Here is a 229,643-nt window from a genome sequence, read left to right on the forward strand (position 1 = left end):
CGGCAGTCCCGGCGCGATCCGCCCGAACACCTCCCGGTCCACGTCCAAGGTGTGCAGGTTGCGCGCGTTGATCCCGATGACCTTCGCCCCCGCCTCCAGCGCACGGTCCGCCTCCTCGGCGGTGTGCACCTCGATGAGGGCCGTCATGCCCAGCGACTCGACCCGGTCCAGCAGGGCCTCCAGCGCGTTCTGCTCCAGCGCTGCCACGATCAGCAGCACCATGTCCGCGCCGTGCGCGCGAGCCTCGTGCACCTGGTACGGGCTGACGATGAAGTCCTTGCGCAGCAGCGGCGTGCCCCCGACCTTGGCGCGCACGTCGTCGAAGTCCGCCAGCGAACCGCCGAAGCGGCGCTGCTCGGTCAGCACGCTGATCACCCGCGCGCCCGCCGCCGCGTAGTCCGCGGCCAGGTCGGCGGGCTCGCCGATCTCAGCGAGCTCGCCCTTGGAAGGGCTGCGCCGCTTGACCTCGGCGATGACGCCGACACCGGGCGCGCGCAGCGCCGCCAGCGCGTCGTGCGGCGGTGGTGCCGCGGCCGACCGCTGCTTGATCTCGTCGAACGGAACGGCGGACTCGCGGACAGCCATGTCCTCGCGAACGCCCTCGATGATGGATTCCAGAACGCTCACTCGAACACCTCGTCACGCGTGCCCCGAACACTCGCCCGCAGGTCTCGAAAACCGTCTTCCGCGCAGAACAACTCAAAGCGCTCGATCACGACACTCCCCTTCCCGCCGTGCCGTTCGCATGGCCGATGCTAACCCCGTGCGGTGCGGCCTCTCGCCAAGGGGTCGGTACAACGTCCCTGCACAGCAAGGACCTTCGTCCCTTGCCAGGTCCGATCGCGGGACCCCCCGCCACCACCCGGATGTACCCGGCCTGGTGCCGGGACCACGGTAGGTGCGGCGCTATCGCTCATCCGTCGGGTCCGCTCCCTCGTCCAGGGCATCCCAGAGCCTTTTGTCCGGATCCGCCGACTTCGGCCGTTCCGCGCCCGGAGCGGAGTACTTCGCGCCCATCGCGGGCAACCGGCTCGCCCGCCACGCCACCAGCAGCCCCGCGCCGAACAGCGCCAGCGCCGCCAGCAGCATCAGCAGCGGCCCGTACGGCGCCCGCGACAACTCCCCGACGGGCTCGCTGCCACCGGGCACGTCCGTCGCGACGTACTCCGACGAGGCACCGAACTGCCAGGTCACCGCCCGCCACGCCAGCAGCACCCCGCCCAGCAGGGTCAGCGCGCCGATGATCCGGCGCAGCCAGCCACCCGTCGCCAGCACCGCCGCCACCGCCGTCAGCGCCGCCAACGCCAGCGGCACCAGCTCCGGGCGCACCGCCGCCCCCGTCGCCGCGGACTCGACGTCCCCGGAGAACGGGGTGCGGTACGGCCGGGACACCCAGTTCAGGGCGCTCGCCCACCACAGCAGCCCCGCGCTCCCCACCAGCAGCAGGATCACCGACCACAGCAGCCGCGGTGACGTCGTGCGCGGCTCGGCCGCCTCCGGGGCGGTCAAACCCGCTCCTGCACGCCCGGCCGCGCCACCGGCTCCTCCGCCGCCGCCGGCGGGCGCAACGTCTGCGCCGTCGCGATCGCGTTGAGCACGGCCTTCGCCTTGTTCAGCGTCTCCTGGTCCTCCGCCACCGGATCCGAATCGGCGACGATGCCGCCGCCCGCCTGCACGTACGCCACCCCGTCGCGCACCAGCGCGGTGCGGATCGCGATGGCCGTGTCGGCGTCCCCGGCGAAGTCCAGGTACCCCACCACCCCGCCGTACTGGGCGCGGCGCGTCGGCTCCAGCTCCTCGATCAGCTCCAGCGCCCGCGGCTTCGGCGCCCCCGACAAGGTGCCCGCCGGGAAGCACGCCGTGACCGCGTCGAACGCGGTGCGGTCCTCCCCGAGGGTGCCGGTGACCGTGGAGACCAGGTGCATCACGTGGCTGTAGCGCTCGATGCGGAAGAACTCCACCACGTGCACCGAACCGGGACGGCACACCCGGCCCAGGTCGTTGCGGCCCAGGTCGACGAGCATCAAGTGCTCGGCCCGCTCCTTCTCATCGTTGCTGAGCTCCTTCTCCAGCCGCGCGTCCTCGTCCTCGTCCGCGCCGCGCCAGCGGGTGCCCGCGATGGGATGCGTCGTCGCCTGCCCGTCGCGGACCGTCACCAGCGACTCCGGGCTGGACCCGACGATGTCGAACGGCGGGCCGCCCTCCGGGTCCGCCATCCGCAGCAGGTACATGTACGGACTGGGGTTGGTGGTGCGCAGCACGCGGTAGACGTCCAGCGCGTCGGCGCTGGTCTCCATCTCGAAGCGCTGCGAGACGACCACCTGGAACGCCTCGCCGGAACGGATGGCCTCCTTCGCCGACTCCACCGCCGCGTAGTGCTCCTGCGGGGTCCGACGGCGCGTGAAGTCCGGCGCCGGCCGGGAGAACGCGGCGACCGTCGGCTCCGACGGCGTGCACAGCCGCTCGGTCATCTCGTCGAGCCTGCGCACCGCGTCGTCGTAGGCGGCGTCCACCCGCTCCGGGCTGTCGTCCCAGTTCACCGCGTTCGCGATGAGCGTGATCGTGCCCTCGTGGTGGTCCAGCGCGGCCAAGTCGGTGGCCAGCAGCATCACCAGCTCGGGGATCTTCAAGTCGTCCTCGGTGAGCTCCGGCAACCGCTCCAGACGGCGCACCGCGTCATAACCGAGGTAGCCGACCATGCCCCCCGTCAACGGCGGCAGGCCCGGCAACGGATCGGTGCGCAGCAACCGCACCGTCTCCCGCAGCGCCTCCAGCGGATCGCCGCCCTCCGGCAGCCCCACCGGCGGCGTGCCCGTCCAGCACGCCTCGCCGTCGCGCACCGTCAGCGCCGCCGCGCTGCGCACCCCCACGAAGGACCAGCGCGACCAGGAACGCCCGTTCTCCGCGGACTCGAACAGGAACGTGCCCGTGCGATCACCCGCGAGCTTCCGGTACACCCCCAGCGGGGTCTCGTCGTCGGCCAACAGCCGCCGCACCACGGGGATGACCCGCCGCCCGGCGGCGAGCTCGCGGAATTCCGTGCGGTCCGGGGTGATGCAGCCGATGTCGCCGTCGCCAACCATGCCCATCATTGTGCCGACACCGCCTCCGCGCCGTCGCAGCGGTCAGGACGCCCCGCCCACGACGGGCCTTTTTTGCGACGGGCACCGGGCAGCGGCAAGGATGGCGGGGTGAGCAGCGGCACCTCCGACGACAGCGGCCCGAAGCGGCGCGGGCGCAGGCCCGGCGGGCAGGACACCCGCGCGGCCCTGATCGACGCTGCCCGCGAGGTGTTCGCCGAGTACGGCTACAACGACGCCACGGTGCGGGTCATCGCCACCCGCGCAGGCGTGGACCCGGCGATGGTCAACCACTGGTTCGGCGGCAAGGAATCCCTGTTCACCGCCGCCGTGCGCATCCCGGTGGACCCGGCTGTCCTCCTCCCGGAGCTGCTCGCCGGGGATCGGGAGAAGCTCGCCGAACGCATCCTGCACCGCTTCCTGTCGGCCTGGGACGAAGCGGGCGGCGGCGCGTTCGCCGCCTTGGTGCGCAGCGTCGCCTCCCACCGCACGGCGGTGCGGCTGCTGCGCGAGTTCGTCGCAATCGTGATCATCGACAAGCTCGCCAGGGCGCTGGACATGGACAACCCCGACCTGCGGGCCTCGCTGGCCGCCTCCCAGATCATCGGGCTGGGCATGGCCCGCTACGTGGTGGAGCTCGAACCCCTCGCCTCCGCCGACCACCGGACCATCGTCGCCACCGTCGGACCCAACCTCCAGCGCTACCTCACGGGAGACCTCGACATCTGACGGGCGCCGGAACTCGGTCCAGAACCGACGAGCCAGGCGAGTAGCGCCGCAGGGCGGCGACGGAGGCGCGGCGGCTCCACCGCGCGAAGCTACTCCGACGACGCGGCGGGCAGCAGGACGTCGGCGTCGAAGCAGGTGTGGTCGCCGGTGTGGCAGGCGGCGCCCTCCTGGTCCACCACCAGCAGCACGGTGTCGCCGTCGCAGTCCAACCGCACCTCGTGCACGTGCTGCACGTGCCCCGACGTCTCGCCCTTCACCCAGTACGCGTTCCTGCTGCGGGAGAAGTAGGTGCCGCGGCGCGTCGTGAGGGTGCGGTGCAGCGCCTCGTCGTCCATCCACGCCATCATCAGCACCTCACCGGTGCCGCGCTGCTGCGCGATAGCCGCGACCAGCCCCTCGGCGTTGCGCTTGAGCCTGCCCGCGATCGCCGGGTCGAGTTCGCTCATCGGACGGTGATCCCTTCCGCGCGCATCGCCGCCTTGACCTCGCTGATCCGCAACTGCCCGAAGTGGAACACGCTGGCCGCCAGCACCGCGTCCGCACCGGCGTGCACCGCGGGCGCGAAGTGCTCCACCGCACCGGCGCCACCGCTGGCGATCAGCGGCACGTCGACGCGGGCGCGCACCGCGCGGATCAGCTCCAAGTCGAAACCGGCCTTGGTGCCGTCGGCGTCCATCGAGTTCAGCAGGATCTCGCCCACGCCGAGCTCCTGCGCCCGCTGCGCCCACTCCACCGCGCAGATGCCCGTGCCGCGCCTGCCGCCGTGCGTGGTGACCTCGAAACCGGACGCCGTCGGCCGCTCCCCCTCCGGCACCCGGCGGGCGTCGGCGGACAGCACCACGCACTGCGCGCCGAACCGGTGCGAGGACTCCCGCAGCAGCTCCGGGCGGGCGATGGCGGCCGTGTTCAAGCTGACCTTGTCCGCGCCCGCGCGCAGCAAGCGGTTGATGTCATCGGGGCTGCGCACACCGCCACCGACGGTCAACGGGATGAACACCTGCTCCGCGGTCCGGCGCACTACGTCGAACGTCGTCTCGCGGTCCGACGACGACGCCGTCACGTCCAAGAAGGTGAGCTCGTCGGCGCTCTCCGCGTCGTAGGTCTTCGCCAGCTCGACGGGATCGCCCGCGTCGACCAGGTTCGTGAAGTTGACACCCTTGACGACCCGCCCGGCATCCACGTCCAGGCAGGGGATCACTCGCACCGCGACGCCCATGCCCCCAGGGTAGGCCGCCCGCGCGAAGCCGGGCGCACCCGGTGCGCCCGGCGGCGGAGTCGGCCACCGCCGGGCACCGGTCCGATCAGGACACGGCCGCGAGGGCCTCTTCCAACGTGAAGTTCCCCGCGTACAACGCCTTGCCGACGATGGAACCCTCCACGCCCAGCGGCGCCAATTCCGCCAACGCCCGCAGATCGTCCACACTGGACACACCGCCGGAGGCAACGACCGGCGCGTCCGTGCGGGCGCACACCTCGCGCAACAGCTCCGAATTCGGGCCCTGCAACGTGCCGTCCTTGCTCACATCCGTGACCACGTAACGACGGCACCCCGCCGCGTCCAACCGGGCCAGCACCTCCCACAGATCACCACCGTCGCGAGTCCAGCCGCGCGCGGCCAACCGGTGGCCCTGCTCCGTGATCCGCACGTCCAAACCCACCGCGACCTGATCCCCGTGCTCGGCCACGACACGATCCGCCCACTCCGGGTCCTCCAGAGCAGCCGTGCCCAAGTTCACCCGGTCGCAGCCCGTCGCCAACGCCGCCTTCAACGACTCGTCATCGCGGATGCCGCCCGAAAGCTCCACCCGCACGTCCAGCCGCCGCACCACGTCCGCCAACAACTCCCGGTTCGAACCACGGCCGAACGCGGCGTCGAGATCCACCAAGTGGATCCACTCAGCGCCCGCGCGCTGCCAGGCCAACGCGGCCTCCCACGGATCCCCGTAGGAAGTCTCGGTACCGGCCGCACCCTGGACCAGGCGGACAGCCTGACCATCGGCCACGTCAACAGCAGGAAGAAGCGTGAAAGTCACGGCGCTTAGTCTATCGGGCCTAGTTGGGTGCGGGGTTTGGAGTCTCCCCGGCTTGACGTGGGGGTTGGTTGAAGCCTCGCCGGCTTGACGTGGGGGTTGGGTTGTGGAGTCTCGCTCGGCTTGGCGTGGGGCGTCGGGTTTTAGAGCCTTCCCGGGTTGGGCGTGTGGTTGCTGTGGTGCGCGGAAGGTCGGCTTTAGGGATTGCTTCCACGGCTCGTGTTGCTTGGGTGTCCGGGTAGCGGAACCTCAGCGGCTTCCTCGCTGCGGGATCTTTTTTCCAAGTGGCTCCGCCACGAGGAAAAAAGCCGTCCTCGCGAGGAAGCCGCTGAGAACCCGCCGGTGAGGGCTTATCGACGTGGGCTATTCGCTGCGCGAATACAGGCACGGCCTTCGGCCGCAAGGCAAGCTGGCTTCGCCGCCCACTGCACGGCTACGCCGCAAGGCACGGCGCTCGGTTTGGCGGGCGCCGTGGTCGTTGCTGCTGGTCAGTCGCCTTTTTTGGAGGACTTGGTGGCGGCGATGATCGGGATCAGGAGGGCGAGGACTGTGAGCAGGAGGATCAGCCAGCCCGGCATTCCTGCTTGGACCAGGTAGGTGGAGCTGAAGCCCGCGATCACGCCGATCGCGAGGATCAGGGCCACTACGCGTGCTGCGCCCTTGGGGTGCATCAGGCCGTGACGGCGCATGTCAGAGGGTTCCCAACCAGTTGCGCAGGAGCTTGGCGCCGGCCTCGCCGGACTTCTCGGGGTGGAACTGGGTCGCCGAGAGCGGGCCGTTCTCCACCGCCGCGATGAACGGTTCGCCGTGCTCGGCCCAGGTCACGCGGGCCGGGGCGATCGTCTCCGACGGGGGCAGCTCCCAGCGGCGGGCGGCGAACGAGTGCACGAAGTAGAAGCGGGTGCCGGGGTCGATGCCGGCGAACAGGACCGAATCGGCGGGCGCCGAGACCTCGTTCCAGCCCATGTGCGGCAGCACGTCGGCCTGCAAGCGCTCCACGTCGCCCGGCCACTGCCCGCACCCGTCGGCCTGCACTCCGTGCTCGACGCCGCGGTCGAACAGGACCTGCATGCCCACGCAGATGCCGAGCACCGGGCGGCCACCCGCCAACCGACGGTCGATGATCTTGTCACCACCGGCGGCGAGCAGCCCCTCCATGCAGGCCGCGAACGCGCCGACGCCGGGCACGACGAGCCCGTCGGCCTCGACGGCGGCGTCCGCGTCCGAAGTCACCCGCACGTCCGCGCCCGCGTGCTCCAAGGCGCGTTCGGCGGAGCGGAGGTTGCCGGAGCCATAGTCCAGTACGACGACGCGTGCCACGCGGCCAGGCTACCGGCCGCCGATGGCGAGGAACGCCCGGATCGACCGGGCGAGCTCCGCGGGCGCCAGCCCGTGCGCCGCGTCGTGCTCGTCGGCCGTGCCGTAGGCGCGGAGTTCGGCGTCGCGAGCCACCCCCAAGCCGAGCACGCGGTGCGGCAGATCGGCCAGCGCGGCGTTCGCCGACGCCGTCGAGGTGTCCCGCAGGTACGGCTCCACCAGCACCACGTCCGGAGCCGCCGCCAGCGCCGCGGACCGCAGCGCGGCGGCGTCGAACGGCCGCACCGTCGAGGCGTAGAGCACCGCCACGTCCAGCTCCGCCGTCGCCGCGAGCACCGGATCCAGCATCGGCCCCACCGCCAGCACCACGCCCGCCCGCCCCTCGCGCACCACCTGGAAACCGCGCCCGGTCGGTAGCGGACGCGCGTTGGTGCGCTCCGTCATCCGCAGGTAGACGAGGTCGTCGCCGGGCAGCGCGGCCCGCAGCAGCTCTGCGAACTCCCGCGGATGACCGGGCACGTGCACCGTCCAGTCCGGCAACGTGTCCAGCAAGGCCACATCGCCCGGCGCCATGTGGGTGCGGCCCGCCGCCGGGTAGTCGTAGGAGGCACCGGTGCTGACCAGTACCGCGCCCGCCCGCTGGTGGTTGAGGTCGAGCTTGATCTGCTCGAAGGGCCGCTCCACCAGGAACGGGGCGATCGAGTGCACCACCGGCCGCAGCCCGGTCAGCGCGAGCCCGCCCGCGACGCCGATCAGGGCCTGCTCGCGGATGCCGACGTTGAGCACCCGATCCGGGTGGCGCGCGGCGGCGCCGGTGAAGCGGTCCGCCGAGATCTCCGCGAGCACCACGGCCAGCCGCGGATCGTGGTCGAGGGCGGCGCCGACGATGTCGGTGAACTCCTCCCGCATCGGGCGCACCGCCGCGGGCTCGCGCCGGGCCTCACCGGGTTCGGTCCGGTCGATGAGGGTCATGCGAACTCCTTCGGTTCGACGCGCGCGATCACCGCGAGCGGCTGGTCCAGGCGGGTGTCGGTCAGGGCGTGGTGCAGGGCGTCGTGGTCCCGGCCGTCGACGGTGTGCGCGGCCCAGCCCTCGCGGCTGAAGCGCTCCCCGATGCCGCCGGGCCACCCGTAGGAATCCGAGGCGTTGTCGACGACGACCGTCGTGAGCGTGCCGACGCCGCGGCGGCCCGCGACGGCGATGGCCTCGTGGTTGCTGCCCTCGCCGAGTTCGGCGTCGCCGACGAGCACCACGACCCTCGACCCGGTGCGGCCCTGCGCGCGCAAGCCCAGCGCGGTGCCCAGCGCCAGCGGCAGGCCGTGGCCGAGGGAACCGCTGCCGATCTCCACCCCCGGCACCAGCACCCGGTCCGGGTGCTGGCCGAGCCGGGAGTCGAAGGCGTTCCACCCGCCGAGCTCGGCGGGGTCGAGGAACCCCTTCGCCGCGAGCACGGCGTAGTAGGCCATCGGGCCGTGCCCCTTCGACAGCAGGAAACGGTCGCGGTCGGGGTCGTCCGGACGGGCGGGGTCGACGTGGAGGATCCGGTCGTAGAGCACCCACAGCACGTCCAGCGTGGAGACGGCGGCGGGCGAGTGCTTCTCGTCGCCGGACATCCGGCTCAGCAGCGCGGGCAGATCCGAGTACCCCGACCCGGTCCGCCCGGAAGTGGAAGTCGCCATGGTGACCACCCTGAAACTTTCAGTTAGCTGGAAGTCAAGCTCGGCGGGCGATGACGCCCCGGATCGACGATTCCCCTTGGCATCAGCCGAACAACCGGGTCGCTTGTCACCGGAATGACAAAAAATCCACTTCGGACAAGGCCGAAAAGACATCCGCGGCAGCGAGATCCGAATGGAGTATTGCCCGTTGACCTACCGTCAGTAGCTTAGGGATCCCACCGGCCGCGCCACGGCCGCGTTCGCCCGGCGACGAAAGGGTTCCCCATGCTCCGCCGCACCACGCCGCTCGCCGCGCTGCTCACCGCGGCGGCCGTGCTGGCCGCCACCGCGCCCGCCGCGGCGAGCCCGGGGTCCGCCGAGACCCGGCTCGTCGACATCACCGCCGCCGACGGCACCGCGCTGCGCGCCGCGGTGTGCGAACCCGCCGACCCCGGCCCGCACCCGGTGGCGGTGTTCGTGGCCGCGTGGGGCGGCGGCAGCACGCAGAACATCATGCCCTGCCGGGCGCTCGCCTCCCGCGGCTACGTGACGGTGTCCTACGGCGCGCGGGGCTTCGGCGAATCCGGCGGCGAAGTGGAAGTGGCCGGCCCGGACGACATCAGCGACGTCTCCAACGTGATCGACTGGACGCTGGCCAACACCGAGTCCGACCCGGCGCGGATCGGCGTCGGCGGCATCTCCTACGGCGCCGGGATCAGCGTGCTCGCGTCCGCGTTCGACCCGCGGATCCGCGCCGTCGCCTCGATGAGCGGCTGGGCGGACCTGGTGGAATCGCTGTTCGGCAACCGCACCCGGCGCGCCGCGGTCGCCATGGTGCTGCGGATCTCCGGGGAGCAGAACGGGAACCTCTCCGACGAGAGCCGGGAGATGCTGGACAAGTACATCACCGGCGAGGACCGCGACGCGGTGACCGAATGGTCCCGGCAGCGCTCACCTTCGTCCTACGTGGACCGGATCAACCGGAACCGGCCCGCGGTCCTGATGCTCAACACGTGGAGCGAGACGGTGTTCCCGCCCGGCCAGCTCGCCGACTTCCAGCAGCGGCTGAGCACACCGAGCAAGCTGGAACTGATCCCCGGCGAGCACGCGGCGGCCGAGACCAGCGGACTGCTCGGGCTCCCGAACGACGCCTGGAACGACACCTACCGCTGGTTCGACACCCACCTGCGCGGCGCCGAACCCGACGGCGCCCCCGTCGTGCTGCAACCGCGCGGCGCCACCGACCGGCCGCGCGAGCAGTACCCGGACTGGCGGCACATCGCGACCCGCACGGACCGGTACTTCCTGTCCGCCGAGGAAGAACTCACCACCGACGCGCCCGCCGAGTGGAGCAGCACGCTCCACAGTGGACGTGACACGATCGCGAACGGCGGGGTGCCGCTGGTGACCTACACGCTGGAGGCGCTCACCGGGAACCCGCCGACGGCGTTCCTGCCCGCGCTCGACCCGACCGCTGCCGCGCGGTGGACCGGCCCCGAACTCGCGGAACCCGAAGTGCTGCGCGGAAGTCCGCGGTTGCGGCTCACCGCAGTGCCGCCCACCCCGGAAGGCATGCTCGTCGCCTACCTCTACGACGTGGACGCCACCGGCACCGGGCGGCTCATCTCCTACATCCCCTACTCCTGGGAGGGCGCGACGCCCGGCGCGCCGCTGCGGATCGACACCGCACTGCCGCCCACCGCCTACGACGTGCCCGCCGGGCACCGGCTGTCGCTGGTCGTCGACACCGAGGACCCGCTGTTCTTCCTCGACCACAACACCGACGGAGCCCCGCTCGAACTGCGCGGGGACGCCGCGAACCCGGCGACGCTGGAACTGGCGTCGCGCGACGGAAAGGAGCTGCCGTGACCACCACCCGACACGACCGCAGACCCTCCCGCCCCGACCGGGCCCGGATCAACCCGGACGCCCTGCCGTTCCGGTTGTGGGAGAAGGGGAATCGGAAGTTCTGGGACCCCGCCGCGATCGACTTCTCGCAGGACGCCGCGGACTGGCGCGGGCTCACCGACGAGCAGCGGTTCGCCGCGACCATGCTCTGCGCCCAGTTCATCGGCGGCGAAGAGGCCGTCACCGAGGACATCCGGCCGTTCCAGGCCGCGATGGCCGCCGAAGGCCGGCCCGCCGACGAGCTCTACCTGAGCCAGTTCATGTTCGAGGAGGCCAAGCACACCCAGGGCTTCCGGCGCTGGCTCGACGCCGTCGGCGTGCGCGACGACCTGCACCCGCACGTCGCCGACAACCCCGGCTACCGGGCGATCTTCTACGAGGCGCTGCCGGAGGCGCTGCACGAGCTCAGCGACGATCCGAGCCCCGCCAACCAGGTCCGCGCCTCGGTCACCTACAACCACCTCGTCGAAGGCGTGCTCGCGCTGACCGGCTACTTCCTGTGGAACACCACCTGCAAGCGCAACGGGATCCTGCCGGGCATGCAGGAGCTGATCCGCCGGATCAGCGAGGACGAGCGGCGGCACATGGCGTGGGGCACCTTCACCTGCCGCAGGCACGTGGCCGCCGACGACGCGAACTGGGAGATCGTGACGACGCGGATGGAGGCGCTGCTGCCGCACGCGATCGCGCAGATCGAGCACTCGCTGGGCAACTGGGACGACGATCCGTTCGAGATGCGGATCGAGGGGCTGTTCGAGTACGCGGCGGACCGGGCCGCGCGGCGGATCAAGGCCATCGAGTCGGCGCGCGGCACGCCGGTGGAGCGCGTCGACGTGGACCACGCGCCGGAGCGGCTGGAGGAGGAGTTCGGCGCGGAGGACGAATCGGCGCTGCGCGACAGCGCGGCCACCGGCTAGCCGGTCACTACATCGATGCGGACCACGCGCCGGGCGAACGGCGGCCGAATTCGCGCCGAAAGGACGTACCCATTGCGCGAAAGCAGCTTGCCGGGAAATAATTAGGCGAATTTCTTTCACATTGACTGGGCGTAACTGGACCCACTTTCGTATTCACTCAAATTGACGGTTGGGACGAGCGCGCCGCGATCACTAAAGTCCCTACTCGCGAGTAGGTACTTGAGGGCGGCGCAGCCCACCGGCTCTTCCTGCCGGTTCGGGCGCCCGCCTCCGGCAGGAAAAGAGGATCATGCTGACGAAGGCGATCCATCCCCAGGCCCCGGATCTGTGGGCGGCCCTGCCCAGCGAACTGGCTCCGATCCTGCGTCCCGAGATGAACAGCCTGGCCACGCAGATCCTCAGCGAGATCCAGCGACGCATCCCCGAATACGCCAGGCCGATGGACGACAAATACGTGCACGCCATCCGCCGCGGCGTCGAAGAGGCGCTGAGCCAATTCGTCGACCAGATCGCCGACCCCACCGCGCCACCGGAACGCTGCGCCGAAGTGCACCGCGCGCTCGGCAAAGCCGAAATGCACGAAGGCCGCAGCCTCGACAGCCTGCAAGCCGCCTACCGGCTCGGCGCCCGCCTCGCCTGGCGGCGCACCGCCCGCATCGGCGAACGCGCCCGCGTCGCGCCCCGCACGATGCTGCTGCTCGGCGAAGCGATCTACGCCCACATCGACGAACTCGCCGCGCTGTCGGTCGAAGGCTTCGCCGAAGCGCAGGCCCGCGCCGCCGGAACCCAGGCGCGGCGCAGGCGGCGGCTGCTGGAGCTGCTGCTGACCGACCCCCAGCCACCGCACCGAATCCTGGAAGAAGCCGCCGCCGCGGCCCGCTGGAAATGGCCCCGCACCGTCATCGTCGCCGCGTTGCAACGCGCCGACCGGCACGAACCGCACAGCAACCCGCTGGCGCGGCGGGAAGCCCTCGTCGACCTCGAATGCGCCCAGCCGCACCTGCTGCTGCCGTGCACCGACGACCCGCCCGGCGAAATCCCCTGGGAACAGCAGCTCACCGGTTGGCGGATGGTCATCGGGCCACCCGTGGAGATCTCGCAGGCACCGCACGCGCTGCGCTGGGCGCGGCGGCTGCTGGAACTGTCCAACGCGGGCGTCGTGCCGCACGAGCCGGTGCTGCACTGCAAGGACCACCTCTCCAGCCTGCTGCTGCTCAGCGACGAGAACCTCACCCGGCAGATCGTGCACACCCGGCTGGCGCCGCTGGAGCAGCTCAAGCCGAAGCAGCAGGTCCGGCTGGCCGAGACGCTGCTGGCGTGGTTGCAGACCCGCGGCGGCGCACCGGAAGTGGCCCAGCGGTTGCGCGTGCACCCGCAGACGGTGCGCTACCGCCTGCACCAGCTCGAAGACCTCTTCGGCGCGGACCTCAACGATCCGCAGGCGCGGTTCGAGCTGGAGATGGCGCTGCGGGCCGCCGGGCGGCTGCTGCCCTACGGCGCGCTCACCGAGGAGCACGCCGCCGGACCGGACCGGCGGGCCACCGCACCGATGCCGGCGCCCCCGGTGGCGCCGAACGGCGCCCGGAGCGCCGAAGGCGGCCCGACGTGAGCGCGGAGACGGCGAGCGCACCGGTGCGGCAGGCACCGGTGCTGCTGGCCCTCGCCGTGGCCGGGTTCGTCACGGCGCTGGACAACAACGTCGTCAACGTCGCGCTGCCCACCGTGCAGACCGAGCTCGGCGCGACCGTCCCGCAGCTGGAGTGGATCGTCAGCGGCTACGTGCTGGCCTTCGCGAGCCTGCTCATCGTCGGCGGCAGGCTCGCCGACCTGGCCGGGCGCAGGAGGATCCTGCTGATCGGGCTCGCCGCGCTGATCGTCACCTCCGTCGCGGCCGGGTTCGCGGAGTCCGCCGAAGTGCTGATCGCGGTGCGGTTCGCCCAGGGCGCCTCCGCCGCGCTGGTGATGCCCGCGTCGCTGGCGGTGCTCGCCGCCGACATCGACCGGGAGCACCGGGACCTCGCCGCGGGCATCTGGACGGCGTCGCTGGCGGTGGCGCTCGCGCTGGGGCCGGTGGTCGGCGGCGTGCTCACCGAACACCTGCACTGGAGCTGGATCTTCTTCCTGCACCTGCCCACCGGCCTGGTCACGATGGCGCTGGTGTGGTGGGGACTGCCCGACACCCGGCCGCGCACCGGGCGGATGCCGTTGCGGCACTTGGACCCCGCCGGGCTCGCACTGTCCACAGTGGTGCTCGCGGCGGGCAGTTTCGCGCTCGTGGAAGGGCAGAGCCTCGGGTTCGGCGCCCCGCTGATCATCGGCGCGGCGGCGGTGGCGGTGGCGGGCGTGCCGGTGCTGATCGCCGTGGAACGGCGGGTGGCGGAACCGATGCTGCGGTTGTCGCTGGTGCGCAACAGGGTCTTCGGCGGCGGCACCATCGCCCAAGTGCTGTGGGGCGTCGGGGTGAACGGCACGCTGCTCTACACCTCGCTGTTCCTGCAGGACGTGCTGGAGCTGTCGCCCAGCGCCGCCGGGCTGGTGTTCGTGCCGCTGGCGGGACTGCTGGTGCTGTGCGTGCCGCTGGTGCCGCCGCTGAGCGCCCGGTTCGGCGCGCGCTGGATCGTGACGACCGGGATGGCGCTGGTGGCGCTCGGGCTGTGGCTCCTGGCGCAGTCGGACGCGCAGAGCTCGGTGTGGGGGCTGATGCCGGGGCTGCTGTCCATCGGCGTCGGCTCGGCGCTGATCACGCCGTTGACTTCGGCGGTCCTGTCGGCGGCGCCGCCCGGCACGGCGGGCGTGGCCTCGGCCATGATCAGCGCCGCGCGGGAGGCGTCCGGGGTGCTCGGGGTCGCGATCGTCGGCGTCGTGCTCTCCGCGTGGAGCGGCGCCGCGCTCGCCGGCGGCGCCACCGCGGACGCCGCCTACACCAGCGGCTACTCGGCGGGCATGCGGATGGCGGCGGGGCTGGTGCTCGTCGGCGCGGTGGCCACCGCGTTCGCGCTCGCGCCCGAGCGCTCCACGCCCAAGCGCTCGGCGAACATCGGCCAGGCGCGGTGGAGCTCCCGCTCCCAGTAGGGCCAATCGTGCAAGCCGGGGCCGTAGAAGTCCTCGGTGACGGGAATGCCCAAGTCCTTGAGCCGCGAGGTCATCACCTGCGAGGTCGACAACGCGGCGGGCTCCAGCGGGTCGGGCAGCGAGCCGGGCTCGTCGAGCGGGCCGGGCAGCCCGTTGCCGCCGGACACCCAGAGCGCGGTGCCGCGCAACTCCTCGGCGTGGTCGAACGGGTTGCGCTGCGACCAGGTCCGGTGGTCCAGCACCTCGTCGCCCCACATCGCGAACGGGTTCTCGCCCTCCCGCACCAGAATCCCCTTGATCACACCGGGCACGGCGGGTTGCAGGGTGTTGAGCAGGCCGCTGAAGGAGGCCGCCGCCTGGAACAGTCCCGGATTCCGGAAAGCGTAGGCGAACGCCCCGTAGCCGCCGACCGACAGGCCCGCCACCGCGCGCCGCTGCCCCGCGCCGTAGTGGCGCTCCAGGATGCCGCGCAGCTCCCGCAGGTGGAACGCCTCCCAATCCGGCCCGCCCGCGCCGAAATCGCTCCAGCGGGTGTAGAAACCCGCGGGGCCGCCGCTGGGCAGGACGGTCAGCACGTCCTTGTCCGCCATGAACTCCCGCACGTCGGTGAACTCCGTCCACGCCCGGTAATCCGCGTCCTCGCAGCAACCGTGCAGCAGGTACAGCACCGGCCACGTCCGGTCCGGGTTCCGCGACCACCCCTCGGGCAGCAGCAACCGCACCGGCGCGCTGGTGCCCAACGCGGGTGAGTAGATCAGCAGGTCGACGGTGCGGTCGTCGAGCCGGTTCTCCTGCAGCACCCGCGCCCCGTCGGCCACCGCCGGCGCAGGCGGGCCGCCCCGCTCCGCCGCGAGCGGCGGCGCCGCCACCGACCCGCCGAGCAGCGCGGTGCTCACCACCACCGACCACGCCACCGGCCGCCGCAACCACCGTGCACTGCGCATGCGCTGCCCTTCGCCGAACCTCACGTCGGCGCCGCCCCGGCCGAAGCCGAGGCGGCGCCCTTTCCTTGCCGTACCGGGGTTTTCCGCCGCGCCCTGCGCACGACCGGGCCCTCCGGCCCGTCGCGCGCGACCTACAACGGCATGGTGCTGTGCTTCTTCGGAGGGACCTCCTGGCGCTTGTTCGCCAACAGCCGCAACGCCCGGCTCAGCTGCGCGCGCGTCGCCGACGGGCGGATCACGGCGTCGACGTAGCCGCGTTCGGCCGCGACGTAGGGCGTGGCCAGCGTCGACCGGTACTCCTCGACGAGCTTCGCGCGCACCGCCTCCTCGGTGCCGTTCGCCGCGGCCTCCGCGAGCTCCCGGCGGTGCAGCAGGCTCACCGCGCCGGACGCGCCCATCACCGCGATCTCCGCCGTCGGCCACGCCAGGTTCACGTCCGCGCCCAAGTGCTTGGACCCCATCACCGCGTAGCCGCCGCCGTAGGCCTTGCGCACCACGACCGTCACCTTCGGCACCGTCGCCTCGGAGTACGCGTAGATCAGCTTCGCGCCGCGGCGGATGATGCCCCGGCGCTCCTGCTCCAGCCCCGGCAGGTAGCCCGGCACGTCGGCGAACGTGAGCAGCGGCAGGTTGAACGCGTCGCAGAACCGCACGAACCGCGCCGCCTTCTCCGAGGCGTCGATGTCGATGGTGCCGGCGTTGTGCAACGGCTGGTTCGCGACCACCCCGACGCTGCGCCCGTCGATCCGGCCGAACGCGCAGAGCATGCTGCGCCCGAACAACGGCTGCACTTCCAGGAAATCGCCCTCGTCGAGGACGAGTTCCAGCACCCGGCGCATGTCGTAGGCCTCGTGCGGCTCGTCCGGCACCAGCGCGTCCAGTTCGGCCGCGCGGCCCGGATCGCCGGCCGGCTCGTAGTCCGGCAGCGAATCCTGGTTGTTCGACGGCAGGAAACCCAGCAGCGTGCGGGCCCAGTCGATCGCGTCCGCCTCGTCCTCCGCCAAGTGGTGGGCGTTGCCGGAGAGCTCGCTGTTGATCTGCGCGCCGCCGAGCTCCTCCGCGCCGGTGCGCTGGCCCGTCACCGACCGCACCACCTCCGGCCCGGTGACGAACATGTGCGCGGTGCCGCGCACCATCACCGTGAAATCGGTGATCGCGGGCGAGTACACCGCGCCGCCCGCGCACGGCCCCATGATCAACGACAGTTGCGGGATCACACCCGAGGCCAGCGAATTGCGCCTGCCCAGTTCCGCGTAGTACGCCAGCGACACCACGCCCTCCTGGATGCGGGCGCCCCCGGAATCGTTGATGCCCACGACGGGACAGCCGATGCGCATCGCCAGGTCCATGACCTTGAGCACCTTCTCCCCGCACACCTCGCCCATGCTGCCGCCGAACACGGTGAAGTCCTGCGCGAACACGCACACCGGCCGCCCGTCCACGGTGCCGTGGCCGGTGACCACACCGTCGCCGTAGGGCCGCGGCTCCCCCGGTGCGTACGACGTCCCCCGGTGCGCGGCGAACTCGTCGAGCTCCACGAAGGAGTCCTCGTCGAGCAGCAGCGCGATGCGTTCGCGGGCGGTGAGCTTGCCCTTCGCGTGCTGCTTGATCCGCGCCCGCTGATCGGCCTCGTGCACCGCCTCACCGTGCCGCCGCCGCAGGTCCTCGATGCGTTCCGCCGTGCCGGTCATGCGCCCTCCCTGGTCAACCGCGGTGCTTCCAGGTCCAGGACCCGCGCGAGGTGCGCCGTGATGACGTCCACGTTCGGCGGGTCGATCATCGAGAGGTGGTTGCCGGGAACCCGGACCACGTCGAGCCCGGGGACGATCTCGTCCCAGCCCAGCGCCTCATCGGTGCGCAGGTAGCGGGGATCCAGCGTGGTCGTGGTGGTCTCCGCCTCCTGCGCGCGGTAGAGCAGCACCCGGCCGTCGAACGGCTTCGGCCGGTACCGCTCCGCGATCCGGGCGTCCACATAGGACGTATATTGGTGGTGCAGCACGCCCGCGCCGATGCCGATGTCCGATGAGGACAGTGCCGTCATCACCCGCCGCATCTGCTCGTCCTCGTCGAGTTCCACCATCTCCTGCCACGGCAGGTCCAGCGCCACCCCGTAGGTGCGCTCGACGTGCTCGGCGAACCGCTCGTAGCGTCGCAGCACCAGTTCCGCCTGCGTGGCGCCCGGATCGGGCAGCGGCAGGATGGTGTCGATCAGGGCGACGAACTCGACCCGCTCGCCCAGCGCCGCGAACCGGCGCGCCGTCTCGTAGGCGAGGCAACCGCCGAACGACCAGCCGCCCAACCGGTACGGGCCCTCCGGTTGCCGCTCGCGGATCAGCTCCACGTAGCGCTCGGCCTTGAGCTCCACCGTGCCCAGGTCGTCCAGCCGCTCCAAGCCGAAGCACGGCTGGTCCGCGCCGAGCCCCGCCACCAGCGGCTGGTACACGCTGGTCGGCCCGCCCGCCGGGTGGAACAGGAACAGCGGGCGCCGCGCACCGGACTCGCGCAACGCGCGCACCGACCCGTCCGCGCCCTCGAAGCGGTGCCGCAGCCGGTCGGCCATCGCCGCCACCGTCGGTGCCGCGAACAGCTCCGCCACCTCGTCGCGCGAGCCCAAGCGCTCCCCGATCCGCTCCGCGACCCGCTCGGCCTGCTCCGGCGTGCCGCCCAGCGCGGCGAACTCGTCGGTCACGCCGAACTCGACCGCGCCCAGCACCTGCGCCCACAGGTGCGCGAGCCAGCGCTCCGTCGCGTCCCGCGGGCCGATCGTCGTCGGCCCCGCGGTCTCCGGCGCGGCGCCGAGGTCCAACTCCGCCGCCAAGTGCCGGGCGAGCTCGTCCAGGTTCGCGCCGCGCAGCAGCAGCGCCGCCGGCAGCTGCACTCCGAAGTCGCGCTCCACCGCGTTGCGGGCCCGGGTCGCCATCAGCGAGTCCAACCCGAGCATCGTCAACGGCGTCCGCGGATCCAGCTCTTCCGCCGCACCGCCCAGGATTCCGGCGATCTCACCCATCAGGTGCTCGGTGACGGCCCGCACCGCGGCGGCCGGATCGTCCGGCAAGGCGGCCACGTCGAACCTGCTCTCCGCGCCGCGCGCCGCGGTCGTCAGCAGCGGCCCGAACACGGGCCTGGAGCGCAGCGCCGGGAAGTGCTCCACCGCCCGGGCCGCGTCGAACCGCACCACCGCGGTCTGCGCCCGGCCCGACTTGAGCACCGCCTCCCACGCCTCCAGGCCCTCCGCCGGGCGCAGCGGGTCCAGCACCGCCGCCAGCGGGGACGTGGTCGCGCCGCCGACCTCGCTCCACGGGCCCCACTGGATCGTCTCCGCCGCCAGCCCCTGCTCGCGACGCGCCCGCACCAGCTCGTCCACCCAGCCGTTCGCGGCGGCGTAGGCGGCCTGACCGGGCGAGCCGAGCAGCGCCGCCGCCGAGGAGAACACCACCCACCAGTCCAGCTCCAGGTGCGCGGTGGCCTCGTGCAACCGCCACGCGCCGCGCGCCTTCGGCCGCCACACCTCGGCCATCGCGTCCTCGTCCAGCTGCGCGATCGGCCCGTCCCGCAGCACCCCGGCGGCGTGCACCGCGCCGTGCAGCGGCATCCCGCCCTCGGTTGCGGCGGCGACCAGCCGCTCGGCGACTCCCTTCGCCGCGACGTCACCGCCGACGACGCGGACCTCGACGCCCGCGTCCTCCCAGCGCGCGATCTCGGCCGCGGCCGCCGCCGACGGGGCGCTGCGACCGCCCAGCACGACCCGGCGCGCACCGCGTTCCACGAGCCGGCCCGCGACCGCGCGGCCCAGACCGCCGAGCCCGCCGGTGATCACGTAGGCGCCGGGGCGCACCACACGACCGGGACGCGGGCGGACCGGTTCGGCCCGGTGCAGCCGCGCCACCGTCCGCTCGGTGCCGCGCCAGCGGACCTCGTCCTCCGGGGAGTCGGCGAGCAGTTCCGCCGCCAGCGACGCGGGCACCGCGCCGTCCGAATCCACCAGCGACGCCCGCAACTCCGGGTGTTCCAGCGCCAGCACCCGGATCAGCGAGCGCAGCCCCCAACCCGAACCCGCGGGGTCCGATGTGGACAGCCACAGTCGGACTCCCGCGTCCCGCGCGACCAGTTCGCGCACCACCCCGGCCACCACGAGCACGTGCTGCCTGCGGCGCCCCACCGGCCCGCTCTCCCCGTCGACCGCCAGCACCACGCCGCGCGGCGGGTGCTCGGCGTCCCCGGCGAGCAGGTCGAGCCCGGTTCCGGGCCTGCGGGCGTTGCCGTGCACCACGCGCTGCCCGGCGTCGCGCAACGCCCCGGCGACCTGGTCTCCGTCGCCGAGCACCAGCCAGCTGCCCGCACGCGCACCGGCGCTCGGCGGCAGCTGCGCCGACTCCCAGCGCAACTCCAGGAAGGCCTCCTCGAGCGGTCGCGGCGGGGCTTGCAGGGCACGGGCGCGGACCTCGGCGATCTCCAGCACCGGATCGCCCGCCACGTCGGTGACCAGCACCGATCCGACCGGTTCCGCTCCACCCGCGAGCAGCCGCGCGTGGCAGCGCACCTCGTCGGGCACCGCGCGCAGCACCCGCACGCCCCGCAGTTCGACCGGAACACCGATGCCGGTGCCGTCCGGCTCGACACCGCCGCCGGGGCCGATGCCCGCGGCGATCAGGGCTTGCAGGCAGGCGTCGACCAGCGCCGGGTGCGCGGTGAACCGCTCCGCGTCGTCGGCCTCTGCGGGCAGTGCGACCTCGGCGACCGCGACTCCCCCGGCCGCCCGCGCCGCGCGCACGCCCCGGAACGCCGGGCCGTAGTGCTGACCGGCCGCGCGCAGGAACCCGTAGAGCTCGACCGGATCACCGTCCACATCGGACTCCACTGCGGGCCGGTCCTGCCCGGCCCGGCTCAGCACGGCCGCCGCGTGGCAGGTCCAGCTCCCGGCCAGCGACCGGGTGTGCACCTCCACGCGCGCCGACCAGGCGTCGTCCGGCCGGAACGTGGTCGTGACCGGCACCGACGCCGCCAGCGGCAGCACCCGGTGCAGCTCCAGCGACTCCACGCTCAGCTGGACCGGTTCGACGTCGAGCACCTCGGCCGCCGCCGCCAACACCATCTCCAGGTACCCGGTGGCGGGCAGCACCGGTGTGTCGTGCACCCGGTGGTCCGCCAGCCACGGCAGCCGCTCGACACCGACGTCCCCGCGCCACGCGCAGCCGCCGTCGGGCAGGTCCACCCGCGCCCCGAGCAGCGGATGCCCCGGCAACGCGGGCGTCGAATCCCGCGCCACCCAATGGGATTCGTGCTGCCAGGACGGCAACGGCAGATCCACCAGCCTGCCGCGCCGGTACGCGGTCGGCGGGACCCGTCCCGCGGCGTGCAGCTCGGCGAGCGCCGAGCGGAAGGTCACGGTGTCGTCGGTGCCGCGGCGGCCGGTGAACACCACCACCGGATCCACCACTCCCGCCGCGGTCAGCGTCTCCTCGATCGCCGACGCCGCCACCGGATGCGGCGCCAACTCCACCACCGCGTCGAAACCGGCCTCCGCGGCGGCGCGCACCGCCTGCTCGAACAGCACCGGGCTGCGCAGGTTGCGCACCCAGTACCCGGCGTCGAACGCGGGCGCCGCGGCGGGATCCACCGTGCTGAACACCGCCGTGGCCGGTTCGCGCGGAGCGAGCCCGGACAGCTCCTCCCTCAGCCGGGCCAGCACGCCGTCCACCGCCGAGGTGTGGCCCGCGCCCGCGACACCGAGCGCGCGGGCCATCCGGCCGTCCCGCTCGACGTGCGACACCGCGCGCGCCACCTCATCGGCGGGGCCCGCGATCGTGCAGCGGCGCGGCGCCGCGCGCACGGCGACGGTCACGCCGGAGAACAGCCGCGACAGCTCCGCGGCCTCCGCCTCCGTCGCCTCCACGGCCGCCATCGCCCCGGCACCGGAAGAGTCCACTTCGGACAGCAAGCCGGACCGGGCGATCATCACCCGCAGCCCGTCGGAAACGTCCAACGCACCGGACACGGCCGCCGCCGCCACCTCACCGAGCGAATGCCCGATCACCGCGGCCGGTTCCACGCCGTGCGCGCGCCACATCGCGGCGTAGGCGACCTGCAGGCCGAACAGCACCAGCTGCGTGCGCCGCACATCCCCCGCTCCGTCGTCGTCGAGCAGCGCCGCGCGCAGCGAAAACCCGCAGCGCGCCCGGTAATCCGGGTCGAGCCGGTCGACCTCGGCGGCGAACACCGGCTCGTCCGCCAGCAACTCGCGGGCCATGCCCGTCCACTGCGACCCGTAACCCGAGAAGACCCACACGACGCCCTTCGCCCGGGGCGCCCCGCGGCCACGCACGCCACCGGTGCCCGCCGCGAGGCCGCGCAGACCCGCCACCAGCTCGTCCCGGCCGCGGCCCACGACCACTCCGCGCTCCGCGTGCCGGGCGCGCCGCCAGGTCAAGGTGTGGCCGACGTCGTTGAGCGACGCCGCACGCCCCACCGGTGTGTCCAGCCAGTCCGCCAGATCCGCCGCCGCACGGCGCAACCGGTCGTCGGTGGCGCCGGACACGAGCAGGGAATGCACCCCCGGGCCGTCCGGTTCGCGGCGCCGCGACGGCATCCGCCGCCACCCCTCCAGCACCACGTGGGCGTTGGTGCCGCCGAACCCGAACCCGGACACCCCGGCACGGGCCGCGCCGGAGTACTTCGGCCAATTCCGCGGCTCCGCCACCACTTCCAGCTTCGCCTGCTCGAACGGGATGTGCGGATTCGGATTCGCGTAGTGCAGGCTCGCGGGCAACCGGCCGTGGTGCATCGACAGCACCACCTTGATCAACCCGGCGATGCCCGCCGCCGCCTCCAGGTGCCCCAGGTTCGTCTTCGCCGACCCGAGCAGCAGCGGACGCTCCTGCCCGCGACCGCCCGCGAACACCGCGCGCAACCCCTCGGCCTCGATCGGATCCCCGAGCAACGTGCCCGTCCCGTGCGCCTCGACGTAATCCACCACCGACGGATCAAGATCGGCGTGCGCGTACGCCCGGCGCAGCAACTCGGCCTGCGCCGCCGGATTCGGCGCCATCAGACCGTTGGACCGCCCATCGGAGTTCACCGCCGAACCCCGCACCACCGCCAGAATCCGGTCGCCGTCCCGGTTCGCGTCCGCCAAGCGCTTGAGCACGACCACGCCGCACCCCTCACCGCGCACGATGCCGTCGGCCGCGCCGTCGAACGCCTTGCACCGGCCGTCGCCCGCCAGCGCGCCCGCCCGGTGGAAGTTCGCCGTGATCGCCGGGGACAGCAGCAGGTTCACGCCCCCGGCCAGCGCCACCCGGCTCTCCCCCGAACGCAGGCTCGCGCACGCCTGGTGCACCGCGACCAGCGACGACGAGCAGGCCGTGTCCACCGCCATGCTCGGCCCGCGCAGGTCCAAGAAGTACGACAACCGGTTCGCCACGATGGACATCGCCGCCCCGGTGCCCGTCCAGGCGTCCACCGCCCGCAGCTCGCGCGTCGTCAACGCGCCGTACTCCGTCGACGACACCCCGACGAACACGCCCGTCGCGCTACCGCGCAGCGCCGACGGAACGACCCCGGCGTGCTCCAACGCCTCCCACGCGACCTCCAGCAGCAGTCGCTGCTGCGGATCCATCACCGCCGCCTCCGTCGGGGAGACCTCGAAGAACTCGGCGTCGAACTCGTCCACGCCGTCGAGGAAACCGCCCGCCCGCGGCAACTTCGCCAACGCCGGGTCGGCCCCGGCGAACCGCTCCCAGCGCCCCTCCGGCACCTCGCCGATGCCGTGCGCGCCGGACGACAGCAGATCCCAATAGCCTTCCGGCCCCCGAGCGCCGGGGAACCGGCACCCCACGCCGACCACCGCGATCGGCGCATCCGGCTCCGGATCGCGCGGACGGGGCAGCACATCCGGCTCCTCGTCGCCCGCGCCCGCCGACAACGCGTCCACGAGCCGATCGATCGTCGGGTGCTCCCACAGCAGCGTCGGCGGCAACCGGCGCCCCACCAGGTCCTGCACCTGGCCCGCCAGCGACACCGCCTGCCGCGACGACAACCCGAACTCGTGGAACGGGCGATCGGTCACGACCTCGCCCGCCCCGATCCCCAGCAACTCGGCGATCCAGCCCACCAGCCGATCGCGGATCTCGGCGCGATCAGGCATGCGCGGCCTCCAAGTAGCGCTCCCGGCACAGCCTGCGCGCGACCTTGCCGCTGGACGTGCGCGGCACCACGTCCGGCTCCACCAGCATCAGGTCCGACACCACCACGCCGTGCTCGGCCGACACCGCCGCGCACACCATGCGCGTGATCTCGTGCTGATCGCGGTCGGCCTCCGAGACGCGGCGGGAGAACTCGGCGACGACCACCAGCCGCTCGCCGTCCTCACCGGTGGTGGAGAACGCGGCGCTGTGGTGCTTGCGCAGCGCGGGATGCGCCTGCTCCACGGTGAGCTCCACGTCCTGCGGGTAGTGGTTGCGGCCGTCGATGATGATCACGTCCTTCATCCGGCCGGTGATGAACAGCTCCCCGTCGTGGATCGCGCCGAGATCACCGGTGCGCAGCCAGTCCGCCGCGGGAAGTTCCGCGGGAGCGCCGACGAGCTCGGCGTGGAAGGTCTCCTGGTCGTCGCGGCCCCAATAGCCCTGGCCGGTGTTCGGGCCGCGCACCCAGATCTCGCCCACCGCCCCGTCCGGCAGCACCGACCTCGAAGCCGGGTCCACCACCACGATCCGCTGCCCCACCGGACGACCGCAGGACACCAGTTCGTTGACCACGTCCACCGGGTCCTGCGGTGGTTCCGCCCGGCCCAGCGCCAGCTGCTCCCGGCCGAATCGGACGACCTTCGGCTCCGCGCCGGACCCGGTCACCGAGACGAACACGGTCGCCTCCGCCAGCCCGTAGGAGCAGCGGTGCGTCTCCGGGCGAAGCCCGCAGTCGGCGAACGCGGCGTTGAACCGCTGCAACGTCGCCGGCCGCACCGGCTCGCTGCCGTTGATCAACGAGATCACGTCGTCCAGGCGCAGCCACGCCTTCTCGTCCTCGCCGACGCGCGCCGCGCAGAAGTCGTAGGCGAAGTTCGGCGCCGCGCTGATCGCGCCCGGATGGTCCGAGAGCAACCGCAGCCAGCGACCGGGCCGCTGCAGGAACGCCACCGGATCCATCAGCACCGACGGGATCGACCCGACCAGCGGAGCCGCCACCGACAGCACCAGCCCCATGTCGTGGAACAGCGGCAACCAGCTCACCGACACCGCGTCCGGTTCCGTCCCGCCGTAGGCCTCCAGCGCCTGCCGCGCGTTGGCCAGCACGTTCGCGTGCGTCAGCTCGACACCGGCGGGGACCCGGGTCGACCCCGAGGTGTACTGGAGGTACGCCAAGTCGTCCGGGCCGATCTCCGGGCGCCGGTAGTCGTCGGCGAGCGCCGCGGGCAGCGTCTCCACCGCCGCGCAGTGGCGCGCCGCACCACCGCGGATCATCTCCCGCACCTGGTCGAACGAGCCCTTCGAGGTCAGCGCGCAACTCGGGGAGCAGCTGTCCAGCACGCGCTCCAGGCGGTCGGTGTGGCCCGGCAGGTCGGGGGTGAACAGCGGGACCGCGATCAACCCGGCGTGCACCGCGCCGAGGAAACCGACCACGTACTCCAAGCCCTGCGGCGCCATGATCGCCACCCGGTCACCCGGCTCGCAGCGGGCCTGCAGCCACGCCGCCACCGCCCGCACCCGCTGGTGCAGCTCGAACCAGGACAACGACCACGCCACGCCGTCCCGGCTGGTGTCGAAGTCGACGAAGGTGAGGGCGATCTCGTCGCCCGACTCCTGCGCCGCCGCCACCAGCGGATCCGTCAGCAGCCGGGCCGCGTGGTCGGTGAACGGATCATCGGCCCTCGTCAGCATGAGAACTCCCTTCGCAAGATGTCCGGGATTCGACGCCGGCGGGAGGCGGACACCACCGCCCGACTTCACCGGCGAGCAAGTGAACAGAAATTGTCACGCGAGTTCCGCAGTGTCAAGGAACGACCATTCACCACCCGCACGGAGTCATTCATAGCGAACCCGCGTGACCATTTACGGGAGGATCATTATCACGACCGTGACAATCATCGATGACATCCGAAGCGGAGCCACTCAGCGCGAAATCCTCGTCACGACGACACCATGACCAGGTCATACAAAAGTTCATACCAGATCAAGCAGCCGGGTCGATTACTCCCATCAGAGTATTGCCAAATCGTACCGGGTATTTCACATTCACATCGCAGAACAGCGCGCTTCGAAGCGTTTCCGGCACCATTCCCCGAGTTTCCCGAATCCGGCGGAAGGCCGGAAAACCGGCGGTGCCTCGTTTCACCACGACGCCCGATCCGGACGCTTCGAGGAGCATCAACGGAGATCGCTCGAATGAGCTGGAGGAACGCACGTTGACTTCGAACCGCCGCACCCGCCGAATGCGGGCCGCCACCGGAGCCGCGCTCGCCGCGGCCGTGCTGGCGGTCCTGGCCGCCCAGCCGGTGCAGGCCGCAGCCCCCGGCAACCCCGACACCGGCAGCCCCGCGGCAGGACCGCTCGGCGCCGACCTGCCGCCCGGCCCGTTCGACGACTCCTTCTACCTCCCCCCGCCCGCACCACCGCAAGGACGGCCCGGCGACATCATCCGGTGGCGGCCCGCGTTCCCCGGCAGCAACGCCGCCAACGCCGACGCCTGGCAGGTGATGTACCTGTCCACCAACGCCCGGGGCGAGCGCAACACCGTCGTCGGCACGATCCTCGTCCCCAAGGGGGTCGACGCCGCCCAAGCGCACATCGTCGGATTCGGGCCGGGCACCCAAGGCCCCGCGTTCAAGTGCGCCCCGTCCAAAGCGATGGAACGCGGCACCCTCTACGACCAGCCCGCCATCAACGACGCGCTCTCCGCCGGCTACGCCGTCGCCCTCACCGACTACGAGGGATACGCGCCCGGCGAAGCCAACAAGCCCACCTACATCGTCGGCCGCTCCGAAGGACCCGCGCTGCTCGACGCGGTCCGCGCGGCGCAGCGCCTCCCGCAGGCCGGACTGTCGCCCGACGCCCAGGTCGCCCTCCAGGGCTACTCGCAAGGCGGCGGAGCCGTCATGTGGGCCGGGGAGATGCAGCCGGACTACGCGCCCGAACTCGACCTCGTCGGAGTCGCGGGCGGCGGCGTTCCCGCCGACCTCAACGAAGTGGCCGCGGGCCTCGACGGCTACGTCGGCTTCGGCTTCCTCGCGTTCGCCGCCACCGGCCTGGACTTCAGCTACCCCGACCTGGCGCTGGACTCCTACCTCAACGAGACCGGCCGGGCCGACCTCGCCGACGCCCGCGAGAACGACTGCGTGGTGGAGCTGCTCGCCAAGTACCCGTTCAAGAAGATCAGCGACTACACCCACACCGACCCGCTGCCCACCGCGGAATGGCAGCAGCGCCTCGCGGAGAACAAGCTCGGCCAGGGCCGCATCAACGCACCCGTGTTCCAGTACCACGCCACCACCGACGAGATCGTCAACACGCCGCAAGCCGAGGCGCTGCGCTCCACCTACTGCGCCAAAGGCATGGACGTGACCTGGAAGACCTACCCCAGCGACCACCTCACCGGCATCTTCGCCGGCAACGCCGACGCCGGGCGGTTCCTCGCCGACCGCTTCGCCGGAAAACCCACCACCCCCAACTGCTGACCGCGCACGTGGCGGGGATCCGGCCGCACCGGACCCCGCCACCCGCGTCCTTACCGCTGAGGTTCCGCCACCCGACCCCGACTCAGGCCAAGACCGATCCGCGAATTCTTAGACTTAAGGTTAACTCCAGGGCTACCGTGGAAGGCATGTCGAAACTCCCGCAGCTGCTCACCATCGGCGAAGTCGCCCACCGCAGCGGAGTCGCCCAGACCGCTCTGCGGTTCTACGAGCAACGCGGCCTCATCACCTCCACCCGGACCAGCGGCAACCAACGCCGCTACGAACGCGCCGTGCTGCGCAGGCTCGCGTTCATCCGCGCCGCGCAACGCGTCGGGCTCAGCCTCGAACAGGTCGCCGACGCGCTCTCCACGCTGCCCACCGACCACGCGCCCACCAAAGCCGACTGGACCCGGCTGTCCCGGTCCTGGCGCGACGAACTCGACGCCCGCATCGACGGGCTGCAACGACTCCGGGACCGGCTCAGCGGCTGCATCGGCTGCGGCTGCCTGTCCCTGCGCACCTGCTCGCTGAACAACGCCGACGACCAGATGGCCGACTACGGACCGGGCTCCCCGCTGCTCACACCGTCCGGAGAACGCGGATGAGCACCGGTGTGACCGGCTCCTACCCGTGCTGCTCGGCCCAGCTGTAGAACATCTCCGGACGACCGACTCCGCCGTAGCGCGGATCGCGGCGCGCCATGCCGTTGTCGACGAGGTACTCCAGGTAACGGCGCGCAGTCACCCTCGACACACCGGCCAGCTCCCCCACCGCGCCCGCGGCAGCGCCCTCCCGGTGCGCGCGCAACGCCGACACCACGGCGGCCAGCGTCTCCTCCCCCATGCCCTTCGGCAGCGACGCGCGATCCACCCCGCGCAACGTGGAGAACGCCCGGTCGATCTCGCTCTGCCCGCTGGCCTCCCGATCATGGCCGAGGCTCTGGCGGAACCGCGCGTAGTGCTCCAGCTTCTCCCGCATCGCCGCGAACGTGAACGGTTTCAGCAAGTACTGCACCACACCGCTGGCGACCGACGCGCGCACCACCTTCAAGTCCCGCGCGGAGGTCACCGCGATCACGTCGGCGTTGCTGCCCGCGTTGCGCAACGCCCGCGCCACCGCCAACCCGTCCATGTCCGGCAACCGCAGATCCAGCAGCACCAGATCCACGTGGGTGTGGTCCAGGAACCGCAACGCGTCCTGCCCGGTGCGCGCACGGCCCGCGACCTCGAAACCGTCCACCCGGTTCACGTACATCTCATGGGCCTCACCGGCCACCGGGTCGTCCTCCACGACCAGCACCGAGATCACGAGGTCACCTCGGGCAGCGGGATCCGCACCGTGAACACCGCCCCCGGCCCACCGGTGACGCGCACCGAGCCGCCGTAGCGGCGCGCGCTGCGCCCCACCAGCGCCAGCCCCAGACCGCGCCCCGACCGCTTCGTGGACCAGCCGCGTTCGAACACCGCCCCGGTCGCCGCCGCAGGCACCCCCGGCCCGTTGTCGGACACCACGACCAGCAGCTGGTCCGCCTCGGAGCGCACGCTGACCTCGACCCGCGGCGACGGGACCTCCTGCGTCGCCTCCACCGCGTTGTCGATCAAGTTGCCCAGGATCGTCACCAGGTCCCGCGAACTGACCCGCTCCACCACGCGATCATCGACCTCACTGTCCTCGGACAGCACTACCTCCACACCCCGCTCCCGCGCCTCCGCGCTCTTGCCCAGCAGGACCGCCGCCAGCACCGGCTCACCCACGGCACCCACGACCCGATCGGTGAGCTGCTGCGCCAGCTCCAGCTCCGAGGTGGCGAACGCGACGGCCTCCTCGACGCGGCCCAGTTCGATCAGCGACACGACCGCGTGCAACCGGTTCGCCGACTCGTGCGCCTGCGAGCGCAACGACTCCGAGAACCCGCGCATCGAATCCAGCTCGCCCGTCAACGCCTGCAGCTCGGTGTGGTCCCGCAACGTCACGACGCTGCCCAAGTCCCGGCCACCGCTGCGCACGGCGGAAACGTTGACCAGCAGCACCCGATCATCGGTCACGTGCACCTCGTCGCGCACCGGACTCCGCGAGGCGAGCGTGTCCACCAACGACTCCGGAAAACCCAGGTCCGCGGGACGTGCGCCCTCCGCCTCGGCCGGATCCAACCCCATCAGCTCGGCCGCCCCATCGTTGCACAGCGTCACCGCACCCGACGGCGCCACCAGCAGCAACCCCTCGCGGACCGCGTGCAGGATGGCCTCGTGGTACTCGTACATGCGGCTCAGCTCCGCCGGGGCCAGCCCGTGCGTGTGCCTGCGCAACCGCCCCGCCACCAGGTAGCTCGCCAGCCCGCCGAACAGCAGCGCGACAGCACCGACCCCGGCCAACACGAGGATCTGCCCGTTCAGCTCGGCCGTCAGCACCCGCACTGTGATGCCCACCGACACCAACGCCCGCACCCGGCCCGACTCGTCGAACACCGGCGCGACGACGCGCACCGACGGGCCGAGCGTGCCCGCGTAGGTCTCGGTGAGCAGCCGTCCCTGCTGCGCCTGCCCGATGTTGCCCAGGAACCGCTTGCCGATCAGCGCCGGATTCGGATGGGTGTAGCGGATGCCCGACGGGTCCATGATCGTGATGAAGCCGACGCCGGTGGCCGACCGGACCCGCTCCGCCAACGGCTGCAAGGTCCGCGACGGATCACGCTGAGCCAGCGAGCCACTCACTTCGGGTGATACTGCGAGCGTGTTCGCCACCCCGGCGACCTCCTCGGCCGCCGCGTGCTCGGTGCGCCGCTGCGCATCCAGGTACCCGAGCACCACACCCGCCAGCACCACCACGGCCACGACCACCACTTGCAGGACGAACAGCCGCGCCGCGAGGCTCGGTCGCCCGATTCGACGGAAATACGACATGGCGTTGTTGTTGCCCCCGCATGAACTCAATGAACACAACCGTGACGGTCACCACCTGTGAGTCCGATAGTCTCCCCGACGTACTCGTGACCCAAGACACGACCGAATGAGTGATCGCCGACCCCCGTGATCGGTACATCGCAGTAGGAGTTGACCGTGCCAAGCAAAGACGCTGCACCCGAGGCCGCCGGTGCACCGCCGAAGAAGCGGGACCGCACCCACTTCCTCTACATCTTCGTCATCGTGGCGGTCCTGGCCGGCATCGCGGTCGGATTCGCCTTCCCCGACTTCGCCACCGCGCTGAAACCCCTGGGCACCGGCTTCGTCAACCTCATCAAGATGATGATCTCGCCGGTCATCTTCTGCACCATCGTGCTCGGCGTCGGCAGCGTTCGGCAGGCCGCGAAGGTCGGCAAGGTCGGTGGACTCGCGCTCGGCTACTTCATGGTGATGTCGCTGGTGGCGCTCGTCGTGGGCCTCCTGGTCGGCAACGTGCTGCACCCCGGCGAAGGCCTGCAGCTGACCGAAGAGCTGCGCAACAGCGGAACCGAACAGGCTCCCGCCGAAGCCGAAGGGCTCAGCGGATTCCTGATCGGGATCATCCCGAACACCCTGGTCTCCGCCCTCACCGAAGGCGAAGTGCTGCAGACCCTCCTGGTGGCGCTGCTGGCCGGATTCGCCCTGCAGTCCCTCGGCGACAAGGGCGCCCCGATCCTGCGCGGCATCGAGCACATCCAGCGGCTCGTGTTCAAGATCCTCGCCATGGTCATGTGGGTGGCCCCGATCGGCGCGTTCGGCGCCATCGCGGCCGTGGTCGGCGCGACCGGCGTGGACGCCCTCAAGGGCCTCGGCGTCATCATGGGCGGCTTCTACATCACCTGCGTGCTGTTCATCTTCCTCGTGCTGGGGCCGCTGCTGTGGGCCTTCGCGCGGGTCAACGTGTTCAAGCTCCTCGGCTACCTCGGCCGGGAGTTCCTGCTGATCCTGTCCACCTCCTCGTCGGAGGCGGCGCTGCCGCGGCTGATCGCGAAGATGGAGCACCTCGGCGTCAGCAAGCCGGTCGTGGGCATCACGGTGCCGACCGGGTACTCGTTCAACCTCGACGGCACCGCGATCTACCTGACGATGGCATCGCTGTTCATCGCTTCGGCGATGGGCCAGCCGCTGTCGATCGGCGAGCAGATCTCGCTGCTGGTGTTCATGATCATCGCGTCGAAGGGCGCGGCGGGCGTGAGCGGTGCAGGCTTGGCGACGCTGGCCGGTGGCCTGCAATCGCACCGCCCGGAACTCGTGGACGGCGTCGGCCTCATCGTCGGCATCGACCGCTTCATGTCCGAAGCCCGCGCGCTGACGAACTTCGCGGGCAACGCGATCGCCACCGTCATCATCGGCTCCTGGACCAAGGAGATCGACCGCGAGCAGATGCAACGGGTGTTCAACAAGGAAGACCCGTTCAACGAGCAGAGCTTCCTCGACGAGGAGGACACCTCGGCGGCCGAGAAGCCCGGCAAGGAACCCGCCGCGGCGACCCAGTAACGAGGAGCACGGACAACAGCAGCGGGCGCGCCGCGACGGCCCGCGCCGAGACAGGAGTCGAAGATGCACCGAGCAGTGCTGAGCCTGCTGATCACCCTCGGCGCGGTAGCCGCCACCGGCGCGCCCGCCCACGCCACCACCGCACCGGACCGGCCGCTGCCGCGCACCGGCTGCGGCGACACCCCCGGCATCGAACCCGGCACCACCGCCCGCCAGGAGATCACCTCCGGCGACCGGACGCGGGAATACCTCGTGCACGTGCCGCAGAACTACGACCCCGAACGGCCCACGCCGGTGGCGCTGTCCTTCCACGGACACACCCGCAGCGCCGAATACCAGGAAGAGCTGTCCGGGTTCTCCGAACTGGACGCCATCGCCGTCTACCCGCAAGGCCTCGTCGGCACCGACGGCGGCACGGCGTGGGAAGGCGCGCCCTACTCCGCGGACGCCGACGACGTCCGGTTCACCAGCGACCTGCTCGACCAGGTGGAGGACGACCTCTGCGTGGACCCGGACCGCATCTACGCGGCGGGCAAGTCCAACGGCGGCGGCTTCACCGAAGTGCTCGCCTGCCGCCTCGGCGACCGCATCGCCGCGTTCGCACCCGTCGCCGGCGCCTACTACCCGCAGAGCGGTGCATGCCGGCCGTCCGAACCGGTGCCGATGATCTCCTTCCACGGCACCGCCGACGACACCATCCCCTACGACGGCGACCCGGACAAAGGCCTGCCCGCGATCCCCGACTGGCTCGGCGAATGGGCCGAACACGACGAGTGCGACGCGGACCCGATCACCGAACACCCGCAGCCGCAGGTCACCCGCCAGCACTGGACCGACTGCGCGGACCGGGGCGCGCTGGTGCACTACCGGATCGACGAACTCGGCCACGACTGGCCGAGCCGCTCGTCCAACCCCGACTCCGACAAGCCCACCGTGATCGAAGCGACCCCGCTGATCTGGGAGTTCTTCCAAGACCACCCGCTGAACGCCTGACGGGTGCCCACGACGTCGCCTGGCTGCTGTTCACATCCCCGTCACAGCAGCCAGGCGATTCCTCCCGCGGCGGCCAACGCCGCCAGCACGCCCAGCACCACCGCCATCACCCGCGTCGTCCGCCACATCGCGACGACACCGCCGACGAGGAAACCGGCCACGGCCAGCAGCACGATCGGCCCCAGGTTCTGCATCTAGAGCGCGCCCTTCGTCGACGGAACCACGCCCGCGAACCGCGGATCCGGCTCGGTCGCCGCGCGCAACGCTCGTGCGATCGCCTTGAACTGGGCCTCGGCGATGTGGTGCGGGTCGCGGCCGTGGATCACCCGCACGTGCAAGTTGATCTGCGAGTGGAACGCCAGCGACTCGAACACGTGCCGGTTCAGCACGAACGGGTAGTTCCCGCCGATGGTGAACGAGTTGTACTGCTCCGGTTCCCCGGTGAGCACGCAGTAGGAACGACCGGACACGTCGACCGCGGCGTGCGCCAAGGTCTCGTCCATCGGGATCCACGCGTCGCCGAACCGGCGGATGCCCTTCTTGTCGCCCAGCGCCTGCCGCAGCGCCTGGCCCAGCACGATCGCCGTGTCCTCCACCGTGTGGTGCGCGTCGATGTCGATGTCACCGGACGCCTTGACGTTCAGGTCGAACGCGGCGTGCGTGCCCAGCGCGGTGAGCATGTGGTCGTAGAACGGCACCGTCGTATCGACGTCGACCTTCCCGGTGCCGTCGAGGTCGAGCTCCACCAGCACGGAGGACTCCTTCGTGCTGCGTTCCACCCGCCCGACCCGGGTGCCCGGCGCGAACGCCGCCTCGGTCGTTGTCATCGCACGCTCTCCTCACTTGCCGCGTCCACCAGCGCCTTGCCCGCCGCCAGGAACGCGTCGTTCTCCTCCGGGGTACCGATGGTGACCCGCAGATGTCCGGCGATGCCGACGTCGCGGATCAACACCCCCGCGTCCAGGTAGCGCCGCCACGCGGCGTGCGCGTCCTCGAAACGCCCGAACAGCACGAAGTTGGCGTCGCTGCGCACCGGGGAGAACCCCATGCCGCGCAACGCCTCCACCACTCGGTTCCGCTCGTCGACCAAGGCCTGCACCGAGCCCAGCGTCGCCTTCGCGTGCCGCAGCGCGGCCCGCGCCGCGGCCTGGGTCAACGCCGAGAGGTGGTACGGCAGGCGCACCAGCAGCAGCGCGTCGATCATCGCGGGCGCCGCCGCCAGATATCCGAGCCTGCCGCCTGCGAAGGCGAACGCCTTGCTCATGGTGCGGCTCACGATCAGCTTCGCCGGGTACTCGTCGATCAGGCCGACCGCGCTCGGCTCGTCGCAGAACTCCACGTAGGCCTCGTCGACGACCACGATCCCCGGCGCCGCGTCCAGCACCGAGCGCAGGTCCTGCAGCGACACCGCCTGGCCCGTCGGATTGTTGGGACTCGTCACGAAAACCACGTCCGGACGGCGCTCCGCGACGATCGACGCCGCCTGCGGACCGTCCAAGCTGAAGTCCGCGCGCCGCGGCGCCGGCAACCACTCCGTGCGCGTTCCCGCCGACAGGATCGGGTGCATCGAGTACGACGGCTCGAAGCCCAACGCGCTGCGGCCCGGCCCGCCGAACGCCTGCAACACCTGCTGCAGCACCTCGTTCGAACCGTTCGCGGCCCACACGTTGCGATGCGAGACGGTCACCCCGGTGGCGCCGCTCAAGTAGGCGGCCAAGTCCTCCCGCAGCGCCACCGCGTCCCGGTCCGGGTAGCGGTGCAAGGACTCCGCGACGGCCCGAACCGACTCGGCCACCTCGGCCACCAGCTCCGGCGGTGGCGGGTACGGGTTCTCGTTGGTGTTCAACCGCACCGGCACGTCCAGCTGCGGGGCGCCGTACGGGCTGCGGCCGCGCAGGTCGTCGCGCAGCGGCAGGTCGGTCAGCGCCACGTCGGCGCCGAGCACGTCATTCATGGTTCTCTCTTCGCGGTGTGGATCAGCGGTCGAGGCCGGACGGGAAGCGGGCCGTGACGGCCTGCCCGTGCGCCGGGAGGTCTTCGGCGTCGGCCAGCGCGACGACCTCGCCCGCGACGTCCCGCAACGCCTGCTCGTCGTAGGAGATGACGTGGATGCCGCGCAGGAAGCTCTGCACGCTCAGCCCCGAGGAGTGCCGTGCGCAGCCGCCGGTGGGCAGCACGTGGTTCGAACCGGCGCAGTAGTCGCCGAGCGAGACCGGCGCGTGCGGGCCGACGAAGATCGCGCCCGCGTTGCGCACCCGCGCGGCCACCGACTCGGCGTCGGCGGTCTGGACCTCCAAGTGCTCGGCGGCGTAGGCGTCGACCACGGTGAGACCGTCGTCGACCGTTTCGACCAGCACGCAACCGGACTGCACGCCGGTGAGCGCGGTGCGGATCCGCTCGGCGTGCTTCGTCAACGGCACCTGGCGGGCCAACTCGGCGTCCACCGCGTCGGCCAGCTCCGGGGACGTCGTCACCAGCACGCTCGCGGCCAGCGTGTCGTGCTCGGCCTGGCTGATCAGGTCGGCGGCCACGTGCACCGGGTCGGCCGTGCCGTCGGCGAGCACCGCGATCTCCGTCGGCCCCGCCTCCGCATCGATGCCGATGACGCTGCGCAGGTGCCGCTTCGCCGCGGTGACGAACACGTTGCCGGGCCCCGTCACCAGGTCCGCGGGCAGCAGCCCGGCCCCGTCGGTGTCCTCGCCGCCGTAAGCGAGCAGCGCCACCGCTTGGGCACCGCCCACCGCCCACACCTCGTCCACCTCGAGCAGCGCGGCCGCCGCCAGGATCGTCGGGTGGGGCAGTCCGCCGAACTCGGCCTGCGGCGGCGAGCACACGACCAGCGACTCCACACCCGCGGCCTGAGCCGGCACCACGTTCATCACCACGCTCGACGGGTACACGGCGAGCCCACCGGGGGCGTAGAGCCCCACGCGGGCGACCGGCACCCACCGCTCCGTGACCGTGCCACCGGGCACGACTTGCGTGGTGACGTCGGTGCGCCGCTGCTCCCCGTGCACGCGCCGCGCGCGGTCGATGGACTCCTGCAGCGCCACTCGCACCGTCGGGTCGAGCCGTTCCAAGGCCCCGGCGAGCTCCGCGGCGGGCACTCGAACGCGCTCGGGACGCACCGAGTCGAACTTCTCGGTGTACTCCAGCACGGCGTCGACGCCACGCTCGCGAACGTCCTCGATCACCGGCCGCACCTGATGCAGCACGTGCTCCACGTCCATCTCGGCGCGCGGCAGCGTGGCGCGCAGCTCGGCGGTGGACGGAACACGACCGCGCAGATCGGTGCGGGAGAGCATGGGCGTCCTTTCAGGGCGGACGGAGGGCGGCTACTAGCTCAATCACCAGGGTAATCGCCCTGTTCGACGCTGTCCGACGCGCGTCCGCCGATGAACGGGAAAACGGTGATCGGCCGCTTCCGACGTTAGTGGGTTGCCAACGGATCGTGACTCGGGGAGTCTCGCTTGATCACCATCCGTGATCGATCGGAGGCCCGATGTCCAGCGCACGGCGCAGAGCAACGGCGGTGGCGGCCGCCGCATCCTTGGCCCTGCTACTCCCGGTCCAGGCGAGCGTGGCCGCACCTCAAGCCGGGCCCGCTCCCGCGGCCGAGGTCACCGGCGTCTACACGGTGCCCGACACCGACAGCCGCATCCGCACCGACATCAACGCCTCCGGCGCCCAGGTGCTCGGAGCGAAGGACGGCGTGGCGACGGTGGAAGCCACGACCGCACAGGCCGAGGAGCTGCGCTCGAACGGCCTCACCCTGCAGGCCCAGGCGTCGCCGCGGGACTTCCCGCCCGGTGACGAGGCCTACCACAACTACGACGAGATGGTCGCCGAGCTCGACAAGATCACGGCCGACCACCCGGACCTGGCCGCGAAGTCCAGCCTGGGGAAGAGCTTCGAGGGCCGCGACATCCCGCTGCTCAAGATCAGCGACAACGTGGCGCAGGACGAGGACGAGCCCGAAGTCCTGTTCGACTGCAACCAGCACGCCCGGGAACACCTGACCACCGAGATGTGCCTGCAGATCGCGAACCGGCTCACCGACGAGTACGCCGACCCCGCGGTGAAGGAGAGCGTCGACAACCGCGAGGTGTGGATCGTCCCGTCGGTCAACGTCGACGGCTCCACCTACGACGTCGAGTCCGGCGAGTACCAGGGCTGGCGGAAGAACCGGCAGGACACCGGCACGGACCTCAACCGCAACTGGGACTACCTGTGGGGCTGCTGCGGCGGCGCGAGCGACGACCCGCAGGACGAGACCTACCGCGGACCGCAGGCCTTCTCCGCACCGGAGACCGCGGCGCTGGCCGAGTTCATCGACTCCCGCGTCATCGACGGCACCCAGCAGATCAAGTCGGCGATCGACTTCCACACTTTCTCGGAACTCGTGCTGTGGCCCTTCGGGCACACCCAGGACGACGTGACCGAAGGCATGACCCAGCAGGAGTACGACCGGTTCGAGAAGGTCGGCACCGAGATGGCGGACTCCAACGGCTACACCCCGCAGCAGTCCAGCGACCTGTACACCACCGACGGCGACAGCCTCGACTGGATGTGGGGCAAGCACAAGATCCTCGCCTTCACCTTGGAGATGTACCCGTCCGGCGGAGGCCTCGACGGCTTCTACCCGCCGGGTGACGTGATCGAGCGGGAGACCGCCCGCAACAACGCGGCCGTGGACATCGTGCTGCGCGAAGCCGGCGCCTGACCCGATCGGCCCCGAGGGAAAGCCCGGACGCCCGGTGGGGCTCCGGGCTTTCCCCTTGCGCGGGCCTAGGAAGCGATACGGTCGCGAACACCGGATCACGCGGGAAGGGGTTCGCGATCACCAGCGATGACGAGCTACTAGAGGAGCTGGCCGGCATTCACGGTGAACTCGACCTCCACCGCCCCAACGCCGCGCGCATGTACGACTACTTCCTCGGCGGGACGCAGAACTTCCCCGCCGACCGGAAGGCCGCCGAGCAGCAGCTGACCCTGCTTCCGGCCACGCGGGTGGGGGTCCGCGAGAACCGGGCGTTCCTGCGCCGCGTCGTGCGGTACTGCGCGGAACGCGGCATCCGCCAATTCCTCGACCTCGGCTCGGGAATCCCCACCGCGGGCAACGTGCACGAGGTCGCGCACCAGGGCCGACCGGACGCCGTGATCGCTTACGTCGACCACGAACCGGTCGCAGTCGCGCACGCCCGGCGGTTGCTGCACGGCGAGGAGCGGGTGACGGTCACCCAAGCCGACCTGTCGCATCCCGCCGACGTGCTCGACGCTCCGGGCGTGACCCGGTTGCTGGACTTCGACCAGCCGATCGCCGTGCTCGCGTTGTCGGTGCTGCACTTCGTGTCCGACGAAGCGGACCCGGCGGGCGTCCTCGCCGCTTACCAGCGGGCGTGCGCGCCGGGCAGCGTGCTGGCGGTGAGCCACGCATCGGGCGCGGGCCTGTCCGCCACGCAGGTGGTGGAAGGGCTGCGCATCTACGACCAGACTCCGACGCCGCTGAGCCTTCGGCCCGCGGAGCAGGCGCGGGAGCTGCTCACCGGCTGGTCGCTGATCCCGCCGGGCGTGGTGCCCGTGGTGGAGTGGCGGCCGGATTTCGACGTCAGCGAAGAGGTTCGCTCCGCCGTCGGGAACGGCTGGGCGGCCGTCGGGGTGAAACCGTCCGCGAGCGGATGAGCCAGGACCGCTACAGGGACTTCAGCACGCGGCACGGGTTGCCCGCGGCGAAGACGCGTTCGGGGACGTCCCGGGTGACTACGCTGCCCGCCCCGATCACGCTGTTCGAACCGATGGTCACGCCAGGGCAGACGATGACGCCGCCGCCGAACCACACGTTGTCGCCGACGGTGATGGGAGCGGCGGTCTCCCACCTCTGCCTGCGCGCTTCGTGGTCCTCCATCGGGTGCAGCGCGGTGAGCAGTTGGCACCGCGGACCGATCGACACGTCATCGCCGATCGTGATCGGGGCGCAGTCCAGCAGGATCGCGTCGTAGTTCAGGAAGCTGTTGCGCCCCAACCGGATGAGGTACCCGTAGTCGCACTGGAACCGGGGCATGATCCACGATCCGGCCCCGATTTCGCCCAGCAGTTCCGCGAGCAGGCTCCGCCGTTCGTCCTCCTGCCCGGAGCGGGTCGCGTTGAACTCGTCGAGCAGTGCCTGGCAGCGGCGTCGTTCGTCGACGAGTTCCGGATCGCCGTCCTGGTACGGCTCCCCGCGCAGCATCCGATCCTTGTGCTCACCCATGGCGCCAGGATGCCGGAGTCGCACCGCCTCGTCGATCTTGGGCGAGCACGCCGGGGTGCCTGACCGCCCTCATCGGGCGGCCAGGTCGGGTGGTTCGTGGTGCGCCCGGTTGCCGGGCCTGGGTGTTCGATCGGCATCGATCCACGCCGGCGGTGTGAACACCGGCCGTCCGGCGTCCAGCTCGATCGTCCAGCCGTGCGCGTGGGCAACCGCGTGGTGGTGGGCGCAGAGCATGACCAGGTTGTCGAGCGCGGTAGCCCCGCCGTCCGCCCAGTGGCGGAGGTGGTGCGCCTCGGACGTACCGGGCGGGTGATCGCACGAGGGGAAGGCACACGTCCCGTCCCGCGCGAGCAGGGCCGCACGCAGGTGCGGCGGCGCCGTCCTGCGAGCCCTCCCCACGTCGAGCGGGCGGCTTTCGCCGTCCAGCAGAACCGGCAACAGCTCCGCATCGCAGGCGATGCGGCGCGCCGTTTCCGCGGTGATCGGTTGACCGGTGGTCTCGATCGTCCCGCCGAACCGCTCGTCGTCCAAGGACTCCCGGAGCTGGTCGTGCGCGATGGTGATCGTCAGGTGCGGGCGCTGTCCGCCGCTGCGCGGCAGCTCGTCCGAGGCCAGCACGATCTCCACGAGACCGGCCAGCGCATCGGCGTACCGCTTGCCGGCCGTCCGCTGATCCCGACGGCCGGAGTCCTGCGGTCGAGGGGCGGCGAGCGGTTCCAACGCCGCGTGCAGTTTCGCCCCGGTCTCGCGGTCCAGCCTGCCCTTCAGCAGGGTCATCCCGTCCCGATCGGTGGTCAGGTGCAGTTCGCGGCGTTCGACCTGCCTGCGCTCGTCGCGCAGCGCGCCGTCCTGGTCGAGCAGGTACCGCACCCGCTCGGCGGCGATCTCCAGCTCGCGCGGTGAGAGCACCTTCGCCTGCTCGGCGAGGGTTTCCTCCACCTCGGCGCGCTGCACCGGCCCGACCAGCGGCGGGAGCTTCTCCATGCCGTTGACGATCACTTGGGCGTGGGCGAGGCTCGTCTCGCGTTCCCGCAGGACCCTGGCGGTCGCGGGCAACGCGGGCGGCAGCGGTTCACCACCGGGTTCGGCTCGTTCGGCCACCGCTCGCCCGACCACCACGCGGGACCGCGCGTCGCCGCGGGCGATGTTCAACAGCTCCCGCACCCACACCGGCATCGATCGCACGCCCGCTTCGCTGTGCAGGCCTCGCCGCTCGGACTCGGCGATGAGCTCCGCCTGCCACGACATCGCGGCGCGGACGACGGATTCGGAGTCGCGGATCCCCGCGACCAGTTCATCGTCGGAGCGGGAAGCGGCGGGACGTGCCAGCCGGTCGAACAGGTTCTCCATCACCGGCCCGAGTTCGGGCACGGGAGCGGAACCGTCGATGCTGCCGTCGCCAGCGCGACGCGTCTCTTCGCGCGGCTCCGGCACGCGCGGGGCGTCGCCCACCGGGGGCTGCGGCACGACCAAGGGCTCCATGACTCCCAGTGTTCCCAGTCGAACACAGATTCGTCATCACTTGATCGTGCTGTATCCAGCCGGAATCCGACGTCGTTCCGGCCGTCGTGGAACGGAGCACTTCGCGGGTGCGCACCTGCCGGTGCGACGTCCGCTGCTCCGGCGGCGGATGGGCGCGTTCCGGGAACGGCGCCCACGCCGTCTCAGTTCATCCGAACCGCCCTCGGGGCGGACCGTCCGGATGGTGTTGCCGCTCGGCGTCCTGAGCGGATCAGGACAGCAGGAGAACGACGACTCCCACGATGATGCCGACCAGGACCACGACCGCGGCCGTGATCATGACGGCTCGCAGCTGCGGCCGTTCTTCCTGGACCTCCGACTGCGCCCGCTCGCGCCACTGCATGAAAGTGGTGCCCTCGCCGCTGTCGCTCACGTCTGTCTCCCACTCGTCGTGTGCTGCTCCTGGCACCGTTCACGGCCGGGCGCCGTGAACTTGCAGGGAGTCACGATGCCACATCGTCCGGATCACATTCGGACCACGTGCCGGGTTGATCGCCGAGGTGCAGATGTGCCGCGTGCACCGGCGGCCGATCTCGTCGCCACCGCGGGACCACGCCGTCGCACGACACCGCGCCTGCCCGGCCGAGCATGGCGGCGAGCGGGCCCGCAGGGCAAGCGCCACGGGCCGACCGGCACCCGGCCGCGCCCGTCGAATCGAGTCGATGCGGGGCCGTCCTCCTCCGTCGAAGGCGGCTGCGCTCGACGACGGACACGATCGTGCGGCACCGGCCGGGCGTGGCGGGCCGAGCGGTCCCGCCGTCTCGCTACGCGATCGGCGCCGGCATCTGACGGACGGCGTATTCGCAGCTCACGACGTCGCCGGTCGCCGGGTCCCCCAGGTCGACCCGCCACGAATCCGCGAACTGGTCGACGGAGGTGTCCATCGGGATCGTGCCGGACAGCAGCACGGTTCCGGGCTCGGCGAGTTCGAGCTTCCGCAGCTCCTCGAGCCAGTACACCGGTGTGAGCAGCTCCCCGAGCGTGCCGTGCTGGATGCGGCGGCCACCGACGTCAGCGGTGAGGGTCAGCGAGTCGATCCGGTCGGCGACCTCGACCAGCCGCCAGGCACGCGAGCCGAGCACGTCCGGCCCGGCTTGCTTGCTCCAGGCGACGCCGTGCACCTCCAGCTCCCGGTCGGTGTGGTCGCAGGCGGCGGTGAGCAGCACGTCCTCCTCGCGCGGCCCCGCGATGATCAGCGCCCATTCCGCTTCCCCTGAGGTGCGCGCGTGCTGCACGGGGACGTCCGCGGTCTGCATCGCGAGGTACGGCGCCACGGGGTACAGGCAGGGAGTGCGCGTGGGCGCGGGCACTCCGAGTTCGGCGAGTTCGGCGACGTGCGCGGCCACGTCGTCCTGGCTGCGCCCGGCGTAGCCGGCGTTGAGCAGCGTCCGCACGGGCACCTCGACGGACGTGCCTGCCACATCGAAACGAAGCGGAAACATCAGACCCTCCCGATCAGCATACTTCTTGTATACAGTTCGTATCACTTCTTCGCCCGAACACCCGGCCGATGTGACGAACTCCCCGACAAGGAACCGCCGATGAGTCAAGCGCTCGCCGATACACCCACACGCCCGCCGCGCAAGGACCTGGTCAAGGCGTTCGTCGCCGCCCTGTCCGGCACCTCGCTGGAGTGGTACGACTTCGCCGCCTACTCGGTGGCCTCCGCCCTCGTCTTCGGCGACCTGTTCTTCCCCAGCCACGACCCCCTCTCCGGCACGCTGCTGGCCTTCTCCACCTACGCCGTGGGATACCTGTCCCGGCCGCTGGGCGGTTTCGTGTTCGGCCGGCTCGGCGACGTGCTCGGCCGCAAGCAGGTGCTGGTCACGACCCTGCTGCTCACCGGTGTCGCCACGGTGCTCATCGGCCTGCTGCCCACGCACGGCCAGGTGGGAGCGCTGGGCGCCGTGCTGCTGGTGGCGCTGCGGTTCGCGCAGGGCGTCGGCATCGGCGGCGAGTGGGGCGGCGCCGTGCTGCTCTCCAGCGAGTTCGGCGACGAACGGCACCGCGGGTTCTGGGCGTCGGCCGCCCAGATCGGCCCGCCCGCCGGCAACCTGCTGGCCAACGGCGTCCTCGCGGCGCTGGCCGCGAGCCTCACCCCCGAGCAGTTCCTGTCCTGGGGCTGGCGGGTCGCGTTCCTGCTCTCCGCGGTCCTGGTCATCTTCGGCCTGTGGATCCGGGTGAAGCTGGAGGAGACACCGGTGTTCCGCGAGCTGCAGCAGCAGGGCGACCAGGCCGCCGCGCCGTTGCGCGAGGTGTTCACCGAGGAACCGCGCGCGCTGATCTCCGCGATCCTGTCCCGCGTCGGACCGGACGTGCTCTACGCGCTGTTCACCGTCTTCGTGCTCACCTACGTCACGAAGGAGCTCGGGCTGCCGCAGAGCTGGGCCGTGGCCGGGGTCATGATCGGCTCCACCTGCCAGCTGGCGTTGATCCCCGCGGCGGGATGGCTCTCGGACCGGTGGGGAAGGCGCAGGGTGTACGCGATCGGTGCGCTCGGCGGCGCGGTGTGGCCGTTCGCCTTCTTCCCGCTGATCGGCGGGGGTTCGGCACCGATGCTGGTGGTCGGGGTGATCGTGGGCCTGCTGTGGCACTCGTTGATGTACGGCCCGCAGGCGGCGTTCGTGTCCGAGCAGTTCAGCACCCGGTTGCGCTACACGGGTTGCTCGCTGGCTTACACGTTGGCGGGTGTGATCGGCGGTGCGCTGGCCCCGCTGCTGTTCACGTCCCTGTTCGCCTACTTCGACAGCTGGATCGCGCCCGCCTGCTACCTGCTGGCGACCTGCGTGGTCACCCTCGTCGGGTTGGCGATCAGCCCGCGAGCAGCACGTGCCGCGTAGCGTCCAGGTGGGCGGTGATCGCCGCTTGAGCGGCAGCGGCGTCACCGCCGGCCAGCGCGTCGAGGATCGCGTCGTGCTCGTCGAGGACCGCTTTGCGCCTGTTCTCCGCGGAGAACAGCGCGACGATGCCCGCGCGGACCTGCCGGGCGCGCAGGCCGTCGTAGCTCTTGGTCAGCATGTCGTTGCCCACGGCCCGCACGAGGGCCGAGTGGAAGCGGTGGTCGAGGTCGATGAACGACCTCGCGTCGTCGTCGGCGCGCAGGGCGCGCTGGCGGTCGAGTTCACCGCGCATCTCCGGCACCGGGACGGTGTCGAGTTCGAGGGTGCGCCGGGCCGAGTAGCACTCCATCATTCCGCGCAGTTCGAACAGCTCGCGGATCTGCCGTCCCGCGACGGGTGCGATGTAGGCGCCGCGCTTCGGGACGAGCTGCACCAGTTCTTCGGCCGCGAGCAGCAGCAGGGCTTCCCGGATCGGTGTGCGGGAGACGCCGATGTCGTCGGCGAGCGACTGCTCGTTGACGAACTGGCCCTGCATCGCGGGATCGCTCAGCACGGTGTCCTTGAGGTGGTCGTAGGCGAGCTGGCGGCCCGAGGTCAACGGTGGCTCCTTGCGGTGCGTTCAGGTTCGATCCGGAACCCTTGCATATTTTTGGTATACAACAGTGTAGAGCCGAGGAGAGGCGGAACCCATGCGCATCGCGCTGTGCCAGATCGTGTCGACCCCGGAGCCGAAGGCGAACCTGGACCTGGTCGCCGACGGTATCCGCCGCGCGGCGGCGGCGGGGGCGGAACTCGCGGTCTTCCCCGAGGCCACCATGGCCTGCTTCGGCGTCCCGCTGGCGCCGATCGCCGAGCCGCTCGACGGCCCGTGGGCCGCCGAGGTCCGCAAGCTCGCCGATGAGGCGGGGATCGTGGTGGTCGCGGGCATGTTCACCCCCGCGGCCGACGGGAGGGTCACGAACACGCTGCTGGTCACCGGGCCGGGGGTGGACGCGCACTACGACAAGATCCACCTCTACGACGCCTTCGGCTTCGCCGAGTCCCGCACCGTCGCTCCCGGCGCGGCCCCGCTGGTCGTCGACGTCGGCGGCACGCGCGTCGGGGTCACGACCTGCTACGACGTGCGCTTCCCCGGTCTGTACACGACGTTGGCCGACCAGGGCGCATCGGTGATCGTCACCGCCGCCTCCTGGGGCTCGGGCGAGGGCAAGCGCGAGCAGTGGGAGCTGCTGGTGCGCGCCCGCGCGCTGGACAGCACGTCGTGGGTCGTGGCGTGCGGGCAGGCGGACCCGCGCACCGCGGGCGTCGAGCCGAGCGGCAAGGCGCCCACCGGCATCGGCTACAGCACCGTCGCCACGCCGGTCGGCACCGTGCACGCGCAGCTCACCGACTCCCCCGACGTGCTGGTCACCGATCTGGACCCGGCCGCGGTGGAGCAGGCGCGCGCGAACATCCCCGTGCTGTCCAACCGGCGGTTCTGAGTCCTCCGCGCGACCTCACATGTCCAGGCCGATGTCCAACGCCGGGGACGAGTGGGTGAGCGCGCCAACGGCGAGGTAGTGCACGCCGGTCTCGGCGTAGGCGCGGGCGGCTTCGAAGGTGATCCCGCCGGAGGCTTCCAGTTCGGTTCCCGGCGAGATCTCCTTGGTGCGCCGCACCGCGTCGGCGCAGTCCTGCGGCGTGAAGTTGTCCAGCAGCACCAGCTCGGCGCCTTCCGCCAGCACCTCGTCCAGCTCCTCCGCCGTGGTCACTTCGACTTCGAGGGGCAGTTCCGGCGCGTGGTCGCGGCAGGCGCGCAGCGCGGCGACCACGGACCCGGCGGCCACGACGTGGTTGTCCTTGATGAGCATCGCGTCGCCGAGCCCCATGCGGTGGTTCACGCCGCCGCCGCAGCGCACCGCGTACTTCTGCAGCACGCGCAGTCCCGGCAGGGTCTTGCGGCTGTCCCGGATGCGGCAGCCGGTGCCCTCCACCGCCCGCACCCATTCGGAGGTCGCGGTCGCGATGCCGGAGAGGTGGCAGAGCAGGTTCAGCGCGGTGCGTTCCGCGGTGAGCAGTCCGCGAACCGGGGCGTGCACGCTCAGCGCGCTCTCCCCCGGCATGATCATGTCGCCGTCCTCGCGGCTGTGCAGCACCTTGTAGCCGTCCGGGCCGAGCACCTCGTCGAGGACCGCCCGTGCGATCGGGATCCCGGCGACGACTCCGGCCGGGCGGGCTTGGAAGGCGGCTTCGGCGATGGCGTCGACGAGGACGGTCGCCTCGGTGGTGACGTCGAGGCCGTAGCGCAGGTCCTCGGCCAGGGCGGCGCGCACCAGCGTGCGGATCTCCTGGGGTTCCAGGCCGGCGGAGCGCAGGTGTCCGGCGGTCACCTCGGACAGGGTCATGCGACGCTCCTCACGGGTTCGCGGTCGGTGCGGAACAGCCAGCCGGACACGTCCAGTCGCAGCGCGACGCTGCGCCGCCAGCGTACGTCGTCGGGTTCCGGGTGGTCCCGTCGCCGGTGGCTGCCGCGGGATTCGACGCGGGCCGCGGCGGCGGCGAGCAGCGCCTGCGCCGTGAGCGCCAGGGAGGCGTCTTCCACCGCCTCGCGAGTCCGAAGTGGACGGACGACGCCCGCGCGGTCCAGCGTCGCGGCGGCCTCCGCGAGCCCGTCGGCGCTGCGGCCGATCCCGGCGTGGCGGGTCATGGTGCGCTGCAGCAGGTCGCGGTCCACCACGGCCGCCGCCGGAACCGCCGGCAGCACCGGTTTGCGCGCGGTCAGGCCGCCGCGCAGGTCCCGGGCCACGGCATCGGCGGCGCGCGCCCCGACGACCAGGCCTTCGAGCAGGCTGTTCGAGGCCAGTCGGTTCGCGCCGTGCAGTCCGGTGCGCGCGACCTCGCCCGCCGCGTAGAGCCCGGCCACTCCGGTTCGACCATCCACATCGGACACGACTCCGCCGCACGAGTAGTGCGCGGCGCTGGTCACCGGGATCGGTTCCCGCAGCGGGTCGATGCCCGCTTCCCGGCACGACGCGAAGACGGTGGGGAACCGGGTGGCGAATCCGGGGATGCCCGTGGCGTCCAGCAGCACGCATTCCGCGCCCGTCTCGGCCATCCTGCGGTTGATCGCCGCCGACACCACGTCGCGCGGCGCCAGGTCCTCCAGGGGATGTTCGCCTGCCATGACCCGACGGCCGCGGGTGTCCAGCAGCACCGCACCTTCCCCGCGCACCGCTTCGGTGACCAGCGGACGGCGTCCGCGCGCGGCGTCAGGCGTGTAGAGCACGGTGGGGTGGAACTGCACGAACTCCAGGTCCGCCACGGTCGCTCCTGCCCGCAGCGCGAGCGCGATCCCGTCGGCGGTGGCCACGTCGGGGTTGGTCGTCGCCGCGTAGAGCTGCCCCAATCCGCCGGTGGCGAGCAGGACCGCCGGTGCGCGCAGCACGCCGGGGTTGCCGTGCGGGTCGAGCGCGAGCGCTCCGGCGAGCGCGCCGCCGTCGCTGCGCACGAGTTCGACGACGCAGTGCTGCTCCAGCACCGGGATCCCGCCGGAACCGACCGCGCTCGACAACGCGCGCTGCACTTCGGCACCGGTGGCGTCCCCGCCCGCGTGGATCACCCGGAACGCGGTGTGCCCGCCTTCGCGGGTCCGCGAGAGCGCGTCGCCCGCGGTGTCGAACCGGGCGCCCGCCGCCCGGAGCCCGTCGACCGCCGCGGCGCCGTCCGCGAGGATCGACCGCACCGCCTGCTCGTCGCACAGGCCCGCACCGGCGGTGAGGGTGTCCGCGACGTGGCGCTGCACGCTGTCGCCGTCGTCGTGCTCGTCGGGTCGCACCACCGCGACGCCGCCTTGCGCCCAGCCGGTGTTGCCCGCGGCGGCCGAATCCTTCGTCACCACGAGGGTCCGCAGTCCGAGCTCGCGGGCGCGCAGCGCGGCGGTGAGTCCGGCGACCCCGGTGCCGACGACGACCAGGTCCGCTCGTGCTTCCCAGGTCACTCGCCACCCCCGGGCTTGCCGATGCTGATCATCCGCTCCACCGAGCCGCGGGCGCGTTCGGCGATGTCGGCGGGCACGTGCACCTCGTCGGCTTCCTCCCGCAGGCCGCGCAGCAGGGCCGCCGGAGTGATCATCTTCATGTAGCGGCAGGAGGCCCGGTCGTTCACCGCCCGGAAGTCGATCTCGGGTGCGGCCCTGCGCAGCTGGTGCAGCATGCCGACCTCGGTGGCCACCAGCACCGATGCGGCGCCGGTCTCGCGGGCGGCGTCGAGCATCCCGCCGGTGGAGAGGATCTTGACCCGTTCCGGGGGCAGCGTCCCTTCCCCGGCCAGGTACAGCGCGGAGGTGGCGCAGCCGCATTCGGGGTGGATGAACAGGTCGGCGTCCGGGTTCGAGGCCGCGCGGTCGGCGAGTTCCGGCCCGTTGATGCCGGCGTGCACGTGGCATTCCCCCGCCCAGACGTGGACGTTGTCCCGCCCCGTCTCGCGGCGCACGTGCGCGCCGAGGAACTGGTCGGGGCAGAACAGCACTTCCCGTTCCGCCGGGATGGAGCGCACCACGTCGACCGCGTTCGAGGAGGTGCAGCAGATGTCGGTCTCGGCTTTGACCTCGGCGGTCGTGTTCACGTAGGAGACGACGACGGCGCCGGGGTGTTCGGCCTTCCACGCGCGCAGCTGCTCCGCGGTGATGGAGTCGGCGAGCGAGCAGCCGGCGCGGGCGTCCGGGATGAGGACCTTCTTGCCGGGGCTGAGGATCTTCGCGGTCTCGGCCATGAAGTGCACGCCGCAGAAGACGATGGTCGAGGCGGCGCTCTCGGCGGCGATCCGGCTCAGCGCCAGGGAGTCCCCGGTGTGGTGGGCGATGTCCTGGATCTCGGGCAGCTGGTAGTTGTGCGCCAGCACGACGGCGTCGCGTTCTTCGGCGAGTTCGCGGACTTCCCGGGCCCACGCCTCGTCCGGTTCCACGCCCGTGTACGGAACGAGCTGTTCGGCTAACACCATCTGTTCCTCCTCAGCACCGGCACGCGCGTCGGCGCGCATGTCGGTGTTTGCCCACCGAGCAGTTTTCGCCTTACAATCGAAAACGTGCCTCATAGTAACACCGCCGATCGCGCGGACAAGGGAGATGCAGCTCACGAGGTACTGGCGGGAGTGCTGCGCGCGCACGAAGGACGGCTCCACGTGCTGCTCTGGCAGCGCGCCCAGCCGCCGCACGAGCACCGCTGGGCGCTGCCCGGCGGCAGGCTCCGCGCGGACGAGGACGTGGAGACCTCGATCCGGCGCCAGCTCGCGGAGAAGGTCGACGTGCACAAGCTGAGCCACGTCGAACAGCTCTCGGTGTTCAGCGCCCCCGACCGGGTTCCCGGGCACCGGGCGGTGGCGACCGCGTTCCTCGGGCTGGTGCCCTCCGACGTGGACCCGGAGGTGCCCGCCGACACCGCGTGGCACCCGGTCGACGAGCCCCCTGCGACCGCGTTCGACCACGAGCGCATCACGCACGCCGCCCGCGCGCGCCTCAGCGCGAAGCTGTCCTACACCAACATCGGCTTCGCGCTCGCCCCCGCCGAGTTCACCATCTCGGAGCTGCGCGGCATCTATTCCGCCGCACTGGGCTACGAGGTCGCCGCGACCAACCTGCAACGAGTTCTCACCCGCCGCGGCGCCCTGTCCCCCACCGGCCGCACCATGCCCGCCGGCCCGTCCGGTGGCCGTCCGCCCGCGCTGTTCCGGTTCACCAACCCCGGCTTGGAGGTCACCGATCCGTTCGCCGTGTTCCGCCCTCCCACCGGACGCGGGTAGCGGCGGAACCCGCGGGCCCGGTGTGCTGGCCGATGGGCGGGGAGGGGACGTAGGTTGGCGGCTGTGACCGAGACGCTCCCGCTGTTCCCGTTGAGCACGGTGCTGCTGCCCGGTGCCGACCTCCCGCTGCACATCTTCGAGGCGCGCTACCGGCAGCTGGTGCTCGACCTGGTCGAGGAAGTCGTGCCGGACCGCCGCTTCGGCGTGGTCGGCATCCGGCAGGGCTGGGAGGTCGGCGACGACAACGTCGACTCGATGTACGACGTGGGCTGTTCGGCGCGGCTGCGCCAGGTCCAGCAGCTGCCGCAGGGCCGCTACGACATCACCGCCGACGGCGGGCACCGGTTCCGGCTGCTGCAGATCGACCGGGAGGCTGCGCCGTACCTGATGGCACGCGTCGAGTGGCTCCCGGACAGCGAGCCCGCCGAGGATCCCCGCCTCACCGGTCGGCTGGACGCCGCCGCCCGGGCCGCGCACGAGCGCTACCACGGCACCGGGCTGCGCGGAGATCGCTACGACGCCCCCGCGACGGATCTGGACCCGGCCGACCTGTCCTACGCCTTGGCGGAGGACTGCGTGCTCAGCACCGACGACCGCCAGGAGCTGCTCGCGGAGACGGATCCGCTGGCCCGGTTGCGGCTGGTGCGCCGGCTGCTCGTGCGCGAGGCGGAATTCCTGCGCGAACTGCGGGCGGTGCCGGCGCCGCTGGCGGAGTTCGCGGAGCAGACCAGCGTGAACTGATCCGCGAAGGCCGCCCGGGCGCTTCGGATCACTCGCTAGGATCACCCCATGTCATCACCTGGTGGGCCGGGGAACTGGGGTTTTCCGGAAAATGGGGCTTCGCCGGAGCACGGCGGGCACGGGGGCTGGGGTCCGGCGCAGCAACCGCAGCACGTCGGGCAGCAGCCGTACCAAGGCGGCATGCGGTACCAGGGTTTCGGCACGTTCCAGCAGCCCCAGCAGGGCCAGCAACCCCCGCAGGGCCAGCAACCCCAACACCCCCAGCAGGGCCAGTGGGCGCAGCAGGGCTTCGGCCCGCCGCCCCCGCCGAAGCGCAACCGCGGCCCCTTGATCGCGGCGGTCGCCGCGGGTGCCGTGGTGGTCGTCGCACTGGTGACCGCGGTGGTCGTCGTGAGCTCGCGGAGCGAGGAGCGCGCCGGGCCCGAACCGGTGCCCGCCCCCACTTCGGCCCCCGCGCCCCCGACTTCGCAGCCGACCTCGGCCGCCACCGCGGCCCCGCCGGAAGCGGTGGTCCCGGGCTGGCAGGCGGTGCCCGTGCCGAATCGGCACGCCGTGTACGACGCCCCGCTGGAGTGGGCGCTGGAGACTCCGGACAACGTCGTCGGCTTCGGCGAGCCGGACGACGCGGTGACCATGACCGGCGTCGCGGTGTACCAGGAGGACTTCTGCGCGGAGGTGCGCGGCAGCTACCGCGCGATCGCCGGGGCCACCGCGCGGCGCGGGCCCGATGACGCCGCGGTCGCCACCGAGACGGCCCGCAAGTTCGCCGAGCTCGCCTACGGCCCGGACGCGCGGATCGAGCTCTCCCCCGCCCAGCCGGTGCAGCTGGCGGGCGGCATCCCGGCGAGCAAGGTCGTCGCCACGGTCTTCCCCGCGCCCGGCCCGTGCGGTTCGCCCAGCGTGCTGATCAACACCCTCGCCACCAACGGCGACGGGGAGAGCTCGGTGGTGCACATCGCAGGCGCCGACCAGGGCGTTCCCGGCGCCATCACCCCGGACGTCCTGGACCGCCTGACGGCGTCCCTGCGCCCCGCGGGCTGAGCACGGCAGCCCGCTGTCAGCTGCGTCGTCCGAGGTCGTCGAAGCCGTTCCAGGAGGCGGCCAGGCCGTAGCCGAGCGCCATCGCCATGGGCTGGACGACGACGGCCCACGCGGTGGGTGCTTCCGGGGGCACGGTGAGTGAGTCGCCGACGGTGAGCCCGGTGGGCCACGGGTAGAGCTCGGCGGCGAAGGTCGTGCCCATCCGGATCGCCAGCCAGGACGACACGAGCGAGCCGAGCACGGCGGCCACCAGCAGCACCGGCCCGCGACGGCGGCGGAAGGTCCACAGCACGGCGGCCGTGACGAGTCCGGTCCCGAAGGCGACGAGCAGGAACATCGCGAGGGCGTCGAAGCCGTGGTAGCTCTCGACGATCTGCGCGGGCACCGGAGTGCCCGCGCGGCCGAGCACGCTGCCCTGCGGTGGGGCGATCCGCGACCACACCCAGCCCAGCGGCAACCCGAGCAACGCCACGAGCGACAGGGTGCTCAGCGCGGGCAGCAGGTCCGTGCGCACCGCGACGCGCGTCGCCCGGTGGGCTCGTTCGGACGGCCGCACCGGCTCAGCGGGTTCGGGTGTTTCGCTGGTCTCGACCGTTCCTGATGGCAACAGCCGCCCCTCCTATCGTGGTGTGGCAAGCGCTGAGCACCCTAGCGGGTGATCGTCGGCACCCGGCCAGGCGCGGCGCGGGCGCCCGGCGGGCATCCTCTATTCTGCGCGGGCGCCCTGTCCCCCACCGCCGAAGGACCGAAATCACGTGGCGGGAACCTTGCCGAGTCCGGTGTTGACCGGACCCCGACCGATCGATGCACCGCGCCAGGATTCGGCTGTGCGACTTCCACTGCGCAGCGCGGTTTCCGAGTTGCTCGCGGGTTCGGCGGTCGCCGCGGTGATCAGCCTCGCCCTGCAGTTCGCGGTGGCACGACTGGGCATCAGCGAACCGAGCTTCGCGCCGGAGGCGTTGGCCTCGCTCGGCGCGGGCCTGGTGCTGTTGATCACGTTCGGCCTGCTGGCGTTCGGCCGCCACCGCTTCCCGCGGCCGGTGCGACTCGCCGGGACGTGGGCGGCGTTGTCGGCGTTCACGACGCTGGCGCTGGCGATCCCGCTGCAGGCGACGCGGTACTACTTCGGCGGTTCGTCCACCGACAACGGCTTCCGCTTGCAGTACATGACGCGGATGGCGTCGACGTGGGGCTTGTCGGACATGAACTACGCGGACACCGCCCCGTACTACCCCGGTGGCTGGTTCTGGCTCGGTGGCAGGTTCGCGAACCTGCTGGGCTGGGAGGGCTGGGCGGCCTACAAGCCCTACGCGTTGATCTGGGTGGCGGTGACGAGCGTCGTCGCGTTCACGTTGTGGAGCGTCGTGGTGCGGCGGCGCTTGGCCTTGCTGGCCGCGGTGGTGACGTCGCTCGCGGGGATGCTGCACGGCATCGAGGAGCCCTACGCGTGGCCGTCGGCGGCGTGGCTGGCTCCGATCGCGGTGCTGACCTGGCACGCGATGCGGCGCGAGCAGCGGGCACCGCGCTGGACGTTGATCTGCGTCGGCGGGTACGTCGGTTTCGCGGCGGTCACCTACACGCTGCACTTCGGCTTCGCGGTGCTGCTGATCGTGGCGATGGCCGTGGTGGCGGGCGTGTCCCGGGTGCGCCGCGGCGAGGCCGGGTGGGCCACGACGAAGCGGATGTTCCTGCGGTTGCTGCCGATCGGCATCGTCAGCGCCGTCATCTCGCTGCTGGTGTGGGCGCCGTACGTGCTGGCGACGCACGTCTTCACCGACAATCCGCGCAGCGCGGCGCTGCACTACCTGCCGGAGGACGGTTCGTTCCTGCCGGTGCCGATGACGGACGCGAGCGCGTTCGGCGCGTTGTGCCTGGCCGGGTTCGCCTGGTTGATCGTGCGCGCCCGCAGCAGCGAGGTCGCCGGCGCGATGCTGACCTTGGTCATCGCGATCTACGCGTGGTTCGGCTTGTCCACGCTGGCGCTGGTGGCGAAGACGACGTTGCTGGCGTTCCGGCTGAACGTGATCTTGGGCGTGGTGCTGGCGGTGGCCGGGGTCTTCGCCCTGCTGGAGTTCATCGGGTGGGTCCGGGACCGCGTGGACGTCGGCTACGCGGCGCGGATCACGACGCTGTCGTGCGCGCTGGGGCTGTTGGGCGCGATCACGTTGACCCAGGGCGCCATCGGGACCGCGCTGGCCACCTCCACGGAGCAGGCCTACGAGGACTACTACCCGACCGGCGACAACGCGAAGGGCGCGCGCGATCCGGAGAAGACCGGTTCGTGGGCCGACGACGTCTACCGCGAGATCTCGCGGCTCACCGGCCGCCCGCCGCAGCGGGATCTGCTGCTGAGCACGGACTACAAGCTGATGTCGTTCCGCCCGTACTGGGGTTTCCAGCAGGAGACCCCGCACTACGCGAACCCGCTCGCCGATTACGACGAGCGCGCCGCGGAGATCGAGCGGTGGACGAAGGCCCGCACCGCTCCGGAACTGGTGGAGTTGTTGCGGCGCAGCGAGTTCACCGCGCCGAACGTGTTCGTGCTGCGCAACCCGGCGAGCCCGGTGGCGTCCGAGGCGGACCGGGAGCGCGCCGCGGATCCGTCGGACGAGAACGCGGGGAAGCTGGCGCTGAACTTGAAGGGCGACGCGTTCCCGCAGTTGCCGAACGTCCGGGACTACGACGTGCACTTCGACCCGGCTGTGTTCGACGGCCCGCAGTTCGAACGCCGCGACGTCGGCCCGTACACGATCATCGCGGTACGCGAGAACGTGCGCTGAGCAGCGTCACCGAGCAAGACCACCGGCGGCTTCCTCGTGCGGGCGGCGTTTCCCCGTGGCTGTGCCATGAGGGGAACGATCCCGTGACGAGGAAGCCGCCGAAGTTCCGCTAGCCGGGGATGCCGCCGCGGTTCCCTTCGCGGGGACTCCTGTCACCGAAGCCGGATCGGCAGCTCTTCCAGGCCGTGCACGAGGGTGCTGGGCCGCCAGCGGAGTTCGGCGGGGTCCACGCCGAGGCTCAGGTCGGGGTACCGCTCCAGCAGTCGCCGCACCGCGACGCGCGCTTCGAGCCGGGCCAGCGACGCGCCCAGGCAGAAGTGGATGCCGTGGCCGAATCCGAGGTGCCCGGTCGCGGAGCGCGCCGGGTCGAATTCCGCCGCGCGTTCGAAGCGCCGCTCGTCCCGGTTGGCCGAGCCGAGGGCCACGAGCACCAGTTCATCGGCGGGGATCTCCACGTCGCCGAGCCGCACGGGCTCGGCGGTGTAGCGCATCGTCGCCAGGTTGACGGGGCTCTCGTGCCGCAGGGTCTCTTCGATCGCGTCGTCCACGAGCGCCGGGTCGGCCCGGACTTCGGCGAGCCGTTGCGGATTGCGCAGCAGGTCGTAGACGCAGTTCCCGATCAGGTTCACGGTGGTCTCGTGCCCGGCGACCAGCAGCAGGAACACCATCGAGATCAGTTCGGGTTCGGTGAGCCGGTCCTCGCCGTCGGCGACTTCGATCAGCGCGCTGATCAGGTCGTCGCCCGGTGCCACGCGCTTGCGGGCGACCAGTTCCGCGATGTACTCGCCGATGCTGCGTCCGGCCGAGTTCACCGAGTCGGCGTCCACGCCGTTGATCAGCGCGGTGGTCCACTTCTTGAAGTCGTCGTGGCGGTCCTCTTCCACGCCGAGCATCTCGGAGATCACCGTGATGGGCAGCGGGAAGGCGAACTGGTCCAGCAGTTCGACTTCGGCGGTGCCGGCGAGGTCGTCGAGGAGCCGCGCGGTGATCTCTTCGATGCGCGGCCGGAGGTCGTCGACGCGGCGCGGCGTGAAGCCCTTGAGGACCAGTTTCCGCAGCCGGGTGTGGTCCGGCGGGTCGGTGTTGAGCAGGTGCGATTGGAGGTCGTCGACGTATTCGACGCGGTGCGCGCCGGGTTCCACCTGGGCGTCGATGGCCTTCTTGATGCCGTCGACGCCCTTGCTGAGCCCGGGGTGGGACAGCGCCTGCCGGGCTTCGGCGTAGCGGGTGACCACCCACACGGGAATGCCTGCGCGGCTGAGGACGCGCCGGGCCGGTGCTTCGGCCCGCAGTCTGGCGTACTTCACGTACGGGTCCTGCATGAACGCGTCGTCGAGGACGGGCAGGGCGGAGTTGTCCGTGGTGGCGGGCATCGCTTCCCCTCGGGTCTGAGGCTGTCGCGGGCAAGTCAACTCGTTCCGCGCTGAGAGATCCCTCAGATTCGGCAGCGGGCGCTTGCGGACCGTCCGCACGCATTTGCCCCGAACCGCCCGAACGGGACGGAGGAGGGGCCGCCCGGCACGCGGACGGCCCCTCGGTTCACCGGCTCAGAACGCTTCGAAGCAGCCCGCGCCGAGCAGTCCCTTGAGCTCGCCCTGCAGCCCGTTCTCCGTGGACACGAAGTAGTCGCTGGACAGCGCCAGCCGCGTCACCCCGCGCGGTCCGCTGAGCTTCACGTGCACGGGGACGTCGCCGGTGTGCGCCCGCAGGGTGCGCTTGAGCTCCCCGACCAGGGACTTGTCCACTCGGCTGGCCGGAACCTTGATCACGAACGCGGGGCTGGTGCCGGGGTCGGTCTCGGCCGCGGAGATGTCGACCGGCAGCGCGTCGGAGGCGAAGACGCTGATCGCGCCCTCCCGCTCGTTGATGCGCCCCTTGACGGCGATGGCGGTGTCCTCCACCAGGCAGTCCGCGAACATCTCGTAGGACTTGGGGAAGAACAGCACTTCGACGCTGGCGTCGAGGTCTTCGAGGGTGACGATCGCCCAGGGGCTGCCGTTCTTGTTGATGCGCCGCTGGATTCCCGAGATCATCCCGGCGATCTTGCACTGGTCCTTGCCGTCCCCGGAGCTCTGCCGCTCACCGCCGACGAGGTGGGCGATGCCGGTGTCCTGGTACGGCGCGAGCAACCGCTCGGCCCCGTCCAGCGGGTGCGCGGAGACGTAGAGGCCGAGCATTTCCCGTTCGTAGGCGAGCAGTTGCTTGCGCGGCCACTCCTCGGGGGTGAACTGCAGGTGCGCCAGCGGCGAGGAGTCCTCGGAGGCCTCGTCGTCGGAACCGCCGCCGAACAGGTCGAACTGCCCGAGCGCCTCCTGCCGCTTGAGCCCGATCACCGCGTCGACGGCGGCTTCGTGGTGCTGCGACAGCGACATCCGGGTGTGCCCGAGCGAGTCGAACGCGCCTGCCTTGATCAGCGATTCGATGACCCGCTTGTTGCACGCCACCGTCTCGGACTTGTCGAGGAAGTCGGTGAACGAGGTGTAGCGGCTCTTCTCCTCGCGGACCTTGCAGATGGAGGCGACGACGTTGGAGCCGACGTTGCGGATCGCGGTGAGCCCGAAGCGGATGTCGGAGCCGACGGCGGTGAAGTTGTTGCGGGAGTCGTTGACGTCCGGTGAGAGCACCTTCACGCCCATGCGGCGGCATTCGGCGAGGTACACGGCCATCTTGTCCTTGTTGTCACCGTTGGAGGTGAGCAGCCCCGCCATGTACTCGGCCGGGTAGTTCGCCTTCAGGTACGCCGTCCAGTAGGCCACGAGGGCGTAGCCGGCCGCGTGCGACTTGTTGAACGCGTACCCGGCGAACGGCAGGACCGTGGACCACAGCTTGTCGATGGCCTCGTCGCTGAACCCCATGCCGAGCATGCCGTCGCGGAAGCCCTCGAACTCCTGGTCCAGCACGGACTTCTTCTTCTTGCCCATGGCGCGGCGCAGGATGTCGGCTCGCCCGAGGCTGTACCCGGCGACCTTCTGCGCGATCGCCATGATCTGTTCCTGGTAGACGATCAGGCCGTAGGTCTCGGCGAGAATGTCCTTGAGCGGCTCTTCGAGTTCCGGGTGGATCGGTTCGACGGGCTTCTTGCCGTTCTTGCGGTCGGCGTAGTCGAGGTGCGCGTTGACCTCCATCGGGCCCGGCCGGTACAGCGCGTTGGCCGCCACCACGTCGCCGAACTCGGTGGGCTGCATGCGCTTGAGCAGTTCCCGCATGCCGCCGCCTTCGAGCTGGAACACGCCCAGGCTCTCGCCGCGCGCCAGCAGCTCGTAGGTGGCCTTGTCGTCGAGGCCGAGGGTGGAGAGGTCGATCTCCAGGTCGTGGTTGGTCTTCACCGATTCCAGGGCGTCGCCGAGGATCGTGAGGTTCGACAGCCCCAGGAAGTCCATCTTCAGCAGGCCGATGGCCTCGCACGACGGGTAGTCCCAGCCGGTGATCACGGAGCCGTCGTCGCGCTGCCACAGCGGGACGGTGCCCAGCAGGTCCTGGGAGGACAGGATGACCGCGCAGGCGTGCACGCCGGCGTTGCGGATCAGGCCTTCGAGGCCGCGCGCGGTGTCGAAGATCTGCGAGACGGCCTGGTCGGTCTCGATGAGGCTGCGCACTTCGGAGGCTTCGGCGTAGCGCTCGTGCTGCGGGTCGACGATGCCCGACAGCGGGATGTCCTTGGCGGCGATCGGCGGCGGCAGCGCCTTGGAGATCTTGTCCGCGATCGCGAAGCCCGGCTGGCCGTGGTGCACCCGCGCGGAGTCCTTGATCGCCGCCTTCGTCTTGATCTTGCCGAAGGTGATGACCTGGGCGACCTTGCCGCGACCGTACTTGTCGATGGCGTACTGCAGCACCTCGTCGCGGCGCCGGTCGTCGAAGTCGAGGTCGATGTCGGGCGGGGAGTCGCGCTCCGGGTTCAGGAACCGCTCGAAGATCAGCCCGTGTTCGAGGGGGTCCAGGTTCGTGATGTGCAGGATGTAGGCCAGCAGCGACCCCGCGGCCGAACCACGGCCCGGCCCGACGTGGATGCCCTGCGACTTCGCCCACCGGGTCACGTCACCGACGACGAGGAAGTACGCGCAGTAGCCCTTCTTGTCCAGCACGTCGAGTTCGACGTCGACCCGGTCCAGCACGTCCTGGCTGGGCCCGTCCGGGTAGCGGCTGGGCAGGAATTCCTCGACCTCGGCGCGCAGCTGCTCCAGCTCGGACTGGCCGCCTTCGACGGTGACGCGCGGCATCCGGTCCTGGAAGCTCCACACGTCCTCGTAGGACTCGACCATCTCCGCGACCAGCAGCGTGTTGTCCGCGGCGCCGGGGACCTCCTCGTCCCAGTACTGCCGCATCTCCTCGGCGGATTTGAGGTAGTAGCCGTCGCCGTCGAACTTGAACCGGCTGGAGTCGCTGAGCGTCTTGCCGGACTGCACGCACAGCAGCGCGCCGTGCGACTCGGCCTGGTCGGCGGTGACGTAGTGGCTGTCGTTGGTCGCCAGCGGCTTGAGGTTCAGCTCACCGGCGATCTTTAGCAGGTTCTCCCGCACCGAGCGTTCGATGGGCAGCCCGTGGTCCATCAGCTCGAGGAAGAAGTTCTCGGCGCCGAAGATGTCCTTGTAGTCGGAGGCGGCCTGCAGCGCTTCCTTGTACTGCCGCAGCCGCAGCCGGGTCTGCACCTCGCCGGACGGGCAGCCGGTGGTCGCGATGATCCCCTCGGAGAACTCGGCGATCAGCTCCCGGTCCATCCGCGGCTTGCGGTACTGGCCTTCCATGCTGGCGCGGCTGGAGAGCGTGAACAGGTTGCGCAGCCCGGTCGCGTTGCGCGCCACCATCGTCATGTGCGTGTAGGCGCCGGCGCCGGAGACGTCACCGCCCTCGCCGTACTCGTCGGTGCCGCGCTGCTTGGCCTCGCCCCAGAACACCGGCTTCTTGTGGTAGCGGCTGTTCGGCGCGATGTAGGCCTCGATGCCGATGATCGGCTTGATGCCGGTCTTCTTCGCCTGCTGGTAGAACTCGTCCGCGCCGAACATGTTGCCGTGGTCGGTCATGCCCACCGCGGGCATCTCCAGCCGCTTCGCCTCCTCGAACAGCGGGGCGACCTTCGCCGCACCGTCGAGCATCGAGTACTCGGTGTGCACGTGGAGATGAACGAAGGGATCGACGGGCACGGGGCATCCTCCTGCGCGATCGGCCGGAACGAGCGCGGACCGTTCGGCGGCGTCTCCTGGGCGCGGGCGCGCGAACCGGCCGGGGGAACCGGTCTCGGATCGCGGGTGCGCGACACCGGTCGAATCGACGGTGCGAGAACCACAGGGGACGGCCGCGGCGGTGCCGGACCGAGACAGCCTAACGCCACGGCGCGATCCACTCGGCGACCCTCCCTGGCGCGCCGCGGATCGGCTCCGGACGTGATCGATCCCGAATGCGACGAGCTCGGCGGACCGTGCTCGGGAAGTCCCGCGCCGAACTCTCCGCCCTTGCGGACGGTGATCGATCCGAGGGGGTAGCGTGGCTTGCCGTGGCTGCACCTGATCCCGTGGACGTCCGTCTGCTGACCGCCGTCGCCGAATCCGGCCGTGCGGCGGTGCACGAGCTCGCGGGACGGCTCGGCATGGACGTCCGGGACGTCGCCGCCCGGCTCGCGGTGTTATCCACGACCGGGCTGCCGATGGTGGTCGGCGTGGAGTGCGATCCGGTCGGCATCCGCAACGCCGTGGCCGCCGCGAACGCCTGGACCCAGGCCAACAGCGGTGGCTACCCGGTGTCCGGCCCGTACCCGGTGCAGAACCAGCCCAGCGGTGGCTACCAGGTGCACGGCGGCCCGAGCGGTTCCCACAGCGGCAGGCAGCAGGGCCCGGGTGGCGCACCCAGCGGACCGCAGCCGTTCACCCCGGCCGGTCCGCCCCCGTCGTTCGGCCAGCAGGGCCAGCAGGCACCGCCGCCGCAACCGGCTCCGCAGCAGCCCGCGCCACCGATGAACACCTGGGGACCGCCGGGGTCGGCCTCGTGGGCGCGAGGGGACCAGCCGTCCGCGCCGCACACCGGTCAGCCCCAGTCCGCCGGTCAGACCCAGTCCACCGGCCAGGCCCAGTCCGGGCCTGCTTCCGGGCCGCAGCAGGCGAATCCGCAGCACCCGCAGGTGGCGAACGCGAACGCGCCCACCGCGAAGACCCCCGCGCCGGGCCGGCCCGCGTCGGCCCGCACCGGCAAAGTCGGGGGCAAGTTGGACGTGGACGGCCTGGAGGGCGAGCGGATCACCATCCAGCTCGTGGAGGTCGTCGATCCGGCCGATTTCCTGTTCACCGCCGCCGGCTACCAGCTGCAGGAGGGCGAGCGCGCGGTGGTCGTGCACACGGAGCTGACCAACCGCAGCCCGATGCCGTTCACCTCGCTGCCGGACCTGTACCTGGTCCTGGTGGCCGAGGACGGCTCCACGATCGGCAAGGCGCCGGTGTCGTTGTCCTCCCGGCCGCCGCACCGCATCGGCGTGCCGCCGGGCGAGACCGCAGGCGGCCACACCGTCTACGTGCTCCCGGACGAGACGGAACTCTCCGCGGTCCGCTGGACGCCGCGCCCCGGTGACGAGCAGCGCACCTTGACCTGGGACATCACCGACCTCTGACGGCTCTCCGCGGCGAGCGGGGCCGCCGGAGTTCAGCACCCCGGCTCCGCCGCGAGCCGTTTCCGGGTCGCCCCAGGGTCATCCCGCACGTGTTGTTCACTTCCGGTCTTTAGCGTCGGAGTCGCCCGGCAGCACTTCCGAGCCGACTCTGGGGATCGATCGTGTCCGACGCCGTCCTGGACCTCGTGCACGCCGCGATGGGGTCGCCGTGGATCTACCTGGCGCTCGTCGCGTACGTCGCGCTCGACGCGGTGCTGCCGAGCGTTCCCGGCGAAGTGCTGGTGGTGACCTGCGGGGTGTTCGCGATGACCGGTACGCCGAACCTGGCCGGGGTGATCGCGGCGGGCGCGGCCGGCGGATTCGCCGGTGATCACCTCGCGTACCTGCTGGGCAGGCGCGCGGGCGGCGCACTGCTGACCCGGCTGCCACCGGGATCGCGGCGCCGGAGGCCGTTCGAGTGGGCCCGGCGCGCGCTGGCCCGGCGCGGCGGCTCGATCCTGATCGTGTGCCGGTTCGTGCCGGGTTGCCGCACCGCGGCGGCGATGACCGCCGGGACGATCGGGATGCCGCTGCGCCTGTTCAGCGGCTGCGCGGCGCTCGGCGCCACCGCCTACTCGGCGTACTTCACGCTGGTCGGCTGCTTGGGCGGCGCGGTGTTCCGGGACCACCCGTTGCCCGCGGTGCTGCTGGGAATCGGTTCGGCCCTGGTGATCGCCGGTGTCGTCGAGCTGATCCGCCTCGTGCTGCGCGGGCGCTCAGCGCGGCGGGCCGAGCCGGAGCGCGTCCCCGTCGGCGTGGACTGAGCCGGTCACCGGCGGCGGCGCATCCAGCCGAGCGCACCACCGCGGTCCTGCGGTTCCTGGCGCTCCCGCCGCTGCAACGTGGGCCAGTCGCCCGCGTCACCGGCCGCGTCACCGGCGGGGTCGGCGCCGAGCACGGCGGGACCGGCGCGGCCGACGTCTTCGGCTGCGAGCAGTTCCGCCAGGCCCATCGCCCCCTGCTCGGCGGGCGCACGCTCGGCGTCCGGGCCCCGCACCTCGGATTCCGGCCCGGGGGTGGCACGGTGATCCGCGCGTTCGTCGGGCAGGCGCACCGGTCCCGTGGCCCGTTCCGATTCCACGGGACCGGAGCCTTCGGTCAGCAGCGACCCGCTCCAGGACATGCCCATCGGCGGTGTCGGCGTCTCGTCGGCGAACTCCCGACGCTGATCACCTTGGGTCATCGCCCCTCCCCCATGATCCCGGGTGTTTCCCCCAAACTACGCGATCCCGCCCGCTGCCCGGCGAAGTCGATCAGCGGGCGTTACGCGTCCTGCGCGCGCAGGGTGTCGATCGCGTCCTGCAGGTCCGCGGGGTATTCACTGGTGAACGTCACCCAGCTGCCGTCGGCGGGGTGGTCGAAGCCGAGCATCCGCGCGTGCAGCCACTGCCGGGTCAGGCCCAGCTTGCGCGCGAGCACCGGGTCCGCGCCGTAGGTCAGGTCCCCGGCGCAGGGGTGGCGCACCGCCGAGAAGTGCACCCGGATCTGGTGGGTGCGCCCGGTCTCCAGCTTCACGTCCACCAGCGACGCGGCGCGGAACGCCTCCACCGTCTCGTAGTGGGTGATGCTGGGCTTGCCGCCGCTGACCACGGCGAACTTGTAGTCGTGCCGGGGGTGCCGGTCGATCGGCGCGTCGATGGTGCCGCTGCTCGGATCGGGATGTCCCTGCACGAGCGCGTGGTAGCGCTTCTCCACGGTGCGTTCCTTGAAGGCCCGCTTGAGCACCGTGTAGGCGTGCTCGCTCTTGGACACGACCATGACGCCGGTGGTGCCCGCGTCGAGCCGGTGCACCACGCCTTGCCGCTCGGCCGCGCCGGAGGTCGCGATCCGGACCCCGGCGGCGGCGAGCCCCCCGATCACCGTCGGCCCTTCCCAGCCGGGGCTGGGGTGCACGGCGACGCCGATCGGCTTGTCCACGACGACGATGTCGTCGTCCTGGTGGAGGATCTTCAGGCCGTCCACCGGAACGGCGACGACCTCGGGTTCCGGCCGGGCCGGGGGCAGCGTGACCTCCAGCAGCCCGCCCGCCATGAGCCGATCGGACTTGCCGACCTGGGCGCCGTCGAGCAGCACTTCCCCGGATTCGGCGAGTCCGGCGACCGTGCTCCGCGACATCCCGAGCAGCTTCGCCAGGCCCGCGTCGACCCTCATGCCTTCCAACCCGTCCGGAACGGGGAGCATCCGCGATTCGCTCACGCCTGGTCCTCGCGCTTCTTGCGCACGTGCACGGTGCCGTCGTAGTCCCGGCCGAGCAGCGACATGAGGACCACGAGGATTCCGCCGCACACGATGGAGGAGTCGGCGACGTTGAACACCGGCCACACGCTGCCGTCCGGCGCGAACAGCGACACGAAGTCCACGACGTGCCCGCGCAGCGGCCCCGGAGCCCGGAACAACCGGTCCACCAGGTTGCCGCAGGCGCCGCCGAGCACCAGTCCGAGGCCGATGGCCCAGCCGGTGGAGCGCAGCTTCGGCGCCAGCCACACGATCACTCCGACGACCACGATCGCCAGCAGCGCGAGCAGCCAGGTCATCCCGGTCGCCAGCGAGAACGCCGCCCCCGGGTTGCGCACCAGCACGAGGTAGACCGCGCCGCCGAACAGCTTCGTCGGCGGCTGGTTCTCCAGCGCCGCGACCGCGGCGACCTTCGTGAGCACGTCCGCGGTGAGCAGCACCGCGGCGACGCCGAACAGCAGCGCGAGCAGCTTGCGCGGCTGCGGCGAGCGCACCGCGGTGTCCCCGGTCGCCGGCTCGGCCTGCTCCGCGGCGTCCTGCTCACCGGAGGGCTGCTGGCCCGAGGACTGCGTCGGTCCCGACGCGGCGGATCCCGGCTCGGAGGCGTCCGCTCCGCTCGTGGCGGGGTTCGTTCCGGGCCGGTCGGGGTCGGACTGCTCGGTGTTCACCCGGCCCATTCTCCCCGACCGCGGATCGGCCGCTCACAGCGGCTCACACCAGCGAGGCAGGGAACTCCCGCGGGTCGTCCACCGGGGCCCACCGCCCGTCGACCTGCTCGTAGCGCCACTGCGGCCCGTAGGCCACGAGTCCGCGCAGGGCTCGCACGATGCGGTCCACGTGCTCGACGGTGGTGCCGAGCCCGAGGCTGATGCGGACGGCGCGCTGCTCACCGGAACCGGCCAGCAGGTGCCGCACCGCGCGGTGCGCGCAGAACAGCCCGTCCCGCACCCCGATCCCGTGCTCGGCCGCCAGGGCCGCCGCGATCAGGCCGGGGTCGTGACCGTCGACGATGAAGCCGACCACGCCGACCCGGTCGTGCTCGGCGCCGAACAGGCTCAGCTCGCGCAGCCCCGGCACGCCGCGAAGTCCGCGGCGCAGGCGCTGCAGCAGCAGTTCCTCGTGCCCGGTGATCGCGTCCGCGTGGTCGGCGAGCGCGGCGCACGCCGTGGCGAGCGCGTGCACGCCCACGGTGTTCGGCGAGCCCGCCTCGTGCCGTTCGGGACCGGTGTTCCAGTCGATCTCCCCGGTGTCCGGCACCGAGCGGGTCGCGCCGCCGCCCGCCAGGTAGGGCTCGGCGGCGTCCAGCCAGTCGTCCCGGCCGATGAGCGCGCCCGCGCCGAACGGCGCGTACAGCTTGTGCCCGGACAGCACCACGTGGTCCACGCCGAGTTCCGCGATCCGCACCGGGCGGTGCGGGGCGAGCTGGGCGGCGTCGAGGACGGTCCGCGCCCCGTGCCGCCGGGCGACCCGCGCGAGCTCGGCGACCGGCCACACCTCGCCGGTCACGTTGGAGGCACCGGTGAGCACGGCGAGCTTCGGCCCGTCGGCGCAGTCGGCGAGCGCGGCGTCGAGCAGCCGCACCGCGTCCTGCGGGTCGGCGGGGATGCCGAGCGTGCGCACCCGGTCCCCTGCCCACGGCAGCAGCGCGGCGTGGTGCTCGGTGTCGAAGACGACGACGGAGGTGTCGGCGGGCAGCGCCGTCGCCAGCAGGTTCAGCGAGTCGGTGGTGTTCCGGGTGAAGATCACCGAGTCGGTGCGGCGGGCGCCGACGAACCGGCGCAGCACGTCCCGCGCCCCCTCGTAGACCCGCGTGCAGACCTGCGAGGCGAACCCGGCGCCGCGGTGCACGCTGGCGTACCAGGGCAGCAGTTCGTTCACGGCGTCGCGCACCGCGGTCAGGCAGGGCGCGCTGGCACCGTGGTCCAGGTTGGCGTATTCGATGGATCCGCCGGTGACGAGCGGGACCCGCAGCTGGGCGCCGACGACGGCGGGAACGGTCGGAACCGAGTCCACGATGGACCAGATCGGGATTCCGGCGGTCTCGTCACGGCTGGAGCGGACGGCTGACGACACGATGCCTCCTGGGGCCTCACCGGGCCCGGAGCATTCGGGGCCCGCGCTTGCCGATCGCCCTGCGCGATCGGCCAGGTCCTCACCCGGGGCACCCCACCGCGGTAGGAGGGTTGCCGGCCAGCAAACCGGGGTTTCCCGCTGGCACTCATGACCTTCGACGCGAAACTCTAAGGATCGGTCGTGCGACGCGCAACCGTCCCGCGCGAAGTGGGATCCGCGCCACGCCCGATCCGGACGGGCTCCCCTTTGTCGGAGGGGAACCCGCCCGGAACCGTTTCGCTCAGACCCGTTCGACGCCGACCGAGACGGCGACGCCGTCACCGACGCTGCCCGCGAAGCCGCCGTCGGCCGCACCGGCTTCGACGACGTCCGCCAGCGTCTCCGCGGCGATGAACTCCCGGTGCGCGTCGACGGCCGCCAGCACCTCCGCCGAGGCGGAGACGGCGACGCGGATCCGGTCGGAGACCTCGAATCCGGCGTCCCGGCGCGCCTGCTGCACGACGCGGACCACGTCGCGCGCGACGCCTTCGGCCGCCAGTTCCGGGGTGACCGCGCAGTCCAGCACGACCAGCCCGCTGCCGCCCGGCAGCGCCGCCGCGGCCCCGTCGTCGGTGGACACCAGGCGTTCGGTGAACTCGCCGTCCTGCAGCTCCGTCCCGTCGGCCACCACCGCGCCCGCCGGGGTGCGGGTCCAGTTCCCGGACTTCACCGCCTTGATCACGCGCTGGACGTCCTTGCCGAGGCGAGGTCCGGCGGCGCGGGCGTTCACCGCGATCTCGAACCGGCCGTGCGCGGCCACGTCGGTGGTCAGCTCGACCTCCTTGACGTTGACCTCGTCGCGCACGAGGTCGGCGAACGGCCGCAGCGACTCCGCCTCCGGCACCGCCACGACGAGCTTCGCCAGCGGCAGCCGCACCCGCAGCGTGTTCGCCTTGCGCAGTGCCAGCGCCGACGAGCACACCTGCCGCACCCGGTCCATCGCCGAGACCAGCGCCGGGTCGGCGGGCAGTTCGTCGACCAGCGGCCAGTCCGCGAGGTGCACCGACCGGCCGCCGGTGAGCCCGCGCCACACGGCTTCCGCGGTCAGCGGCAGCAGCGGCGCCACGACCCGGCTGACCACTTCGAGCACGGTGTGCAGCGTGTCCACCGCGTCGGCGTCACCCGCCCAGAACCGGTCGCGGGAGCGCCGCACGTACCAGTTCGTCAGCACCTCCAGGAAGTCCCGGACGCTGCCGCAGGCACCCGCCAGGTCGAAGGCGTCCATCGCGGCCTGCACGTCGCCGACGAGCTCGTGGGTCTTGGCCAGCACGTAGCGGTCCAGCACGTGCGTGCTGTCCGTGCGGTGCCTGCCCTCGACGCCTTCGGCGTTCGCGTACAGCGCCAGGAAGTACCACGAGTTCCACAGCGGCAGCACCGCTTGGCGCACCGCGTCCCGGATGCCGCGTTCGGTGACCACCAGGTCACCGCCGCGCAGGATCGGGCTGGACATCAGGAACCAGCGCATCGCGTCGGAGCCGTCCCGGTCGAACACCTCGTTGACGTCCGGGTAGTTTCGCTTCGACTTCGACATCTTCATGCCGTCGTCGCCGAGCACGATGCCGTGCGCGGCCACGTTGGAGAACGCCGGGCGGTCGAACAACGCCGTGGCCAGCACGTGCAACGTGTAGAACCAGCCGCGGGTCTGCCCGTTGTACTCGACGATGAAGTCGCCCGGGTAGTGGTGCTCGAACCACTCGGCGTTCTCGAACGGGTAGTGCACCTGGGCGAACGGCATCGCACCGGACTCGAACCAGCAGTCCAGCACCTCCGGCACCCGGCGCATCGTGGACGCGCCCGACGGGTCGTCCGGGTTCGGCCGGGTCAGCTCGTCGATGTTCGGCCGGTGCAGGTCCGCCGGCCGCACCCCGAAGTCGCGCTCCAGCTCGTCCAGCGAGCCGTACACGTCGGTGCGCGGGAACGCCGGGTCGTCGGAGACCCACACGGGAAGCGGCGAGCCCCAGTACCGGTTCCGCGAGATGTTCCAGTCCCTCGCGTTGGACAGCCACTTGCCGAACTGGCCGTCCTGGATGTGCGAGGGAACCCAGTTGATCTGCTGGTTGAGCTCGACCATGCGGTCCCGGAACTGGGTCACGCCCACGAACCAGGAGGACACGGCGCGCTGGATCAGCGCGTTGTCGCAGCGCCAGCAGTGCGGGTAGGGGTGGTCGTAGGTCTCGTGCCGCAGCAGCAGCCCGGCTTCCTTGAGGTCCCGGATGATCGGCTTGTTCGCCTCGAACACCTGCAGGCCCTCGTAGGGCGCCACTTCGGAGGTGAACTTGCCGTGCGCGTCGACCGGGACGACCGGCTCGATGCCGTGCGCGTCGGTGACGAGCTTGTCGTCCTCACCGAAGGCGGGCGCGATGTGCACGATGCCGGTGCCGTCCTCGGTGGTGACATAGTCCGCCGCCAGCACCTGGTGGGCGTTGGTGTGCCCCGCGAAGAAGTCGAACGGCGGCCGGTAGGTCGTGCCCAGCAGCTCGGTGCCGGCGAACCGGGCGACGACCCGGTCCGCCACGTCCTCGCCCAGTTCCCGCGCGTACGCGCCCAGCCGGGCCTCGGCGAGCACGTAGCGCTCGGCGCCCTGCCCCGGCTCGACCAGCACGTAGTCCACGTCCGGGTGCACGGCGGCCGCCAGGTTCGACGGCAGCGTCCACGGGGTCGTCGTCCACACCAGCGCCAGCGCGCCGTCGAACGCCTTGCCCGGCGCGGCGAGGCGCAGGCCCACGGTCACCGCGGGGTCCTGGCGCTGCCGGTAGGTGTCGTCCATCCGCGTCTCGGTGTTCGACAGCGGCGTCTCGCAGCGCCAGCAGTACCAGAGCACCCGGAAGCCCTCGTAGATCAGACCCTTGTCCCACAGGGTCTTGAACGCCCACATGACGCTTTCCATGTAGTCGAGGTCGAGCGTCTTGTAGTCGTTGTCGAAGTCCACCCAGCGCGCCTGGCGGGTGACGTAGTCCTCCCACTCGCCGGTGTAGCGCAGCACGGAGGCGCGGCAGGCGTCGTTGAACTCGGCGACGCCCATCGTCTCGATCTCGGACTTGGACGTGATGCCGAGCTGCTTCTCGGCTTCGACCTCGGCGGGCAGCCCGTGGCAGTCCCAGCCGAACCGGCGCTCCACCCGGCGGCCGCGCATCGTCTGGTAGCGCGGCACCGCGTCCTTCACGTACCCGGTGAGCAGGTGCCCGTAGTGCGGCAGGCCGTTGGCGAAGGGCGGGCCGTCGTAGAAGACGAATTCGTTGGAGCCGTGCGTCCCGGCTTCCCGCGACCGCACGCTCTCCTGGAACGTCCCGTCCTGGGACCAGAAGTCCAGCACTTCCCGCTCGACCTGCGGGAACGACGGTTGCGCGGCGACGCCACGTTCTGGGGCCGGGCGCTCCTGATCCGGGCGCTCCTGGGCAGTGCCCTCGGCGGACGTGCCGCCGAAGCGGACCTTCGGATAAGCCATCGCGGGTGTACTCCTCGCCGGTGTGTCGTCATCAGCCGCACGGACATCTGACTCGATGCCCACACGGGGACGACACGGCGCGCGACCGACCGGCCGCCCGCGTCCCGCGGTACCACCCCGCTTGCCGCCGCTGGTCGCGGCGGCCACTCGTTGCCGGCTGTGACGGGCCGAACCCGTCCGGTTCTACTGGGGCGGCCGCGAGGCGCGGTGCACCCGTTCTTCCGGAAGCTCCCCGGTGATGGCCGGATCAACGCCGAATGCGGGCCGGTCGCTCCCCGGCGACCAGCCCGCATTCAGCATAACCATCCGATGCCACCTGTTTTCCGCGACCACCGGTAACGGCCCTCGGTTCGAGATCAGGCGCCCAGGGGGGCCCTGGGCAGCTGCTCGACGTTCGGGCCGATCTCAGCGCGCGGCGCGCGCCTGACCCGCCAGCACCGCGTCCGGGGTGCATCGGGCGCACGCGGTGAAGCCCAGTTCCCTGGCTTCACGCACCGGCAAGCCCTGCACTTCCAGGTCGCCGAGCCACTGACAGCTCGACAGGTGGTAGCGGGGGCGTTCGTCGACCACCACGACCTCGTCGTCGGATTCGGACACCAGCAGCGCGTCCGCCGCGTCGGTGTCCTCCTCGTCCGGCTCGTCGTGCTCGGCGGTGTCGTCGTCGGCCTGCGCCGTCGAGTCCTGCCCCGCCTCGCTCTCGGTCGCGGGCTCCGGCGACGACGAGCTCGCTTCCCGTCGCCGCCGAATCCGCTGCACCACGAGCAACGCCGCGGCCAGCACGCTGAGCAGCACCGACAACCACGCCCATTCGGGCTGGTCGATCAGCACCGACGTCACCAGCACGCCACCGGCCGCCAGGACCAGGATCAGCACTACCAACAACACGCCGAAATCTCCTTCACCGCACCGTTCGGGGACCCCCTTGTCCCCTCCGCAGCCCGCCACCCGCGGCACCCCTGCCGCAGGGCGGTTCGAGGCCGGCGGATCCGGTCACCGACCGCTAGCCGGCTTCGGCGGCACGTGCTCCGAAGCTGTAGGTGTTCTGCTGGCTCGCCGAACGGCTGCCGCTCTCGGCGGGTGCCGCCGATCCGCGGTCCTGCAGCTCACGCAGCTGCGACTCCAGGTAGGTCTGCAACCTGGTGCGGTACTCGCGCTCGAACGTGCGCAAGGTGTCGATCTTCTTCTCCAGCGCGTTCTTCTCCTGAGTGATGTTGCCCATCACCTCGGCGTGCTTGCGCTGCGCGTCGCGTTCCAGACCGGCGGCCTTCTCCCGGGCCTGCCGCTCCAGCGTCTCGGCCCGGGTCCGGGCGTCGTTGAGCATCGTCTCGGCCCGGGTGCGGGCCTCGTTGACCATGCTGTCGGACTTCGACCGGGCGTCCGAGAGCAACTGCTCGGACTTGGTGCGGGCCTCGGAGAGCATGCCGTCGGCCTCGGCCTTGGCTTCGCCGGTGAGCCGGTCGGCCATCTCCTGGGCGAGCCCCAGGACCTTGGCCGCCTGCACGTGGTGATCACCCCCCGGCGAGGTCTGCTCGGCCGCGGTGGGGGCCGGGACCGGCGCGAGCCGGCGCGGTTCCTCCACCGGAGCGGGGGCGGCGGGAACCGCGGACGCCTGACTGCGGGCGTCGTCGAGGTCGACCTGCGCGGTCTGCAGCTGGTTCTCCAGCTGCTCCATCTGGCTGCGCAGATCGTTGTTCTCCTCCACCAACCGAGCGAGCTCGGCTTCAACCAGGTCGAGGAACGCGTCCACCTCGTCCTCGTTGTAACCGCGCTTCCCAATCGGCGGTTTACTGAACGCGACGTTATGCACGTCGGCGGGGGTCAGGCCCACAAGATCACCTCACGCACTCTTCGGCTGCGGGTCACCCGGGTTCCCCGTTACCCGGACTGCGCCCATAGTTTCAACAGCAGCTGCATCAGTATGAACACAACCAGCAGCAGCACCATAATGGATAGGTCCAGCCCTACACCGCCGATCCGGACCGTCGGGATCACCCGACGCAGCAGCCGGATCGGCGGGTCGGTCACTGTGTAGATGCTCTCCAACGCGATTGCAACCCCTCCAGCGGGGCGCCAGTCGCGGGCGAACACCCGGACGAGCTCGATCACGATACGGGCCGTGAGCAGCAGCCAGAAGAAGAAGACCGCGTAATAAAGGACGATCAGCGCGAGTTCCACAGCTCAACTCTGCCACCGGTCAGCCGTAGTTGAAAAAGGCACCCTCGGCCAAGCGGCGCTTGTCCTCGGCTGCGACGTCCACGTTGGGCGGTGAGAGCAAGAACACCCGGTTGGTCACCTTCTCGATCGAACCGCGCATCGCGAAGGCCAGACCTGCGGCGAAGTCGACCAGACGCTTCGCGTCCGCTTCGTCCATCTCCGTCAGGTTCATGATCACCGGAGTGCCGTCCCGGTACTGCTCCCCGATCGTGCGGGCCTCGCTGTAGCTGCGAGGATGCAGAGTTGTGATCTTGCTCAAGTTGAAGTGGCTGCCGGTGTCGGTGACCGCGCGCAGCCGGGAGACGGACTCCCGCTCGGCGGCGGTCCGCGCCGCGGTCTCCGGCGACCACTGCCTGCGCGGCGGTTTGACCTCGCGGTACTCCTCGCCGCGGTGGCCGGTGTCCCGGCGCGGCGCGTCCCGGCTGCCGTGGTCGTCGAAGCCCTCGTCGGCCTCGGCCTCGTCCTGGTAGCCACCGCGCACCCCGACACGCCGACGTCCACCGACGCGGTCCGCGGGCGAGTCGTACTCGTCGGCGTCCCCGTAGCGGTCGATGTCGTCGTCGAACTCGTCGACTTCGTCGGCAGGCACCATGCCGAAGTAGGCCTTCAGCTTGTGCATCGTGCTCATCGGCGTGCCCTTCTTCCGCGACTCCTTCGAGCCGAGCGCGGTTCGACCGGCTTTCGACCCTCCGCCCAGGCTACGGCGAGATTAGCCGTCGCCCTCCCAGCAGCGCCGTTCCGACACGCACCCGAGTGGAGCCGTGCGCCACAGCACTCTCCAGATCACCGCTCATTCCCGCTGAGATCTCCCCAGCCTCGGGGAAGTCACGACGCAGCTGCGTAGCGATCAAGGAAAGTGTGTTGAACGCCACGCCCGACTGGGTGGACTGCGGCGCCACTGCCATCACTCCGCGCAACCGGAGTTCACTCGTCGTCGTGATGGCCTCCGCGAGCGGCAGCACCTCGCCCGGCGCGCAGCCGCCCCGGCCCGCAGCCTCGTCCAGGTTCACCTGAACGAGAACTTCGAGCGGGCGTGTCCGCTCCCCCGCTTCGAGGGCGTTGCGGACGGCTCCGGACAGCGCTTCCACCAGCCGCGGGCTGTCCACCGACTCCACGACGTCGGCCCAGCGGGCCACCGACCGCGCCTTGTTCCGCTGCAGCTGCCCGACCATGTGCCAGCGAGCTCCCGCGTCCGGGCGCAGCTCGTCGAACTCGGCGACCTTCGGCCGCGCCTCCTGCTCGCGGTTCTCCGCGAACGAGGTGAGCCCCAGATCGGCCAGCAGCGCCACGTCCCGCGCAGGGAAGGTCTTGGTGACCGCCAGCAACTCGACGTCCTCCGCCGGCCGCCCGGCGGCCGCACAGGCCGCGTCGAGGCGCTGGCGCACCTCGCTCAGCGACTCGGCCAGTTCCGCGCGGCGGCGGTCGTCCTCGCTCACGACTCCTCCTCCGGCTCCGCCCACACCACTGCCGCGAACCTGCCCGTGCGGGGCCCGTCGCGGCGGTGGCTGAACAGCTCGCGGGTCTCCATGGTGCAGCGCGGATCAACCCCGATCTTCGCGATGCCCGCACCTGCCAGCTGCTCCCAGAGCCCGGCGCGCAGGTCCAGCCCCGGAGTGCCTTTGCGGGTGCGGCAAGCGCTGCCCGGCAGGTACTCCTCGACGTCGTCGCGCATCGCGGCGGGGACCTCGTAGCACCGGCCGCACGCGGCGGGCCCGAGCAGCGCCTCGATGTCGTCGAGCCGGGCGCCCGCTTCCCGCATGGTCTTCAGCGCTTCCACGAGCACGCCCACCCGCGCGCCGACGCGTCCCGCGTGCACCGCGGCCACGACCCCGGTCACCGGATCGCCCAGCAGCACAGGCACGCAGTCCGCGGTCAGCGCCGCCAGCGCGAGCCGGGGCCGGGCGGTCACCAGCGCGTCGGTGGCCTCCACCGGCTCCGGCTGCGGCCCGTCGACGAGCGCGGCGCTCTTGCCGTGGATCTGCTCCATCCAGACGAGCCGGTCCGGTCCCAGGCCGATCCCGTCGGCGAGCTTGCGCTCGTTGGCGGCCAGCGCGGCGGGATCGTCACCGACCCGGCCGCCGAGGTTGAACGAGTCGAACGGCGGTGCCGAGCTGCCGCCTTCCCGCGTGGTGATCACGCGCCGGATCCGCACTCTGTCACTCCCGATCTCGAGGGTTCGTCGCCGACTGGCGAAGTGCCGCCGTGCGGCGTGCTCCGCGCCGGAGCCGCGCACATGAATGGGCACCGGGACGATGTCGTCCCGGTGCCCATTCTCGCCTACGCGTGCGGGCGATCAGCGCCGCATGAACGGAGGAATGTCCACGTCGTCGTCGTTGTCGTCGGCGACCGGCATCGGGCGGGACGGCAGCTGGCCGCTCATGCCCTGGGTGCCGGTGTGCGACGGGTAGCCGCCGCTGGACCGGGTCGGCACCGACACGCCGGGCGTGCCGCCTTCGCCGTAGCCCTGGCGCGGCTCGTAGCTCTGCTGCTGGCCGTACTGCTCCCGCGGCTCGGGCTGCGGGGCCGGTGCGGGCGGCGGAGCCTGTTCCGCGGCGGGCTGGGCCGGCTGCGGAGCGGGTGCCGGGGGCGGTTCCGGAGCGGGTTCGCTGGTGCTGTCGACGACCTGGCCTTCGGTGACCTGCCCGGCTTCGCCACCGGCGACGGTGTCGCGCCCGCCGACCTTGGTCGGCTCGAGCTTCTTGTGCGTGGGGGCGCCCGCGTCGAACCCGGCGGCGATCACGGTGACCCGCACTTCGTCGCCGAGCGAGTCGTCGATCACCGTACCGAAGATGATGTTGGCTTCGGGGTGCGCGGATTCCTGCACCAGCGAGGCCGATTCGTTGATCTCGAACAGGCCGAGGTCGGAACCGCCCGCTATGGCCAGCAGGACGCCGTGCGCGCCTTCCATCGAGGCTTCCAGCAGCGGCGAGTTGATCGCCTTCTGCGCGGCCTGCACGGCTCTGCCCTCCCCGCGCGCGGAGCCGATGCCCATCAAGGCGCTGCCCGCCCCGGACATGACGCTCTTGACGTCGGCGAAGTCGAGGTTGATCAGACCCGGCGTGGTGATCAGGTCGGTGATGCCCTGCACACCGGACAGCAGCACCTCGTCCGCGGAGCGGAAGGCGTCCATCAGGCTGACCCCGATGTCGCCGAGCTGCAGCAGCCGGTCGTTCGGGATCACGATGAGCGTGTCGCAGCAGTCGCGGAGTTCCTTGATCCCCTGCTCGGCCTGGTTGGCCCGGCGCTTGCCCTCGAACGAGAACGGCCGGGTGACCACGCCGATGGTCAGCGCGCCGAGCTTGCGCGCGACGTCGGCGATCACGGGGGCGCCACCGGTGCCGGTGCCGCCGCCTTCGCCTGCGGTCACGAACACCATGTCGGCGCCCTTGAGGACCTCTTCGATCTCTTCCTTGTGGTCCTCGGCGGCCTTGTGCCCGACCTCGGGGGCGGCGCCTGCGCCGAGCCCGCGGGTCAGCTCGCGGCCGATGTCCAGTTTTACGTCGGCATCGGACATGAGCAGGGCCTGGGCGTCGGTGTTCACCGCGATGAACTCGACGCCCTTGAGCCCGACCTCGATCATGCGGTTCACGGCGTTGACACCGCCGCCGCCGATGCCGACGACCTTGATCACCGCTAGATAGTTGTGCGGGGGCGTCATCGGGTCCGCCTTCCTGATCGTGGCTGAGCGCTCTGCGTTGCTCGGACCGCCGCGGGTGCGGTCACCGTGGGAACCGGACAGGTGTCCGGAGCCGGCACGGGCACCGGCCGTTGCCGGGATGTTCCCGTGCGAGCACAAGATCGAAACGCGGTCAACCCCGTACCCGGTGCGGACCGTAGGCTTGCCCGCGCCACCGCGTCCAGCAGCCACGCCGGGAGTTCTCCCAGGTGTGTCATGCCACCCACGTCGCAGATCCGCCTCGACCGTCGTTCTCGCCTGCGCGGTGATCCACGTCCGCGATCACCACCGTTCACCGTACCGCGCGCCCGGGCACGCCGGGCGGCCCACTCGAAAACAATGGCGAGGAAATCCCGACGGCGGTTGTCCGGATTCGCCGCCAGCATCGGTCGAGCAGGTGGAGGGCCGATGAGGGAGCACGACGATGAATCAGCCGCTGCGCGGGAAGATCGCGCTGGTCGCAGGCGCTACGCGAGGTGCGGGACGGGGGATCGCGGTGGAGCTCGGCGCCGCGGGCGCCACGGTGTACGGGTCGGGCCGCACGACGCGCGAGCAACGTTCCGAGTACGACCGGCCGGAGTCCATTGAGGACACGGCCGAGCTGGTCACGGCCGCGGGCGGCGAGGGGATCGCGGTCCGGGCGGACCACGCGGCGCCCGCGGACGTCGAGGAGCTGGTGGCTCGGATCGAGCGGGAGCAGGGGCGGCTCGATCTGCTGGTCAACGATCTCGGTGGGGAGAACCTGACCGACTGGAACAAGCCGGTGTGGGAGCACTCGCTGGACATCGGCCTGCGGCGGTTGCGGGTGGGCATCGAGGCGCACCTGATCACCAGCCACTTCGCGCTGCGGTTGTTGTCCCGGACGCCGGGTGGGCTGGTGGTGGAGCTCACCGACGGCACCTCGGAGTACAACGAGCGCTACCGCGGGGAGCTGGGCGCGTTCTTCGATGTGACCAAGATCGCCGCGAGCAGGATGGCGTTCGGGCTCGCGGAGGAACTGCGCCCGCACGGCAGCACGGCGGTCGCGGTCACGCCGGGCTGGTTGCGCTCGGAGATGATGCTGGAGCTGTTCGGCGTCACCGAGCAGAACTGGCGGGAGGCCACCGAACCGCACTTCGGCATCTCGGAGACGCCGCGCTTCGTCGGCCGGGGCGTCGCGGCGATGGCGGCTGATCCGGAGGTGTCGCGCTGGGCGGGCCGGACGCTGTCGAGCATCGAGCTGGCGCGGTTCTACGAGTTCACCGACGTGGACGGTTCGCGGCCGGACTCGTGGCGCTACATCACCGAGGTCGTGGAAGCGGGTCTGCCGGAGGACGTCACCGGGTACCGCTGATCCGCCGCGTAGAGCTCGGCGAGGGCGGCGGCCGACCGGGCCATCCGCTCGCGCAGCGGTTCGGGCGCGAGCACGCGCACGTCCGATCCGAGCCCGAGCAGCTGCTCGTGGGCGACGTCGAGGGATTCGACGGGCAGGGTGGTGGTCACCCACCCCTGCTCGTCGGGTTCGCCCGCCGCCGCGCGGGCGTCGGCGGCCGACGGGTGCCCGACGTGGACGTGCAGCGCGCGCAGTCCGGCGGGGCTGATCCGCACCGCGATCTCGTCCCGCAGCAGGGCGCGGGCGAACTCGGCGCCGCGGCGCGCCCAGAACTCGGGCAGCGCGAAGCTCTCGTCCCGGTGGAACGGTTCGGCGAGCTCGACCTGCCGGAACCGGTCGGCGCGGTAGACGCGGAAGTCGCCGCCGGTGCGACCGGCGAGGTACCAGACGCCCGCTTTGAGCACGAGGCCGTGCGGTTCGATCTCGCGGTGCACGTCGTGCTCGCCGCGCCGGTAGACGGCCCGCAGCGCGCGGTCCTGCCACACGGCGTCGGCGAGCTCCGCCAGCAGCGGCGGGGCCGCCGCATCCCGGAACCAGCCGGGCGCGTCCAGGTGGAAGCGGCCGGAGACGCGGTCGGGCACGTCCCGGTGGCCGGGCGCGAGCGCGGCGGAGATCTTGCGGCGGGCGCTGGAGACGGCGTCGGTGAGCCCCATGTCGGCGGCGGGCCCGGGAATCCCGGCCAGCAGCAGCGCTTCCGCTTCGGCGCGGTGCAGGCCGGTGAGCCGGGTGCGGTAGCCGCCGAGCAGCCGGTAGCCGCCGTGGCGGCCGCGTTCGGCGTGGATCGGCACGCCCGCTTCGGAGAGCGCGAGCACGTCCCTGACGACGGTGCGTTCGGTGACCTCCAGCTCCGCGGCGAGCGCGGGCCCGGTCATGGTGCCCCTGGATTGCAGCAGCAGCACCAGTGAGATCAGCCTCGCCGCCCGCATCGCGCTCCCCTCCCCGCCCGTCGCCGCAACGCTACGGCGAACCCCCGACAGCGCCGCCGGGAGAAGGGATCACTTCAGCCCGGTGGTCTTGAGCGAGTCGATCAGCTTGCGCTGGCCGAACAGGAACACCAGCACGGTGGGGACGGCGGCGACCAGCGCGGCGGCGATCACGTAGTGCTGCTTCGAGGCGTACTGCCCTTGCAGCGAGGCGATGCCGACCTGGACCACGCGCAGCGACTCGTCCTGGGCGACCACGAGCGGCCACAGGAACGAGTTCCAGTTGGTGAGGAAGAACAGCACCGCCAGCGCGGCCAGCATCGGCCTGCTCAGCGGCAGCACCACGTGCCAGTAGGTCCGCCAGTGGCCGCAGCCGTCGAGCTGGGCGGCGTCCTCCAGTTCGCGCGGCACCCCGAGGTAGAACTGCCGCAGCAGGAAGATGCCGAAGGCGTTGAACACGCCGGGCACGATGAGCCCCGCGTAGGTGTCGACCATGCCGAGGGTGCGCACGACGAGGAACAGCGGCACCAGGATGACCGGCAGCGAGATCAGCAGCGTCGCGATGATGGTGGCGAACGCGATGCCGCGACCGCGGAAGTGCATCCGGGCCAGGGCGTACGCGGCCATCGAGTGCAGCAGCAGCGCGACCGCGGTCACTGCGGCGGAGACGAACGCGCTGTTGGCGAGGTAGCGCAGGAACGGCACCTCGGTCAGCACGTAGCGCACGTTGTCGAGGGTGAGCGAGCTCGGCCACGTCGCGGAGTACAGCTCGGATTCCGGCCGGAACGCGGCCAGCAGCAGCCACAGCAGCGGGGCGACGGTCAGCAGCGCCACCAGGTAGGCGAGCAGGGCCTTGCCGCGCACGCGGCTACGCATCGAACCGGCCTCCTCGGGTCGCGGCGAACAGCAGGCCGGTGACGGTGCCCAGCAGCAGCACCAGCAGCGCGCAGATCGCCGCCGCGTAGCCGAACCGGCCGAACTGGAACGCCTGCTGGTAGGCGTAGTAGACGATGGTGGAGGTCGCGTTCGCGGGACCACCGGAGGTGGTCACGAAGACGAGGTCGAACGCCTGGAGCCCGGTGACGGCGTTGACCATCGAGGTGACGAGCACGAAGAAGCTGGTGGGCCGCAGCATCGGCCAGGTCACGTGCCGGAATCGGTGCCACGCGCCGGCGCCGTCCACGGTGGCCGCGTCGTAGAGGTCGCCGGGGATGTCGTTGAGGCCGCCGAGGAAGATGAGCATCTGGTAGCCCATCAGGAACCACACGCTGATCAGCACCAGCGTGACCAGCGCCAGGTCCGGGTCGCCCAGCCAGGAGACGCCGCCGAGCCCGAACGCCGCGCCGATGCGGTTGACCAGCCCGGTCTTGTCGGTGAGCAGGAACTGCCAGAGCAGTCCGACGACGACGAGGCTCACCGCGTTCGGCAGGAACAGCGCGGCGCGCACCGCGCCGACGCCGGGGAAGTGGTCGCGCACCAGCAGCGCCAGGCCGAGTCCGCACGCGAACACCAGCGGCACGAACAGGATCGTGTAGAGCGCGGTGACGCCGAAGCTCTGCCACAGCAGGCCGTCGCCGGCCATCAGCCGGAAGTTGCTGAGCCCGGCCCATTCCACGTTGCCGAAACCGTCCACTTCGAACAGGCCGACGACCAGCGCCAGCACCGTCGGGACGGCGACGAACACCAGCAGTCCCAGCCCGTCGGGTGCCAGGAAGCCCAGTGCCGCGCGGCCTTCGGCGCGTCGAGCGCTCATTGGATCGCCGCCCCGTCGTAGCCGTCGAGGAACGCGTCGATCTGCTCGGCGGCGCTCGCCGCGGCGGCACCGGGGTCGGCGCCGTCGAGCTGGGTGGCCTGCAGCGCGTCGGAGATCGCCCGGTACACCTCGGGCGGGTAGCGGGGTTCCGGGCGCGCGTCGGTCATGACCTGGTCGGCGAAGACCTGCATCGGCCCGTCGCTGAACGCGCCGTGCTCTTCGGCGGCGCGGCGCACCGAGCGGCGCGGCGGGATGCCGGTCTTGGCTTCGGTGTTCCACTGGCGCATCCGCTCCACGCAGGCCGGATCGGAGGACCCGAGCGCCCAGGCGACGAATTCGGCCGCGGCCTCCGGGTTGGCGCCCTTCGCGTTGGCGACCATGGCCCAGCTGCCCAGCGCGGTGGTGGACGTGGCGCCGGGCGGCGCGGGCATGGGGGTCACGCCGTAGCGGAAGCCGGGGGCTTGTTCGGCGATCTCGGCGATGCCCCAGATTCCGAGCTGCTGCATCGCGCAGTAGCCCTGGGCGAGGTTGGAGATCGAGTCGTTGCCGCCTTCGCCCTGCACCCGGCGGGGTGCGCTGCCCGCGCCCACCGCGTCCTGCCACAGCCGCAGCGCGCGCCGGGTCGCGGGCGAGTCGAACGCGCTGCGGTGCTGGTCGGGGGTGAGGACTTCGCCGCCCGCCATCCACAGCCAGGGGTACCAGGTGAAGTTCTGGTAGTAGCCGGGGTTGGTCTCGAACAGCATCCCGAACCGGTCGGGGGTGGTGAGGCGGTCGGCGAGCCCCAGCAGGTCGTCCCAGGTCGTCGGCAGGTCGCCTTCGGACAGCCCGGCGCGTTCGAAGGCGTCCTCGGCGTAGAACAGCGCGAGCGGCTCGATCTCCATCGGCAGCCCGTACACCCGGTCGTCGACGAGGCGGGTGGCGAGCACTTCGGGCAGGAAGTCCTCGCGCACGCCGGGTTCCAGGTGCGGGGTGAGGTCGGCGAGCGCGCCGCCGTTGTAGTAGCGCAGGAAGTCGCCGGGGCTGAGCAGGAACACGTCCGGCCCGGCGCCCGCGCTGAACGAGGTCTGCAGGGTGGGACCCGCCTTGTAGTCCTTGTTCGGCACGTAGCGCAGCCGGACCTGCACCTCGTGGGTGGCGTTCCAGTCCGCGGCGAGCTTGATGATCCAGTCGTTCTGGCTCTTGGTCTGCCCGCCGGGTCCGTAGAAGTTCCACAGGCTGATCTCGTGCGGGTTCCGCGCGGGTGCGCACCCGGCGGCACCGGCGAGCAGCACCGCTCCCGCGCCGCACAACGCGGTCCGTCGGCTGATCGCGGCGTCGGCCATCACAACCCCCAGAAAACGATTTCTGAAACCTATTCCGGGGTTGGATCATCGTCAATGCGCCATTCAGGGCTGCCCGTCGCGGCGCCGATCAGGACCGAATTCGACCTGATCGCGAATGCGAGGCTCCTTTCGGAGCAATCCGCTCACGTCCTAGGAGGACTCGCGGCCGGCGAATGCGCTCACCTCGGCCGAATCCCCTTCGTACACCCGATATCAAGGCCACTGAGCAGGGAGAATGCTTCTTCCACAGGCCCTCGGCGACCTCCTTCCGGCGACGATTCCGCTCGTGGACGAGCCATTCGGCGCGCCGGGTCCCGCAGTGCGAAGAACGCCCCCCAGCCGGGCGTCGATCAACCTCGCACCGAAGCGACGAGCGCGTCGAGATGCATTCTGATCGTCCGCGCATCGGCCGGGGTGAGCGAATACATCCGCTCCCCCGTGGCGCCCCGCTCGTGGTGGTCGAGGTAGCGCCCGTCGGGCTCGGCGTTGTCGAACCAGCGCGCCACCGCGGAGCGCCGCTGCCGCCCGCCCGGTTCCCGCGCAGAGGCGGCGAACTGCCCTGCCCGCACGTGGGTGTCCGCGCCGATGCCGCGGTACAGCTCGACGAGCCGATCACCGCTGCCGCGCACCGGAGACATCTGCCGCAGGAACCCGCCCGGCGCCGGTTCCGCGTCCTCCCGCAACGAGCTCTCCGGCACCTGCACCCGGCCCCGGTTGCCGGGCGGGGCCGACGGCAGGGTCGCCAGCAGCACCTCCGGCAGCGAGACCTTCTCGTGCACCTCCACGGTCAACGCGCCGCCGAACCGGCCGCCCTCGTCCGGGGACTGCACGCCGAGCACCACCCGGCCGCCGTCGGTCAGCGCGGCGACGGTGCGCCACGCCGCGTCGGCGCCGAACTCGGGGAACCACAGGGAATCGACCCACAGGTACGGCTTGGTGAGCACCCGCAGCGCTCGCGCGAGCTCCGCCGGGACGTCGTCGTCGACCAGGATTCCCAGGTCCCGCAAGGTGCCCGCCTCCCGCCGGGCGACCTCGCCCAGCTGCCGCCGGGTCCGCCCGTAGGCGGGACCTTCCAACGGCAACGTGAGGTCGTCCAACCCCAGGTAGCTGCGCACCAGGTACAGGTGCAGCGGGTGCAGCCGCCATCGCACGATCAAGCTCATCGCTCCCCCTCGACCGGTGATCCCCCCACCGGTGTCCGAACCGGATTCACTCGCCGAACACGGGCGGAGCGGTGTTCGGCATGCCGTCCATCCAGACGTCGTCCTGCTCCTGGAGCCAGCCGGGGCGTTCGTGCTCGTAGTCCTCGCCGCCCTGCCCGCCGCGGCCGGCACCGCCCATGCCGCCGCCCATGGCGCCGCGCGCCCCACCGGCACCTCCCGCGGCGCCTCCGATGCCCGCCGCGCGGGGTCCGGCGCCGACGTTCGGCGTGCCGACTCCGGCCCGGCCGCCCGGCCCCGGCGGATTCGTCGTGCTCGTGCCGGTCTTGCCGCTCCCGATACCGCCGCCCGGCCCGCCTCTGCCGGTGCCGCCGCCGGTCGCCGGTCCACCGGCACGACCCCCGCCGCCTCCTCCGTGCAGCGGTGGCGCCACGGCCCCCGGCGGGAACTGCGAGTGGCCCGGGGGGCGCGGCGGGGTGCGGTCCTGCGGCGCTTCGGGTCGGTCCGGCACCCACGAAGGATCGGTCTTGGCGGGACCGTCCGGCCTCGGACGGCCGTTCTCGTCGGGATACGGCATCGGCTGGACCTTCCGGTCACCGCCGCCCCGTTCGTTCCCGCCGCGGTCGTTCCCGCCCTGGTCGCCGCGGCGGTCGGATCCTCCGGTCCCGCCGTTGCGGTCCTCCCGCGGATCCACGGGAGGCGGCGGCGGTTCCACGGGAGGTGGTTCGCTCGGCGGAGGCGGCGGCAGCGGGGCGCCGTCCAAGCCCGGATAGGCCGGGACCGTGGCGTCGACGTCCTCGTAGGTCGGGGTCAGCACCCGCTGCATGGTCTCCTGAGCGGCGCGCTCGGCCTCCTGCCGTTCCCGCATCTGGGCCAGTGCGTCCACGCCGCCACCGACGAGCCCGCCGGGGATGCTCGAGGCGATGGTGCGTCCGATGCTGAAGTCCTGCGGTTCCGGCACCATCGCCTTCGCCTGCCCGGCGGCCGAACCCGCTTCCTCGATCTTGTTCCCGGTGAGGTGGAACGCTTCCCCGCTGTCGGCCATCCACTTCACCAGCGGATCAGCCGAAGCCTTCGCCGCGTCCGCGGCGTCACCCTCCCAGCCACCGTCGATCGCGGCCTGCGCATCGCGCTGCAGATCCGGGCCTAGTTCTTTGAGCACGGCGCCGATCTCCCGCCATGCGCGGGCGATTTCCCGCGCCTGCGCCTGGTCGATCGACCGCTCGTTGATCTCGTACAACTCGGCGTGGCCGTAGGACTGCCAGTTCTCCTGCTCTGTGATCGACGGCGGATCGAACTCCCCACCGGTGTGCAACCGCTCGTTCTGCTCCGCCAGGGCGTTCCGCCGCCGTTCACCTGCCCGCGTGGCGTCCTGCGCGCGTTCGCTCTGCTCCCGCTGCGCGTTCGTGTCGTAACCCAGCCAGTGCGCACCAGCGTCGTGGACGGCGTCCCCGACCGCACCCGCCCACTCTCCGAACCCCATGCTCGTCCCCCCAGTTCGACATCGCCCCGCCTCACCCGAATCGGCCGATGATCAGTGCGGCATCCTCGGCGCGATCAACTCGGCGAGCCGCCAGGACTCGGCGCACTCGTCCCGTCCCTCGTCGTTGAGCTCCCCCGCCGTCACGATGATCACGCCACCCCCGGCGTCGAACATCGTGGAGCAGATCCGGCTCTTGGTCGCACTCGCATCGATCGTGTTTGCCGCAGGCCGCCCTTGGAGCTCACGGCGGTCGAACTTGGCCCAGTTATCCTGCGCCCCGTACTTCGCCACAGACATCCGCTGGTTCTTGAAGAAGCTGTACCCGAACGGATCGCCGTCGAAGTCGCATCCCGGCTCGGACGTGATGCCGTTGTTCGGGTGGCCGGGAACCCAGGCTCCGCGCTCGGTCAGTTCGTCGGCGGTGAGCAGGGCGCAGGGATCGACCGGAGAAAGCCCCGTCGCGGGTCTCGGCCGAGCTTGGTCCGGTTCGTCAGCCTCGGAATTCAGCGCACAGCCAGAACTCGCCAGCAGCACGCACACCCCCAACACCGGTACCGCTGCGCGGGCCCGAAGGCTCATCGCTGCTCCCCTCGGCTCAAATCCTCCGCGATCGATTCGTCCATGGATGAATAGTCTTTTTCCGCCTGACGGAACAGCTCAGCCCTCTTGCCAAGTTCATCCCCAAGCTTCGTGATCAAGTCAGCGGCACCGACACCAGGATCCACCGCCTTATGCTCAAACTTCCGGGATAACTGAACGGCCGAGGAGTACTCACCTAGCCCCTGAACACGCCCCAGCCGCTCAGCATCTCTCCGAACTCGAGCCAACCGCATTTGCGCCTTCTCGTACGCGGCCGCCGCCTTCGCCGCCGCATCGGGCTCGAACTTGAGCTGCCCGGAGGCGACCTTCCCGCGCACTTCGTCGGTCTGCGCGGAGATTCCACTCAGCTGCGCGGAGATGTTCCCCCAGCCGCCACCGGGGCTCGCCGCCCCCTGTTCGCCCGCCACAACGTCTCCTCGTGCCGCCCCCGTGGACACGACGAACATTATCGAATGACTGAATGCGAATGCCCGAATTTCGCACGATACGTCGATCAGATACACCCGTTGGACGTATGCACAATGGGAACGTCGGCCGATTCAACACCCGATGAGACGTACGATATTTCCGGTCGGCATATGCCGAATCGGATCAATCCGCGAACACCACGTCATCGGCGCGATGTGGAACTAACGCTAATCCCGCACTCGCGCGCATTCCACTCGCGAGACCGTCACGCCACGGTCGGCAGGTCCGGGCTGGTGACGTCGTAGACCTGGCCCTCGCGGGTGAGCAGCGGGATCAGGATCGCCGCTTTCCGGGCCGAGTCGCCGCTCTCGCCCCAGTGCACCTGCCGGCCTCCCGTCAACCCCAGGTACAGGTTGTGCGGCCGATCGGCGCGAACCTCGGTCACCTGGGACCGCAGCTGCGGCGGCAGCGCCGTGAGCACGATCATCGCCACCCGGACGCCTTCGGCCCGGTCATCGCCCAGCCGCAGCTGCGCGAGCCCGGCGGGCGGGCGCGGCACCGTGCGGAACGGCACCCCGGCCGCGTCGATCAACCGCACCCCGCTGTCGCCCGGCCCGTCGGCGGGCAGGTAGGCGACGGCGGTGCGCTCGGTGATCTCCAGCCGCACCGTCGACGGCCAGTCCAGGTGCACCTCGGAACCCGCGATCTCCGGGACCTCGCCCAGCCGCGAGCGGATGCCGTCGGAGTCGACCTGCAGCATCGGGTTGCCGAGTTCGATCCCGGCGGAGTCGAGCACCGCCTGTTCGGGAACCGCCGCGGCGCCCTCGACCCGCACCGACCGCACCCCGAGGATCGGGGTGAAGTACAGCAGGACGACCACGCCGGTGATCACCGACATCAGCACCGGCAGCAACCACCGGCGGTCGGGGCGGGACGCGCCGCCGCGCACCGGACGGCCGCGAGTGCTGCGCACTCCCGGCCGCCGCGATGCCCGCCCCGACGCGTTCACCCCGTGGCTCCGTCGGTGCCCGCGGCCCGTTCCAGCTCGACCAGGATCTCCGGGCCGAGCATCGTCACGTCGCCCGCGCCCATGGTGAGCACCAGGTCGCCCGGCGCGGCCAGGCCCGCGACCAGCGGCGCCGCGTCCGTCAGCGACGGTTCGAAGTGCACCCGCCGCGGTGCGCCCGGGATCGCGTCGGCGATGAGCGCGCCGGTGACGCCGGGCTCGGGGTCTTCCCGCGCGCCGTAGACGTCGAGCACCACGACTTCGTCGGCGAGTCCCAGCGCGGTGGCGAACTCGGTGGCGAAGGTGGCGGTGCGGGAGAACAGGTGGGGCTGGAACACGACGATCAGCCTGCCGTCGCCGACGACGGGCCGGGCGGCGCGCAGCTGCGCGTCGACCTCGGTCGGGTGGTGGGCGTAGTCGTCGTAGACCTGCACCCCACCGGCCTGGCCCTTGAACTCGAAGCGGCGGCGCACGCCGCCGAACGCGGCGAGCCCGTCGAGCAGTTCTTCCAGCGGCGCCCCGAGTTCGAGCCCGGCCAGCAGCGCGGCGACGGCGTTGCCGGCCATGTGCTCGCCGGGCACGGAGACCTGCACGTCGACGCGCTGCGGTCCGTCCGGGCCGCCGAGTTCGACGGCCGCGACACCGGCGCCGTGCTCGGGCCGGTAGTCGACGATGCGCGCGTCGCCCACGCCGTCCGCGTGCTGCCCGTAGCGGCGGACGCGCAACCCGGCCGCTTCGGCCTGCCCGGCCAGCCGCGCGGAGCCCGCGTCGTCGGTGTTGACGATGAGCACCCCGCCCGGCTCGATGCGGCGGACGAACTCGTCGAAGACCTCGGTGTAGGCCTCGGCGGTGCCGTGGTGGTCCAGGTGGTCGGGTTCGACGTTGGTCACCACGGCCACCGAGGGCGCGAACACCAGGAACGACCCGTCGCTCTCGTCGGCTTCGGCGACGAACACGCCGCCTTCGCCGTGGTGCGCGTTCGCCCCGGACTCGTTGAGGTCGCCGCCGATCGCGAACGACGGGTCGAGCCTGCAGTGCTGCAGCGCGACGGTGAGCATCGAGGTCGTGGACGTCTTGCCGTGCGTGCCGGCGACGCAGGCGACCCGGTGGTCGGCCATCAGCGCGGCGAGCGCTTCGGCGCGGCGCAGCACGGCCACCCCGCGGCGCTGGGCTTCGACGAGTTCCGGGTTGTCCGGCCGGATCGCGGTGGACACCACGATCGCCGTCGGGTCCTCGTCGAGCTGGTCGAGGTTCTCGCCGCGGTGCCCGAGCGCCACGTGCGCGCCTTGCGCGCGCAGCGCCAGCACGGTGCGGGAGTCGCGGGCGTCGGAACCGGACACCTGCCGGTCGCGGGCCAGCAGGATGCGGGCGATGCCGCTCATGCCGGCGCCGCCGATGCCCACGAGGTGCACTCGGGACAGCAGGTCGTCGGTACCGCTGCGTTGCGCGGTCTGTGGTTCGGTCACTGGCCGGCCACCTCCAGCACGATTCGTGCGAGCACCTGGTCGGCTTCGCGATGTCCGGTGCCCAGCGTGGCACGACTCATCATCTGCAGCCGCTGCGGGTCGCGGCCCAGCGGCAGGATCTCGTTGATGACCTTGTCCGGGGTCATGTCCTCATCGGACACGAGCAGCGCGCCGCCGGCGGAGACGACGGGCTGCGCGTTGAGCGCCTGCTCCCCGTTGCCGTGCGGCAGCGGCACGAACACCGCGGGCAGGCCGACCGCGGAGACCTCGGCGACGGTCATCGCCCCGGAGCGGCACACCACGAGGTCCGCCGCCGCGTAGGCGAGGTCCATCCGCTCCAGGTACGGCACGGCGTTGTAGATCGGCGCACCCGGCACCTGCTGCACGGCGAGGGTGTTCTTCGGGCCGTGCGCGTGCAGCACTCCGATGCCCGCCCGGCCGAGCGCCTGCGCGGCACCGGAGAACGCGGTGTTCAGCGTCTGCGCGCCCTGCGAGCCGCCGAACACGAGGATCGTCGGCGCGTGCGGGTGCAGCCCGAAGAACTGCCGGGCCTGCATGCGCAGCGCCGCGCGGTCGAGGCCGGTGATGGATTCCCGCAGCGGGATGCCGATGGGCCGGGCCCCGGCGAGTCCGCTGTCGGGGGTGGCGGCCAAGATCCGCTCGGCGAACCGGGCGCCGACCTTGTTCGCCATGCCCGCTCGGGCGTTGGCCTCGTGCACGACGATCGGTGTCTTGCCGCGCGCCGCCAGGTAGGCGGGGAGCGATACGTAGCCGCCGAATCCGACGACGACGTCGGCTTCGACGCGTTCCAGCACGTCCTTCGTCTTGCGCACCGAGTCCCACACCTTGCCCGGCATCTTCAGGAGTTCGGCGCTGGGTTTGCGCGGCATCGGCACCGGCGGCACCAGTTCCAGCGGGTAGCCGCGAGCGGGCACCAGCCGGTTCTCCAGGCCGCGCTCGGTGCCGAGCGCGGTGATGCGCGCGTCGGGCCGCAGCCTGCGCACGGCGTCGGCCAGGGCGAGGGCCGGCTCGATGTGTCCGGCGGTGCCGCCGCCTGCGACGACGACCGACAGGCCGCGCCGGGCGGGGTATCCGGGGGCCGGTTGCTGCCCGCTCAACGGTGTCCTCCTCGTGTCTGTGCCCGGGATCCGGTCTTGCCGCGGGCCGCGGTGCGGTTCCGCGCGTCCGGTGATCCCCGGCGGGTCGGCTGTGCCCCTGCGCTGCGCGCACCAGGGCGAGTCGAGGGTGCGGTGCGCGCCGCGCGGCGTTTCGCCGGCGGGCGGTAGGGCTCGGGTGTGGACAGCCGCAGCAGTTTCCCGACGCGGCCCGGTCCGAGGGACCGTAGCGCGGCGATCGCTTCGGGTTCGTGCCGGGCGAAGTTCGCCAGCAGCCCGAACACCAGCATGCTGGTCACCACCGACGAGCCGCCGGAGGAGATCAGCGGCAGCGGCAGCCCGGTGATCGGCAGCAGGCCCACCACGTAGCCCACGTTGATCGCGGCCTGCCCGACGAGCCAGGCGGTGAGGGTGGCGGCGACGAGCCGGATCCACGGGTCGGTGTTGCGGGCGGCGATGCGCATGCCGACGTAGGCGGTGGTGCCGAACAGGATCAGCACGACGGTGCAGCCGACGAACCCGAGTTCTTCGCCGATCACGGCGAAGATGAAGTCGTTGTGCGCGTTGGGCAGGTACTGCCACTTGGACCAGCCTTGGCCGAGGCCGCGGCCGAACAGCCCGCCGTCGGCGAGCGCGAACAGCGCCTGCCGCGCGTGGTAGCCGCGCCCGGTGGGGTCGGAGGCGGGGTCCAGGAAGGTGGTGATCCGGTCCATCCGGTATTGCGCGACCATCGCGAGCACGACGGCGGCGGTGATGGCGCCGAGCACGGACACGCCGAACAGCCGCAGCGGTGCGCCCGCGAACCACATCAGGGCGAGCAGCACGATGAACAGCGTGATCGTGGAGCCGAGGTCGGGCTGGAGCATGACCAGCGCGAACATCATCATCGCGGCGGGCACCACGGGCACCAGCAGGTGCCGGTACTGCGCGAGCAGCCCGCGCTTGGTCACCAGCACGTGCGCGCCCCAGAGAGCGAAGGCGATCTTGGCGAATTCGACGGGCTGGAAGGAGACGCCGCCGAGCACGAACCAGCTCTGCGCGCCGTTGCGTTCGGTGCCCAGCGGGGTGAGCACGAGCAGCAGCATCAGCAGGCAGCCGCCGAACACGGTCAGGCTGTGCTTGCGCATCTGCCGCACCGGCAGCCGCAGCGCGCCGTAGAACAGCAGCAGTCCGGCGGCGCAGTAGATGACCTGGCGGATGAAGATGTCGTAGGACGATCCGGCGCTGGTGAACGAGTCCACGCTGGACGCGGACAGCACCATCACCAGGCCGAACACGGTGAGCAGCCCGAACACGGCCAGCAGCAGGTGGAACGAGGCAAGCGGCCGGGTGAGCCACGCGGTCAACGGCGTGGTGATCGCGGCGATGCCGGTGGGGCGGCTGCTGCGGCGCGGGCGGCGCGCGGTGGCGGTGGAGGTGGCCACGGCGTCACCCGTCGGAGGGGGCGATCGTGGCGGGCAGCGCCCGCACGGCGTCGGCGAAGGCCCGGCCCCGGTGCGCGTAGTCGGTGAACATGTCCATCGAAGCGGCGGCGGGGGCGAGCAGCACCGCCGTGCCGGGGTCGGCGAACGCGGCGGCCTTGGTCACGGCCTGGGACATGCCCTCATCGTCTCCCGACGCGACCTGCTCCACGGGCACGTGCGGGGCGTGTCGGGCGAGTGCTTCGGCGAATGCGGCGCGGTCGCGGCCGATGAGCACCACGGCGGCGAGCCGGTCGGCGTTGCGGGCGACGAGTTCGTCGACTTCGGCGCCTTTGAGCAGTCCGCCCGCGATCCACACGACGCGGTCGTGCGCGCGCAGCGCGGCGTCGGCGGCGTGCGGGTTGGTGGCCTTGGAGTCGTCGACGTAGGTCACTCCGGCGATGTCGGCGACCGTCGCGGAGCGGTGCGCGCCGGGTTCGAATTCGCGGAGTCCGCGCTTGACGGCGTCGGCGGGCACGCCGTAGGCGCGGGCGAGCGCGGCGGCGGCGAGCGCGTTGGCCAGGTTGTGCGGGCCGCCGGGGCGCACGTCGGCGACGTCGGCGAGGACTTCGCGGTCGCCGAAGGCGCGGTCGACGAGCGCGGCGCCGGAGATGCCGAGCTGGTCCGGTCCCGGCTCGCCGAGGGTGAACGACACGGGCCTGCCCGCTCCGGTGGACAGGCGGGTGGACCAGTCGTCGTCGGCGTTGTGCACGGCGACGACGTTGCCCGCGTACACCTTGGCCTTCGCCGCGCCGTAGGCGTCGAGGGTGCCGTGCCAGTCGAGGTGGTCGTCGGCGAGGTTGAGCACTGCTCCGGCGTGCGCGGCCAGCGACCGGGACCAGTGCAGCTGGAAGCTGGACAGTTCCACCGCCAGCACCCGGTGCCCGGCGCGCACCGCGTCGACGACCGGGAGCCCGACGTTGCCGCAGGCGACGACGTCGAGCCCGGCGGCGCGCAGGATGGCTTCGAGCATGGTGACGGTGGTGGTCTTGCCGTTGGTGCCGGTGACGGCGAGCCAGTCGGCGGGTTCCGGGCGCTGCCGGTCGAGCCACCAGGCGAGTTCGACTTCGCCGAGGATCTCGATCCCGGCGTTCTCGGCGGCGGCCAGCAGCGGCGCGGTGGGCCGCCAGCCGGGGCTGGTGACCAGCAGCTCGGTCCCGTCGGGCGGTTCGAGCAGTCCGGGCACGAGGTGACCTCCGCCGTCGCGCACGGTGTCGAGCGCGGCCAGCCGCTCTTCGGACGCGTCGGTGACGGTGACCTCGGCACCGGCGGCCAGCAACGCCTCCGCCGCCGAGCGCCCGGACACCCCGGCCCCCGCGACGAGCACCCGCCGCCCCCGCAACGTTCGCGCCACCGCACTCTCCGTTCCTGCTCGACGACCCGCTCACCCACCGGGTCGTGGAATCCTTACCGAAGATCTTTTGATCATTGTCCTGTCAGCGGCGAAGCCGCTGAGCAGTGACCACCCTGGCAGGTCGACCACCGGCGGGTTCTCAGCGGTCTTCTCGCGAGGACGGCTTTTTCCCTCGTGGCGGAGCCACTTGGGAAAAAGACCCCGCAGCGAGAAGACCGCTGAGGTTCCGCTACCCGACCCACTACGCAGACCACTCCGAATCACCTCGACGACTCATCACACGTCGACGAGGCTGAGCCAGTCTGCGTAGAAGAGTCCGACGCCGAACAGGCAGCTGATGCCCGCCAGCACCCAGAATCTGATGATCACCGTGGTTTCCGCCCACCCGGCGAGCTCGAAGTGGTGGTGGAACGGCGCCATCCGGAACAGCCTGCGCCGGGTGCTGCGGAACACGACGATCTGCAGCACGACCGACAGCGCCTCGACGACGAACAGCCCACCGATGATGATCATGAGCAGTTCGGTGCGGGTCACCATGCTCAGCCCGGCGACGAGGCCGCCCAGCGCCAGCGACCCGGTGTCGCCCATGAAGATCTTCGCGGGTGCCGCGTTCCACCACAGGAATCCGATGCACGCGGCCATCGCCGCGGCGGCTACCACCGCGATGTCCAGCGGGTCCCGCACCGTGTAGCAGGCCGGGCCGGTGCCGCTGCCGCCCGTGCAGTCGTAGCGCAGCTGCCAGAACGAGATGAGCACGTAGGTGGCCAGCACCATCGCGGCGGTGCCGCCGGCGAGCCCGTCCATTCCGTCGGTGAAGTTGACGGCGTTGGACCAGCCGCTGATCGCCACGTACGCGAAGATCACGAACCCGATCGTGCCGAAGGACACGACGGTGATGTCGCGGATGAACGACAGGTGCTCGGAGGCGGGCGTGATCCCGTTGTTGTCCGGGAACCGCATCGCCAGGATCGCGAACAGCACCGCCGCGACCAGCTGGCCGACGAGCTTCGCGGTCTTGTTCAGGCCGAGGTTGCGCTGCTTGCGGATCTTGATGAAGTCGTCGAGGAACCCGACGATGCCCAGCGCGGTGGTCAGCCCGAGCACCAGCAGGCCGGAGACGGAGGGGCCCTCTTCGGCGACGGTGAGGTGGGTGACCAGGTACCCGACCCACATGGCGACGAGGATCGCCATGCCGCCCATCGTGGGCGTGCCGCGCTTGGCGGCGTGGGACTTCTGCACTTCTTCGCGGATCTCCTGGCCGAAGCCCTGCTTGGAGAAGATCCGGATCAAGTACGGGGTGAACAGGATGGAGACGACCAGCGCCACCGCTGCGGCGACGAGGATGCTCTTCACGGGTGACCCCCGGCTTGTTCGGTGGCGGTGTTCTCGGTGACCTGCTCGGTCAGCTGTTCCGCGACGCGCCAGAGCGCGGCGACTTTGGACGCCTTGGCGAGCACGACGTCACCGGGACGCAGCTCGGCGCGCAGCAGCGCGACGGCGGCATCGACATCCGGCACCTGGACCGACTCCTCTCCCCACGACCCTTCCAGCGACGCACCTTGGTGCATCGCGCGCGCCTGCTCACCGACCACCACGAGGCGGTCGATGTTGAGCCGGACGGCGAGCCGCCCGATCTCGTCGTGCGCGGCGACCTCGGCGTCGCCGAGTTCGCCCATGACTCCGAGCACCGCCCAGGCGCGGCCCGGTTTGCCCCTGGTCATCGAGGCGAGCGTTTTCAGCGCCGCGCGCACCGATTCCGGGTTGGCGTTGTAGGCGTCGTTGATGACGGTGACGCCGCCGGAGGTCTCGGTGACCTCCATGCGCCGGGCCGAGACCCGCCGCACGCCGCCGAGCCGGTCGGCGGCTTCCTCGACGCTCGCGCCGAGTTCCATCGCGATGGCGGCGGCGGTGAGCGCGTTGCCGATGTGGTGCTCGCCGTGCAGCGGCAGCCGCACCCGCGCGGAACCGGCGGGGGTGGCCAGCGTGAACGAGGCCCGCGCCTGCTCGTCGAGGTCGATGTCCTCGGCGCGCACGTCGGCGGCGGGGCTCTGCCCGACGAGCACGACGCGCGCGGCGGTCCGCTCGGCCATGGCGGCGACCAGCGGATCGTCGGCGTTGAGCACCGCGACTCCGCCGTCGGCCGCGGCGGGCAGCGCTTCGACGAGCTCGCCCTTGGCCTGCGCGACCGCTTCCTGCGAGCCGAACTCGCCGAGGTGGGCGCTGCCGACGTTGAGCACGGCGCCGATGCGCGGCGGCGCGACCTCGCACAGCGCCGCGATGTGGCCGACTCCGCGCGCCGAGAGCTCCAGCACGAGGTGCCGGGTGGTGTCGTCGGCGCGCAGCGCGGTCCACGGGTGGCCGAGTTCGTTGTTGAACGAGCCGGGCGGCGCCACCGTCTCGCCGGCGGGGGCGAGCACCTGCGCGATGAGGTCCTTGGTCGAGGTCTTGCCGGACGAGCCGGTCACTCCGACGACGGTGAGGTCGGGCAGTCGGTCCACCACGGCGCGGGCGAGGCGCGCGAGTCCGGCGAGCACGGCGGCACCGCTGCCGTCGGTGTCCCCGGCGAGCGCCATCACGCGGTTCGGGTGGTGTTCGGGCAGCTCCGGAACGATCACCGTCGGGATCGGTTCGTCCGCTGTGGACACTTCACGCGCGGCGAGCACGCCGGCGGCTCCGTCTGCGACGGCGCGGGCGGCGAAGTCGTGCCCGTCGACGCGTTCGCCCGGGACGGCCACGAACAGCCCGCCGGGGCGGACCTGCCGGGAGTCGAACTCCACGGAACCGGTGACGATCTCGGTCCCGTCCGCGTGGTGGAGCCTGCCGCCGACCGCTTCCGCGATGTCAGCCAGGCTGAGCCGGATCACCTTGCCTCCTCGTTGCTGCCCCGGCCACCGGCCGGGTAGGTCGGCTCCCCCGAGCTCTGCGTTCCCCCGCTGCCTTCGCCGAGCCGGGCGCTGCCGGTGTCGAGCCTGCGCCGCAGCGCCGCCGCCACCTCGTCCCGGTCGGAGAAGGGGTGCACCACGCCGGCGACGTCCTGTCCGGTTTCGTGGCCCTTGCCCGCGATCACGACGACGTCTCCGACGCGGGCCCGGTGCACGGCCTCGGCGATGGCCTCCCTGCGATCGCCGACTTCGAGCACCTCACCGCGTTCGCCCTCCGGCACGTCGAGCGCTCCGCCGAGCATGGCGGCGCGGATGTCGGCGGGTTCCTCGCTGCGCGGGTTGTCGTCGGTGACGACGAGCAGGTCGGACCGGCGGGCCGCGGCTTCCCCCATCAGGGGCCGCTTCGCGACGTCCCGGTCGCCGCCGCAGCCGAGCACCACGAGCACCCGGCCGCCGACGTGCGCCCCGGTGACCTGCGCGCGCGCCGCGTCGAGCACGGCGGCGACGGCACCGGGTTTGTGCGAGTAGTCCACCACGGCGGTGAAGTCCTGCCCGAGCGCGACCCGTTCCATCCGGCCGGGCACGTCCACTTCGGCGAGGCCCTGCTCGATCGCCGCCGCGGGCACGCCCGCCGCGGTGAGCACCCCGGCGGCCAGCAGTGCGTTGGCGATGTTGAACGGCCCCGGCAGCCGCAGCCGCACGTCCAGCGTCCCGTCCGGCCCGTGCGCGCGGAAGCGCTGCTCCCCGGTGGGGAACGCTTCGACGTCGGTCGCGGTCCAGGAGGCGTCGCCGGTGGTGGACACGGTGATCGTGTCGTCGGTGACGAGCCGCTGCCCCCAGCCGCCGTCGACGCACACCACTTCGTGCTCGGAGCGGCCGTCGAACAGCAGCGCCTTCGCCTGGAAGTAGTCGTCGAGGTCGCGGTGGAAGTCCAGGTGGTCCTGGGAGAGGTTGGTGAACGCGCCGACCGCGAACCGGGTGCCGCCGACGCGGCCCAGCGCGAGCGCGTGGCTGGAGACCTCCATCGGCACGTGCGTCACGCCGTGTTCGACCATCACCGCCAGCAGCGCCTGCAGGTCGGGAGCTTCGGGCGTGGTGAACGCGCTGTCGAGGCGTTCGCCCGCGATGCGGGTCTCCACGGTGCCGACGAGGCCGGTGGTGTGACCGGCGGCGCGCAGCGCGGACTCCAGCAGGTAGCTCGTGGTCGTCTTCCCGGACGTGCCGGTGACGCCGAGGATGGTGAGCCGCTGCGAGGGGTCGCCGTAGATGCGGGCGGCGGCGGAGCCGAGCACGCCGCGCGGGTCTTCGTGCACCAGCAGCGTGACCTCACCGGCGACCACCCGCGGGTGGTCCAGCAGGGCGACGCGGTCCACACCGGCCTGGTCGGTGAGCACCGCGGTGGCACCGGCGGTGAGCGCGTCGGCGGCGAAGTCGGCACCGTGCACCCTGGTTCCGGGCAGCGCGGCGAACAGATCACCGGCCCGGACTTGCTGAGCTCGCAACGTCGCTCCGGTCACCAACCCATCACCAGGGTTGTGACCAGGCACGTTGATGACCCGTGCGCCGATAGTCTCGGCGAGTTCGTGGATCTGCACCGGCTCGACCTGAGCGGGTCGAGGCGGGGCTGTCGCGACCGCGGAAGGCACGTCGCGCAAGGCTACCGGTACCACCTGACGGGTCATGCTCATGGTCACCTCTGCGCACAGCGCGTTCTCGGACTGGGCCGTTCGGAGCAGCCCGCGGGACGGGCCGACGTCCAGTAGAACGCCTCCGGCGCGTCCCCGTCGGCGGGCCTCGCCACCGGCGCGGCGGCCGGTGCCGCGCGACGCGCGGAATGGTCGTCGCGGTACCGCGGAGAATGCGCGCGGGAATGCGCGGCGAACGCACTCCGCAATTCACCCGATGGAACTCCGAGAGCGGGGCACTCGTTCCTCCCACCGGCGGAATCCGTTTCTCGAAACCAGTTTCGAATTCGACGCCGGGCGGGTGATCCGGAAACCGCCGATTCCCCGATCCGGCTCCGCGGCGAACCACGTCGAACCCCGTCAGGATCCCTGACCTGGCCTGCGCGGACGCAGCGCCGCCACCGGCACCGGAGCGGTGCGCCCGCGAGCGAAGGGAAATGCCGGCCATGACCTCGGTCACCCGCACCCCGAAACCCCTACTTGTGGGCGGGGCCGTTCGCGGGTGACGACTGGTCCGTCTCGTGCAACTTCCGGCGGATCGTGGTGCGAACCGCCGATCGTCGTTTAGCGTTCATCTCGCCAGGTCGGTGATTCCGCGGATTTCGGGAGGATCGGTGGAAGAACGACTCGGGCGGGGGCGGCTCCGGCCGCGAGCACCGCCGGAGCGGCGACGCAGCGGGTGCCGTCGCCATCGGAATTCGACGATCACCTCGGGTCCAGCGGCCCGCGCATCCCGTCCTGAGCTCCGGGCGTGCACGGGCCGTGGCGCGAGCGGCCCGTGCACGTCGCGGCGCACCGATCCGGCCGGATCGCATCGCGCCGCGACGGTCGCACGTCCTCGATGAGCCCCGGAAAAGCTCCACTACCGGCGGTCGGTCTTTGATATACCGGGTGTGATCACTGCTCGCCGAGCCGGGGGATCGCATGCCTGAGATTCGCGTAGCGCTGGAAGCACCGGACATGGCTCCGGAGAGACTCGATCACGCCACCCACTTGATGCAGTTCAACTTGAAGAAGGTCGGCGGCCTGGCCGTGCACCGGGTGCGGGAGGCACCGCCGCCGGACAGCCTCGGCACCGGGGCGCTGATCGCGGAACTGCTGGTCGTCGGCTCGGTGGGCGTGGGCACGGCGAGCACCCTGTCCTCCGTGCTCACCAGCTGGCTCGAATTCCACAGCCACCGGGCGATCACCTTGCGGGCCGGGGACGTGCACCTGCGCGCGGACGCCGACACCGACGGCGAGGAGATCGAATCGGTGCTGCTGCGGATGACCGACGCGAGCGGCGCGTGAGCCGTGACGGCGCGAGGTACGCGCTGCTGGTCGCCACCTCGGAGTACTTCGACCCGCGGCTGCGCGGGCTGCACGCCTCGGAGGAGACCCAGGAGCTCAAGCAGCTGCTCGCCGACCACGACATCGGCCGGTTCGACGTGGTGCACGCCCTCATCAACGAGACGAAGGCGGCGATCGAGCGGGCCATCGAGGAGCTGTTCGCCAAGTGCGAGCCGGGCGACGTGGTGCTGCTCTACATCGCGGGCCACGGCATCAAGAACGACGACAACCAGCTGTTCTTCGCCGCGGGCAACACCGACTTGAACCTGCCCTACTCCACGGCGGTGCCCGCGCAGATCGTGCACCGCATGATCACCGAGTGCCAGGCCGGGTCGAAGGCGGTCGTGCTGGACTGCTGCTACAGCGGCGTGTTCAACGACGGTGCTGTTCCCCGCTCCGGCGACGCGGTGAACCTGGAGGAGCAGCTCGGCGGCGGGCTGTTCACCATGACCGCCAGCAACGAGATCGAGTACGCCTACGAGACCCCGCGGCCTCGGGAGGACCGGCCGCAGCCCGGGTCCACCTTCACCTCGGCGATCATCGAGGCGATGCGCACCGGTGCGCCCGACACCGACCACGACGGCAAGATGACCTTCAACGAGCTCTACAAGTTCGTGCACAAGCGGGTGACGGAGGAAGGCAGGCAGACCCCCACTCGCGGCGGGAACCAGCACGGCGACATGATCTTCTCGTGGGTCCGCGGCGCCCGCTACACCGTGGACCTGCGCCCGGTGCGGATCGGCGAGCTGCTCGCCGATCACCCCAAGGACGGCGACGCGACCTCGCCGGTGCCCATCGGCCGCACCCGGGCGTCGGACCGGCAGTCCGTGGAGCACGTCGAGCTGGACCTGTTCCGGCACAACACGCACGTGGCGGTGGTGGGCCGGATCCACTCCGGGAAATCGACGCTGCTGGAGACCTTGATCTACAGCCTCACCGCGATCAGCGGCGCCGACCAGGTGCAGTTCAAGTGCCTCGACGGCGACGGCAGGCTCGCCGGGCTGGCGCAGGTCTACTCGGCGGGGCACACCGCGGAAGCGGTGATCGAACTGCTCGGCGAGGTCAAAGAGCTGATCGCCCGGCGCCGCGAGCTGTTCGCGGCCGGCATCTCCACCATCGCGCGCTACCGCAGGCTCCGCCGGGAACGTCCCGACCTGTTGGAGGGGTCCGATCACGCCGAGACGTTCCTGATCATCGACGGGTGGGCGTGGTTCGCCGGCCACGTCCCGGACCTGGCCGACGCGGTCATCGAGATCGCCAGCGCGGGGCTGACCTTCGGCGTGCACGTCATCGTCACCGCACGCGGCTGGTCGGAGCTGCCCGACGAACTGGTGGACCTGATCTCCGGCCGGATCGAGCTGTCCTTGCCGGACCCGGCCGAGTCCAAGCTGGACCCGGAGCTCGCGAAGCTGCTGCCCACCGAGGGGTGGGCGCAGCACGAGGGACGCGCGTTCCAGATCGCCCAGCCGCACTTCGACGAGTCCCCCGACGACATCGCGGGGCTGGTGGCCGCGCTGTCCGGCACCGCCGAGCCGGAGGCCGCACCGCCGCCCGCGCCCTCGTCCAGCGGCGCGCTCGGTCTCTTCCCGCTGCTGGGCCGCCCCGACGTGACCGCGTTCGACCCGAGCGAGACCTGGCGCCCCCGGCTGATCGAGCAGCGCTACCAGGCCGTCATCGGCGCCTGGGACGACACCCCGATCACTCTCGACCTCAAGGACGCCGCCAAGGGCGGCATGGGGCCGCACGGGCTCTGCGTCGGCGACGCCGGATCCGGCAAGTCGGAGTTCCTGCGGACCTTGGTGCTGTCGCTGATGGCCACGCACTCCCCCGAAGAGGTCAACTTCGTGCTCGTCGACTGGGCGGGTGACGGGACCTTCGCGGACTTCCGGGACGCCCCGCACGTCTCGGGGATCATCCCCACCCTGCGCGAGGATCCGCGGCTGGTCGCTCGCATGGGGGAAGCCCTGTCCGGTGAGATCCAGCGCCGCCAGGCGCTGCTCGGCAAGGTGCGGGCGCGCAACGTCTGGGAGTACCGGACCGAACGCGTCGAGCAGGACCTGCCCGCGCTGCCGATGCTGCTGGTGGTGATCGACGAGTTCACCGAGCTGCTCCACGAACAGCCCGAGCTGGCCGACCTGTTCGCGATGATCGGCCGGATGGGCCGTTCGCTGCAGGTGCAGCTGCTGCTGTCCGGGCGCCGCGTCGAGGAGTCCGCGCTGCGCGGCCTGGACGGGCACCTGACGTACCGGATCGCGCTGCGGACGCTCAACGCCGCCGATTCCCGCGCCGCGATCGGCGAGGGCGACGCCGCGGAGCTCCCCGACACCGGTGGTCACGGCTACCTCCGGCACGCGGCCGGGGTGCACCGGTTCCGCGCCGCCTACGTCTCCGGTCCCGCGCACGGCGATCAGCGCACCGGGGCGGAGTCGCGCAGCGAGCTGCGGCTCGCGGTGCGCCGGATGCGCGGCACCGGCCCGACCGCGAAACCGATCTGGCTGCCCCCGCTGCGGGAACCCCCGACGCTGGAGAAGCTGCTGCCACCGCTCGCCGAACGGCGTCGCGGACCGCGGCTGCGCACGCCGGTCGGCGTCGTCGACATGCCGTACGAGCACAAGCAGGAGACGGTGCGGGTCGACCTGTCCGGGGGTTCCGGGCACGTGGCCGTCGTCGGGTCGCCCGGTTCCGGGAAGTCGGCCGCGGTGCGCACCTTGCTGCTGTCGCTGGCCCAGACCCACACCCCGGAGGAGGTGCAGTTCTACTGCATCGACCTGGGCGGCGGCCGCCTGCGCGCGGTGCGCGACCTGCCGCACGTCGGCGCCGTCTCCGGGCGCGACGCCCCGGACGTGCTGCGCCGCACCATCGCCGAGCTGCGTGTCCTGCTGGCCTGGCGGGAGGCCCGCTTCATCGACCGCGGCATCGACTCGATGGAGACCTACCGCGATCAGCGCCGCCGCGGCGAAGGGCTCGACGATGATTCTTACGGGGACGTCTTCCTGATCATCGACGGCTGGGCTGCGCTGCAGGACGAGTTCGACGGCGCGGACCGGGACGTGGTCAACCTCGCTTCCCAGGGCCTCGGTTTCGGGCTGCACGTGGTCGTCACCGCGGACCGGTGGTCGGAGTTCCGGCCCGCGCTCAAGGATCTGCTCGGCACCCGGCTGGAACTGCGCTTGGCGGAACCGGCCGAGTCCGAGATCGACCACGACGCCGCCGAGCGGGTGCCCGACGACGAACCGGGGCGCGGCCTGCACCCGCCGAAGCTGCACATGCTCACCGCGCGCGCCGAGGGCGCCGAGGGCGAGGCCGGGGTCGCGGAGATGGTCGACAAGCTCCGCGACGGCTGGCCCGGCGCCCGCGCGCCCAGGGTCCGCCTGCTCCCGCTGCACTTGCCCTACGAGCAGCTGCCCGTCCCGGAGCGGCAGTCCCGGCCGGGTCTCGTGCCGATCGGCGTGAACGAGGACGGCATGGAGCCGATCCACCTGGATTTCCGGGCGGAACCGCACTTCTACGCCTTCGGCGAGGCGGCGGCGGGCAAGACCTCGTTGCTGCGCACCGTGATCCGCGGCATCACGACCCGCTACACCCCGAAGCAGGCCATGATCGTGCTGATCGACGTGCGGCGCGGTCTGCTCGGCTTCCCGAAGAGCCCGTACCTGGTGGAGCACGCGGTCAGCACCGACCAGCTGCGGGCCGCGGTCCGGGACTTGGCGGCGACGGTGCGCGACCGGCTGCCCGGTCCGGGCGTCGTGCGCGAGCGGTCGCGCACGCACCCGTGGTGGACGGGACCGGAGCTGTTCGTCGTGGTCGACGACTACGAACTCGTCTCCGCTCCGGGCGACAACGCGCTGGCGCCGCTGTCCGAGTTCGTGGCGCAGGCCTCCGCGGTGGGCCTGCACCTGGTGCTGGCCCGCGATTCGGCCCGCGCGAACCGCGCGCTGCACGACCCGATCATCGGCAGGATGCGCGAGATCTCCACTCCGGGCCTGCTCATGAGCGCCGACGCCGCCGAGGGCAGGCTCATCGGCAACGTCACCGCGAGCACGCTTCCGCCCGGCCGCGGCACCCTGGTCAGCCGTTCCCTCCGCAGCGGACCTCAGCAGATCCAGATCGCCCACATCCGGCCGGAATGACTCCGCCCCGGATGGCCGGGTGCGATCCCGGCGGTCACTTCACCTGCAGCACCTGTCCGGGCGCCGGGTTCGGCGACAGCGGAATGCGGTAGCGCAAGGTCAGGTAGTCGGCGATGTCGTGGAACAGCGGTGCCGACGACTTCGATTCCGGCGTGCCGCTCTTCGGCGCGTCCAGCATCAGCCCCACCACGAACCGCGGGTTGTCGGCGGGGACGATCCCGGCGAACGTGATCCAGTAGGTGCTGTTGCTGTAGCACTTGCAGGTCGGGTCGATCTGCTGCGCGGTGCCGGTCTTGCCGGAGATCTGGTAGCCCTCCAGCGCCGCGTCCGCGCCGGTGCCCTGCTGCGGTTCCTCCTGGACGACGGCGCGCAGCATGTCCTTCACGGTGTGCGCGGTCTCCGGGTTGACCACCCGCACGCCTTCGGGTCGGGGGCGTTCCACGCGCTCGCCGTCCGGCCCGGTCTCGGCCGCGATCACCCGCGGTGGCACGCGCACGCCGTCGTTGGCGATGGCCTGGTACATGCTGGCCATCTGCAGGACGGTCATGGACAGGCCCTGCCCGATGGGCAGGTTCGCGAACGTGCTGCCGGACCAGTCCTTGCGCGGCGGCACGAAACCGGCGCTCTCCCCCGGCAGTCCGATGCCGGTGGTCTCGCCGAGCCCGAACTTGTGCACCAGGTCGTTGAACCGGTCTTCGCCGAGCCGCTGCGCCGTCATCAGGGTGCCGACGTTGGAGGACTTGCCGAGCACGCCGGTGAAGGTCAGCGGCACCGTGCCGTGCGACCACGCGTCGCGGACGGTCCGGTCGGCCACCTTGATGCTGCCCGGCACCTGCAGCACGGTCTCCGGGCGCAGCAGGCCGTCCTCGATCGCCCCGGCGGCGGTGATCACCTTGTTCACCGAGCCAGGTTCGAACGGGTTGGTCACCGCCGGGTTGCCCAGGCCGTCCGGTCCCCAGGACGGCGAGTTCGGGTCGAAGGACTTGTCGTTGGCCAGCGCGTACACCTCACCGGTGTGCGCGTCGAGCACCACCGCTCCCGCGCTGCGCGCTCCGGCTTTGCGGGCGTAGTCGGAGAGCTTGTTCTGCACCATGTACTGCAGGTCGGAGTCCAGCGTCAGCTCCACGTCGGAGCCGGGCACGGCCGGTTCCAGCTCCCGTTCGGTGCCGGGGATGACGAGGTCGCTGCCCATCGCGGTGTCCGAGACCTTCTTGCCGTCGGTGCCCGCGAGCAGCTTGTCCATCGAGCTCTCCAGCCCGAGGCGGCCTTCGATCTTGCGCGCGTCCTGGCTCCACCGCGCCCCGCCGAGCACGTTCGCCCCGTTCTCGCCCGCCGGGTATTCGCGGGTGGCCCGGTACTCCTCGCCGATCTGCGGGTACTTCTCGGTGATCGTGCGGGCGAGCGCGGGTTCGATCAGCGGGCCGATCGTGGTGTAGGTCGACTTCGAGAACAGCGCCGCGAGCACGTCCTGCTCGGCGACGCGGTTGCCGAGGGTCTTCGTGATGAACCGCGCGATCTCCCGCTTGTACTGGTCCGAGGTGGGTTCCGAGGGATCTTCGGCGTGCGCCTTGTCCTGCTCGTCGGCGAGCCGCGTCGGCGTCGCGTAGAGCTGGCGGGCCTCGCTGCTGAACGCGAGCACGTTGCCGCTGCGGTCGGTGAAGGAACCGCGTTCGGCGGGGATCGCGTCGTTGGTGAAGCGCTGCTGAGCCGCCGCGGCGGCCAGGTCCTGCGCGTCGAAACCCTGCACCATGATCAATTTGGTGCCGGTGAGCACCAGTGCCACGACCAGTAACAACCGGCCGATGCGCAACCGCCTGGCGCTCCCGGCCACGTCGGTGCGCGCGGTCCGCCTCCCCCCGGCGGTCCGCGTCCCCCTGCGCACCATCAGTCCCCCTCCACCGCCGGAATCAGCGCGGCCTGTCGCTGCGGCGCCGGATCTTGCGCTCCGGGCGTCGGGTTCTGCTCGACCGGTTTCGGCGGTGTCGCCGGCCCGGTCGCGGCCTGCGGCTCACCGATCACGTGGACCGAGCCGTCGGGGTGCGTCACCAGGTGCGCGGGCGGTCCGGGCGGCGCCACCATGCCGAGCTCCGTCGCCTTGCGCTCCAGCGCGGGCGTGGAGTCGAGGTTGCTGACCTCGCGCAGCAGCTGCTCGCGGTGCTCGTTGAGCGCGGTGACCTCTTGTTCCGCCTGCTGCAGGCGGTACGAGCCGCCGACGGCGGCGATCGACAGCGACAGCGTCGCCACCAGCCCGACGCCGAGCAGGCCCATCACGGCGACCACCAGCGGGGCTCGCGACGTGGCGACCTTCGCCTGCAGCTGCCGGGCTCGCGGGCGCACCGCGGCCAGCCGCCACTGGCGGGGCTGGCGCTGCTCGGCCGCCTGGCGCTGGCGTCGCGGCCTGCGCTCCACGGTCTCCCTGGCGGAGCGGTCCCGCCGTTCCTCGCGGCGCGCGTAGGCGCGCTCGGCCGTCGCGGACCGGGTCCGCGCCTTCGAGGTCTGGGACTTCTTCTGCGGCTGCGCCTTCTTCGCCGGCTGGGTCTTGGTGGCCTGGTTCTTCGCCGCCCGGGTCGTCGTCGTCTTCGACTTCGTCGCGGAGTTCGACCGCTTGGCCGGGTCCTTCTTCTCCGCGGTGCCGGTGCGCGCTGCGGGCTTCTTGGCGCGTGCGGGTGCCGTCATGCCGCCTCCTTGATCCGTTCGGCGGCGCGCAGCCGCACCGAGGCGGCCCGCGGGTTGTCCGCCGTTTCCCGTTCACCGGCGAGTTCGGCGCCGCGGGTGAGCAGCCTCAGTTCGGGACCGTGGCCCGGCAGTTCCACCGGGAGGTCGACCGGGGTGCGTGACTTCGCGCGTTCGGCCAGTTCGCGCTTGACGATGCGGTCCTCCAGCGAGTGGTACGACAGCACCACGATCCGCCCGCCGGTCGCGAGCGAGTCCAGCGCCGCGGGCATCGCCCTGCCCAGCACGTCGAGCTCGGCGTTGACCTCGATCCGCAGTGCTTGGAAGGTGCGCTTCGCGGGATGCCCGCCGGTGCGGCGGCTGGCCGCGGGCACCGTGTCGTAGAGCATCCGCACCAGGCGGTCGCTGTGGTCGAAGGGCTCCTTGGCGCGTTCCCGCACGATCGCGTTCGCGATCTTCGAGGCGAACCGCTCCTCCCCGTACTGGCGCAGGATCCGCGCCAGCTCGCCGGGCGAGTAGGTGTTGAGCACCTCGGCCGCGGTGCGCTCGGCACCGGGGTCCATCCGCATGTCCAGCGGCGCGTCCTGCGAGTAGGCGAAACCGCGATCGGCCTCGTCCAGCTGCAACGACGACACCCCGAGGTCGAACAGCGCACCGTCCACAGTGGGCAGTTCGAGGTCGGCGAGCACGTCGGCCCACTCGTCGTAGATCGCGTGCACCAGGTGCAGCCGGTCCCGGAAGGGGGCGAGCCGCTGCCCCGCGAGCCGCAGGGCCTCCGGGTCCCGGTCCAGCCCGACGAGCGTCAGCTGCGGGTGCGCCCGCAACAGCGCTTCCGCGTGGCCGCCCATGCCGAGCGTGGCGTCCACCACGACCGCCGGGCCGCCGCTGAGCGCGGGCGCCAGCAGTTCCAGCGTCCGATCCAGCGCCACCGGAACGTGCCGGTCCTGGGCAGAACCCCGCTCGGCGTCTCCTGGCGAGTCCTCCTGCGCCACGGCGGTTCCTCCCTCCCGCAAACCGGTCACTGCTGCCGTGCTCCTCTGTGTTCTCGTGTCGTTGTCGGTTCGTCCGGGTCCGCTGGACCCGATCGCCACCACCTGCCGCGACTCCACCGCGATGGGCGAACCCACCACCGCGCGAGTCCACGGAGGACGAACGCCGTCCCGGCCGTCCGCGACCCGGGCGCCGCCGCCCGGACGGGCCCGTCGCCGCGGCCCGCGCACGTCCGGAGTTCCGCACCCGGCTCGCCGAACCGCGCGAGATCCACCGCTCCTGGTGACCTCAGGTCCCAGTCCGCTCGGGGTGTTCTGGTGCCGGGGAAGGTGCACCAGGACACGTGAGCGGACCGAGGCCTCACGCCACCGGGACCGCTAGAAGACTCCGGGCAGGACCTCCTCCCGGGCCTGCGCGTAGCTCTCCTCGTGCTCGTCGAGGTAGCTCTGCCAGCTCTCGGCGTTCCAGATCTCCAGCCGGTTGATCGCGCCGATCACCACGCAGTCCTTCTCCAGGCCCGCGTAGCGGCGCAGTTCGGCGGTGATCGGGATCCGGCCCTGTCCGTCCGGCCGCTGCTCGTCGGTGCCCGCGAACAGGTACCGCTGGTAGGCGCGGACGGATTCGTTGGTCAGCGGAGCCTCGGCGACCTTGCGGGCCATCTGCTCGAACTCGGCGCGCGGGAAGACGTAGAGGCAGTGGTCCTGTCCTTTGGTGACCATCAGCCCCCCTGCCAGTGCGTCCCGGAACTTCGCCGGCAGCGTCAGACGACCTTTGTCGTCGAGCTTGGGGTTGTGGGTACCGAGGAACATCCCGGTCCACCTCCCCCCTCGGGCCTGCGGCCCGACGACTCCACCTCGACGGGAGACCGGCGATGCCGACCACCCCGCACTCCCCGGAGCCGGGCGGGACCCCCGTCTGCCCCACCGAGCGCCACAGTACCCCACTTCACTCCACCGTCAACCTGGAACGCCGTCCGACGCGCCACGGCGTGTCGGACGTTTGCCCAGCTAGGGGGCCTCTGAAGGAAAGCCCGCGGAGGTGGGGGACGGGTGGGGGCCGCCGGCCGGAAACGACCTCCCGGCGGCCGCCGATCATGCCGGGGAGCACTCCGGGCCGCCTTCGGGCGCCGCCGCGGGTCCGCGGTGGGGGAAGGTGGGGAACGCCCCAGGACACCGGCACCGGTACGGCGGCCGCCTGCGGTTTGGCACACTGCAAAGGCACCTGAGCGCGCGATCGCCGACCACACGACCGCCGATCGCCGGTCGACGGGCGCCGGCAGCGACGTCAACGCGGACGCGGCGTGCCGCTGCGCTCGGAGGAACACCTGGAGGTTGCGTGACGCCCAACATGCCCACGTCCGGCACTGCGTTCGCCGGTGGCGGGCACGCCGACGCCGTGACCCGCGGCAACGGCGGGCACGTGCGGGAGACCGAGCCCGCGACGATCGCCACGCTGCACGGCACCGTGCAGCGGATCGCGGCCAACGTCGAGCAGGTCCTCGTCGGCAAGCCCGAGGTGGTGCGGATCGCACTGGTCACCCTGCTCGCGGAAGGCCACCTCCTGGTGGAGGACGTGCCGGGCGTGGGCAAGACCTCGCTCGCGAAGGCTCTCGCCCGCTCCATCGACTGCACCGTGAACCGGATCCAGTTCACCCCGGACCTGCTGCCCAGCGACATCACCGGTGTCTCGCTCTACAACCGGCAGGCCGAGAGCTTCGAGTTCCGGCCCGGCCCGGTGTTCGCGAACATCGTCGTCGGCGACGAGATCAACCGCGCGTCCCCGAAGACCCAGTCCGCCCTGCTGGAGTGCATGGAGGAGGACCAGGTCACGGTCGACGGCGAGACCTACGCGCTGGACGCGCCGTTCATGGTGATCGCCACCCAGAACCCGATCGAGATGGAAGGCACCTACGCGCTGCCCGAGGCGCAGCGCGACCGGTTCACCGCGCGGGTGTCCATCGGCTATCCCGATCCGCAGGCGGAACTGGCGATGGTCGACGAGCACACCGGCCGCGAACCGATGGAGCAGCTGCGCCCCGTCGCCGACGCCGACCAGATCCGCGCGCTGCTGCGCGCGGTGCGCGGGGTGCACGTGAGCACCGAGCTGCGCCGCTACGTGATCGACCTGGTCACCGCCACCCGCACCTTGCCGGAGCTGCGGCTCGGCGCCTCCCCCCGGTCCACGTTGCAGCTGGTGCGCGCGGCCCGCGCGCAGGCCGCGCTGTCCGGGCGGGACTACGTGATCCCGGACGACGTGCAGAACGTCGCGGTACCGGTCCTGGCGCACCGGCTGGTGCTGACCAGCGAGGCGCGGGCGACTCGTCGTTCCGCGTCCGACCTGGTGGGGTCGCTGCTGCGCCGGGTCGAGGTGCCGCGCGGCGACACCGGGCCCCGGCGGTAGGCCCGTGCTGTCCGGCCTGACCGTCCGGGGCCGCTGCCTGCTCGCCGCGGGCGTGGCCGCGGCGGTGTGCTCGCTCGTGCTCGACGAACGGGACCTCCTGCGGATCGCGGCGTTCGTGGTGGTGCTGCCGCTGCTGGCGCTGCTGCTGGCGAGCCGGGCGCGGCACGGGGTGCGCGTCCGGCGGGAGGTGCTGCCGGGGCGGGTCCCGGTCGGCGGGAACGTCGCGGTGCGCCTGCACGTCACGGGCTCCGGCGGGGTGCCGGTCGGCGGGCTGCTGCTGGAGGACGGCGTGCCGCACGCGCTCGGCGGTCGGCCGCGGTTCCGGCTGGACCACGTGCGCCGGTCGGGCGCGGTGCTGGAGTACCCGGCGAGCCCGGGGCTGCGCGGAATCCACCAGATCGGCCCGTTGCGCACCCGGATCGGCGATCCGTTCGGCCTCACCGAGTTCGAGCACGAACTGGCCGGCCGCAGCCGTCTGGTGGCGGTGCCGAAGGTGGTGCCGCTGGGCGGGTTGCCCGCCGGTTCAGGTCTCGGCACCGGGGAGGACGGGTCGACGCGGCTGCGGGCCGGGCACGGCGACGACGACACGATGGTCCGCGAGTACCGGCACGGCGACGACATCCGGCGCGTGCACTGGAAGAGCACCGCGAAGCGGGACGAGCTGATGGTGCGCGTCGAGGAACGGCCGTGGCACGGCGGCGTGACGGTGCTGCTCGACCGGCGGTCCGCCGCGCACCGCGGGACGGGCGCGGCGGCGAGCTTGGAGTGGGCGGTCTCGGCCGCCGCCAGCATCTGCGCGCACCTGCACGCGAACGGCCAGCAGGTCCGGCTGGTCACGGAGGACGCCGCGACGCTCAGCGGCGGCCCCGGCCCGTTCGACGGCGGCCAGGACGATTCGGCGATGCTGGACGCGCTGGCGGCGGTGCGCCCGTCGGCGCAGCGCGACCTGGTGTGCCCGCAGGATCCGGGCAGCGGTCAGGAACTGATCGCGGTGCTGGGCGCCACGACCACCGCCGGTGTGCAGGAGCTGACCCGGCTGCGCCCGGAGCGGGCGCGCAGCCTCGCGCTGCTGCTGGACGTGCGCACGTGGGCCGGTGATCCGTCCGATGGTTCGTTCGCGCCGCAGCGCACCGCGGAGCGGTTGCGCGCTTCCGGCTGGACCGTGGTCGTCGTCGACGGGCCGCGGTCGTCGCTGGCGGGCGCGTGGGGCAGGTTGTGCCAGGCGGCGCCGGTCGGCACCGCCGGTTCGGGGGCGATGTCGTGAGCACTCGGGTTCGTCCGGCGAGCACGACGGCGGTGTCGACGCTGGCCGCCGTGGTGGCGACGCTGACCGCGTCGACCGCGTTCACCGGCATCCTCGGCGACGGCCGCTGGATCGTCCCGGCGGTGCTGGCGGTCGTCGTGGTCGGCGGCACCGGTCTGCTGGGGCGCACGTTGCGCTGGTGGACGCCGCTGATCGTGCCCGCGCAGGCGGCCGTGCTGGCGATGCTGCTGTCGGCGCTGTTCACCGGGCAGGCGCTGCTGGGGTTCCTGCCGGGTTCGGGTGCGCTCGGCGAGCTGTCCGGGTTGCTCGGTCAGGCGATGACGGTGGCGCGGGAGGGCGTTCCGCCCGTTCCGGTGGAGCTCCCGCTGCAGGTGCTGATCTGCCTCGGACTGGGCGTGGTGGCGCTGCTAGTCGACGTGATCGCGGTGAGCGCGGGCGTGCCCGCCGTCGCGGGGCTGGTGCTGCTGTGCGTGGTGGCGATCCCCGCGTCGCTGGCGCCGAACATGCTGCCGTGGTGGACGTTCGTGGCAGGCGCCGCGGGTTTCGCGTTGCTGCTGGCGTGCTCCGGCAGGCATCGCCACGGCAGCGGCGGCCGGGAGGAACTGGGCCGCCGGGGCGTGGCGCTGGCCGCCGCGGCCGGGGTGGTCTCCCTGCTCACGGGTGTCGTGTTCACCGGGGTGGGCACCGAGGGCCGGTTGCCGGGTGGCGCCGCCACGGGTTACGGGTCGGGCACCGGCGGCATCGGGTTGCGGCCGTTCACGTCGCTGCGCGGCCAGCTCGACCGGGACAGCCCGGTCGACCTGTTCCGGGTGAGGGGGTTGCCGGAGCCCACGTACCTGCGGGCGATGACGTTGCAGCACTTCGACCCGGGCCGCGGGTGGGAGCTCGGCACGCTCAACGCCGGGGTGGACGCCCGCGAGCCGCTGCCGCTGCCGACGGGCACGAACACGCTGGCGCAGGGCCCGACGGCCACGGTGAACATCGATCCGGTCGGCTACCGCGATCCGTGGCTGCCGATCTTCGGCCTGCCGCGGTCCGTGGACGGGATGGGTGATCAGTGGCGCTACGACCCGGGCAGCGGTGTCGTGTTCACCCAGACCCGCCAGGAGAGCAGGCCGTACGTGGAGACGGTCACGTTGCCGTCCCCCACTCCGCAGCAGCTGCGCGAGGCGAACGGCCCGGTGGACGTGGCCCCGGAGTACTTGAACACCGATGGTGTGTCGCCGCGCATCGCGGAGCTGTCCCAGCGGCTCACAGCGGACGCGCCGACCGACTTCGACAAGGCCGTGGCGCTGCAGCGGTTCTTCACGGACCGTTCGAACGGGTTCCGGTACGACCTGAGCACGGGCCCGTCGACGAGCGGGAACGCCTTGGAGGACTTCCTGTTCCGCGGCAAGCGGGGCTTCTGCGAGCAGTTCGCCTCGTCGATGGGCGTGCTGCTGCGCTCGGCGGGAGTGCCCGCTCGGGTCGCGGTCGGGTTCACCTCCGGCTACCGCGACGGGGACGAGCGCGTGATCAGCACGAACGACGCGCACGCCTGGGTGGAGGCGTACTTCCCGCAGTACGGCTGGGTCACGTTCGACCCGACTCCGCTGGCCGATGGCCGCACGGCGCTGCCCGAGTACTTGAACCCGCCCGCCCCCGCTCCCGCTCCGACGCCGGATTCGGGCGAGCAGCAGCAGCCGACGGAGTCCACCGCTCCCCAGCCGGAGGCCCCCGTCCCCGGTGACGCCGAGCAGGCCCCGGCTCCTGAGGCGCCGCGGCCTGGTTCCGGTGGTGCGTGGGTCGCGACGGGTCTCGTCCTGCTGGCGGCGCTGCTGCTGGGCATGGCGCCCGCGGTGCTGCGCGAGATCAGGCGCAGGCGGCGGCTGACCGCGATCCGCGCGGACGCGCCCGGCGCCGCGGGCTCGGCTTGGCGAGAGCTGCTGGACGAGTTCACCGACCGAGGCGGCGCCCCCGCTGACACCTCCGCGACGGTGCGCTCCACGGCGGCGACCATCATCACCACCCACGACCTGGACGAGGACGCCGCCCGAGCGGTCCACGACCTGGTCACGGCGGTGGAACGAGAGTGGTACGCCCCCACCGGCCACACCACGACCACGATGGCACCACCCCCCGCCGACACCCTCGCCCGAGCCCTCAGCGCCCTCCAGCACCGGTCTCCCCTGACCTGGCGCCAACGCCTCCTCCCCCGCTCAGTGCTCCCCCACCGCCCCGACCAGCAAGACACAACCCCCTGACACCACCCGGAGCACACAACCGCCCAGCTGAGCGACCGAAGTCGGCTCACCGGGAAGAAAACCCCAGGCCAAGAGCCCGCGCAGCAACCGGCGAAGCCCACCAGCAAGGCCGCCCAGCACCAGAAGGCGGCACCTCGACCGGCAAAGCCACACAGCAGGCAAGCAAAGCCCCACCGAAGGCAACACCCAGCGGCAAAGCCGCGCCTGCCTAGCAGCCGAAGGCCGTGCCTAGCGGCGAAGCCGCGCCTTGAGCGGGCGAAGCCACGCCTGTCTTGCGGCGAAGCCGTGCCTGTATTCGCGCAGCGAATAGCCCACGTCGAAAAGCCGCCCACCGGCGGGTTCTCAGTCGCTTCCTCGCGAGGACAGCTTTTTCCCTCGTGGCGGAGCCACTCGGGAAAAAGATCCCGCAGCGAGGAAGCGACTGAGGTTCCGCCACCCGGACACCAAAGCAAAACGAGCCGTGGAAGCAATCCCTAAAGCCGACCTTCCACCGCACCACAGCAACCACACGCCCAAACCGGGGAAGGCTCTCAAACCCGACCCCACACGCCAAGCCGAACCCGACACCCCAACCCCACGCCAAGCCGAACAAGACTCCAAAGCCCAACAAACCCGGCGACCGAGGGTCACCGGGTTGATGGTGCAAGTGGGCTGTCGTCCGGGGTTACTGCTCGAACCGCTTCCGGAAGCGTTCTTCCATCCGCTGGGCGAACGACCCGCGTTCCCGCGGTTCGGGCTTCTTCCGGTCACCGCCGGAGGAGCCTGCGTTCGCTTCCCCTTCGGATTCCGCTTCTTGGCTGCCACCGCGCATCGCGGACAGCACTAGCACGGCGCCGCCGAACATCACGAGGAAGCCGAACACGCTCACCACGGGGATGTCGGCCGGTTTGAACGGCAGCACCACGCCGAGCACCAGCAGGATCAAACCGAGCGCGAACACGGCGATGCCTTGCAGGCGGCGGCGCCGCGACGGACGGTGCAACCGTCCACCGCGCACGGTGGAGACGAACTTCGGATCCTCGGCGTAGAGCGCGCGCTCGATCTGGTCGAGCAGTCGCTGCTCGTGCTCGGAGAGCGGCATGGCTCCTCCTCCGGCACAGGTAACTCGTGGCGCCGGAGACTCGGAGGCACGCCTCCGAGTGGGAACCCGGCGAACGCTTGGGGGCGTCACCGTCGAGGATACGGTTCCCGCGACGCCACGACTACCCGCAGGGGTCAGGTGACGGATGCAAGGTTGCCGACATCATCCCCTCGGATCAACCGAACGGCCCAACACCTGGGATTCGACCCGGGTCGCCGTCCCGGTTCGCCTCGTCGTCCGGGCCGTTGCGGTCACCCTGGGAGACGTCCGATGGCGTGCAGCCGGGTCGCGATGTCCCGCAGCGGCGGGGTGGCGGCGACCGCGCGTTCGAGTTCGGCGAGCGTGTCGGCGCCTTGCCCTTCGTGGACCGATCCGGGCACCAGGTCGCTGAACACGCCTTGGCCTTGCACGAGGTCCACGACGAGTCCCGCTTCCCGCATGCGCAGCGCGAGTTCGTCTCCGTCGAACCGGCGCAGCACGGTGTCCCCGTCGCCGTCGTGCCTGCCGTCGGGGTCCCGGAACACGTGCAGCGCGTCGGCGGGCCGCCCGGCGAGCGCTCGGGCCAGCACCGCCGCGTAGCGGTTGGACACGAGCACGGACACGGCGCCGCCGGGGGCGGTGGCGGTGACCAGCGAGGCGAGGGAGGCGGCCACGTCGTCGACGTATTCGAGCAGGCCGTGGCCGAGGACCAGGTCGGCGCCGCCGGGCGGCGCGAACGCGTGCAGCGCTTCGGTGTCGCCTTGCAGCGCGGTGATCAGCTGCGCCACTCCGGCGTCGGCGGCGCGGCGTTGCAGGGTGGCCAGCGCGTTCGGGCTGGGGTCGACGACGGTGACCTCGCAGCCCGCGGAGGCCAGCGGTACGGCCCAGACTCCGCTGCCGCCGCCGACGTCCAGGACGCGGGGCGGGCGTCCGTCCCGGCGCGCACGGGCCTCGGTGATCTCTTCTTCCAGCACCCGGTGGACGGCGTCGGATCTCATGGGCAGCAGCGTAATGGCGGGTCAGGCACGGCGACGCACCGGCGGGGCGGGACGCCGGGGCGCAGCAGCACACGAGATCGGGCCTGTTCCGTAGGCTACGGGCGTGCAAACGGTGGCAGTGCTCAGCCTCAAGGGCGGTGTCGGGAAGACGACCGTGGTGCTCGGGCTCGCTTCGGCGGCCATGCGCCGCGGCGCGCGGACCTTGGTGGTCGATCTTGATCCGCAGTGCAACGCGACGGCCGCGCTGGAACCGGACGAGACCCGCCTCGGTCTCAGCGATGTCCTCGCCGACCCGCGGGCGGAGGTGGTGCGTTCGGCGGTCGCTCCCAGCGGGTGGGGCGAGGAGGTCGACGTCCTGGTCGGTTCGGAGGACGCCGAGCTCTACAACGGCGGCCCGGACGACGGCAAGGGCGGCTTGGCGAAGCTCACCGAGGCCTTGTCCGCGCTGGATTCGCTGATCGCCGAGGGTGAGCTGCCGTACCAGCTGGTGCTGCTGGACTGCCCGCCGTCGCTGGGCAGGTTGACCCGGTCGGCGTTGATCGCCGCTGACCGCGCGCTGCTGGTCACCGAGCCGACGATCTTCGCGGTGTCCGGGGTGCAGCGCGCGTTCGAGGCGGTGCAGGCGGAGCGCGCGGCGAACAATCCGCGGCTGCAACCGCTGGGCGTGGTGGTCAACCGGGTGCGACCGCGGTCGCACGAGCACCAGTTCCGCATCGAGGAGTTGCGGGAGATCTTCGGCCCGCTGGTGATGCCGGTGGCGTTGCCGGATCGGCTCGCGGTGCAGCAGGCGCAGGGCGCGTGCCTGCCGATCCACCAGTGGGGCACGCCGGGCGCCCGCGAGGTGGCGTTGGGCTTCAACCTGCTGCTGGCCCGGACGTTGCGCGCGGGCCGGCGCAGGCCGGGCACCGAGCCGGCGCTGGACGATTCGTTCGACGACGATCCCGGCGATCACGACCCGGAGCTCGACGACGGGTCGCTGCCGGGGGCCTGATGCCCGAGGGGGACACGGTGTTCCTGAGCTGCCATCGCCTGCACCGGGCGTTGGCGGGCGAAGTGGTGGTGCGCGGCGAGTTCCGCCATCCGCGGCTGGCGGAGGTGGACGTGACCGGCCGGACGGTGCGCGAGGTGCGCCCGGTGGGCAAGCACCTGCTGGTGCGCTTCGAGGGCGGCTGGACGTTGCACAGCCACTTGCGCATGGAGGGTGCTTGGCACTTGTACCCGCCGGGGGCCCGGTGGCGTCGTCCGGCGCACCAGGTCCGCGCGGTGCTCACGGTGGCGCGGTGCAGCGCAGTGGGGTTCGAGCTGCACGAGCTGCGCTGGATCCGCACGGCGGACGAGGGCGAGCTCGTCGGGCACTTGGGGCCGGATCTGCTGGCCGAGGGGTGGGATGCGGCGTCGCACGCCGAGGCGGTGCGCCGCCTCACGGCGGATCCGGCCCGCGAGGTCGGTGCGGCGCTGCTGGACCAGGCGGTGCTGGCGGGCTTGGGCAACATCTACCGCACCGAGGTGTGCTTCTTGCTGCGGCGAGCGCCGTCGACGCCGGTGGCCGAGATCGACGCGGACCGGGCGGTGCTGCTGAGCCGTCGCCTGCTGCTGCGCAACGCTTGGCACCCGGAGCAGTCCACGACCGGCGATCCGCGCCGCGACGCCCGCCACTGGGTGTACGGCCGCCGCCACTGCCTGCGCTGCGGCGGCCCGGTCACCCGAGACGCACCCCCCGGCGACCGGATCACCTACCACTGCCCCCACTGCCAACCGTGAGTTCCGGACCGGCCAGCGCGCCCAGTCACGACCAGCCGGGTTCGTCCTCGTCCTGTCAGCGGCGAAGCCGCTGAGCAGCGACCAGCTTGAGCAAGCCGAACACCCGCGGGTTCTCAGTCGTCTTCTCGCGAGGACGGCTTTTTCCCTCGTGGCGGAGCCACTCGGGAAAAAGATCCCGCAGCGAGAGAACGCTGAAGTTCCGCCACCCGACCACCCGAGCAGGACGAGACCGGAGCCCCCTCACACCTCACGGTGGGTGGAGATGGTGTCTGCTAGGCCGCGTAGCACGGGATACACGAGCACGATGCCGATGGAGCCCCACACGAGTCCGGTCAGGCGCAGCGCTCCCAGCGACAACGTCAGGTCGCCGACTCCGGCGACGAGGGCGGTGCCGAGCACGGTGAGGTTGACGGGGTCGGCGAAGTCCACGCCCGCTTCGCTCCAGATCCGCACGCCGACGAGCGCGAGCACGCCGACGACGACGAACAGCGCTCCGCCGAACACGCCCAGCGGCATGGTGCTGATCAACGCGCTCAGCTTGGGGCAGAACGCGAGGAGCACGGCGCCGACGGCGGCGATCATGCACGCCGCGGTCGAGTAGACCCGTGCCGCGGCCATCACGCCCACGTTCGGGGCGTTGCTGCTGAGCGCCGAGCCGCCACCGGCGCCGGCCAGGGCGGTGGCGAGGCCGCCGCCGATGAGCGCGTCGCCGACTTGGCCGTCCAGGTTCCGCCCGCTCATCGCGGCCACGGCTTTGACGTTGCCGACGAGTTCGGCGAGCACGACCAGCACCATGGGCGCCACGAACGGCACCGCGGACAGGTGCAGCTGCGGGCTGACGAGTTCGGGCAGCCCGAACCAGGGCGCGCGGGCGACGGCGTCGAGCCGGGCCGGGTCGACCTGCCCGAGCAGGGCGGCGCTGATCCAGCCGCCGAGCACGCCCAGCAGCACGGCGAGCCGCCGCGACATCCCGCGGCTGAGCACGGTCGCGAGCACCACGATCACCAGGGTGATGGCGGCGGGCACGGGCTGGACGCCGAACGAGGACACGGCTTGCGGCGCGAGGCTCAAGCCGATCATCAGCACGATGCCCCCGGTGACGACCGGGGGCATCGCCGTTTCCAGCAGGCGCACGCCGAGCGCTTTGACCGCCACCCCGAAGGTGCACACGACCAGGCCGACCATCATGATCGCGCCGAGCAGCGCGCCTTGGCCGGCGCCGCCGTGGTCGACGGCGGCGCCCATCGGCACCACGAACGCCACGGAGGCGCCCAGGTAGGCGGGGACCCGGTTGCGGGTGATGAGCAGGAAGAGCAGCGTGCCGAGGCCGGACAGCAGCAGTGTCGTGGAGGCGGGGAATCCGGTCAGCAGCGGCACGAGCATGGTGGTGCCGAACATGGCGATCAGGTGTTGCAAGCCGAAGCCGACGGTCAGCGGCCAGCTGAGCCGTTCGCCGGACCCCACGACCGCTTCGTCCACCAGCTGACGACCGTCGCCGTGCACGGTCCACAACGCCACAGTGCCCTCCCCGACTTTCCCCTCCCCGGGGAAACGTTGCCACGTAACGTAGCGACAGTGGGAAGATTACTATTCGGCATCACATAATCAACCCGTCATGGGCTCATTCGAGTGAAAAATGGGTCACGCGTACTGACGTGGAGTCATCAGGGCGTCGTGCTTGACCGGTGCTTTCGTCACTGGCGGGACGAGTCCGCGGTCCCGCTCCCCCAGCCCAGCTCGTGCAGCGCGGTGGCGAGCCCGGCCAACCTGTCCGTGGCGTCCTGCACCGCGTGGCGCTGCTCCGGCGCCCCGCTGGCCGCGACCGCGCGTCCCGCGGCGGCGACCAGGTAGCGGTAACCCTCGATGCCTTCGTCGAGTTCGTCGCGCAGGCGTTTCGCGTCGGCGCGCAGCTCGTCCTGCTCGGTCGCGGGCACGTGCGGCAGCGCCGCTTCCACCGCCTGCAACCGGGAAGCGACCTCGCGCAGCGCCGTCGCGGCCCGGTTCGCGGTGGCGCGAGCATCGTCGGCTTCGGCGAAACCGTCCGCGGTGAGCTGCGTCAACGCCTGGTGCATGCTCTGCTCGGCGTCGCGCAGCAACCGCATGGGTTCGCGCGCCCGCGAGCCGCTCGGCGGCAGTTCCACGGGTTCCGGCGCCGGTTCCGGCAGCGGCGCCTTGAGCAGCCGCCGGTAGCGCCGCCATTCGGCGAACGAACCGAACGCGGCCGCGACGGCGACCCCGCCGAGGCCGAACGCGGCGACGTCGAGCGAGGTCTCCAGCACGCCCGGGGCCACCGGGATGCCGAACTGGTGCGGCGCGAACGACACGTACGCGCCGGCACCGAGTCCACCCGTGCTCACCACCCCGGCGGTGGCGTTCTGCCGTGCGCGCTTGCGCTTGCGCAGCAGCCGCGCACGGGGATCCCGCCACTGGGCGAGCTTGCGGCGGACCTGGCCGACGACGGGGCCGCGCAGCTCACGCAGCGCGGCCTCGCCCCATTCCGCGAGTTCGTTCTTCCGCGGCGGCATCGTCTCGGCCGATCAGGCCTGGCCGGTCTGCGGGTTCTGCTGCTGCTGCGGGCGGGTGGCCGGCTCGGCCACGTCCCCGCTGGCCTGCTGTCCCCCGGTGACCTGCTGCTGGCCGCCGCCCATCGAGGCGCGGAGCTGCTCCAGCCGGTTGGCGCCCGCGGCGTCGACGGAGGCCTGCTGGACCTCCATCATCCGGCCCTGCACGCTGTTCTGCGCCAGCTCCGCCTCACCGAGCGCGGTCGAGTAGCGCTTCTCGATCTTGTCGCGGACCTCGTCCAGCGACGGCGTGGTGCCGGGCGCGGCCATGTCGCTCATCTGCTTGAGCGAGTTCGACGCCTGCTCCTGCATCTTCGCCTGCTCCAGCTGGCTGAGCAGCTTCGTGCGCTCGGCGATCTTCTGCTGCAGCATCTGCGAGTTGCGCTCGACGGCCTGCTTGGCCTGCTCGGCGGACTGCAGCGACTGGTCGTGCAGCGACTTGAGGTCTTCCACCCCCTGCTCGGCGGTGACGAGCTGGCTCGCCAGCTGGCTGGCGGTCTCCTCGTACTTCTGCGCCTTGGCGACGTCGCCTTCGGCGCGCGCCTGGTCGGCCATCACCAGGGCCTGCCTGGCCGAGGACTGCAGCTTCTCGACTTCGCCGAGCTGGCGGTTGAGCTTCATCTCAAGCTGCCGCTGGTTGCCGATCACCGAGGCCGCCTGCTGGGAGAGTGCCTGGTGCTGGCGCTGCGCATCCTCGATGGCCTGCTGGATCTGCACCTTCGGGTCGGCGTTCTCGTCGATCTTCGACGAGAACGACGCCATCAGGTACTTCCAGAACTTCACGAACGGATTGGCCATCTCCTCCGCCTGCCTTCTCTCCTGCCGGTGCTGCCCGTGCGCGTTGTGCGACCGCCGCGAACCTCGACCCGACGTCTGAGGTCCGGCGCGAGCCGGCTTCAGCCACGTCGTGTCCTGTCCTCATGATGCCGCCGCACCCATCGTGTCAGGGCGCGGTGTCCGGTTCCACCAGGATGCGTAGATCTCCGGGGATTTCCCCCGGGGACCACGAACGGTCACGACATGATCGAACCAGCACCGCCACCCGAGCTTTCGCCCGGGTGGCGGCCACGGTCCGCACGGTCCACCTGATCAACGCGGCGGAGCCCCGAGAGGTTCCTTCAGGCCGCGACCACCACGCCGCCGGAGCTGCGCAGCGGCGGGCTGATCCGCTGGCTGAGCACCGGCTGCAACCGGTGTTCCTCGGTGAGGTCTTCGCTGGAGAGCTGCGCGTCGATTCCCGCTGCCTCGGTGTCGGCGAAGTCGGCGCCGGACAGGTCGGCTTCGCTGAGGTCGGCCCCCATCAGGCTCGGCACCAGGCGACCACCGTCGAAGTCCGCGGTCCGCTGCTCGACCATCGCCGGGGCGAGCACGGAGCCCGAGCCGTCGAGGTCACCGGCGACCGTGACCAGCAGTTCCGGCAGTGGCAGGTCCAGCGCGCCGCAGATCGAGGACAGCAGCTCGCTCGACGCTTCCTTGCGCCCCCGCTCCACCTCGGAGAGGTAGCCGAGGCTCACCCGGGCGGCGCGCGAGACATCTCGCAGCGTACGAGACTGAGCGGTCCGGGCGCGGCGCAGCCTTTCACCGACTGCTTCCCGCAACAACACGGTCATCGCGCGCCTCCCTCCTTCGTCGCTTACATCGTGCGCTACGCGTCAACGCCCCCTACGTTACTCATCGCGACGCGGTTTACGAGAGCGATCACCCTCTAATCCGCCGAGGGCGAACGTCCGCGCACCGGCGCGCAAGCGCGAATCGGTGACGATTCCGCAGCACTGGGCCGTCTGGACACTCCGCACCCTCAACGAAGAATCGTGGCGAAGTGTTCCAACGCCACTCGAACGGCCGCCGTCCGCACGGCCGCGCGATCACCGTCGAGCCTAGTGGAGAGCACGGTGGTGCCGGTCGCTCCCGCGAATCCCAGGTGCACGGTGCCCGGTGCGGCCCCGTCCTGCGGGTCCGGTCCGGCGACCCCGGTCAGGCCCACTCCCCAGGTGGCCCCGCAGCGCTCGCGCGCTCCGGCCGCGAGCTGCTCGGCCACCTTCGGCTGCACCGCGCCACCGGCCGCCAGCAGCGCGGGGTCGACCCCGGCGAGGTCGGACTTCAGGTCGGTGGCGTAGACGATCAGCCCGCCGCGCACGACGGCGCTGGCGCCGGGCACGTCGGTCAGCACGACCGCCAGCAGTCCCGCGGTCAAGGATTCGGCCGTGGCGACGGTCTCGCCGCGACCGCGCAGCAGTTCCAGCACGTCGGCCGCGCCGGCGGTCGAGCCGGTCACGAGCGCGTCGCCGTCGTCCGGCGGCCTTGCGCCCGCAGCCGCACGGCCTGCACCACGTAGTCCACTCCGGTCACCACGGTGACCAGCACCGCGGCGCCCATCACGATCCAGCGCACCGGTTCGATCAGCCCGCCGAGCGGCACCAGGTACGCGGTGATCGCGATGGCCTGCAGCAGGGTCTTGAGCTTCCCGCCGCGGCTGGCGGGGATCACGCCGTGGCGGATCACCCAGAACCGCAGCAGTGTGACGAACAGCTCCCGCGCGATGATCAGCAGCGTGACCCACCACGGCAGGTCGCCGACCACGCTGAGGCCGATCAGCGCGGCCCCGGTCAGCGCCTTGTCCGCGATCGGGTCGGCGATCTTGCCGAAGTCGGTGATCAGGCCGCGCTTGCGGGCGAGTTCGCCGTCGATGCGGTCGGTGATGGCGGCGACCAGGAACACGACGACCGCGGCCCACCGCCACAGCGGCTGGTGCCCGTCCTCCCACAGCAGCGCCACCAGGAACACCGGTACCAGCGCGAGCCGGGAGACGGTCAGCACGTTGGCGATGTTCAGCAGCGGCACCTGGCGGGGCTCCCCGCCTTGAGCGGGTGATCCCGAGGCCGCGCCTTCGGTCGTCATGGTGTCTCCCCGGACCGTTGCCGTTCGGGCTCGTCGCCGATGGGGCGCACCACGAGGTCGACGCCTTCGCTGGCGATCACCCGGCAGTGCAGCACGTCGCCCACGGCGACCGTCCCAGGATCAGTGACGAGGCATTCGCCGTCCACCTCCGGGCCCTGGTGCTCGGCGCGCCCGGCGCAGCCGTCCTCGTGCTCGGTGTCGCGTTCGATCAGCACCCGGACCTCGCTGCCGATGCGGTCTTCGGCGCGCTGGTCGGTGAGTTCGTCGACGAGCGCGGACATCGCGGCGACGCGTTCGGCGACGACGTCCTCGTCGAGCTTGCCGTCGAAGCCTTCGGCTTCGGTGCCGTCCTCGTCGGAGTAGCCGAACACGCCGACGGCGTCGAGCCGGGCGCGGGTGAGGAAGTCGCGCAGTTCCGCGAAGTCCTCCTCCGTCTCGCCGGGGAAGCCGACGATGACGTTGCTGCGGATCCCGGCTTCGGGCGCGAGCTCGCGGATCTGGTCGATGAGCCCGAGGAAGGATTCGGTGGAGCCGAAGCGCCGCATCCGGCGCAGCACGGTTTCGCTGGCGTGCTGGAAGGACAGGTCGAAGTAGGGCGCGACGCCGGGCGTGGTGGCGATGGCGCGGACCAGGCCGGGCCGGGTCTCCGCGGGCTGCAGGTACGACACGCGCACGCGGTCGATGCCGTCGATGCCCGCGAGCCGGGGCAGCAGGGTCTCCAGCGCGCGGGCGTCGGAGAGGTCCTTGCCGTAGGAGGTGGAGTTCTCGCTGACCAGGAACAGCTCGCGCACGCCCTGGGTGGCCAGCCAGGCCGCTTCCCCGAGGACTTCGTCGGGCTTGCGGGACAGGAAGGAGCCGCGGAAGGCGGGGATGGCGCAGAACGTGCACCGCCGGTCGCAGCCGGAGGCCAGCTTCAGCGAGGCGACGGGGGCGTCGTCCAGCCTGCGGCGCGTCACCCGCGTCGAGGGCACCCAGCCGTGGCCGGGCACCGCGACCTCGGCCGCGGCGGCGGGTCGTTCGACCGGGGTGATCGGCAGCATGGTGCGCCGGTCCCGCGGCTGGTGCGAGGCGAGCGGGCGGTCCTCGATCACGTCGTCGAGCCGCTCGGCGAGCTGCGCGTAGTGGTCGAAGCCGAGCACCGCGTCCGCTTCGGGCAGCTGGTCGGCGAGTTCCTGCCCGTAGCGCTCGGCCATGCAGCCCACCGCGACGACCTTCGCGCCGGTGTCGGCGGCGGCCAGCAGCGTGTCCACCGAGTCCTTCTTCGCCGATTCGACGAAACCGCAGGTGTTGACGACCACGACGTCCGCGGAGTCCTCACCGTCGACCAGGTTCCAGCCGCGCTCGTGGAGGTTCCCGGCGAGCTCTTCGGAATCGACTTCGTTGCGCGCGCATCCCAGAGTGACCATGGACACTCGGCGCGGTGTGGACCCAGCAGGCATGACCCGAGGTTAGCCGTCGCCCTGAGCCCCGCTGCGCCCGCGCCCGGTCAGCGCTGCAGCAGGACGTCGACGGGGATCTCCGCGGCCACGTCCCCCGGCAGCTTCAACGTCTCACCGGAGGCGTAGGTCGCGGCGCTGCGGTACTCGCCGCCCTCCGGACGCCACAGCACCTTCGCCTCGCGGTGGCGCCGGTCGCCGATGAGGTACACGGGGATTCCGGCCCGCGCGTAGGCCTCGGGCTTGATCCGCAGATCGTCCTCCCAGTTCGAGGAAGTGATCTCGACGACCAGGTGGAACACGTCGGCCGGGTACTGACCACCGGGCTTGCGGTGGTCGCGGAAGTCCTCGTCGACCACGGAGAGGTCCGGTAGCGCGTAGTCACCGGGCCCGTCGGGCAGCGCGACGCCGATGTTCTGGAGCACCTCGAACTGATCTTCTTCGACCGAGGCACGGTCCAAGATGCGCATGAGCCTGGTCAAGGCGACCGCGTGGCCGCCGTCGGGAGGTGGAGTCACGACGACCCTTCCGCTGATCGCTTCGATCCGGAAGCCGTCCAGCTCGGGGTTCCGCCACAGCCGCTCTGCGGTCTCGCGCGCGGTAGGGGTCTCGTCCGAGCACTCCGGGGATTCCGGGTGGCGGTCGTGCGTTCTGCGTTCAGGCATCGTGGCGGTCATCCCCCACCTCCTGGTTCGAGCCTAGCGCACAGCACCACCGTCGGTAACGATCATATCACTGTGCGAAGTCGGCCGATTACCGTGTGCAGCCCAAGGGCACGTCGACTCCAGCGTGCCGGAAAGGTAGCATCTTGACCATGCATGATTATGCGGCCGAGGTGATATCGATTCGGCGGGCACGGGTGGGGGACGTCCGCGGGATCAAAGCCCTGGTCGACTCGTACGCGGGCAAGGTGCTGCTGGCCAAGGAACTCGTGACGCTCTACGAGCACGTCCAGGAGTTCTGGGTCGCCGAGCTCACCGCGCCCGACGGCCCGCCCCGCGTGGTCGGCTGCGGCGCCCTGCACGTGCTGTGGGAGGACCTCGCCGAGATCCGCACCGTCGCGGTCGATCCGGCTGCCCGCGGTCACGGCGTCGGCCACCGTGTGGTCGGCCGTCTCGTGGAGCTCGCCGTCGAACTCGGCCTGACCCGCGTCTTCGTGCTCACCTTCGAGACCGCGTTCTTCCAGCGCCACGGCTTCGCCCCGATCGACGGCGCCCCGGTCTCCCCCGACGTCTACGACGAGATGCGCCGCTCCGCCGACGAGGGCGTCGCCGAATTCCTCGACCTCCCGTACGTCAAACCCAACACCCTCGGCAACACCAGGATGCTCCTGGAACTCCCCACCTGACGAGCCTCACGTCGCACGCCCGTCCATCACATCGACCAGCCGCCAGACGCCACTGGACGGATTGCGCTGGTGCTCGCATTCGTGCTCGCACCTGCTTTCGGCCCGCGCCCGCGCATCGGGCCAAACCGTCCTTGTAGTCGTCGAACACGATCGAAGCCTTCTCGTAGTGGCGCACATGACGCTTGAGCCTGCTCGCGGCCGCCCGGTAGTCGTGTAATGCCCCACCGAAATCCTCGAAGTGCAGGAGCAGCCAGTACTCGAAGCACGGGTTGGACACCGCCAGCGTGATGTTCGCCTTCTTCGCGGCAGAACGCGCCGCATCGATGTCGAATTCGTCCACGTCGACCACGCACCAGATCTCGTCGTAAGCACCGGGGTTCCTGCTCCGCCACCGCTTGGCCTTCGCCACCAACGTGACCGGATCGACCGCCTCGCTCTCCAACTGCACGTCGACGGCCAGGGTCCGGAGGTGCGAGTGCAGCGCGCGGAGATACTGGCGCTCGGTCTCCGCCGCGCCGCACAGCACCAGCACGAGGGGCTTCGAGGTCAGCTTGGGTCGACGACGTCCACCCCTGTTCTCCCGGCGGGTCACCGGTCGGCCCCGAACGCCTCCGCGAATCGCTCGGCCGCCAGGAACGGGACCGCGCCGTAACTGCCGTGCAGGTAGCGCCGTTCGTAGTTCTCGCTCTTGCGCGGTTTGAAGTCGGACAGCGCGTAGAGCGAGCTCCGTCCGGCGCGGTCCTTCTCCACGAACCACACCGAATCACGCGGAAGCGATTCCTCGCCGAGCATCGTGCCGAGCAGGCTCGTGTCGTGGGTGGTGAGGATCAGCTGAGCCTGGCTGGTGTTGATCCGCTGGTCCAGGAACAGGCCGATCAGCCGGGAGGTGAGCAACGGGTGCAGGCTGGTGTCGATCTCGTCGACGACGAGGACGGAGCCGGCGCGGATTGCGGACAGGACTACCGGCAGCAACCCGATCCACTGCTGCGTGCCTTCCGATTCGTCGCGGAGGTCGAACAGCTCGTCGCCGCCTTCCGCGTGTACGAACTTGAGCAACATCTCCACGTCCGGGCCGCGCGCCTCCAGTTCGGCGATATGAGCCTTGACGCGCTCCGCTTCTTCGGACTCCCCTGCTTCCTCGGCCCGCTTGGCGCGCCAGAGGTACGAATCGATGCGGCTGCGATCTTCACGCCGCTCCACCTGGACGTCCGCGATGCCGAGGTCTGCCGCTCTGATCAGGTTCAACACCTGTTCCCGAGATGTGTCACCACGTTCCAGGAGCTCGGCGAGCCGTCGAGCTCCGAACGCCGCTGGGCGACTGGCAGCGGATCTCCGGAATCGCATGGTTCGCACGAACCACCGGTGAACCGGCTGGATCTCGTCGAACCGGGACTGCCCTGCCACGGAGAGCAGCAGGGCGTTCTCCCGAGTCATCTCCTCCAGTACCTCGCGCTTGACCTTCGCCGTCCGGACGGTCGAGCCGAACTTCACCTCACGGCCTTCACGTTCGAAGAGCACCCGGCGCCGGTTCTCCGGATACGAGTAGAGCCACTCCTCGCGCACGGCGGAGTCGTCCAGGACGAACCCGTAGGTGTAGCGGACGGACTCGATGAGCAGCTCGACGACGAAGGTCGAGGGTTCTGCTCGTAGCGCGGGGTCGAGCCGGAACGGTCGCCTCGGCACACCATCGTCACCGTCCGCGTCCCAGTGGCCGAAGGAATCCACCACTGCCGACCGCATGAACCGCAACCCGTCCAGCAGGTTGGATTTGCCGGACGCGTTGGCCCCGTAGATCGCCGCCACCGGCAGGACTTCACGCGTCTTGTCGTAGGCGGGCATCAGGAGCAGCTCCTGCTCCTCCGCGAACGAGCGGTGGTTGCCGAGCCGGAAGCTCCGGAGCATGAGACACCTTCCGTGGTCGAGCTTCAAGCCTTCTCGTGCAAGTTAACCGCAAAAAACGGCCTGGAGGTACCTCAACAGGCGTGTTCGCAACGACACCATCGGGCGATCACCGCTCAGAAGAGGTCGGCGACGGCTTCGGTGGTTCTGGTCGGGTCTTCCAGCCAGAGTTCGTGGGTGATGTCGTCCAAGCGGCGGACGTCCCAGCCGAGGCGTTCCAGGTCGGCCGCCAGTTCCGGGGGCACGACCGCGTCGCCTTCGGCGGAGAGCAGCACGGTGCTGGGCACGGCGGGCGCAGCGGGGACGAACGGGTGGTGGGCGATGTCCCGGTACACCTCGCCGATCATGCGCCGGTCGAACTTCCGCTTGGCCTGCGCGGTGAGTTCGCGGGTGCGCGGGGTGTGCGCCGCGGCGGCCTGCTGCTGGTGGCCGCGGCGGGCGAGGGCGCTGATCACGAGGCTCAGCGTCGGGGCCGCCCAGAACAGCCGGGCGCGCCAGCCGCTCGTGGGCAGCGCCAGCTGGAACCCGGGGTCCAGGTACAGCGCGTACCGGGGTGCGAGCGCTTCGACCGCGCGGGGCACGATCGAACCGCCCAGCGAGTGGCAGGCCAGCACGTCCAGGCCCGTCGGCAGCGTGTCGACGAGGTCCGCGGCGAAGTCGTCGATCAGGTAGGAGTCGCCGCGCGGGCTGTCCCCGTGGCCGCGCAGGTCGACCGCGATCACGGTGTGCTCGCCACCGTCGACCAGCGGCGCGGCGAAGTCGTGCCACAGCTCGCCGGACTGCCCCAGGCCGTGCACCAGGCCGACAGTGCTGGGTCCGTCGCCGAACGTCGTCGTGTTGAGCTTCATCGCCGTCCGTCTCCGCAGGTGATCGACACCGAGCCTAGGCGGCGGCGTGGCGCCGTCCCCGAGACCACCGGGCACCCGTCGGCGGCACGTCATCCGAGCTTCATGCGGCGAAAACCCGCCTGATCCCGCGCGTACCTCGCGAAACGGCTATAACACCGGTGTTGATCCTTGCAGGCCCCACCCTGATCACGAGGAGATCCCGTGTTCCGTTCCGCCACTTCCCGCCGCGGTCTCGTCGCATCCGTCGCCGCGGGCGCCGCGATGCTGCTGTCCGTCGGCACCGCCCACGCCGACCTCTCCGATGACGAGTTGCAGCAGGTCACCGACCAGTACCTGTTCGAGACCTCGTTGAGCGACTTCATCGACCTGCGCTCCGAGCAGCCGCACTCCGGACAGCTGGACTGGTCGTCGGACAGCTGTTCCTGGTCGCCGGACGAGCCGCTGGGCTTCGACTTCTCCACCAGCTGCGACCGGCACGACTTCGGCTACCGCAACTACAAGGCGCAGGACCGGTTCTCCGAGGACAACCGGTTGCGCATCGACGACAACTTCAAGGCCGACATGTACTCGGGCTGCGATGACGACTCGACGTGCAAGGCGGCGGCGAACGTCTACTACGAGGCCGTGCGCCAGTTCGGCAACATGAGCACGTCCACGTCGTCGGCCGTCGAGCAGGCCGAGATCAAGCCGGTGCACGCCGAATCCGGCCAGGTCGTGGGCTTCGAGGGCAAGACGCGCACCGGGGAGACGATGCGCTTCGACTCCTGATCCGATTCGCCGATGCGGGCGCGGTCACCGGTTCCCGGTGGCCGCGCCCGTTGCCGTCGGACGGTTTTTCGCCGCCACCGCGCTGGGTAATGTCGCCCGCGTCCGGCGATGACGACGTAGAGGAGACGGTGCTCGATGGTGCGGCGGCAGATTCCACGCTGGTCCGAGTTGCGCCCGCTGCTGCGGGTGGAACCGCCGAAGTTGAACCCGACGCAGCGGCGGCTGTCGCAGGCGCACACCATCGCGGACCTGCGGTCGATCGCGCGGCGCCGCACCCCGCGCGCGGTGTTCGACTACACCGACGGCGCGGCGGAGAGCGAGACGAGCCTGCGACGAGCCAGGCAGACGTTCAGCGAGATCGAGTTCCACCCCTCGGTGCTGCGCGACGTGTCCACTGTGGACACGAGCAGGACGATCCTCGGGAAGCCCTCGGCGATGCCGTTCTCGTTGGCCCCCACAGGGTTCACGCGGATGATGAACCACGAGGGCGAGCCCGCGGTGGCACGGGTGGCCGAGCGCGCCGGCATTCCCTACGGCCTGTCCACGATGGGGACGACGTCCGTGGAGGACCTCGCCGCGGCGGCGCCGGGCGCGCGCAAGTGGTTCCAGCTCTACGTGTGGCGCGACCGCTCCGCGGGCCTGGAACTGGTGCGCCGGGCGAAGGAGGCCGGGTACGAGGCGCTGATGCTCACCGTGGACACGGCGGTCGCGGGCGCGCGGATGCGGGACGTGCGCAACGGTTTGACGATTCCGCCGTCGCTGACGGTGAAGACGATCGCCGACGGCGCGCTGCACCCGGCGTGGTGGATCAACCTGCTCACCACGGAGCCGTTGCGGTTCGCGTCGTTCACCCGCTGGGAGGGCACCGTCGCCGAGCTGATGAACGAGATGTTCGACCCGTCGCTGAGCTTCGCCGACGTGGAATGGCTGCGGGAGATCTGGGACGGCCCGCTGATCATCAAGGGCCTGCAGAACGCGGCGGACGCGAGCAAGGTCGTGGAGCTCGGCGCGGACGCGGTGATCCTCTCCAACCACGGCGGCCGCCAGCTGGACCGGGCGCCGACGATGCTGGAGCTGCTGCCGCGGGTGCGCGACGCGATCGGGGATCGCGGCGAGATCATGCTGGACACCGGCATCCTCAACGGCGCCGACATCGTGGCGGCGGTGGCGCGCGGCGCCGATTCCTGCCTGGTGGGCCGCGCCTACCTGTACGGCCTGATGGCGGGCGGTGAGCGCGGTGTCCAACGAGCCGTCGACATCCTGCGCACGGAGATCGAGCGCACGATGCGCCTGCTCGGCGTGGACTCCCTGACCAAGCTCGACGACTCGTACGCGACCTTGCGCCCCCACTGAGGATCACGCGTCAGCGGCGAAGCCGTGCCCTGGGCGGGCGAAGCCACACCTGCCTCACGGCGAAGCCGTGCCTTGGACGAGCGAAGCGAAGTCTGCCTTGCGGCGAAGCCGTGCCTGGATTCGCGAAGCGAATAGCCCACGTCGAAAAGCCGCTCACCGGCGGGTTCTCAGCGTTCTTCTCGCGAGGACAGCTTTTTCCCTCGTGGCGGAGCCACTTGGGAAAAAGATCCCGCAGCGAGAAGAACGCTGAGGTTCCGCTACCCGGACACCCAAGCAAAAAGAGCCCTTACCGCCCCGGCCGAGGGTCGAGCGGGGTGCGTTCGGTGTTCGTTGTGGCCGCGTCGCCGGAGCCGTCGATGGCCCCGGTGCCGAAGTAGGCCTCGCAGGGCCCGCCGATGTACTTCTCGAAGTCCGTGACCACGTGGATCAGCGACTCGCCGTCCTCGGTCGGCACCACCGACGGGCTGAAGCCGCGGCAGGTGCTGCCCTGGTTGTGCTCGATGTGCACGGGGGCGTCGATCTCGCGCCAGCCGCTGGAGAGGTCCGACGGGTGGTCGTTGACCATCAGGGTCTTGCCGTTGCCGGGCGCCCAGCCGCCTTCGTCGCCCGCGAGCATCTGGTACGCGAGCACGAGCCTGCCGTTGGGGTCGTCACCGGGCGCCCAGGTGATCGTCGGGGTGCCCAGCGGCTGCCCGCCGGTGTCCGAGACGATTTCGGTGCCCGGGTCGCGGGGGTCGCCCCAGTCCCAGCCGTCCTCGGATTCGCGCATCCACACCGTGCACGTGTGCACCGGGTCGAAGTTGCACATTTCGTAGGTCATCACATAGGTGCCGTCCGGCAATTGGCGGACACCGGCCATCCCGGGGCGCACCCGGAATTCGTCCTGCTTGATCGCATCGCGCTCGTCGGTCCAGGTGATGCCGTCCTTGGAGCGGATCTGAACCATTTTCTGATCGTGGTTCGGATCCATGTCGTCGGAGTAGAACGCGACCAGGTCACCTTGTTCGGAGACGGTGAATTCCGGCTCCCAGATTCCTGGTCCCGGCGGCTTCGAGACCACGTCGGACAGGTACGACCAGGTTCGCCCTTGGTCGTCGCTGCGCCACAACCGGACGCTGCTGGTCCGGGTCTCCTCATCGGCGCCGACGCCGGCGGTGCCCGCCCACAGCAGGGTGCCCGCGGGCATGTCGCCGACCTGCCGCGGCAGTTCGTAGAGGGTGGAGCAGCACATGCCCTTGGTGTCCTCGCCCGCCGGGTCGCGGATCTCGCCGACCGGCTGGAAGGACTTGCCGTCGTCGGTGCTCTCGTAGATCACCGCACGTCCGGCGTTGTCCACGTAGGTGGTCATGCTGGCCATGACACGCCCGTTGGCGGTACCGCTGTTCTCGAGCCGGACCAGGCGCGGGTAGCTGCTGCCGCCTTGCCGGAACATCTCGCCCTTCGAGATGTCCATCGGTGTCATGTCACCGGCCGGCGGCTCGGCCCCGGCCTGGTACCAGCCGGTGAGCAGCAGCACCGACAGCGCGGTGGCGGCACCGGCTCGTGCTTTCTTGCCGTTCATCGCGAACCTTTCGGTCGAGGAGCGGCGCAGAATATATCTCGCGATGATCAGTCCGTGAACCCTCGTGGCACATTTCCACCACTCCCCCGAGTGGCGGTGTCGCAGTCGTGAAGAATACGCGCCGAAGTCATTGCCGCGACGAAAATCACCGGTAAATACGGCAACGGCCCCGCCTGATCAGGCGGGGCCGTCGATCACTCTTCGGAATCCGGTGGCGGACCGCCACGAATCGAATACAGAGCGTTTTCCAACTCATCCGGTTTCACCAGCACGTCGCGCGCCTTCGACCCCTCGGAAGGACCGACGACGCCGCGCGATTCGAGCAGGTCCATGAGCCTGCCCGCTTTGGCGAACCCGACGCGCAGCTTCCGCTGCAGCATCGACGTGGAGCCGAACTGGCTGGTGACGACGAGCTCGGTGGCCTGCAGCAGCACGTCGAGGTCGTCGCCGATGTCGGAGTCGACTTCCTTCTTCTCGCCCGCTTTGGCCGCGGTGACGCCGTCGGTGTAGTCCGGTTCGGCCTGCTCCTTGGTGTAGGAAACGACGCGGTGGATCTCTTCGTCGCTGACGAAGGAGCCCTGCACGCGCTGCGGCCGTCCGGCTCCCATCGGCAGGTACAGCGCGTCGCCCATGCCGATCAGCTTCTCGGCGCCCGGCTGGTCGAGGATGACCCGCGAGTCGGTGAGCGAGGACGTGGCGAACGCGAGCCGCGACGGCACGTTCGTCTTGATCAGGCCGGTGACGACGTCCACCGAGGGCCGCTGGGTGGCCAGCACCAGGTGGATTCCGGCGGCGCGGGCCTTCTGCGTGATCCGCACGATCGCGTCCTCCACGTCACGCGGCGCGGTCATCATCAGATCCGCGAGCTCGTCGACGATGGCCAGGATGTACGGGTACGGCCGGTATTCGCGTTCGCTGCCGGGCGGTGCGGTGATCTCGCCGGAGCGGACCTTGGTGTTGAAGTCGTCGATGTGGCGCACCCGGTTGGCCTGCATGTCCTGGTAGCGCTGTTCCATCTCGTCCACCAGCCAGCCCAGCGCGGCGGCGGCCTTCTTCGGCTGGGTGATGATGGGCGTGATCAGGTGCGGGATGCCCTCGTACGGGGTGAGCTCGACCATCTTGGGGTCGATCAGGATCATCCGGACCTCTTGCGGCGTGGCCCGCGCCAGCAGCGACACCAGCATCGAGTTCACGAAGCTGGACTTACCGGAACCGGTCGAACCCGCGCACAGCAGGTGCGGCATCTTCGCCAGGTTCGCGGTGACCATGTGGCCTTCGATGTCCTTGCCCAGCCCCATCACCAGCGGGTGCTCGTCACCGGAGGCGGTGGTGGAGCGCAGCACGTCGCCCAGGCGCACCATTTCGCGGTCGCTGTTGGGCACTTCGATGCCCACCGCGGACTTGCCGGGGATCGGCGCGAGCAGCCGCACGTTGTCGGTGGCGGCGGCGTAGGCGATGTTCTTGGTCAGCGCGGTGATCTTCTCGACCTTCACGCCGGGCCCGAGTTCGATCTCGTAGCGGGTGACGGTCGGCCCCCGGACGAAGCCGGTGACCTCCGCGTCCACCTTGAACTGCTCCAGGACCGCGGTGATCGCCTCGATCATGGAGTCGTTGGCCTTGCTGCGCGTCTTCGGCACGTCCCCGCCGGTGAGCACGTCCAGCGGCGGCAGCTTGTAGTCACCTTCAACGGCGCGGCTGATGGTGAGCTTGCCGGTGTCGGCGGGTTCGTCGGCCGTGTCGGCGGCGGGCACCTCGGCCGCCGCGGGCTTCGCCTTCCCGCGGGGCTTGGTGGGGGCCTCTTCGGGCACGTCGTCGAGGGAGAGCTGGTCGCCCTTGGACTTGCCACCGCTCTTGGCTGCGGGCTCCTCCACGGGCGTCGAGGCCTGGCGGCGCCGCGACGGGCGGCGCAGCTTCACCGTCTCGGGCGCGACTTCCTCGGTGGCGGGTTCGCCGTCTTCGACGGGCTTGCCGAGCAGGTGGTTGCGCACGGTGGCGAGCGTCGTGTCGGTGAGCAGCATCAGCCCGAACAGCGCCACCAGCACCAGCACGGGCACCGCGACCCAGCCGGTCAGTCCCTGCGCCAGCGGCCCGCCCGCGATGAAGCCGAGCACGCCGCCCGCGGCGGGCCACTCCTGCCAGCCGCTCGGCGCGCCGGAGCCGATGTGCAGCACGCCCAACGCGCTCCAGCCGAGCAACACCGAGCCGAGCACCACTCGCGGCCGGGCTTCGGGGTTGTTGTCGGTGCTGGCGAAGAACACCGCGACCCCGGCGACGACGATCGGCAGCACCAGCACCGCGTTGCCGATGACGAACCGCAGCCCCCAGTCGAGCCACTGCCCGACGGGCCCGCCCGCGTGCCACCAGATGCCGGCCGCGGTGATCACGGCCGCGGCGAGCGCGATGATCGCGAGCCCGGTGCGCCCGTGCGCGGGGTCGATGTCCTTGGCGCGGCGCAGCACTCCGCCCGACCGGGGCTGGCCGCGCTGCGCGGTGGGCTTCTTCGCCGGGGTGCGGCGCGGCGCGTGCGTGGAGCCGCGGGAAGAGCCACCGCTGGAGGTGGTCTTGCGGCTTTTCGCGGCACCGCCGTTGCTCTTCGTGCCGCCTGAGCTGCGTGTTGAGCTCTGGGCCCTGCTCTTCGAACCGGGTTGGGACTGGTTCTTGCGCTGGGCGCCGCTCGTGGTCCGGCCCGCCATGGGACTTACGGTATCTTGACCGGCCCCTCCCGTCACAGGTGGCACAGCGGTCACGGGGGTGTCGGGCCCTGGTTTTCCACGTCCTGCGTCCACCGATTCCGCCCTTGTGCGATCCTCACTCGTCATGGTCGCCCAGCCCGCAGATCCAGCAGAGCCGACACGCCGCAGCCCGCAGGCGTCCCAGCGGTCCCGCACCCGGTTGTTCCGGGAGGCGCCGCTGCTGTGGCGGGTGCTGCTGCGGGTGGACCGCGCGCTGATCCTGCTCACGGGCCGCCTGGAGGTGACCGGTGACGTGCCGGACGAGTTGCGCGGCAGGCCGCTGCTGCTGGCCTCGAACCACATCGGCAACGTCGACGCGCTGGTCGTGATGGCGGCGTGCGGCCGTCGGCGGCTGGCGCTGCGCTTCCTCGCCACCGGCGGCCTGTTCGACGCCCCGGTGATCGGGTCGATGCTGCGCCACTGCCACCACGTGCGCGCCGACCGCGGCAAGGCGAACGCGGCGCAGGCGCTGGACCACGTGGTGGGTGCGCTGGAGGAGGACCACCGCCCGGTGCTGGTGTACCCGGAGGGCCGGATCAGCCTGGAACCGGGCCTGTGGCCGGAGCGCGGCAAGACCGGCGTGGCCCGGATGGCGCTGGCCTCGCGCGCACCGGTGATCCCGATCAGCCAGTGGGGCGCGCACGAGGCCATGTGCTACGGAATGCTGCGCGTCGGGAACTTCGGTGACGTGCGGGTGCTGCTCGGATCGTGGCTCGCGGCCATCCGGCGGCGCCCGGTGCTGAAGGTGCACTTCGGCGATCCGGTCGACTTGAGCGATCTGTCCTCGGACCGCGCCGGTGACGCCGCGCGCGCCAGGGACCGGATCATGCGCGCGATCACGGCGGGCCTGGCTCCGCTGCGCGCGGACGAGCCGGACGTCCCGCGGCACGAGGACCCGACCCGCAAGGTCACCGACAAGCGCAGCCCTTGGCGCCCTTGAGAGCCGGAGATTCCCCAGTCCGGGAAAAATGAGCGTCGCCGCGATTCAGCCGCGCTCACGCGACAACGCTCGGGGGCGGCCCCCAGGAACCATTCCGCCCGGCAGCACGTACGCGCGTTCCTGATCAGCCGGGACCGTATCCGACTCATCCGGCGCGGCGGGGCCGCGTTTCTACTCACCTTCCGCGACCGGCCGGACGTGCTGGGTCACCAATACCGTTCAACTGGGAATGCGCGCAATCGTGCGGATTCGCGAAACACCTGGTGGAATGCGGACGCCCTGAGCAGACTGAGCCGATCGGCACCCGCAGCGGGCGCCGAACCGGACATCGAGGAATGAAGTGCAGAAAACAGCGACCGCGACAGCGGCGACCGGCTTGCTGGCCGCCAGCCTGCTGTTCGCACCGGCGAGTTCCGCCGCCCCGACCGCCCCGGCCCCCTTCGAACCCGCCCCGATTTCCTGGGGCCCTTGCGAGGACGAGTCCTTGCAGGAGGCGGGCGCCGAATGCGGAATGCTCGAAGTTCCGCTGGACTACGCGAATCCGGACGGGGAGAAGATCTCACTCGCCGTGTCGCAGGTGAAGCACACCGTGCCCGAGGATCAGTACCAGGGCGCGATGCTGCTCAACCCGGGTGGTCCCGGCGGTTCCGGCCTGTACCTGGCGACATTGGGCGAATCGGTTCCGCACGGCGCGGGCGCCGCCTACGACTGGGTCGGTTTCGATCCGCGCGGTGTCGGTTCGAGCAAACCCGCGTTGTCGTGCGATCCGAACTACTTCGCCCACGACCGCCCCGATTACCTCCCCACCACTCCGGAGAAGGAGCAGGAGTGGCTGTCCCGCACTTCCGGTTATGCGGAGGCGTGCGGCAGGACGGGCGGGGCGCTGCTGGACCACATGAAGACGACGGATTCCGTCGAGGACATGGAGAGCATCCGCAAGGCGCTCGGCCAGGAGAAGCTGAACTACTACGGCTTCTCCTACGGCACCTACCTCGGGCAGGTGTACGGCACGCTGCACCCGGAGCGGCTGCGCCGGGTCGTCATGGACGGCGTCGTCAACGTCGAGGACGTCTGGTACGACGCGAACCTGAACCAGGACGTCGCGTTCGACCGCAACATCAAGATCTTCTTCGATTGGGTGGCCCGCTACGACTCGGTGTACCACCTGGGCACCACCGGGGCGCAGGTCGAGCGGCTCTACTACGAGCAGCGCGCGAAGCTCGACGCGCAACCCGCGGGCGGCGAGATCGGCTCGTCGGAGTGGACGGACCTGTTCCTGTCCGCGGGCTACGGCCAGACCGGGTGGGACAAGCGCGCGAAGGCGTTCGCGGGCTGGGTGCACCACGGTGACTGGCAGCCGCTGGTGGAGATCTACGACGCGTCGAACACGCCCGGCGACGACAACGGTTTCGCCGTCTACAACGCCGTCCAGTGCACCGACGTGCAGTGGCCGCAGCAGTGGGGCCGCTGGCGCGCCGACAACTGGGTCACGCACGCGAAAGCACCGTTCGAGACCTGGGCGAACGCCTGGCACAACGCCTCCTGCCTGAACTGGCCGGCGAAGGCGGGTGAGCCGGTGAACGTCGACGGCGGCGACGTCGAGGGAGCCTTGCTGATCAGCGAGGAGCTGGACGCGGCGACCCCGTTCCCCGGCGCGATCGAGGCCCGCAAGCGGCTCCCCGGCGCGAGCCTGATCAGCCTGCCCGGCGGCACGACGCACTCCGGTTCGCTGTCCGGCAACGGCTGCGTCGACGACCGCATCGCCGACTACCTGACCACCGGTGCCCTGCCCCAGCGCAAGCCCGGTGACGGCCCGGACGTCACCTGCGAACCCCTCCCCCAGCCGACCCCGGAGGGCGCCGCGACCATCGGGCCGAAGCGCACCGAGCAGCCGAAGGTGCTCCAGGACGCCCTGCGCCACTGGCGCTGACCGCACGAGCACGAGGGCCGCACCGAACACCGGTGCGGCCCTCGTTCGCGTTCAACGCCCGGTGCGGTGAGCGGCGACCGGCGGACGTGGAAACCCCGCAGGCAGAGCGGGCATTCCCGAGATCTCGCAGACCGCATTTAGCAGATTCCGCACCAGCGATCCACTGAATCCACCCCTACGTGTGGTCCGGCAGGAAAACGCGGACAGGACGTCCTCCCGTTGGAACGATCTTGCGGTTGCTCGCGATTCCCACGTCCTGCCGGAAGGAAACACCCATGTCCGCAGTGGTCCCGCCGCCGACGACGCCGAAGAACGGTCTCGGCACCGCCGGATTCGTCCTCGGTCTGCTCGCCCTGCTGTTCTCGTTCATCCCGTTCATCGGCGTGATCGCCTGGCCGCTGGGCATCCTCGGCCTCGTCTTCGGCGTCATCGGCATCATCCGCGCGCGCAACGGCGAGGCGAACAACCAGGGCATGGCGATCACCGGCACCGTGCTCGCCGGAATCGGACTCCTGATCTGCGTCGCCTGGGTCGGCATCGTCGGCACCGCCGCGAACGAGGCAGCGAAGCAATCCGAATCGCTCGGCGTCGAAGCCCAGCACAGCCCCGTTCCGGGCGGGATTTCCGCGGACGCCTCGGATGCCCCGATCGAACTCGGCTTCGGTCAGACGCACACCTGGAAGGGCGGCGAATCCGTGCAGGTCTCCGAACCGCGGAAGTTCAAGAAGTCCAACCCTTACGAACTGCCTTCCGGAGCCCGCGCGGTCGAGGTCGACCTGACCATCACCAACGGCACCGACGATGAGATCAACCCGGTCACCTGGGACATCACCGCCACCCACGACGGACGCGCCACCCAGCCGGTCTACTCGGACGACATCTTCGCCAACGCCCAGATCCCGCCGGGCGGAACCCTCACCATCACCAGGGGATTCCAGATCACCTCGGACTCCGGGGAACTTCGGATCTCGGTGCAGCCGAACTTCTTCGCCACCGACACCGTCTACTTCCACGGCCCGTTCTGACCGTCGAGGTGAACGGCTCGTTCGCCCGACCGGATCGGACGAACGGGCCGTTCACCCGCCCCCTGCACCAGCCCCGGCGCTCGCCAGGACGGCGTCGACGGCCAGGTACAGGGTGTTCGTCTCGGCGGTCAGCAGCGAGTCCTCGGCGGGCAGCGCGCGCTCCAGCGAGAGGCCGTTGACCACCGTCATCAGGAACCTCGCGCGCCGCGCGTTGTCGCCGGCGGCGAGCGCGCCTTCGTCCACGAGGACGGACAGCCAGTGCTCGGTGCGGCGTTGGCCCTCGCGTTCCATGCCTAGGTAGACGGCCTTGATCTCCTCGGTCGGCTCCGGCGCGATGAATCCCTCGTGGAGCTTCCCGAAGGCCGCGCGCGCCTCCTGCCCCACTCCGGCGGGTGCGAGCACTTCGCGGAGGCAGGCGACCAGCCGGTCCCGTGCAGGTAGCGACCGGTCGTGGATCGCGTCGCCGGTGGCCACCATGTCGTAGATGCCGGCGAGCACGGCGTCCTGGAGGGCTCGCTGGGTCGGGAAGTGGTAGCGCAGCGAGCCCGTGCTCACCCCGGCCCGCGCCGCGACCGCGCGGACGCTCAACCGCGCCGACGCATCCTCACCGATCATCGTCGCCGCGGCCACCAGGATCCGGTGCCGGGTGCTCAACGCCGGCTCCTCCGAGTCGTCCATGCCCACCTCCACTCCGCACAGTACTAGCACACCGTGATAGCGCTTTTCTAACACGCTGTGCTAGCTTGGCGTCCATCGCGCTAGTACAGCGTGTTAGAGACTTTCCGGGGGATTCGGCGAAGGGGCGGGCATGTTCGAGCAGTGGCGGCGAGATCGGGCGTTGCGACGCGTGAAGAGCGGCGACGGGCGGCCGTTGAAGCCGTTCCGCTGGTGGCAGCAGTTCAGCCGGGCGCTGTTGCACCTCACGCTCGATCACCACGACGGGCACCGCACGGTGTACACGGTCGAGGTCCGGCACATGGGCGACAGCAACGGCGAGGTCAAGGCGCACCTGTTCCGCGACGGCAGGCACCACGCGGTGTCCAAGGTCCCCGCCGCCTTCCCCGTCGACGGCGGCACCATCGAGGTCGCGACGAGCCAGGTCGGGCTCAAGCGCTGCCACTACGTGACCGCGTCGGGCACCGAACACCAGCTCACCCCGGATCCGAAGTCCGCAGAAGGACGCCGCGCCCGCCTCGAACGCAACCATCCGGTCGTGAGCGGCGCGGTCGGTTTCGTCTCGGTGGTGCTGCTGGTCATCGGAGTGATCCTGCTCGCCATCCAGATCGCGGAGCCGATCTCCCGGATCCCTCCCATCGCGGCGAACATCGGGATCTTCGAGTCGCCCCTGCACCTGCCGCTGTGGCTCAACACCGCCCTCACCATCGGCGCGGCACTGGCCAGCACGGAACGAGCGCTGCGAATGCGCTACCACTGGTTGCTCGACGCCGCGGGGAACTGACGCGCATGCCCCGAGCCGGAACTCGGCTCGGGGCGTCGGGCTCGCCGACTCGGGTCAGCGCGCCGCGGGAATCGATTCGTCGCCCTGCAACGCGGCCACCGCGGTGGGCTTGTTGCCACCGTCGTCGCACGGCGGCTTGGACGTACTCGGGTCGCAGCCGTCGCCCTTGTCGTCGCCCTTGTCGTCACCCAGGACGCCCACCCGCGAAGCGGTCTGGTCCGCCGGAACGCCGCTGCCCGGCACCGTCTGGTCCGGTGGCGCGTCACCGCCCGGAGCGGTCTGGTCCGGCGGCACGTCGCCCTGGATCTGCACCGCCGGTGCCGGCGCGGCCAGCGCCGAGGCGGGTGCCGCCAGCAGCGCAGCCGTCGCGAAGACCGCCGCTGTGGTGAATCGCTTCATCGTGTGTCGTGCCCCTTCCACATCTCCCGATCGGGATGCGGAAACGCTACGACGCCGAAGAGTCCGGTGGAGGCTCCTCGCTTCCGCGTGGGGATATCCTCCGACGCCGCGCCGGAAATCCGGTGTGCGCACCGGATTTCCGACCGCGGCGAGAGGTCAGGAGCTCACCGGGAGCACGTTCGGGACGATCATGGGGCGGCGGCGGTACTTGTCCGCGACCCACTTGCCGACCACGCGGCGCACGGCCTGCGCGATGCGGTGCGTGTCGGCGATGCCTTCCGATTCGGTGCGCGCCAGCTCCATCTCCACCAGCGGCACCACGTCGTCCAGCGCCTTCGGGTCGTCGGAGAAACCGCGGCCGGAGATCGTCGGGCTCGACACCGCCCGGCCCGTCGCGGCCTCGACCGCCACGGTGATCGAGATGAAGCCGCCCTCGCCCAGCACCAGCCGGTCCGACAGCGTCGACTCGCCGACGTCACCGACGGACAGGCCGTCGACGTAGACGTGCCCGACCTCGACGCGACCGGTGACCTTCGCGATCCCGTCGACGAGGTCGACCACCACGCCGTCCTCGGCGATCACCACCCGCTCGGCGGCGACGCCGGTGAGCCGGGCCAGTTCGGCGTTCGCGCGCAGGTGGCGCCACTCGCCGTGCACCGGCATCACGTTGCTCGGGCGCACCGCGTTGTACAGGTACAGCAGCTCACCGGCGGAGGCGTGCCCGGAGACGTGGACCTTCGCCCCGCCCTGGTGCACCACGTCCGCGCCGAGCCGGACCAGGCCGTTGACCACACCGAACACCGCGGTCTCGTTGCCGGGGATCAGCGAGCTCGCCAGCACCACCGTGTCGCCGGCGCGGATCCGGATCTGCTTGTGCTCGCCGCGCGCCATCCGGGACAGCGCCGAGAGCGGTTCGCCCTGCGACCCCGTCGACACGAACAGCACCAGGTGCTCCGGCATCGCCAGCGCCTCGTCCAGCTCCACCAGCAGGCCCGGCGGCACCCGCAGGATGCCCAGGTCGTTGGCGATGCCCATGTTGCGCACCATCGAGCGGCCCACGAAGCAGACCTTGCGGCCGTGCGTCTCGGCCACGTCCAGCACCTGCTGCACGCGGTGCACGTGGCTGGCGAAGCAAGCCACGATCAGCCGTTGCGTCGCCTTGCCGATCACCCGGTCCAGCACGGGACCGATCTCGCGCTCCGGCGTCACGAAACCGGGCACCTCGGCGTTCGTGGAGTCCACCAGGAACAGGTCCACGCCCTCGTCGCCCAGGCGGGAGAACCCGGCCAGGTCGGTGAGCCTGCCGTCCAGCGGCAGCTGGTCCAGCTTGATGTCACCGGTGTGCAGCACCACGCCCGCGGACGTGCGGATCGCGACCGCCAGCGCGTCCGGGATCGAGTGGTTGACCGCGAAGAACTCCAGGTCGAACACGCCGTGCTTGCTGTGCTGGCCCTCGGCGACCTCGATCAGCACCGGGTCCTGGCGGTGTTCCTTGCACTTCGCCGCCAGCAGCGCCAGCGTGAACTTCGAGCCGACGACCGGCAGGTCCGGGCGCAGCCGCAGCAGGAACGGCACCGCGCCGATGTGGTCCTCGTGGCCGTGCGTGAGCACCACGGCCTCGACGTCGTCCAGCCGGTTCTCGATCGCCCCGAAGTCAGGCAGGATCAGGTCGACACCGGGCGAGTCGTCCTCCGGGAACAGCACCCCGCAGTCGACGATGAGCAGCTTGCCCTCGTGCTCGAACACGGTCATGTTGCGGCCGACTTCGCCGATGCCGCCGAGCGCGGTCACCCGCAGCCCGCCCTCGGGCAGGGCCGGTGGCGGCGCCGACGCGGTCGGCGTCACGGGGTGGTTTTCGGAAGATGTTGCGCGAGCGCTCAACGGTGCACCTCTGCTGCGGCATCGGGATTGACCAGGACCAGACCGGCGTCCCACAGATCGCTGGTGATCACCCGCACCTGCTCATCGGTGGCCTGCGGCAACGGCAGCCGGGGATGCCCGGTCTCATAACCGCACAACCGCAGCGCCGTCTTCGAGAAGATCACACCACCCACGAAGTTCATCGACCGGTAGACCGGCATCAGGCCGACGTGCACGTCCCTGGCGGTGGCGATGTCGCCCGCTTCGTAGGCGTCGAGCATCTTGCGCAGCCGATCGCCGACGACGTGCCCGATCACGCTGACGAAGCCGACCGCGCCCACCGACAACCACGGCAGGTTCAGCGGGTCCTCGCCGGAGTAGTAGGCCAAGTCGCTGTTGGACAGCACCTCGCTGCCCGCCCACAGGTCGTGCTTGGAGTCCTTCACGGCCTTGATCTGCGGGTGTTCCGCGAGCCGCTTGAGCGTGTCGGTGTGGATGGGCACCACCGAGCGGGGCGGGATGTCGTAGAGCATCACCGGCAGCTCGGTCGCGTCGGCCACCGTCGTGAAGTGCGACAGCAGCCCCTCCTGCGGGGGGCGCGAGTAGTACGGGGTCACCACGAGCAGCCCGTGCGCGCCGGCCTTTTCCGCGGTGCGGGCCAACTCCACGGAGTGCGCGGTGTTGTTCGTGCCCGCTCCGGCGACCACCGTCGCGCGGTCCCCTACCGCTTCGACGACGGCGCGCAGCAACTGCTCTTTCTCGTCATCACTGGTCGTGGGGCTTTCACCCGTCGTGCCGTTGACGACCAGGCCGTCGTTTCCGACGTGATCGACGAGGTAGGTCGCGAGCTCCTGAGCCAGCGCCAGGTCGAGCTTCCCGTCCGCGTCGAACGGCGTCACCATGGCGGTCAGGACCCGGCCGAACGGCCGACCTTCAGTGGCGGTGGGACAGACGGTCATAGCCCTTGACGCTACCTGGTGAGTCCACTGGTCAGCGCGCCGCATCGACGGCGCCGGGCGGCACCGCGCCCCAGCACCGAAGATCGCGGAAACCTCGCGGCCCGAAACCCTGAATGCCGTTCATGTTCCCGCAGATCAGCGCGACGACAACCGGATTTCCGCGACACGAACCGAAATCGAGCCAGTGGAGCGAAACCTGCCGTACGACCGAAGGTAGTGCCTGCCACCGCGCAGCGATCCCGTCGGAGAGCGGCTCGCTGATTCATCGTTCCAGACGAGCGGCGTTGGTGGCCGTTGTCCTGTCAGCGGCGAAGCCGCTGAGCGGTGATCAGCCTGAGCAACAGAACCACCGGCGGGTTCTCAGCGGCTTCCTCGCGAGGACGGCTTTTTTCCTCGTGGCGGAGCCACTCGGAAAAAAGATCCCGCAGCGAGGAAGCCGCTGAGGTTCCGCCACCCGACCCCTACTCAGGCCGAGATCAAAGACAGGCAGGTCAGAACGAGCGGCGCAGGTCTTCCACTGCGAGCACGTCTGCTTCGTTCCCGTCGATGTCGACGCGCACCTGGCGGCGGCTGAACGCGTGCAGCAGCAGTTCGCTCGGTTCACCGCTGATGCGCACCGTGCGCGGGCCGCGCTTCGCGGCGATCTCGGTGCCGTCCGGACGGCGCAGCACCACGCCGACGGGGCTGCGGCCGTAGAAGACCTTCGCCACCCGGGACAACGATTTCCACAGCGCCTCTTCGCGCTCCGGCTCGGACGGCCGCGGCTGCCATCCCGGCTGCGCCCGCCGCACGTCCTCGTGGTGCACGAAGAACTCGGCGGTGTTGACCGTCTCGTCCACGGCGCCGATGGCCAGCGGGTTCCACTTCGGCGCGCCTTCGCGCACGGTGGCGATCAGTTCCGGCCAGGGCTGCTCGCGCAGACCCTGCTCCACCTTGTCGCCGCGCTCGGCCAGCGCCTTGACGAACTTGCCCGCCAGCGCGTCGGGGCGCCGTTCGCGCAGCACCAGGTGCACCGCGAGGTCCTTGGTCTTCCACTCACCGCACAGCGTCGGCGCGTCCGGCCCGACCCGGTCGAACAGGTCGCACAGTTCACGGCGCTCGTCATTGGCCACACCCATGCGCTCACCTTACCGGGGTTCAGTCGGCGGCGACCGGTGTCGTCAGCGGCGTGCCGTCGGCGCTGCGCACGTAGCAGTGCACGATCTGCGAACCCTCGTCGTTGGCGCTGTCGCCGTCGAGCGACGTCCGCCGCTTGGCTTCCCACGCCTGCGCGGTGGGGATCACCGCGCCGTAGCGCAACGTCCGTTCCTTGTCCGGGTGGTCGATCTTGTCGGTGGCGAAGTGCGCGCCGCACATGCCTTCGGCGAACCGCGCCAGTTCGCGCTGCCCGGGGTAGCTGACGTCGCTGGTCGACCGCCCGCCGAACACGTCCCCGCTGGCGTAGATCTCCACGTCGTGCGCGGAATCGCACGGCCGGAACCGATCCTGCGCGACGCGGTCGCCCGGCTCCAGCGCGGTGTCCGCGCACGGGTTGTCCTCGCCCAGGTCGAACGGCTCCACGTCACCGCCCGGACCGTAGGTCAGCGTCGGCTGCTGGGGGCCCGCGACGAGCGGATTGGCCCCGGGCGCGGCCTGGGGCCCACCTGGATCACCGGCGACCGGCAGGTTCCTGCCGAGCAGCAGGCCCGCGACGAACAGGAGCACCGCGGCGGGCACCGCCCCGACCAGCCACCACCGCCGCGATCCGGACGTCGCCGCGCGCCCCGGTTCCGCGCGGTGCGGATCGGACAGCAGCGCACGAGCCTGGATCGAGGTGAGCCGGGCGCGGGGATCGGTGGTGAGCAGGCCCGCGACCAGCTCGCCGACCGCCCCGTGGTCCCGGGACATCCGGGGCGTCTCGTTGAGCACCGCGTGCAGCGTCGCCGCCGTGGTCTGCCGGTCGAACGGCAACCACCCCTCCAGAGCGAAGAACAACGTCGCGCCCAGCGACCACAGGTCGCTCGCGGGTGTCGCATCCGCGCCCTGGATGCGTTCCGGAGCCATGAACGCCGGGGAGCCGATGAGCGCGCCGGTCGTGGTCAGGCGCGGATCGTCGACGGTCTGCGCGATCCCGAAATCGGCCAGCTTCACCCCGCCGCTGCCCGAGATCATGATGTTGCTCGGCTTCACGTCCCGGTGCACGATCCCCGCCGCGTGCGCCGCCTCCAACGCGGACAGCAACCGCAAGGCGAGGTCCGCCACCTGGGCCGGGGGCATCGGCCGCTGCGGCCCCACGACGTCGCTGAGCGTGACGGGGTCCACCAGTTCCATCACGATGAACGTGGCGCCGTTCTCGGCGAACACGTCGTGCACCGTGACCACCCCGGGATCGCTGAGCCTGCCCGCGACCTGCACCTCCCGCATGAGGCGCTCGTCGAGCACCCGCCGTTCCGCCTCCGGGACGCCTTCCGGCACGTGGAGCTGCTTGATCGCGACGTCCCGGTTGATCCTGGCGTCGCGGGCGCGCCAGACGACGCCCATGCCGCCGCGCCCCAGCTCCCCGGTCACCTCGTAGCGACCTCCGGCGAGGCGCATTCCCGCATCCTTGCGCTCCTGCACCGCACACCCCTCCCTGCGATCGCGGAGCGACGATCATGTCACGGCGAGTAAGGGCCGCGGTCCTCGTTCGCCGATTCCGCCGGACCGCCTCAACCCGTGGCGAGCGAGGTCGTCAACCGCGTTCCGTCCGCGGTGCGCAGGTAGCAGTGCACGGCCTGCGCACCGTCGTCGGAGTCGCTGTCGTCGTCCGTCGCGGTCTGCCGCTTGAGCTCCCAGGAGCGCTCCGAAGGCACCAGCGCGCCGTAGCGCAGCGCGGCGTCCTTGCCCGGCAGGACGATCTTGTCCGAGGCGAAGTACGCGGCGCACATCCCTTCGCCGAACCGGGCGAGCTCCGCCTCCCCCGGGTAGGCGATGTCGTTGGTGGAGCCGCTGCCGAACGGATCTCCCGATGCGTATATCTCCAGGTCGTGCGGCTCCGAGCAGCGGCGGACCTCCTGCTCCGGCACGGTCGAACCGGCTCTCGGCGTGCCGACCGCGCACGGGTCCGACTTGCTCGGCGCGAAGGTCTCCAGGTCACCGCCCGGTCCGTAGCTCAGCGTCGCCTCCTCCGCTTCCGGGACGCCGGGGACCAGCGCGAACCGGCCGAGCAGCAGACCGGCCACGAACAGCACCACCGCCGCCGCGATCAGCGGCCTGCGGCCGAATCCACCCGCACGAGCGGACGACCGCACCGGGGCCGTACCTGCCGGGACCTGCGCCGTCGCCGCCGGACCGGGTCCGGTGGCCAGCAGCGCGCGGGCCTGCGCGGAGGTGAAGCGGGCACGCGGGTCGGCGATGAGCAAACCCATGATCAGCGATCCGAGCGGGCCCTGGGTCCGAGTCATCCGGGGCGTCTCGTTGAGCACCGCGTGCAGCGTCGCCGCCGTGGTCTGCCGGTCGAACGGCAACCACCCCTCGGCGGCGAAGAACAACGTCGCGCCCAGCGACCACAGGTCGCTGGCGGGTGTCGCGTCCGCGCCCTGGATGCGTTCCGGGGCCATGAACGACGGCGAGCCGATGATGCTGCCGCTGGTGGTCAACCGCGTGTCGTCCAGGGTCTGCGCGATCCCGAAGTCGGCCAGCTTCACCCCGCTGCCCGAGATCATGATGTTGCTCGGCTTCACGTCCCGGTGCACGATCCCCGCCGCGTGCGCGGCCTCCAACGCGGACAGCAACCGCCGGGCCAGGTCCAGGACCTGTTCCGGGGGCATCGGACCGCGTTCGCCGACGACCTCGGTGAGCGTGCCCGCCAGCACCAGCTCCATCACGATGAACGTGCCGCCCGCTTCGCTGAGCACGTCGAACACCGTGACCACCGCCGGGTCGCTGAGCCGGCCCGCGGCCCGCGCCTCCCGCAGCACCCGTTCCTCGAACACGGCCCGCTCCGCGGGCGGCACCCCGTCCGGGACGTGCAGCTGCTTGATCGCGACCTCGCGGCCGATCACCTGGTCCCAGGCCCGCCAGACGATGCCCATGCCGCCGCGACCGAGCTCACCGGTCACCTGGTAGCGGCGCCCGATCGTGCGCGTCAGCGCATCCGTCCGTTCCACCACGCCCGCCCCTCCCCCACTTCGTCCTGAAACGTTCATCCCATCGGACGAAAGAGGGTCGGGCGCGGTTCCCGTCAGCCTTCGCTGACGAAGGGGCTGGAAGCGACCTCGGAACCGTCCTTGAGGGCGGTGATCTCGAAGTCGCCGAACACGTTCGGCGCGGTCTTCTGCAGCTGCCGCAGGCACTCCACGGCGAGCGAGCGGATCTCGACGTCCGCGTGCTCGCTGGCGCGCATCGCCACGAAGTGCCGCCACGCGCGGTAGTTCCCGCTGACGACGATGCGGGTCTCGGTGGCGTTGGGCAGCACCGCGCGCGCGGCCTGCCGCGCCTGCTTGCGGCGCAGGGTGGCCTTCGGCTCGTCCGCGAACTTCTCCTGCAGCGCGTCTAGCAGCTCGGTGTAGGCGGCGACGCTGGCCTCGGTGGCGCGCACGAACTTCTCGTGCAGCTCCGGGTCCTCGGCGATCACGTCGGGCTCGACCACCGCGGCGTCGCGTTCCGGCACGTAGCGCTGGGACAGCTGCGAGTAGGAGAAGTGCCGGTGCCGGATCAGCTCGTGGGTCAGCGACCGCGACATGCCGGTCAGGTAGAAGGTGACCGAGCCGTGCTCCAGCACCGAGAGGTGGCCGACCTCCATGATGTGCCGGAGGTAGCCGGCGTTGGTCGCCGTCGCCGGGTTCGGCTTGTGCCAGGACTGGTAGCAGGCCCGGCCGGCGAACTCCGCGAGCGCCTGGCCGCCGTCCGCGTCGGTGGACCACTCCACGTCGGCCGGCGGGAAGAACTCGGTCTTGCCGATCAGCTGGACCTTCGGCGGCACGATGTCGGTCACGGTGCGCGGACCCTTCTCGGTCGGAGTGCGGATGTCCTGCCGCACGCCCGCGGCCGGGCGCCGGCGGCTTCGAGCGTAACCGGCCACCCCGACGCCCAGGCCCGACCGCCACGACCGCACCGATGACGACCCGCTGACACCATCGTGTCCTTGCGCGACGTCACCTGCGACGCCATAGTGGCGTCATGGACCTCAGCCCTTACATCGCCCAGCTCCGGGAAGACCTCGGCTCCGCCGCGTCGGCGGGCGACGAGCAGACCCGGCAGACCGCCGCCGCGCTGTCGGCCGCGATCGAGCCCGCCACCCGGCTCGCGATCATGAACGCGCTCTCCGACCTCGCCGCGGAAGTGACGACGCACCTGGACGGCCAGGTGGTCGACGTCCGGCTGGACGGCCGCGATGTCCGCGTCGTCGTCAGCGGCGGCGGCACCGCGCGCTCGACCGCGGCCGAGGAGGAACGACCACCCACTCCGCCGCCCGGTGCCGACGGCGGCGACATCAGCCGGATCACCCTGCGCCTGCTCGACGAGATCAAGGGGCAGGCCGAGCAGGCGGCGTCGACGCAAGGCGTCTCGCTCAACACCTGGGTGGCGCAGGCCGTGCAGGGCGCACTGCACGGCGGCCGACCGCGCGGCCCGTGGGACCACCGCCCCGGGCGCGGTCCGGGTTGGGGAGGCCCGCCCGGCTCCGGCCGCTGGCGTCCGGACGGGCCGGACGACGGCCCCGGTTCACGGCTCCACGGCTGGGTGCACGGCTGAGCGCGACGGGAAGGCGGACGAGGCGATGAGCGGCAACGGCACGGGCGGACCGAATTCCGAGGAGTCCGCCGGTCGGGAACCGAACGATCTGGTGCGGACGCAGGACTTCGACACCGCGGCTCCCATCGAGGTCGACATCGGCAACAGCATCGGGTCGATCACGGTGGAGCTGGCGACGACGGACGTCACGCACGTCGAGGTGCGCCACGATTCCGCGGCGGGCGGCACCGATTGGCGCAGCGGGCTCACCGGCCTGCTGAGCTGGGTCAGCGATCAGTTCGGTGATGCGGCGCAGCGCGGCGGTCTCGGTGAACGCGCCTTCGGCGAGCGCGGACTGCGCGAACCGATGGCCGAGGCGGTGCGCCAGACCCGCATCGACATGACCGGCAACCGGCTCACGGTGCGAACTCCGAGCACGGTGCCGCTGCGCACGGTCCCGTTGGCGGTGACCGTCCGGGCACCGGCGGAGTCCCAGCTGGGGCTGCGCTCGGCGAGCGGCGACGTGCGGGTGACCGGACCGGCGGGCCGGGTGCAGGTGCAGTCCGGCGGCGGCGCGGTCTCGGTCGAGCAGGCCGCGGGCAACGCGGTCGCCCGCACCGGCTCCGGGGCGTTGCGCTTGGGCGACATGGCCGCCGGGGTGCAGGCGCGCAGCGGCAGCGGCGATGTGGAGGTCGTGTCCGTGCGGGCAGCGTCCTCGGTGGTGACCGGGAGCGGTTCGGTGTGGCTGGGCGCCGTGGAATCGGACGTGCTGGTGCGCTCGGGCAGCGGTGACGTCGCCATCGCCGACGCCGCGGCGGGCCAGATCGAGCTCATCACCGGGTCGGGCGGGTTGCGGGTCGCGCTGCGGCACGGGACCGACGCGGAGGTCGACCTCACGTCCACCACCGGGGCCGTGCACAGCGACCTCGTGGTCTCCGAGGAAGCCACCGCCGCGGAACCGGCGTTGCGGATCTTCGGCCGCAGCGGCAGCGGGGACGCGCTGCTCACGTCCGCCGTGTGAGGGCGCGCAGCGCTTCGACGAGGCGATCGTCGCCGCGCGATCCGATGACGATCCCGTCCAGTCCCAGCCAACCGGCCATCTCGCTGAGGGCGTCGGCGAGTTCCGGGGCGATCACCGCGGGGTCCTGGCCGGGTTCGGCGAAGGCTCCGGGAACCCGCAGCACCTTCGCCGCCCGGTCCGCCTTCAGGTCGACGCGGCCGACCAGTTCACCGTTGAGCAGGAAGGGGAACACGTAGTAGCCGTACTCCCGCTTGGGCTCCGGGACGTAGATCTCGATGCGGTAGCGGAAGCCGAACAACCGCTCGGCGCGGGACCGCTCCCAGATCAGCGGATCGAACGGGCACAGCAGGGCGCGTCCGCGAACGCGTCGAGGCGTGCGAGCCGCGGCGTGCAGGTACGCCTGCTGCCGCCAGCCCGCCACGGCAACGGGTTCGAGTTCGCCGCCGTCGACGAGCTCTGCCACGGCTCGCCGGGATTGCGACGGGCTCAGCCGGTAGTAGTCGCGGAGGTCGGACTCGGTGGCCACCCCGAGCGCCGCGGCGGACCGCAGCACCAGTTCGCGAACGGCGTCCTCTTCGGCGGGGTCGTGGGTGAGCACGTCGGACGGCAGCACCCGTTCCGGCAGGTCGTAGAGCCGTTCGAACCCCTTGCGGGTACCGGTGGTGAGCTCGCCCATGGCGAACAGGAGCTCGCAGACTCGCTTGGTGTCGGTGCGGTTCCACCATGGACCGCGCCCTTGGCGGACGTCACCACCGATCTCCCGCTCCAAGGTGCCCGCACCGACGGGGCCGAGGTCTTTGACGGCCGCGAGCACGTCATCGACCAAGCCGGGCGAGTTCTCCAGCAGTTCGCGCGACCGGCTGCGCCAGGAGCCGCCGTACATCCGCATCCGCCACCGCAGCAGCGACCAGTCCCGCACGGGGATCAGCGACGCCTCGTGCGCCCAGTACTCGACGAACAGCCGCGGTTTGGCGGCGGTCGACGACCAGGCCGCGTCGTCGAGCAGCGCAGCGGGATAAGCGCCGAGGCGGCTGAACAGCGGCATGTAGTGCGCCCGGACCGCGACGTTCACCGAATCCAGCTGCAGCAGTTTGGTGCGGCTCAACGCCCGGTTCAGGTGTTGACGGGTCACCTGCCCGGTGGGCCGGGAATCGGTGAAACCTTGGGCCGCCAGCGCGGTGCGCCGGGCCGCGGCGGCGCTCATGGTCTGCATTCGCGAAATGGTGCCATCCCGGACTGACAGTCCGGACCTCCGAACCGATCTTCCTGCTCGGATGCGCCACGCCGGTCGGTCGCGCGCCCCGGTGATCCCCTGCCCCCGGGTGCCAGGGAGCGCGGGCGCTAGGTTGGCGCGCATGGCTGATGCCGAGGTGCGGGCCGCGACGCCCGCCGACGCCCCCGAGATCGCCCGGATCCAGCTCGCGACCTGGCGCAGCGCGTACGGGGAACTGCTGCCGCCGGAGGTGCTCGCCGGACTGGACGAAGCGGAGACGGCTCAGCAGTGGACCGAGGCCCTCAGCGACGGGCCGACGACGGTGCTGGTCGCCGCCGAAGGCGACTGGCTCGTCGGGTTCTGCGTGGCGGGCCCCGCTCCCGAGCAGGAAGCAGCGGCTGCGGACGGTGCCGCACCGGCCGACCTGGCGACCGTCGCCTTGGTGAGCACGGTGCTCGTCGAACCCCGTTGGGGCCGCCGCGGACACGGCGGGCGGCTGCTGGCGACGATGGCGCAGCGCCTCACCGAGGGCGGCGCGACGCGCGGCATCAGCTGGATCCCGGAGGCCGATTCGGTGTCCCAAGCCTTCTTCGAACACGCGGGCTGGGTCCCGGACGGAACGGTGCGCACCCTCGACGCGGGCGGCCGTCCGGTGCGCGAGCTGCGGCTCTCCGGCCCGCTCGACCTGCATTTGCACCACCACGAATGATCCGGGCACCGCGTACGACGGCGATCTCGAATCCGCGCATTCACCGGAAATTCATCCCTTCGGCCGCGAAACCGCGAACTCGGCGCAAATGCACAACCCGCCCGCCGCGACTTCTCGGCGAGCACCGATCGAGCTGAACCCGAAGGCCCGGCCTCCGGGAGGCACGACGATTTTCGCTGCGTAGTGGAACTGCTCGAAGAATGGTGCGGAAAACGCGGCACTGAATACCCGTGCACCGAGTAGCGCCACCGCGGTGTTGCTAGCCTGTGGCGGACCGCACTCCGACATTCGGGTGGACATGTGCTGACGTCGATCGGATTGATCGCCACCGCCTTCGGCATGTCCGTGGCCTCCGCGCTGGTGCCGGTGATCAGCGTCGAGATCTTCGTGGTCGGCTTGGTCGTCAAGAGCCCGGAATTGCCGTGGTGGCTGCTGGCCCTGGTCGTGACCGTCGGCCAGATCGGCGGGAAGCTGCTGTACTACTACGCGGCCCGCGGCCTGATCCGGCTGCCGCGCTTCATGCAGCGCAAGAGCGATCCGGGACGACACCCGGGCCGGTGGGCCGCGTGGCTGGAGCGCTTCCGCTTCAGCTGCCAGACCCGCCCGGTGTGGGCGGGCGGTGTGCTGCTGCTCAGCGCGACGGCGAGCCTGCCGCCGTTCCTGGCGACGTGCGTGATCGCCGGCTGGGCCCGGGTACCGGTGAGCACCTTCCTGATCACGGGGCTGGTGGGCCGCTTCGCGCGTTTCGCCGCGTTGGCCGTCGCCCCCGGCATCATGATCGCCTGGCTCTGACCACCGGGAACGCACGGACGCCGCCGCACCTGGACCACGCGTTCGTGTCCAGTGCGGCGGCGACCGTCCGCTCCTGATCCCGCGCGGTGCGCCGCGGCGACTACAGCACGGGAGATCGGTGCTCATCGAGGTCAGGGCAGCGGCAGCAGCTTCCCGGGGACCCCGGCGACGGAATCGAGCAGCCCGAGCACCGGGATGCCCAGCGGCGCGAAGGTCCACTTGTTGTGCAGGTCCCCGGTGTCCGGCTGGTCGACGATCACGACGCCGTCCTCTTCCGGGGCGGGCTGCGGTGCGGCGACGGCGGTCGCGGCGGAGCCCAGCAGGGCGGTGCCGACGAGTGCGGAGGCGGCGAGGCCGCGGCGCAACGAGGCGTTCATGGTGAGGGTTCCTTTCCGGAGGGTCAGCTCAGCGCGTCGAGCAGGCCGACGACGGGGTTGAGGGCGGCGGTGGGCAGTCCGACCGTCGGGCTGAGCAGGCCGCCCGCGTCGACGCCCGGGATGATCCAGATGGACGGCGGGTCGGCCTGCGCGACACCGGCCCCGAGCCCGAGCAGGGCGAGACTCGTGACGACCGCGGCGGTCGCCCTGGCGACACTTCTCGACATGGTGTTCTCCTTCTTCCTTCCAACCCGCCGAGCGGCGGGAAGTCTCCGGCGCCCCGGTCGATCCGAGGCGGTGCGGTGCTCTCGGCACCACCTGCGCTGCGCAGCCGCGCACCGTTCGCTCCGGCCGCCGCGGTCTCAGCGGTGGCACCGCCGAGCGGTGAAGCGGCCGGAGCACCGGCGGGCCCTCAGCAGACGGCGTCGGTGGGTTTGGGGTTCCCCAGGCCGAACAGAGGGCGCAGCAGCAACCCGGCGTAGGTGCCCGCGATGGCGAGCACGCCCCACAGCCAGCCGTGCAGGCTGAACGAGGCGATGCCGGAGAAGTAGGCGCCGATGTTGCAGCCGCCCGCGAGCCGGGCGCCGATGCCCATCAGGACGCCGCCGAGCACGGCGCCGACGGCGAGCCGCCACGGGATGCGGCGGTGCAGCACGAACGCGCCCGCGGCCGCGGAGGCGATCAGCGCGCCGATCATGATCCCGAAGTCCATCACCGAGATCTTGTCGGCGAGCACGGACGCGTCGAGCTTCGCGGCGTTCTCCGGAATGGCCCAGAACGGGGCGTCGGAGATGTCGATGCCGATCCAGCCGAGGAACTTCGCGCCCCACAGCCCGAACGCCGAGGTGATGCCCCAGGGCCCGCCGGAGATGAACAGGGTCAGCGCGTTGAGCCCGGCGAGCAGCAGCGCCCCGGCCCACAGCGGCCAGGAGCCGCGCAGCACCCGCAGCAGGCCCTGCGCGGTGGGCGGTGCGTCGATCGGCGGCGGGGTGCGGCGGCGCTCGACGAACAGCGACACGGCGACCACCGCACCGATGATCACCAGGGAGATCAGCAGCGCGCCCGGATATCCCAGCGGGGTGTCGGCGAACGACACCGTCGGCCCGGTCTTCTGCAGCGCGCTGATCCACGGGGCGAGGAAGGCGCTGAGCACGGATCCGGCGATGAACCCGCCGAGCGTGTAGAGGATCGCGGTCTGGCCGCTGCCGACGGCGAACAGCGTGCCGGAGGCGCACGAGCCGCCGACCTGCATGCCGACGCCGAACAGGAACGAACCGAGGATCACGCCGAGCCCGGCGGGTGCGACGGTGCCTTCGGGCGCGCCGGACAGGCCGAGCCCCGCGCCGAGGATCACCGCGAACAGCGCGCAGGCCACGGCGAGCATCAGCATGTGCGCGCGCAGCGCCCGGCCTTGTCCGACGGCGACGAGCTGCCGCCACGCCGAGGTGAAGCCGAACCGGGAGTGGAACAGCACGGTGCCGAGGGCGAGGCCGACGACGTAGAGCACCGCGAGCTTCCAGCCCGCCTCGTGGGCGACGGCGAGGCCGACGACGACGGCCAGCAGGACGCCGAGGGTGACGACGCCGGGCCGCGCGGGCGGGGCCGCGGGCGGTGGCGGTGGCGGGGTTCTCTGTTCGCTGATCGTGTCCACTGCGGACATGCGGTCTCTCCTTGATTTCAGGGGGTCAGGGGGCCGGAGACGGCAACAACGGTGCCACGTGGAACCCACTGACCGGCAGGTTCGGAGCCGTGCATTCCGCCACTCATCCCCGGCATGTTCATCTGCATCGCGTCGACCTTGGCGGAGGCGTAGACGACGACGGGGTCGTCGATGACCTGGCCACGTGCGGCGAGCCAGGTGTCGAATCCGGCGACCGACGGCGGTTCGCCGCCGAACGCCTCGGACAGCGCCATCCCGTATTCGAGGGAGCGGTAGTCGCGGGGGTCGAAGCGCAGCGGCGCGGCGGAGCTGGCGGTGGTCGTCGTGACGGGGCTGTGCATCAGCCACGGCGCGAGGTGCACGCCGTAGAGGTGCAGCGGCGCCTCGTTCTGCGATGCCGCGATCGAGTCGAGGTGTTCGGCGGCCTGCGTCCAGCCGCCCACGAGGATCAGCGCGCGGTCGGGGTGCGGCGCGTCGCCGGTGGGCAGCCCGGCTTGCGCCGCCGCCTCGCGCACGACGTCCGCCGCGTGCCGGGAGCGCGGCGAGTCGTCGCCGAGCACGGTGATGCCGGGTGCGCCGTTGCGGTGGATGTAGCCGACGAGTTCGCGCAGCGCCTCGGCGTCGTCGTCCGCGAGCGCCTCGGCGGGGCAGGATTCCAGCGGCGCGCGCTGCCCGGCGACGAGCCCGGCGAGCGCGACGCTGGCGCATTCCGGTCCGTCCGGCCCGGTGGAGCCGGGCACGGCGGGTCCGTCGCCGGTGTCGACTTCGACGCTGCCCTGCTCGTCACCGCCGGTGCGCCGTAGTTCGACGTCGCTGCGACCGGCGGGCAGGTCCACTTCGGCCCACGTACCGGAGGTGCCGGGCCGGGGCTGCGCCCGCACCGGGGTGCCGCCGGCCTCGACGGTGATGTCATCGGTGACGCTCTCGGGCAGGTGCACCAGGTTGCGGCCGGGGCGGTGCGGGGTGATCAGCACCGGCACGTCCTGGTCGGCGACGGTCGCGTGCGCGAGTCGCGGCACTCCCGGCTGCGGCAGTTCACCGGGTTTCGGGATGCCGGGCAGCACGGTCCACGCGACGAAGGCCACGGCGACGGCGGCGGCGCCGTACCGGTAGATCCGCCACGGGTCGCCGCGCCGCAGCAGCACCGCAAGGACGGCGACGACGAGGGCGGCCGCGACGATGAGCAGCAGCACCGCGCCGAATCCGGTCAGCAGCCGCCGGTCGGCGATGCCGGTGAGCACGAGTTGCACGGCGGCGGCCACGACGAGCACGGCGGCCAGCGCCAGTGCGAGCGGTCCGGGTCGCAGTGCGCCTCCGGACCGGTGTTCGGCGGGCACGGTGAGCCCGATGCCGGTCAGCCCGAACCAGGTGACGACGGCCGCGGTGACGACGGTGGTGACGAAGAACTCGGCGGGCGAGTGCCCGAGGGCGCTTTCCACCACGACGAGCACGGTGAGCGCGAAGCCCAGGTAGGCGGCGGGGGTGGGCCACCGCAGCGCGATCGGCAGCGCCAGCAGCAGCACGGCGTGCAGCACCGCGACGGTGCCGTTGACGTCGAGAACGGGGATCGACAGCAGGCTCGCCGCAGCGCCCGCCGCGGCCGCGGCCCAGGCCGTCCACGTCGTGGCTCGGCCGGTCACGCGGACCGTGGGGCGCAGCAGTCCGAGCCCGGCGGCCACCGCGGTCCCACCGAGCAGCAGCACGCGCAGCAGCAGCCCCGCGGCGTCCACCCCGGCCACTCCGGTGCCCGAATGCATACCGCTCATGTCCATCGAGAGAACCTCACTCCAGCAGAATTTCCCGGCGCAGCGGGGGAAATCAGGTGTCGCGCCCTGGCGGGGCCGGCGGGCCGGGCTTGCGACGCACGTTCCGGGCGGGCACCGGTGGGAAGCGCGGTGGTGAACCGGCTCCCCACCGGTGCCCGAGGACTTCGGGGGTCGTTGCAGGATGATCTTTTGGTAGTTGTCTTGTCAGTGGCGAAGCTGCTGAGCAGCGACCAGCCAGAGCAAGGTGACCACCCGCGGGTTCTCAGCGGCTTCCTCGCGAGGACAGCTTTTTCCCTCGTGGCGGAGCCACTCGGGAAAAAGATCCCGCAGTGAGGAAGCCGCTGAGGTTCCGCAGAGCGACCAGCTACGCAGATCACTCTGAACGGACCCTTACTTCAGATCCTCGTCCGCGACGACGAACAGTTCGGAGTGCGGTTTGGCGTTCCCGAACGGTCCGTGCGGCCACGACTTCCGGTTGAAGTTGATGCCGGTCTCACCGGTCACTTCGTCCTTGAAGGTCTCGTCGACGCTGACCTTGCCGTCCTTGGCCAGGTCGACCATGTTGACCTTGTGGTCGCCGTCGAGCCCGGAGCGGGCCACGAAGTAGTTCGACACGGCGAGCCTGCTCGGCTGCTTGGTCTCCTCGTAGCGTCCGTCGGCGCCTTCGGTGAAGTTGTCGTAGGCGCCCCAGTGCGGTCCCGCGCCCGGCTGTCCCGGGTTGATGGGTGCCGCGCCGGCCAGCGTCGGGCAGTCCTGTCCGCCACCGTTCTCCGCCTTCTCGACGGTGTCGATGGTGCACTGGAAATCGGTCCCGGCGTTGACGATCTTGGAGATGTCCAGGGTGTAGACGCCACCGGTGGATCCGGGGTCGTCCGGCCCGAGCGCGCCCTTCTGCCGCCCCTGCACCGCGCGGTACAGCAGCTTGTCGTCCGGGCTGGTCTGGATCCAGCCGCCGTTGGAGCTGCTGCCCCTGGCGTCGTTGTTGGCCGGATCGATGGCCTTCAGCGCCTGCCCGTCGTCGAAGACCTGGGTCCAGCGCGGTGCCGGTGCGGTGATGTCCGGCGTGTAGAACACCGCGCCGCCCTGCATGGTCTGGGCGAACGCGCCCTTGTGACCGGGCAGGTTGGTGACGGTCGTTTCCATCACCGCGCGGCTCTCGGAGTGCAGCGGGTCGGCGGGGTCGGCCCGCGGCCCGTCGGGCAGGTAGGACACGGCCCGCAGCTTGGGGTGGTTGCGGTCGGAGATGTCCCAGGTCCGGACGGTCGGCCTGCGCAGGTACGGCGACGGCTGCTTGACCGGGTCCAGGATGATGTTGCGGGGTTCCGCGTAGTCACTGGTGATCAGCGTGTTCAGGTCTTCGCGGGCCTGGATGCCGTGCGGGTTGGCGCAGGTCGGCTTGCCGAGCCGCGGCAGGTTGTCGCACAGCTTCGGGTCGTCGCCCTGCGGTGTCGCCGCCGGAGATTGCGACAGCACCTTCCCGTTCGGGTCGAATCGCACGACTTCCCCGGGACTTCCCGCGAAACCATTTCCGACGTGCACGGATCCGTCGTCGTACCGGTAAGGACCGGGTGCGACGGGACCGCCCATGTAGGTGCCGTAGGAAGTGCCGTCCGACAACGTCCAATACGCGTCCGGAACGGAACCGCCGAGCGTCTGGGTCGGCAGGCTGACGCCCTTGAGCTCCAGGTTCGGCAGTTTCGTGACGTCGAACGCGTAAGTGGCGCCGAGGAAAAGCGCACCGGCGAAGATGGTGTCGCCCTTGTGCCACACGTATTGCATGTGGTGCGGCTCGTTCTCCACCAGCGGTCCGACGGTCGCGGTGTTGACGACCTTGCCGTAGGTCTCCGAGCCCTTGGTCGCGTCGATGACGGCGAGGAAGTCGGGTCCGGGCAGCGCGTTCTTCACCTTGTCGACGGGATTTCCGACCGAGCCGGGAAGGTTCTTCACGTCCTTGACGGCGGTGTCGGCGATGTTCTCGTCACCGGCCCACACCACCAGCCATTCCTTGCGCTTGCCGTCGGCGGCCTTGGTGGCGTTGCGGCTCACGACGTGGTTGGTGACCGAGTAGTTCTTGCCATCGGCACCCGGCACCGTGTGGGTCTTGATCTGCACATCCGCGTAGGCATCGGTATCACCGACCGGCAACGTGACGACACCGACCGCGAGCAGCGCGGCGGTCAGCCCGGTCAGTCCCTTGCGCCATGCGCGCGACTGGATTCTCATCTTCTCTCCGGTCTGTAACTGATTTCCACCAACGTCTCGACACCGTTTCTTCTCATTCGGACAACGGGATTCGGACACACAGGTGTCCCCACAACCGGTTTCCCGACAGATCAGAATCGAGATGGAAACCGCTTCAGGGCACACGGGGTCACCGGACCACGCGATCGCGTTCCGGATTCGGATGGATCGACGAGCCGACGGGTCGAAATCGGATCAGGGGTGAATGCGTTCCGACTCACATTTCCCGGCTCCCGCCACCCGTTCATGCGACTGCCGATCCGGGATGGATTTCATCCGGATCGGATGCGGGTGCGGGACATCGGAAAAGACCGCGGAATGCGTTCGCTCAGCCGGTTCGATCGCGACTGTGCGGAACCGCACCGCCGCGGCGAACGCAGCAATCAGAAACTACGACAGAGGGCGCTGGACTGCTGCTGCAAATCTACGTGCAGCCGGACCACCAGAGTGGCGAACCTCGACATGCGCTAGATCATGCGGCGCCTGCGCTGATGATGTCAACTGACCGACCACAGCATGAGACGGAGCCGCGAATCCCCTGCGAAAGCATTGCGAAACGGCATCCATCACCCGAATGCGGGTACCGGCGATGAGCCAGGCGAACTACCGTTCCGCGTCCGGTTCGCCGCGCTGGAGTTCGATCGCCCGGCGCATCGCCTTGCGCCCGCGGTTGCGGTCCCCGGCGAGGTCGTACGCCTGCGCGAGGGCGAACCACGCCCGCCAATCGCGCGGGGACTCTTCCAGCTCCGCCTGCTTCGCCTCGAACCACTCGTCGGCGGCGTCCCGCTCCACGCGGCCGGACGGGCGGCGCGGCAGGTGCGACACGTCCGGCAGCGAGCCTTCGTCGTGCAGCAGCCGCGCGAGCCGCTCCATCTGCGCCCCGAACCGGAGCTGGTCCACGACCAGCAGCGCGCCCAGCACGGGCAGCACGAAGATCGCGACGCCGAGCGCCACGAAGATCGGCCGACCGGTGACGATCATCGTGATCGCCCGGCCGCCCATCAGGACCAGGTACACCAGCAGCACCGCGGCGACCACGAACGCCGCGGTGCGCGGGCCGGGCCCGCGCCGCCGCTCACCGTCGGACATTCACAGCCCCAGAACCGCGTCGAGCCCCACGGTCAGGCCCGGCCGTCCGCCGACCTCGCGGACCGCCAGCAGCACGCCCGGCATGAACGACCGCCGGTCGTAGGAGTCGTGCCGGATGGTCAACGTCTCCCCTTCGGTGCCGAACAGCACCTCCTGGTGCGCGACGAGCCCGGCCATCCGGATCGAGTGCACCGGCACGCCGTCGACCTTCGCGCCGCGGGCGCCGTCGAGCTCCTTCGTGGTGGCGTCCGGCGCCGGGTCCAGCTCGGCGGACTCGCGCGCCTGCGCGATGACCTCGGCGGTGCGCGCCGCGGTGCCGGACGGGGCGTCGGCCTTCTTCGGGTGGTGCAGCTCCACGATCTCGACCGATTCGAAGAACCGGGCGGCGACCTCGGCGAACTTCATCGACAGCACCGCGCCGAGCGCGAAGTTCGGCGCCACCAGCACCCCCACCTGCGGGTGCTCGGCCAGCAGCGATCCGATGGTCTCCAGTTCGGCGGGCCCAAGCCCGCTGGTGCCGACGACGACGTGGATGCCGTTCTCCACGCAGAACCGCACGTTCTCCAGCACCGAATCCGGGTGCGTGAGGTCCACGGCCACCTGTGCGCCGGAGTCGACCAGCACCTGCAGCGGGTCCTCCCGGTTCACCGAGGCGACCAGTTGCGCGCCGGGGTCCTCCCCGACGGCGCGCACCGCCTCCGAACCCATCCGCCCGCGGGCGCCGAGCACGCCGACCCGCACCGGGGATCCGACCGAGGTCTCTGGAGATGTCACGAACGTGCCGCCTTTCTGGTCTGGTCCGGCCGGGTGATGGAGTCCGGCAGCTCATCGACGTTCTCGTACGGCCCGACGACGACGGTGGTCAGCGGGCGGCGCAGCAGGTCCCGCGCCAGCTCCGCGACGTCGTCGGCGGTGACCGCTTCGATGCGCGCCAAGGTGTCCTCGACGCTGAGGTGGCGCCCGTAGTTCAGCTCGCTCTTGCCGATGCGGCTCATCCGGGACGCGGTGTCCTCCAGCCCGAGCACCAGGCCGCCGCGCAGCTGGCCGCGACCGCGCGCCACCTCGTCCTCGCTGAGCCCGTCGGCGGCGACCGATTCGAGCACGTCGCGGATCACGGCGGCGACCTCGCCGAGCCGGTCCGGCTGGCAGCCCGCGTACACCGAGAACGTCCCGGCGTCGGCGTAGGCGGTGGCCGCGGAGTACACGGAGTACGCCAGCCCCCGCTGCTCCCGGATCTCCTGGAACAGCCGGGAGCTCATGCCGCCGCCCAGCGCCGCGTTGAGCACGCCCAGCACGAATCGCCGGTCGTCGTGCCGGTTCAGCGCCCGGCACCCCAGCAGCAGGTGGGCCTGTTCGGTGTCGTCGTGCTCCAGCACCAGCGCCTGCTGCTTGGGCAGCCGGGTGCGGCCGGTGCGCGGCGGAGCGGGCGCGGCCTCCCCGCCGAGGCGATCGCCGATGGCCTTGCGCAGCAACCGCAGCACCTTGGTGTGCTCGACGTTGCCCGCGACCGCGATCACCATCTTCGGCGGCGCGTAGCTGCGGCGGTAGAAGCCGTGCACGCGGCTGCGGCTCATCTCCGTGATCGACTCCTCGGTGCCCAGCACCGAGCGCCCCAGCGGGTGATCGCCGAGCACGGCCGCGGAGAACAGTTCGTGCAGCAGGTCCTCGGGGTCGTCGTCGCGCATCGCGATCTCTTCGAGCACCACGCTGCGCTCGACGTCGACGTCGGCGGCGGCGTTGACCGCGTCGAACACGACGTCGCAGAGCATGTCCACGGCCAGCGGCAGGTCCTCGTCGAGGACGTGGGCGTAGTAGCAGGTGTGCTCTTTGGAGGTGAACGCGTTGAGTTCGCCGCCGACGGCGTCGATCTCCTGGGCGATGTCCACGGCGGTGCGCCGGGCGGTGCCCTTGAACAGCAGGTGTTCCAGGTAGTGCGCGGCGCCGGCCTGCGGCCTGGTCTCGTCGCGCGATCCGACGCCCACCCAGATGCCCACGGAGGCCGAGCGCACGCCCGGCACTTCCTCGGTCACCACTCGCAGGCCGCCGGGCAGCACGGTGCGCCGCACCGATTCCGCTCCGCTGCGTCCCAGGACGCGGGTGGTGCCCGGCCGCTGGAGATGTCCCGCACGTGTCTGGTTCTGCTTCATCTTCTCCGGGTCTCGTCGCCGTACGCCCTGCCACACGATACGGCCCGCCCCGGACGTGCTGTCCGGGACGGGCCGCTTCGCCTCGCTGCTGATCTCAGCGATTCATCGGATCACTCGGCGGGAGCTTCCGCCGGAGCCTCGGCCGGGGCGTCCTCGGCCTTCGCGGCGTCGCCCTCTTCGTCGACGACGATGAGGCTGATCTTGCCGCGGTTGTCGATGTCGGCGATCTCCACGCGCAGCTTGTCGCCGACGTTCACGACGTCTTCGACCTTGCCGATGCGCTTGCCGTTGCCCAGCTTGGAGATGTGCACCAGGCCGTCCTTGCCCGGCAGCAGCGAGACGAACGCGCCGAACGCCGCGGTCTTGACCACGGTGCCCAGGAAGCGCTCGCCGACCTTCGGCAGCTGCGGGTTCGCGATGGCGTTGATCTTGTCGATCGCCGCTTCCGCGGACGGGCCGTCGGCCGCACCCACGTAGATGGTGCCGTCGTCCTCGATGGTGATCTCGGCGCCGGTCTCCTCGGTGATCGAGTTGATCATCTTGCCCTTCGGCCCGATGACCTCGCCGATCTTGTCGACCGGGATGGAGACCGAGGTGACGCGCGGCGCGTGCGGGCTCATCTCGTCCGGCGTGCCGATGGCCTCGTCCATGACCTCCAGGATCGTGAACCTGGCGTCCTTGGCCTGGCCCAGCGCCTGCGCCAGCACGGCCGACGGGATGCCGTCGAGCTTGGTGTCCAGCTGCAGCGCCGTCACGAACTCCTTCGTGCCGGCGACCTTGAAGTCCATGTCACCGAACGCGTCCTCGGCACCGAGGATGTCGGTCAGCGCCACGTAGTGCGTCTCGCCGTCGACGACGTCGGACACGAGGCCCATCGCGATGCCCGCGACCGAGGCCTTCAGCGGCACACCGGCGTTGAGCAGCGACAGCGTCGAGGCGCAGACCGAGCCCATCGAGGTGGAACCGTTGGAGCCCAGCGCCTCGGAGACCTGGCGCAGCGCGTACGGGAACTCCTCGCGCGTCGGCAGCACCGGCAGCAGCGCCCGCTCGGCCAGCGCGCCGTGGCCGATCTCGCGGCGCTTCGGGCTGCCGACCCGGCCGGTCTCACCGGTCGAGTACGGCGGGAAGTTGTAGTGGTGCATGTACCGCTTGCTGGTCTCCGGACCGAGCGAGTCGATCGTCTGCTCCAGCCGCAGCATGTTCAGCGTGGACACGCCCATGATCTGGGTCTCGCCGCGCTCGAACAGCGCCGAACCGTGCGCCCGCGGCACCACGCCGACCTCGGCGGAGAGGCTGCGGATGTCGGTGAGGCCGCGACCGTCGATGCGGACCTTCTCGGTGATGATCCGCTGGCGCACCAGCTTCTTCGTCAGCGAGCGGAAGGCCGCGCCGATCTCCTTCTCGCGACCGGCGAAGGGCTGGCCCTCTTCGATGCCGGCCTTCTCCAGCGCGACCTGCTTGATCTCGTCGAGGCGGGACTCGCGCTCCTGCTTGCCCGCGATGGCCAGCGCCTGCGCCAGGTCGGCGGACACCGCGCCTTCGACGGCGGTGTAGGCGTCGTCCTGGTACGCCGGGAACAGCGGGTACTCGGCGGTGGCCTTGCCCGCGGTCTGGGCCAGCTGCTGCTGGGCCTGGCAGAGGGTGCGGATGAAGGGCTTCGCGGCTTCGAGACCGGCGGCGACGACCTCTTCGGTGGGCGCCTGGGCGCCCTGGCCGACCAGGTCGACGGTCTTGTCGGTGGCCTCGGCCTCGACCATCATGATCGCGACGTCGTCACCGACGATGCGACCGGCGACGACCATGTCGAACACCGCGCGCTCGAGCTGCTCGTAGGTGGGGAACGCCACCCACTGCCCGTCGATCAGCGCCATCCGGGTGCCGCCGACCGGGCCGGAGAACGGCAGGCCGGACAGCTGCGTGGAGGCGGACGCGCCGTTGATGGCGAGCACGTCGTACGGGTCCTTCGGGTCCAGGCTCATCACCGTGACCACGACCTGGATCTCGTTGCGCAGGCCGTCCACGAAGGACGGGCGCAGCGGCCGGTCGATCAGCCGGCAGGTCAGGATCGCGTCGGTGGAGGGGCGGCCCTCCCGGCGGAAGAACGAGCCGGGGATGCGGCCCGCCGCGTACATGCGCTCCTCGACGTCCACCGTCAGCGGGAAGAAGTCGAGGTTGTCCTTGGGGTGCTTGGAGGCCGTGGTGGCCGACAGCAGCATGGTGTCGTCGTCCAGGTAGGCGACGACGCTGCCCGCGGCCTGCTTGGCCAGCCGGCCCGTCTCGAACCGGACCTCGCGGGTACCGAAGGCACCGTTGTCCAGCACCGCGGTCGCTTCGTAGACGCCTTCGTCAACGTTGTGCGCTTGTGTCAAGTGGAACTCCTCGTTTCAGGGGTCCACGGTCGCGCGGGGGACTCTTTCCGACGAGGCCGGTCATCGATCGAAGCCACCGGGCGGGTTGCCCGGAAGCCACTACCGAGGACCGGCGGATGATGACCCGCCGTGGGCGTGGACCCACATTCGTGCGCGGGCCGACAGTGGCCCGCCTTCATGCGTTCAGTTGTGCATCGGGGGAGCGATCCACTGTGGATCGCTCCCCCGACTCAGGTCAACGACGCAGACCGAGCCGCTGGATCAGCGAGCGGTAGCGCTCGATGTCGACCTTGGTCAGGTAGTTCAGCAGACGCCGACGCCGACCGACCATCAGCAGCAGGCCACGACGCGAGTGGTGGTCGTGCTTGTGCATCTTGAGGTGCTCGGTCAGGCCCGAGATCCGGTTGGTCAGCAGGGCCACCTGGGCCTCCGCCGAACCGGTGTCGGACTCGTGCAGACCGAAGTCGGTCAGGATCTGCTTCTTCTGAGCAGTGGACAGCGCCACGGGTGAACTCTCCTTGTTTCGCGTGCCGTGTCAAGTGTTGCTTCGGATGCGCCTGGCACCGAGCGGCGAGCTCGAAGCCGGGATGAACACCGGGTGGGAACGCACCGGACACGACTCACGGCCATCGCCACACCTCGCACACCGGGCGGCCCACACCGGATTCGTCGACCCCGGACTCACCGGGGCCCCGATCCTGCGACGGCTCCGATCCCCAGGTTCGGCACCGACCAGGACACTGGTCGGACCGGATTCCCGGACCGGCCGGTCTCACCGGGTACAGGCACACCGGACACGGCCGCCACGGACTACAGCCGGATCCGAGGCCAGGATATCAGGGGCTCCCCCGTCCACCCTGGTCCCCTGCGGATCGGCGTGGCACCGCCACCGAGCGCACGTTCCGGTACACCGGCCCCGCCGGTCCTTGATCGCTGCGCACGAGCGCGACCTCGGACGCGTCCCACCACGGGCCCGCGTAGTCGTCGAGCCCGGCGAGCAGCGCCCGCCGGTCCGGCCTGCCCTCGTTCCACCGGGCCAGGGTGAGGTGCGCCCGGAACGCCTCCGGGTCGCCTCCCGCGGCGCGCACCAGCGCCCGCAACGCACGGGCATCGGAGTCGGCGGCGGGCTCCACGCCCGCCCACAGGACGCCGCGGAACGTGCCCGCCCCAGCGAGCCGCAGCCGCGGCGCCGTCGCCTCGCGCACGCGGTCGTCCAGCCGGACCGCCGAGGCGGCGGGGTCGGCGGGGCCGTGGAAGCACAGCGTCAGGTGCCACTGCCGCGGCGGCATGAGGCGGAAGCGCCGCACTCCGGCTCCGGCCCGTTCCAGCCCGGCCTCGTCGAGCGCGCCGCTGAGGTGCTCGATCGCCTCCCGCGGCGGCCACACCGCGGTGAACAGGCGCGGAAGCCCTGCATCCGATTCGCCGCCGGTTCTGCCCACACCGCGCAGTGTCCCAGCGCCGGGTCCGCCCGGGGAGTCCGCATCGGACGTCCGCGCCGGACGGACCTCAGGCCGCGCCGCTGGCAGCGCGGCGCAATAAGCCCGCCAGCTCCGGGTAGCGCCCGTCGATCAGCGCGGCGGCGGCCTCCAGCTCGCTCGGCTTGGCCGCGCCGCGCAGCACCGGCCACGCCGCTTCCTCGCCGTTGGCGCCCATCACCGGCAGCGTGTCCCGCCCCACCGACGGCCGGGAGTCGCGCACGTCGGCCAGCGCCGCCTGGATCGCCTCCGACTCCCCCGCCGTCACGCCGGGCACGAGCACCTTGCGCTCCAGCATCACCAGCCTGGCCAGCACCGACGGATTTCCGATCTTGGCGCGGCGCCCGCTCATCACCTGGCTGAGCATCGGGGCGCTGATGCCGAGCACCTCCGCGAGCTGGGCCTGCGAGATCCGGAACGCCACCACGAGTCGGCGCACCCGGTCGCCCAGCGGTTCGCCGTACCACTCCCGCTGCAGCTCCAGATTGCGCTGGACGCTCTTGTGTTCCGCCACCTCAGCTCCCCCGGTGCCACCGTCGAACGCCGCCACCGGAAGATCCCCGGGAGCGGCCGGTACTGAATACTGCCAGGTCGCAACGTGCCGCCGGACCGGTTTGCGAAATTCCTCCGCCCCCACGGAGTCGATCAACCGCGCGCACTGAGGATCTCACGGGTGCGCACGACGTCCTGGTTCATCTGCTCGATCAAGGCGTCCACCGAGTCGTAGCGCTCCATGCCGCGCAGCCTGCGCACGAAGTCCAACGCCACGTGCTCGCCGTAGAAATCGGCGTCCACGTCGAGCACGAACGCCTCCACCGTCCGTTCCGTACCGGAGAACGTGGGATTGCTGCCCACCGAGACCGCGGCGGGCAGCGTCTCGCCGGGTTCCGGGGAACCGCGGCGGCGGTGGGTGAACCAGCAGGCGTACACGCCGTCGGCGGGCACCGCGGAGTACGCGGGGCTGGACAGGTTCGCGGTGGGGAAGCCGAGTTCGCTGCCGCCGCGGCCGGCGCCGCGCACCACGATGCCCTCCAGCCGGTGGTACCGGCCCAGCGCCGACGCCGCGGCCACCACGTCCCCGGCGTCGATGCACGAGCGGATGTAGGTCGAGGAGAACGTCACCGGCGCCTCCGCGGCCCCGTCGGCGCGCTCGGTCGGGCCGCTGACGAGGCGGTCCGAGGCCACTTCGAAGCCGAAGCGGTCGCCCAGCTCGGCCAGCACCGCGATGTCGCCCGCCGCGCGGTGGCCGAACGTGAAGTTCTCCCCCACCACGACCACGGCCGCGTGCAGCCGCTCCACGAGCAGTTCGTGCACGAACTCGGCCGCGGGCATCCGGGACAGCTCGGCGGTGAACGGCAGCACGCAGAACACGTCCACGCCGAGGCCCTCGGCGAGTTCCGCGCGCCGCTGCAGCGTGGTCAGCTGCGCGGGGTGGCTGCCGGGGCGCACCACTTCGGCCGGATGCGGGTCGAAGGTCATCAGCACGCAGGGGACGCCGCGCTCCCGCGCCGCCCGCACCGCGTGCGTGATCAACTGCTGGTGTCCTTGGTGGATCCCGTCGAAGACGCCGATGGTGACGACGCACCGGCCCCAACCGCCAGGGAGCTGCTCCAAACCGCGCCAACGCTGCACGGCTGGCAAGCCTACTGCCTGCCCCCGGACAGGTCGTTCAGCCCGCCGGGGTCAGCACCAGCACCGGCCGCGCGGTGCGCCCCTCGTCCTGCACCAGCGCCACCGCGCGACCGTCCGGCCCGAACACTCCGCAGGTGCCCGCGACGCCGGTGGCGGGGATGGTCTGCCCGTGGGTGAGCGCGCGCACCGTGCCCGCGTCGGTGTCGTGGCGGGCGAACGCGGTGGCGATGGCCTGGTCCAGGTCCATCGACAGGCCCGGTTCGGCTTCGAGCCGCTCCAGGGTGCGCGCGGTGGCCAGGCCGAAGGGCCCCACGCGGGTGCGGCGCAGCTGGCCGAGGTGGCCGCCGACGCCGAGCCGGGCGCCCAGGTCGCGCGCCAACGCCCGCACGTACGTGCCGGAGGAGCACTCGACGATCACGTCGAGCTCGATCATCCGGGTGGGCCAGGCGTCCGGCTCGGCCGCAGCGGCATCCGGCTCGGCGGCGTCGGGTTCAGCGGTGACCGCTTCCGGCTCGCGGACGGCCAGCAGGTCGAACCGCGACACCGTCACCGGCCGCGCGGCCAGCTCCACGTCCTTGCCCGCGCGAGCCAGCTCGTAGGCCCGCTTGCCGTTGACCTTGACCGCGCTCACCGAACTCGGCACCTGCTGGATGTCGCCGGTCAGCTCGGCGATGCCGTCCCGGATCGCCTGCTCGGTCACCCCGGCCGGGTCGGCCTGCGAGAGCAGCTCGCCTTCGGCGTCGTCGGTGCTGGTGGCCGCGCCGAGGCGGATCGTCGCCAAGTAGGCCTTGGTGTCCAGCGCCAGGTGCCCCAGCAGCTTCGTGGCCCGTTCCAGCCCCAGCACCAGCACGCCGGTGGCCATCGGATCCAGCGTTCCGGCATGCCCGACCTTGCGGGTGCCCATGATGCGCCGCACGCGGGACACCACGTCGTGCGAGGTCATGCCCGCCGGTTTGTCCACCACGAGCAGACCGGGCGGGACGGCGGGACGGTTGCGTGCTGTTCGGGAGTGCTCGGACACGGCTGGCAATCATCCCCGACCCGTTCCGGCGCGGTGGCGGCGGCCCGTCGAAGCGGTGATCCACCGCTGAACGCGCGGCCAACGCCCACTACGCCGCGGCGCCCACCTCGGCACCGACCACGGCCCACTTCCCCGATCGCGCCCGCAGCAGCAGGGTGATCAACCGCAGCAGCATGAACAGGCTCAGCCCCGTCCAGATCCCGGCCAGGCCCCAGCCGAAGGCCAGCGACAGCCAGATCAGCGGCAGGTAGCCGACGGCGGCGCTGAGCATCGTCGCGGTCCGCAGGTAGCGCGCGTCCCCGGCGCCGAGGAACACGCCGTCGAGCGCGAACACCACTCCGGCCACCGGCTGCTGCAGCACGAAGAACCACCACGCCGACGGCAGCTGCGCGAGCACCGCGGCATCGCTGGTGAACACCTTCGGCAGCACCGTCGCCAACGCGGCGAACACGGCGCCGAGCAGCACTCCGAACGCGAGCCCGTACCAGCTGATCTGCCGCGCGAGTCCCTTCGCCCGCTGCGCCGCACCGCCACCGAGGGCCGCGCCCACCAGCGATTGCGCGGCGATGGCCAGCGAGTCCAGCACGAGCGCCAGGAAGGACCACAGCTGCCACACCACCTGGTGCGCGGCGGCGGAGTCGGCTCCGGTGCGGGCCGCGACCGAGGTCGCAGACAGGAAGCACGCCTGGAAGGCCAGCGTGCGCAGCACCAGGTCCCGGCCCATGCCGAGCTGGGCGCGCATCGTCGCCGGGTCGGGCCGCAGCCCGGCGCGTTCCACCACGAGCGCCCGCAGGAACAGCGCCGCCGAGATGGACTGGCCGATCAGGTTCGCCACCGCCGACCCTTCCAGCCCCCACCCCAGCGGGTACACGAACAGCGGGCACAGCAGCGCCGAGGTGCCGTTGCCCGCGAGCACGAACCACAGCGGTCGCCGGGTGTCCTGCACCCCGCGCATCCAGCCGTTGCCGGCCATCGTGATCAGCACCAGCGGCGCTCCGAGCAGCGCGACCCGCAGCCACCGCGCCGCCGCGTCCGCGATCGGCCCCTCCCCGGCGAGCAGTTCGGCGATGGGCACCGCGAACAGCTGCGCCAGCACCAGCAGCAGCACGCCGACGGCGATGCCGAGCCAGGTGGCCTGCACCCCTTCGGCGACGGCGTCCTTGCGGCGTCCCGCGCCGTGCAGGCGGGCGGTGCGCGCCGTCGTCCCGTAGGACAGGAACGTGAGCTGGCTGGACACCAGCGTGAACAGGGTGCCGCCGAGGGCCAGGCCCGCCAGCGGCACCGCGCCCAGGTGCCCGATCACCGCGGTGTCGACGAGCACGTACAGCGGCTCGGCGGCCAGCACGCCCAGCGCGGGCACGGCCAGCCCGAGCACCGTCCGCATCGGCACCCGCTCGGCGACCTCGCTCACGACACCCTCCCGGTAAGCTGTGACATCGGTATCCGCCCCTGACGAAGGCTATCGGTAAGGAGCTCGCATGGACAGCGCCGATTACACGGAGCTGGCGCTGCGGCTCGCGAACGCCGACCTCACCGGCCTGGACCGGCTGCGCGCGGCGCTGCACGACGAGCCGTGGTGGTCGCAACGCGTCCACGAACACGACCTGGAAGTGCTGCGCACCGTCGCGACCGGTCTGCGCGCCGCGTTCGACGCCATGATCGACGGAGACGCGGCGCGGGTGCAGGCGGCGACCAACGCCCTGCTCGAACGGCACCCGCCGCGACCGCGGCTGTCCGGGCACGGGCCGAGCTGGCACGTGCACGTGGCAGGCCCGGACGCCCCGCCCGCCACGGAGGTCGCCGCCGCGGCGGCCTGGGGCTTGGCGCAGGGCGTCGTGCAGCACGGCACCGGCCGGTGGGGACGCTGCCAGGCCGCGGACTGCGCCACGTACTACCTGGACACCTCGACGAACCAGGCGAAGCGCTTCTGCTCGGCCCGCTGCGCGAACCGGGTCCACGTCGCCGCCTTCCGCGCCCGGCGCAAGAACTGAGCCACCGGCCGTTCAGTCCAGTAGCGGGGCCTGCTCCAAGGCCGCGCGCACCGAGTCGAGGACGTCCTCGGCGGAACCGTCCGCGGTGAACCCGGCCGCCAGCCGGTGCCCGCCGCCTCCGCACAGGTTCGCGGCCTTGCCGACGTCCACGCGCCGGTCGGCGCGCAACGACACCGACCAGCGGTCCGCGGCGATCTCCTTGAGCACCACCGCGACCTCGGCTTCCGCCGTGGTCCGCACGATGTCGATCACGCTGTCGAGTTCCTCGCTGCGCACCGGTTCGGATTCCGCCAGCCGCACCACCGCGTGCACCATTCCCAGCCCCTGCGCCGCGACGGGTTCCAGCGCGGCCTGGCCCAGCACGCCGGAGAGCATCGGCAGCCAGGCGAACGGGTGGGTGTCCATCAGGGAGCGGGTCAGCTCGTCCGGCTCGACCCCGGCCTCCAGCAGGCGCGCCGCCACCAGGTGCGTGGACGCCTGCGCCCGGCGGAACCTGCCGCTGTCGGTGACCAGGCCCGCGTACAGGCACCGCGCGATCGGCAGGTCCAGCGGGGCGCCGAGCTCGTCGAGCAGCCGCAGCACCAGCAGCACCGTCGCCACGGCCGTCTCGTCGATCACGTGGTGGGTGCCGAACCGGGGGTTCGCCACGTGGTGGTCGATGTTGAGCACGGAGCCGCCGGCGTCGATGGTGGCCCGCACTCGGCCCGCCAGCGCCCCCAGCCGTTGCAGGCTGCCCGCGTCGCACACCACGAGCAGCGGCGGCGCCGCGGGCACCTCGTCGGCGGGCACGATCAGGCCGTCTGGGTCGAGCACCCGCAGCGACCGGGGCACCGCGCCCGGATGCCCGAACGACACCCGCACCCGAGCTCCCCTGCCGCGCAGCGCCCGGCCCAGCGCCAACGCGCTGCCCAGCGCGTCGGCATCCGGGTTGACGTGGGCGAGCAGCGTGACGTCGGAGGCTCCGGAGAGCAGCTTCGCCGCCGCCGCGACCTCCGCGGAGAGGGACTCGGCGCCGGTGCCCTCACCGGGCTGAGCGGTTCCGGGTTGCCCGTTCACAGGGTTCACCTCCACGCCGAACGCGCCGCACGACCACGGCGCCGCCCATAACGCACCGCATTCGAGCGGCCGGTTCAACCACTGTGTGGCCGACGCCGCAGATCGGCATCCGTGCCGGTCAGCGACTCGTCACCAGGAGTTTCCTCATCGTCATCATCGGTGTCGGCCGGTTCCGCACGGTAAGGGTCCGCTTCTCCCGCGTGCTCCGCTCCGGAAGCCAGCCGGGCGACCTCGGCGTCGGCCTCCTTGGCCCGCGCGACGAGCTCCTCCATCCGCCGCGCGTCGTCCGGCACGGTGTCCGCGACGAACGTCAGCGTCGGCGTGAACCGCACCCCGGTCTGCGCTCCCACGCGGGTGCGCAGCACACCGGTGGCGCTGGACAGGGCGGCGGCCGTCGACGCGTAGTCGCTGTCGTCGCCGAACACGGTGTAGTAGACCGTGGCGTCCCGCAGATCCGGGGTGACCCGAGCGTCGGTGATCGTCACCATCGCCAGTCGCGGGTCCTTGACCTCGTACTCCAGCCCCGAGGCCACGATCTGCGCGATGCGCTTCGCGAGCCTGCGGGCGCGCGCCGTATCCGCCACGGCGCACCTCCTCCGTCGATCCTGCGCCCGGGTACCCGGGCGTGAACATGGGTCCGTGCCTCCGGCGGCCGAACCATCACGGCACGGCTCCCGGCTGCGGCCCTCGGCCGGTCGGCCCACGACGACCGGAGCACCGGCACGGGCGGGCGGCACCGGCGGGGCGAAACGCCCGCGACCGGTGCAACCCGTCGACCGCCGTCAGTCTTCCGGCCCCAGCATGCGCTGCCGGGCCGACAAGAGTTCCACTTCGGGGCGCGCGGCGACCGCGCGCTCACACGCCTCCAGCACCTCGCGCACGTGCGAGGCGTCGCCGGAGACCACGCTCACCCCGATCAGCGCCCGGCGGTGCAGGTCTTGATCCCCTGCTTCCGCCGCGGCCACTTCGAAGCGCTTCCGCAGCTCGGCCACCACGGGCCGCACCACGGCGCGCTTCTGCTTCAGCGAGTGGACGTCACCGAGCAGCAAGTCCAGTTCCAGCGCACCGACGTACATCAGCGTCGTCTCCCGAGACTTCCGGCCCGCACGACCGCCGGGGGCCGCCCGTGTGGACGGCCCCCGGCGGTAGCGGATCAGCTGCGCGGCTTCTCCCGCATCTCGTAGGTCTCGATGATGTCGTCGACCTTCAGGTCGGAGTACGACCCGAGCGTCAGACCACATTCGAAACCGTCGCGGACCTCGGTCGCGTCGTCCTTGAACCTCTTCAGCGAGCTGAGGGTGAGGTTCTCGGCGACGACCACGCTGTCGCGCAGCAACCGGGCCTTGGCGTTGCGGCGCATGATGCCGTCGGTGACCATGCAACCGGCGATCGTGCCGACCTTCGAGGACTTGAACACCTCGCGGACCTGCGCCCGGCCGAGCTCGACCTCTTCGTACTCGGGCTTGAGCATGCCCTTGAGCGCCTGCTCGATGTCCTCGATCGCCCGGTAGATCACCGAGTAGTACCGGATCTCCACGCCTTCGCGGTTGGCGACCTCGGCCGCCTTGCCCTCGGCCCGGACGTTGAAGCCCAGGACAATGGTGTTCTCCGCGGTGGCCAGGTTGATGTCGGACTCGTTGATGCCACCGACACCGCGGTGGATCACCCGGAGCTCGACCTCTTCGCCCACGTCGATCTTGCTGAGCGACTCTTCCAGCGCCTCGACGGTACCGGAGTTGTCACCCTTGATGATCAGGTTGAGCTGGTTGGTCTCCTTGAGCACCTTGTCCAGGTCTTCCAGGCTGACGCGCTTGCGCTTGGCAGCGTTCTGCGCCTCCCGGATCCGAGCACCTCGGCGGTCGGCGATCTGCCGAGCCACCCGGTCCTCGTCGACGACCAGGAACGTGTCGCCGGCACCCGGCACCGAGGTGAACCCGATGACCTGCACCGGACGCGCCGGCGTCGCCACCGTGACGTCCTCGTCGTGCTCGTTGATCATCCGCCGGACGCGGCCGTGCGCGTTGCCCGCGACGATCGAGTCACCGACCCGCAGCGAACCGCGCTGCACGAGGACCGTGGCGACCGGACCGCGACCGCGGTCCAGGTGCGCCTCGATCGCGACGCCCTGGGCCTCCATGTCGGGGTTGGCCCGCAGGTCCAGCGCGGCGTCCGCGGTGAGCAGGATCGCCTCCAGCAGGCCCTCGATGTTGGTGCCCTGCTTGGCGGAGATCTCGACGAACATGGTGTCGCCGCCGTACTCCTCGGCCACCAGGTTGTACTCGGTGAGCTGCTGGCGGATCTTGTCCGGGTTCGCACCCTCGACGTCGATCTTGTTCACCGCGACCACGATCGGCACGCCCGCGGCCTGCGAGTGGTTGATCGCCTCCACCGTCTGCGGCATGACGCCGTCGTCGGCGGCGATCACCAGCACGGCGATGTCCGTCGACTTCGCACCACGGGCACGCATGGCGGTGAACGCCTCGTGACCAGGGGTGTCGATGAAGGTGATCGGCCGCTCGTTGCCTTCGAGCTCGGTGACGACCTGGTAGGCACCGATGTGCTGGGTGATGCCACCGGCCTCACCGGCCTGCACGTTGGCCTTCCGGATCGTGTCCAGCAGCCGCGTCTTGCCGTGGTCGACGTGACCCATGACGGTCACGACCGGCGGCCGCGCCGCGAGCTGCTCCTCGGAGCTGTCCGGGTCGCCGAAGTTGATGTCGAACGACTCCAGCAGCTCCCGGTCCTCGTCCTCCGGGCTGACCATCTCGACCCGGTAGTTCATCTCCTGGCCGAGCAGTTCGAGGATCTCGTCGGAGACGGACTGGGTCGCGGTGACCATCTCGCCGAGGTGGAACATCGCCTGCACCAGCGAAGCCGGGTTGGCGTTGATCTTCTCGGCGAAGTCGGTCAGCGAAGCACCGCGGCGCAGGCGCAGGGTCTCCCCGCCACCGCGCGGGAGGCGGACACCGCCCACCGACGGCGCCTGCATGTTGTCCATGTACTCCTGGCGCTTCTGCCGCTTGGACTTGCGTCCACGACGCGCCGGACCACCGGGACGGCCGAAGGCACCGGCAGCGCCACCGCGACCGCCGCCACCAGGACGGCCACCGCCGCCGGGACGACCGCGGAAACCGCCGCCCGCCGGGGGCCCGCCGGCGGGAGCACCGCCGCCGCCACCACCGGGACCGCCGCCACCGCGGAAGCCGCCGCCACCGCCACCGGGACGACCGCCGCCGCCACCGGGACGGCCACCGCCGCCACCGGGACCGCCGGGACGACCGCCACCACGACCGCCGCCGGGGCCACCGGGGCCACCGGAGCGGGCCGGGCGCGACGGCATCATGCCGGGGTTCGGCCGGGGCGGCATCATGCCCGGGTTCGGGCGGTTGCCGCCGCCTTCACCGCCGCCGCGCGGGGCCGGAGTCCCGGACGCCGGAGCGGTGCCTGCGCCACCCTGACCACCGCGGTCGGGACGCTGTCCCGGACCACCGCGGCCGGGGCCCTGACCGCCCTGGCGCTGCTGCTGTCCTCCGCCGGCACCGCCACCGGGCCGCGGCGGACGCTGCGCCGGAGCGCCGGAGCCGACGCCGAACGGGTTGTTGCCGACGCGCGGCGAGCGCGGGCCGGGCTTGGGCTTGGAGCCCTGCGGCTTCGGCGGCACGGTGCCGTCGGCGTCGCCGCCCTGCTTCTGGTCCTGCTTCGGACCGGGACGCGGGCCGGGCTTCGGGCCGGGGCGCGGAGCCGAACCGGTCGAGCCGCCCTGCGCACCGGCGGCACGCTCCTCGCCACCCTGGGGCGCGGACTCCTGCTGGGAGCCCGCCTGCGCGGCGGGCGCCTGAGCGGCAGGTGCCTGCTCGAACGGCGTGGTCTCCGGAGCCGGGGCCTGCGGGCCGGGCTTCGGACCCGGCTTGGGGCCGGGCTTGGGCGCACCGGTGCTCTCACCGGGCGCCTGCTGGCCGCCGGGCTTCGGGCCGGGAGCGGGGGCCTGCGGACGCGGGCCGGGCTTCGGACCGGGCTTGGGCGCACCGTCACCGGACTGGCCTTCGGGCTTGCGCGGCGGCGCGGGCTTCGCGCCACCGGAGCGGCCGTTGGGCTTGCCGGACTTGGGGTATGCGTCGCGGAGTCGGCGCGCCACCGGGGCTTCCACGGTGGACGACGCGGACTTGACGTACTCGCCCTGCTCGGCGAGCTTGTTGAGGACTTCCTTGCTCGTTACACCGAGCTCTTTTGCGAGCTCATGCACGCGGGCCTTGCCTGCCACTGCTCTCCTCATCTGGGTGAGGCCGGGCGGCAGTCCCGCTCGACCTCGTCCTATTGCCGATGCGCGTTCATGTCTTCAGCTTCACGGCTGATTCATGACGGGTCGACCTGCTTCCTTCAACTGCTTCCGCACGGGAGGTTCCCGCGTCGGTCTGGGGATGAGCCGCTCGCCGACGGCGTCCCGGAGTCCGGATCGGAGTCCAGGTGTGCCTGCACGGCCGAGAGGTCCAGCGGACCCGGCACGCGGAGTGCGCGGGGGAACGCTCGACGTCGCTCGGCGAGCCGAAGGCAACGGGGATCGGGGTGCAACCATGCTCCCCGGCCCGGTCGCCGACTTCGCGGATCGGGGACGGCGGCGGAACCCGCGGAGCCGTCCTCGGCCACCACTCGCAGCAGCTCGGCGGCCGACGTTCGGAGACGACATCCGACACAGGTCCGAACCGGTCCATCGGCACGGTCGAAGCCGTGCGTACCGGGCGATCTTGTGCGGATTCTCGCTCCCTCGCGTCGAGCCACCAATGATTCTAACCCGTTGCCGCCACGACTTGTATCCGAGTCCGTCACCGCGGTGGCGGCCGGTCGTCGGCCGGCCGCCACGGGGGTCATTCCGCGGTACCGACCGCGGGCAGTTCGTCGGCTCCGGACGCACCGGCGCCGGGGTCGATGCCGGGCGCCGGGGCGACCGCCTGTCCGGCGGACGTGGTCGGCGAGCCGGGGTCGGCGTCGCTGCGGATGTCGATCCGCCAGCCGGTGAGCCGCGCGGCGAGCCGGGCGTTCTGCCCTTCCTTGCCGATCGCGAGCGACAGCTGGAAGTCGGGCACGACGACGCGCGCGGTCTTGGCGCGCTCGTCGACGACCTCCACCGAGATCACCTTGGCCGGCGACAGCGCGTTGCCGACGAAGGTCGCCGGGTCCTCGGAGAAGTCGATGATGTCGATCTTCTCGCCGCCCAGTTCGCTCATCACGTTGCGCACGCGCGAGCCCATCGGGCCGATGCAGGCGCCCTTGGCGTTGACACCGCCGACCGTGGAGCGCACCGCGATCTTCGAGCGGTGCCCGGCCTCGCGGGCGACGGCCGGGATCTCGACGGTGCCGTCGGCGATCTCCGGGACCTCCAGCGCGAACAGCCTGCGCACCAGGTTGGGGTGGGTGCGGGAGAGCGTGATCTGCGGGCCGCGGGCGCTGCGGGAGACGCCGACGACGTAGCACTTGACCCGGGAACCGTGGTCGTAGCGCTCGCCGGGCACCTGCTCGGCGGCGGGGATGACGCCTTCGCTGTCCCCGACCTGCACGATGACCATGCCGCGCGAGTTGGCCTTGGCGTCGCGCTGCACGACACCGCCGAGGATCTCGCCCTCCTTGGTGGAGAACTCCCCGAAGGTGCGCTCGTGCTCGGCGTCGCGCAGCCGCTGCAGGATGACCTGCCGCGCCGTGGTCGCCGCGATCCGCCCGAAGCCCTCGGGCGTGTCGTCCCATTCCTCGTCGACCGCGCCCTCGGAGTCCAAGGTGTGCGCGAGCACGCGCACCACTCCGGTCTTGCGGTCCACTTCCACCCGGGCGTGCTGCTGGTGCCCTTCGGTGTGCCGGTATGCCGTCAGCAGCGCTGATTCGATCGCTTCCAGGACCGTCTCGAACGGGATGTCCTTGTCGCGTTCGATCGCTCGCAGCGCGGCGATGTCGACGTTCACCTCGACTCCTCCGTGTCTTCCCGGTCGTCGCCTTCCGGGCCGTCGGCCGCCCGCTTGAGCAGGACGAGGTCCTGCGCCGGTGGCTGCTGGAATTCCACCTCGACCACCGCGCGCTCGATGTCACGGTAGGCCAGCGTCCGGATCTGCTGCTCCACGAGCACCTGGACGCTCTCGTCGGCGGCGGCTCCGACGCGCGCGGTGAGTTCACCGCCGTCGGAAAGCTTGATCTTGACCAGGCGGTGCTGGGCACGGCGCCAATGCCGGGGCCGGGTCAGCGGCCGGTCGGTGCCGGGCGAAGTCACCTCCAGGGTGTACGCCCCGGCGAGGACGTGTTCGTGCGCGTCCAGCACCTTCGACACGGCACGGCTGAGCTCGGAGATCTCGTCGAGACCCACCCCGTCATCGGAGTCCACGACGACCTTCACCAGGCGGCGTCTGCCTGCCTGCTGCACGTCGAGCTCCTCAAGGTCGAAACCGGCCGCGGACACGGCGTCGGCGACGACGGGCTCCAGCAGCGCGATGGCCTCATCGCGCGGCGGGCTGGACACGTTGGCACTCCTTGATTCGGGGATGATCGGGTCACTTCGGAGGTGATCGGGCCGGACCGATCGTGCGGCCCGGCGACGCACCGGTTCGGGCGGTGACGCCTTCGTCCGGACTCGCGAAACCGCGTCCGGCGCTGGGCGCGCGGGCCGCGGTCGTCCAGCTTATCTGGTCGGTTCCAGGCACGGCGCGGCGTGGCCTCCGTGCGGGCCGACGCCGCCCTCCGCGGCCTGCCTGGCAGGATGGATCAGCGTGCGAGCCCCCTTCTCCTCCCGTCACCCGAACGGGCCTTCGCGGGTCGGACGCCGCGAGGTGTTGCGGCTGTTCGCGGCGTTGCCCGCCGTCGCCGTGGCGACCTCCGCGTGCACCGGTGGCGAGGACGTGCCGGACCCGTTGACGGCCTTGGCGACCGCGGCCCGCTCGGACGCCGCGCTGGCGCAGGGCGTCGCGCGGACGCATCGCGCGCTGGGGGCGGAGGCCGGCGCCGTCGCGGAGATCCGGTCGGAGCACGCGCGGCTGCTGCAGCGGGAGATCGACCGGCTGGACCCGCCGGACGAGCCGCGCCGGCACTCGGCGCCCGCGGTCCAGGTGCCGGCGTCGGCGGACGCGGCGAAGGCGGAGTTGAAGAAGGCGCTGGCGCTCGCCGAGCAGTCCGCGGCGAAGCTGTGCCCGACGTTGCCGGGTTACCGCTCGGGGCTGACCGGTTCGGTCTCGGCCAGCTGCGCGAGCTTGGCGGAGGTGCTGGCGTGAGCGAGGAACTGACCGAAGCGGGCGCGACCGCGTTGGCCGCGGCGTTGCGCGCGGAGCACGCCGCGGTGTGGACCTACGAGCTGGTGACGGCGTTCGTGTCGCGCCCCCAGGTCCGCTCGGCGGTCGCGGAGGCGACCGGCGTGCACGAGGGGCATCGGGACGAGGCGCAGCGCCTGATCCGCGCCACGGGGGCCACTCCCCCGGCGGCCTCGCCCGCCTATTCGCTGCCGCAGCCGATGACCGACGAGGGTTCGGCGATCGCCGTGCTGATCATCGCGGAGCAGGAGTGCCAGGTCGGCTGGCGCTCGGTGCTGGAGAACACCGAGCCGGACGGCCCTGACCCGGCGGTGCGCCGCACAGCCCTGACCGCCCTGACCACGGCCGCCACCCGCGCCACCCGCTGGCGCATCACCGCAGGCCGCACCCCCGCAGCCGAAGCCCAGCCCGGCAAGCCCTGAAGCCCCCGAGCACAGGCAGCCACCCCACCCACCGAACAACGAAGCCCAACCCAGCACCTCAAACAGCGACCCCACACCCACAGGCCCTGCCTTACGGCGACGCCGCGCTGTGGGCGGCGAAGCACGCCTGCTTAGCGGCCGAAGGCCGTGCCTCGCGGCGAAGCCGTGCAGTGGGGCGGACGAAGTCCCGTCTACCTTGCGGCCGTAGGCCGTGCCTCGCGGCGAAGCCGTGCAGTGGGCGGCGAAGCCAAGCCTGCCCGGCGGCCGAAGGCCGTGCCTGTATGTGCGAAGCACATAGCCCACGTCAAAAAGGTGACCACCCGCGGGTTCTCAGCTTCCTTCTCGCGAGGACAGCTTTTTCCCTCGTGGCGGAGCCACTCGGGAAAAAGATCCCGCAGCGAGAAGGAAGCTGAGGTTCCGCCACAGGACCACCCGAGCAAAAAGGAGCCCGACCCATGCACACGTCAGCCGCTGTCTTGGGGCCAGCCTAGGCGGAGCGCGTCTCGGGTGACTTCGGTGAGGCGCTGGTCTTCGTAGTCGTCGGGCTGCGAGAAGTAGCCGGATTCGCCGACGACGACGAGCCGGGCCTGCTGCTCGGAGTAGTAGCCGACGTCGCTGCTGAGGCCGGGGAACTCGTCGGGCAGGTCGCGTCCGGCGGAGACGAGGTCCATCACGTTGCCGGTGCCGTCCTGGGTGACGAGCTCGTTGAGCTGCGCGGCCGTGGCGGCGTCGGCCATCCGGATCGTGACCACGGAGGTCAGCACGCGCTGCCCGTCGGGCAGGGTCGCGGTGTAGAGCGCCCGGGTGAGGTGTTCGCAGCTGTTGTCGTTGAAGAATTCCGCGATCTTCCCCGTGGAGACCTTCGCGCAGCCCTGCTGGCCCTCTTCGCGCAGTTCCAGGTTGAAGCGGTTCTGCGTCTGCGGCACCGGAACGGGGGCTTCGCCGGCTTCTTCGGCCGGGTCGGAGGAGGGCTTGATCAGCAGCCAGAGCAGGCCGGACACCACGGCCACGCCGAACAGGACGAGTCCGCGCAGCGCCCACCCGTAGGGGGTGATGGCGGTGCCGCCGACTCCGGCGCCCGCCGCGGCGGGCGCGGGGCGGACGGGTTCCTGCCTGTTCGTGGAGGGGTAGGCGCGCTGGTTGAGGTCGGCGCCGTGCTGCTGGTGCTGCTGCTGCTGGCCGCTGTGCTGGGCGTAGCCCTGCTGCTGCGGGTACTGCTGCTGGGCCGCGTAGGGCTGCTGCTGGCCGTAGCCCTGGCCGGGGTGCTGCGGGTACTGCTGCTGTCCCGCGCCGCCCCACGACCCTGCGGCTCCCGGGTGGCTCTGGTGCTGAGCAGCCTGGTTCTGAGCTCCCGGATGGTGCTGCTGGGGCTGCCCGTAACCGGGTGTGCTCTGCCCGTAGGCCTGCTGCGCGTGCGGCTGACCGCCGTGCGACGTCTGGGCCGACGGCTGGTGGAAGGCAGGGCGGGTCGCCTCGCCGGGTCCGCCCAGGGTGTCCGGGCTGAAGTCGGCGGGGGCCGCGCTGCGGTGCTCTTGGTTCACCCGTGAGTTGTCGCGCTGGAGTGGCGCAGTGTCAGCTCGCTGCGCGTTCTGCGGCGAGCCTGTCATCTCTTCGGGTGCACCTTGGGGGTCCGGCACGAGCACTAACGGTAGCGGTTGCGGATCGCGCGCAGAACAGCACGTGTGCTGGGAAGACGTTCGGGCTGCTCAGCCCCGCAGCGCGCGCAGCACCAGGTCGACGTCCGCTTCGGTGTTGTAGAGGTGGAACGACAGCCGCGCCTTGCCCGCTCTGGCGGCGCAGGCGATGCCCGCGTCGGTGAGCTTCCGAGCCGCGTCGTCACCGGGCACGGACACGATCGCGGAGCCTTCGGCGGGGACGCCGAGTTCGGCCCGCACCTGGTCGGCCAGTCCCGCGCAGTGCGCGCGCACCCGCGTCAGGTCGAGTCCGGCCAGCGCGCGCAGCGAGGCGGCGGCGCCGACCTGGGCCAGCCACGCCGGTGACAGGTCGAGCCCGCGTCCGCCGGGCGCCTGCCGCAGCGGGAGTCCGTAGATGCTGCTCATGCCGCCCCCGGCGTACCAGTTGGCGTGGTTCGGGCGGGGCGCGGGCGCGTCGGGGTGCTGCGCCAGCCAGGCGGCGCCGCGCGGCGCGAGCAGCCACTTGTAGCCGGTGCCGACGACGTGGTCGACCCAGTCGAGTTCCATCGGCAGCCAGCCCGCGGCCTGGGTGACGTCGAGCAGCACTCGGGTGGGCGTGCCGCGCACCGCGTCGCGCAGCGCGCCGAGGTCGACGAGCCGCCCGTCCGCGGACTGCACGACGCTCACCGCCACCAGGTCGTGGTCGGCGGCCTTGTCCGGGATCGCTTCGAGCGGCACCTCGTCGACTTGCACGCCGCGGTCGGTTTGGGCGGCGAACGGGAAGCTGACGCTGGTGAACTCGTCTTCGGCGACGAGGACTCGGGCGCCGTCGGGCAGGTCGGCGGCGATGATCCCGACGAGCTGGGAGATGGTGGCGCCGATGGCGATCCGGTCGGCGGGCACGCCGATGAGCTCGGCGAACGACTCCCGGCCCGCGTCGGTGTCGGCGTCGAAGTCGGTCGGGCGGGCGCCGCCGGCGCCCCAGGTGGCGACGGCTGCGGCGACGGCCTCCACGGTCCCGGTGGGCGGCACCCCGATGCTCGCGGTGTTGAGGTAGCCGTCGGGGACGTCGAAGGTGAGGCCGAATGCGGTGCGCATACCGCGATCCTCACCGACGCGGCCGGTGGCGCGCCAGAGCCGGCGGGGGGAACGGCGTTCTACGGTGGCGTCATGCGAAGCGCGGAAGTGGAGATCCGGACCGGTTCGACCGAGGTGGTCTACGACCTGGGTTCCGAGTGCGAGCGGTTCCTGCGGTCGGCCGGCGCGCAGGAGGGCCTGCTCAACCTGTGGGTGCCGCACGCGACGGCGGGCCTGGCGGTGATCGAGACCGGCGCAGGCAGCGATGAGGACCTGTTGGCGCAGCTGCGCGAGCTGCTGCCCGCGGACGGGCGCTGGCGGCATCGGCACGGTTCGCCGGGGCACGGCCGGGATCACGTGCTGCCCGCGCTGGTGCCGCCTTATGCGACGGTGCCGGTGCTGGAGGGGCGGATGGCGCTGGGCACCTGGCAATCGGTGTGCCTGGTCGACACGAACGTCGACAACCCGGTGCGCCGGGTGCGCTTGAGCTTCCTGGAGGGCTAGGCCCGGAATTGCGGTCCCCGAAGGTCTCACCCGACGAGTGGAATCCCGGCTCGACGGGAGTAGTTCCCGTCGATTTCGCGAGAAATCGCGCGGCCACCGGCGGGCGGCGGGTAGTTGCGCGCGCAGAGATGGCTCACATCTTGATCATGAACGCCGGGTCTCGTGCCAGGATGGACCGATGACCGCGCGACTGGTCCTGTGGGACGTGGATCTGACCCTGATCGACGCGCGCAGCATCGGCGTCGACTGGTACCGCCGGGTTCTTTCCGAGGTCACCGGCGTGCACTTGCAGCACGTGCCGGACATGGCGGGCAAGACCGAGCTGGCGATCACCGGCGAGGTGCTCGCGGCGCACGACATCGACGCCGCCGCGGACACCGTGGCGGCCATGTTCGCCGCGCTGACGGCCGTGGTGCTCGCCGACCGGGACGCGTTGTCGTTGCGCGGCAGCGCGATGCCCGGCGCCGCGCAGGCCCTCGCGGCGCTGGCCGAGGTACCGGGTGTGGTGCAGAGCCTCGTCACCGGCAACCTGCCGGAGGTCGCGTTCCACAAGCTCGACGCGTTCGGCCTGCACCGGCACGTGGACTTCGACATCGGCGGGTTCGGCGCCGAGTCGCTGCACCGGCACGACCTGATCAGCGCGGCCGTGGCGAAGGCCGCGGCCAAGCACGACGCGGAGTTCGCCCCGGAGTCGGTGATCGTCGTCGGGGACACCCCGCGCGACGTGGCGGGGGCGTTGCACCACGGGGCGATCGCGGTCGGCGTGGCATCCGGCCGCAGCGACGAGCGGGAACTGCGCGCGGCGGGGGCGCACGTGGTGCTGCCCGACCTCACCGACACCGACGCGGTGCTGAAGGCCGTCGCGGGCTGAGGAACCCGCGTCGCACGGCCGGCGCCCGTCGACCTCGGGCGGTGCGTTGCGCCGTGACCGGTTCGGCCCAACGGGTCCGCACGAATGCGGCATTCTCGCCGAGCGCGTGCGCTATACGTGGGAGATGGATCGCGCGGACGCCGACGGAGAAGACGCCACCGAGCCGGACGGCGACGGCGGGAAGCCGGACAAGGACGGCCGGGAGCCGCCCGAACAAGAGCCGATGTCCTCGCTGTTCTCCCTGAATTCCGTCCGGGACAGCGACATCCGTGGTGACCTCTTCCAGATCGGCCAGTGGACCGGCAACCTGCATCCCTTGCCGTCGACCGAACCTCCCGCTGAGCTCACCGCGGCCGTCCCGCGCCGCCCGTCGCTGCTGCTCGGCCGCGATCGGGAGTTGGAGTCCGTGCTGACCACGTCGAATCCGGTGTGCGCGGTGGTCGGCATGGGCGGGGCGGGCAAGACCACGCTGGCGCTGGAGGCCGCGTACCGGTTGCGCGAGCAGGGAGGCTACGCGGGCGGGGTGCTGTTCCTGGACTGCCGCGGTTACCCGCGGAGCGATCCCCGGGACCGCGAGGTCCCGATGGCGTTCGAGCAGGTCACGTCGACCTTGCTGCACTGGCTCGGCGTGCACGACGCACCGCGGGCGGACGCGGCGACGAAGCGGTTGCAGCAGCGCTACGAGGAGTTCGCCGAGCGGGGGCTCCCGCTGTTGCTGATGCTCGACAACCTCGGCACGACGTTCGACCCCGAGCCGTTGCTGCCGGCGCCCCGCGCGCACCGGACGTTGATCACCACCCGCGCCGCGGACGCCGTGCGGGACGCGGCGCTGGTCCGGCTCCCGGAGCTGTCCTCGGCCGCGGCGGTCGAGTTGCTGCGGGCGGAGCTGGAGCGCGCGGCCCCGGACGATCCGAGGGCTCGGGACTCGGAGGGGTTGCACGAGGTCGCCGAGGTGTGCGGACGGTTACCGCTGACCCTGTCGGTGATCGCCGCGATGCTGAGCCGGAGCCCGAAGGAGTTGAGCGCGGTCGCCGCTCAGCTCGCCGCGTCGCAGCGGCTCACCGTGCTGGATTCGGTCCGGTCGGCGTTCGAGTTGTCGATCCGGACGCTGCGGGAATCACCCGCCGAGATCGACCGGGAGGCCGCGGCGCTGTTCCAGCGGATGGGTTGCCTGCCGGGCAGCGAGTTCACCGAGCGCAGCGCCGCCGCGCTGCTGGACGAGCCGGATGCGGCGCGGGCGTGGGCGCTGCTGGACCGGTTGTGCACGGCTCACCTGCTGGCGCCGAGCGGGCATGCCGATCAGGTCCGGTTCCTGGATCTCGCCGGGGAGTACGCGTCGAAGCTGTTCGCGGAACTCCCGTCGGGCGCGGACGCCCAGGACGGGTCGACGCCGTCGCAGCTGGACGTGCTGGTCCGGCTCGCGGAGAGCGCCGCGTCGGCGACCCGCGCCGATATGTCCACAGTGGACTACCCGGAGGACCCGCAGGCCGCGGCGCAGGCCCTCCAGCGGCTGATCGCGGAGCAGGACGCGCTGGGGATGCTCACCGCCCGCGCCGCCGACATGGCCGAGCCGGAGCCGGAATCCGAGGCGCGCGGGCGGCTGTTGACGGCGAGCCGCACGATCGCGATCTCACTGGTGGTGCTCTACGAACGCACCGGACGCGGACGGGAGTCGCTGGCGGCGTCGCGCCTGCTGCTGCGCGTGACGAGGGCGCTGGACGACCGCCGCGGTGAGCTCGACGCCTTCCTCGCGATGTGCCGCGGCCTGCTGGCCGTGGACGCCCGCCCGGAGGCGGCCCGCTGCCTGCACGAGGCGAGCAAGCTCACCCGGCAGCTCGACGGCTACCCGACCGAGTTCATGCGGACCTTCGCGGAGCTGGCCTGCGAGGTGGGCGAGCTGGCCGCCGGCGCCGAGGAGTTCACCGGCCTGCTGGACCGGTACCGGAAGTCCGGGGACGTCGAGGGGCGGCTCGCCGCGCTGCACGGGCTCGGGCGCGTCGCCTTCCTCCGCGACGACCTGCCGGAAGCCGTGCGCAGGCACGAACAGGCACGGGATCTGGCGCAACGACACGCTTGCGCACCGCACGCGGAACGCGCGCTGGGCGAACTGGGCGAATGCCACGCGCGGCTGGGCGACACCGAGCGCGCCGCCCGGTGCCACGAGGACGCGAAGCGGTCCGCCGAGCAGCGCGGATTCCCGCACGGCGCCGCGGTGGCCGCGCACCACCTCGGCGATCTGCACCGGGATCAGGGCGAGGACGCCGAAGCGCTGGAGCGCTACGCGGAGGCCGAGCGCGGTTACCGCGAAGCGGGCGACGTCGCTCGCGCGGACCGGCTGGTCGAGCTGATCCGCGCGATGCGGACCGGACCGGAGCGACCGACGCTCGCGGCGGATCCGCCGCTCCCGGTGGAACCGCCGCCGATCGCGTCCCCGCCGCGGCGGAATCCGTCGACCGTGGCGCGCTCCATGTTCGACGTGCTCGTGGTGCTGGGCGTGCTGACCGCGGCGCAGGTCTGGTCCGCGCGCGAAGGAACCCCGGCCGTTCCGTGGACGTGGTGGACGCTGGCCGTCCTGCTGCTCGCGACGGCCGGCGCACGCCGGTACGCCTATCGCTTCACCACGATCGGGTTGTCCCACTGGTGGTGGGCGCTGGACGTCCTGGCCTACGGGGCGGTGCTCGGCTACTTCGCGGGCATCGCGCTCGACGCGGGGCAGGTGAACGCCGTGGTCGGCATCGCCGTCGTCCTGCTGTCCGCCGGGGCCACCACGTACGTCCGCGGCCGACTGCGCCCCCGCTGATCGCTTCCCTCCCCGACCGCGCCGTTGCCGATCGACCGAAGACCGGAGGTGACGCCGCGCAGGACGAACGGGTGCGGCGACGAACTTCGAACTCCGTCGACACCGCGAACATCGTCCGAGCGCGAAAACGGCGGCCTGCGCGCGCAGGCCGCCGTTCGGGGTTCGTTCAGCCGCGGACGGTCTGGACGAGGTGGCCGACGGCCTTGTCGACGTCGATCTCCTCGCGGTCGCCGGTGCGGCGGTCCTTGACCTCCACGACGCCCTTCGCGAGTCCCTTGCCGACGACGAGGATCGTGGGCACGCCCACGAGTTCCGCGTCGGCGAACTTCACGCCGGGCGAGGAGGTGCGGTCGTCCAGCAGGACCCGCAGGCCCGCCTCGTCGAGTTCGGCGGCGAGGCGCTCGCCGCCTTCGCGGACCGCCTCGTCCTTGCCCGCGATGACCACGTGCACGTCGGCGGGAGCGACCTCGCGCGGCCACACCAGGCCGAGCTCGTCGTGGCTCTGCTCGGCGATCGCGGCGACCAGCCGGGAGACGCCGACGCCGTAGGAACCCATCGTGATCCGCTTCGGCTTGCCGTCCTGGCCGAGGGCGTCGAGGCCGAACGCGTCGGCGTACTTGCGGCCGAGCTGGAAGATGTGGCCGATCTCGATGCCGCGGGCCGCGACCAGCGTGCCGCCGCCGTCCGGCGCGGCGTCGCCCTCGCGGACCTCGGCGGCCTCGATGGTGCCGTCGGGGGTGAAGTCGCGGCCGCAGACCAGGTCCACGACGTGGTGCCCGGCCTGGTCGGCGCCGGTGACCCACGCGGTGCCGCTGACCACGCGCGGGTCGGCGAGGTAGCGGATTCCGTTGTCCTGCAGCGCCTTCGGGCCGATGTAGCCCTTCACCAGGAACGGGTTCGCGGCGAAGTCGGCCTCGTCGACGAGCTCGACCTCGGCGGGTTCGACGGCCGCTTCGAGCCGCTTGAAGTCGACCTCGCGGTCGCCGGGGACGGCGACGGCCAGCATTTCCCACTTCTCCGCGCCGGGCTCGCGGGTCTTGACGAGCACGTTCTTGAGCGTGTCGGCGGCGGTGAAGGTGCGGCCCATCTCGGCGGCGTTGAGGAAGTCCACCAGCGACTCGATGGTCGGCGTACCGGGCGTGTGGTGGACCTGCGCGGCCGGCTTGTCCTCGATGGACTCGGCAGCGGGCACCGGGGTCACGACGGCCTCGACGTTCGCGGCGTAGTCGGAATCGGTGCTGCGCACGAAGGTGTCCTCGCCGGTCGGGCTCTCCGCGAGGAATTCCTCGGAGGCGGACCCGCCCATCGCGCCGGAGGTCGCGGCGACGATCACGTAGCGCAGGCCCACCCGGTCGAAGATCCGGACGTAGGCGTCGCGGTGCAGCCGGTAGGAGTTCGACAGGCCGTCGTCGTCGATGTCGAAGGAGTAGGAGTCCTTCATGACGAACTCGCGCCCGCGCAGGATGCCCGCGCGGGGACGTTCCTCGTCCCGGTACTTGGTCTGGATCTGGTACAGCATGACCGGGTAGTCCTTGTAGGAGTTGTACTCGCCCTTGACGGTGAGCGTGAACAGCTCCTCGTGCGTCGGCCCCAGCAGCATGTCGGCGCCCTTGCGGTCCTGGAGCCGGAACAGCAGCGGGCCGTACTCGGTCCACCGGTTCGACTGCTCGTAGGGCTCGCGCGGCAGCAGCGCGGGGAAGTGGATCTCCTGCGCGCCGATGCCGTTCATCTCCTGGCGCACGACCTCTTCGACGTTGCGCAGCACCTGCAGGCCCAGCGGCAGCCACGAGTAGATGCCCGGGGCGACTCGACGCACGTATCCGGCGCGCACGAGCAGCTTGTGGCTCGGCACCTCGGCGTCGGCCGGATCCTCGCGCAGGGTACGCAAGAACAACGTCGACATCCTCGTGATCACGGCGGGCGCTCCTCGGGCGGGTCGAAAATGCGGAATACCGACATGTTCACGTGGTGGAACGTGCGGTCCTCGCAGGGTAGCGACCCCCACCGGGGTCCTCGCCAGCGGATTGCCCGCGTCGCGGACGCGCCCGCGACGCCGACGACACCGCGGCCCTCGGGGTCACTACCCTGATCGCTCGTGCTGGTGCTGCTGCCTCCTTCCGAGACCAAGGCCGCGGGCGGCGACGGTCCGCCGCTGGACCTGGACGCGCTGTCCTGCCCGGAGCTCACCCCGACGCGGCGGAAGCTGGCGGAGGCGCTGCGGTCGCTCGCCGACGACGTCCCGGCGAGCCTGTCCGCGCTGGGCCTCTCCCCGCGCCAGTCCGGCGAGGTGGAGCGCAACGCGGCGCTGTTCGACTCCCCCACCGCCCCCGCGCTGGAGCGCTACACCGGGGTGCTGTTCGACGCGTTGGACGTCGCGTCGCTCACGGCCGCCGAGCGGGCTCGGGCGGATGCGCGGCTGGCGGTGGGCTCCGCGCTGTTCGGCCTGGTGCGCGGCGGCGACCCCATTCCGGCGTACCGCTTGTCGGCGGGCAGTTCGCTGCCCGGTTTCGGCACGTTGCGCGGGGTGTGGCGTCCGGTGCTGGAGCCGGTGCTGCGCGAATCGGGCGAGCCCGTGGTGGATCTGCGGTCGGGCGCGTACGCGGCGCTGGCGCGGGTGCCGGGCGCGATCGACGTCCAGGTGCTGGCCGAGAACGCGCAAGGCGAGCGCAAGGTAGTCAGCCACCACAACAAGTCCCACAAGGGCCGCCTGGCCCGCGTCCTGGCCACCACGACCACCGAGCCCACCTCGGTGGACGACGTGATCGACCTGGCGCGACAGGCCGACATGCACGTGGAACGCCCGGCGGAGACCTCCCTCACCATCGTCATCCCCACCTGACCCGAACCCATCGCACGACGGGCCCGTCCACCCGAGACGCCAGGCCCACCAACAACGCGGCAAAGCGCCCTCCCGCAGCGGCGAAGCCCAGCCTCGGGCCGCGAAGCGAGCCCGCCTCGCGGCGAAGCCGTGCCTTGGGCTGCGAAGCAAGCCTGCCTGGCGGCCGAAGGCCGTGCTTGTATTCGCGCAGCGAATAGCCCACGTCCAAAAGCCGACCACCCGCGGGTTCTCAGTCGGTCTCTCGCGAGGACAGCTTTTTCCCTCGTGGCGGAGGCCACTCGGGAAAAAGATCCCGCAGCGAGAGACCGACTGAGGTTCCGCCACTCGACCCCCCACCCAAACCATGATCAAGATCTAGCGGTCAGCTAGACTCGGGGCGCACTGGACAAGGCGACCGCCTGGGAACAAGCCCGACGAGTCAAGCCGGACACGTTCACCCCGATCCCCCTCTCCGGCTCCGGTGCTCCCCGCCATCCACCAGCGGCGCCGTAGTCGCGCCGGGCTCGTCCTTGTGATCAGCGCGCGACCGCGCGGCCTCCCCGAGACGTGCCAGTTCCCGGAGGTTCGCTGTGCGTCCCAGTTCGTCCCCCGCCGCCCGTTCCCGGCGCCCCCGCCGCCGCGGCCCGGCCAAGCCCGCGGCGCCCGCCGCGCCGAGCCTGTTCGACCAGGTCGGCGTGACCGCGGTCGACCCGGCCCCGTTCGATTCGCTGGGTCTGCCGCAGAAGCTCGTGGCGAGCCTCGCCGAGGCGGGCCTCACGGAGGCGTTCCCGATCCAGGCGGCGACCATCCCGGACGCGCTGAGCGGGCGCGACGTGCTGGGCCGCGGCCAGACCGGTTCCGGCAAGACCCTCGCGTTCGGACTGCCGCTGCTGGCGATGCAGCGCGGCAACGCCCGCGCGATCCACCCCCGCGGCCTCGTCCTGGTGCCGACGCGGGAGCTCGCCACTCAGGTCACGAACGCGCTCAAGCCGCTGGCGAAGTCGCTCGGGCTGTACGTGCGCGAGGTCGTCGGGGGCATGCCGTTCAACCGGCAGGCCGACACGCTGCGCCGGGGCGTGGACGTGCTCGTCGCCACCCCGGGCCGGCTGTCCGACCACGTGCGCCAGGGCACCTGCGTGCTGTCCGAAGTGGAGCGCACCGCGCTCGACGAGGCCGACCAGATGGCCGACATGGGCTTCCTGCCGCAGGTCCGCGACATCCTCGACCTGATCCCCGCCGACGGCCAGCGCCTGCTGTTCTCCGCGACCCTCGACGGCGACGTCGACAAGCTGGTGCGCGAGTACATGACCGACCCGGTGGTGCACTCGCTGGCACCGCCCGCGGCCAGCGTGGACAGCATGGACCACCACCAGTTCCTGGTGTCGGCGGACGAGAAGCTCAACGTGCTGTCCCGCATCGCCGCCCGCGACGGCCGCACGATCATGTTCGTGCGCACGAAGCACCACGCGGACCGGCTGACGAAGAAGCTGCGCGCCTCCGGGGTCCGCGCGGGCGCGCTGCACGGCGGCAAGGCGCAGAACGCCCGGACCCGGATCCTCGACGAGTTCCGCGCGGGCACCACTGAAACGCTGGTCGCGACGAACGTGGCGGCCCGCGGCATCCACGTCGACGACGTGAGCCTGGTGGTGCACGTGGAGCCGCCGGCGGACCCGAAGGACTACCTGCACCGCGCCGGGCGGACCGCGCGCGCCGGTGCGACGGGCACGGTCGTGACGATCGTGACCGACGACCAGAAGCGCGCGTTCCAGCAGATGGCCACCAAGGCCGGTGTCACCGCGACGACGACGAAGATCGCCCCGCAGGACGCGGAGCTGGTGCGGCTGACCGGTGCTCGGGAGCCCAGCGGCGTCGCCGTGGCCGAACCGCGCAAGGACACCCCTCGCGGTGGCGGCGCGCGCGGCGGTTCCGGGCAGGGCCGTCGTCAGGGCGGCTCGCGCGGTGGCGGTCAGGGCCAGGGCCAGTCCCGTTCGCGGGACGACCGGCCCGCGCGGGTCGACCAGCGCGGCCGCGGGGTCTGGGAGGACCAGCGGGGCGGCGCCCCGCGCGGTGGCGACCGGAACAGGCGCAACGGCTCCGCGAACGCCCGTGGCGGCCAGCGCCCGCAGCGCTCCCGGCAGTCCTGGGCGGGCTGAACGACTTCGCGCGGCGGCGGAGCCTCAGCGGCTCCGCCGCCCGACGCACTGCGGAGTCCTTCAGAATGATCTTTTGATCGGTGCCTCGTCAGCGGCGGGGCCGCTGAGGTTCCGCTGAGCGACCACCTGCGAAGGTCATGCTGAAACGACTCCTACGCGGATCGCTCTGAGAGGGGTGCTGGAAGTGGCGAAGTCGCGCACCGTGTCGTTGTCCGAGGCCAGCGCCGAGTTCCTGGCGTTCTGGGCGGAACCGCACGTCTGCACGTTGACGACGGTGCGCGCGGACGGCACTCCGCACGTCGTCCCGGTGAACTCCACGCTGGACGTGGCGACGGGGATCGCGCGGGTGCTGAGCTCCCACGATTCGCACAAGGCACGGCAGGTCCGCGCGTCCGGCGAGCCGGGCGCGCGGGTCGCGCTGTGCCAGGTGGACGGGCGCCGCTGGTCCACGCTGGAGGGAGTCGCGGTGGTCCGCGACGATCCGGCGGTGGTCGCCGACGCCGAAGCCCGCGCCACCGCCCGCTACGGCCGCCCGCCCCGCCCGAACCCGAACCGCGTCATCCTGGAGATCACCGTGACCCGGGCCTTGAGCAACCTCTGATCGGGCACGACGTTCTCGCAAGGCACGTGAGGCCCGGACGGCGGGCACGACGCTCCATCGCTACTCACCGATCACGGGCGGCGCGGATCGGCGCACCTCGCCCGACCACACGTCGTCCTCCTCCACCAGCCAGTTCGGGTGCACGTCCTGGTCAACGTCCGGAACGGCGCGCGCACCACGATTCCCGCCCCCGCCGCCCATCGGAACCGACGCTCCGCCCCACGGGTGCCCCGGGCGCGGCTCGAGTGCACGTCGGAGCCCTTCCGCATCGACGCCCGTACCGCGTCGGCGAACGGCGCCAGCTTCTGCCACCACTCGCGCAGCAGACCCGAATCGGTGTCCCGTTCCGCATCGGCGAACATGTCGAGCCAGGCGAGCGCCGCGGGAGCACCCGCCGCGCACAGCTCCTCACCCCACGCCAGCACGGCCGGTAGTGCCGAACGCGGTCCACCGCACAGCCGGTGGTAGCACTCGTCGACCAGCAAGGACCGCCACTCGTCGTCGACCGCCGCTGGCGCGGTGCCCCCGCCGAGGCCCTCCCGCCGTGCGAGGTAGTGCCGCGCCAACGACCTGTTTCCGGCCGCGAAGCGCTCCGGCGACCGCCCCCGCGAATAGCGCACCATCGCTTCGCGCACCACGTCGTCGTAGGTCAGGCGCCCCCGGCTTTCCCGGACGAACGGATGCCGCCGCAGCCGCCGGAAGACCTCACCCGCCCGGTCCGGCCCGACCAGAACGCCCAGCGCATCCTCGTCGAGCTCGCGCGGGAACGCGGCGAGCAGCGCGTCCTCGCGCTCGGCCACGTCCTCGACCCGGGTCGGCGAGCGACGCCGAATCCCGCACCTCGTCGGCGAGCTTCGACACCAGTAGCGGAAGCCCACCGGAGAGCCTGCTGACGGAGCCGAGGACGGTCACGTCCGTGATCCCCCGACCCCCCAGCAACGCCCTGATCTCGTCCTGGGTGAACGGTTCGAGGTGCCAGTTCTGGGTGATGGGCGCGTACTCGCCCCAGTTGTTGACGTCCAGCGGATGTTGTCCCGCGACGACCAGGACAAGGTTCATCGGAAGCTCCCCGAACCGGCCTTCCAACAGGCGCAGCAGCCAGGGTTCGAGCAACGCCGCGGTGTGCTCGTAGTTGTCGACGAACAGCGCCAGCGGGCGATGCTCGGCCAGCTTGCGCATGTCCTCGACCAGCAGCGGCGAGAGCTCGGCGACCGGGGACAGCAGCAGACGGGCCTGGTCGTGGGTGCGGAACTTCCCCGCGAGGAACGCGCGGGTCTGCTCGAGGCGGGCGGCGATCTCGTCCGAGGCGTACTCGTCGGTCACCGCGGTCAGTCCCGGCACGGCGGTCTTCGCGATTCCCCGGCCGATGGAGCACGCCGTGCGTGACGAACAGCTCCCTGGCCGCCGGCGGCGCCTGCGGATCGGAGAGCACGTCGTCCCTGCTCTTCACGTATTCGTCCAGACGGAGCTGGAAGGCTCGTGCCTGACCTCCCTGCCCCGCCCACTGTCGCGAGATCGCGGCGAGCGTGGAGACCACGTCCGGATCGACCTCGTCGATCACCGAGGTCAGCGCCTCCCCGTCCAGGGCGATCGCACGGAGCCTCCGCAGCAGCGCGGTCTTCCCGATCCCTGCCTGACCGCTCACGGAGAACACGAACCGCCGCCCCGGGGCGAGCGGATCCGAGTTCAGGTGCGCGCGAAACCCGTCGCACTGTCGGCTGCGGCCGATGAACGCGTCGCTCTGGCGCTGCCGGATGAGTTCTTGCAGGCTGCGGGCGCGCCGACCGTCCATCGGATCATCGTGCCAGCCCGAGCACCCCTTCCGGGGCGAAATCTCGCGCTGCGCTGCGCCACTCCCACCGCTGCACGGGAACGGCCACCTGACGGCGATGGCGGCGGGTCGTCGAAGATCGCCGGACGTGACCTCCCCCGCTCCCGGACCACACGAACCGTCGTCCCGTGATGAGGTGGTGGTGTGAGTGCGCAGCGGAAACCCGTCGACGTCGTGGGCATCGGTGCTGACGGCTGGGAAGGCCTGTCCGCGTCGGCGCGGCGGCGCGTCGAGGCGGCCGACGTCGTGTTCGGCAGCCGCCGCCAGCTCGACCTGGTCCCGCGAGGCGGGGCCGAGCACGTCGCCTGGCCGTCGCCGATGCTGCCCGCGCTGCCGGGGTTGTTCGCCGAGCACGACAGCCGGGCGATCTGCGTGCTGGCCAGCGGCGATCCCATGTTCCACGGTATCGGCGCCACCTTGGCCCGGGTGCTCGGCGCGGAGCGCCTGCGGGTGCTGCCGCACGTGTCGTCGGTGGCGCTGGCGTGCGCGCGGCTGGGCTGGGCGGAGCAGGACGCGACGGTGGTGAGCCTCGTCGGCGCGCACGCCGAGCTGCTGCACCCGGAGATCCAGCCGGGGCGGCGGCTGATCGTGCTCAGCTCCGACGCGCACACGCCCGCGCGGGTGGCGGCGCTGCTGGTGGCCCGCGGCTTCGGCGGCAGCACCTTGGCGGTGCTGGGCGATCTCGGCGCGCCCGAGGAGTCCCGGGTGGACGCGACGGCGGCCCGGTGGCCGCACCCGGAGGTGCCGGCGCTGAACGTGATCGGCGTGCACTGCGCGGCCGACGCCGACGCCGAACGCAGGCCGCGCACGCCGGGCCTGCCGGACTCGGCGTTCCAGCACGACGGGCAGCTCACCAAGCGCGACGTCCGCGCGCTCACGGTGGCCCGGCTGGCGCCGGCGCCCGGTGAGCTGTTGTGGGACGTCGGTGCGGGCGCCGGTAGCATCGCGATCGAGTGGATGCGCTGCGACCCGGCGAACCGCGCGGTCGCGATCGAGCACCGCGAGGACCGGGCGGCCCGCATCACGACGAACGCGATGACCCTCGGCGTCCCCGGCCTGAGCGTGGTCGTCGGCGCGGCGCCGGAGGCGCTGGACGGCTTGGACGCGCCCGACGCGGTGTTCGTGGGCGGTGGCGCGACCGCCCCGGGAGTGCTCCAACGCTGCTGGGACGCGCTGCGGCCGGGAGGCCGCCTGGTGGTGAACGCGGTGACGATCGAATCGGAGGTTCTGGTGGCGGACTGGTACGCCCGCTGCGGCGGTGAGCTGGTGCGGATCGCGGCGGAGCACGCTTCGCCGGTGGGCGGTTTCACCGGCTGGCGGCCCGCGATGCGGATCACCCAGTGGACGGTGACCCGATGACGGTGCACTTCATCGGAGCCGGTCCCGGCGCCGCCGACCTGATCACGGTGCGCGGGCGGGACGTGCTCGCCGCCTCCCCCGTCTGCCTGTACGCGGGCAGCCTGGTCCCGGTGGAGCTGCTGGAGCACTGCCCGGACGGCGCGCGGCTGGTCGACACGGCGAACCTGAACCTGGACGAGATCCTCGCCGAGCTGGTCGCCGCGCACGAGGCGGGCCGGGACGTGGCTCGGCTGCACTCCGGTGATCCGTCGGTGTTCAGCGCGGTCGCCGAGCAGATGCGCCGCCTCGACGCGGCCGGGGTGCCCTACGACGTGGTGCCCGGCGTGCCCGCGTTCGCCGCCGCCGCGGCGACGTTGAAGCGCGAGTTCACCGTGCCCGGCGTCGGCCAGACCGTGGTGCTCACCCGCACCTCGAAGCAGGCCACGCCGATGCCGGAGGGCGAGGACCTGGCGACGCTCGGCCGCAGCGGCGCGACGATGGTGCTGCACCTCGCGGTGAACCGGATCGAGGCGCTCGTCGAGGAGCTGGTGCCGAACTACGGGGCGGACTGCCCGGTGGCGGTCGTCGCCGGGGCGAGCCGCGCCGACGAGGTCGTGCTGCGCGGCACCCTCGCCGACATCGCCGACTCGGTGCGCGCCGCCGGGATCACCCGCACCGCGGTCGTCGTGGTCGGCGAGGTCCTCACCGCCGCCACCTTCCCGGACAGCCACCTGTACTCCACCACCCGCTGCCGCAGCTGACCGACCACGACGGGTGAGGATCGCTTGATCGACGTCGTCGCACCCGTCAAGACCGATCGCCTGTCGCTGCGCCCGTTCGCCGAGCGCGACGTGGCGGACGTGTTCGCCTTCGAGTCGCTGCCGGAGGTGGCCCGCTACCTGTACAACGAGCCCCGCACCTCGGAGGAGTGCGCGGCCCTGGTGGCGGAGCGCGCCGAGCGGACGTCGCTGCGCGCGGAAGGCGACAGCGTGGTGCTCGCCGTCGACCTGCACGGCACGGTGATCGACCACGTCTCGCTGGCCTGGCTCAGCGAGCAGCACCGCCAGGGCGCGTTCGGTTTCGTCCTGCACCCCGGTCACCAGGGCCGCGGCTACGCGACGGAGGCCGCCGCGGAGATGCTGCGGATCGGTTTCGACCGGCTCGGCCTGCACCGGATCATCGGTCGCTGCGACACGCGGAACACGGGTTCGGCCGGGGTGATGGAGCGCCTCGGCATGCGCTTGGAGGCGCGCTTCGTGGAGTCCGAGATCTTCAAGGGCGAGTGGGGCGGCGAACTCCACTACGCGATGCTCGCGGCCGAGTGGCGCGCCTCCGCACGGTGAATCCGGGCCGAGCGGCGAATCCGGGCGGCCCGATCGCTCAGGTGAGCCGGTCGAGGGCGGGGCACTCGGAGTCGAGGATGTTGCGTTCCAGGCGTTCGAGGGTGCCCAGCACGGCGGTCTGCTCGTCGGCGGAGAGGTCGCTGGTGGTGGCTCGTTCGAGTTCTTCCCACATCCGCTCGACCCGGTCGCGCAGCGCGAGCCCGGCCGCGGTCGCTTCGACGAGCACGACCCGCCCGTCCTGGTCGCTGCGGGTGCGGCGGACGAACCCGGCGCGTTCCAGCCGCTGCACGGTGCGGGTCATGGTGGCGGAGTCGGAGCCGAGCACGTTGATCAAATCGGTCTGCCGTTGCGTGCCGGTGTTCCACAGGTGCATCAGCAGCAGTTCCTGACCGGGGTGCAGGCCGCAGCCGCGCAGGAGCTGACCGGCGAACATCCGGTGCAGCCTGGCGAGCCGGAACAGCGCGTGGCTGACCGGCCCGGCGGTGGCGAAGCACGGCGGCACGATCTCCTCCGACGCGGGCACCGCGCAGCTCGGCGACTCGGCCATCGCGCCCCTTCCCCGTGAAGCTGACTGGTCAGTGAATGAACTCTCCACGATAACCGACCGGGCACCACCCCTCCGAAAGCTGTGATGAGCACTGCAGAAATCCCGCCGCGGGAAGATCTCGGGCGATTTAGCTGTTCGGACAGTTAACCGCGCCCCCTCCGGGAAGGATCACCATGCCCACCGCGTTCGATCCGCTCGACCTGGCCGGAACCCGACTGCGCAACCGCATCGCGATGGCCCCGATGACTCGCAGCCGCGCCGCCGGGAACCTGCCCGACGAGTCCACGACCACCTACTACCGGCAGCGCGCCACCGCCGGGCTGATCATCACCGAAGGCGTGCAGCCGTCGGTGCGCGGCCAGGGGTACCCGTCGACACCCGGCCTGCACAGCGACTCCCAGGTGGCCGCGTGGCGGAAGGTCACCGACGCGGTGCACGCGGAAGGGGGCGTGATCTTCGCGCAGCTGATGCACGCGGGGCGCATCAGCCACCCGAGTTCGCTGCCGGACGGGCGACCGCCGCTCGGCCCCTCCGCGGTCGCCGCGGAAGGCCGGATCTTCACCGCCGACGGCATGCGGGACCTGATCACTCCGGAGGAGCTCACCGAGGACGGCATCGCCGAGGTCATCGCCGAATTCGCCGCCGCCGCCCGCAACGCCGTCGACGCCGGGTTCGACGGCGTCGAGCTGCACGGCGCGAACGGCTACCTGCTGCACCAGTTCCTGTCCGACAACGCGAACCTCCGCACCGACGGCTGGGGAGGGTCGGTCGGAGGACGCATCCGCCTCACCGTCGAGGTCGCCCGCGCGGTGGCGGCGGCGATCGGTTCGCGCCGGGTGGGCCTGCGGATCTCCCCCGGCTCCGGCTCCAACGACATCGTGGAGCACGCGGTGGCCGAGTCGTACTCGGCGCTGATCGACGCGATCAACCCGCTGCACCTGGCCTACCTGCACGTGCTGGAGAGCCCGGACCGGGGTCTGACGCTGCGGTTGCGCGACCGGTTCGACGGCGCGTTCCTGCTGAACCCGCACACCCCCGGCCGCCAGACCGGCACGGCGGACCTGCCGCTGGTCGAGCAGGGCGTCGCGGACGCGCTCACCTTCGGCTCGCTGTTCCTGGCGAACCCGGACCTGCCGGCGCGGCTGGCCGCGGGCGGCCCGTTCAACACCCCCGATGCCGCCACCCTCTACGGCGGCGGCGACCACGGCTACACCGACTACCCGCCCCTGGCGGCCTGACCCCGGCCGACCAGCGAACAGGAGACCACAATGGACGGAAACGCGATCACCGCGGAGTTCGCCGATCGGTTCAACTCGCCGATCATCGAGGAGTTCCGCGCGAACGGCGGGCAGGTGGGCGGCGAGCTCGCCGGAACGCCGATCCTGCTGCTGCACAACGTGGGCGCGCGCAGCGGCGCCACCCGCGTCAACCCGATGGCGTACGTGGAGCACGAGGGCCGCTACCTGGTGCTCGCCTCCAAGGCCGGGGCTGACGCGCATCCCGCCTGGTACCACAACTTGAAGGCGAATCCGGACGCCGTCGTCGAGGTCGGCACCGAGACGCTGCGGGTCCGCGCCGAGGAGCTCACCGGCGCCGAACGGGACGCCCGCTACGCCGAAGCGGCGGCGGCGTTCCCGGTCATGGCCGAGCACCAGAGCAAGACCGACCGGGTCATCCCGATCATCGCCCTGACGCCCACCGGCGGCTGAACGACCGGGCGGGCGCCCCCGCGCGGGCGCCCGCCGCGCGGACGGATAGCGCGGAGCGGGGCCGTACACTGCGCGCATGGCTGAGCGGCTTTCCACGAGGGAGATCTCCCGGCGAGCGGTCCGCCAGAAGATCGAGTCCGTGGCGATGGAGTTGTTCCTGGAGAAGGGCTTCGACGCCACGACCGTCGACCAGATCGCCGCCGAGGCGGGGATCTCCGCGCGCAGCTTCTTCCGCTACTTCCCCACCAAGGAGGACGTCGTCATCGGCGACCCGGTGGAGTACGGCACCGTGCTGCGGGATGCGCTGGAAGCCCGCCCGGCCGAGGAGGACGCCGTGCACGCGGTGCGCGGCGCGCTGGTGGAGTTCATCGGCGCGGTGGCCGAGAACCCGGCGGCGGTGGGCATCTCGACGATCGTGCTGACCACGCCGTCGCTGTGGGCCAAGCACCAGGAGAAGCAGCGGGTGTGGGCGGAGCTGTTGCAGCCCGAGACCCTGCGCCGCCTGGGCGGCGCCCCGCACCCGGAGCTGCTGGCCACGGCGATCCTGGAGTCGGCGTTGGCGACGTTCCACGCGAGCCTGATGCACTGGGCTTCCCGCGATGGCAACGACGACCTGCACGAACTGTTCCGGTTGGCGACGGCGGCGACGGCGGGGACACCACCCTCGACGTGACAGTTACCGTCGAACTTGACAGCTACTGACGTGTTTAACATACACTGCCAGAACATCGTCTGGCAGGAGTTGCTCATGTCCCTCATCACCACCCCCTTCGGTTCGAGCACCACTGCGGACGAGGTCGCGGCCGGCCACGACCTCACCGGCAAGCGCGCGGTCGTCACCGGAGCCGCCTCCGGGATCGGCGTCGAGACGGCCCGCGCGCTCGCCCGCGCCGGAGCGGAGGTCACCATCGGCGTCCGCGACCTGGCCGCGGGTCGCGCCGCCGCCGACGACATCGGCGCGACCACCGGTGCCGAGGTCCGGGTCGCCGAACTCGACCTCCTCGACCTCAACGGCGTGCGCCGATTCGCCGCCGAGTGGCGCGGACCGCTGCACCTGCTGATCAACAACGCCGGCGTGATGGCCGTGCCGGAGCTCCGGCGCACCCCCGAGGGCTGGGAGCAGCAGTTCGCCACCAACCACCTGGGCCACTTCGAGCTGGCCACCGGCCTGCACGCGGCGCTCGCCGAAGCCGGGGGCGCGCGGATCGTCGCGGTGTCCTCCAGCGGTCACCACGCCTCGCCCGTCGTGTTCGACGACCTGCACTACGAACGCCGCCCCTACGACCCGTGGAGCGCCTACGGGCAGTCCAAGTCCGCGAACGCGCTGTTCGCGGTGGAGGCGACCCGGCGCTGGAGCGGCGACGGGATCCACGCCAACTCGCTGATGCCCGGCGGGATCATGACCGCCCTCCAGCGCCACATCCCCGCCGAGACCCGCGCCGAGTGGTCCAGGGCACCGATGCTGAAGACCCCGCAGCAGGGCGCCGCCACCTCGCTCGTCGCGGCGCTCGCCCCCGAATTCGCGGAGATCGGCGGGAAGTACCTGGAGGATTGCGCGGAGTCACCGGTCATCGCCGACGACGCCGAGACGACCCCCGTGAGCGGCGGTGTCCGGCGGTGGGCGCTGGACCCGGAGGCCGCCGAACGGCTCTGGGAGGTCTCGCGGCGGCTGCTCGACGACGCGGCCTGAGATCTCCGGCGCGCCCGGTGATCTCGGACGCTGGGACCTGTTCCCCAGGGGCACCTCCGTTCCCTAGTCTCGACGCGTTTGATCTTCATCAGCACGACCGCAGGAGGAGCACGTCCAGTGGAGGGGAACGAGATCACCGCGACCGCGGCGGCGCGCTTCAACGCCCCCGTGATCGCGAAGTTCCGGGCGAACGGCGGCCTGGTGGGCGGAACCTTCGCCGGGATTCCGCTGCTGCTGCTGCACAGCACCGGCGCCCGGACCGGCCGCGACCACCTCACGCCGTTGGCGTACCTGGAGCACGAAGGCCGCTACCTGGTGTTCGCCTCGAAGGCGGGCGCCGACATCCACCCCGACTGGTACTTCAACCTGAAGGCCAATCCGGCCGCCCGCATCGAGATCACCACCGACGTCGTCGACGTCCGCGCCCACGAGCTCATCGGGGTGGAGCGCGACATCAGGTTCGCCCAGATGACGGGCCTGTTCCCGTACTTCGCCGCGCACCAGGCGAAAACGGAGCGCGTCTTCCCCGTGCTCGCCCTCGCCACCGGCTGATCCCGGCGAGAGTCGCGCAGCGGTACCGCGGGAGCCGCGCGGTTGCTCTACTCGATGGGCCGGGGGATCGCGCGAGGAAAGGAGAGCTCCGCATGGCTCAGCCGCTCGCAGGGAAGTCGGCGCTGGTGACCGGCGGGTCGCGCGGGATCGGCGCGGCCATCGCCCGCCGCCTCGCCGAGCACGGCGCCGCCGTCGTGATCACGCACTCGAACTCGGCGGAGGCGGCGCGGCGAGTGGCCGCCGGGATCAGCGCCGACGGTGGACGCGCGGTGGCCGTGCGCGCGGACGCCGGGGTGCCCGAGCAGGTCCGGGCCGCGGTCACCCGCGCCGTCGAGGTGTTCGGCGGCTTGGACGTCCTGGTCAACAACGCCGCGACGGTCGCCACCGGTGTGCTCGACGAGTTGTCGCTGGAGGAGTTCGACCGGGCGCTGTCGATCAACGTCCGCGGGCCCTTCGTCGCCATCCAGGAGGCGTCGAAGCACCTGCCGGACGGCGGGCGGATCATCAACATCGGCACCTCGATGGTCGAGCACAACCCGTTCACCGGGAAGCTCGCGTACGTCACGAGCAAGTCCGCCCTCGCCGGGCTCACCCGCAGCGCCGCCCGCGACCTGGCATCGCGCCGGATCACCGTGAACAACGTCCAGCCCGGCGCGATCGACACCGCGCTGAACCCGGCCGACGGCCCCCGCTCGCACGTGCTGCAGGCCATGATCCCGCTGGGCCACTTCGGCACCGGCGAGCAGATCGCGAGCCTGGTGGCCCACCTCGCGAGCCCCGAAGCCGACTACATCACCGGAGCCACGATCAACGCCGACGGCGGCTACGCCACTTGAGCTCCGCCCGTCCTCCGTCCTGCTCTAGGGGGTGGCGGAACCTCGCGGGCTGTCCTTTCCAGGTGAGCCGCGTTCGTGGTCGTTGTCCTGTCAGCGGCGAAGCCGCTGAGCAGTGACCAGCTTGAGCAAAACGACCACCGGCGGGTTCTCAGCGGCCTTCTCGCGAGGACAGCGATTTCGCCGTGTATCGGACATACATCAGAAATCGATCCCGCAGCGAGAAGGCCGCTGAGGTTCCGCTACCTGACCCGCTACTCAAGCCAAGATAAAAAACCGCAATCACCGGTCAAAAGTGCCCATTCTGGTGCTTGTGGTGAAGTCTGCCCAGGTGGCGGCGGTGAACGTCAGGATCGGGCTGGTGGGGCCGAGTTTGGAGTCGCGGACGCCGACGTGGCCCGCCGCCGCGCCGACTTCGACGCAGCCGTTGGCGGCGTGGCTGCGACTGGACTTCCGCCAGCGGGTGATGCGGCCGGTCATGCGTGTTCCTCCAGAACTCGTTTGATCAGGTCGTTGGAGTCGGACGTCTTCAGCGCCGTCGACCGCAGCCGGTCGAACGCCGCCCGGAACGGGGCCACCGCGGCGGGTTCCTCGTAGTAGAGGACTTCGATCCGGTTCTCCACGTAGGCGGTGCCGAGCTCGTGGTCGAACTCCGGCGGGTAGGTCAGGAGCATGAACGCGCCGTCGACGCCGGTGAGCAGACCCGCCGAGAACGGCTGGATCCGGATCTCGACGTTCGGCTGCTCGTTCCACTCCAGCAGCGCCTCCAGCTGCGCGACGTGCACGCCGAGTCCGCCGTTGACGTGGTGCAGCGCGGCCTCGCTGAGGATGGCGTGCACCGAAGGGGACCGGCCGCCGCCGAGGACTTCGCGCTGCCGGGCCATCCGCAGTTCGACGCGGCGTTCGCGGTCCTTCTTGCGCAGCTTCGGGGCGCCGCCCCGCACGATCGCGTCCGCGTACGCCCAGGTCTGGAACAGGCCCGGCACCAAGTGGGTGTCCCAGCTCTCGACCCGGTCGGCCATCGTTTCGACGCCGAGGAACAGCTTCAGGTAGTCCGGCAGCGCTTCCTCGGAGTCGAACCTGATCCACCAGTCCGTGCTCTTGCGGCTGCGGTCCCGCAGCGACAGGAAGAAGTCGACGCGGTCCCCGGCGCCGTAGAAGCGCAGCAGCGTTTCGAGCTCCAGGGGTTTCGGCATCCGGCGGCCGACTTCGAAGTGGCCGATGTTCTGGACGCTGCCGCGCACGGCTTTCGCCGCTTCGGCTCGGGTGATCCCGGCCCGTTCGCGCAGCCGCGTCAGTTCCCAGGCGATCCAGCGCTTCAGCGCCGTCGGACTCGTGCTCACCCGCCGCCCTCTCCGTGTCGTGGCGTTAGGAGTGTGCCCGTCCGCGGCGACCAACATCATCACCCGATCAGGGATCTAGTCCGGAGCAAGTGCCGAATGTAGCGTGCTCCACATCGGTGATCACCGTTTCGCCAGGTGGGGGCGGCACTTCGCTCGGCTCCGGCACCGCCGATGCGGTCCGATCGATCCGCTCCGACGCGGTTCGGACCCGATCTCCTCCCGTCGAACGGAGTTCGCGCCATGGATGCGATCGGCAACCTGCGACACCTCGTCGAGCGGGGGTTCCAAGGCGCTCCGGTGCACAACGACGTCGGCGACCTGGACGCCCTGATGTACGTGCGGCACTGGCCGGCGGGCGTGGTCGATGTGGTCATCGTCTACTCGCACGAAGAGGCTTTCGCCTACCGCGCGAGCGGAATCGACCCGGACGCCTCGCTGCTCAACTTCCCGGCGCGGGTCCACTGGCGGCAGGCGGGGCACCCCGATTCGGTCACCACCGCCGTGCTCGGCCTCGACGAACCCTGAGCTCAGGCGCGCAACTCCCGCAGCACCCAGGACATCGCCCGGGTCACGGCCGCGCGAGAGGCGGGCGCGTGGTCGAGGACGTCGAACGAGTGCCGGCCTTCCGGCACGTCGATCACGTCGAGGTGCGCGCCGCGCTGGTGCGCCTGCGCGGTGAAGGCCCCGACCCCGTCCGCGATCTCGGCGTCCTCCAGCCCGGCCCTGGTCAGCAGGATCGGCAGCGAACCCGCCGAGGCGAGCGCCTCCGCCGGGCGGAACCGGGCATCGACTTCCCAGCCCGGCAGCGGCGCCAGCACCGGGTAGCTCGCGGCGACGCAGCGGAGCCACTCCGGCGCCCCGCCGATCCAGTCGGCCGTGAGCAGTCCGCCGCCGGAGAAGAACCACAGCGCCACCCGATCCCGGTCCGCTCCGGGGAGTTCTCGGGCTCGCGCGACCGCGTCGGCGAGCGCGTCCGCCGCCACCGGGTAGTCCGCGGGCGAGTGCAGCGGGTGATCGATGGTGATCCCGATGGCACCGCTACCGGCGGCCAGCGAGCCGTAGCCCCGGAACACCGGCCATTCCCGAGGAGTCGGCCGCAGCTGCGGCGGGAGCGGGCCGCCGTGCACGAACACCACCACCGGCAGCGGCTCCCCCGCCTCCTCGCCCGGCCGGTACACGTCGATCGCGCCGTCCCGCTCCGGTTCGACGTCGGCCACGGGGAGCACGAACGGCTGCAGGTACGTCGGTTCCGCCATGGCTCGATCACACCAACGCGCCCGGTGCGGCGCAACGGATTTGCGGGCTCTCCCGGCACGATCCCCGCTCGACGCCGTGCGGCCGTCCTGCCCGTGGCCCTGATCACATCGGAGTTGAGCATGCCGCTGCGGCCGGGTGTCTGCTGCGTCCCGCAGTGATCGTGCCGCTCCTGGAGCGGTCGCACCTCGCCCACCGCCGTCCTGGGAGGAACAAGTGAAAAGATCCCGCGCCGTCGCCTGCGCCGCCTCCGCGCTCGTCGCCTGCACGCTGACCGTCACCGCCGCCGTCACCGCCGCCACCGCGGCACCCGGGTCCGGGGCCGTCGCCACCGCCGACGACCCGGTCACCCACGAGGACAACGACCGCGTCCCGGAGGGCGCCGCCTGGACGCAGCACTACTTCCCGTCCGCGGACGGTTCCGGCACCGAGCTGCACGCCGACGTGCTGCTGCCGGAAGGGCTCGCCGAGGGCGAGCAGGTGCCGGTCATCATGTCGGCGGGCTCGTACTTCGGGCACTCCGGGCAGATGAGCGACGAGGGCTGGGAGCACACCGGCCCTTCGGACCGCTTCTACGACTTCATCGAAGGCACCGACCTGTTCCAGCGCGGCTACGCGTTCGTCATGGTCGACACGCGCGGCTTCGGCGGCTCCACCGGCTGCCTCGACTTCGGCGGACCCGGCGAACAGGCCGACGTCGAAGCGGCGATCGACTGGTCCGCGGCCCAGCCGTGGTCGACCGGCGCGGTGGGCATGTACGGCAAGTCCTACGACGCGATCACCGGGCTGATCGGCAACAACCTGGACCAGGACGCGCTCAAGGCCGTCGTCGCTCAGGAGCCCATCTGGGACCTGTACCGCAACATCCACTCCAACGGCGTGCCCCGCACGACCATCGCGCACACCGCCACCACCTACAACGAGATCGCGGCGCAACCGCAGCTGCCGGACGACGATCCCCGCTACCGCGCCAACGCCGCCTACGAGCAGGCCCACCCGGAGTGCCTGCTGGACAACCTCGCCGGGTACCAGACCGGTGACCGGGAATCCGAGTACTGGCGGGCTCGCGACCTCGCCGAACAGGCGAAGGGCACCGACACGCCGCTGTTCGTCACCCAGGGCTTCCTGGAGTGGAACACCGAGGCCGAGGCGATCCAGGAGTACCTCGACAACCACCAGGGCCCCGAGCGCGGCTGGCTCGGCCAGTGGGACCACAAGCGCGGCAACGAACGCACCGCCGACGGCCGCCTGGAGATGGGTCGCGAAGGCTGGTTCGAGGAGACGATCTCCTTCTACGACCAGCACCTCAAGGGCGTCGAACCGCCGGTCGCGCACCCGAACTACGCGATCCAGGACAGCGGCGGCGCGTGGCGCGCGCAGGAGACCTGGCCGACGCCCGACGGCACCGCGACCGTCCCGCTCGGCGGCGGGTCCTACGTGGACGACGGCGCGGAGGGCGGGCCCACGGCCGAGAACACCTTCACCGCGTTCTCCGAGCCGCTCGCGCGGGACACCCGGCTCACCGGCACGCCGCGGATCTCGCTGGAGGCCGAGGGGCGCGGCAACGCCATGGTCCAGCTCTACGACGTCGCCCCGGACGGCAAGGCCGTCATGTTCGACGAGCAGGTCTCCGTGCTGAACGCCGGCACCACGGCCTTCGACCTGAAGTCGACGGACTGGACGCTGCCCGCCGGGCACTCGCTGGCCGTGGGCATCGGCACCGTCCAGCCCAGCGGCGTCACCGCGCCCTTCCGGGACTGGATGGACTCGCCCTCCCGCGAGACGATCGACGTCACCGGCGCCCGGCTCGACCTCGCGCTGGAGGACCCGTCCGACGACGCCGCCACCGAGGGCGCCCGAGCACCGTGGCTGGACACCTACCTGCTGCTGAACACGAAGGACCTCCCCCTCGGCGACCCGACCTTCACGCTGCCCCCGGCTCGCCCCTGACCGCGCGACCACCCGGCCCCGCCGCTCCCGAACCGGAGCGGCGGGGCCGACCACTCGGCGGGCTTCAGCTCCACCAAGAAGGATCAAAGCTTTCGTTTCGTTCGATTCGTTCGTACCTTTCGGTTAGGATGACGTCGGCAACACGCCCCTGCCGGACGGAGCACGATGATGACCGCGTCGCTCGAACAGCACACGGTGCTGCCTCCTGACGAATCCGCCCACGCGGTCCTCCAGAAGCTCGCGGGCGCTTTGAACACGGAGCGTGCCCAGCAAGCGAAGCTCGTGAGCGCGGACGGCGACGAGCTGGAGATGCCGGACGAGATCTACGAGGTGCTGCGCGAAGTGGTCGCCGCGATGTCCAGCGGCCTGGCCGTCACCATCGCCCCGCTGCACGCGATGCTGACCACCCAACAAGCCGCCGACCTGCTGAACATCTCCCGTCCGACCCTGGTCAAGCTGCTGGAATCAGGCCGGATCCCGTTCGAACAGCGCTCCAGCCACCGCCGCCTCCGGTTGGCGGACGTGCTGGAGTACGAGCGCGGCTCCCGGCAGGTGCAGCAGACCGCTCTGGACGAGATGACCCGAGCGGCCGTGGAGGACGGCAGTGCGGACGACGACATCGGGTTCATGCGCACTCGGTGATCGTGAGCTTCCCCGCCTTCCTCGATTCCTGCGTGCTCGTTCCGATCAACGTCACGGACGTGGTGCCGAGATTCGCCGAGGAGGCGCAGCGGTTGCCATCGGTTCGGTGGTCGTAGCGAGGTCGGCGCCCCCACGATCGTTGCTCGCACTCGGTGCTGAATCCGGCCGGAGCTGGTCGAGCACGTTCAGCGCTGTTCGAACGGGGCGTGGCCGACTAGGTCTCCTGCTCGGTTGATGACCAGGATCTCCACGTCGATGGGGGCTCCCTGCAACGTGGTGAGGGAGAAGTCGCGGGCTCGGGTGGCGATGAGGTCGCCGAGCGGAATGCCCGCCTCCTGGCACAGGGTCAGCGCTTCCAACGCGGTGTTGGCGTTGCGGACGCGGTGGGTGAACTCCGCGGAGCCGCCCGCGTCGCCGACGATGTTCGCCAGCAGGGCGAAGTTCACCTGGGAGCGCTTCGAGTGCAGGTCCAGGTGCCCGTCGGCGAGCTTGGCGAGCTTGCCGATGCCGCCCGCGATCGTCAGCCGCGGCACGGGGTTGCGGCGCAGGTACTTCAGCACCGCGCCGGCGAAATCACCCATGTCCAGCAGCGCTTCCGGCGCGAGCTCGTAGGTGCGCTCCACCAGCTTCTCCGAGGTGCTGCCGGTGCATCCGGCGACGTGGGTCAAGCCCTCGGCGCGCGCGACGTCCACGCCGCGCCGGATGCTGTCGATCCACGCCGAGCACGAGTACGGCACCACCACCCCGGTCGTGCCCAGGATCGACAGGCCGCCGAGGATGCCCAGCCGCGGGTTCCAGGTGTGGCGGGCGAGTTCCTCGCCGTTCTCGACGGAGATCTCCACGACCACGTCACCGGTGCCGCCGTGCTCGGCGGCGACCCGCTGCACGACCTCGCGGATCAGCTTGCGGGGCACCGGGTTGATGGCGGGTTCGCCCACGGGCAGCGGCAGGCCCGGTTTCGTCACGGTGCCGACACCGGTTCCGGCGCGGAACACGACGCCCGCTCCGGGCTCGGCGCGGCGCACCGTCGCCGACACCAGGGCGCCGTGGGTCACGTCCGGGTCGTCCCCGGCGTCCTTCACGATCGCCGCCATCGCCGAGCCGGCGTCGAGGCGTTCGCGGGCGAGGGCGAACGCGGGCCGGTGCCCCTTGGGCAGCACGATCTCCACCGGGTCCGGGAAGGTCCCGGTCAGCAGCGCCGTGTACGCGGCGGCGGTGGACGCCGTCGCGCACGCGCCCGTGGTCCACCCGTAGCGCAGCGCGGGGCCTTCCTGACCAGTCATGATGCCGCCTCCTTCACCGTGAAAGGGTGCACGCATGCACAGCAGCGACGCGACCGGGGTGCGGCGCATCCTGGTTCTCGGCGGTACCGGCGAGGCCCGCGACCTCGCCGCGCGGCTCGGCGACGACGCGGGCGTGCACGTGATCTCCTCGCTGGCGGGCCGGGTGCGCGATCCGAAGCTGCCCGCCGGGGAGGTCCGCGTCGGCGGGTTCGGCGGCGCCGACGGGCTCGCCGCGTGGCTGCGCGAGCACCGCATCGACGCGGTGGTCGACGCGACGCACCCGTTCGCGCGGGTGATCACCGCCAACGCCGCACGCGCCTGCGCGCTGGCGGGCACGCCGCTGCTGGTGCTGCGCCGTCCCGCGTGGGAAGCGGAACCGGGCTGGCACCTGGTGGGCTCGCTGGACGAGGCCGCCGCCGCGCTGCCGGGGCTCGGCGAGCGGATCTTCCTCAGCACCGGCCGCCAGGGCGTGGGCCGGTTCGCGCACCTGGACCTGCGGTTCCTGCTGCGCGCCGTCGACCCGCCGGACCCGCCGCTGCCGCCGCACCTCACGACGCTGCTGGCGCGCGGACCGTTCACCTTCGACGACGAGGTGGCGCTGCTGCGCGAGCACCGCATCGACGTGCTGGTCACGAAGAACAGCGGCGGCCCGATGACCCGCGCGAAGCTCGACGCGGCGCGGGAGCTCGGCGTCGCGGTGGTCGTGGTGCAGCGGCCACCCGAACCGCGGGTGCCCGCCACCACCGTCGAGGAAGCGCTGGAACGCCTGCGTCACGCCGGGTAGCGGCGCGGGGTGAACACCGCGCCACCGACCGCCTTGGTCGTCGACGAGCCGATCACCAGCAGGCAACGCATGTCCACATCGGACGGATCGAGGTCGCCGAGTTCCACCGTCCGCACGGATTCCTGCGGCCCGCCCACGTCCCGCCCGATGATCACCGGGGTCTCCGGCGCGCGGTGCTTGAGCAGCGCGTCGCGGGCGGCGCCGACCTGCCAGGTCCGGCTGCGCGACGCCGGGTTGTAGATCGCCATCGCCAGGTCCGCCTTCGCCGCCGCCTCCAAGCGCTCGACGATGATCTCCCACGGCTTGAGCCGGTCCGACAACGACAGCACGCAGTAGTCGTGGCCCAGCGGAGCGCCGACGCGGCTCGCCACGGCCTGCGCGGCGGTCAGGCCGGGCAGCACCCGCACCGGGACGTCGGTGAACCGCTCCTCGGTCGCGACCTCCAGCACGGCGCTGGCCATCGCGAACACGCCCGGATCGCCGGAGGACACCACCACGACCCGCGAACCGCGCCGGGCCAGGTCCAGCGCGAACTCGGCGCGCTCGGCCTCGACCCGGTTGTCCGAGGCGTGCTTGCGCTGGCGCGGATTGGTCGCGAGCCGGTCCAGGTAGGGGCCGTAGCCGACGAGGTCGTCGGCGGCGGCGACGGCGGTGTGGGCCTCCGGGGTCGTCCACTGCGGACCCGCGGGGCCGAGGCCGACGACCACGACCTCGCCGATGCCGGGCTCGCGCGCCGCGGCGGGCGCGGATTGCTCAGTCGTGGCAGGGGAAACCGGGACGCCGGTCGCGTCCGTCAGGTTCAGCGGGCTGCCCGAGTTCACCGGGCTCGGCAGCAGCGCCAGCGAGAAGTACGGCACCGACGCCGGATCCACCTCGGCCAGCGGCAGCAACCGCTGGCGCTCCGTGGTGGCGCGCTCCACGAAGTACGCCTCGTCGAGCCGTCCCGCCTTCTCGAACGCCTCCTTCACACCGTCGAAGGTGCGGCCCAGCTTCATCACCGCGGCCGCGTCCGTCGAGGCCAGGTGCTCGGCGAGCTTGTCCGGCTCCAGCGTCCCCGGCAGCACCGTCAGCACCTCGTCGCGCTCCGCCAGCGGGCGCCCCAGCATCGCGGCGGCGCCGCTGACGGAGGTCACGCCGGGGATCGCGGCCACGTCGAACCGGCCCACCAGGCGCTTGTGCATGTGCATGTAGGAGCCGTAGAAGAACGGGTCGCCCTCGCACAGCAGCGCCACGGTGCGCCCGGCGGCGAGGTGCGCGGCGAGGCGTTCGGCGGCCTCGGCGTAGAACTCGTCGATCGCGCCCTGGTAGCCGCCGGGGTGGTTCGTGGTCTCCGTCGTCACCGGGTAGACCAGCGGTTCCTCGACCTGACCGGCCCGCAGGTACGGCTCGGCGACGGACCGCGCGATGCTGCGGCCGTGCCGGGCGCTGTGGTAGGCGATCACGTCGGCCTCACCGATCAGCCGCGCCGCCTTCACCGTCACCAGCTCCGGATCTCCCGGTCCGAGCCCGACGCCGAACAACCTGCCTGCCTGCTCCACGGTGCTGCTCACTCCTGTTCGCTCGCGATCGCGTTGATGGCGGCCACCGCCATCGCGCTGCCACCTCGGCGGCCGTGCACCACGAGGTGCTCCAGCTCCGGGTGGTCGGCCAGTGCCTGCTTGGACTCGGCTGCGCCGATGAAACCGACGGGCAGGCCGAGCACGGCGGCGGGCTTGCCCGCTCCGGCGTCGACCATCTCCAGCAGCCGGAACAGCGAGGTGGGCGCGTTGCCGACGGCCACCACCGCGCCGTCGAGCCGGTCCCGCCACAGCTCCATCGCCGCCGCGCTGCGCGTCGTGCCGAGCTCCTGCGCCAGCTGCGGCACCTGCGGGTCGCCGAGGGTGCAGAGGATGTCGTTGTCCGCCGGGAGGCGACGCCGGGTGACGCCCGCGGCGACCATCGCGGCGTCGCAGAACACCGGCGCCCCGGCGCGCAGCGCTTCGCGGGCGGCCAGGACCGCGTTCGGCGACCAGGCGATGTCGCGCACCAGGTCGACCATGCCGCAGGCGTGGATCATGCGGACGGCGACTCCGGCGACTTCCGGTGGCATGCCGTCGAGTTCCGCTTCGGCGCGGATCGTCGCGAAGGAGCGGCGGTAGATCTCCGCGCCCTCCCGGATGTACTCGTAGCCACCGGTGCCCTCGGCCCCGGCTGGATTGCGTCCGGTACTCACACTGCCCTCCGTGCCGCTTCGAGCGCGGCGGATAACTCGCCGGCGGGTTCGCCGCCGACCTCGTAGCCGGCCTCGGTGGCCAGCACTTCCACTCCTCGTCCCGCCGGTCGGCCGCAGCGGCGCGAGCAGCCCGCCCAGTGCACCGGCAACGCGCCGGGCCGGGCGGCGCGCGCCGCGTCGGAGCGCACGTCGGCGAGGGATTTGGCGCAGCCGGGGCTCCCGGTGCACGCGGTGACCCCGGCCAGCGGCGCGGCGGTGTCCACCACGAAACCGGCTCCGTCCATTTCGGACAGCAGGGTCGTCGCGTCGTGCTCGGGGATTCCGGGCAGCAGCAGGGTGCGCCACGGCGTGAGCCGCAGCGGGCGGTCCAGGGCGGCCAGCGCCGCGACCTGCTCGGCGTTCAGCCTGCCCAGCGGGGCGCCCAGCGCGAGGCTCACCCGGCCGTCGCGGCGGTGCAGGACGCCGAGATCGGCGTGGGTGGCGACGGGCTCGACGGGACGACCCGGACCGGAGTGGCACGTCGTTGCGGGAGAAGACCCGACGCCGCCGGCCGGTTCCCCCACGCCGGGGGCGGAACCGGCGCGTTCAGCGGCACCGCTCGCGCTGATGGGCCGCTCGGTGCGTTCAGCCGATCCGCCGGCTGCGGCAGGAACGGTCCCGGCACGCTCAGCGGAACCGTCCGTGCCGGGAGCAGATCCGGTGCTGTCAGCGGACTCCGCGCCGGTGTCGGCGATCGGCGCACCGTCCTCCGCCGGGCCCGGTTCGGCGATGACGCGCGCGGCGATCAGCCGGGGACCGTCGGTGAGTTCGGCGAGCCGCCAGCTCGCCGACTCCTGCCGCCGCCGTTCCGCGAGGAACGCCTCCGCCGCGAGCACCGCGGCGCGCGCCGCGTCCGCGGTCGCGACCCGGATTCCTTCGTCCGCACCGGACAGCAGCACCGCGACCGAACCGTCCGCCGGGGCGAGCCCGATGTCGGCGGCGAGCCCGGCGACGTCGCCCCGCCCGTCGTCCACGGTGAACAGGAACCGCCCCGGCAGCTCCGCGAGCGCGGGCGCCGCGCACAACCGCCGGTCGAGCTCGGTCGCCACCGCGTGCACGTCCAGCGACCCCGCGTCGTCGCAACCGGTGTAGGGCGAGGCGATGATGTTGCGCACCCGCTCGTGCGTCGGCGAGGGCAGCAGGCCCGCGTCGGCCAGCGTCGCCGCGAACTCCGCCACGGCGTGCGGCGCGAGCCCGCGGACCTGGAGGTTCGCCCGCGAGGTCAGCTCCCAGCCGCCGTCGCCGAGCTCCGCCGCGGCGGCCAGCGCCCGCACCTGCCGCGCGTCGAGCCGCCCGCCCGGCACCCGGACCCGGGCCAGGCCGCCGTCGGCGGCCTCGTGCACCCGCAGCGCGCCGGGGCACGCGTCCGGTTCGGCTCGTGGCGGCACGGTTCTCCCCGCTCTCATCGCTCGTGGTCGGTCGGAACTCCCAGCGCACGGCGCGGGTCTCCGGTGGTGCGCGGCCCTGGGCGCGCACCGGCGGTCGTCGATACTACGGCCAGGCCTCGTTGCGGACGCAAAACGCGATGTGCCTCACCACAGCCACCCCCGACCCGGCGGCCTCCCCCGCACGACCGCCCCGCGAACCCCGGCCGGACCTTGTTCAAGCCCTCGCAATTTCGCGAGAGATCGACCGCCCCCGGCGTGTCGGACACCCCATGTGGACAACTCGTTTCCCCTGATCAGAAGTGGTTCCACGGCCGGGATCAGGAACGTTCACCTCGATCGGGTCGTTCGATTTCTCGCGAAATTGCGGGAATCGTCCACAACGTGACGAGTGGGGGCGGCGTGCGGGGGTGCGCCGGTGTCGACCGAGTTCGCGGTGAGGGGATTCCTCGGCGAGCGCTCGTGTCCGGTGGGTGACCGTCGCGCGAGCGTTCCGCCGAACGGCGCGGTGCCACGTGCGTGATCTCTCGCGCACCAGCGCAGCAGGCCACTTGACGAACGATCGCCCCGTTGCGGAGAGTGGTCGACGGCGACGAGTGGAGGAAGCCGGTGCGAGTCCGGCGCGGTCCCGCCACTGTCACCGGGGAGCGGACTCCGCACAACGAAGGTCACTGCCCGCGCACGTGCGCGGACGGGAAGGCCGGAGCGAGCGCCGATCCGGGAGCCAGGACACTCCGCGCCGCCACCGCCCGGTCCGACACCGGGTGCCGACGACTCCGGGGCGAGGACCCCGAGGAAGGTTGACCATGCGTCCTGTCCGCATGCCCGCGTCCCTGCTCAGCCGGGAGCGTGCCGCATGATCCTGCTGCTGTCCACATCGGACACCGATCTGCTCAGCGCACGCGCCAGCGGTGCGGACTTCCGCCTCGGCAACCCGGCCCGGCTCGGCGTGGACGACCTGCCGCCGCTGCTGGAGGGCGCCGACCTGGTGATCGTGCGGCTGCTCGGCGGCCGCCGCGCCTGGGAGGAGGGCCTCGACGCGCTGCTCGCAGGCCCGCGCCCGGTGGTGGTGCTCGGCGGTGAGCAGGCCCCGGACGCGGAGCTGATGGAGTGCTCCACCGTTCCCGGCGGCGTGTGCGCGCAGGCCCACGCCTACCTCGCGCAGGGCGGCCCGGAGAACCTGACGCAGCTGTTCAACTTCCTGTCCGACACGGTCCTGCTCACCGGCCACGGCTTCGAGCCGCCGGTGGAGACGCCGAAGTGGGGCCTGCTGGAGCGCGAGCCGCGCAACACCGAGGGCCCGAAGGTGGCGGTGCTCTACTACCGGGCGCACCACATGGCGGGCAACACCGCGTTCGCGCACGCCCTCTCCGACGCCATCGAGGACGCGGGCGGCCGGGCGATGCCGGTGTTCTGCGCGTCGCTGCGCGCCCCGGAACCGGGCCTGCTGGACACGTTGCGCCAGGCCGACGCGCTGATCGTGACGGTGCTCGCGGCGGGCGGTACGAAGCCCGCGACGGCCTCGGCCGGTGGGGACGACGAAGCGTGGGACGTGGGCGCGCTCGCCGACCTGGACGTGCCGATCCTGCAGGGCTTGACGCTGACCTCCAGCCGCGAAGCGTGGCAGGACAACGACGAGGGCCTGTCCCCGCTGGACATGGCCACGCAGGTCGCGGTGCCCGAGTTCGACGGTCGGCTGATCACGGTGCCGTTCTCGTTCAAGGAGAACGACTCGGAGGGCCTGCCGGTGTACGTGGCGGACCCGGAGCGCGCGGCGCGCGTCGCGGGCATCGCCGTGAAGCACGCCCGGCTGCGGTACGTGGAGCCGAAGGACAAGCGCCTGGTGCTGATGCTCTCGGCGTACCCGACGAAGCACTCCCGCATCGGCAACGCGGTCGGCCTGGACACCCCGGCGAGCGCGGTGGGCCTGCTGCAGCGGCTGCGCGAAGCCGGTTACGACATCGGCCCGGAGGACGGTCCGGACGCGCTGCCCGGCGTGGCCGCGCAGGACGGCGACGCGCTGGTGCACGCGCTGATCGCCGCCGGTGGCCAGGACCCGGATTGGCTCACCGAGGAGCAGCTGTCCGGCAACCCGGTGCGCATCCCCGCGAAGCGCTACGCCGACTGGTTCGCGACGCTGCCCGACGACCTGCGCGAGAGCATCGAGGGTCACTGGGGCCCGCCGCCCGGCGAGCAGTTCGTGGACCGCTCGCACGACCCGGACGGCGAGATCGTGCTGGCCGCGCTGCGCGCCGGCAACGTGGTGATCATGGTGCAGCCGCCGCGCGGCTTCGGGGAGAACCCGATCGCGATCTACCACGACCCGGACCTGCCGCCGAGTCACCACTACCTGGCCGCCTACCGCTGGCTGACCGACGAGTTCGGCGCGCACGCCATGGTGCACCTGGGCAAGCACGGCAACCTGGAGTGGCTGCCCGGCAAGACGGCGGGCATGTCGGCGTCCTGCGCGCCGGACGCGGCGCTGGCGGACCTGCCGCTGATCTACCCGTTCCTGGTCAACGACCCCGGCGAGGGCACCCAGGCGAAGCGCCGGGTGCACGCGACGCTGGTGGACCACCTGGTGCCGCCGATGGCGCGGGCGGAGAGCTACGGCGACATCGCGAAGCTGGAGCAGCTGCTCGACGAGCACGCGCAGATCTCGGCGATGGACCCGGCGAAGCTGCCCGCGATCCGCAGCCAGATCTGGACGTTGATGCAGGCCGCGAAGCTGGACCACGACCTCGGGCTGGACGAGCGCCCGCACGAGGCCGAGTTCGACGACATGCTGCTGCACGTCGACGGCTGGCTCTGCGAGATCAAGGACGCGCAGATCCGCGACGGCCTGCACGTGCTGGGCGCCGCCCCGAAGGGCGAGGCGCGGGTGAACCTGGTGCTGGCGATGCTGCGCGCCCGGCAGGTGTGGGGCGGCCAGAGCGGCGCGCTGCCCGGCCTGCGCGAGGCGCTGGGCATGTTGGAGGACGGCAGCGTCGCGCGCGGCACCGTGGACGACGTGGAGACCTCCGCGCACGCCCTCGTCTCCGGCATGGAGGAGCACGGCTGGGAGCTCGGCGCCGTCGTCGAGGTGTGCCGTTCGGTGCTGGGCGACGCCCCGGACGACGTGGTGCGGGTGCTGGAGTTCGCGGTCGCGGAGGTGGTGCCGCGCCTGGACGCCACGACCGACGAGATGGGTGCGACGCTGCACGCCCTCGAAGGCGGCTACGTCCCCGCCGGGCCGAGCGGTTCCCCGCTGCGCGGCCTGATCAACGTGCTGCCGACGGGCCGCAACTTCTACTCGGTGGACCCGAAGGCGGTGCCGAGCAGGCTCGCCTGGGAGACGGGGCACGCCATCGCGGATTCGCTGATCGAGCGCTACCTCGCCGACACCGGCGAGTACCCGCGTTCGGTGGGCCTGTCGGTGTGGGGCACCTCGGCGATGCGCACCTCCGGTGACGACATCGCGGAAGTCCTTGCGCTGATGGGCGTGCGGCCCACGTGGGACGAGGCGTCGCGGCGCGTCAACGGCCTCGAAGTGATCCCGCTCGACGAGCTGGGGCGTCCGCGCGTGGACGTGACGGTGCGCATCAGCGGTTTCTTCCGCGACGCGTTCCCGCACGTGGTGACGCTGCTCGACGACGCGGTCCGCAAGGTCGCCGCGCTCGACGAGCCGGACGAGCAGAACTTCGTGCGCGCCCACGCCCAGGCGGATCTGGCCGAGCACGGCGACGAGCGCCGCGCCACGACGCGCATCTTCGGTTCGAAGCCCGGTGCCTACGGTGCCGGTCTGCTGCCGCTGATGGACAGCAAGAACTGGCGCGACGACACCGACCTGGCCGAGGTGTACGCGGTGTGGGGCGGTTTCGCCTACGGCCGCGGCCTGGAGGGCACGGAGGCGCGCGGCGACATGGAGTCCGCCTACAAGCGCATCTCGGTGGCGGCGAAGAACGTCGACACCCGCGAGCACGACATCGCCGATTCCGACGACTACTTCCAGTACCACGGCGGCATGATCGCCACGGTCCGCGCGCTGACCGGCAAGGCGCCGGCGGCCTACATCGGCGACAGCAGCCGCCCGGACGCCATCCGGACGCGGTCGCTGACCGAGGAGACCTCGCGAGTGTTCCGCGCCCGCGTGGTCAACCCGCGCTGGCTGGAGGCGATGCGCCGCCACGGCTACAAGGGCGCGTTCGAGCTGGCGGCCACGGTGGACTACCTGTTCGGCTACGACGCCACGACGGGCGTGGTGGGCGACTGGATGTACGAGAAGCTCGCCGAGACCTACGTGCTCGACGAGGAGAACCAGAAGTTCCTCACCGAGTCCAACCCGTGGGCGCTGCACGGCATCACCGAGCGGCTCCTGGAGGCGGCGAACCGGAACATGTGGGAGTCCCCGAACCCGGACACCCTCGCCGCCCTGCACGAGGTCTACCTCCAGGCCGAAGGCGACCTGGAGGACGGCCCGGCGAAGGGCTGAGCAGTTTTCGAGTGAACGGACCGTTCGTCCAATCCCATGAGACGAACGGTCCGTTCACTTCGGGTTCGCAGGAATCAACGCCGGCGGCCGATCGAGAACGCTCTCCCGTGACGGCATCGCGGCGATCTGTTCGGTTACCGATCCGTGTCGGGTTCGCCGGACACGCCGAACATCGCTTCCAATGTTTCCGGGTTGATTCCGGTGTCCACGACCGGCATCGCGCCGTGATAGCTCGTCCAGGACAGGCACGTCGGGCGCTTTCCGGTCGCGGCGAACTCCTCGGCCGCGTCGAGCACGCTCGTCGCGTCGATCTCCGCACCGGGAGGAAACGGGATCCCCGCCCACCCGTACACATTCACATCGCCGTTCGTTCCGCCGGTGCTCACCGTCCCACCATCGGCTTGCCACAGGCACACGCCCCGGTCACCACTGAATCCGACGACGAGTTCCGCACCGCTGTCATGCGTGAGATAGACGATCACCCGATCGTCGCCCTGCTGCGCGACCAGCGCAGCACGCACATCTGTCGTGTCAAGCGAGGTTTCGTCTTCGAGCTCGATCGTGAGCGTCATCGGTTCGCCTTCCCGTGATACGTGCGCCGGTAGGGGCGCCCCTTGCGGTCGGTGCCGGACACCGTCACCTGCGAGCCTTCCGGAAGGAACCGCTCCAACACCTGGTGGCAACCCGTCGGCTTAGTCTGATAGCCACACGGAACATGATTGATCACGACCTCGGCAGACTTCACTCCGGCTCGAATCATCATCGCAGTCGCACGCATCTCGACGTGGTAAGGCAGATATTCGGGCGCCGCGATGCCGAGCCGGGTGATCCGCTCACGTGCCTCCTGTGTCCAGATGTCCCACTGATCTGACCGGAACTCACCAGCTATCGGCCGATCACCGATTTTGATCTTGCCGACCGTGTGATCTCCCTTTTCCCGCACTCGCGGCGGAAGCTCCGGCACCGCCCACGCTGCTTCCGGCGGGTACTCGGAGCCGTCGACGCCGACGGCGTTCGGCGACCGCTTCGGCACGGCCGTGGGCTCCGGCGTGCGAGCGGCGGCCGGGCCGGGACTCGCACCGAGCCGCGACAGGTAGGCGGTGACCCGCTTCCGGACCGCCCGCACGGTGGCACGCACCTCGGCCAGCTGATCGACTGTCATCTCCTGCGACCTGACCGCGTCGAGCGCATCCGGCGCGGACGCACCAGCAAGCGCGTGCGTGAGCGCGTCGCGGCTCTCCGCCGACGCCATGCCCGCGGCCGTGATCTGCTCGGTCGCCTCGTCGAGCCTGCCGAGCACTGCCGTGAGCCTGCGGTCGACTTCTTCCACGGACATCCGCGCCCCCGGTCCCGTCGCCGTCCAGGCCGATCATGCAGGCGAGCACCGACACAAAGTGAGTGAACGGACCGTTCGTCCAATCCCGTTGGACGAACGGTCCGTTCACTCCCAGTGTCCCGGCCCTACGCCGAGCCGTCCCGTTCCGCGAGGCCCGACAGCGCCGGGGGCAGCGAGCCCGTGTGCAGGACGCCGAGGCGTTGGGTGGCTCGGGTGAGGGCGACGTAGAGCTCCGCCGCGCCGCGCGGGCCGTCGGCGAGGATGCGCTCCGGGTCCACGACGAGGACCGCGTCGTACTCCAGGCCCTTCGTGTCCGCCGCCGGGACCGCGCCCGGCACCTCCGGCGGCCCGATCACGACGCTGGTGCCGTCGCGACCCGCCTCGTCCCGCACGAATTCCTCGACGACGGCGGGAAGTTCGTCCGCGGTGACCTTCCTGGACCACGGCTCGACGCCGCACGAGCGGACCGACTCCGGCGGCTTGCCGTCGGGGGCGAACTCGGCGAGCAGCGCCGCGGCGACGTTCATGATCTCCGCCGGGGTGCGGTAGTTCACCGTGAGCGACCGGTAGGCCCAGCGGCCGGGCACGTACGGCTCCAGCATCGCGCCCCACGACGTCGCCCCGGCCTCCGAGCGGCGTTGCGCCAGGTCGCCGACGACCGTGAAGGACCGGCTCGGGCAGCGCCGCATCAGCACCCGCCAGTCCATTTCGGACAGTTCCTGCGCTTCGTCGACGACGACGTGGCGGTACGTCCACTCCCGGTCCGCGGCGGCGCGTTCGGCGAGGTCGCGGGTGTCGTGCTCGACGAAGCGGTTCGCGAGGTCCGCGGCGCCCAGCAGGTCGGTGGCGTAGAGGTGGTCCTCGTCGTCCATCGAGTCCTGGCGGCCGGTGAGCTGGTCCATCACGTCCGACGCGTACTCGGCTTCGGCGGCGCGTTCCCGCTCGGCGGCGCGCGCGGCGCGCTCCTCGGCGGCCTTGTCCCTGCCGAGCAGGTCGACGAGCTCGTCGAGCAGCGGCACGTCCGACACCGTCCACGCGGCGCCGTCGGCGCGCAGCAGCGACGGGTCGGCGCCCGCCGCGCGCAGGCGCTCCGGGCTGGAGTACAGCCCGGCGAGGACGTCCTCCGGCGTCAGCACCGGCCACAGCTCGTCGAGCGCGGCGGTGAACGCCTCGTCACCGGCCAGTTCCGCCAGCAGCTCCGCCTTCAACCGCTCCCGCGTCACCCGGTCGTCGCCACCCGGCCAGCCGCGCGCGATCCGGGACAGCGCCCGCTCGGTGAGCACGTAGGTGATGATCTCGGCGAAGACCGCGCGGGCCTCGTTGTGCGGGAGCCCGGACGACCGGGCCTCCTCCCGCGCCCACTCGGCGACGTCGGCGGTGATCCGCTGCGCGGTCCCGCCCAGCTGCACCGGCAGCGGCTCCTCCGGCACCCGCTGGCGCGCGGCGACCGCCGCGGCGAGCACGTCCAGCATCGCCAGCGATCCCTTGCGCCGCACCACTTCCGGCACGTCCTCGGCCGTCACGCGCAGGCCGGGCAGGAGGTCGCCCGCCGTCATGAACACCACGTCGGACTCGCCCAGTGACGGCAGCACGCGGCCGATGTAGGTCAGGAACTCCGGGTTGGGGCCGACCACGAGCACGCCGTGGCGTTCCATCCGCTCCCGCTGGGTGTAGAGCAGGTAGGCGACGCGGTGCAACGCCACCACCGTCTTCCCGGTGCCCGGGCCGCCCTCGATCACGAGCACGCCGGAGTGGTCGAGGCGGATGATCTCGTCCTGCTCGCCCTGGATCGTCGCGACGATGTCGCGCATCCCCGCTCCGCGCGGCGCGTTGACCGCCGCGAGCAGCGCCGCGTCGCCGCGCTCCTCGCCGGACGGGCGGCCGAGCACCTCGTCGGTGAACTCGACGATCCGTCGCCCGCGCGCGTGGAACTGGCGCCGCCTGCGCATGTTCTCCGGCGTGGCCCCGGTCGCGACGTAGAACGGGCGCGCCGCGGGTGCCCGCCAGTCCAGCAGCAGCGGCTCGTACTCGTCGTCCTCGTCGAAGATGCCGATCCGGCCGATGTAGGAGCGCTCATCGTCCAGCGAGTCCAGCCGGCCGAAGCACAGCCCGTTGTCGGCCACGTCCAGCCGCTTCATCTCCTTGGCCCGCGTGCGCACCTCGACGTCGCGCTCCACGGCCGTCCCGCCGTTGCCCAGCAACGCCGCGTCGAACTCGCCCTTCACCCGCGCCCGTTCCGCGTCGAGCCGCGCGTAGAGATCGGCCACGTAGCCACGCTCGGACCGCAGTTCTTCTTCGTACCCCTGAGTTGACACGTTCTCCTCATCGCGACTGGCCGGTTCCGGTGGGCCGTCCATTTCGGTCCGCCGGGCGCGGCGCCCCGGTTCGACGATCTTCCTCGGCCTTCCGGCGACGTTCCCCCGAGTCCCCGGCAGCACCGCGGGACGTCGCACGCGCGTCCCATTTCCCCAGCGCTCGGCTTCGATGAGCGATTCTGCGGCAGCACGGGGGGCTTGCCGCAAGTACCCCGGTGCGCTATACGTTGAAGCCGGGAAGGAGAAGAGTCTCCCCCATTCCCGCGCCGCGGAGAACACCCGCCCGGCCCTTCGCCCGAGGCCCGCTTCCCCGGCATGGCACGGAGTTCCTCGTCACAGCCCACCGCGAACGCGGCCCGGTGCCCGGAGCCGCGCAGCCGCACCCGACTCCTCCCGCCATGTCCGATCCGGAACGTGGCGGTCCGCACGTCGCCTGGCCCGGCGGCCCCCTGCCTGGTCAGCTGGGTGCGACAAGCGGAACGGAGTCGTCCATGTCGCAGGAGCGCGAACTTTCCCCGCCCACGATCACCGCCGCCCCGAGGCCGTTCGCGATCGACGTGCTGGTGGCGTTCGGGCTGGCGCTCGGATCGTCGTCCGCGCAGGGGCTCGGGCGGTTCGCCTACGGGCTGCTGCTGCCGTCGATGAGCGGTGCGCTGCACTGGTCGTTCGCGACGGCCGGGCTGATGAACACCGCGAACGCGCTCGGCTACCTGCTGGGCGCGCTCGTCGCGGCCCCGGCCGCGCGCCGCTGGAACCCGCGCCGGCTGTTCGTCTCCGGCCTGATCGCCACCGCGCTGCTGCTGTTCGCCGCCGCGCTCACCGGCGACGTCGTGGTGCTGTTCGTGCTGCGGCTGGCGACCGGTGTCGCGGGCGCGGTGGCCTTCGTGCTCGGCGGCGTGCTCGCCACCGGTTTCAGCCAGGGCAGGCCCGGCGGGCGGTCCGCGGTGCTGCTCGGCATCTACTTCAGCGGCGGCGGGCTCGGCGTGCTGCTGTCCGGCCTGGCGCTGCCACCGGTGCTGCGGGCGGGTCCGCCGGACGACGCGTGGCGCTGGGGCTGGGTGGTGCTCGGCGCGCTGGCGGCCCTGTCGGTGCTGCTGGTGATCCCGGCGGCCAGGCGGACCGCGGCGCCGCCGCCGTCGCCGGACGGGGCGCGGTTCTCGCCGAAGCCGATCATCGCCACCTTGATCGCCTACGGCCTGTTCGGCGTCGGGTACATCGCGTACATGACCTTCATCGGCGCCTACCTGGAAGCGGGCGGGGCGGGCACCGCGGAGGTCTCGGTGTTCTGGTCGGTGCTGGGCGCTTCCGCGATCGCGGGCGGTTTCGCGTGGGGGCCGATGCTGGGGCGGTTGCACGGCGGCCGGGCGCTGGCGGTGCTGCTGGTGGTCCTGGCGGTGGGCGCGGCGCTGCCGCTGATCTCCACCGGCGTCGTGGCCGAGTTCGCCTCCGCGCTGCTGTTCGGCTGCTCGTTCCTGTCCGTGGTCACCGCCGTGACCACCACCGCGCGCCACGCGCTGCCGCCGCACCGGTGGGCCGCCGCGATCGGCGCGCTCACCACCGTGTTCGCCGCCGGCCAGTGCGCGGGTCCGGTGCTGGCGGGGGTGCTCTCCGACGGCGGCGGCATCGGCACCGGCCTGCTCATGTCCGTCGGCATCCTGGCGTGCGCGGCGCTGGTCGCCCTCGCCCAGCCCGCGGCCCGGTGATCGGTCGGTCAGCGCGGGAAGCGGACGAGCTCCGTGGCGGCCTCGGGCTGGCGTCCCTGCCCCGAGGAGCACGCGCCGCACACCACGCGCGGCTTCTCCGGCCTGCCGAGGCGGCGGTGGACCCGGCCGCGGATCACGTGCCCGCACCGGGCCACCGGCTGCGGACCACCGGTGCGCAGCTCCACCGCGTGCCACAACGACTCCCGTTCCGAAGCCATGAACACCCGTGCCATGCGTACCTCCCTGTTGCCTGCCTCCCAGGTGATCGACGTCTAATAGACGCCGATTAATAGCTCGTTCGGGTCACGAAGCGCGCGCAGCGGACTGGCTACGATCTGCTCCGTGCCCGCAGACACCATCCGAGTCACGCCCCGAGCGCGCGCGCTCGCCGCCGCCATTCGATCCACCAGGGAGAACTCCGGAATCAGCGGCCGGGAATTGAGCAAAAGGCTCGGCCTGAGCCACGGAACCGTGTCGCACTGGGAAACCGGCCGCCGCATTCCGACACCGGAGGACGTCGCCTCGTTCCTCGCGGTGGCGGGCGTGACCGGAAAGGAACGGCAACGACTGCTCGACCTCGCCCGGCACGCGAGCGAACCGAATTGGCTCACCGTGGGAATGCCCGGAATTCCGCAGCAGCTCGCGGGCGCCGTGGAATGCGAGCGGTCCGCTTCGGCGATCGTCGAGTGGGCGCCGATGGCCGTGCCCGGCCTGCTGCAGACCGCGGGCTACTCCCGCGCGGTCTCGGCAGCGGGCGGGCTCACCTCCGATGAGACCGAACGGCGAGCCACCGTCCGAGCCGGGCGGCGCGAGATCATTCTGCGGGATGATCCGGTTCGATTCACCGCGTTGATCGGTGAGCACAGCCTTTCCGATCGGATCGGAACTCCGCCGGTGATGCTGGACCAGCTGCACTTCCTGCTGGAACTCGCGGAACGCGACAACGTCACGATCCAGGTCGTGCCGCCCCGCGTCGGCTGGCATCCGGGACTGGCAGGCCCGTTCGTGCTCTACGACTTCCCCGATTCGCCCGCGGTCGTGCACTTCGAGCACTACAGTTCCGGTGCTTTCGTCCCGGACGACGACGACGTCCAGGCATATCGGCAGGCCGTGAGCAGAATTCGCGAACTCGCGCTGAGCCCGGCCGACACGATCGATCTGATCACGGAATCAGCGAGCGAACTGGAGAGATCAGCATGACCCCGACGAACTGGCGCACGTCGACCTACACCCACCCCAACGGCAACTGCGTGGAGGTGGGCAGGCTTGGAGATCGCGCCACCGTCCGCGACACGAAGAACCGCACCGCCGGGTACCTGACCATCGGTGAAGCGCAGTGGGCGACGTTCGTGCGGGAGATCGCCTCCGGCCGCTACGACCGGTGACCACGCCCGTGACCTCGGACGTCCCGGCGCCGGCGGAGCGAGCCGAGTCCCACCTCGTGACTCGGGCGCGTCCGGCGGGTAGAGATGAGCCATGAAGATCACGATCGACGAGGACAGGTGCTGCGGCGCGGGGCAGTGCGTGCTGGAGGCACCGGACGTGTTCGACCAGCGCGCTGAGGACGGCGTGGTGGTGCTGCTCGACGCCGCTCCTCCCGCCGAACTGCACGAGGCGAGCCGGTCGGCGGAGCAGCTGTGCCCGACCGCGGCCATCGAGATCAGCGAATGACCACCGGCCGCATCGCGATCGTCGGCGCCTCCGCCGCGGGGCTCACCGCGGCCGAGGCGTTGCGCCGCGAGGGCTGGGACGGCCGGATCAGCCTCATCGGCGACGAGCCGCACGAGCCCTACGACCGGCCACCGCTGTCCAAGCAGGTGCTCGCGGGCAAGTGGGAACCGGAGCGGACCGGGCTGCGGGCGGCGGACGCCCTCACCGGGCTCGACCTGGATCTGCGGCTGGGCACCACCGCGACCGGACTCGACGTCCCGAACCGCCGCGTGCTGCTCGGCGAGGAGGCGCTGGACTGCGACGGCGTGATCATCGCGACCGGGGTCGCGGCGCGCGCGCTGCCCGGTGCAGCGCACGGCGCGCACGTGCTGCGCGGCCTCGACGACGCGCTGGCGCTGCGCGCCCGGCTCGCGAACCCGGGACGGCGGCTGGTGATCGTCGGAGCGGGCGTGCTGGGCGTGGAGGTCGCCGCCGTGGCCCGCGAACTCGGTCACGAAGTCGTGGTGGTCGCTCCCGAGGCGGCCCCGATGGAACGGGCGGTGGGCATCGAGGCCGGTGACCTGCTGGCCGAGGCGCACCGCGCCCACGGCGTCCGGCTGCGGCTCGGCGAGCTCGTGGACGGGCTGCTCGACGACGGCGGACGGGCCCGCGGCGTGCGGCTCGCGGACGGCTCGGAGCTCACCGGCGACGCGGTGCTGATCGCGATCGGCTGCACCCCGGCCGTGCAGTGGCTGCGGGACGGGCCGCTCGACCTCGCCGACGGGATCGGCTGCGACTCGTACTGCGCCGCGGCACCGGGGATCTACGCCGCCGGCGACGTGGCCCGCTGGCACCACCCCGTGCTCAGGCGCCCGGTGCGGATCGAGCACCGGATGAACGCCACCGAGCAGGGCATGGCGGCGGCGCGGAACCTGCTCGCCGAACTGGACCCGGAGCGCTTCGGCACCCGCCGGGAGTTCGCACCGGTGCCGTACTTCTGGTCCGACCAGTACGGGTTCAAGGTCCAGGCCTACGGCGACCTCGCCGACGCGGACCAGGTCCAGCTGCGAGTGCTGGACAAGACCGATCCGGGCGCCCCGAAGGCCGCCGCGCTCTACCGGCGCGGGGACTCGGCGTTCGGCGCCCTCTCGATCGGCGTACCGCCGAAGCAGGCCCGCGCGCTGCGCGGCGCGGTGGCGACACCGCAACCGTGGGAGCAGGCGCTCGGCGTCCTCGACGAACTGGCGAGCTGAACGCCCCGGGCGTCGTCCGCTCCGGGCGGCGCCCGCGGGCCGCACCCGCGCTGGCGCTGGGGAGGGAAGACGTGACCGGCAGGCCCTCCCCCCACCCGCGACCAGCCGCACCCGCCACCCCGCGACCGCGGCAGGGCCGGACCCGGCGGGCAATCGCGCGCCGGTAACATATGCCTGGTCAACGATGTCGGCCGCCACGTCGCGCCGAGCATCCGCAGCACCGCGCGGCGCCCTGCGACACCAGCCGCGAAGGTCCGCTCAGGAACCGGTATTGGAGCATCCAAGAATGGCCCGCCACCTCGTCACCAGTGCGCTTCCGTACATCAACGGCATCAAGCACCTGGGCAACATGGTCGGCTCCATGCTCCCCGCCGACGTCTACTCGCGGTACCTGCGCCAGCGCGGGCACGAGGTGCTCTACATCTGCGCCACCGACGAGCACGGCACCCCGGCGGAGCTGGCCGCCGCCGACGCGGGCCTGCCGGTGGCGGAGTTCTGCGAGCAGCAGCACCGGGTGCAGGCCGAGATCTACCGCGGCTTCCAGCTCTCCTTCGACCACTTCGGGCGCAGCTCGTCGGAGCAGAACAAGGAGATCACCCAGCACTTCGCGCGCAAGCTGCACGAGCACGGCTTCATCGAGCAGAAGTCGATCCGCCAGGTGTACTCGGCCGCCGACGGCCGGTTCCTGCCGGACCGCTACATCATCGGCACCTGCCCGCACTGCGGGTACGAGAAGGCGCGCGGCGACCAGTGCGAGAACTGCACGCGCGTGCTGGACCCGACGGACCTGATCGAGCCGCGCTCGGCCATCAGCGGCAGCACCGAGCTGGAGGTCCGCGAGACCAAGCACCTGTTCCTCACCCAGTCGAAGCTCACCGACGAGGTGGAGCGCTGGCTGGACTCGGCGAGCGCGGAGTGGCCGAACCTGTCGTCGTCCATCGCCCGCAAGTGGCTCACCGAAGGCCTGCGGGACCGGTCGATCACCCGCGACCTGGACTGGGGCATCCCGGTGCCCGCCGACACGTGGCCCGAGCTGGCCGCCGAGGGCAAGGTCTTCTACGTCTGGTTCGACGCGCCCATCGAGTACATCGGCGCCACCAAGGAGTGGGCCGACCAGGCGCCGCAGGACCGGGACTGGAAGTCCTGGTGGTACGAGGCCGACGACGTGACCTACACGGAGTTCATGGCCAAGGACAACGTCCCGTTCCACACGGTGATGTTCCCGGCCACCGAGCTCGGCACCCGCGAGCCGTGGAAGATGGTCGACTTCGTCCAGTCGTTCAACTGGCTCACCTACTACGGCGGGAAGTTCTCCACCAGCGACCAGCGCGGGATCTTCACGAACCAGGCACTGGAGCTGCTGCCCGCCGACTACTGGCGCTACTTCCTCATCGCGAACGCGCCCGAGTCCGACGACGCCTCGTTCTCGTGGGAGCTGTTCGCCTCGGTGGTGAACAAGGACCTCGCGGACACCTTGGGCAACTTCGTGAATCGCGTGCTGTCGTTCAGCCGCAAGCGCTTCGGCGACCAGGTCCCCGCCGGGAGCGCCGCCGGTGAACCGGAGCAGCGGCTCGCCGCCGAGATCGGCGGGCTCATCGAGGACTACCAGACGCACCTGGAGGCCAAGCAGTTCCGCAAGGCCGCCCAGGCGCTGCGGTCGCTGTGGAGCGCGGGCAACTCCTACCTGGAGGAGAAGGCGCCCTGGATCGAGATCCGCACCGACCAGGACGCCGCGGCGCTGACGCTGCGCACCGCGATGAACCTGATCTACCTGTACGCGGTGCTGTCGGAGCCGCTGATCCCGTCCGCGGCGCAGGCCATGCGGGCGGCGTTCGCCTCCGACGACCCGGCGCGCCGCTGGGTGTCGCCGGACGAGGCGAAGTCCTTCGCGCTGGTCGAGGCGGGCACGGACTTCACCATCCCGCCGGTGCTGTTCGCCAAGATCACCGAGGACGACCTGGAGAACTACCGCACCCGCTTCGGCGGCTCACCCGACGCCGCCTGAGCCGGTCGCCGCGCTCAGAGGTTCCGCGCGCCCCATCCGTCCCGGACGGATGGGGCGCAGCCCTTTTCCGGAGCCGGTCAGCGGCGGGACTCGGGGGTGAGGTCCGCGACCGGGCCGACGATGATCACGGCGGGGGGCTTGATGTCGTTGTCGCGGACCGAATCGGCGGCTTCGGCGAGGGTGCTGCGCACGGCGTGCTGGGTGCGCATGGTGCCTTCCTGCACGATCGCGACCGGCGACTTCGGGTCGCGGCCGTGCTCGATCAGCACCGCCGCGAACTCGCCGATGCGCTTGACGGCCATCATCAGCACCAGCGTGCCCTTGAGCCGCGCCAGCGCCGGCCAGTCCACCAGCGAGGTCTCGTCGTGCGGCCCGACGTGGCCGGACACCACCACCACCTCGTGCGCCACGCCGCGATGCGTCACCGGCACGTCCGCGGCCGACGGGACGGAGAACGCGCTGGTGATGCCGGGAACGGTCGTCACGGGGACCCCGGCGTCCACGCAGGCCAGCAGCTCCTCGTAGCCGCGGCCGAAGACGTACGGGTCGCCGCCCTTGAGGCGCACCACGAACTTCCCGGCCCGCGCGTGCTCGACCAGCAGCTCGTTGATCACGTCCTGGTTGGCGGCGCGGCCGTACGGGATCTTCGAGGCGTCCACGACCTCCACGTGCGGTCCGAGCTCCTCCAGCAGCTCGCGCGGCGCCAGCCGGTCGGTGATCACCACGTCGGCCTGGCCCAGCAGCTGCCTGCCGCGCACCGTGATCAGGTCCGGGGCGCCCGGTCCACCGCCGACCAGCGCGACACCGGGCGCGGGCCGCTCGGCGCTCTCGTCCACGACGCCGGTGCGCAGCGCCGCCACCAGCGCGTCCCGCACGGCGGCGGAACGGCGGTGCGCGCCACCGGCCAGCACGCCCAGCAGCAGCCCGCCGTGCTCGGCGACGGCCGGGGTGACGGCGGTGCCCTGCGCGGCGTCGTCGGCGCGCACGCAGAACACCCGGGAACGTTCCGCCTCCGCCGCGACGGCCTCGTTCACCTCGCTGCCCGTCGCGCACGCCACCGCGTACCAGGCGCCGTCCAGGTCGCCCTCGGCGTACGGGCGGCGGTGCCAGGTGAGCTCACCGGCCTCCGCCATCGCCTCGACCGCCGGAGTCGCCTCCGGCGACACGACCTCGACCCGCGCTCCCGCGTTGATCAACCGGGGCACCCGCCGCTGCGCGACGCTGCCCGCACCGACGACCACCACCCGCTTCCCCGTGAGGTCGAGTCCCGCGAAGTAGTGGTGTTCGCCGGGCGAGTTCTGCGCAGAAGAGTGCGTGGTCATGCCGTCCGTCGTTCGTATCGTGGTGTCGCCGCGGCGCCATCGCCGAGGCCTGGGTGCGCGACCGCGCCACCACGCGCTCGTGGTGGTCACCGCGCCCGCCGCGACGGCACCGGGCGGTGGTCGCGCGAGCTCGCGATCCGCCGGTGCGGACGGGCGTCGCCGACCGGGCGCAACGCCGACCCATCTTGCCACGGACGTCGCCGGGATCAGCCTTGCGAACGGCTCGGGCGAGCACCTCTCCCGCGGTGGCCCACCGGACGGGCGCCTCGGTCGACCGCAGTATCGTGACCCGCCCGCGAACGAAGGTCAAACCTCCGGTGACCTCTCTCACCAGCGAACTCGCCGCCGCCACCGGCCCGGACCGCTTTGCCGAGCGATTCCGCGCGGCGCATCCTGGGGGCAGGCGAACCAGGGAGGCGGCCATGCACGCGAACCGGACGCTCACATTGGACATGCAGGTCATCGAAGCGGGGGCGAAGACCACCGCGGACGTCGGGATGATCACCGGCGACGGCCGGGCGCTGCACGGGCACGGCACCGCGCGACGGCACCCGGACGACCCGGACGTCCCGCAGATCGGGGATGAGATCGCGCTCGCCAGAGCGCTGTTCGAACTGGGCCACAAGCTGCTCGACACGGCGGCGGGCGACATCGGCGAACGCCAGCACCGCCGAGTGCACCTCATGGCGTGACTCCCGCGATTTCTCGCGAGATCGCCCACCCCGGGTGACGTGTGACCCCTGGTGCGGTGAGCTCGGATGCGGGCGGTCGCCGCGGCCGCGGGACGGTCCGGTATCGGGGCTGGTGGAGCGGATTCCGCGCGGAATCCCGGCGCTCGGCGGGATCACTCGCGCGGGGCGGTGCGCACAGGTCTTGGTCATCTTCTCGCGTGGTGTCATCGGCGCGTGATCGCAACCGCGCTCCGGACGACACCTCACCGCTCGGCGTCCAGGTAGGCCAGCACGGCCCGCACTCGCCGGTGGTCGTCGGAGGACTGCGCCAAGTCGAGCTTCGCGAAGATGCTCGCGGTGTGCTTGCCGACGGCGCTCTCGCTGACGTGCAGGCGCTGCGCGATGGCCGTGTTGGACCGGCCCTGCGCCATCAGCTCCAGCACGGCGCGTTCGCGTTCGGTGAGCCGCCGCAGCGGTGCGTCCCGGGCCCGGTGGTCCAGCAGCTTCGCGATCACCTCGGGATCCATCGCGGTACCGCCCGCCGCGACCCGGCGCACCGCGTCGACGAACTGCTCCGCGTCGAACACGCGGTCCTTGAGCAGGTAGCCCACCGCGCCCGACCCGTCGGTGAGCAGCTCGCGCGCGTAGAGCCGCTCCACGTGCTGGGACAGCACCAGCACCGGCAGGCCGGGGATCTCCGCCCGCGCGCGCAACGCCGCCTGCAGCCCCTCGTCGGTGTGGGTCGGGGGCAGCCGCACGTCGACGACCGCCACGTCCGGGCGGTGCTCGGTGAGCGCGCGCGCCAGTTCGGGCCCGGTCTCCACCCCGGCGACGACCTCGAACCCGTGCGCGGTCAGCAGGGTCGTCAGGCCGTCGCGGAGGAGGAAGAGGTCTTCGGCGAGGACGACGCGCATGGGATCTCCATCGTGGCGCGGGTCGGGCCACCCGCTGGGCTGCTGAGGTCGAGCGTGCCGTCGAAGGTGCCGAGCCTGCGGCGGATCCCCCGCAGGCCGGTGCCGCAGCCGGTGTCGGCGCCGCCGCGGCCGTCGTCGGTCACCGCGATGCGCAGCACCCCGTCCGCGTGCCCGAGTTCGACGCGGGCGGTGTCCGCCTCTGCGTGCTTGAGCACGTTGCCGAGCAGTTCGCTGACCGCGAAGTAGGCGGCCGATTCCACGGCCATCGGACACCTGCCCGGCAGGCTCCCGGCGATCTCCACCGGCAGCGCCACGTCGAGCGCCAGCGCCCGGATCGCGTCGGCTAACCCCCGCTCCACCAGCACCGGTGGCCTGATCCCGCGCACCAGGTCGCGCAGTTCGTCGAGCACGCGGCGGGAATCCGCTCCGGTCTCGTCGAGCATGTCCCGCGCGCGCTGCGGCTCCCGGTCGAGCAGGACGCGGATCGCACCGAGCTTCAGGCCGAGCGCCACCAGCCGAGCCTGCGGCCCGTCGTGCAGGTCGCGTTCGATCCGGTCCAGTTCGCGGGCTTCGGCGTCGACGGCGTCGGCTCGGGTCTCGGTGAGCCGCCGCACCCGCCGCGCCAGCTCGGCCCGCCGCGTCGGCGCCAGCAGCGACCGCGCCCACCAGCCGTGCAGCCGCATCGCGAGCGGTGCCAGCACGAGCACCGCGGCGATGGCCGCCACGCCGAGCCCGGCGGTGACGATCCGGTGCGCGGCGAACCAGTCCTGCCACGGCGAGTCCGGGAACTCCAGGTCGGTGAGCGCTTCGATGATCCACACCCAGAACGGCGCCCACACGCTCTGCGTGGCCCAGAGGGCCAGCGCCGCCGGCGGCACCACCAGCGCCGCCGTCACGACCGGGTCGCCGCTCAGCCAGGCCAGATCTCGCCAGGTCGCGGGATCGCGCAGCGCGTTCACGTAGCGGGCGTGCCGGATCGCCGGGCCGGGCGACTCCGTCAGCCGATCACCGCTGCGGTACAGGCCGTCCGCGGTCGGCTCCGGCGGGGGCGGGTCCGGGCGGTGCGGCGCGGGTATCTCCACACCGCTCCACCGCGCCGCCACGGTCCGGTTGAGCCCGGTCAGCGCCGTGGTGCTCGCGACGATCCGCGCCCAGAACCGGTGCGCTCCGAGCACGTGCAGCAGCAGGAACGTCCCCACCAGCCACGCCGCGCCCAGCAGGTTCAGCACCGACAGCAGGCCGAGCACGACCAGCCGCCAGCAGTCGAGCAGGGAACGCTGGACCGTGCGCCACCAGGCGCGCGGCGGTCGGGGCGGACCGAGCAGGCTCGCCGTCCACCGGGCGTGCCAGCGCAGCGCGGGCTCACCGATCAGCACCGCGAGCAGTCCGAGCGGGGCGCCGACGAGCGGGCTCAGCAGCATCCAGTTCATGTCCCGCGCGGTCGCCGGGTCGCTGGACACCCGGTGGGTGCGCTGGACGTAGTGCGGCAGGTGCGGCGACCGGTACAGGTAGTTGTCCCACCGGTACCGGCCTTCCGCGTCCGGCTGCGGAACCGGGGGCACCGGCAGGTAGTCGACGTCCGCCTCGATCCCCTGCCGCCGCGCGCGGCGGCGTGCCGAGTCCGCCACCGCACGGCACCGGTCCAGCAACCGTTCGCCCGGATCGCACGCCCCGACGGTGATCAGCACGATCGACAGGACGTAACCGACGAACGCCACCGGCCCCGCCAGCCCCAGCCCGAACAGCACCAGCCCTCGTCCTGCGCTCGCCCCGCGCCGCCGCGCCCAGTCCCTCATGAGCACCATTCTTCTGAGACGGGCGCGTCCGCACAGTCGACTTGGCCACCGAACCGGGGTGGAGTTGTCCCCACCCCGCTCTGGGCCACGCGGGTCAGGGCGTCGTGGGAGCGGGGATTCCGGGGATCGCCGCGATGGTCAGGTCGGCCGAGCCCGGTTCGGCGCGCACCGCGGCGTGCTCGGCCGCGGCGTCGCCCGCGCCGACGAACGCCGTGGCGTGGCCGTCGCGGGCGTGCGCGACGGCGGCGCGCGCACCGGCTCCAGCGGAGTCGACGACCTCCGTCCGCGCACCCGGATGCAGCAGGTCGCGGACCTGGTCGAGGTCCCGCGCGCCGCCGATGACGGCGGCGGCGCGGCGGAGTTCGGCCTCGGCGCGCGGTGTCCGCAGGTCGGCGGGTCCGGGGCCGAGACCGACGACGGTGACCTGCCCGCGCGGGCGGATGCGGGCGGCGGCGACGGTGACCCCGTCCGCGACGAGCTTCGGCACCACCAGCTCGACCGCGATGTCGTTGCGCCCCAACGGGTTCCGATCCCCATGGGAGTCCGGCGCGGCGAGTTCCCCGGCCGCTCGCAGCGCGGCGGCTTCGGCGACGCTGGCGGTGCCCGTCTCCCGCAGCACCTCCGCGCTCGGGTTCGGCACCTCGACCTCGGCGAGCTCCGCCGCCGGGTACAGCCGCAGCGGCAGCTCCTCGGCGTCGGCGGAATGCCAGAAGCCCAGGTCCTGCACGGCGTCGAGAATGCCGCGCTCGTCGGCCTTCGACTCCGCCGTGGCGAACGCGCGGATCGCCCGCGGATCGAGCCCGTGCTCCCGGTCCAGCCGGGACATCAGCCCGGTCACGGCGGTGCGAGACACGCCGCGCACCGCACCGACGCCCACCACGAGCGTCGGCGGGATCAGCCGGACCGTTCGCTCCCCGAGCTCCCCGGTGGGCCGCCGGTCGTCGACCACGACCGTCCACTCCGGCTCGTCGCAGTGCGCCGAGACGTTCTCCGGCAGCGCGGGCAGCGGGAATCCGTGCGGGTTGACCAGTCGCACGTGCTCCTCGTCGGCGACCGACCGGGCACACCCGGCGAGATCACCGTCCACAGTGGCCGAGAGGTGGTCGACGAGCTCGTCCAGCGGGCTCACCGCCTCGCCCGCGGTCAGCACCGGGGTCCGGCCCAGCACCTCCGCGATCTGCGGCGCCACGGCCTGCGCGCCACCGGAGACGGTGACGGCGAACCGCTCGTCGACGCACACGACCTCCGGGTCGGTGCGCTCGTCGCGCAGCAGCGGCGCGATCAGCCGCACCGCCGCCCCGACCGGCAGGAACAGCACCACCACGTCCAGCGAGGACCACATCCGGCGCAGCGCCGGGCCCGGCCCGCCGTCGACGAGCATCGCGTCCGGCCCCCACCGCGCGGCGAGTTCGGTCGCCGTGCGCTGCTCCTGCCGGGAGCGCGGGAACAACCCGATCACGAGTCGGCCTTGCGGCGCCCGGACACCAGCACGACCGGCGCCGTGGGCTCCAGCTTCGAACCGCCGTCGGCGAGCTCCACGAGCCTGCTCGCGGCCAGCTGCACGCCGCGCACCTCGTAGCCCGCGGCCCGCAGCGCCTCCCGGGTGGGGCCGACCCGCTCCAGCTCCGTCAGCTCCACCACGATCCGGGCCGCGCCCGCGTGCGCGCACGCGGCGACGACGTCGCCGCCGCCCCCGCCGACGAACACCGCGTCCGGTTTCGGCAGCTCCCGCAGCGACTGCGGCGCGGCCTCCTCCTCGACCCGCACGTCCACGCCGTGCGCGGCGGCGTTGGTGATCAGCCGCACGACCTGGGCCTGGTCCGATTCGACCGCGATCGTCGCGGCGCCCAGCCGCGCGCACTCCACCGCGACCGAACCGGAGCCCGCGCCGACGTCCCAGACGAGCGTGCCGGGCCGCGCGGCGAGCTCCGCCAGGGCGACCGCGCGCACCTCCGAGGGAGTGACGTCGCCGTCGCGGTGCGAGAACTCGTCCTCGGACAGCGCCCAGCCCGACGCGGGCGGCAGCACCGCACCACCGGCGAGCCAGCCGCGAGCGCCGATCTCCTTCGGTTCCTCCGCGCACAGCACCACCGCGTCCGGGCGCCAGGTGCGCCGCGCGGCTTCCTCCGGGGTGACGGTGCTGATCTTCTCGGCGTCGCCGCCGAGGTCTTCGCCGACGACCAGGGTGCGCCGCCAGCCCGCGAGGCCGGAGGCGAGCTGCGCCGGGCCGGCGCCCGTC

General features: G+C 71.6%; 199 protein-coding genes, 1 pseudogene and 2 riboswitches (2 of these 202 only partly in view). Of the genes and pseudogenes, 69 read left to right on the plus strand and 131 right to left on the minus strand.

What is annotated here, in order from left to right:
• The 3 genes from trpC to BJ969_RS20935 form a co-directional block, all read right to left on the minus strand.
• On the minus strand, positions 1 to 627 hold the 5' portion of the coding sequence (gene trpC, locus BJ969_RS20925; protein ID WP_184481237.1) for an indole-3-glycerol phosphate synthase TrpC. 186 nt of this gene lie to the left of the window's left edge; the window shows 627 of its 813 coding nt (coding positions 1-627); it begins with the start codon at positions 625 to 627; the stop codon falls past the left edge of the window.
• Between the two features lie 279 nt (positions 628 to 906).
• Positions 907 to 1,509 (minus strand): Trp biosynthesis-associated membrane protein, encoded by a 603-nt coding sequence (locus tag BJ969_RS20930; RefSeq protein WP_184481239.1) that lies wholly within the window; start codon positions 1,507 to 1,509, stop codon positions 907 to 909.
• Complete coding sequence (locus tag BJ969_RS20935) at positions 1,506 to 3,083, minus strand: anthranilate synthase component I (RefSeq protein WP_184481241.1); 1,578 nt, start codon at positions 3,081 to 3,083, stop codon at positions 1,506 to 1,508. The genes BJ969_RS20930 and BJ969_RS20935 overlap by 4 nt, the downstream gene beginning before the upstream one ends.
• Before the next feature lie 108 nt (positions 3,084 to 3,191).
• Here BJ969_RS20935 and BJ969_RS20940 point away from each other — a divergent pair, with 108 nt between their 5' ends.
• Positions 3,192 to 3,809, plus strand: coding sequence for a TetR/AcrR family transcriptional regulator (locus BJ969_RS20940; protein WP_184481243.1), 618 nt, complete (start codon positions 3,192 to 3,194; stop codon positions 3,807 to 3,809).
• An 89-nt stretch (positions 3,810 to 3,898) separates the two neighbouring features.
• On the opposite strand, the gene hisI is transcribed toward BJ969_RS20940, so the two are convergent.
• From hisI to BJ969_RS20975, 7 genes are all read right to left on the minus strand, one after another.
• Positions 3,899 to 4,255 carry a phosphoribosyl-AMP cyclohydrolase gene (gene hisI, locus BJ969_RS20945; RefSeq protein ID WP_184481245.1) on the minus strand — a complete coding sequence of 119 codons (357 nt, stop codon included), beginning with the start codon at positions 4,253 to 4,255 and terminating at the stop codon, positions 3,899 to 3,901.
• Positions 4,252 to 5,025: an imidazole glycerol phosphate synthase subunit HisF gene (hisF, locus tag BJ969_RS20950; RefSeq protein ID WP_184481247.1), complete on the minus strand. Its 774-nt coding sequence runs from the start codon at positions 5,023 to 5,025 to the stop codon at positions 4,252 to 4,254. Before hisF ends, hisI begins: the two co-directional genes overlap by 4 nt.
• 85 nt (positions 5,026 to 5,110) lie before the next feature.
• Positions 5,111 to 5,842, minus strand: a complete 732-nt coding sequence (priA, locus tag BJ969_RS20955; RefSeq protein WP_184481250.1) for a bifunctional 1-(5-phosphoribosyl)-5-((5-phosphoribosylamino)methylideneamino)imidazole-4-carboxamide isomerase/phosphoribosylanthranilate isomerase PriA — start codon at positions 5,840 to 5,842, stop codon at positions 5,111 to 5,113.
• Between the two features lie 485 nt (positions 5,843 to 6,327).
• Positions 6,328 to 6,528: a hypothetical protein gene (locus BJ969_RS20960; protein WP_184481252.1), complete on the minus strand. Its 201-nt coding sequence runs from the start codon at positions 6,526 to 6,528 to the stop codon at positions 6,328 to 6,330.
• 1 nt (position 6,529) lies between these two features.
• Positions 6,530 to 7,159, minus strand: coding sequence for an imidazole glycerol phosphate synthase subunit HisH (hisH, locus tag BJ969_RS20965; protein WP_184481254.1), 630 nt, complete (start codon positions 7,157 to 7,159; stop codon positions 6,530 to 6,532).
• Positions 7,160 to 7,168: 9 nt separating this feature from the next.
• Positions 7,169 to 8,065: a transketolase family protein gene (locus BJ969_RS20970; protein WP_184485600.1), complete on the minus strand. Its 897-nt coding sequence runs from the start codon at positions 8,063 to 8,065 to the stop codon at positions 7,169 to 7,171.
• Positions 8,066 to 8,124: 59 nt separating this feature from the next.
• Positions 8,125 to 8,835: a thiamine pyrophosphate-dependent enzyme gene (locus BJ969_RS20975; protein WP_184481256.1), complete on the minus strand. Its 711-nt coding sequence runs from the start codon at positions 8,833 to 8,835 to the stop codon at positions 8,125 to 8,127.
• A gap of 264 nt (positions 8,836 to 9,099) precedes the next feature.
• Between BJ969_RS20975 and BJ969_RS20980 the strand changes: the two genes are divergently transcribed.
• The 4 genes and pseudogenes from BJ969_RS20980 to BJ969_RS30295 all read left to right on the plus strand — a co-directional run.
• Positions 9,100 to 10,683 (plus strand): CocE/NonD family hydrolase, encoded by a 1,584-nt coding sequence (locus BJ969_RS20980; protein ID WP_184481258.1) that lies wholly within the window; start codon positions 9,100 to 9,102, stop codon positions 10,681 to 10,683.
• A complete protein-coding gene (locus BJ969_RS20985; protein WP_184481260.1) occupies positions 10,680 to 11,639 on the plus strand; it encodes a R2-like ligand-binding oxidase in 960 nt (319 codons plus the stop codon). The genes BJ969_RS20980 and BJ969_RS20985 overlap by 4 nt, the downstream gene beginning before the upstream one ends.
• 289 nt (positions 11,640 to 11,928) lie before the next feature.
• Positions 11,929 to 13,248: a PucR-like N-terminal domain-containing protein gene (locus BJ969_RS20990; RefSeq protein ID WP_184481262.1), complete on the plus strand. Its 1,320-nt coding sequence runs from the start codon at positions 11,929 to 11,931 to the stop codon at positions 13,246 to 13,248.
• A gap of 56 nt (positions 13,249 to 13,304) precedes the next feature.
• Positions 13,305 to 14,471, plus strand: a pseudogene (locus BJ969_RS30295) (MFS transporter); the annotation flags it as partial.
• Between the two features lie 98 nt (positions 14,472 to 14,569).
• On the opposite strand, the gene BJ969_RS29835 reads toward BJ969_RS30295, so the two are convergent.
• From BJ969_RS29835 to BJ969_RS21010, 4 genes are all read right to left on the minus strand, one after another.
• Complete coding sequence (locus BJ969_RS29835) at positions 14,570 to 15,655, minus strand: alpha/beta hydrolase (protein ID WP_221315897.1); 1,086 nt, start codon at positions 15,653 to 15,655, stop codon at positions 14,570 to 14,572.
• 131 nt (positions 15,656 to 15,786) lie between these two features.
• Positions 15,787 to 17,346 (minus strand): acyl-CoA carboxylase subunit beta, encoded by a 1,560-nt coding sequence (locus BJ969_RS21000; protein ID WP_184481265.1) that lies wholly within the window; start codon positions 17,344 to 17,346, stop codon positions 15,787 to 15,789.
• Positions 17,343 to 23,798, minus strand: coding sequence for a type I polyketide synthase (locus BJ969_RS21005; RefSeq protein WP_184481267.1), 6,456 nt, complete (start codon positions 23,796 to 23,798; stop codon positions 17,343 to 17,345). Before BJ969_RS21005 ends, BJ969_RS21000 begins: the two co-directional genes overlap by 4 nt.
• On the minus strand, positions 23,791 to 25,530 hold the full coding sequence (locus BJ969_RS21010; protein WP_184481269.1) for a fatty acyl-AMP ligase: 1,740 nt from the start codon (positions 25,528 to 25,530) through the stop codon (positions 23,791 to 23,793). Before BJ969_RS21010 ends, BJ969_RS21005 begins: the two co-directional genes overlap by 8 nt.
• Before the next feature lie 551 nt (positions 25,531 to 26,081).
• Between BJ969_RS21010 and BJ969_RS21015 the strand changes: the two genes are divergently transcribed.
• Together BJ969_RS21015 and soxR are read left to right on the plus strand one after the other, a co-directional pair.
• Complete coding sequence (locus BJ969_RS21015) at positions 26,082 to 27,323, plus strand: lipase family protein (RefSeq protein WP_184485602.1); 1,242 nt, start codon at positions 26,082 to 26,084, stop codon at positions 27,321 to 27,323.
• Positions 27,324 to 27,469: 146 nt separating this feature from the next.
• Positions 27,470 to 27,928 (plus strand): redox-sensitive transcriptional activator SoxR, encoded by a 459-nt coding sequence (soxR, locus tag BJ969_RS21020; RefSeq protein ID WP_221315898.1) that lies wholly within the window; start codon positions 27,470 to 27,472, stop codon positions 27,926 to 27,928.
• A 19-nt stretch (positions 27,929 to 27,947) separates the two neighbouring features.
• On the opposite strand, the gene BJ969_RS21025 is transcribed toward soxR, so the two are convergent.
• Both BJ969_RS21025 and BJ969_RS21030 read right to left on the minus strand, forming a co-directional pair.
• Positions 27,948 to 28,631 carry a response regulator gene (locus tag BJ969_RS21025; RefSeq protein WP_184481273.1) on the minus strand — a complete coding sequence of 228 codons (684 nt, stop codon included), beginning with the start codon at positions 28,629 to 28,631 and terminating at the stop codon, positions 27,948 to 27,950.
• Positions 28,628 to 30,223 carry a sensor histidine kinase gene (locus BJ969_RS21030; RefSeq protein WP_184481275.1) on the minus strand — a complete coding sequence of 532 codons (1,596 nt, stop codon included), beginning with the start codon at positions 30,221 to 30,223 and terminating at the stop codon, positions 28,628 to 28,630. The genes BJ969_RS21025 and BJ969_RS21030 overlap by 4 nt, the downstream gene beginning before the upstream one ends.
• Positions 30,224 to 30,379: 156 nt before the next feature.
• On the opposite strand from BJ969_RS21030, the gene BJ969_RS21035 reads away from it, so the two are divergent.
• Both BJ969_RS21035 and BJ969_RS21040 read left to right on the plus strand, forming a co-directional pair.
• Positions 30,380 to 31,759, plus strand: a complete 1,380-nt coding sequence (locus BJ969_RS21035; protein WP_184481277.1) for a cation:dicarboxylate symporter family transporter — start codon at positions 30,380 to 30,382, stop codon at positions 31,757 to 31,759.
• Between the two features lie 63 nt (positions 31,760 to 31,822).
• Positions 31,823 to 32,752 carry a CE1 family esterase gene (locus BJ969_RS21040; RefSeq protein WP_184481279.1) on the plus strand — a complete coding sequence of 310 codons (930 nt, stop codon included), beginning with the start codon at positions 31,823 to 31,825 and terminating at the stop codon, positions 32,750 to 32,752.
• Positions 32,753 to 32,793: 41 nt separating this feature from the next.
• On the opposite strand, the gene BJ969_RS21045 is transcribed toward BJ969_RS21040, so the two are convergent.
• Genes BJ969_RS21045 through hisD form a run of 4 tightly spaced genes read right to left on the minus strand, consistent with a single transcriptional unit; the run spans position 32,794 to position 36,057 of the window.
• Positions 32,794 to 32,946 carry a hypothetical protein gene (locus BJ969_RS21045; RefSeq protein WP_184481281.1) on the minus strand — a complete coding sequence of 51 codons (153 nt, stop codon included), beginning with the start codon at positions 32,944 to 32,946 and terminating at the stop codon, positions 32,794 to 32,796.
• The gene (hisB, locus tag BJ969_RS21050; protein WP_184481283.1) at positions 32,947 to 33,579 is read right to left on the minus strand and encodes an imidazoleglycerol-phosphate dehydratase HisB; all 633 of its coding nucleotides are present in this window, start codon (positions 33,577 to 33,579) and stop codon (positions 32,947 to 32,949) included.
• Positions 33,576 to 34,706 carry a histidinol-phosphate transaminase gene (locus BJ969_RS21055; protein WP_184481285.1) on the minus strand — a complete coding sequence of 377 codons (1,131 nt, stop codon included), beginning with the start codon at positions 34,704 to 34,706 and terminating at the stop codon, positions 33,576 to 33,578. The genes hisB and BJ969_RS21055 overlap by 4 nt, the downstream gene beginning before the upstream one ends.
• A gap of 22 nt (positions 34,707 to 34,728) precedes the next feature.
• Complete coding sequence (gene hisD / locus BJ969_RS21060; protein WP_184481287.1) at positions 34,729 to 36,057, minus strand: histidinol dehydrogenase; 1,329 nt, start codon at positions 36,055 to 36,057, stop codon at positions 34,729 to 34,731.
• A 197-nt stretch (positions 36,058 to 36,254) separates the two neighbouring features.
• Here hisD and BJ969_RS21065 point away from each other — a divergent pair, with 197 nt between their 5' ends.
• A complete protein-coding gene (locus tag BJ969_RS21065; RefSeq protein ID WP_184481289.1) occupies positions 36,255 to 37,475 on the plus strand; it encodes a M14 family metallopeptidase in 1,221 nt (406 codons plus the stop codon).
• A gap of 155 nt (positions 37,476 to 37,630) precedes the next feature.
• Positions 37,631 to 38,434 (plus strand): SAM-dependent methyltransferase, encoded by an 804-nt coding sequence (locus BJ969_RS21070; RefSeq protein WP_343071719.1) that lies wholly within the window; start codon positions 37,631 to 37,633, stop codon positions 38,432 to 38,434.
• Between the two features lie 10 nt (positions 38,435 to 38,444).
• On the opposite strand, the gene BJ969_RS21075 is transcribed toward BJ969_RS21070, so the two are convergent.
• The 4 genes from BJ969_RS21075 to BJ969_RS21090 form a co-directional block, all read right to left on the minus strand.
• Complete coding sequence (locus BJ969_RS21075) at positions 38,445 to 39,002, minus strand: sugar O-acetyltransferase (RefSeq protein WP_184481293.1); 558 nt, start codon at positions 39,000 to 39,002, stop codon at positions 38,445 to 38,447.
• 69 nt (positions 39,003 to 39,071) lie between these two features.
• Positions 39,072 to 40,484 (minus strand): HNH endonuclease signature motif containing protein, encoded by a 1,413-nt coding sequence (locus tag BJ969_RS21080; RefSeq protein ID WP_184481296.1) that lies wholly within the window; start codon positions 40,482 to 40,484, stop codon positions 39,072 to 39,074.
• A gap of 250 nt (positions 40,485 to 40,734) precedes the next feature.
• On the minus strand, positions 40,735 to 40,896 hold the full coding sequence (locus tag BJ969_RS21085; RefSeq protein ID WP_184481298.1) for a hypothetical protein: 162 nt from the start codon (positions 40,894 to 40,896) through the stop codon (positions 40,735 to 40,737).
• Between the two features lie 391 nt (positions 40,897 to 41,287).
• Positions 41,288 to 41,965 carry a DUF2848 domain-containing protein gene (locus BJ969_RS21090; protein WP_184481300.1) on the minus strand — a complete coding sequence of 226 codons (678 nt, stop codon included), beginning with the start codon at positions 41,963 to 41,965 and terminating at the stop codon, positions 41,288 to 41,290.
• Positions 41,966 to 42,064: 99 nt separating this feature from the next.
• Here BJ969_RS21090 and BJ969_RS21095 point away from each other — a divergent pair, with 99 nt between their 5' ends.
• Positions 42,065 to 43,363: an MFS transporter gene (locus tag BJ969_RS21095; protein WP_184481302.1), complete on the plus strand. Its 1,299-nt coding sequence runs from the start codon at positions 42,065 to 42,067 to the stop codon at positions 43,361 to 43,363.
• On the opposite strand, the gene BJ969_RS21100 is transcribed toward BJ969_RS21095, so the two are convergent.
• Entirely contained in the window at positions 43,335 to 43,961 is a 627-nt protein-coding gene (locus tag BJ969_RS21100) for a GntR family transcriptional regulator (protein ID WP_184481304.1), read from the minus strand. The two genes, BJ969_RS21095 and BJ969_RS21100, sit on opposite strands and share 29 nt — an antisense overlap.
• 91 nt (positions 43,962 to 44,052) lie before the next feature.
• On the opposite strand from BJ969_RS21100, the gene BJ969_RS21105 reads away from it, so the two are divergent.
• Positions 44,053 to 44,844, plus strand: a complete 792-nt coding sequence (locus tag BJ969_RS21105) for a carbon-nitrogen hydrolase family protein (RefSeq protein ID WP_184481306.1) — start codon at positions 44,053 to 44,055, stop codon at positions 44,842 to 44,844.
• A gap of 15 nt (positions 44,845 to 44,859) precedes the next feature.
• Here BJ969_RS21105 and nadC read toward each other — a convergent pair whose 3' ends face one another.
• Genes nadC through nadA form a run of 3 tightly spaced genes read right to left on the minus strand, consistent with a single transcriptional unit; the run spans position 44,860 to position 48,340 of the window.
• Positions 44,860 to 45,747 (minus strand): carboxylating nicotinate-nucleotide diphosphorylase, encoded by an 888-nt coding sequence (nadC, locus tag BJ969_RS21110; protein WP_184481308.1) that lies wholly within the window; start codon positions 45,745 to 45,747, stop codon positions 44,860 to 44,862.
• Positions 45,744 to 47,339 carry an L-aspartate oxidase gene (locus tag BJ969_RS21115; RefSeq protein WP_184481310.1) on the minus strand — a complete coding sequence of 532 codons (1,596 nt, stop codon included), beginning with the start codon at positions 47,337 to 47,339 and terminating at the stop codon, positions 45,744 to 45,746. The genes nadC and BJ969_RS21115 overlap by 4 nt, the downstream gene beginning before the upstream one ends.
• Entirely contained in the window at positions 47,336 to 48,340 is a 1,005-nt protein-coding gene (gene nadA, locus BJ969_RS21120; protein WP_184481312.1) for a quinolinate synthase NadA, read from the minus strand. Before nadA ends, BJ969_RS21115 begins: the two co-directional genes overlap by 4 nt.
• A 141-nt stretch (positions 48,341 to 48,481) precedes the next feature.
• On the opposite strand from nadA, the gene BJ969_RS21125 reads away from it, so the two are divergent.
• The 3 genes from BJ969_RS21125 (at position 48,482) to BJ969_RS21135 (ending at position 50,920) form a co-directional block, all read left to right on the plus strand.
• Positions 48,482 to 49,138 (plus strand): NUDIX hydrolase, encoded by a 657-nt coding sequence (locus BJ969_RS21125; protein ID WP_221316656.1) that lies wholly within the window; start codon positions 48,482 to 48,484, stop codon positions 49,136 to 49,138.
• A 63-nt stretch (positions 49,139 to 49,201) separates the two neighbouring features.
• The gene (locus BJ969_RS21130) at positions 49,202 to 49,879 is read left to right on the plus strand and encodes an LON peptidase substrate-binding domain-containing protein (protein WP_184481314.1); all 678 of its coding nucleotides are present in this window, start codon (positions 49,202 to 49,204) and stop codon (positions 49,877 to 49,879) included.
• 48 nt (positions 49,880 to 49,927) lie between these two features.
• Positions 49,928 to 50,920 (plus strand): DUF8017 domain-containing protein, encoded by a 993-nt coding sequence (locus BJ969_RS21135; RefSeq protein ID WP_184481317.1) that lies wholly within the window; start codon positions 49,928 to 49,930, stop codon positions 50,918 to 50,920.
• 16 nt (positions 50,921 to 50,936) lie between these two features.
• Here the strand turns inward: BJ969_RS21135 and BJ969_RS21140 are convergent, their stop codons facing one another.
• Positions 50,937 to 51,527, minus strand: a complete 591-nt coding sequence (locus BJ969_RS21140) for a DUF2567 domain-containing protein (protein ID WP_246457045.1) — start codon at positions 51,525 to 51,527, stop codon at positions 50,937 to 50,939.
• A gap of 220 nt (positions 51,528 to 51,747) precedes the next feature.
• Here BJ969_RS21140 and BJ969_RS21145 point away from each other — a divergent pair, with 220 nt between their 5' ends.
• Complete coding sequence (locus tag BJ969_RS21145; protein ID WP_343071521.1) at positions 51,748 to 53,700, plus strand: arabinofuranosyltransferase; 1,953 nt, start codon at positions 51,748 to 51,750, stop codon at positions 53,698 to 53,700.
• Positions 53,701 to 53,852: 152 nt separating this feature from the next.
• Here BJ969_RS21145 and BJ969_RS21150 read toward each other — a convergent pair whose 3' ends face one another.
• Together BJ969_RS21150 and dnaE are read right to left on the minus strand one after the other, a co-directional pair.
• Positions 53,853 to 55,073, minus strand: coding sequence for a cytochrome P450 family protein (locus tag BJ969_RS21150; protein ID WP_184481319.1), 1,221 nt, complete (start codon positions 55,071 to 55,073; stop codon positions 53,853 to 53,855).
• Between the two features lie 174 nt (positions 55,074 to 55,247).
• A complete protein-coding gene (gene dnaE, locus BJ969_RS21155) occupies positions 55,248 to 58,838 on the minus strand; it encodes a DNA polymerase III subunit alpha (protein ID WP_184481321.1) in 3,591 nt (1,196 codons plus the stop codon).
• Positions 58,839 to 59,188: 350 nt separating this feature from the next.
• Between dnaE and BJ969_RS21160 the strand changes: the two genes are divergently transcribed.
• Together BJ969_RS21160 and BJ969_RS21165 are read left to right on the plus strand one after the other, a co-directional pair.
• The gene (locus tag BJ969_RS21160) at positions 59,189 to 60,292 is read left to right on the plus strand and encodes an AsnC family protein (protein WP_184481323.1); all 1,104 of its coding nucleotides are present in this window, start codon (positions 59,189 to 59,191) and stop codon (positions 60,290 to 60,292) included.
• Positions 60,293 to 60,453: 161 nt separating this feature from the next.
• The gene (locus tag BJ969_RS21165; protein WP_184481325.1) at positions 60,454 to 61,095 is read left to right on the plus strand and encodes a VTT domain-containing protein; all 642 of its coding nucleotides are present in this window, start codon (positions 60,454 to 60,456) and stop codon (positions 61,093 to 61,095) included.
• A gap of 5 nt (positions 61,096 to 61,100) precedes the next feature.
• Here the strand turns inward: BJ969_RS21165 and BJ969_RS21170 are convergent, their stop codons facing one another.
• The 12 genes from BJ969_RS21170 to ftsZ all read right to left on the minus strand — a co-directional run bounded on the left by BJ969_RS21170 (position 61,101) and on the right by ftsZ (position 73,995).
• Positions 61,101 to 61,514 (minus strand): hypothetical protein, encoded by a 414-nt coding sequence (locus tag BJ969_RS21170; RefSeq protein ID WP_184481327.1) that lies wholly within the window; start codon positions 61,512 to 61,514, stop codon positions 61,101 to 61,103.
• An 80-nt stretch (positions 61,515 to 61,594) separates the two neighbouring features.
• Positions 61,595 to 62,512, minus strand: a complete 918-nt coding sequence (locus BJ969_RS21175) for an RluA family pseudouridine synthase (protein ID WP_184485610.1) — start codon at positions 62,510 to 62,512, stop codon at positions 61,595 to 61,597.
• 11 nt (positions 62,513 to 62,523) lie between these two features.
• Entirely contained in the window at positions 62,524 to 63,234 is a 711-nt protein-coding gene (lspA, locus tag BJ969_RS21180; protein WP_425503571.1) for a signal peptidase II, read from the minus strand.
• A 43-nt stretch (positions 63,235 to 63,277) separates the two neighbouring features.
• Positions 63,278 to 64,639, minus strand: coding sequence for an aminotransferase class V-fold PLP-dependent enzyme (locus tag BJ969_RS21185; protein WP_184481331.1), 1,362 nt, complete (start codon positions 64,637 to 64,639; stop codon positions 63,278 to 63,280).
• Positions 64,640 to 64,677: 38 nt separating this feature from the next.
• Positions 64,678 to 64,792, minus strand: a riboswitch (SAM riboswitch).
• Between the two features lie 127 nt (positions 64,793 to 64,919).
• The gene (ileS, locus tag BJ969_RS21190; protein ID WP_184481333.1) at positions 64,920 to 68,123 is read right to left on the minus strand and encodes an isoleucine--tRNA ligase; all 3,204 of its coding nucleotides are present in this window, start codon (positions 68,121 to 68,123) and stop codon (positions 64,920 to 64,922) included.
• A gap of 405 nt (positions 68,124 to 68,528) precedes the next feature.
• Positions 68,529 to 69,008, minus strand: coding sequence for a hypothetical protein (locus tag BJ969_RS21195; protein ID WP_184481335.1), 480 nt, complete (start codon positions 69,006 to 69,008; stop codon positions 68,529 to 68,531).
• Positions 69,009 to 69,123: 115 nt separating this feature from the next.
• Positions 69,124 to 69,951 carry a DivIVA-like cell division protein Wag31 gene (gene wag31, locus BJ969_RS21200; RefSeq protein WP_184481337.1) on the minus strand — a complete coding sequence of 276 codons (828 nt, stop codon included), beginning with the start codon at positions 69,949 to 69,951 and terminating at the stop codon, positions 69,124 to 69,126.
• A gap of 47 nt (positions 69,952 to 69,998) precedes the next feature.
• Positions 69,999 to 70,298, minus strand: a complete 300-nt coding sequence (locus BJ969_RS21205) for a YggT family protein (protein ID WP_184481339.1) — start codon at positions 70,296 to 70,298, stop codon at positions 69,999 to 70,001.
• A gap of 19 nt (positions 70,299 to 70,317) precedes the next feature.
• The gene (locus BJ969_RS21210; RefSeq protein WP_184481341.1) at positions 70,318 to 70,965 is read right to left on the minus strand and encodes a cell division protein SepF; all 648 of its coding nucleotides are present in this window, start codon (positions 70,963 to 70,965) and stop codon (positions 70,318 to 70,320) included.
• 70 nt (positions 70,966 to 71,035) lie between these two features.
• Entirely contained in the window at positions 71,036 to 71,773 is a 738-nt protein-coding gene (locus BJ969_RS21215) for a YggS family pyridoxal phosphate-dependent enzyme (protein WP_184481343.1), read from the minus strand.
• Positions 71,770 to 72,489 (minus strand): peptidoglycan editing factor PgeF, encoded by a 720-nt coding sequence (gene pgeF, locus BJ969_RS21220; protein WP_184481345.1) that lies wholly within the window; start codon positions 72,487 to 72,489, stop codon positions 71,770 to 71,772. The genes BJ969_RS21215 and pgeF overlap by 4 nt, the downstream gene beginning before the upstream one ends.
• Positions 72,490 to 72,630: 141 nt before the next feature.
• Positions 72,631 to 73,995, minus strand: coding sequence for a cell division protein FtsZ (ftsZ, locus tag BJ969_RS21225; protein ID WP_184481347.1), 1,365 nt, complete (start codon positions 73,993 to 73,995; stop codon positions 72,631 to 72,633).
• Positions 73,996 to 74,437: 442 nt separating this feature from the next.
• Here ftsZ and BJ969_RS21230 point away from each other — a divergent pair, with 442 nt between their 5' ends.
• Positions 74,438 to 75,346, plus strand: a complete 909-nt coding sequence (locus BJ969_RS21230; RefSeq protein WP_184481349.1) for an SDR family oxidoreductase — start codon at positions 74,438 to 74,440, stop codon at positions 75,344 to 75,346.
• Here the strand turns inward: BJ969_RS21230 and BJ969_RS21235 are convergent.
• The 16 genes from BJ969_RS21235 to BJ969_RS21310 all read right to left on the minus strand — a co-directional run bounded on the left by BJ969_RS21235 (position 75,289) and on the right by BJ969_RS21310 (position 93,999).
• Positions 75,289 to 76,311, minus strand: coding sequence for a helix-turn-helix transcriptional regulator (locus tag BJ969_RS21235; RefSeq protein ID WP_184481351.1), 1,023 nt, complete (start codon positions 76,309 to 76,311; stop codon positions 75,289 to 75,291). The genes BJ969_RS21230 and BJ969_RS21235 overlap by 58 nt on opposite strands.
• Before the next feature lie 69 nt (positions 76,312 to 76,380).
• Complete coding sequence (locus tag BJ969_RS21240; RefSeq protein ID WP_184481353.1) at positions 76,381 to 77,184, minus strand: carbohydrate ABC transporter permease; 804 nt, start codon at positions 77,182 to 77,184, stop codon at positions 76,381 to 76,383.
• Positions 77,177 to 78,061 (minus strand): carbohydrate ABC transporter permease, encoded by an 885-nt coding sequence (locus tag BJ969_RS21245; protein ID WP_184481354.1) that lies wholly within the window; start codon positions 78,059 to 78,061, stop codon positions 77,177 to 77,179. Before BJ969_RS21245 ends, BJ969_RS21240 begins: the two co-directional genes overlap by 8 nt.
• Complete coding sequence (locus BJ969_RS21250) at positions 78,058 to 79,383, minus strand: ABC transporter substrate-binding protein (RefSeq protein WP_184481355.1); 1,326 nt, start codon at positions 79,381 to 79,383, stop codon at positions 78,058 to 78,060. Before BJ969_RS21250 ends, BJ969_RS21245 begins: the two co-directional genes overlap by 4 nt.
• A gap of 350 nt (positions 79,384 to 79,733) precedes the next feature.
• Positions 79,734 to 80,546: an ESX secretion-associated protein EspG gene (locus tag BJ969_RS21255; protein ID WP_184481356.1), complete on the minus strand. Its 813-nt coding sequence runs from the start codon at positions 80,544 to 80,546 to the stop codon at positions 79,734 to 79,736.
• A 46-nt stretch (positions 80,547 to 80,592) separates the two neighbouring features.
• Positions 80,593 to 82,026, minus strand: coding sequence for a PPE domain-containing protein (locus BJ969_RS21260; RefSeq protein ID WP_184481358.1), 1,434 nt, complete (start codon positions 82,024 to 82,026; stop codon positions 80,593 to 80,595).
• 51 nt (positions 82,027 to 82,077) lie between these two features.
• Positions 82,078 to 82,605 (minus strand): DUF3558 family protein, encoded by a 528-nt coding sequence (locus tag BJ969_RS21265; RefSeq protein WP_184481360.1) that lies wholly within the window; start codon positions 82,603 to 82,605, stop codon positions 82,078 to 82,080.
• Positions 82,602 to 83,129 (minus strand): hypothetical protein, encoded by a 528-nt coding sequence (locus tag BJ969_RS21270; protein ID WP_184481362.1) that lies wholly within the window; start codon positions 83,127 to 83,129, stop codon positions 82,602 to 82,604. The genes BJ969_RS21265 and BJ969_RS21270 overlap by 4 nt, the downstream gene beginning before the upstream one ends.
• 170 nt (positions 83,130 to 83,299) lie before the next feature.
• Positions 83,300 to 84,043 carry a cell division protein FtsQ/DivIB gene (locus BJ969_RS21275; RefSeq protein WP_343071522.1) on the minus strand — a complete coding sequence of 248 codons (744 nt, stop codon included), beginning with the start codon at positions 84,041 to 84,043 and terminating at the stop codon, positions 83,300 to 83,302.
• Complete coding sequence (gene murC / locus BJ969_RS21280; RefSeq protein WP_343071523.1) at positions 84,040 to 85,506, minus strand: UDP-N-acetylmuramate--L-alanine ligase; 1,467 nt, start codon at positions 85,504 to 85,506, stop codon at positions 84,040 to 84,042. Before murC ends, BJ969_RS21275 begins: the two co-directional genes overlap by 4 nt.
• Positions 85,503 to 86,624: an undecaprenyldiphospho-muramoylpentapeptide beta-N-acetylglucosaminyltransferase gene (gene murG / locus BJ969_RS21285; protein ID WP_184481364.1), complete on the minus strand. Its 1,122-nt coding sequence runs from the start codon at positions 86,622 to 86,624 to the stop codon at positions 85,503 to 85,505. Before murG ends, murC begins: the two co-directional genes overlap by 4 nt.
• A complete protein-coding gene (ftsW, locus tag BJ969_RS21290; protein WP_184481366.1) occupies positions 86,621 to 88,045 on the minus strand; it encodes a putative lipid II flippase FtsW in 1,425 nt (474 codons plus the stop codon). Before ftsW ends, murG begins: the two co-directional genes overlap by 4 nt.
• A gap of 4 nt (positions 88,046 to 88,049) precedes the next feature.
• The gene (murD, locus tag BJ969_RS21295) at positions 88,050 to 89,435 is read right to left on the minus strand and encodes a UDP-N-acetylmuramoyl-L-alanine--D-glutamate ligase (RefSeq protein WP_343071524.1); all 1,386 of its coding nucleotides are present in this window, start codon (positions 89,433 to 89,435) and stop codon (positions 88,050 to 88,052) included.
• A 276-nt stretch (positions 89,436 to 89,711) separates the two neighbouring features.
• Entirely contained in the window at positions 89,712 to 90,788 is a 1,077-nt protein-coding gene (gene mraY / locus BJ969_RS21300; RefSeq protein ID WP_184481368.1) for a phospho-N-acetylmuramoyl-pentapeptide-transferase, read from the minus strand.
• Positions 90,785 to 92,299: a UDP-N-acetylmuramoyl-tripeptide--D-alanyl-D-alanine ligase gene (locus BJ969_RS21305; RefSeq protein WP_184481370.1), complete on the minus strand. Its 1,515-nt coding sequence runs from the start codon at positions 92,297 to 92,299 to the stop codon at positions 90,785 to 90,787. Before BJ969_RS21305 ends, mraY begins: the two co-directional genes overlap by 4 nt.
• On the minus strand, positions 92,296 to 93,999 hold the full coding sequence (locus BJ969_RS21310; protein WP_184481372.1) for a UDP-N-acetylmuramoyl-L-alanyl-D-glutamate--2,6-diaminopimelate ligase: 1,704 nt from the start codon (positions 93,997 to 93,999) through the stop codon (positions 92,296 to 92,298). Before BJ969_RS21310 ends, BJ969_RS21305 begins: the two co-directional genes overlap by 4 nt.
• Before the next feature lie 927 nt (positions 94,000 to 94,926).
• Here BJ969_RS21310 and BJ969_RS21315 point away from each other — a divergent pair.
• On the plus strand, positions 94,927 to 95,292 hold the full coding sequence (locus BJ969_RS21315; RefSeq protein ID WP_184481374.1) for a hypothetical protein: 366 nt from the start codon (positions 94,927 to 94,929) through the stop codon (positions 95,290 to 95,292).
• Positions 95,289 to 99,461, plus strand: coding sequence for a type VII secretion protein EccCb (gene eccCb / locus BJ969_RS21320; protein WP_184481376.1), 4,173 nt, complete (start codon positions 95,289 to 95,291; stop codon positions 99,459 to 99,461). The genes BJ969_RS21315 and eccCb overlap by 4 nt, the downstream gene beginning before the upstream one ends.
• Positions 99,462 to 99,495: 34 nt before the next feature.
• On the opposite strand, the gene BJ969_RS21325 is transcribed toward eccCb, so the two are convergent.
• The 4 genes from BJ969_RS21325 to mraZ form a co-directional block, all read right to left on the minus strand.
• Positions 99,496 to 101,346: a peptidoglycan D,D-transpeptidase FtsI family protein gene (locus tag BJ969_RS21325; RefSeq protein WP_184481378.1), complete on the minus strand. Its 1,851-nt coding sequence runs from the start codon at positions 101,344 to 101,346 to the stop codon at positions 99,496 to 99,498.
• A complete protein-coding gene (gene ftsL, locus BJ969_RS21330; protein WP_184481380.1) occupies positions 101,346 to 102,137 on the minus strand; it encodes a cell division protein FtsL in 792 nt (263 codons plus the stop codon). Before ftsL ends, BJ969_RS21325 begins: the two co-directional genes overlap by 1 nt.
• Positions 102,134 to 103,126 (minus strand): 16S rRNA (cytosine(1402)-N(4))-methyltransferase RsmH, encoded by a 993-nt coding sequence (gene rsmH / locus BJ969_RS21335; RefSeq protein WP_184481381.1) that lies wholly within the window; start codon positions 103,124 to 103,126, stop codon positions 102,134 to 102,136. Before rsmH ends, ftsL begins: the two co-directional genes overlap by 4 nt.
• 375 nt (positions 103,127 to 103,501) lie before the next feature.
• Positions 103,502 to 103,933 carry a division/cell wall cluster transcriptional repressor MraZ gene (gene mraZ / locus BJ969_RS21340; protein ID WP_184481383.1) on the minus strand — a complete coding sequence of 144 codons (432 nt, stop codon included), beginning with the start codon at positions 103,931 to 103,933 and terminating at the stop codon, positions 103,502 to 103,504.
• A 526-nt stretch (positions 103,934 to 104,459) separates the two neighbouring features.
• Between mraZ and BJ969_RS21345 the strand changes: the two genes are divergently transcribed.
• The 3 genes from BJ969_RS21345 to BJ969_RS21355 are packed head-to-tail and all read left to right on the plus strand — an operon-like array spanning position 104,460 to position 109,031.
• Positions 104,460 to 105,524, plus strand: a complete 1,065-nt coding sequence (locus BJ969_RS21345) for an AAA family ATPase (protein WP_343071525.1) — start codon at positions 104,460 to 104,462, stop codon at positions 105,522 to 105,524.
• A 4-nt stretch (positions 105,525 to 105,528) separates the two neighbouring features.
• Positions 105,529 to 106,788, plus strand: coding sequence for a DUF58 domain-containing protein (locus BJ969_RS21350; protein WP_184481385.1), 1,260 nt, complete (start codon positions 105,529 to 105,531; stop codon positions 106,786 to 106,788).
• Positions 106,785 to 109,031, plus strand: coding sequence for a transglutaminaseTgpA domain-containing protein (locus BJ969_RS21355; protein ID WP_184481387.1), 2,247 nt, complete (start codon positions 106,785 to 106,787; stop codon positions 109,029 to 109,031). Before BJ969_RS21350 ends, BJ969_RS21355 begins: the two co-directional genes overlap by 4 nt.
• A gap of 664 nt (positions 109,032 to 109,695) precedes the next feature.
• Here the strand turns inward: BJ969_RS21355 and BJ969_RS21360 are convergent.
• Positions 109,696 to 110,112: a DUF3040 domain-containing protein gene (locus BJ969_RS21360; protein ID WP_184481389.1), complete on the minus strand. Its 417-nt coding sequence runs from the start codon at positions 110,110 to 110,112 to the stop codon at positions 109,696 to 109,698.
• 251 nt (positions 110,113 to 110,363) lie between these two features.
• Entirely contained in the window at positions 110,364 to 111,089 is a 726-nt protein-coding gene (locus BJ969_RS21365) for a class I SAM-dependent methyltransferase (RefSeq protein WP_184481390.1), read from the minus strand.
• 103 nt (positions 111,090 to 111,192) lie between these two features.
• Between BJ969_RS21365 and BJ969_RS21370 the strand changes: the two genes are divergently transcribed.
• Positions 111,193 to 112,080 carry an AAA family ATPase gene (locus BJ969_RS21370; protein ID WP_184481392.1) on the plus strand — a complete coding sequence of 296 codons (888 nt, stop codon included), beginning with the start codon at positions 111,193 to 111,195 and terminating at the stop codon, positions 112,078 to 112,080.
• Positions 112,080 to 112,850, plus strand: a complete 771-nt coding sequence (locus tag BJ969_RS21375; RefSeq protein ID WP_184481394.1) for a DNA-formamidopyrimidine glycosylase family protein — start codon at positions 112,080 to 112,082, stop codon at positions 112,848 to 112,850. The genes BJ969_RS21370 and BJ969_RS21375 overlap by 1 nt, the downstream gene beginning before the upstream one ends.
• A 240-nt stretch (positions 112,851 to 113,090) precedes the next feature.
• Here the strand turns inward: BJ969_RS21375 and BJ969_RS21380 are convergent, their stop codons facing one another.
• The 8 genes from BJ969_RS21380 to BJ969_RS21415 all read right to left on the minus strand — a co-directional run bounded on the left by BJ969_RS21380 (position 113,091) and on the right by BJ969_RS21415 (position 120,422).
• The gene (locus BJ969_RS21380; RefSeq protein ID WP_184481396.1) at positions 113,091 to 114,368 is read right to left on the minus strand and encodes a solute carrier family 23 protein; all 1,278 of its coding nucleotides are present in this window, start codon (positions 114,366 to 114,368) and stop codon (positions 113,091 to 113,093) included.
• Positions 114,369 to 114,544: 176 nt separating this feature from the next.
• Entirely contained in the window at positions 114,545 to 115,375 is an 831-nt protein-coding gene (pspM, locus tag BJ969_RS21385; RefSeq protein WP_184481398.1) for a phage shock envelope stress response protein PspM, read from the minus strand.
• 12 nt (positions 115,376 to 115,387) lie between these two features.
• Positions 115,388 to 116,209, minus strand: a complete 822-nt coding sequence (locus BJ969_RS21390; protein WP_184481400.1) for a PspA/IM30 family protein — start codon at positions 116,207 to 116,209, stop codon at positions 115,388 to 115,390.
• Between the two features lie 320 nt (positions 116,210 to 116,529).
• Entirely contained in the window at positions 116,530 to 117,021 is a 492-nt protein-coding gene (locus BJ969_RS21395; RefSeq protein ID WP_184481402.1) for a helix-turn-helix domain-containing protein, read from the minus strand.
• 188 nt (positions 117,022 to 117,209) lie between these two features.
• On the minus strand, positions 117,210 to 117,686 hold the full coding sequence (locus BJ969_RS21400) for a nicotinamide-nucleotide amidohydrolase family protein (RefSeq protein WP_184481404.1): 477 nt from the start codon (positions 117,684 to 117,686) through the stop codon (positions 117,210 to 117,212).
• Entirely contained in the window at positions 117,683 to 118,309 is a 627-nt protein-coding gene (gene pgsA / locus BJ969_RS21405) for a CDP-diacylglycerol--glycerol-3-phosphate 3-phosphatidyltransferase (RefSeq protein ID WP_184481406.1), read from the minus strand. The genes BJ969_RS21400 and pgsA overlap by 4 nt, the downstream gene beginning before the upstream one ends.
• On the minus strand, positions 118,306 to 119,748 hold the full coding sequence (gene rimO / locus BJ969_RS21410; protein ID WP_221315901.1) for a 30S ribosomal protein S12 methylthiotransferase RimO: 1,443 nt from the start codon (positions 119,746 to 119,748) through the stop codon (positions 118,306 to 118,308). The genes pgsA and rimO overlap by 4 nt, the downstream gene beginning before the upstream one ends.
• Positions 119,749 to 119,795: 47 nt before the next feature.
• The gene (locus tag BJ969_RS21415) at positions 119,796 to 120,422 is read right to left on the minus strand and encodes a Uma2 family endonuclease (RefSeq protein ID WP_184481411.1); all 627 of its coding nucleotides are present in this window, start codon (positions 120,420 to 120,422) and stop codon (positions 119,796 to 119,798) included.
• Between the two features lie 137 nt (positions 120,423 to 120,559).
• Between BJ969_RS21415 and BJ969_RS21420 the strand changes: the two genes are divergently transcribed.
• Positions 120,560 to 121,093, plus strand: a complete 534-nt coding sequence (locus BJ969_RS21420; RefSeq protein ID WP_184481413.1) for an amino-acid N-acetyltransferase — start codon at positions 120,560 to 120,562, stop codon at positions 121,091 to 121,093.
• Here the strand turns inward: BJ969_RS21420 and BJ969_RS21425 are convergent.
• From BJ969_RS21425 to BJ969_RS21435, 3 genes are all read right to left on the minus strand, one after another.
• Positions 121,041 to 121,625 carry an RloB domain-containing protein gene (locus BJ969_RS21425; protein ID WP_184481415.1) on the minus strand — a complete coding sequence of 195 codons (585 nt, stop codon included), beginning with the start codon at positions 121,623 to 121,625 and terminating at the stop codon, positions 121,041 to 121,043. The genes BJ969_RS21420 and BJ969_RS21425 overlap by 53 nt on opposite strands.
• Positions 121,626 to 121,681: 56 nt before the next feature.
• Complete coding sequence (locus BJ969_RS21430; RefSeq protein WP_184481417.1) at positions 121,682 to 122,995, minus strand: AAA family ATPase; 1,314 nt, start codon at positions 122,993 to 122,995, stop codon at positions 121,682 to 121,684.
• A gap of 113 nt (positions 122,996 to 123,108) precedes the next feature.
• Positions 123,109 to 123,840: an alpha/beta fold hydrolase gene (locus tag BJ969_RS21435; protein ID WP_184481419.1), complete on the minus strand. Its 732-nt coding sequence runs from the start codon at positions 123,838 to 123,840 to the stop codon at positions 123,109 to 123,111.
• A 201-nt stretch (positions 123,841 to 124,041) separates the two neighbouring features.
• Here BJ969_RS21435 and BJ969_RS21440 point away from each other — a divergent pair, with 201 nt between their 5' ends.
• Complete coding sequence (locus tag BJ969_RS21440) at positions 124,042 to 124,608, plus strand: phospholipase (RefSeq protein WP_343071526.1); 567 nt, start codon at positions 124,042 to 124,044, stop codon at positions 124,606 to 124,608.
• 135 nt (positions 124,609 to 124,743) lie between these two features.
• Positions 124,744 to 125,961: an alpha-hydroxy acid oxidase gene (locus BJ969_RS21445; protein ID WP_184481421.1), complete on the plus strand. Its 1,218-nt coding sequence runs from the start codon at positions 124,744 to 124,746 to the stop codon at positions 125,959 to 125,961.
• 286 nt (positions 125,962 to 126,247) lie between these two features.
• Here BJ969_RS21445 and BJ969_RS21450 read toward each other — a convergent pair whose 3' ends face one another.
• Together BJ969_RS21450 and BJ969_RS21455 are read right to left on the minus strand one after the other, a co-directional pair.
• Complete coding sequence (locus tag BJ969_RS21450) at positions 126,248 to 127,522, minus strand: sialidase family protein (protein ID WP_184481423.1); 1,275 nt, start codon at positions 127,520 to 127,522, stop codon at positions 126,248 to 126,250.
• Between the two features lie 194 nt (positions 127,523 to 127,716).
• A complete protein-coding gene (locus BJ969_RS21455; protein WP_184481425.1) occupies positions 127,717 to 130,215 on the minus strand; it encodes an FtsK/SpoIIIE family DNA translocase in 2,499 nt (832 codons plus the stop codon).
• A 124-nt stretch (positions 130,216 to 130,339) separates the two neighbouring features.
• Between BJ969_RS21455 and BJ969_RS21460 the strand changes: the two genes are divergently transcribed.
• The 3 genes from BJ969_RS21460 to BJ969_RS21470 all read left to right on the plus strand — a co-directional run bounded on the left by BJ969_RS21460 (position 130,340) and on the right by BJ969_RS21470 (position 134,149).
• Entirely contained in the window at positions 130,340 to 131,194 is an 855-nt protein-coding gene (locus BJ969_RS21460) for a lysophospholipid acyltransferase family protein (RefSeq protein ID WP_184481427.1), read from the plus strand.
• Between the two features lie 340 nt (positions 131,195 to 131,534).
• Positions 131,535 to 133,124, plus strand: a complete 1,590-nt coding sequence (locus tag BJ969_RS21465; protein ID WP_184481429.1) for an alpha/beta fold hydrolase — start codon at positions 131,535 to 131,537, stop codon at positions 133,122 to 133,124.
• Positions 133,125 to 133,399: 275 nt separating this feature from the next.
• Positions 133,400 to 134,149 (plus strand): DUF4190 domain-containing protein, encoded by a 750-nt coding sequence (locus BJ969_RS21470; RefSeq protein ID WP_184481431.1) that lies wholly within the window; start codon positions 133,400 to 133,402, stop codon positions 134,147 to 134,149.
• A 51-nt stretch (positions 134,150 to 134,200) separates the two neighbouring features.
• Here the strand turns inward: BJ969_RS21470 and BJ969_RS21475 are convergent, their stop codons facing one another.
• Positions 134,201 to 134,827, minus strand: a complete 627-nt coding sequence (locus tag BJ969_RS21475) for a TetR/AcrR family transcriptional regulator (protein ID WP_184481433.1) — start codon at positions 134,825 to 134,827, stop codon at positions 134,201 to 134,203.
• Between the two features lie 130 nt (positions 134,828 to 134,957).
• Here BJ969_RS21475 and BJ969_RS21480 point away from each other — a divergent pair, with 130 nt between their 5' ends.
• The gene (locus BJ969_RS21480; RefSeq protein WP_184481435.1) at positions 134,958 to 135,608 is read left to right on the plus strand and encodes a hypothetical protein; all 651 of its coding nucleotides are present in this window, start codon (positions 134,958 to 134,960) and stop codon (positions 135,606 to 135,608) included.
• Between the two features lie 54 nt (positions 135,609 to 135,662).
• Here the strand turns inward: BJ969_RS21480 and BJ969_RS21485 are convergent, their stop codons facing one another.
• The 3 genes from BJ969_RS21485 to dapA all read right to left on the minus strand — a co-directional run bounded on the left by BJ969_RS21485 (position 135,663) and on the right by dapA (position 138,826).
• Positions 135,663 to 136,007 (minus strand): hypothetical protein, encoded by a 345-nt coding sequence (locus BJ969_RS21485; RefSeq protein WP_184481437.1) that lies wholly within the window; start codon positions 136,005 to 136,007, stop codon positions 135,663 to 135,665.
• Positions 136,008 to 136,163: 156 nt separating this feature from the next.
• Complete coding sequence (locus BJ969_RS21490) at positions 136,164 to 137,888, minus strand: ribonuclease J (protein ID WP_281398351.1); 1,725 nt, start codon at positions 137,886 to 137,888, stop codon at positions 136,164 to 136,166.
• Positions 137,885 to 138,826, minus strand: a complete 942-nt coding sequence (dapA, locus tag BJ969_RS21495) for a 4-hydroxy-tetrahydrodipicolinate synthase (RefSeq protein WP_184481441.1) — start codon at positions 138,824 to 138,826, stop codon at positions 137,885 to 137,887. The genes BJ969_RS21490 and dapA overlap by 4 nt, the downstream gene beginning before the upstream one ends.
• A gap of 122 nt (positions 138,827 to 138,948) precedes the next feature.
• Here dapA and BJ969_RS21500 point away from each other — a divergent pair, with 122 nt between their 5' ends.
• Complete coding sequence (locus BJ969_RS21500; protein ID WP_184481443.1) at positions 138,949 to 139,269, plus strand: hypothetical protein; 321 nt, start codon at positions 138,949 to 138,951, stop codon at positions 139,267 to 139,269.
• A gap of 48 nt (positions 139,270 to 139,317) precedes the next feature.
• Here the strand turns inward: BJ969_RS21500 and BJ969_RS21505 are convergent, their stop codons facing one another.
• The 4 genes from BJ969_RS21505 to thyX form a co-directional block, all read right to left on the minus strand.
• Positions 139,318 to 139,944 carry a TIGR03085 family metal-binding protein gene (locus BJ969_RS21505; RefSeq protein ID WP_184481445.1) on the minus strand — a complete coding sequence of 209 codons (627 nt, stop codon included), beginning with the start codon at positions 139,942 to 139,944 and terminating at the stop codon, positions 139,318 to 139,320.
• A 19-nt stretch (positions 139,945 to 139,963) separates the two neighbouring features.
• The gene (locus BJ969_RS21510) at positions 139,964 to 141,424 is read right to left on the minus strand and encodes a serine/threonine-protein kinase (protein WP_343071527.1); all 1,461 of its coding nucleotides are present in this window, start codon (positions 141,422 to 141,424) and stop codon (positions 139,964 to 139,966) included.
• Between the two features lie 89 nt (positions 141,425 to 141,513).
• A complete protein-coding gene (locus tag BJ969_RS21515; RefSeq protein ID WP_343071528.1) occupies positions 141,514 to 142,956 on the minus strand; it encodes a serine/threonine-protein kinase in 1,443 nt (480 codons plus the stop codon).
• Positions 142,957 to 143,027: 71 nt separating this feature from the next.
• Positions 143,028 to 143,780 (minus strand): FAD-dependent thymidylate synthase, encoded by a 753-nt coding sequence (gene thyX / locus BJ969_RS21520; RefSeq protein WP_184481448.1) that lies wholly within the window; start codon positions 143,778 to 143,780, stop codon positions 143,028 to 143,030.
• Between the two features lie 185 nt (positions 143,781 to 143,965).
• Here thyX and BJ969_RS21525 point away from each other — a divergent pair, with 185 nt between their 5' ends.
• Positions 143,966 to 144,538: a toxin-antitoxin system HicB family antitoxin gene (locus BJ969_RS21525; protein ID WP_184481450.1), complete on the plus strand. Its 573-nt coding sequence runs from the start codon at positions 143,966 to 143,968 to the stop codon at positions 144,536 to 144,538.
• A 25-nt stretch (positions 144,539 to 144,563) separates the two neighbouring features.
• Positions 144,564 to 145,538 carry a DUF4097 family beta strand repeat-containing protein gene (locus BJ969_RS21530; protein WP_184481452.1) on the plus strand — a complete coding sequence of 325 codons (975 nt, stop codon included), beginning with the start codon at positions 144,564 to 144,566 and terminating at the stop codon, positions 145,536 to 145,538.
• On the opposite strand, the gene BJ969_RS21535 is transcribed toward BJ969_RS21530, so the two are convergent.
• Positions 145,522 to 146,751: a winged helix-turn-helix domain-containing protein gene (locus tag BJ969_RS21535; RefSeq protein ID WP_184481454.1), complete on the minus strand. Its 1,230-nt coding sequence runs from the start codon at positions 146,749 to 146,751 to the stop codon at positions 145,522 to 145,524. The genes BJ969_RS21530 and BJ969_RS21535 overlap by 17 nt on opposite strands.
• Before the next feature lie 142 nt (positions 146,752 to 146,893).
• On the opposite strand from BJ969_RS21535, the gene BJ969_RS21540 reads away from it, so the two are divergent.
• Together BJ969_RS21540 and BJ969_RS21545 are read left to right on the plus strand one after the other, a co-directional pair.
• Positions 146,894 to 147,460: a GNAT family N-acetyltransferase gene (locus BJ969_RS21540; RefSeq protein WP_184481456.1), complete on the plus strand. Its 567-nt coding sequence runs from the start codon at positions 146,894 to 146,896 to the stop codon at positions 147,458 to 147,460.
• A gap of 300 nt (positions 147,461 to 147,760) precedes the next feature.
• Complete coding sequence (locus BJ969_RS21545; protein WP_343071529.1) at positions 147,761 to 148,252, plus strand: hypothetical protein; 492 nt, start codon at positions 147,761 to 147,763, stop codon at positions 148,250 to 148,252.
• Between the two features lie 131 nt (positions 148,253 to 148,383).
• Here BJ969_RS21545 and BJ969_RS21550 read toward each other — a convergent pair whose 3' ends face one another.
• The 15 genes from BJ969_RS21550 to BJ969_RS21620 form a co-directional block, all read right to left on the minus strand.
• Complete coding sequence (locus BJ969_RS21550; RefSeq protein ID WP_184481458.1) at positions 148,384 to 148,629, minus strand: hypothetical protein; 246 nt, start codon at positions 148,627 to 148,629, stop codon at positions 148,384 to 148,386.
• A gap of 23 nt (positions 148,630 to 148,652) precedes the next feature.
• The gene (locus BJ969_RS21555) at positions 148,653 to 148,856 is read right to left on the minus strand and encodes a hypothetical protein (protein WP_184481460.1); all 204 of its coding nucleotides are present in this window, start codon (positions 148,854 to 148,856) and stop codon (positions 148,653 to 148,655) included.
• Between the two features lie 185 nt (positions 148,857 to 149,041).
• A complete protein-coding gene (locus BJ969_RS21560; RefSeq protein ID WP_184481462.1) occupies positions 149,042 to 150,289 on the minus strand; it encodes a YeeE/YedE family protein in 1,248 nt (415 codons plus the stop codon).
• Positions 150,290 to 150,306: 17 nt separating this feature from the next.
• On the minus strand, positions 150,307 to 152,055 hold the full coding sequence (locus BJ969_RS21565) for a hypothetical protein (protein ID WP_246457047.1): 1,749 nt from the start codon (positions 152,053 to 152,055) through the stop codon (positions 150,307 to 150,309).
• Between the two features lie 390 nt (positions 152,056 to 152,445).
• Positions 152,446 to 154,278: a hypothetical protein gene (locus BJ969_RS21570; protein ID WP_184481466.1), complete on the minus strand. Its 1,833-nt coding sequence runs from the start codon at positions 154,276 to 154,278 to the stop codon at positions 152,446 to 152,448.
• Positions 154,279 to 154,899: 621 nt separating this feature from the next.
• Positions 154,900 to 155,385, minus strand: coding sequence for a tetratricopeptide repeat protein (locus BJ969_RS21575; protein WP_184481468.1), 486 nt, complete (start codon positions 155,383 to 155,385; stop codon positions 154,900 to 154,902).
• Positions 155,386 to 156,159: a 4-hydroxy-tetrahydrodipicolinate reductase gene (dapB, locus tag BJ969_RS21580; RefSeq protein WP_343071530.1), complete on the minus strand. Its 774-nt coding sequence runs from the start codon at positions 156,157 to 156,159 to the stop codon at positions 155,386 to 155,388.
• Entirely contained in the window at positions 156,156 to 157,532 is a 1,377-nt protein-coding gene (locus BJ969_RS21585; protein WP_184481470.1) for a M16 family metallopeptidase, read from the minus strand. Before BJ969_RS21585 ends, dapB begins: the two co-directional genes overlap by 4 nt.
• Positions 157,533 to 157,642: 110 nt before the next feature.
• Positions 157,643 to 159,901 (minus strand): polyribonucleotide nucleotidyltransferase, encoded by a 2,259-nt coding sequence (locus BJ969_RS21590; RefSeq protein ID WP_184481473.1) that lies wholly within the window; start codon positions 159,899 to 159,901, stop codon positions 157,643 to 157,645.
• Between the two features lie 235 nt (positions 159,902 to 160,136).
• Positions 160,137 to 160,406 carry a 30S ribosomal protein S15 gene (rpsO, locus tag BJ969_RS21595; protein ID WP_184481475.1) on the minus strand — a complete coding sequence of 90 codons (270 nt, stop codon included), beginning with the start codon at positions 160,404 to 160,406 and terminating at the stop codon, positions 160,137 to 160,139.
• 331 nt (positions 160,407 to 160,737) lie between these two features.
• Positions 160,738 to 161,340 (minus strand): RNA 2',3'-cyclic phosphodiesterase, encoded by a 603-nt coding sequence (thpR, locus tag BJ969_RS21600; protein WP_184481477.1) that lies wholly within the window; start codon positions 161,338 to 161,340, stop codon positions 160,738 to 160,740.
• A gap of 67 nt (positions 161,341 to 161,407) precedes the next feature.
• On the minus strand, positions 161,408 to 161,890 hold the full coding sequence (locus tag BJ969_RS21605; protein ID WP_184481480.1) for a helix-turn-helix transcriptional regulator: 483 nt from the start codon (positions 161,888 to 161,890) through the stop codon (positions 161,408 to 161,410).
• Positions 161,891 to 162,021: 131 nt separating this feature from the next.
• On the minus strand, positions 162,022 to 163,008 hold the full coding sequence (locus tag BJ969_RS21610) for a bifunctional riboflavin kinase/FAD synthetase (protein ID WP_184481482.1): 987 nt from the start codon (positions 163,006 to 163,008) through the stop codon (positions 162,022 to 162,024).
• Between the two features lie 37 nt (positions 163,009 to 163,045).
• Complete coding sequence (gene truB, locus BJ969_RS21615) at positions 163,046 to 163,951, minus strand: tRNA pseudouridine(55) synthase TruB (protein ID WP_221316681.1); 906 nt, start codon at positions 163,949 to 163,951, stop codon at positions 163,046 to 163,048.
• Between the two features lie 166 nt (positions 163,952 to 164,117).
• A complete protein-coding gene (locus tag BJ969_RS21620) occupies positions 164,118 to 165,413 on the minus strand; it encodes an MATE family efflux transporter (RefSeq protein ID WP_184485621.1) in 1,296 nt (431 codons plus the stop codon).
• A 94-nt stretch (positions 165,414 to 165,507) separates the two neighbouring features.
• Between BJ969_RS21620 and BJ969_RS21625 the strand changes: the two genes are divergently transcribed.
• A complete protein-coding gene (locus BJ969_RS21625; protein WP_184481487.1) occupies positions 165,508 to 166,020 on the plus strand; it encodes a CGNR zinc finger domain-containing protein in 513 nt (170 codons plus the stop codon).
• Between the two features lie 12 nt (positions 166,021 to 166,032).
• Here BJ969_RS21625 and BJ969_RS21630 read toward each other — a convergent pair whose 3' ends face one another.
• The 7 genes from BJ969_RS21630 to rimP all read right to left on the minus strand — a co-directional run bounded on the left by BJ969_RS21630 (position 166,033) and on the right by rimP (position 173,572).
• Positions 166,033 to 166,992 (minus strand): DHH family phosphoesterase, encoded by a 960-nt coding sequence (locus tag BJ969_RS21630; protein WP_221316682.1) that lies wholly within the window; start codon positions 166,990 to 166,992, stop codon positions 166,033 to 166,035.
• 158 nt (positions 166,993 to 167,150) lie between these two features.
• Entirely contained in the window at positions 167,151 to 167,660 is a 510-nt protein-coding gene (rbfA, locus tag BJ969_RS21635; protein ID WP_184481492.1) for a 30S ribosome-binding factor RbfA, read from the minus strand.
• Positions 167,661 to 167,858: 198 nt separating this feature from the next.
• The gene (locus tag BJ969_RS21640) at positions 167,859 to 168,152 is read right to left on the minus strand and encodes a DUF503 domain-containing protein (RefSeq protein ID WP_184481494.1); all 294 of its coding nucleotides are present in this window, start codon (positions 168,150 to 168,152) and stop codon (positions 167,859 to 167,861) included.
• Between the two features lie 77 nt (positions 168,153 to 168,229).
• Positions 168,230 to 171,337 carry a translation initiation factor IF-2 gene (gene infB, locus BJ969_RS21645; protein WP_184481496.1) on the minus strand — a complete coding sequence of 1,036 codons (3,108 nt, stop codon included), beginning with the start codon at positions 171,335 to 171,337 and terminating at the stop codon, positions 168,230 to 168,232.
• A 116-nt stretch (positions 171,338 to 171,453) separates the two neighbouring features.
• The gene (locus tag BJ969_RS21650; RefSeq protein ID WP_184481498.1) at positions 171,454 to 171,942 is read right to left on the minus strand and encodes a YlxR family protein; all 489 of its coding nucleotides are present in this window, start codon (positions 171,940 to 171,942) and stop codon (positions 171,454 to 171,456) included.
• Positions 171,939 to 173,024: a transcription termination factor NusA gene (gene nusA, locus BJ969_RS21655; protein WP_184481501.1), complete on the minus strand. Its 1,086-nt coding sequence runs from the start codon at positions 173,022 to 173,024 to the stop codon at positions 171,939 to 171,941. The genes BJ969_RS21650 and nusA overlap by 4 nt, the downstream gene beginning before the upstream one ends.
• Positions 173,021 to 173,572: a ribosome maturation factor RimP gene (gene rimP, locus BJ969_RS21660; RefSeq protein ID WP_184481503.1), complete on the minus strand. Its 552-nt coding sequence runs from the start codon at positions 173,570 to 173,572 to the stop codon at positions 173,021 to 173,023. Before rimP ends, nusA begins: the two co-directional genes overlap by 4 nt.
• Positions 173,573 to 173,819: 247 nt before the next feature.
• Here rimP and BJ969_RS21665 point away from each other — a divergent pair, with 247 nt between their 5' ends.
• Both BJ969_RS21665 and BJ969_RS21670 read left to right on the plus strand, forming a co-directional pair.
• Positions 173,820 to 174,317: a hypothetical protein gene (locus tag BJ969_RS21665; protein ID WP_343071532.1), complete on the plus strand. Its 498-nt coding sequence runs from the start codon at positions 173,820 to 173,822 to the stop codon at positions 174,315 to 174,317.
• Positions 174,314 to 174,775: a DUF4439 domain-containing protein gene (locus BJ969_RS21670; protein ID WP_184481505.1), complete on the plus strand. Its 462-nt coding sequence runs from the start codon at positions 174,314 to 174,316 to the stop codon at positions 174,773 to 174,775. The genes BJ969_RS21665 and BJ969_RS21670 overlap by 4 nt, the downstream gene beginning before the upstream one ends.
• A gap of 464 nt (positions 174,776 to 175,239) precedes the next feature.
• On the opposite strand, the gene BJ969_RS21675 is transcribed toward BJ969_RS21670, so the two are convergent.
• Positions 175,240 to 176,316, minus strand: a complete 1,077-nt coding sequence (locus tag BJ969_RS21675) for a hypothetical protein (protein ID WP_184481507.1) — start codon at positions 176,314 to 176,316, stop codon at positions 175,240 to 175,242.
• Positions 176,317 to 176,481: 165 nt separating this feature from the next.
• On the minus strand, positions 176,482 to 177,507 hold the full coding sequence (locus BJ969_RS21680) for an aminotransferase class V-fold PLP-dependent enzyme (RefSeq protein ID WP_184481509.1): 1,026 nt from the start codon (positions 177,505 to 177,507) through the stop codon (positions 176,482 to 176,484).
• 72 nt (positions 177,508 to 177,579) lie between these two features.
• On the opposite strand from BJ969_RS21680, the gene BJ969_RS21685 reads away from it, so the two are divergent.
• The 3 genes from BJ969_RS21685 to BJ969_RS21695 all read left to right on the plus strand — a co-directional run bounded on the left by BJ969_RS21685 (position 177,580) and on the right by BJ969_RS21695 (position 181,661).
• Positions 177,580 to 177,990: a secondary thiamine-phosphate synthase enzyme YjbQ gene (locus tag BJ969_RS21685; protein WP_184481511.1), complete on the plus strand. Its 411-nt coding sequence runs from the start codon at positions 177,580 to 177,582 to the stop codon at positions 177,988 to 177,990.
• A gap of 178 nt (positions 177,991 to 178,168) precedes the next feature.
• Positions 178,169 to 178,861 (plus strand): HAD family hydrolase, encoded by a 693-nt coding sequence (locus BJ969_RS21690; RefSeq protein WP_184481513.1) that lies wholly within the window; start codon positions 178,169 to 178,171, stop codon positions 178,859 to 178,861.
• A 124-nt stretch (positions 178,862 to 178,985) separates the two neighbouring features.
• Positions 178,986 to 181,661, plus strand: a complete 2,676-nt coding sequence (locus BJ969_RS21695) for a tetratricopeptide repeat protein (protein WP_184481515.1) — start codon at positions 178,986 to 178,988, stop codon at positions 181,659 to 181,661.
• Between the two features lie 166 nt (positions 181,662 to 181,827).
• Here BJ969_RS21695 and BJ969_RS21700 read toward each other — a convergent pair whose 3' ends face one another.
• Complete coding sequence (locus BJ969_RS21700) at positions 181,828 to 183,576, minus strand: proline--tRNA ligase (protein ID WP_184481517.1); 1,749 nt, start codon at positions 183,574 to 183,576, stop codon at positions 181,828 to 181,830.
• Positions 183,577 to 183,756: 180 nt separating this feature from the next.
• Here BJ969_RS21700 and yaaA point away from each other — a divergent pair, with 180 nt between their 5' ends.
• The 3 genes from yaaA (at position 183,757) to BJ969_RS21715 (ending at position 187,233) form a co-directional block, all read left to right on the plus strand.
• Positions 183,757 to 184,500 (plus strand): peroxide stress protein YaaA, encoded by a 744-nt coding sequence (gene yaaA / locus BJ969_RS21705; protein ID WP_184481519.1) that lies wholly within the window; start codon positions 183,757 to 183,759, stop codon positions 184,498 to 184,500.
• A gap of 569 nt (positions 184,501 to 185,069) precedes the next feature.
• On the plus strand, positions 185,070 to 186,632 hold the full coding sequence (locus BJ969_RS21710) for a DEAD/DEAH box helicase (protein ID WP_184481521.1): 1,563 nt from the start codon (positions 185,070 to 185,072) through the stop codon (positions 186,630 to 186,632).
• A gap of 184 nt (positions 186,633 to 186,816) precedes the next feature.
• Positions 186,817 to 187,233, plus strand: coding sequence for a pyridoxamine 5'-phosphate oxidase family protein (locus BJ969_RS21715; protein ID WP_343071533.1), 417 nt, complete (start codon positions 186,817 to 186,819; stop codon positions 187,231 to 187,233).
• Positions 187,234 to 187,304: 71 nt separating this feature from the next.
• On the opposite strand, the gene BJ969_RS21720 is transcribed toward BJ969_RS21715, so the two are convergent.
• Both BJ969_RS21720 and BJ969_RS21725 read right to left on the minus strand, forming a co-directional pair.
• Entirely contained in the window at positions 187,305 to 188,033 is a 729-nt protein-coding gene (locus BJ969_RS21720; RefSeq protein WP_184481523.1) for a hypothetical protein, read from the minus strand.
• Positions 187,939 to 188,574 (minus strand): hypothetical protein, encoded by a 636-nt coding sequence (locus tag BJ969_RS21725; RefSeq protein ID WP_184481526.1) that lies wholly within the window; start codon positions 188,572 to 188,574, stop codon positions 187,939 to 187,941. Before BJ969_RS21725 ends, BJ969_RS21720 begins: the two co-directional genes overlap by 95 nt.
• A gap of 634 nt (positions 188,575 to 189,208) precedes the next feature.
• Between BJ969_RS21725 and cbiE the strand changes: the two genes are divergently transcribed.
• From cbiE to BJ969_RS21740, 3 genes are read left to right on the plus strand one after another with little or no spacing between them, the layout of a single operon-like run.
• Positions 189,209 to 190,423 (plus strand): precorrin-6y C5,15-methyltransferase (decarboxylating) subunit CbiE, encoded by a 1,215-nt coding sequence (gene cbiE, locus BJ969_RS21730; RefSeq protein WP_184481529.1) that lies wholly within the window; start codon positions 189,209 to 189,211, stop codon positions 190,421 to 190,423.
• Complete coding sequence (gene cobM / locus BJ969_RS21735; protein WP_184481531.1) at positions 190,420 to 191,163, plus strand: precorrin-4 C(11)-methyltransferase; 744 nt, start codon at positions 190,420 to 190,422, stop codon at positions 191,161 to 191,163. The genes cbiE and cobM overlap by 4 nt, the downstream gene beginning before the upstream one ends.
• A 24-nt stretch (positions 191,164 to 191,187) precedes the next feature.
• Positions 191,188 to 191,745, plus strand: a complete 558-nt coding sequence (locus BJ969_RS21740) for a GNAT family N-acetyltransferase (protein WP_184481533.1) — start codon at positions 191,188 to 191,190, stop codon at positions 191,743 to 191,745.
• A 37-nt stretch (positions 191,746 to 191,782) separates the two neighbouring features.
• On the opposite strand, the gene BJ969_RS21745 is transcribed toward BJ969_RS21740, so the two are convergent.
• Complete coding sequence (locus BJ969_RS21745; protein ID WP_184481535.1) at positions 191,783 to 192,292, minus strand: MarR family winged helix-turn-helix transcriptional regulator; 510 nt, start codon at positions 192,290 to 192,292, stop codon at positions 191,783 to 191,785.
• Between the two features lie 173 nt (positions 192,293 to 192,465).
• Here BJ969_RS21745 and BJ969_RS21750 point away from each other — a divergent pair, with 173 nt between their 5' ends.
• The 6 genes from BJ969_RS21750 to BJ969_RS21775 all read left to right on the plus strand — a co-directional run bounded on the left by BJ969_RS21750 (position 192,466) and on the right by BJ969_RS21775 (position 197,079).
• Positions 192,466 to 193,530, plus strand: a complete 1,065-nt coding sequence (locus BJ969_RS21750) for an alkene reductase (protein WP_184481537.1) — start codon at positions 192,466 to 192,468, stop codon at positions 193,528 to 193,530.
• A 30-nt stretch (positions 193,531 to 193,560) separates the two neighbouring features.
• A complete protein-coding gene (locus tag BJ969_RS21755) occupies positions 193,561 to 194,001 on the plus strand; it encodes a nitroreductase family deazaflavin-dependent oxidoreductase (protein ID WP_184481539.1) in 441 nt (146 codons plus the stop codon).
• Positions 194,002 to 194,077: 76 nt separating this feature from the next.
• Positions 194,078 to 194,674, plus strand: coding sequence for a TetR family transcriptional regulator (locus BJ969_RS21760; RefSeq protein WP_184481541.1), 597 nt, complete (start codon positions 194,078 to 194,080; stop codon positions 194,672 to 194,674).
• Between the two features lie 75 nt (positions 194,675 to 194,749).
• Positions 194,750 to 195,691, plus strand: coding sequence for an SDR family NAD(P)-dependent oxidoreductase (locus tag BJ969_RS21765; RefSeq protein ID WP_184481543.1), 942 nt, complete (start codon positions 194,750 to 194,752; stop codon positions 195,689 to 195,691).
• 117 nt (positions 195,692 to 195,808) lie between these two features.
• Positions 195,809 to 196,243 carry a nitroreductase family deazaflavin-dependent oxidoreductase gene (locus BJ969_RS21770; RefSeq protein ID WP_343071534.1) on the plus strand — a complete coding sequence of 145 codons (435 nt, stop codon included), beginning with the start codon at positions 195,809 to 195,811 and terminating at the stop codon, positions 196,241 to 196,243.
• Between the two features lie 92 nt (positions 196,244 to 196,335).
• Positions 196,336 to 197,079 carry an SDR family NAD(P)-dependent oxidoreductase gene (locus tag BJ969_RS21775; protein WP_184481545.1) on the plus strand — a complete coding sequence of 248 codons (744 nt, stop codon included), beginning with the start codon at positions 196,336 to 196,338 and terminating at the stop codon, positions 197,077 to 197,079.
• A 279-nt stretch (positions 197,080 to 197,358) separates the two neighbouring features.
• On the opposite strand, the gene BJ969_RS21780 is transcribed toward BJ969_RS21775, so the two are convergent.
• Positions 197,359 to 197,556 carry a DUF397 domain-containing protein gene (locus BJ969_RS21780; RefSeq protein WP_184481547.1) on the minus strand — a complete coding sequence of 66 codons (198 nt, stop codon included), beginning with the start codon at positions 197,554 to 197,556 and terminating at the stop codon, positions 197,359 to 197,361.
• Positions 197,553 to 198,419: a helix-turn-helix domain-containing protein gene (locus BJ969_RS21785; RefSeq protein ID WP_184481549.1), complete on the minus strand. Its 867-nt coding sequence runs from the start codon at positions 198,417 to 198,419 to the stop codon at positions 197,553 to 197,555. The genes BJ969_RS21780 and BJ969_RS21785 overlap by 4 nt, the downstream gene beginning before the upstream one ends.
• 240 nt (positions 198,420 to 198,659) lie before the next feature.
• On the opposite strand from BJ969_RS21785, the gene BJ969_RS21790 reads away from it, so the two are divergent.
• Positions 198,660 to 198,944 carry a hypothetical protein gene (locus BJ969_RS21790; protein ID WP_184481551.1) on the plus strand — a complete coding sequence of 95 codons (285 nt, stop codon included), beginning with the start codon at positions 198,660 to 198,662 and terminating at the stop codon, positions 198,942 to 198,944.
• 2 nt (positions 198,945 to 198,946) lie between these two features.
• On the opposite strand, the gene BJ969_RS21795 is transcribed toward BJ969_RS21790, so the two are convergent.
• Positions 198,947 to 199,675, minus strand: a complete 729-nt coding sequence (locus BJ969_RS21795) for an alpha/beta hydrolase (RefSeq protein ID WP_184481554.1) — start codon at positions 199,673 to 199,675, stop codon at positions 198,947 to 198,949.
• A gap of 214 nt (positions 199,676 to 199,889) precedes the next feature.
• On the opposite strand from BJ969_RS21795, the gene BJ969_RS21800 reads away from it, so the two are divergent.
• Positions 199,890 to 201,623 (plus strand): CocE/NonD family hydrolase, encoded by a 1,734-nt coding sequence (locus BJ969_RS21800; protein WP_184481556.1) that lies wholly within the window; start codon positions 199,890 to 199,892, stop codon positions 201,621 to 201,623.
• A 168-nt stretch (positions 201,624 to 201,791) separates the two neighbouring features.
• A complete protein-coding gene (locus tag BJ969_RS21805) occupies positions 201,792 to 202,265 on the plus strand; it encodes an excisionase family DNA-binding protein (RefSeq protein ID WP_184481558.1) in 474 nt (157 codons plus the stop codon).
• A gap of 185 nt (positions 202,266 to 202,450) precedes the next feature.
• Here the strand turns inward: BJ969_RS21805 and BJ969_RS21810 are convergent, their stop codons facing one another.
• Positions 202,451 to 203,548: a cobalt-precorrin-5B (C(1))-methyltransferase gene (locus tag BJ969_RS21810; RefSeq protein WP_184481560.1), complete on the minus strand. Its 1,098-nt coding sequence runs from the start codon at positions 203,546 to 203,548 to the stop codon at positions 202,451 to 202,453.
• A 34-nt stretch (positions 203,549 to 203,582) separates the two neighbouring features.
• On the opposite strand from BJ969_RS21810, the gene BJ969_RS21815 reads away from it, so the two are divergent.
• Positions 203,583 to 204,332, plus strand: a complete 750-nt coding sequence (locus BJ969_RS21815) for a cobalt-precorrin-6A reductase (protein ID WP_184481562.1) — start codon at positions 203,583 to 203,585, stop codon at positions 204,330 to 204,332.
• Here the strand turns inward: BJ969_RS21815 and BJ969_RS21820 are convergent.
• The 3 genes from BJ969_RS21820 to cobG are packed head-to-tail and all read right to left on the minus strand — an operon-like array spanning position 204,320 to position 207,971.
• Positions 204,320 to 205,882, minus strand: coding sequence for a precorrin-2 C(20)-methyltransferase (locus BJ969_RS21820; protein WP_425503572.1), 1,563 nt, complete (start codon positions 205,880 to 205,882; stop codon positions 204,320 to 204,322). The genes BJ969_RS21815 and BJ969_RS21820 overlap by 13 nt on opposite strands.
• Positions 205,879 to 206,544 (minus strand): precorrin-8X methylmutase, encoded by a 666-nt coding sequence (locus BJ969_RS21825; protein WP_184481564.1) that lies wholly within the window; start codon positions 206,542 to 206,544, stop codon positions 205,879 to 205,881. Before BJ969_RS21825 ends, BJ969_RS21820 begins: the two co-directional genes overlap by 4 nt.
• Positions 206,541 to 207,971, minus strand: coding sequence for a precorrin-3B synthase (gene cobG, locus BJ969_RS30305; RefSeq protein WP_184481566.1), 1,431 nt, complete (start codon positions 207,969 to 207,971; stop codon positions 206,541 to 206,543). Before cobG ends, BJ969_RS21825 begins: the two co-directional genes overlap by 4 nt.
• Before the next feature lie 597 nt (positions 207,972 to 208,568).
• Positions 208,569 to 208,702: riboswitch (cobalamin riboswitch) on the plus strand.
• 122 nt (positions 208,703 to 208,824) lie between these two features.
• Between cobG and cobN the strand changes: the two genes are divergently transcribed.
• The gene (gene cobN, locus BJ969_RS21835; protein WP_184481568.1) at positions 208,825 to 212,439 is read left to right on the plus strand and encodes a cobaltochelatase subunit CobN; all 3,615 of its coding nucleotides are present in this window, start codon (positions 208,825 to 208,827) and stop codon (positions 212,437 to 212,439) included.
• Between the two features lie 134 nt (positions 212,440 to 212,573).
• On the opposite strand, the gene BJ969_RS21840 is transcribed toward cobN, so the two are convergent.
• From BJ969_RS21840 to helR, 3 genes are all read right to left on the minus strand, one after another.
• Positions 212,574 to 213,011, minus strand: a complete 438-nt coding sequence (locus BJ969_RS21840) for an Imm1 family immunity protein (protein WP_184481570.1) — start codon at positions 213,009 to 213,011, stop codon at positions 212,574 to 212,576.
• A complete protein-coding gene (locus BJ969_RS21845; protein WP_221315905.1) occupies positions 213,008 to 213,769 on the minus strand; it encodes a DddA-like double-stranded DNA deaminase toxin in 762 nt (253 codons plus the stop codon). The genes BJ969_RS21840 and BJ969_RS21845 overlap by 4 nt, the downstream gene beginning before the upstream one ends.
• Positions 213,770 to 213,900: 131 nt before the next feature.
• Positions 213,901 to 216,090: an RNA polymerase recycling motor ATPase HelR gene (helR, locus tag BJ969_RS21850; RefSeq protein WP_184481574.1), complete on the minus strand. Its 2,190-nt coding sequence runs from the start codon at positions 216,088 to 216,090 to the stop codon at positions 213,901 to 213,903.
• Positions 216,091 to 216,581: 491 nt separating this feature from the next.
• On the opposite strand from helR, the gene BJ969_RS21855 reads away from it, so the two are divergent.
• The gene (locus tag BJ969_RS21855; RefSeq protein ID WP_184481576.1) at positions 216,582 to 217,793 is read left to right on the plus strand and encodes a YbfB/YjiJ family MFS transporter; all 1,212 of its coding nucleotides are present in this window, start codon (positions 216,582 to 216,584) and stop codon (positions 217,791 to 217,793) included.
• An 8-nt stretch (positions 217,794 to 217,801) separates the two neighbouring features.
• Here the strand turns inward: BJ969_RS21855 and BJ969_RS21860 are convergent, their stop codons facing one another.
• Positions 217,802 to 218,026 (minus strand): hypothetical protein, encoded by a 225-nt coding sequence (locus BJ969_RS21860; protein WP_184481578.1) that lies wholly within the window; start codon positions 218,024 to 218,026, stop codon positions 217,802 to 217,804.
• Between the two features lie 109 nt (positions 218,027 to 218,135).
• Between BJ969_RS21860 and BJ969_RS21865 the strand changes: the two genes are divergently transcribed.
• From BJ969_RS21865 to metG, 5 genes are all read left to right on the plus strand, one after another.
• The gene (locus BJ969_RS21865; protein WP_184481580.1) at positions 218,136 to 218,993 is read left to right on the plus strand and encodes a Scr1 family TA system antitoxin-like transcriptional regulator; all 858 of its coding nucleotides are present in this window, start codon (positions 218,136 to 218,138) and stop codon (positions 218,991 to 218,993) included.
• Positions 218,990 to 219,178 (plus strand): DUF397 domain-containing protein, encoded by a 189-nt coding sequence (locus BJ969_RS21870; protein WP_184481582.1) that lies wholly within the window; start codon positions 218,990 to 218,992, stop codon positions 219,176 to 219,178. Before BJ969_RS21865 ends, BJ969_RS21870 begins: the two co-directional genes overlap by 4 nt.
• Positions 219,179 to 219,269: 91 nt before the next feature.
• On the plus strand, positions 219,270 to 219,464 hold the full coding sequence (locus BJ969_RS21875) for a ferredoxin (RefSeq protein ID WP_184481584.1): 195 nt from the start codon (positions 219,270 to 219,272) through the stop codon (positions 219,462 to 219,464).
• Positions 219,461 to 220,696 carry an NAD(P)/FAD-dependent oxidoreductase gene (locus tag BJ969_RS21880; protein WP_184481586.1) on the plus strand — a complete coding sequence of 412 codons (1,236 nt, stop codon included), beginning with the start codon at positions 219,461 to 219,463 and terminating at the stop codon, positions 220,694 to 220,696. The genes BJ969_RS21875 and BJ969_RS21880 overlap by 4 nt, the downstream gene beginning before the upstream one ends.
• A gap of 286 nt (positions 220,697 to 220,982) precedes the next feature.
• The gene (metG, locus tag BJ969_RS21885; protein WP_184481588.1) at positions 220,983 to 222,701 is read left to right on the plus strand and encodes a methionine--tRNA ligase; all 1,719 of its coding nucleotides are present in this window, start codon (positions 220,983 to 220,985) and stop codon (positions 222,699 to 222,701) included.
• 77 nt (positions 222,702 to 222,778) lie between these two features.
• Here metG and cobA read toward each other — a convergent pair whose 3' ends face one another.
• A complete protein-coding gene (gene cobA / locus BJ969_RS21890) occupies positions 222,779 to 224,023 on the minus strand; it encodes a uroporphyrinogen-III C-methyltransferase (protein ID WP_184481590.1) in 1,245 nt (414 codons plus the stop codon).
• Between the two features lie 422 nt (positions 224,024 to 224,445).
• Here cobA and BJ969_RS21895 point away from each other — a divergent pair, with 422 nt between their 5' ends.
• Entirely contained in the window at positions 224,446 to 224,715 is a 270-nt protein-coding gene (locus BJ969_RS21895) for a DUF1876 domain-containing protein (RefSeq protein ID WP_184481592.1), read from the plus strand.
• Positions 224,716 to 224,957: 242 nt separating this feature from the next.
• Here the strand turns inward: BJ969_RS21895 and BJ969_RS21900 are convergent, their stop codons facing one another.
• The 4 genes from BJ969_RS21900 to BJ969_RS21915 all read right to left on the minus strand — a co-directional run.
• Complete coding sequence (locus BJ969_RS21900) at positions 224,958 to 225,608, minus strand: response regulator transcription factor (protein WP_184481594.1); 651 nt, start codon at positions 225,606 to 225,608, stop codon at positions 224,958 to 224,960.
• A complete protein-coding gene (locus BJ969_RS21905) occupies positions 225,560 to 227,404 on the minus strand; it encodes a sensor histidine kinase (RefSeq protein WP_184481597.1) in 1,845 nt (614 codons plus the stop codon). Before BJ969_RS21905 ends, BJ969_RS21900 begins: the two co-directional genes overlap by 49 nt.
• A 94-nt stretch (positions 227,405 to 227,498) precedes the next feature.
• Positions 227,499 to 228,863, minus strand: a complete 1,365-nt coding sequence (locus tag BJ969_RS21910; protein WP_184481598.1) for a cobalamin biosynthesis protein — start codon at positions 228,861 to 228,863, stop codon at positions 227,499 to 227,501.
• Positions 228,860 to 229,643 carry the 3' portion of an SAM-dependent methyltransferase gene (locus BJ969_RS21915; protein ID WP_184481600.1) on the minus strand. It continues 422 nt past the right edge of the window, so only the last 784 of its 1,206 coding nucleotides appear in the window; its start codon lies off the right edge, out of view — the gene reads right to left on this strand; the stop codon is at positions 228,860 to 228,862. The genes BJ969_RS21910 and BJ969_RS21915 overlap by 4 nt, the downstream gene beginning before the upstream one ends.

This window comes from Saccharopolyspora gloriosae (genome assembly GCF_014203325.1).
GTDB classification, from domain to species: Bacteria; Actinomycetota; Actinomycetes; order Mycobacteriales; family Pseudonocardiaceae; genus Saccharopolyspora_C; species Saccharopolyspora_C gloriosae.

Excerpts from the sequence above, each read along its gene's own strand:
- BJ969_RS20935 (WP_184481241.1), bottom strand. The coding sequence starts at position 3,083 with ATGGTTGGCGACGGCGACATCGGCTGCATCACCCCGGACCGCACGGAA.
- hisI (WP_184481245.1), bottom strand. The coding sequence starts at position 4,255 with ATGAGCGAACTCGACCCGGCGATCGCGGGCAGGCTCAAGCGCAACGCC.
- hisF (WP_184481247.1), bottom strand. The coding sequence starts at position 5,025 with ATGGGCGTCGCGGTGCGAGTGATCCCCTGCCTGGACGTGGATGCCGGG.
- BJ969_RS20960 (WP_184481252.1), bottom strand. The coding sequence starts at position 6,528 with ATGCGCCGTCACGGCCTGATGCACCCCAAGGGCGCAGCACGCGTAGTG.
- BJ969_RS20970 (WP_184485600.1), bottom strand. The coding sequence starts at position 8,065 with ATGCGGGAGGAGTTCACCGACATCGTCGGCGCCGCCCTCGACCACGAT.
- BJ969_RS20975 (WP_184481256.1), bottom strand. The coding sequence starts at position 8,835 with ATGGCGACTTCCACTTCCGGGCGGACCGGGTCGGGGTACTCGGATCTG.
- BJ969_RS20980 (WP_184481258.1), top strand. The coding sequence starts at position 9,100 with ATGCTCCGCCGCACCACGCCGCTCGCCGCGCTGCTCACCGCGGCGGCC.
- BJ969_RS20990 (WP_184481262.1), top strand. The coding sequence starts at position 11,929 with ATGCTGACGAAGGCGATCCATCCCCAGGCCCCGGATCTGTGGGCGGCC.
- BJ969_RS29835 (WP_221315897.1), bottom strand. The coding sequence starts at position 15,655 with ATGCGCAGTGCACGGTGGTTGCGGCGGCCGGTGGCGTGGTCGGTGGTG.
- BJ969_RS21000 (WP_184481265.1), bottom strand. The coding sequence starts at position 17,346 with ATGACCGGCACGGCGGAACGCATCGAGGACCTGCGGCGGCGGCACGGT.
- BJ969_RS21005 (WP_184481267.1), bottom strand. The coding sequence starts at position 23,798 with ATGCCTGATCGCGCCGAGATCCGCGATCGGCTGGTGGGCTGGATCGCC.
- BJ969_RS21010 (WP_184481269.1), bottom strand. The coding sequence starts at position 25,530 with ATGCTGACGAGGGCCGATGATCCGTTCACCGACCACGCGGCCCGGCTG.
- BJ969_RS21015 (WP_184485602.1), top strand. The coding sequence starts at position 26,082 with ATGCGGGCCGCCACCGGAGCCGCGCTCGCCGCGGCCGTGCTGGCGGTC.
- soxR (WP_221315898.1), top strand. The coding sequence starts at position 27,470 with ATGTCGAAACTCCCGCAGCTGCTCACCATCGGCGAAGTCGCCCACCGC.
- BJ969_RS21030 (WP_184481275.1), bottom strand. The coding sequence starts at position 30,223 with ATGTCGTATTTCCGTCGAATCGGGCGACCGAGCCTCGCGGCGCGGCTG.
- BJ969_RS21040 (WP_184481279.1), top strand. The coding sequence starts at position 31,823 with ATGCACCGAGCAGTGCTGAGCCTGCTGATCACCCTCGGCGCGGTAGCC.
- BJ969_RS21045 (WP_184481281.1), bottom strand. The coding sequence starts at position 32,946 with ATGCAGAACCTGGGGCCGATCGTGCTGCTGGCCGTGGCCGGTTTCCTC.
- hisB (WP_184481283.1), bottom strand. The coding sequence starts at position 33,579 with ATGACAACGACCGAGGCGGCGTTCGCGCCGGGCACCCGGGTCGGGCGG.
- BJ969_RS21055 (WP_184481285.1), bottom strand. The coding sequence starts at position 34,706 with ATGAATGACGTGCTCGGCGCCGACGTGGCGCTGACCGACCTGCCGCTG.
- hisD (WP_184481287.1), bottom strand. The coding sequence starts at position 36,057 with ATGCTCTCCCGCACCGATCTGCGCGGTCGTGTTCCGTCCACCGCCGAG.
- BJ969_RS21065 (WP_184481289.1), top strand. The coding sequence starts at position 36,255 with ATGTCCAGCGCACGGCGCAGAGCAACGGCGGTGGCGGCCGCCGCATCC.
- BJ969_RS21075 (WP_184481293.1), bottom strand. The coding sequence starts at position 39,002 with ATGGGTGAGCACAAGGATCGGATGCTGCGCGGGGAGCCGTACCAGGAC.
- BJ969_RS21080 (WP_184481296.1), bottom strand. The coding sequence starts at position 40,484 with ATGGAGCCCTTGGTCGTGCCGCAGCCCCCGGTGGGCGACGCCCCGCGC.
- BJ969_RS21090 (WP_184481300.1), bottom strand. The coding sequence starts at position 41,965 with ATGTTTCCGCTTCGTTTCGATGTGGCAGGCACGTCCGTCGAGGTGCCC.
- BJ969_RS21095 (WP_184481302.1), top strand. The coding sequence starts at position 42,065 with ATGAGTCAAGCGCTCGCCGATACACCCACACGCCCGCCGCGCAAGGAC.
- BJ969_RS21105 (WP_184481306.1), top strand. The coding sequence starts at position 44,053 with ATGCGCATCGCGCTGTGCCAGATCGTGTCGACCCCGGAGCCGAAGGCG.
- nadC (WP_184481308.1), bottom strand. The coding sequence starts at position 45,747 with ATGACCCTGTCCGAGGTGACCGCCGGACACCTGCGCTCCGCCGGCCTG.
- nadA (WP_184481312.1), bottom strand. The coding sequence starts at position 48,340 with ATGGTGTTAGCCGAACAGCTCGTTCCGTACACGGGCGTGGAACCGGAC.
- BJ969_RS21135 (WP_184481317.1), top strand. The coding sequence starts at position 49,928 with ATGTCATCACCTGGTGGGCCGGGGAACTGGGGTTTTCCGGAAAATGGG.
- BJ969_RS21150 (WP_184481319.1), bottom strand. The coding sequence starts at position 55,073 with ATGCCCGCCACCACGGACAACTCCGCCCTGCCCGTCCTCGACGACGCG.
- BJ969_RS21170 (WP_184481327.1), bottom strand. The coding sequence starts at position 61,514 with ATGACCCAAGGTGATCAGCGTCGGGAGTTCGCCGACGAGACGCCGACA.
- BJ969_RS21175 (WP_184485610.1), bottom strand. The coding sequence starts at position 62,512 with ATGCTCCCCGTTCCGGACGGGTTGGAAGGCATGAGGGTCGACGCGGGC.
- ileS (WP_184481333.1), bottom strand. The coding sequence starts at position 68,123 with ATGGCTTATCCGAAGGTCCGCTTCGGCGGCACGTCCGCCGAGGGCACT.
- BJ969_RS21210 (WP_184481341.1), bottom strand. The coding sequence starts at position 70,965 with ATGAGCACGATGCACAAGCTGAAGGCCTACTTCGGCATGGTGCCTGCC.
- ftsZ (WP_184481347.1), bottom strand. The coding sequence starts at position 73,995 with ATGACGCCCCCGCACAACTATCTAGCGGTGATCAAGGTCGTCGGCATC.
- BJ969_RS21230 (WP_184481349.1), top strand. The coding sequence starts at position 74,438 with ATGAATCAGCCGCTGCGCGGGAAGATCGCGCTGGTCGCAGGCGCTACG.
- BJ969_RS21235 (WP_184481351.1), bottom strand. The coding sequence starts at position 76,311 with ATGCGGGCGGCGAGGCTGATCTCACTGGTGCTGCTGCTGCAATCCAGG.
- BJ969_RS21240 (WP_184481353.1), bottom strand. The coding sequence starts at position 77,184 with ATGCGTAGCCGCGTGCGCGGCAAGGCCCTGCTCGCCTACCTGGTGGCG.
- BJ969_RS21245 (WP_184481354.1), bottom strand. The coding sequence starts at position 78,061 with ATGAGCGCTCGACGCGCCGAAGGCCGCGCGGCACTGGGCTTCCTGGCA.
- BJ969_RS21250 (WP_184481355.1), bottom strand. The coding sequence starts at position 79,383 with ATGGCCGACGCCGCGATCAGCCGACGGACCGCGTTGTGCGGCGCGGGA.
- BJ969_RS21255 (WP_184481356.1), bottom strand. The coding sequence starts at position 80,546 with ATGAGCTTGATCGTGCGATGGCGGCTGCACCCGCTGCACCTGTACCTG.
- BJ969_RS21260 (WP_184481358.1), bottom strand. The coding sequence starts at position 82,026 with ATGGGGTTCGGAGAGTGGGCGGGTGCGGTCGGGGACGCCGTCCACGAC.
- BJ969_RS21265 (WP_184481360.1), bottom strand. The coding sequence starts at position 82,605 with ATGAGCCTTCGGGCCCGCGCAGCGGTACCGGTGTTGGGGGTGTGCGTG.
- BJ969_RS21310 (WP_184481372.1), bottom strand. The coding sequence starts at position 93,999 with ATGACCCGTCAGGTGGTACCGGTAGCCTTGCGCGACGTGCCTTCCGCG.
- BJ969_RS21315 (WP_184481374.1), top strand. The coding sequence starts at position 94,927 with ATGCCTGAGATTCGCGTAGCGCTGGAAGCACCGGACATGGCTCCGGAG.
- BJ969_RS21325 (WP_184481378.1), bottom strand. The coding sequence starts at position 101,346 with ATGGTGCGCAGGGGGACGCGGACCGCCGGGGGGAGGCGGACCGCGCGC.
- ftsL (WP_184481380.1), bottom strand. The coding sequence starts at position 102,137 with ATGACGGCACCCGCACGCGCCAAGAAGCCCGCAGCGCGCACCGGCACC.
- mraZ (WP_184481383.1), bottom strand. The coding sequence starts at position 103,933 with ATGTTCCTCGGTACCCACAACCCCAAGCTCGACGACAAAGGTCGTCTG.
- BJ969_RS21360 (WP_184481389.1), bottom strand. The coding sequence starts at position 110,112 with ATGCCGCTCTCCGAGCACGAGCAGCGACTGCTCGACCAGATCGAGCGC.
- BJ969_RS21365 (WP_184481390.1), bottom strand. The coding sequence starts at position 111,089 with ATGAGATCCGACGCCGTCCACCGGGTGCTGGAAGAAGAGATCACCGAG.
- BJ969_RS21375 (WP_184481394.1), top strand. The coding sequence starts at position 112,080 with ATGCCCGAGGGGGACACGGTGTTCCTGAGCTGCCATCGCCTGCACCGG.
- pspM (WP_184481398.1), bottom strand. The coding sequence starts at position 115,375 with ATGCCGCCGCGGAAGAACGAACTCGCGGAATGGGGCGAGGCCGCGCTG.
- BJ969_RS21390 (WP_184481400.1), bottom strand. The coding sequence starts at position 116,209 with ATGGCCAATCCGTTCGTGAAGTTCTGGAAGTACCTGATGGCGTCGTTC.
- BJ969_RS21395 (WP_184481402.1), bottom strand. The coding sequence starts at position 117,021 with ATGACCGTGTTGTTGCGGGAAGCAGTCGGTGAAAGGCTGCGCCGCGCC.
- pgsA (WP_184481406.1), bottom strand. The coding sequence starts at position 118,309 with ATGACGACCGAAGGCGCGGCCTCGGGATCACCCGCTCAAGGCGGGGAG.
- rimO (WP_221315901.1), bottom strand. The coding sequence starts at position 119,748 with ATGCCTGCTGGGTCCACACCGCGCCGAGTGTCCATGGTCACTCTGGGA.
- BJ969_RS21415 (WP_184481411.1), bottom strand. The coding sequence starts at position 120,422 with ATGACCGCCACGATGCCTGAACGCAGAACGCACGACCGCCACCCGGAA.
- BJ969_RS21420 (WP_184481413.1), top strand. The coding sequence starts at position 120,560 with ATGCATGATTATGCGGCCGAGGTGATATCGATTCGGCGGGCACGGGTG.
- BJ969_RS21430 (WP_184481417.1), bottom strand. The coding sequence starts at position 122,995 with ATGCTCCGGAGCTTCCGGCTCGGCAACCACCGCTCGTTCGCGGAGGAG.
- BJ969_RS21435 (WP_184481419.1), bottom strand. The coding sequence starts at position 123,840 with ATGAAGCTCAACACGACGACGTTCGGCGACGGACCCAGCACTGTCGGC.
- BJ969_RS21445 (WP_184481421.1), top strand. The coding sequence starts at position 124,744 with ATGGTGCGGCGGCAGATTCCACGCTGGTCCGAGTTGCGCCCGCTGCTG.
- BJ969_RS21450 (WP_184481423.1), bottom strand. The coding sequence starts at position 127,522 with ATGAACGGCAAGAAAGCACGAGCCGGTGCCGCCACCGCGCTGTCGGTG.
- BJ969_RS21455 (WP_184481425.1), bottom strand. The coding sequence starts at position 130,215 with ATGGCGGGCCGGACCACGAGCGGCGCCCAGCGCAAGAACCAGTCCCAA.
- BJ969_RS21460 (WP_184481427.1), top strand. The coding sequence starts at position 130,340 with ATGGTCGCCCAGCCCGCAGATCCAGCAGAGCCGACACGCCGCAGCCCG.
- BJ969_RS21470 (WP_184481431.1), top strand. The coding sequence starts at position 133,400 with ATGTCCGCAGTGGTCCCGCCGCCGACGACGCCGAAGAACGGTCTCGGC.
- BJ969_RS21475 (WP_184481433.1), bottom strand. The coding sequence starts at position 134,827 with ATGGACGACTCGGAGGAGCCGGCGTTGAGCACCCGGCACCGGATCCTG.
- BJ969_RS21480 (WP_184481435.1), top strand. The coding sequence starts at position 134,958 with ATGTTCGAGCAGTGGCGGCGAGATCGGGCGTTGCGACGCGTGAAGAGC.
- BJ969_RS21485 (WP_184481437.1), bottom strand. The coding sequence starts at position 136,007 with ATGAAGCGATTCACCACAGCGGCGGTCTTCGCGACGGCTGCGCTGCTG.
- dapA (WP_184481441.1), bottom strand. The coding sequence starts at position 138,826 with ATGACCGTCTGTCCCACCGCCACTGAAGGTCGGCCGTTCGGCCGGGTC.
- BJ969_RS21500 (WP_184481443.1), top strand. The coding sequence starts at position 138,949 with ATGTTCCCGCAGATCAGCGCGACGACAACCGGATTTCCGCGACACGAA.
- BJ969_RS21505 (WP_184481445.1), bottom strand. The coding sequence starts at position 139,944 with ATGGGTGTGGCCAATGACGAGCGCCGTGAACTGTGCGACCTGTTCGAC.
- BJ969_RS21525 (WP_184481450.1), top strand. The coding sequence starts at position 143,966 with ATGGACCTCAGCCCTTACATCGCCCAGCTCCGGGAAGACCTCGGCTCC.
- BJ969_RS21530 (WP_184481452.1), top strand. The coding sequence starts at position 144,564 with ATGAGCGGCAACGGCACGGGCGGACCGAATTCCGAGGAGTCCGCCGGT.
- BJ969_RS21535 (WP_184481454.1), bottom strand. The coding sequence starts at position 146,751 with ATGCAGACCATGAGCGCCGCCGCGGCCCGGCGCACCGCGCTGGCGGCC.
- BJ969_RS21540 (WP_184481456.1), top strand. The coding sequence starts at position 146,894 with ATGGCTGATGCCGAGGTGCGGGCCGCGACGCCCGCCGACGCCCCCGAG.
- BJ969_RS21550 (WP_184481458.1), bottom strand. The coding sequence starts at position 148,629 with ATGAACGCCTCGTTGCGCCGCGGCCTCGCCGCCTCCGCACTCGTCGGC.
- BJ969_RS21555 (WP_184481460.1), bottom strand. The coding sequence starts at position 148,856 with ATGTCGAGAAGTGTCGCCAGGGCGACCGCCGCGGTCGTCACGAGTCTC.
- BJ969_RS21560 (WP_184481462.1), bottom strand. The coding sequence starts at position 150,289 with ATGTCCGCAGTGGACACGATCAGCGAACAGAGAACCCCGCCACCGCCA.
- BJ969_RS21565 (WP_246457047.1), bottom strand. The coding sequence starts at position 152,055 with ATGAGCGGTATGCATTCGGGCACCGGAGTGGCCGGGGTGGACGCCGCG.
- BJ969_RS21570 (WP_184481466.1), bottom strand. The coding sequence starts at position 154,278 with ATGAGAATCCAGTCGCGCGCATGGCGCAAGGGACTGACCGGGCTGACC.
- BJ969_RS21575 (WP_184481468.1), bottom strand. The coding sequence starts at position 155,385 with ATGTCCGACGGTGAGCGGCGGCGCGGGCCCGGCCCGCGCACCGCGGCG.
- BJ969_RS21585 (WP_184481470.1), bottom strand. The coding sequence starts at position 157,532 with ATGAAGCAGAACCAGACACGTGCGGGACATCTCCAGCGGCCGGGCACC.
- truB (WP_221316681.1), bottom strand. The coding sequence starts at position 163,951 with ATGACCTCGCACGACGTGGTGTCCCGCGTGCGGCGCATCATGGGCACC.
- BJ969_RS21620 (WP_184485621.1), bottom strand. The coding sequence starts at position 165,413 with ATGCGGACGGTGCTCGGGCTGGCCGTGCCCGCGCTGGGCGTGCTGGCC.
- BJ969_RS21625 (WP_184481487.1), top strand. The coding sequence starts at position 165,508 with ATGGACAGCGCCGATTACACGGAGCTGGCGCTGCGGCTCGCGAACGCC.
- BJ969_RS21640 (WP_184481494.1), bottom strand. The coding sequence starts at position 168,152 with ATGTACGTCGGTGCGCTGGAACTGGACTTGCTGCTCGGTGACGTCCAC.
- BJ969_RS21650 (WP_184481498.1), bottom strand. The coding sequence starts at position 171,942 with ATGACCCCCGTGGCGGCCGGCCGACGACCGGCCGCCACCGCGGTGACG.
- BJ969_RS21680 (WP_184481509.1), bottom strand. The coding sequence starts at position 177,507 with ATGCGCACCGCATTCGGCCTCACCTTCGACGTCCCCGACGGCTACCTC.
- BJ969_RS21685 (WP_184481511.1), top strand. The coding sequence starts at position 177,580 with ATGCGAAGCGCGGAAGTGGAGATCCGGACCGGTTCGACCGAGGTGGTC.
- BJ969_RS21690 (WP_184481513.1), top strand. The coding sequence starts at position 178,169 with ATGACCGCGCGACTGGTCCTGTGGGACGTGGATCTGACCCTGATCGAC.
- BJ969_RS21695 (WP_184481515.1), top strand. The coding sequence starts at position 178,986 with ATGGATCGCGCGGACGCCGACGGAGAAGACGCCACCGAGCCGGACGGC.
- cobM (WP_184481531.1), top strand. The coding sequence starts at position 190,420 with ATGACGGTGCACTTCATCGGAGCCGGTCCCGGCGCCGCCGACCTGATC.
- BJ969_RS21745 (WP_184481535.1), bottom strand. The coding sequence starts at position 192,292 with ATGGCCGAGTCGCCGAGCTGCGCGGTGCCCGCGTCGGAGGAGATCGTG.
- BJ969_RS21750 (WP_184481537.1), top strand. The coding sequence starts at position 192,466 with ATGCCCACCGCGTTCGATCCGCTCGACCTGGCCGGAACCCGACTGCGC.
- BJ969_RS21755 (WP_184481539.1), top strand. The coding sequence starts at position 193,561 with ATGGACGGAAACGCGATCACCGCGGAGTTCGCCGATCGGTTCAACTCG.
- BJ969_RS21760 (WP_184481541.1), top strand. The coding sequence starts at position 194,078 with ATGGCTGAGCGGCTTTCCACGAGGGAGATCTCCCGGCGAGCGGTCCGC.
- BJ969_RS21765 (WP_184481543.1), top strand. The coding sequence starts at position 194,750 with ATGTCCCTCATCACCACCCCCTTCGGTTCGAGCACCACTGCGGACGAG.
- BJ969_RS21775 (WP_184481545.1), top strand. The coding sequence starts at position 196,336 with ATGGCTCAGCCGCTCGCAGGGAAGTCGGCGCTGGTGACCGGCGGGTCG.
- BJ969_RS21780 (WP_184481547.1), bottom strand. The coding sequence starts at position 197,556 with ATGACCGGCCGCATCACCCGCTGGCGGAAGTCCAGTCGCAGCCACGCC.
- BJ969_RS21790 (WP_184481551.1), top strand. The coding sequence starts at position 198,660 with ATGGATGCGATCGGCAACCTGCGACACCTCGTCGAGCGGGGGTTCCAA.
- BJ969_RS21795 (WP_184481554.1), bottom strand. The coding sequence starts at position 199,675 with ATGGCGGAACCGACGTACCTGCAGCCGTTCGTGCTCCCCGTGGCCGAC.
- BJ969_RS21805 (WP_184481558.1), top strand. The coding sequence starts at position 201,792 with ATGACCGCGTCGCTCGAACAGCACACGGTGCTGCCTCCTGACGAATCC.
- BJ969_RS21810 (WP_184481560.1), bottom strand. The coding sequence starts at position 203,548 with ATGACTGGTCAGGAAGGCCCCGCGCTGCGCTACGGGTGGACCACGGGC.
- BJ969_RS21815 (WP_184481562.1), top strand. The coding sequence starts at position 203,583 with ATGCACAGCAGCGACGCGACCGGGGTGCGGCGCATCCTGGTTCTCGGC.
- cobN (WP_184481568.1), top strand. The coding sequence starts at position 208,825 with ATGATCCTGCTGCTGTCCACATCGGACACCGATCTGCTCAGCGCACGC.
- BJ969_RS21840 (WP_184481570.1), bottom strand. The coding sequence starts at position 213,011 with ATGACGCTCACGATCGAGCTCGAAGACGAAACCTCGCTTGACACGACA.
- BJ969_RS21855 (WP_184481576.1), top strand. The coding sequence starts at position 216,582 with ATGTCGCAGGAGCGCGAACTTTCCCCGCCCACGATCACCGCCGCCCCG.
- BJ969_RS21860 (WP_184481578.1), bottom strand. The coding sequence starts at position 218,026 with ATGGCACGGGTGTTCATGGCTTCGGAACGGGAGTCGTTGTGGCACGCG.
- BJ969_RS21870 (WP_184481582.1), top strand. The coding sequence starts at position 218,990 with ATGACCCCGACGAACTGGCGCACGTCGACCTACACCCACCCCAACGGC.
- BJ969_RS21875 (WP_184481584.1), top strand. The coding sequence starts at position 219,270 with ATGAAGATCACGATCGACGAGGACAGGTGCTGCGGCGCGGGGCAGTGC.
- BJ969_RS21880 (WP_184481586.1), top strand. The coding sequence starts at position 219,461 with ATGACCACCGGCCGCATCGCGATCGTCGGCGCCTCCGCCGCGGGGCTC.
- metG (WP_184481588.1), top strand. The coding sequence starts at position 220,983 with ATGGCCCGCCACCTCGTCACCAGTGCGCTTCCGTACATCAACGGCATC.
- cobA (WP_184481590.1), bottom strand. The coding sequence starts at position 224,023 with ATGACCACGCACTCTTCTGCGCAGAACTCGCCCGGCGAACACCACTAC.
- BJ969_RS21895 (WP_184481592.1), top strand. The coding sequence starts at position 224,446 with ATGCACGCGAACCGGACGCTCACATTGGACATGCAGGTCATCGAAGCG.
- BJ969_RS21900 (WP_184481594.1), bottom strand. The coding sequence starts at position 225,608 with ATGCGCGTCGTCCTCGCCGAAGACCTCTTCCTCCTCCGCGACGGCCTG.
- BJ969_RS21905 (WP_184481597.1), bottom strand. The coding sequence starts at position 227,404 with ATGAGGGACTGGGCGCGGCGGCGCGGGGCGAGCGCAGGACGAGGGCTG.